Raw genomic sequence first — 183,452 nt, 5'->3', positions numbered from 1 at the left:
CGTCCTTCCCCACTTTCGAACGGCTCCGGAAGCAGCTCCCCATGGAAAGGACGGGCATAGGATAGCTCAGGTTCGGGGAGCGTGGATAAGTGGCCGTAGATTGTCAGCGAACGAAGCGCAGACAGTCGATTCCGATTATCTCTCCCCTTGCGGGAGAGAAAGCGATTTCAGCATCTTAGCCCTTGCTAAGTGCTAGAACTCGCAAGTGAGGGGATCTGCGATAGGTAGGGAAACTTATCCCCTCTCTTGGATTTTCTAAGGGTTAGCTGCGCTAACACCAAGAAAATCCTACCGGGGCGAGCCACGGGTCTCGCCCGCCTTCGGCCCCCCACAAGGGGGAGATAAGAGCGCTCCTACTTCCCGCCCTGAGCGATGATCTCCTCGCCGCCAATCACGAGCCGCAGGCCGAGATCACCCATCTTGCGACGGGCAAGAAAGCGCGGACGGCGGCGGCGCGGTTCACGGCCCTGACGGCGCTCTTTTGGCGCTGCAACAGCAACCGGCCCGATGCTCTGTTCCAGCTGCCGTGCGACACCGTCTTCCTCGACCAGCATCATCGGCAGTTTGAACAGCGCCGACCAGGCGCGCCAATCGGCAGCGATATCGTTGAGATCATGCGCAACCAGCAACGGCACAGAGAGATGCGGGTCCGTGTGCATAAGTTCCAGAGTTACCGTGATATCCCCAACGTCGTCCTCAGCGGCGCGCGCTGTCACGCCGAGAAAGGCACAAGGTGGCAAGGCGAGTGAAACGGGAAGATGACTTGCCGGCAGCAACCGCTTCACCACGGCGCCCCGTTCGTGCAGCGTGAACGTAATATCGTCCCGGTCGTCGCGCGTGGCGTAAGTGACCGTCTGTGGCAGATGGAATGGGTCAAGCCGGAATTCCCGACCTGCCCACACCGGCTTGGCTCCGGTTTTCTTCATGTGACGCCTTCTGTCGATCCTGAGAGCCGGTTTTCCGGTCTTCTCTGTATTTCCCTGTAGTGCGGACCATTTTCCGGTCTCGTTAGGGCAACAATAGGCGCCAACTCTCCCAATCCCGCTTAACGAACGGGGTTAACTCTTTCTGATTAGGTGGAATGGTTATCGAAACCCAACCAGCACCAAGATTCCGGTAAGGGGTATGAACAGATGATTGACGGAATCAGATCACTTTTCCGGGGTTCATGATACCCGCCGGATCGAAGGATTTCTTGATCCGGCGCATGAGATCGAGAGCCACAGGGGATTTCGTCTCGAAAAGCTCCTTGCGCTTCAGCTGACCAATGCCGTGCTCTGCCGAGATCGAACCCTTATAGGCACGGACGATATCGTGGACGCGCTTGTTGACTTCGACCCAGCGATCGAGAAACGCCTGCTTGTCGGCGCCTACCGGCTGGGAAATATTATAGTGCAAATTGCCATCACCCATGTGGCCGAAGGAAACGATGCGTGCGCCCGGGATGAGATCGAGAACGGAGGCGTCAGCCTCGGCGATGAAATCAGGGATACGGGCAACAGGAATGGAAATGTCGTGCTTGATCGAGCCGCCTTCCGGCTTCTGGGCTTCGGACATGGCCTCTCGCATGTGCCAGAACGATTTCTCCTGTGCCGTACTTTCCGCAATCGTCGCATCTTCTACGAGCCCGGCTTCGAACGCCTCGGTCAAAATTGCTTCTATGGTCTCGCGAGCGTCCTCAGCGGAGCGCGACGAGGAAATATCGATCAGCACATACCAGTTGTGCGGCTGTTGCAAAGGGTCGCGCACGCCATCGGTGTGGGCGACTGAAAACTCGACGCCGATACGTGGCATCAGTTCGAAGCCGGTCAAGGACGACCCCGCATGGGTCTGCGCGAGGCTCAAAAGCTTCAATGCATCACCCGGACTGGCAAGACCTGCATAGGCGACGCCCTTGCCCTTCGGCAGCGGAAAAAGCTTCATGACCGCGGCGGTGATCACGCCGAGCGTACCTTCCGCACCGATAAACAGATCTTTCAGATCATAGCCGGTATTGTCTTTCTTGACGGTTCGAAGATCGTTCAGGATTTCGCCCGTAGGAAGCACAACCTCCACCCCAAGACAGAGTTCGCGCGTGTTTCCGTAGGCCAGTACAGCGGTTCCACCAGCATTGGACGAGAGATTGCCGCCAATCTGGCACGAGCCCTCCGAGCCAAGTGATAGGGGAAATAAGCGACCAGCTTGTTCAGCCGCTCCCTGGAGCTTTTGCAGGACAACGCCGGCCTCGACGATGGCAAGGTTGCCCGATGTGTCGATGGAACGAATTGCGTTTAGCCGGGATAGCGACAGGATGATCTGGTTGCCGCTTTCATCAGGTACCTGCCCCCCTACAAGGCCGGTATTGCCGCCTTGCGGAATAATGGCGGTGCCGGTTTCGGTTGCCAGTCTGAGAATGGCCGAAATCTCTTCAACGTGCGCCGGACGCAACACCAATGATGTCTTGCCACCAAACTTGTCACGTGGCTCGACGAGATACGGTTCAATGTCCTGTATATCGCGCAGCGCATATTTCTCACCGACAATCGCCGTAAAGCGTTCGATCAGTTCCGGTATCAGGTTCATTTTATCTGTTCCATCTCGTCAGTCGAAAGCGAACGCGGCGCGGCAGCACGGACGAGCCGGTCATTGATGGCTTCGCCCAGTCCGTTAAAGGGAATAGGTTCAACAGCGATCACAGTACCGCCGCAGCTATCGAGGCGTTTCATGAAGTCGAAGAGATTGGCGGCGGCCTCACGCAAATTGCCGGTCTCGCTGAGGTTGAGGCTAGCCGCAGCCAGTTGCGCGTGCCGGGCACGCAGCGGACCGAAAGCAAGCAAGCACTCCCCTTCCCGCACCTCGTGCACATTGAGCCGGACGCTCGCCGACGGCGCATAATGCGACGTCATCATGCCAGGCGCCTGAATGGCGGCACGCTGATCCAGGCGTTCCAACCTGTGGCCGATAACCGCCTCTATGTCTTCAGCAGCAAGCCCGCCCGGACGCAACAACAGGATCGCGTCCCCCTGCACTTTGACAATCGTCGATTCCAGCCCAACCTCGGAAGGACCTGCATCGAGGATAAGCGCTATCTTTTGACCAAGATCGTCGGCAACGGCTTCAGCATTCGTGCCGCTGATCTTTCCAGACGTATTGGCACTCGGAGCCGCGAGGGGCCTGTCAAGCGCCGCGATGATCTTTCTGGCAATCCCGCGCGGCATGCGCAGGGCTATGGTGTCCAGACCTGCCGCCACGAGCGGATGAATGCCGGCATCGGGCTTCAGGGGAACGACCAGCGTGAGCGGGCCCGGCCAGAATGCATCGATCAGGCGCCGCGATAGGGGATCGATCAGGGCGTATCGTTCCGCCATGGCGATATCGGAAACATGGCAGATCAGCGGGTTGAAATGCGGCCTGCCCTTTGCCTCGAAAATTCTGGCCACAGCGTCGCCATTGGTCGCGTCGGCCGCGAGCCCATAAACGGTCTCGGTGGGAATAGCGACGAGTTTGCCTTCGGCAAGCGTGGAAGCTGCCGTCTCGATTGCTGGTTCGTCTGCCGCAAGGATTAGTGCCAAAGCTGTCTCCGATCGCGGGGTCTATCGAGATAACGCCGTGGCGGTCTGCAAACGGCGTTTTTCTACGCTCCGGTGCTCACGTACCAAAATATACGCTGCGCTCCGGTGCTCAAAAACCACCATTTTCGCCTCGCCCTGACGTGATCTCGATAGACCCCGGTGCATTGCCTACACGATGGAGAACACTTGCCGCAAGTATACGCTGATGAACACACCGAATGACATCATGCATAAAATTGAATCCATCCTGAACAAGGCTTGGCAATAAATCGCTGTTAACAGTCGGCCAAGAAAAGAACGGGGACGGGTTTGCCATGCTTCGCCAAATCATTGCCGCAACGACGATTGCGCTATTCACGGTATCCGCCCAAGCTGGCTCGATCGACGAAATCAGCGGGTCGGCCAAGCCAAATTCCGTCTCATATGTCGGCTATGACAGCTTCGATGCAAACGGCAATCCGATCTGCTCACCTTGCCTGGCGCAAAAGGCAAAAGAGGCAGCCAAGCTGAAAGCCTATGCCGAACGGCGCGAGCGTTCGCGCCAGTATATGGCGCGTCTGCAGGGCAACGGTACACAATCCGACTCGATGATGGCCGCCAATGCAGCGCCGCTTGTGCAACCCGGCCAGCCGGCACCTGAAAAGGTCATTGCCGATGTTGGTGAAACGCCGCTGCGCGCCGGCGTGCAATAGACAGGCGCTAAGAACAGCGCCTATCTTCCTGTTATCCCGCGATTTTTGAGAAATCCGCAACCGTGTTCGTCGCTGTCCTGATGCGGGAGAGCAATGCCAGACGATTTGCGCGGATGTCCGGATTGTCGTCGTTAACCAACACTTTCTCAAAGAATGAATCAACTGGTTCACGCAAAGCGCTAAGCGCGATCATGGCGCCGGAAAAGTCTTCGTTTTGAATCGCTTGCGCCGCCTGGCTCTCGGCTTGATTCACCGCCGCTGAAAGCTCCCGCTCTTCTTCCAGTGTGAAAAGCGCGGCGTCGACAACTGGGGAAATCGGTGTTCCCTTCTTTTCCTCGGCGCTTAAGATGTTGGCGGCACGCTTGGTGCCGGCAAGAAGGTTCTTGCCGTCTTCCGTATTGAGGAAAACCACCAGCGCTTCGACCCGGCGCGCGATCAGCAACAGATTGTCAGCGCCTTCGGTCAGCACCGCGTCGATCAGATCGTGGCGGGCACCGAGTTCGCGAAGGTGTACTTTCAGGCGCTCGTGGAAGAAGCTGAGCAGGTCGAGGAGAATGGGCTGGGACCGCTCGGAGAGCTGGCCGCGTATACGTTTCTCGAAGCCGGAGATGGCGTTGGTGACATCCTCCTCGCCGTCGACGTCGCCCGTATCCTGTGCCGCCTGGTCTTCCTCGAAATGCTGGATGCGCTGTTCGATCTTTTCTTCGCGCAGCTGAATGAAGGCCGATTGAAACAATGGCAACAGTTCGATTTTCCATTCACTGGAAAGAAGCAGGCGAATGACGCCAAGGGCTGCACGTCGCAGCGCGAAAGGATCTTTCGAGCCGGTCGGCTTTTCGTCGATGGACCAGAACCCGACAAGCGTGTCGAGCTTGTCGGCAAGCGCAACGGCGATCGAAACCGGGTCGGCCGGCACAAAATCGGAGGGGCCTTGTGGCTTGTAGTGTTCTTCGATTGCAGCGGCGACGGATGGATGTTCGTTCTGCAGCAACGCATATTTGCGGCCCATGCCGCCCTGAAGTTCGGGAAACTCTCCGACGATTTCGGTCGTAAGGTCGGCCTTCGCGAGGACAGCGGCGCGCATTGCCAGCGCTGGATCAGCGCCAACCAGCGGGGCGATTTCACGCGCAAGATTCTTGATCCGCGTGACGCGTTCGCCCTGTGTGCCGAGCTTGGCATGGAAGGTGACATTCAGCGCATCGAGCCGCGCCATGCGCTGGTCCAGCGGCTTCTTGAGATCAAGATCGAACTTGATTGCAGCCGGGGCGAGCGTGTGCATATCCGGCAGATCGTGCTGATCAGTGTTCCAGAAATACAGCGCGTCGGAAAGGCGCGCACGCACGACTTTGCCATTGCCGTGGGCGATCTCACGGCCGCCATCTGTCGCCTCGATATTAGAAACGAGAATGAACTTGTTGGACAGCCTGTCGCTTTCGCCCTGTTTGCGCGTGACGAAGCATTTCTGGTTGGTCTTGATCGTCAGGCGGATGACTTCAGGCGGAATAGCCAGAAACTCTTCCTCAAACTCGCCCATAAGCACAACCGGCCATTCAACCAGGCCCGACACTTCTTCGAGCAGCGCATCATCTTCGACCAGCTCAAGACCAGACGCGAATGCAATATTCTGCGCATCCGACAGGATGATTTCCTTGCGGCGGTCGGCATCCAGTACCACCTTGGCTTTCTCAAGCTTGGCGACGTAGTCGTCGAAACGGCGAACGGCAATGGGCTTGCCGTCACTCAAAAACCGGTGGCCATAGGTTACGTTGCTGGCGCGTAACCCATCGATCTCGAAGTCGACAACGACGGGCTCTTCGGTTTCGGGGCCGAAGGTGCAGACGATCGACTGCAGTGGACGCACCCAGCGCAGGCTGCCGGGCTTTGACGACGCTTTGCCCCAACGCATGGATTTCGGCCAGGGAAACGCCGCAATGATCTTCGGCATGATTTCTGCGATGATCTCCTCAGCGGCGCCACCAGGCTTGGTCAGATGAGCGACATAGAAATCGCCCTTCTTGGGATCCGTGTGGACATGTGCTTCGGATATATCGGCAAGGCCCGCAGACCGCAGGAAACCCGCGATCGCCTGATCGGGAGCGGTGACGCTCGGTCCTTTGCGATCCTCATGCACGTCCTTGGAACGCGCCGTTAAACCCCGTATGTCCAGCGTCAGGCGCCGCGGTGTCCAGTAATCGCCCGCAGCTTCATAGGTGAGGCCAGCCTCGACCAACGCGTCGGTCACAAGCTTTTTCAGGTCGCCCGCGGCCTTGCGCTGCATGCGCGCTGGTATTTCCTCCGAGCGAAGTTCGAGCAAAAGATCAGGCATTACACGGACTCGCTTTTAAGATTGGCGCCACCGGCTTCAGTCAGCAAGAAGGCTTCGCCGCATGCCTTGGCGAGGTTGCGGACCCGCAGAATATAGCTCTGGCGCTCGGTCACCGAAATGACACCGCGCGCATCGAGAAGATTGAAGGCGTGCGAGGCCTTGATGCATTGGTCGTAAGCGGGCAGGACCATCTTGTGCAGCGGGCTGTTGTCACCCGCCTTGGGAGAGCCAGCGCGCAGGAGCGCCTCGCACTCGGCTTCGGCATCCTCGAAATGCCGCAGCAGAATCGCAGTGTTCGCGTGCTCGAAATTGTGCCGCGAGTATTCCTGCTCGGCCTGCAGAAAGACATCGCCATAGGTCACTTTTTCATCGCCTTCCAAGCCATTGAAGTTCAGGTCGTAGACGTTGTCGACGCCCTGCACATACATGGCGAGGCGTTCCAGGCCGTAGGTCAATTCGCCGGAAACCGGTGCACACTCGATGCCGCAGACCTGCTGGAAATAGGTGAATTGCGAAACCTCCATGCCGTCGCACCAGCACTCCCAGCCGAGACCCCAGGCACCGAGGGTCGGGCTCTCCCAGTCGTCCTCGACAAAACGGATATCGTGCAGCAGCGGGTCAAGACCAATCGCCCGCAGAGAGCCGAGATAAAGCTCCTGCAGATTGGGCGGCGATGGCTTCATGATCACCTGGTACTGGTAATAATGCTGCAGCCGGTTCGGGTTTTCTCCGTAGCGGCCGTCCTTGGGGCGGCGCGAAGGCTGCACATAGGCTGCCTTCCATGGCTTTGGTCCAAGCGAGCGCAGGGTCGTTGCCGGATGAAACGTGCCGGCGCCGACTTCCATGTCGTAGGGCTGCAAGATGACGCAGCCATTCTCCGCCCAGTAATTGTGAAGCGTGAGGATAAGACCCTGAAACGAGCGGGTCGGCTGCATATGATCGGGGAGTGAAACGGTCACCGCATGGGCCTTTGACAACTAGGAACGGAGTGCACGTCCTAAGACCTGCACTCCAGCCGGTCAAGTAGAACCAAGCAGTCAGCCCTTCTTGTCGGGAGCCACTGCGGGCGCTGGTGCAACAGGTGGCTTCGGTGCATCTGGGCCATTCTTGGCAACGCCAGGATCCTTGTCATCAGGAAGGCCGTTCTTCAGCTTTTCCTCTATCTTGACTAGATCTTCCGGCTCGGGCTTGGAATCGCGTGCATGCGCCCATTGGAACGTTGCTTCCAGTTTGCGGCCCGCCCGCCAGTAGGCATCGCCCAGATGGTCGTTGATCGTTGCATCTTCCGCCCGAAGTTTCACGGCCTGCTCGAGTTGGGCCACGGCATCATCGTAACGGCCAAGGCGGTAGTAGGCCCAGCCGAGGGAATCAACGATGTAACCGTCCTGTGGACGAGCTGCGACGGCCTTCTTGATCAGATCAAGACCCTGCTCGAGTTTGGTATTCATGTCGATCCACGAATAACCGAGATAGTTCAGTACCTGCGGCTGATCCGGATAAAGTTCAAGCGCCCTGAGGAAATTCGGCTCGGCCTTGTCCCATTGCTTCAGGCGCTCGTAGGCGATCCCGCGCTGATAGAAAATCGTCCAGTCATTGCGGGTCGGCTCCTTGAGTACGCCGACCGCCTGGTCATAGGTTTCCGCAGCCTTCTGATAGTTCTTGTCTTGCGAGTAGATGCTCCCGATCGCGAGATAGGTGCGCATGTCTTCGGGTTGGCTCTTCAGCAGGCCATTGAGGTGCTGGATAGCCTCGTCATTGCGCTTCAGGATCGCCAGATTGATGGCGAGTTGCATCTCGGCATCGCGGCTATAGGGAGAATCCGCGGAAATCTTGCCGAAATAGTCGATCGCCTTGTCTGACTGTTCCAGCTTCGCGCTGATGTCGCCGAGCTGGTACAGCGTCGCGTCATGATCTGGGCGAAGTGGCAAAGACATCTGCAAATAGAGCTTCGAGAAGGCTTCACCGCCATTGCGGTTGATGGCTGTCGCCACCGTATAAAGCACCTCGGCCGCGCCCTGTTGCGGCGTTTGTATGAGTGGTTTTACCGTCTTCCCATCAGCAATCTGCTTGCCGAATTCAGCGAGCACCATGCGGCCGGAAAGCACCTCCGAGGCTTCCTTGACCAAGGCTTGGGCAGCGTCCTTATCGCCCGAGCGCATCTTGAATGACGCATAGGCTTCGACGAGACGTTCATAGGTGTCGGGTGCTGCAGCAACATTTGTTTTGTCGTCGATCGCGCTCTGGTAGAACGTTGCAGCCTTATCCTTCTGGCCGGCCATATCGGCGATCAGTGCGGAATTGTACGTCTTGAACAGTGTGAAGCCTTCCGGACCCTGCAACTTGTCGATCATCGAAAGCGCTTCGTTCGGCTTGCCAGCGCCCGCCTTGGCCCAAGCCGCGACGAGCCCGGTTATCATGCGGTCCAGATCGGACTGGAGCGACAGCATCATCAGTGTGTCGACCTGCCGGTACTGTTTCCTGTTGAGGGCATCAATACCGAGAGCCAGCCGCGAAAACCGTTCGATTTCCGGAACGGACTTCAGCTCTTCCGCGATTGGCAGTGCTTGCTTGAACTGTCCGTTGGTCAACAGCACCAGCATCAGGCTCTGCCGCAGCTCCGTATTCTTCGGATCATACGCCAGCGCTTGCCGGTAGAAAGAGATTGCGCTGTCGAAATCATTGCTGCGCTCGGCGGTACGCGCGGAAAGGAACGCGCCGGAAAGAGTGCCGGCATTCAATGTCGGTGTGGTGTTGGTCGCGGCCTGAGCGGACGCAGCTCCCACCGTTAACGCAGCGAGCGTTGCGCCCATGACCGAGCCAAGCAATTTACTACGCTGCATAACAAAACCCTCTTTGTGTTCCCGAATTGAGATGATTGTCCGAATCCTCAAGGAAACCATGGCCTTTTTACGGTTTTCGCTCAAGGTTGATCGGATGTTCCGAGTTTTGGGCCTTTACGCAGCGTAAGAACCCATCAATTGACCCGGCTGATGCAGAAGTCGATGACTTCCAGAAGCGCATCCTTCTGCGGCGATTGATCGAGTGGAGCGAGTGCATCCCGGGCGATGCCGCCAAAATGCCGGGCGCGCTGTATTGTATCACTCAATGCACCATAGCGCGTCATCAATCCTTTGGCTTTTTCCAGTCCCTTGTCGTCATTTGCACCGTTCTCGAGCGCCTCCTTCCAGAAGAGCCGCTCTTCGGGTGTTCCACGCCGGTAGGTGAGCACGACCGGCAGGGTAATCTTGCCCTCGCGGAAATCATCGCCGGTATTCTTGCCTAGGTCCTTGGCGTTGCCGCCATAATCGAGGGCGTCATCGACAAGCTGGAAGGCGAGCCCCAGATTGAGCCCATAGGAACGGAGCGCCTGACGGTCGGTCCGCGACGCGGAAGCGATGATCGGTCCGACTTCAGCGGCCGCAGAAAAAAGTGCTGCCGTCTTCGCCTTGATAACGGCAAGGTATTCGTCTTCGGTGGTTTCGAGATTTTTCGCAGCCGCAAGCTGCATTACTTCGCCTTCGGCAATCACCGACGCCGAAGTCGCGAGCACATCAAGTGCGTCCAGCGAGCCGACATCGACCATCATCTTGAAAGCCTGACCCAAGAGAAAATCACCGACCAGAACGCTCGCCTGATTGCCCCAGATCATGCGCGCCGTGCGCTTTCCCCGGCGCAGATCGCTTTCGTCGACAACATCGTCGTGCAGCAATGTCGCCGTGTGCATGAACTCGACGCTGGTGGCAAGTTTGACATGGCCATCGCCGTGGTAGCCGAACATGCGGGCCGCAGCGAGCGTGATCATCGGGCGCAAACGCTTGCCGCCGGAAGAGATCAGATGGTTCGCAACCTCTGGAATCATCTCGACGTCAGACCCGGCTTTCGACAGGATGAGTTCGTTGACGCGGGCCATATCGGCGCCGGTCAGATCGATCAGCGGCTGTACCGATCCTGTACTGTTTTTCTTATCGTCAAGACTGACAACGACGCCCAAAACGAAACTCCCTGCGGTTCTGGCCTGATGCGGCGACACCTTATTTTGACAGCCTGTAACCCGCAAGCGGCGAATTGGCGCGCAAAATTTGCGTAAGGGTGACAAATTCGTGATAAGGCGCTGTCCAGCGCTGTTTAGCTCCCCTAGCGGGAAGATGAGCAAGCGCCTTGAATTCACCAGGAAACGACATGATTGAAATACTGCGTACAAATGATCCGGTTTTAATCTCTTTTGTCGAATCACTGCTGAAGGAAGCGAAGATAAACCACTTCGTTGCCGATTCGAACATGAGCATTCTTGAGGGTTCGCTTGGTATTCTCGGGCGCCGCATCATGGTTGATGGCGACCGCGAAAAAGAAGTGCGACAATTGCTCATAGACGCCGGTATCGAACAGGAGCTTCGCGACTGACTTATGCTCGCCGACGCCACAAAGACGAAGGACGCGTTTCATCGCGGCAGATTTTACCTGTTGCAACCCGCTGCAAAAGGGCACCGCTCCGGTGTGGACGCGATGATCCTCGCCAGCGTAGTGCCGACCGATTTTGCCGGACGGGTCGCCGATCTTGGCGCCGGTGCCGGTGCCGCAGGCCTTGCTGTGCTCTCCCGCTGCAATGGCTCAACTGCCGTCTTGATCGAACGATCGGAGTTCATGACTGACTTTGCGCGCAGTTCGCTGGCGCTGCCTGAAAACAGCGCATTTTCCGGCCGTGCCGAGGTACTTCGGGCCGACGTGACGTTGACAGGCAAGACCCGTAATGCCGCTGGGCTCACCGACAACAGCTTTGATTTCGTCATCATGAACCCACCCTTCAACCAGCCCAGCGACCGCGCGACGCCAGACCCGGTAAAGGCGGAGGCGCACGTCATGACCAAGGACATGATGGAAAAATGGGTGAGGACGGCGGCTGCCATCGTAAAGCCCGGCGGATCGATTGGAATCATTGCGCGGCCAACATCGATAACGGATTTGCTCGATGCGCTTGAGGGACGCTTTGGCGGGCTGATCATCGTTCCCGTGCAGCCAAGACCGCAGGACGCCGCCATTCGCATTGTCATTAAAGGTATCAGGGGAAGCCGCGCGGGGCTGTCGCTCCATCCGGCCCTCGTCCTGCATCATGAAACCGGGAATGCATTCACCGAGCGGGCAATTGCTATCAATAATGGATTGGCGTCGCTTTTTTAGACTTTGATCCCATTGTGATTTCCTGCATGTGGCCTACATGGTTCTGACAACACATAGCCACAGGAGACACGCTTGGCTCGATTTATCCGGAAACTATTGCCCCGTCGCTGGCGTCCCGACTATCAGGAAATTCCGGTTGTTCGCTTACACGGCGTGATCATGTCTGGCGGTGGCCCCTTTCGGCAAAATCTCTCGCTTGCATCGACGGCCGCTGTCCTGGAGAAAGCTTTTGCAGAAAAAGACGCACCCGCAGTGGCAATCTCCATCAATTCCCCGGGTGGATCGCCAGTTCAATCGCGTCTGATCTACCGGCGCATTCGCGATCTGGCCACGGAGAAGAACAAGAAAGTCTACATGTTCGTCGAGGATGTCGCGGCCTCGGGAGGCTATATGATCGCTGTAGCCGGCGATGAAATTATTGCCGACCCCTCCTCCATCGTCGGCTCCATCGGCGTCGTCTCGGCAAGTTTCGGATTCACCGATCTCATCAAGAAAATCGGCGTTGAGCGCCGCGTCCATACAGCGGGAAAGAACAAGGCAACGCTCGATCCGTTCCGACCTGAAAACAAGGAAGACATCGAGCATTTGAAGGCGCTCCAGCTCGAAATTCACGAGACTTTCATCAATCTCGTCAAGGAACGGCGGGGAGAGAAACTGAGCGATAATCCCGACTTGTTCACAGGTCTCTTCTGGACAGGAACGCGGGGCGTTGAACTTGGACTTGTCGATGGGCTTGGCGATATAAGATCTTATCTTCAGTCACAATACGGCCCAAAGACCCGGCTAAAACTGATCACGCAGCCACGGGGCATGTTCGGACGCAAGATTCCGTCTACGGAAACCAGAATTGAGGCGCTTGGAGCCAATCTGGCCAATGGTGTAGTCAGCGCTGCCGAGGAACGGGCGCTTTGGTCGCGATTTGGGCTATGATCTGAGCGCCGCGAATTTTGGCAAGCTCGCAGTGGCGTGCTATTAATACTCAGAACATCTGGTTTTCGAGGTTGGGACGATGCCACAATTGATCTTTTTCGCTCTGGTCGGCTGTGCTGCCTTTTACGGCTATCGCTCGTTCAAGAAAGAGGCGCAGCGCGTTTCAGAGCGGGTTCGCGAAGCGGAAAAAGAAGTGCAGAATCGTGCACAGGGAACATTGGTGCAGGATCCCGAGACGGGCGAATACCGTTTGCGCAAAGACTGAAGGCAATGTTGGATAGTGTAGAGCCTCGGGCGCTAGAGCGTACGATCAGTTTGATCGCCCCCGCCAAGATCAATCTTGCCCTGCATGTGACCGGGCGCAGGGATGACGGCTATCATCTCCTCGACAGCCTCGTTGTGTTTGCGCATATCGGCGACAAGGTGAGCGCCACACCGGCGCCATTCGATTCCTTCGAAGTGTCGGGGCCTTTTGGACGCGCCTTGCCCGATGACGAAACCAACCTCGTACTCAAGGCAAGGAATGCTCTGCGCGCCCGATTTCCCGAAAAGGGCGCCCCTGTTGCCATTCATCTTGAAAAACACCTTCCGATCGCTTCCGGTATTGGTGGTGGATCGAGTGATGCCGCGGCAACTTTACGGGCGCTGACAGTGCTCTGGGGCATCGAAACGAACGAACTGGCTGCAATCGGTTTGACCCTGGGCGCAGATGTCCCAATGTGTCTTTATGGCCAGCCATTGATTGCACGGGGCATCGGCGAGGAAATCGAAGGCATCGACGGTTTTCCGCATTTGCCAATGGTCCTCGTCAATAGTGGTCTAGCAACCTCAACCCCACAGGTCTTTTCGGCGCTTGTAAAGCGCGACAACCAGTCTCTTCCCGCGCTGCCCAACTTCTCCAGCGTGCACGATGTCTGCCTCTATCTCGGGCAGACGGACAACCATCTCTTTTCAGCAGCTGAAAAGCTCACTCCGGCAATCGGCGATGCCATGAAGGCGCTGCGCAGCACTGATCCCCGACTGGTGCGCATGTCCGGTTCCGGTGGTACCTGTTTTGCGATTTACGGCAGCGACCACGAGGCCGAAGCTGCGGCAGCGGCGCTCAAGCGGGCTCAGCCGGGTTGGTTCGTTGTTGCCACACACAATGGCATGGAGAGGAGCTGATCTTGGCCCGGATCGATGAGACACGACCGTTTGTACCGGTCAAGATCGCCGTTCTGACGGTATCCGATACACGCACGCTCGAAGATGACAAATCGGGAACCACATTGTCCGAGAGGCTTCTCGCCGCAGGTCATATATTGGCGGAGCGTACTATCGTTACCGATGACGCCGAGAAAATTCGGGATCGCGTGCTTTCGTGGTCAAAGGACCCGCAAATCGACGTGATCATCAGCACCGGCGGCACCGGCTTTACGGGCCGCGATGTGACCCCGGAAGCGCTCGAGCCGATCTTCGAAAAGCGTATGGACGGCTTTTCCGAAGTGTTCCACCGCATTTCCTACGACAAGATCGGCACTTCGACCATCCAATCACGGGCAACCGGTGGCGTCGTCAATGCGACCTTCGTTTTCGTGCTGCCGGGTTCGCCCGGCGCCTGCAGGGACGCTTGGGATAATATTCTGCAATACCAGCTGGATTACCGGCATATGCCATGCAATTTCGTCGAGATCATGCCACGGCTGAATGAACATCTGACGCGCGGCGGCAAGGGCTAGGTCTTCTTTGACGGGGCCGGAATAATCTCCGCCCGAAGCCGTTTCATGGCGAGCCCGCGCGCAATATCGGCGGCCTTTTTCCCGGGAGTGAACAGTGCCATTGATTGGCGCTTGGAAATGAGCAATCCATCGGCCAACGGGTTGCCAGGCGAGAATACGCGGCTCAGAAACGGCCTGCGATGAGTGTGCGAGCGAGTAAAGCAAGCGGGACCCTGCATGCGTTCCGCATGAACAGCAACGGGTTCGATCCACCCATCCAACAATCGCGCGCCGGGCTCGAGAAACAGGAACCATTCGCTGCGGGCCCTCCTGAAACCATCGATCAAAGCCTGGTCCTGCAGAAAGATGCATCCGGCAGCATCGGCAACGCGATGGGTCTGATCGTCAGAGCCTTGATCGATGATGATCACATCGCTCAAAATACCTTCGACGGCGCCGCCGACCAGACCGCCGAGCGTCCTCGCCAACGCCTCATCCGAATTTTGGGTTTCAATCAGGACGGAAATCATCAGGAGCCAATATAGTATTATTATAAGAATTTCCATCACTCCTTTCGGCGAAGATTGTTCTTGCTTTGTTCTCAGAGTTTGCTAGGAATAGATTCATGTTGCGGCTATGACGAGCGACTCGTTTCGCTCCCTGCCAAAGGAGACAAGGCAAATGAACATTGTGGTGCAAGCAGACAAGGCCGCCTTTGTGCAGGGCCGTGCACAACATGCGAACGCGCTGATCGAGGAAGCTGGCCTGAGGGTTGACCATCAACGGCGGCGCGGCCGCGGGGCTGGCATCAATCCAACCGGCAGGTTCGAAGCAGAAACACGCCATGTCTATGACGATGGCTGGGAAACCATCGAGGATCTGCCGCCTTTCAAGACCGAAGTTCAGGTGGAAAAGCCACGCACGATCATTACCCGCAATGACTCGCCGGATATCAGTTTCGACCGTTCGATCAATCCTTATCGCGGCTGCGAGCACGGCTGCATCTATTGTTTCGCCCGCCCTACACACACCTATATGGGTCTTTCGGCAGGGTTGGATTTCGAATCCAAGCTGTTTGCCAAGCCCGATGCTGCGAAGATGCTGGACAAGGAATTGTCCAAGCCCGGCTATACGGCAAAGACGATTGCGATCGGCACGAACACTGATCCTTATCAGCCTGTGGAAAAGAAATGGCGCATCATGCGGGACATCCTGCAGGTGCTGGAGGCACACCAACATCCCGTTGGAATCGTTACGAAATCCGCATTGGTTATGCGAGATCAGGACATTCTTGCACGCATGGCCGAGAAAGGCCTCGCCAAGGTAGCGCTTTCGGTGACATCGCTCGATGGCAAGCTTGCACGTACGATGGAGCCTCGCGCCTCGACGCCGACGCGGCGCTTGCAGGCCCTTCGCAGTCTCTCGGATGCCGGTATTCCAGTGAGCGTGATGGTTGCCCCGATCATTCCCGGCCTCAATGATCATGAGATCGAGCGTATTCTCGACAGTGCCCACGCCATGGGCGCCAGGGAGGCTGGTTATGTGCTTTTGCGCCTGCCACTGGAGGTCAGCCCGATCTTCAAAGACTGGCTGCTACGCAATTATCCGGACCGCTATCGCCACGTTCTTTCGCTTGTCCGTTCAATGCGAGGCGGCAAGGATTACGATGCGGAATGGGGTAAACGCATGCGCGGTGAAGGACCTTATGCCTGGCAGATCGGCAGGCGATTTGAGATAGCAGCCAAGCGCCTCGGCATCAATGTGGACAAGCGCCGACTGCGGACGGACTTGTTCGTGCCCACACCCGGAAGCGAACAATTGTCGCTATTGTAAACCTTAACGCGACAGGTGTGACATTTCGGGTGGATTATCAGCAAAATCAACGAGTTATTTCCGTCAGGCGTGCCCCCTCTAGCCTGACGTGACCTTGGGTAGCCCACCCCATCAGCTACCCAGGGGCTTGCAGAGAATCAGAGCGAATGCGAGGCTCGTCGCAACATGGCTCGATCGCGTTCTGATTCTCTGCTTCTTCCTATCGAACCTGGCAAACCGGATTTTGCCAGCGAGCGAAAGCTTATGCGCAGCGGGATCGAGCTTGTCGCCGGTATAGATGAGGCCGGGCGTGGTCCGCTGGCGGGGCCAGTGGTGGCCGCCGCGGTTATTCTGAACCCGAAGAAAATCCCCGAAGGTCTTGACGATTCCAAGCGGCTGACATCGCAACGCCGCGAAGAACTATTTGATATTATTACGGAAACAGCGCTCGCTTGCGCTGTTTCAAGCATTTCTGCGCCGGTGATTGATGCAACCGATATTCTGAAAGCCGCACTCGAGGCGATGCGCCGAGCTGTATGCGGTCTGGCGATCCTTCCAGGTCATGCGCTCATCGATGGCCGCGACGTCGCTCCTGGGCTTCCTTGCCCGGCAACGGCGCTGATCAAGGGCGACCAGCGTTCCGTATCGATCGCGGCGGCCTCCATAATCGCCAAAGTGACGCGCGACCGGATGATGGCGCAGACCGGCGAATACTTTCCGCTTTATGGTCTGGAAATGCATGCGGGATATGCGACGGAATATCATCGCAATGCGATGGAGGCGCATGGTCCTGTGGTCGGCCTGCACCGCTTCAGCTTCTCGCCGCTGAAAGAGCGCCAAGCCTAAGGTCTGTTAATATTCACGCCATGGCGGCCTGCAAACGGCGTTCTTCTGCGCTCCGGTGCTCACGTACCAAAATGGGCGCTGCGCTCCAGTGCTCGAAAACCACCGTTTTCGCCTTGCCCTGATATGAACTCAACAGGCCTTCGTATTTCAACTCGGCACCACCAAATTTCACTCATCGATTGAAATTCTTGCGCCAGATTCGCACTTTCTTGCATCGGAATCGAGAACTCTTGTGCGAGATTCAAGGATTCCTGCGTAAAATATCTACGGGATTCAGATCAAAGTGAGAATTAAAAAGAAGGCCGCCTTTCGGCGGCTTCGTGAACGTTCTAAATTCCCGTGCTTGCTTTAGTTGAGGCGGGATTTTACTTCGGTCAGCGATGACTTGAAGAAGTCAGCAGATGTCTTGGCGTCCACCTTGTTGCCAAGAATATGGCTGGCCGCGGCGACAGCGATATCGACGGCGGAGGCCCGAACTTCGTTGACGGCTTCGGTCTCGGCCTGAGCGATCTTCTGTTCGGCGAGCTTTTTGCGGCGCGCTACATATTCTTCGGTCTTCTGCTTGGCTTCTTCGAGAAGGCCATGAGCTTCGCGTTCGGCAGCGGCGACGATCTCGCCCGCTTCCTTTTCGGCTTCCTTACGCTTGCGCTGGAATTCCGCAAGGAGGGATTGGGCTTCCTCGCGCAGGCGGCGAGCTTCTTCAAGCTCGTCGCGAATTTTATCAGCGCGCCCGTCGAGCGATTTGTTAACGACTGCCGGAACCTTGAGATAGATCATCAGCGCCAGGAAGATGACGAGACCGACCAAGGCATAGAATGTTGCGTCGAATTCCATTGTGGTTCTCCTCAGCCCCGAACAGCTTTGACCGCGGCGGATATGCTTGCCTTGTCGATGCTACCGCCGAGGATCTTCTTGACGATCTCGCTTGCAGTATCTTCCGCAATCGTTCCGACTTCCTTCATCGCCTTGTCCTTGATGGCGGCAATGCTGGCTTCGGCGTCGCTCAATTTTTTCTCGAGAGCAGCCGAAATGTCCGCCTGTTCGGCGTCGGCTTTCGCCTTGGCTTCATCGCGGGCGGTCTGGGCAATACCACCGGCCTTCTTCTTGGCGTCGGCCAGTTCCTGCTCGTAGGCAGCAAAGGCGTCATCCGAGTCCTGCTTCATGCGGGCAGCCTGATCGAGATCGGTCGCGATGCGATCACGACGGGTTTCGATGATACCGCCGATGCGTGGCAGAACCACCCGCGACAGAAACAGATAAAATGCGGCAAATGTCACCGCCAGCCAGAGAATCTGCGATGCAAAATGGCTGGAGTCGAAGGGCGGGAAAACACCTTGCTGATGCGGCACACCGGTTTCGGTGTGCGTATCGGTAGCATGAGCGTCAGGCGTCGCGCCCGGCGCGGCCGTTTCGGCTGCACCATGCGTGTCGGTCTGAGCGATCGTTTCCGTTGTGGATGCGGCGTGGGCCGAAGACACAAACATATGTAATCCCCTTGAAGTCGGGCGTTTCCCAAAATCAGCAAACTCGGTTTGCTGCAGATACGAAACTGGCCGCGCAAAGCGCAGCCAGTATCAAGCGCCGTTCAGATTAAACAGCGAAGAGAAGCAGAAGAGCGATGAGCAGCGAGAAGATGCCCAGAGCTTCGGTAACGGCAAAGCCGAATACCAGACGGCCGAACTGGCCATCAGCTGCTGAAGGGTTGCGCAACGCACCGGAGAGATAGCTGCCGAAAATATTGCCGAGGCCGAGGGCCGTTCCGGCCATACCAAAACAGGCAAGACCTGCACCGATGTACTTTGCTGCTACCGGATCCATATTAAACTCCTTTTAGATCGATTCATCATTGATAGATTGCGTTTGGCGGAAACCCGCCGGTGAAGTCTTTGGCACGGGTCCAGCTTCCAAGCCGGACCACGGTCCAATTCTGGAAGCTAGTGACCGCCGGGATGGACTGCGTCGTTCAGATACATGCAGGTGAGCACGGTGAAGACGTAGGCCTGAAGGAAAGCCACCAAAAATTCGAGACCGGTCAGCGCCACTGTCATCGCAAGCGGCAGCACGGCGCCACCTATACCGAGCGCGCCGAGCGCGCTCAGGGAAGCGACGAAACCAGCAAACACTTTCAGCGTGATGTGCCCAGCAAGCATGTTGGCGAAGAGACGAACTGAAAGGCTGATCGGGCGGGAAAGGAACGAGATGATCTCGATCGGCACCACCAGCAAAAGCAGTGGAGCAGGCACCCCAGACGGAATGAACACGCCGAGAAATTTGAAGCCATGCTTGGCAAAACCATAGGCAAGGACAGTTCCGATCACCAGAAGAGCAAGCGCGAAGGTGACGATGATCTGGCTGGTGACAGTGAAAAAATAAGGAAACATACCGAGCATATTGGCAACGAGCACGAACATGAACAGCGAGAAAACGAACGGGAAGAACTTCATTCCGGCATTGCCTGCCGATTCGCGCAAGGTCGAGGCAACGAACTCATAGGCCATTTCTGAAATGGATTGCAGGCGGGTTGGAATGAGACCGCGATTGGAGGAGGTCAAATAGAGAAATGCCGATGCAACGCCAACCGTTGCAACCATGAAGGCAGACGAATTGGTGAAGGATAGATCAATTCCACCCAGGTCAATGGGAATCCACTTGGTGATATGGAATTGATGAATCGGATCGTTGGACACTGTAACCTCGTCTCTCTCGCATCATTCCCGCAAGCATCAGCCCGCAAGGCTATTCCGGTTTGTCGCGCTCGGCATCCTTGATGGACTGCAAACCACGGTTTTCCGCCACACGTCCCGCAGAGCGCAGGATATTCAGCGTTCCAGCACAAAAACCAAGGAGGAGCAGAATGATAAGCCCCCAAGGTGAAGTACCCAAAAATCGGTCAGCTAACCAGCCCAACCCCGCACCAACCAGAACGCCGGCGATAAACTCGCTCGACAGCTTCATGGCCTGCGCGACACCGGAGGCGGTTTCCGTCCCCTTGTCGTCTGAACCGGATTTTCGCGCTGCACCTCTAGAAGCAAGTTTTGCTCCCAAAGCACGACGACGGCTCTCCAGTTCCTCCGAAGTCAGCATCTTCCCGGCACCCGGCGTGCTACCGACAGAACCTGACTTATCGGGATCCTTACCCGTGGCCAATGGCATGTCCTTTACACGCTGAATGCGAGGCTTCACCCCCGCTTCGAAGTCGCGCGCAACATATTGTTACGGTCCACGCTAGTCAAGGCGCATAGCCGAGACTCTCAAGGGTAATTTTCGTGGTGAAATTCAATATGTTAGCCAAATATGACTATATGTCTCACCTCTTGATCGAAGTTTTGCGGTCGAATCCCTGCGGATCGTGCAGATGTGGGGCACTTGAACGGAGCCCAATCAAGTGGGGAAACACGACAAATTTCAGATGTCGCGCAGTCTGGTTCAACCCTGCGTTTCTTGCGGGTCGCATCGTTCCAACCGTAAATGAAAGCGGACAGCATCATGCGATTTGAGGGTTAGAGCAGAACGCACCGAGCCAGCCGGTGCATCGAAGGGATGGCCGCTTCGACCTTTGGGCAAAGGCCCTGCCCTCAAATCTGGAGGTGAACTATGCGGAGATTTCCGTTTAGCATCGCCCTTATGTTGAAAAGGACCCGGACTGGCTGGCAAGTCACGCTCCGGGTCCAATTCTTCACCTAAGGAACGGGGGACGGGCGAAAGCTCGTTCCCCACTCCAGAAATAATATAGCAGTTTTCCCGTGGTTTCCAAGCGTCCGAACATCAAATCCAGCCCGCCATCTATGATCCGTACTCACCGATTGCATTCACTCAACCCTGCGTTTCTTGCGGGTCGCATCATTCCAACCATAAATGAAAAGCGGACAGCATCATGCGATTTGAGGACTAGAGCAGAAAGCACCGAGCCAGCCGGTGCATCGAAGGGATGGCCGCTTCGACCTTTGGGCAAAGGCCCTGCCCTCAAATCTGGAGGTAATCTATGTGGTACAAGCCATTTAGTATTGCACTGATTGTTAGAAAAACCCGGACGAGCTGGTCATGGACCGTCCGGGTTCATTTCGCATAATCAGGAACGGGGGACGGGCGAAAGCTCGTTCTCCACTCCAGAACGAATATAGCAGCTTTCCCGTTGTTTCCAAGCGCCCGAGGATCAAATCCAGCCGCCACCGTAGGTGCGATAAAATATGTGCTGGCCAATCCTGTCGATGCGCTTCATCGTATGCGCCCACATCGCCCGGACATAGACTGCGTGGTAGTGCGTGGCCGAGCCAATCTCTGGCAGGAAAATCCGCCCCGATGTGACGGCCATAGCGACTTCCTGCGCCACTTTCCATTGCTTGGGCTCAGTTACATTGAGTTTGCGTCCCTCGCAGGCAAAGGAAAACTGGCAGCGGTTAATCCAGTCATCGTTCTGGTAGACGACCTTGCAAACGGTTTTTGGATAGGCCGGATTGCGCACGCGATTGAGAATGACCTGCGCCACGGCCGCCTGGCCCTTGACGCTTTCACTCCTCGCTTCAAAATAAATGGCGGTTGCCAGACATTTTTGTTCTTCTTTAGTGAAAACGACTGGAGGCAAGGGGGTCGCAAGCCAGTCATGGTCGCCGGCACCGAGCTGCGGGATAAAGCGGCCGGAAAGCTTCGGCTCATTCAAGATCGTGTCGAACGGAGATGTCTTGGAATAATCCGGCGCTGCAGGCGCATAACCGAGCGCGAGAACGTCCGGCTGATTGTTGGTGACGAGGCTCGCCAGCATCGGCGGCAGGTCCTGCTCTGGATTCTCCTGCGCGCGATTATGGAACGCGAGTGCGATCTGAATTTCCTTGCCGGCGATCTTCGGCTTGGCAAAAGCCATTTCGACCTCAACGCCATGGGTCGGGCGAATCAGCATGCTTTGGCGCTGCAGGATAGAACCTGCACTGAAGGCCTTGGGCGGGGCTTTTTTAGAGATTGTGACGATGCGCCCCTGCTTTTCGGCGCGATTGATACGATCTTCGTCGGGCGTCGCGCCAGGTGCTTTTTGCGAGCCATTGATGACGATCGGGCCAATACCGGGCGCATTGATACCACTGGCGGGAATGCTGGACGTGATCGCCTTTTCGTCGACGAAGGACATGTTGGCCTTCTGGATCGAGCCGGCGGGCGATTTTTCGAGATAGGAAGTCCAGCGGCCTTGCCCGGACTCAGAACCCGACAGCATGCTTGCCATATCCTGGTAGGCGGTGACGGTCGGGGAGAGCAGATAAATCGCCGCGCCGATGACCAGTGGACCAATGATATTTCGATCTGTTCGAGCTCTCAGCCGGGAACACGCCCGCAACAATCCAGAGAAACGCACGCCGATACCCCACTCACAACCGAACAATTCTGGTCGTAAAAATGAAGCATTAACCTTGATGGAGGGTTAACGGAGTGCGGAGAATGGTAGGGAAAATCCTTCCACTACCGCTTCTTCTTTGCTCGTCCGGCGAAGGGATTGTCCGAGGTGCGGAGCACAAGACGGATAGGAACACCCTGAATATCGAACGTCTCGCGAATCCCATTGGCGAGATAGCGCACATAGGATGTCGGGAACGCATCGGGACGCGAGCAGGAAATGACGAAGCCCGGGGGCCTCGTCTTGACCTGTGTGATGTACTTGATCTTGAGGCGCCGGCCGGCGACAGCGGGTGGCGGATGATGCGCCAGGACGCCTTCCAGCCAGCGATTTAGACGGCCGGTCGAAATGCGGCGGTTCCAGATTTCGTCCGTCGAGGCAACGGCGGCCATCAGTTTGTCAATGCCCTGGTTGCGCTCACCCGAGATCGGCACCGCGCGGATGCCCCGGATCTGCGGCAGGAGGCGCTCGGTCTTTTCGCGCAGGTCAGCCAGAACCATCTGACGGTTTTCGACGAGGTCCCACTTGTTGAATGCGATGACCGGCGCACGGCCTTCGCGGATGATCAGATCGGCAATCTGCAGATCCTGCTTCTCAAAGGGGATCGTCGCGTCGAGCACGATGATGACGACTTCGGCAAAGCGGATGGCACGCAGCGCGTCGCCGACGGAAAGCTTTTCGAGCTTGCCCTGAACGCGCGACTTGCGGCGCAGGCCAGCGGTGTCGAAAAGCTTGATCTTGCGGCCGTTCCATTCCCAATCGACAGAGATGGAATCACGGGTGATACCGGCTTCGGGACCGGTCAGCAGCCGGTCTTCGCCAAGCATGGTATTTACGAGAGTGGACTTGCCGGCGTTGGGGCGGCCGACAATCGCGATGCGCAACGGCTTCGACGCATCATAGGCCGGAATGTCGTCGGCGTCGGGATCATCGATATCGTCGCCGATCAGTTCATCGAGCGAGCGCGGAACCGCAGGGATGGTGACGGCGACGCTATCGTCCGCATCATCCTTCCTGTGCTCATCGGGGAAGACACGCTCTTCGCCCATGATCTCGACAATGGCATCACGCAGATCGGGGAAACCCTGGCCATGTTCTGCGGAAATCGGCGTCGGCTCGCCGAGGCCGAGCGCGTAGGAATCGTACATGCCGGATTCGGCGCCGCGAGCCTCCGCCTTGTTGGCGACCAGAATGACCTTCTTGCCCGAACGCCGCACGAGATCGGCGAAGGTCACGTCGGTAGGGGTGATGCCGGCCTTGGCGTCGACAAGGAAGAGGACGAGATCCGCTTCGCCGATCGCTAGTTCTGTCTGGGCGCGCATACGGCCTTCGAGCGATTCGCTGTCGACCTCTTCGAGACCAGCAGTATCGATGACATCGAACTTCAGATCGTAAAGCTTGGCGCCATGGACGCGGCGATCGCGGGTGACGCCCGGAAGGTCGTCGACGAGCGCAATCTTGCGGCCGACAAGCCGGTTGAACAGCGTGGACTTACCGACATTCGGACGGCCGATTATTGCGACGGTAAAGCTCATCGGCTCAGAATTCCTGTTCTATTCAGCCGGCGGCAGCGGCAGGAGTGGCGCCGGTGCTCTTCAACAGATCAAGCATGGTATCGGCAAATTGGCGCACATTGGCGGGTGCAGCCTGATCGTCGGAAATCTGCTGGAACAGTTTGGTCGCATCTGCACCGCGGCCAGCCTTCCAGGCGGCAAGACCAAGCGCTTCGCGGGCGGAGTGGCGCATAGGGTTGCTGTCGGATGAAAGCGGCTCGGCGCGGGACGCCACGTCATCATAGGAGCCGGTATCGACGAGGATGAAGGCGGCGCGAAGCTTGGCGAGATCGCGGATTGCCTGCGGTATGGACGTGTCGGCGGAGACCTTGTCGAATGCGGCGACCGCACCGGCGAGATCGCCTTTCTGGGCTATGACACCGGCTGCACGCATGCGGGCCAACACCGGATAGGCGCCGTAGCCATCCTTTTCAAGCTGGTCGAGGGTCTTCAACGCTTCGTCGTTCTTGCCGTCGCGGACAAGGTTGAGCGCAGCGAGAAACTGATCACCGGACTGCGAGGCCTGCTTTTCCGTCCAGTACTCGTAGAAGGCAAAGATGCCAGTGCCGACAACAAGCGCCACAACCGCGCCAATCAGGAGCGAGCCATAGCGCTTCCAGAATGCCTTCACCTTGTCGGAGCGCAGTTCTTCATTTACCTCACGGAAAAAGCCGTCGTCAGTCATGGTGCCTCTGGGTAGCTTGTGCCACCGGATCAATTGATAAAACGCGGTGCAGCTCTCGCCGTCCGCGCATGGAGTTCAGGGGCTTTTAGTCGGAAAAGTTACGCGATGTAAGGGCTAACTTCAAAATAGCCCTCGAATTGAGCCTACATCGGCTGAACGCCAATCAAAAGCGCATGCAATTTCCATACGAAGAGCACGTATAGCACGAGACCAATGACGATGCCGATCACATCGTTGGAGACCGGGCCGGGAACGATATAGGGCGCCGCAAGCCCTGCCCGCTCCTGCCGTTTGATGGCGATGCGATCGACGACAGCCCAGGCCAGGAACGACAGAAACAGGATGAGCGACGCAAGATCGCCATTGGCGAGCAGATGCGCCAGCGCCCAGGTCTTGATGGCGATCAGCATCGGATGCTTCAGCGCGGGTTTCATGCGTCCGGCTTTTGCGATGAATATGCCGAGGAAAATGAAGGCGAACAGCATCAGCAGCGCTGTGACGTGTTTCATCCAGACCGGCGGTTCGTAGAGCACCGGAGCGTCGGGGCGCGCCATGCCATAGCCCCATACGAGAAGCACGAAACCGACGAGCGAAATGACCGAGTAAAGGCCTTTCCACGTGTTCTCGCCCCACTGCTCCATCTTGGCGAGACGCCACTCCGGCGCAACGATGCGTACCGAATGAATTCCAAGAAAAACGATGATCCCAAGAATCAGTATCAGCATGACCGCCTCCCTCAATGCTGGCGGGAAGATAGACCCATGCGGCACGGGTTAGAAGGTGTATCGCTTGCGGTGGATCGCCGCGTCCGATCATCGCCACATTTCACTTGTAGCGCCTATTGGAGCTAGCGTCCCTCCCGGAGCCACCCCATCCCTGCCATGCGTTCGATCTGTACCGTTCTCGCCGCGTCCCTTGCGTTCTCACTATCCGTGCCTGCCCTGGCAACAAGTGGAGTGGAGCTGCGCGGTTCGATTGGCGCCAAGCCGCAATACGTGCTGATCTCGTTCGACAATTCGGGCAGCAATGCGCTTTGGGACCGCAGCCGTGCATTGGCACAACGTTCAAACGCCAAATTCACCTATTTCCTGTCCTGCGTATTCCTGATCGACAGCGATGACCGCAAGTCCTATCAGGCACCGAACCAACCGGCAGGACGTTCCAATATCGGCTTTGCCACCTCGAAGGAGAATATTGCCCAGCGCCTCGACAATATCTGGCGGGCCCGCAACGAGGGCAACGAGATCGCCAGCCATGCCTGCGGGCATTTCGACGGCAAGACCTGGTCGAAGGCGGACTGGGAACATGAATTGACGACATACAAACAGGTGCTTGGCGATGCCTGGAGCAAATATGGCAGCGACCCGGAGCCAGCCGGCTGGAAGCAGTTCGTCGATACGGAAATACGCGGGTTCCGCGCGCCTTACCTTTCGGAAAGTCCCGCCCTGCTTTCAGCGTTGAAGGACAAGGGCTATGTCTTCGACGGCAGCGGTGTATCGCGCGGTCCGGCTCTGCCGCTGCACGCCGGCGGTCTCTATCAATTCGGACTGCCGACTATCGACGAGGGGCCGAAAAACAAACCGGTCATTGCCATGGACTACAACCTCTTCGTGCGCCATTCGGGGGCCGTCGAGCGCCCCGATCACCTCGATGAATTCGAGAACCGCGCCTATGACGCATTCAAGGGTGCTTTCGAGCGCCAATATGAGGGAAAGCGCATTCCGTTCCAGATCGGCCTGCACTTCACACTGATGAATGGCGATGCCTATTGGCGCGCGCTGGAGCGCTTTACCAGCGAGGTTTGCGTCAAGGCGGACGTACGCTGCACCACCTATAGCGAATATCTGAAAGAGACCGGCGGGACAATGCCCTTCGCCGGCGCGGAACTGGTGAAACCGGCCGCGAGCGGCGGGCTCTAGAGCAAGTTTTGCTCTGGCCGCCGCCCGCTATGCGATAATCATGTTTCGGCTTGCGTCTGCAGATAATGCTCATCGATGGCTGGTAGTGGCTCATCGTAGATCACTGCTTCAAATGCGCGTAGACGTTTGTAGATCGAGATGAGCTCGACGATCGTCGTCCATGAGTTCACGAGATACTGGAACGATGACGTCACCTGTCCGAACGCTCCGCTGATCTGGTTCATGGTACCGAGGGTGATCTTGCCTGCGACGATCGACGGTATGAGTACGATCAGCGAGAAGATGTTGTCGGTCTGCAGGTAGAGATATCGAGCGACGTTGAAATACATATAGTGAAAATAGAGCCGGAAATAATTGCGACGGACGTTGGCAAAAAGATCCGCCACAACCGGTGGCTGAGCTCTGTCTTCATGATCTTCGCCGTATACCAGTTCCTTGCGGTATGCCGCTTCCACACGCTGATTGCGAAATTGCAATCCGGGCAATTTCACGCCCACACCGGCAAGTACCACCGTGCCGAAAATCGACCAGAACACGGCGGCGAATACAAGCGGGTGCGGTACTTCCCCGACGATTGGCAATTCAGTAATATTGGCAGACAGGGCGATCAGGACGGGTACGAAAGCAATCAGGGTCATGAAGGAGTCGATGAGCCTTACACCCAAGCCTTCCATCGTTTCGGCAAAGCGCATCGTGTCTTCCTGAACACGCTGCGAAGCACCTTCGATATGCCGCAACTGGCTCCAGTGGGACATGTAGAATTCGTTCATCGCCGTGCGCCAGCGGAAGATATAGTGGCTGACGAAGAACGCCAGCAGGACACTGACCGTAACGCCGACAAGCGCCACGCCAAGAAATTGGCTGACACCTTCATAGAACTGTTCGTAGGTGACAGGTGCTGACTTGGACACCGCAGTTTGAATCAGGTTGTAGAACGGTCCATACCAATTGTTGACCGCAACGCTGACTTGAACCTGGAAATATGTGACGAAAAGAATGAACGCTGATCCAAGAACAGACCAGCGCTCCCATCTGTGCGGAGAGTACCAAGCCCAGAAACTCGCAAAGATTGCGACCACGATTGCAAAGTAGATGTAGAACCAGACGAAGGCCGGTGACCAAAAGCTAGCTATGCCGATAATAGGTGGGGCGTCGGGTGCTGCCGGGGGCAAACCGATGTAGGCACCCAAACGTTCGCCAATGAAGAACCAGAACAGGACAGCCGCTAGCGCCCAAAGCACGGCGGAGGTGAAGAAAAGCTTTGGCCTGGGGAAAAATGAGACAAACACGTGGCAGGTTCCTCGAGTGAAAAGTCTTGCAATTTTGCAGTGTTACGAGTTGCACGACTTTAACAGCATGAATAGGGCAAAGAGGGAACCGTGGTAATTAAATTGCTGTAATGATTTGGAGATGTTGGCGCCTGACACTGCTGCACAACAGCTGTGCGTGGTTCGTTGTTCGACAAGCTCACAATGAAGAAGCTCACCATGAGGGACGTTGGTTGATCGCAGGGACAACCGGCATGAACGCGATAATTGCAACCTGCAACCTCTTGGCTCTCTGCAATCCAACCACGACCCTCATGGTGAGCTTGTCGAACCACGCACAATGCTCATGCAATCAGGCAAATCAGCTACTTAACGCTTTTGCCGCCCCGCTGAAAACGCAAAAAGGGCGGCGATCACCAGACCCGCTGCCGCAGCAAGCGTGGCAATTGTGAAGTCGCCGGTGATGTTGGCGACATAGCCGCCGATCAGCGGTCCGATGATCTGGCCGATACCGAATGCCGCGGTCATCACCGCCATGACGCGGCGCTGTGAATGCGGCAGAAGTACCCGTCCCGCCTGAAAGCCGAAGGCGGTGATGACGATAAAGGTGAGCCCGAGCAGGAGACCGCCCAGCAAGGGTCCGGCCGGCGATGGCAGGACGACGCTCGCCGCGACGCCGACAGCCTGGACCGCACACCCCAGCGCCAGCGCAACAAAGGGACCGGCGCGCCGCAAGAGCGGTGTCCAGAGCCAGACGGATATGGCGCCTGCAGTGCCTGTCACGAACCAGACCAGCGCTTCCATCCATGGGCTGCCATGGCTTGAGCGCACGATGGCGATGATAAATGTTGCGGTAATGATGTAGCCGAAGCCGAACAGGCCATAGGCAATGTTGATCTTGATGAATTCCGGCGTCCAGACGATGGGCGGCTCCGCTGCAGCCGAACCACTGCGCACCGGGCCTTGTCGTATCAGCGCGAAGACGGCGATGAGGCCGAGAGCGGAAAGAACGGCCGCGCCGATCCAGTCTTCCCGCCAGCCATGGCCGGTGGCGGAACTTGCGGCAACGAGCAGAGATGAAATCGCTATGCCGGTGCCAACGCCGCCGAAATGCATCGCCTGCAAATCCTGCCGGTTTGCAGCGGCGAGATGACTGAAGACGATCGTTGCGGTGAATACCAGCATGAACGCGCTCGCAACGCCTGCAAAGAAACGGATGACGGAAAAGAGCATTACCCCGTCGGTGACGCTCATGGCGAAACAAAGCGCGGCGCTTGCGATGAGAGACGCATAGACCAGAGGTCGCTCGATGCCCGACGCCCAGCCGAAACCTGCAATGATCGCGCCGAGCAGATAACCGAAATAATTGGCCGAGGCGATAAGGCCGGCATCGCCCGGTGTCAGGCCAAGATCGCTCATCATGCCGGGGAGGATCGGCGTGAAAATGAACCGGCCGATGCCCATGCCGACCGCCATGGCCACGAGGCCGCCGAGAGCGAAACGAACGGGAGATGTAGCGGCTGGATTCATGCGCGGGACATTATCGCCGCGCCGTCTGGTGACAAGCCAATAAATTTGATGGTTACGTTATTTCGGGTGATTGGTTGGGGGAAGATTTGTTGTGCGTGGTTCGACAAGCTCACCATGAGGGAGGTGGTTTCTCACCATGAGGGAGGTGGTTTGATTGGAGAGAGCCAGCGATTGCAACGTTGGAGATTAGCGTTGCAGCCCCCTCACTTCCCTCATGAAGAGCCTCATCCTGAGCTTGTCGAAGGGCGAACCACGCACCAGCGATTTGCTATTTATCCAATCGTCTGCCTGATCTCCACACCGCGGCGCGTGATGCGGTACACAGCCGCCGGGGGCAGATTGCAGAAGGCGCGGCCTATGCACACCGCCTCAAGGTCCAGTTCATCCAATACAGATGTCGGAACCGGACAGCGAAAGCCATAGGTGAATTGGTAAAATGCGCCGTCGTTGCGCAGATTGCCGAAGGCCCCGTTGAGAATAGCCGCGACCTTGTCGGGCATGCTCAGGAACGGCAGTCCGCTGACGACTGCACCCGCTGGTTCAGCCTCGAACAGATCCTGTCCGCCGAGCTGTGAGGCATCCATCTGCAGGATTCGCATACCCGGGAACCGCGCCTGCAATAATCTCGCGAATTCAGCGCCATATTCGATCAGCGTCAGGTCGCCAGGGCTCACACCCCGCGCCAGCAGGGCATCTGTAAAGACGCCTGTGCCCGGGCCGAGTTCGAGGACGGGACCGGATGCCGCGCCGATTTCGCTGGTGATGAGCCTTGCCAATGCCGCGCCAGAGGGCGCAATCGCGCTGACTCTGGATGGATTGGTGACAAAGGCCCGAATGAAGGTCCACACGTCGCTTGTCGTCATGAAAATTGTCCCCACCACGCTCACTGCCTGATTCGGCCGGCGGTACGGCATCAGCAACTCCAATTGCGCGAATATTACGGCTTTTTGCAACTGCACATGAAATTAGTTGCCAACTGCGAGAAGGCGCGGCCCACGCCCGAACCTACGGCACGCCTCACCCTGCTGCCGGGGGTTTTCGCCCATCGGCGATGACACATGCCTCAGGCAGCTTTTCGCCATCGAAGACTGAAATGACGGTTTTGGCCGCTATCATGTTGGTTCGGGCGAGAGCCTCCACCGACGAGCCGGCTGAATGTGGCGTGGCGATCACATTGGGCAGTGCGACAAGTTCGTCCGAAACCGGCTTGAAGGCGGGATCGCTTTCGCTGACATAGACATCCAGGCCTGCCCCGGCGATCCGGCCACTCTTCAACGCATCCAGAAGGTCCCGGTCATCGACAAGCCCCCCACGCGCCGTATTCACCAGAATGGCCGTAGGCTTCATGAGCGCAAGCGCGGCACTATCGATGAGAAAACGCGTTTCCGGGGATAAGGGGGCGTGCACACTTACGATGTCGCTCTGCCTTAGCAGCGTCTGCATGTCGACATAGGTGATGCCGTTGGCTTCGCCATATTCCCGGTCAGGACGCGGGTGGCAGACAAGAATGCGCGCTTCAAAACCTTTCAGGCGTTGCACGAGGCTCTTGCCTATACGGCCAAGGCCGATGATGCCGACGGTTTTCCCAGATAGGTCGGAGCTTGTCAGAATGGACCAGTTGCCGGCCAGCATCCGGTTTTGCGATTCGCGCAGGCGACGGGCAACCGCCAGCATCAAGCCGATGGTATGGTCGGCGACGGAAGCATCGTTCCCGCCTGCGCCGATGGTGAGGACACGGCCGAGCTCCCGGACGGCATTGACATCGACCCGGTCATAACCCACCCCGCGCCTTGCCAGGACCAGCAGATCCGGCAAAATGGCCAGCAGTTCGCGTGTGACATAAGCCTGACCGACGATCCATCCGGATGCGCCTTCGAGCAGGCTGGCCAATTGCGGTGTTGCCAAGCTGCCATCGCCCTTTTGCCATTGGACGATATCAACCTCGCACCCATGCTGTTTAAGGTAGGCGTGCGCCTCTTCATCGAAGAAGGGCGAGGTAACAACAACGCGTCTGTGCGAACTCTTCATAATCTTCATATTTGATTGACGGGATTGAATCCCTGCTGGTCAGCAGAGTGTCGACACTATCGCCACTCCTGTTGCTTTCAAAGCAAAAATCGGCACGAAAAGCTGTCAGCGCGATTGGTACTCAGTTGCCGCTCAGCTTCTCGCGCATCCGGTCGTGCATTTCCGTGAGGTCCGGCGTCAGCACCTCACCAAAATCAGCCACCTCGTACACCGGCCGGATTTCGATCTCGCTCGGTCCTGGCATGGGATTGGGGCAGCGCTTTACCCAGGCGACCGCCTCGTCCATGTCCTTGACTTGCCAGAGCCAGAAGCCAGCGACCAGCTCCCGGGTCTGGGTGAAAGGTCCGTCGATGACCGTACGGCCAGGACCATCGAATGCAATACGCTTGCCCTCTGACGAGGGCTTGAGGCCATCGGCAGCGAGCATGATGCCCGCGTTGATCAGCTCCTCATTATATCTGCCCATGGCCTCCAGCAGCTCGGTCGTGGGGAGCACGCCCTTTTCGCTTTCATCGGTGGCCTTCACCAACACCATCACACGCATCGTCTGTCCTCCTTGTTTGAGCCGGGCTCGTAGCCTGACATGAGAAGGACGAACGGGAGTTTCGGAAATCGACATCGTCCTCGCATTTTTTTCGGTCGTTAAGGTCCACGGCGCGAACAGTCTCTTCCAGTATCGCCATTCACTACATGCTATACGCTGTCAGTCGCCATCGCTTTCGCCAAGTAATAGTCCGCTGGAAGACATGCCATTGACGCGCGCGGAAATGAGTTTTTTAATGGCACTGTCGCTGGACTGATCAACGGCATACCGGCGATTGAGAGCCCGTGTGCTCCCGCCAAGGTGGGAGCACGGGACATGCCCCAGAGACCCAATTTCAAGCTTTCATGCGCTCATTGTGGAGAAATCTACCTCCATATACCTCATGGTATAACGAACTCGACGGTCATCCACTGCAGCACGTGCGGCAGCACGCTGGGAACCTGGCTCCAAACGGCGGCGTCTTTTATTGCGGATAGCGGTCAAAATGACGGGTTCGGAATGCGCGATGCTCCGATCATTGGGGAAGTGGCAAGAGATGCGCAATTCAAATGACAATAGGGAAGACAATGACTGGCCGTATCATGTCTATGGCACCGTGTTCCTTATCGGCGTTGCACTTGCCGTAGGTCTCGGCTGGTTATTGCATTGACAGGCAGATCTCTGTTCAAGCCTGCGCGCCGTCAAATGGATTCACCCAGCCTTGCCTCGTGCGGAATTGACCAGCCGAAATAGACTTCCGCATCAGTGATTTGGCCATCGCGCACCACCAGGATCTCCGTGTTGCGAAACCGATGGCCATCGGTGTTGCGTCCTTCGTAAGTAACAAAGACCTTGTCGGCGTGAGACAAGAGATGGATGAACTCGAAACCATCCACCATCCCGCTATTTGGCCAGCAACGCGCGAAATAGGTGGCGCGGTCAATCCGGTTGTCGAGTGGGCTGGTGAAGTGAAAGTCCTCGGCAATCAGCGCTTCTATCGCCGCACGGTCCTTTGCGACATAGGCTTCGTAGCTGGCTCGGGCAATCTCGGTTATATCCTTCGTCATCGATCATTCCTGCACAAGCGAAGCGATCGTTTCGTCTGACCGACCATCGATCAACAATCGCACCTGGATTAATTTGCCGGGGCCGGGTTTTTCGTTTGAGTATCTCCGCCCGAGCCCGTTTGGGGCGTGGGGTCGCGGTCGACCGGAGTGTTCGTGACGGGCTGGTTCGTTGACGGTGCCGGCGGGGGTGCGTTTTCCCCTGAGGTGCCGGTGTTTCCCGGGACGTTGTCGACACGCTCGCCATAGAGCTCGGCCGCGCCCCATGCGACAAGTGCGAGGAGCAGCGCTACGATGAGCACGTTTAGTACTGGCCGTCCGAGTGGCCCCTGGCGCGCTTCGTTCGTTGTTTCACGGACCGGGGATTCTGAAGGTTTATTGTCCATTGCGGCATCCTTTCACTGCAAAAGATGAACCGATCAACAACGATATGGTTCCCCGAAAGGTGGGCTGCCCGCAATATCAAATCCAATTCCATCGACACGCGATGATTACTGGCGCCCTTCAGCAGGACGCCAGCCGCAGGATATTTGTCAGTTGGGTACGCAGAATCCGCGCCGCGTCAAGTGGAATCCGCGCGGGCATGCCCGGTATACCGGACGATTCCGAACACAATTTCCGTAGCGGTTGACATGCCAACCGGGGCCGCACCGCATAACTCTCCGGTTAGGAACACAGCGTCCCCATCGGTTCATGTGCCAACCACGGCCGCAACGCCAACCAACCTGCTCCACTGGCGTTGATACTTCAGGTGACCCGCTCGCAGGAGTGACCGGAGACGCCATGGCGGGCGCGCCGAAGGAGAACAATCCACCGATTAAAACAAGTGCAGAAAGTCCTGATTTAAGTGACATGCGAGATACCTCCTTTTCAACATGCCCCGTACCTTAAAAAATAAGTCGTCGACATGAACGGGAAATGAACAGACGCTTGTATTGCCCTTCATGTTGAACGCGGAGACCATTGGAGACAAGGCAGAAAATTAAGGTGCACGGGAACACGAGAAGGTAGATTATACGGGTCAGCAATGGGCGGTGTAGTGGAACCATCGCCCGAGAAACGATAATGCACAACAATAGAACCTGGCTTCTCGAAATCATTGCGTTTGCAATCATCCTTATTGTGCTTCTCTCCGCGAGTTTTTCCTTTCTACCCTCGTAGTATCGTTGCGTCGGCTCAAATTCGAACCGTCGTAGACCAATACGCGAGAAGAATATGGAACGAAAATGACTGAACACTGTTTTGCAGAGATCGGCCAATGGAGGCTTACTCAAATGGCAGACGACAAATCAAAACAGGATAATCGGGATCGCTCGAAAGTCTCGTCCAATGAGGAATATGAGGTCCAGTACCTTATGACAAAATATGACTTGAGCAGAAACCGTGCCCTCGAACTGATCATCAAACATAATCGCAGCCGTAAGGAAATCGAGAGAGAATTGGAGGCCGTGGACATCTAGAGCAAATTTTGTGTTCAGAACCAGTTCTGTTTCACGTATGGCGAGACAATCCACGAGGAAGGTGGCGAGGCCGATGTTTATCCATCGGACAAAGCCGCCTGACCAAGTGGGTGTCCGCCAGCCGAGAACCCGATCGGCCGGGAGAACGACTCTGAATAGACAAAACTTGATCTGGACCAGTTGTCCATGGCGGGAACTTAGGGCAGATGTGAGCGTTTTCCGGTGACACAACATCGTAGGAGGACCTCATGAACGCTCAAGCCATGCCGACAAAGGACGAAATCGTGGCTCTCGAGAAATCCTACTGGGACGCGATGAAGGCGAAAGACGGCCGCCGAACTTCAAAACTTTCGGGCAAGATCGCCCTCGTCACCGGCGCACAAGGCGTTATGCGTATCGGAAAAGAGAGAATGGGTAAGATGACCGAGGAGGGAAACTGGCGCCTCGAATCCTATTCGCTCGAAGACGTTGAAGTAAGCACGCCTTCACCCGACATTGCCCTCATCGCATATACAGTTCGGCAGAACGTTTCGATGGACGGCAAATCGCAAAATATGAGAGCAGCCGATAGTTCCGTCTGGATTCGCGGGTCAAATGGATGGGAGTGTCACGCCCATAGCGAGACACTTTTAAACTGATGCAGCGCCACTGGAGCCTCGTGCGATAACATTGACGCACGATGTCAGGCGCTACAGCCAGCGCCGCACACGCGCGCGGTATTGGCGATAACCGTCGCCGAACTTGCGCTCGAGATAGACTTCTTCTCGGGCCACCACTCCGTAGCGAATTACGAGAGCAAAGAGCACGAGCGTTCCGAGCAGCCAAAGACTGTCAAAGGCAATGGCGAGACCGACGAGCCCAAGAAACATTCCGAGGTAGATGGGATTGCGCGTGAAGGCGTAGGGTCCGGTCTGGACGATTGTGGTGGTCGGCATGTTGGTGGGCACGTTCGAGCCAACCCTGGTGATCGTATCGAGCGCCCAGACGACAAGCGCCAGCGCGAGAAGGAACACCACTCCTCCGATCCACGTCGCAGGTACCGGGGCTGGCATGAACGGCAATGACACGATCCATTGCAGGGCGAGCCCAGCGAGTACTGCGAGCGCCCAGGCGATCGGCGGCCGAATGATGACATTGGCGTTGTCTGTCAAATCACCCATTGCGGGGACTCCTTTTTGCTGGAGCCGAGTTGAAAGCTGCTGGCTGGGATCCTCGAACACGTGGGATCGACGCTGCGCACGACCTTTCAGCGAGCTCCAGAGCGCCGATGGTCGTCAGATGAAAAGCGTTGCGCTGCCCCAGGCGATCAGCGCGATGCCGGCTGCGCGACCAACCCACTGGCCGGCAGGAAATACCTTTTCAACCAGTACAAGAATGGAAAGCGCGGCAACCCACACCAGATTCATCACGCCACCCACGAACAACAACGCCATCAACATCCAGCAGCATCCGACACAAAAGGCCCCGTGCAGTGCGCCCAAACGCAACGCACCAAGTGCGTGAGGGCGCCAGTGGCTGGAAAGGAATGCCGTTGGCGCCCGGCAATGCGACAGGCAGGCGTTCTTGAGCGGCGAGAACTGATACAGGCCCGCGGCGATGAGCACGATGCCCGAAAGCCAGCGGCTCTGCGAACTCATCGTCGTTGAGACGAATGCCTCGCGTTCGAGCAGCCAATGCAGGGTGGCTGCCAAAACGGAGAATCCCAGCCAGACCAGGAGATAGCCCGTCACAAATACGCCTGTGGGCGCCAGCTTGTCCTGGATCTGACCCTGTGTGAGCGCATGGCGGTGCACGCGCGCGTAGAGCAGAACAGTCGGTGCGGCGCTCGGCGACATCATGGCGACCATCATGATCCACCACATGGCGATCATCAGCGTCCAGATTGGCAGCCCCCAGATTCGCGGTTCCGCCTCCATGGCCATCCCGGTCATATCCATGCCGGGCATGCCGGAGGTCATGTCGGATGTTTGCTGATGTGGAAATAGTGCGAGCTTCGACATCTCCCACGCACTCATGCCGAGCCCTGCACCAGCGACTATATACAGCCAAGCCAGCAGGCACAGCACAACCAGACCCGCGATCGTGATGAGCCGGTCGCGTCTGAGCAAACGTTCGAGTGGCGGCGCCCTGTCCATGCGGCGCGTCAGACTCGCACGACCCCGTGATTGTTGAGATGCAACCGCGCGAACTGGCCGTAGCTGTCCTTCATGTTCACCTGTACCGGCCCGGTGGTGCTGCTCGAAGCACTGCCAATCTCGGCGACTGCATATTCGAAGCCGTTCGGCAACACGATCTGCGCACGCGAGTCCGCGCCGGTCACCTTGTTGCGGATCGGTTCGCCTACCGTTTCGATATAGTCCTTGACGAAGATGCGGCCCCTGCGGCCATCGATATCGAGTTCGAGATCGATCTTCGTGAAAACCGGCTCATTCATTTTTGTCACGGTCGAGGCATAGACGGCGAACATCGTCGCGAACGGGTCGGTGTCCTGGCCGGTCATGATGCGTAGCAGCGCCTGACGCTGCTCGTCGGTTGCGCTCTCGTCGACGAAAGCGATGGCTTCGCCGTTGCCTTCGTGGATGGCGCCGGGCCATTTGAAGATCGCCGCCAGCCGGAGGCCATCGAGAACGGTCTCGCCGTGATGACCCTCATCGATCTGGATGCCCGCAACGGCATGGCAGTGGCCCTTGTCGGGCAGCGCATTGAATTGACAGTTGCAGCCATACTCGCAGGTGCAGTTGACGAGTTCGCGTCCCTTGATCTCCCAAGAAGTCATGCTGTCCTCCCTGATCTCGAAATATTAAACCACCATCATACACCTGTGCCAGCAGCGCCGCCATCCCGTCGGGTCACGGAGGACAGCAGCAACACTGGCAAATTTCGGCGTTGTCGAAAGCATACCCTGTAGAGAGGGGATGACGAGGCTCGATAAGCCGGTTTTTCCGACGGTCGCTCGAGATCCTCTACATCCCCGCTCAGATCATCCTGCGTTGCCAGGCACCGGCGTGTTGAGCAGCTGCTGCTCCCAAAGATACGCGATGCCGCTGCCGCTCATGTGCGAGATGAGCACTTCGGTCAGCTCTTCGACGTGCTCGGTGCGAGCCCAGTCACGCTGCCATTCGCCAGCAAGAGCCATCCAGGTCATCATGTTAACGCCGGCCGCGATCATCCGCTGTATGGCGACCTGGTGAGACTCGGTTGAACTTCCGCCCGATGCGTCGGTAATGACGGTCACGTCCCAGCCTTCGCCGGCTGCCTGAATCGCAGGCATCGCTACGCAAACTTCGGTCCACAGACCTGCGATGAGCAATTGCTTGCGGCCGGTCGCCTTGACCAGGTCCACCACCTTGTCGTCCTCCCAAGTATTCACCCAGGTCCGATCGATCACTTCCTGCCCCGGGAAGACGTCAGTGATTTGCTTGAAGAGCTTGCCACCACGATCCGCTATCACGCTGGTGAGGATCGTCGGAACATTGAAAGTCTTTGCCAGCTTTGCCAGCGCGGTCGCGTTGTTGACGACTGCCTGAGGATCGTGGCTATTGAGGTTCGCGAGCTGGTAAGGTTGATGGTCGATCAGAACAAGTACGGAGTCTTCGGGACGTAGAAGAGAATCAAGGCCGTTACGAAAGGTCATTATTACTTCCTATACTGTCGTGGTTAGTAAGGTTGGTTTGCAGGAAGACATGCGCCAGCGGCGACGTTGCCTAAAGGAGACATTGCCGTTCCCAGGCGCGATGCGGTAGTGTCGATTTGTGGCAAGCTGTGTCGCAAAAAGGGGAACGCCGATGGACATTGAAGAGCTACGGACATTCGTAGAAGTTGCTGATGCCGGGGGCGTTTCGGCCGCCGCGCTCCGGCTCGGCGTTTCCAAGTCGATTGTCAGTCGTCGGCTTTTCCGGCTTGAATCGGAACTTGGCGTCCAGCTGCTTGCTCGAACGACCCGCGGGGCTGCTCTCACAGAAGCCGGGGCCACTTTCCGAGACTATGCAGCACGCGTCTGCGCCGAGATCGACGTGGCCAAGGAAACGATCCTGCCCGCAGGTGACCTTCGCGGACGCTTGCGGGTTGCCGTGCCGCTTTCTTTCGGACAGAGCCACTTCGCTCCCATCCTCGCGGAAATGGCGCGACGCCATCCCCGGCTGCAAATCCACACCTGCTACAGTGATCGCTTCGTCGATCTCATCACAGAGGGTTACGATTGTGCGATACGGGTAGGCTATCTTCAGGACTCCAACCTGATCGCAAGACGCGTCGGCCCCATATATGGGAAGTTCGTCGCGAGCCCGGACTACATCAAGGCGCATGGGTCGCCCGAAACGCCGGAGGAGCTCGTCGCTCATGAGGCCCTCATGCAGGGCACCGAAGCCTGGCAACTCATGGATCGCGACAAGGTAATAACGGTTCGTCCGCGGGGGCGGTTCAAAGCTGACAACGGCGCTGCTCTGGTCGCCGCCGCGGCAGCAGGACTCGGGATCGCTTACCTGCCCGATTGCCTTACCCATGACTATATAGCCTCCGGCGCGCTCTTGCCGGTCATGAAGCGTTATCCACCACCTCCGGCAGGTGCATATGTCATCCGCCCGCCAGGTCAGCATCCAGCAAGGAAGATACGGGTCCTCACCGAACTGCTGATCGAGTATTGCGAACCTGCTCCTCACCTCGCGGGACCTGCTCCTTTCTGAGTGGTGCAGCGACTATGGTGTCTGGAACACGAAGGACGAATGCCGAGCAAGGAGCCTTGTCATTTGTTGGCTGAAACACAACTTCCGATCCAAAACAGTTCAGTGCCCAAAATGAAAAACACGAAGGAGAAAAGCAGGAGCTTGACCACCACGCCAGACCAGAACATACATAAAGGCGGAGCAATTCTCGGCTGAAATTCCGGGTCAATTCTCAGTGGAAATCAACAGACATGGTATCCGAAGTGAGCGCTAATCGCCGCCCAAAAACCACCGGTCTGCGCCGATTCCTGGATCTCCAGCAGCAGCGCGATTGGATGCACGGCAAGACCATCCTGCGCGACGCCGACGAGCGCCCGGAGTCCCTGGAACTGCGTCTCAGATACGTTGCGCGGTTTGAGAAGCTGCTAACCCGACCGCAGGCGCAAGAGGTGCTGGAGATTCTCAGGCGCTACGGCCGCGACTGCATTCCGATCCCGCGCCAGACCGAGCGATATTACTGGTCGGTTTCCTGTCTGCCGTCGACTCCGGGCAAGGCGCTCGTGCGCATCAATGCGAGCTGGATGGAGCTCTTCTCGCTCTATGCCGACGGCGGGGGCATCCGCGCGCTATTCCTGGTGCACCTTTCCGATTTCACCACCGACCATTCACTCGATCAGGGCCGGGTGGACGAAGCGTTCCTTGAGGGCTGTGTCATGACGCCGGAAGACGTCGGCTATTTCTTCCCCCGCGGCGAGGATATTTTCGGCATCAAGGTTCGCGGCTGCTCCTCGATCGACAAATTCCTCGCGGCGCCCCGTGCGCTGCGGGCCGTCCGGGCGTTCAACCTGACGCACATGAACCGGGGCCGGAACGCCTATCAGGCAAGCCACTGCTACAGCCTGGCGGATCATATGCTGAGTGGCGCTGAGCGAAGGCAGTTCGAACCCTCAACTGTGAGCTGACACGCCAACTCCGCGAATCGATGCGGTGACCACGACTTCTTCCGTGGCCTCAGCTCGTCGATACCCCGGCTCGGTTCGTCCATCAGCAGGACTTTTGGATCCGTCGTCAGCGCCTTGCCAATGACCGCCTTGGCGACCTCCGCCAGAGCAACGTGCAAAAAAGGGACGGCTCGCGACGGCAGCCGTCCCCGATTTAACTTCGTTTGATGCTATCACGCGATAATGACGACGATCTCCAGCGAGTCTGGATCGACGATGACGATCCTGCCGTCGGCCAGCAAGAAATAGCGATAGCCTTCATATCTGGGCACAAGCTTGACGATGCGTGGCGGCAACGGCTGTAGCTCGATCGTTCGCGGCACGGCCACGCCGACGTTCACTTCAAAGTTCACGTCGCGAACCGGTTCAGCTTTCGTTTCGGTTATGACCTGCTTGATTTCTGTCTTCTGCTCGGCCGTTACATTGATGCTACCGGTCGTTTCGCTCGAAGGCTGGTTTGTAGTCTTGGCCGTATCGTCGCCCGGCACTGGCTTGCTGGTCTTGGCTGTGCCTTCTGAAGTGGTCGCGCCAGTTTGCTCCTGTGTCTGTTTTTTGCTGGCAGCGCCCTGTTGTTCCGTTCCTTGATCTGCAGGGACCTGTGCCTTGTCCTGAGTCTGCTCACTCTTCGTGTCCTGACCGGCGGGAGCTTGTGCCTGTCCCTCCGTTTGCTGGCTCTTCTTCATCTGAGTGCCAGACTGGCCTTCGGTCTGGGACTTGGTTGTTGCACCCGTCCCCGTTTCTGCCGGCATCTGCGTTTGGCCTTCAGTCTGCTGGCCAGGTTTCTTTTTCAGCATTTCGGTTTGTGCAAGTCCTGCTCCGGGCGCTACGCCAAGCGCAAGGACGAGGGCACTTTTCAAAATGATGTTCTTCATGGGATTGTCTCCTCCAGTTTTAATTTGTGGAGAACGCCCCCCGAGCGCCCTTCCCACTTCCTTTGTTAATCAACGACGCGAACCACGGTCCTGTTGGAAGGATCGACGATCACACGTTGATGGTTGACCACTGCGTAGGCGTATTTCGGATCTTGCGGGATACGCATTATCCTGACCCTGTCGGGCAATGGCTTGCCGACAACCACTTTCTGTTTAACAACCACCTCACTCTCCGGGATCGGTTGCTGTTCCACATATGAAACGACTCTCCGTGGAGGCGGAGCGAGCACGGTACCAACGACTGCACCGGCAACGCCGCCGACTGCGGCGCCGACGGGGCCACCTACAATCGCTCCCGTCACAGCACCGCCCGCGGCGCCGTTGACTGTGCCTTCCTGCGCAGAGGCAGCGGTTGCAAAACCGAGCACCAATGCCCCAGCTACGATCAGTTTCCTGTTCATGATCAATTCCTTTCAACAGTAAGAGCCAAGGCGGAGCCTCCCGGACATACCGTGAGAAGAGACAACATCGTCTTTGTCCGGCTTTGCTGTCCGCCGCCTTGGCTCGTCCTACGTGGACGGCAAAGCTGAAAGGCAAACGTCATCGCAAGTGGCGCTGTTCCGAATTTGGGCTTCAGTCTGATGAAGGCAGGGACTTGGGCCGATTGAGCATCGGACGAAAGTCTGATGGAGACACGGCAAAGGTCTGAAATCTTTTGGCAAAGGGCAGCCGGCGGAACAAAGCTCAAGGCCACAAGTTGTGGCAACGGAAGGGAATGATTTCAAAAAGGAGAGTAACGATGAGACGGATTTTGCTTGCCACAGCCGTGGTGCTTGCGATGTCTGGTAGCATCTACGCGCAGGATGCAGTTGTCGTTGATGTTCCGCAGCCGACCCGCGAATATGTTATCGCGCATCCGACAGATCCTGTCGTCATAGAAGGCGATGTTGCAATTGGCACCGCTGTGCCGGAGGACGTCAAGCTGGTGCCGATCCCCGATAATCCGGACTACGGTTACATCTATGTGGACAAGCAACCGGTTATCGTGACGATGAAGGACCGCAAGGTCGTTTACATGTCGAAGTGAGTTGCCGTCAGAGTGTGTTCTGGTGGTGGAATGGCTGATCCTTGGTATCAGCCGTGGCTTGGCCGCGTGATTTCTGGGAGAGGGGCGGCCAAGCCACATATGAAAGACGCGCCATTTGAGCGGGAGCGGCGTTTCTCGGACTTATAACCCCGCCTCTGACTTCAGACGGTCGGGCCATAGATCATTCCGGTTCGGCCGTCATTGTTTAGCGAAAAATCTTCGACCTCCTGTGACCGCAGCGGCAGACAGCCGGTTAAAGCTGCCGGGGCCAGTGCGGACGAACCGTATTCTTGGTTCCGACGGCCGGCCCATCTCCGCTTAGGCGTTTACGCCAAAAAAGCCCGACAACGGCCAAAATCAAAACGCCGCTTGCGGCAAATTCCAGAGTTTCTTCCAGGGTCGCTGCTTTGTACGACGGTATGAGATCGAGAACCACTGCGCTCGCGAGCCAGCAGAGCGCCAATAGCAGGCGGAACTCGAACGTTCGCGAAATGATATCCCGCACCATCGCCCCCTCCTGCCGAAACCGGAACAGAAGCGCGACCGCAACGGCCAGAAGAATTGCGGCGCCAATGAGGGCAGTGACGATGCCGGCGAATCCCGCATCTCTGATCATACGAAAGACAAGAATGGCAATGTCGTGCCCGCCGTCGAACTCTCCGCCACCTCTCATCTTCGGCATCTGGACATGGAAGATGCGGGCACCAAAACTGATCTCGCTGAGGAAGAGCACCAAAGACAGCACGCTTGTCCCGATCAGGAGGCCCTTTTCCCTGAAGGTCAAGGAGACATTCTTGAGAAGAGCTGTATTCAGCGCGAGTAGCGCGGCAATGGCAAAACCCGTGGCACTCAAATCTTCCACGAGCCCGTCTTCGACCAATAGAGCCGGTGTGGACAAGCCTATGACGAACAGCGCGAACGTGATTGCGCAAAGCGCAGTGACAAACACTTGATTCTCTCGGCTCATCATTGGTTCGTTCTCGCATTCGTCTGATATTCATAAAACTGTCATAAATCTGTCAATCTGATGGCGCGCCAGGACGCTGAATTTTGGTGCGCGAGCCCGATGCGCCTCTGATTGCACTGTCCGGGCGCATTTTCTCGTTCCTCTCGTTCGAGGGTAATCAACGCGGAACAAATCCATGCTTTCGCGGTTACGTGAAGATCCCGCGATAAAAACACACAGGAGGTTCGACCAGTTCACCCCGACGAAGCAACCAACCGAGGATACGCTTGAGAGCTTTGTAACCGATATCGCGCAGTGGCTGGTCGATACGCGACCGGCCGACCCGAAAGATGCAATCCGGGCCGTTTTCATGGTGCTATCAAAAGTTCCAAGCATAGGAGGCAGAAATGAAAGTGAGTGAAGCAATGACGCGGGATGTCCGCGTAGCTAATCCAGATGAAGCAATCCAGTTTGTGGCCAAAATCATGGCTGGTCTTGATATTGGAGCATTACCAGTTGGTGAAAATGATCGCCTCGTCGGCATGATTACGGATCGGGATATTGCCATTCGCGGTATTGCCGAAGGCAAAGGCCCCGATGCCAAGGTCTCAGAGGTCATGACCTCTGATGTTCAATATTGTTATGATGACCAAGAGATTGACGAGGTTACCGAAAACATGGCCGATATTCAGGTTCGCCGTCTGCCCGTCATCAACCGCGACAAGCGATTGGTTGGGATCCTGTCATTGGCTGATATCGCACTGACAGGCGATGGCCAGGCCGGCGAGGCGCTGAGCGGGATATCACGTCCAGGCGGAGAGCACAGCCAGACGATCTAGCTTGTTCGTTGAGCCGCTCATTTACGGATCAGGCTATGGTATCGATGCTGTGACGCGCCACGGTATCGGGGTTCAGGATTCTTCCGATCTCCCGAGATCAGGGAACGAAGACCGGCACCGCGTTCTCGCGGATTTTAAACCTTACCGGTGTCTCGGTCTTCAATTCGCCATCCAGGTTCACGGCACGTGGTTTGCTTGTATGGATTGTAAGGTCCTTGGTGGAAAACGCTCGGACGTCGTCCCAGTCACCCTGCGTCCCCTTCCGCAAACTCGGAAGCAGTCTCAGGAGCTTCCACCAATGATCAACTTCCAGGCTATAGAAGTCGAGCATTCCATCGGTGGCGGTGGCATCGGCTTGAACAGTCATGCCGCCACCATAAAAACGACCGTTACCAACTGCTAACTGTAAGGTTCGCAGCTCCTCGGTTCTTCCGTCATGATCCAGGGTGGCGGTAAAAAGCCGTGAGCTTGCAAGGAGCCTGGCAGCCACCAGCCCATATCCCAGCTTGCCCCAGCGCTTCTTCGCTTTCTCGGTAAGCGACATTGCCAGATCGGCGCTGAAGCCGATGCTGGCGACATTAAAAAACGGGTGGCCGTTGGCTTCGCCAAGATCAATCGGTGCAGTCTTGCCCTTGGCAATGACGTCGATGGCCGTGGCGAGGTCTAATGGTAAACCCATGGTTCGCGCAAAATCGTTCGCTGTTCCCAACGGCAGGACACCGAGCGGTAGCCCTGTGTCGAGCAGCCCTTTTGCAGCGGAGTTCAAACTACCGTCGCCGCCACCAACGATAACACTGTTCACCTGATCTGCTAGGCGTACTATCGCAGCCGAAGGCGATTCCGTGTTGTCTGGTGGAAGTTCGAGATACGCGATACCCGCTCGTGATAAATATTGGCGAACAACGGGAAGGCTTTCCCTGCCCCGCCGCGAGTTCGGATTGACCAGAAGGAGTGCACAATTAGCGGTCATGCCACTCCCCGGGACCTTAAAGATTTCAGATAAAAGCGGATCGACATGGAGATGCATTGGATCAACAGAACAGACGTCATCACCTCTATATGTGCAGCGCAGCATAGCCATTCAACATCAACACGATGATTCCAGGCACGGCCATGAGCAAGCACGTCGGGGATTGTATGCATTACCCATCTCCGGACGAAGACCGCACCAAACAATAAGCAACCGTCAGCCAACGAGCAGGTCCGTTGCCGAAACGACGCCATAGATCAGTCCCGCCGTGGTACCCAGTGCGAGAACGGCAACGCCTACGCCTATGAGTGTCGCCAGTCCATCCCGTTCGAGCAATGCCGCCGCAATGATGACCAGCGCGAGGACAGGCAGGATATTGCCAAATGGAATCGGCAGCGCAATGGCGATGGCTAGAAAAAAGATGGGAATGCCCAGCAGCATCTGAGCTTTGCGACCGGTCAGCGCGCTCAGCCTGTCAGGGCGCAGCACTCGCTCTACCTGTGCAATCATCGGAGCGGTATAGCGCACTGTAAGGGCGACCGTTGCGGCGGAGAGCCTGCGTTTGCGGATGAAGCGTGGAAGCTGCAGATGCTCAGCCCCGGCGGCGATCTGCAAAGAGATAAGAGCGAGACAGCTGCCGAAGACCATTCCGAACGGCCCGGGGAGCGGTGTCAGTGCTGGCAAAGCAAGAATAAGGATCGAGAACGCGATGCTCGAGCTTCCCATCACGGTCATCATCTCCTCAATGGTGATGCTCCCCATGCTTTCCGCCCGCTCAACCACATTTTTCAGGTGTGTAGAAGTCGCACCTTGAGGTCTGGTATCCACCCGTTCATCTGTCATATTGCCGCTTTCGTCCTGGCACGATCGGTTGAATCAATGCTGATACACTAGCTATTTCTAGCAGCTAACGCTGGAAAGTGGGCAGCGTTGCGACACGTGCCTCTCGGCGGCCCGATAAGCGGCTGGCGCTTGCTGGATTTTGATCAAACCCGCGGCATGCCCTTTGGCCTTAAATGGCGCTTTTGTGCAGCGATTCTGAAGATTGAGTTGGAGGCACCGTAACCTCGATAGCCGTTACGTTGAACGATTTCAAAAAAGAAACCCTCGCCGTAATTCGGGCTGTACAGCTGAAAATATTCACCGTTTTCATCGCGGTCATAAAGGATGTTTGCGGACCTCAGCCTGTCGGAAAGTTCTATATCGAGCCCGAATCGGGCTTCCAGATCATCGTAGTAGTTGGAAGATATCTGGAGTGGCGTAAAGCCATTTTCATGGAGCGCAGACGCTGTCGCAAAGATGTCATTGGTCTCAAACGCCAGATGCTGGACGCCGGATCCGAAATTTTCGGTGATGAAATGTCCCGCAAGGGTAGTGCGATTTTCCGCACCGTTAAGTGTCAGGCGGAACCGGCCGTCATCGTTTTCAATCACCTGACTGCGCACGATGCCTGCAGGATCGACGATGTCGACCATCGGCGTTTTATGCGTCTTGAAGATCGAAGTGTAGAACAGGACCCAAGTCAGCATCTCGTCGTACTTCATGGTCTGGGCGACATGGTCAACGCGCCGGAGCCCTACACCATCCCATGGCTCTCCGCCGGCAATGATGTTGAACTCGATCTCCCATATATTTTTGAGATCAGACTTCTGATCGATAAAATAGATAATGCCCCCACCGACCCCGCGGATCGCCGGAATCGTCAGCTCGCCCGGCCCAACGGTTTGCTCGAAAGGCTCTGCCATAAGCGCGCGTGCACGTTCCGCGGTCGCTTTAGCTTCATCTACCTCGAGACCGATCGCGTAGGCCGATGTGCCATGGACCAGATACGAGGAGTGAGCAAATCCTTCATGCTCGGTGTTGATGACCAGATTGATGCCACCTTGCCGGTAAAGCGTCACCAGCTTCGTTTTGTGCTGGCCAGCGACTTGGAAACCCAGTGCGCGCAAAAGCCCGCCGAGGTCTTCGGCCTCTTCCTCGCTGGCAGAAAACTCAACAAATGCCACACCATCGACCTGAATGCGGTCCGGCATCCTTGGCAGCGTCATAGCCACCTCCGGTTCAAGGCGTTGTATCTGGTCGCCGAGATAGATGAGCGATCGATGGCCATCCAGCGCAATCGAACGGGGCGAGCCCCCGCGAAACTGATCGTTGAAAATTTCCAGGGACAGAAATCCATCATAGCCGGTTGCAGCGACCGCTCGCATGAAGTCCACGACCGGCAGATCCCCCTCCCCGGGCATGTTGCGGTAGTGGCGGCTCCAGTACAGAAGATCCATGTCGATCAGCGGGGCATCAGCAAGCTGAACAATTAATATTTTCTCCTTGGGGATAGAGCGGATCGAATTGACATCGATCTTTCGCGCCAGCGTATGAAAACTGTCAAGGATCAGCCCGACATTGGTGTGGTCAGCGCGGCGAACGATTTCCCACGCATCTCGATGATCATTGATGTGCCGTCCCCAGGCGAGCGCTTCGTATCCAACGCGTAGTCCGCGTTTTTTTGCACGTTCGCCAAGCTCGCGAAAGTCATCCGCAGCTCGATCCAATCCACCCAACGCAATTGGCGATACGTTCGAACAGACGAGCACGATGTCCGTTCCCAATTCCTGCATCACATCGAATTTGCGCTCGGCTCGATCGAATGCACGGGATCGATGTGGTTCGGGCATTCCTTCGAAATCACGAAAGGGCTGAAACAGAGTGATCGCCAACCCGTGATCCCTGACCATCCTGCCGACATCACGCGGATTTGCATCGAAAGCCAGAAAGTCATTCTCGAAAATCTCAACGCCGCCGAAACCTGCCTTTGCGATCGCATCCAGCTTTTCAGGGAGGTCGCCACTGATTGAAACTGTTGCAATTGACGTCTTCATTGCCGGGTCCTTACATCTATGAAGGAAAGCGTTCTACGCGGTCATGGACTTGAAATGGTCGAGCATCCGGTTCGCATCAGGCTGCAGGCCAGTAAAAAGCTGAAAGGCTCCGACAGCCTGGAACACTGCCATACCCCCGCCATCGAGTGTTGGACAGCCGCGCTGGCGCGCCTGCCTCAGCAATTCCGTCTCAAGGGGAAAGTAGACAATTTCCCCTACCCAATGGCGTCGATCAAGCAAATCCGCCGGTAATGGCAAGCCAGGATATCCAGACATTCCAGTAGGTGTGGCATGGATCAATCCGGACGCCCGCTGCATCGCTTCCACGAGGTCACCTCCAGCGGTGATCTGCGCGTCGGGGAATATCTCCTGCATTGACCTGCTCAACGCAATGGCGCGCTGTTGTTCGCGATCAAATACAGCAAGCTTCGCCGCTCCCAGGGACAAAGCTGCATATGCGGTAGCGACCCCCGCACCTCCCGCGCCGAGCTGAACCACAAAGGACGTGTCGACCCCGGGAAGGCCTCGACGGAAGCTCTGCGCAAAGCCCCACCAATCGGTATTGTGGCCGTAGCGCCGACCATCCTTCAGAACCACTGTATTTACGGCACCGATCGATCTGGCATCGGCGGAAAGTTCATCGAGGTGAGGCATGACCGCCTGCTTGCAGGGATGCGTGATGTTGAGACCTGAAAAGCCGCGTTCCTCTGCTTCAGAAAGCAGCCGAGGAAGATCGTCGATCGATGCACCGAGCTGATCAAGGTCAATCAGGTCATATTCATAGGAGAGCCCCTGAGCCCTGCCTTCTTTCATGTGCATGGCGGGCGTGAGCGAAGCCTGGATGCCTGCCCCAATGAGCCCTGCCTTTATCGGCTTCAACAATGTCTCGCTCATCATTTCCATTCCGCTCATTCGAGCTCGGCGCGACCTTGGACCATCGAGTAAGTCAGCCCGCTGCGGAGCGCGGGCTGACTTGTAGCCCTACTGGCCGCGTGCTGCGTTCAGTTGCTTGAAGAGTTCCGTCACGGTTTCTGCACCAATGTCCGCACTGAACTTGTCGATCATCGGCTTGACCGCATCGCGAAGTTTCTGTGTTTCCTCCGGGCTGAGTTCAGTGATTTCCATCCCGGTCTTCCTGATCTGCTCGATCGATGCGGCATCCTGCTCACGCGAAACCTTTCGCTGATAATCGCGCGCTTCGTCTGCCGCCGACTGCAGTACGCCCTTTTCTTCATCATTCAGCCCGTCCCAGAACTTCTTGCTGATCAGCACGATCTGCGGATTGTACTGGTGGCGCGTAATCGTCATGTACTTCTGAACTTCATAGAATTTCGCGTTCACGATATTCGCCGCAGGATTTTCCTGACCGTCCACCGTTCCTGTTTCGAGCGCGGTATAGAGTTCGGTATATGGCATGGGCACCGCATTCGCGCCGAGACTGTTGAAGAGCTCGATGGGGATTGGCGACTGGATCGTACGGATTTTCAAACCCTTGATATCTTCCAGCTTTGCTACGGGATGCCGGTTGTTGGTAAGGTTTCGAAAACCGAGCTCCCAATAGGCAAGCCCGACAAGGCCGGTATCCGGCAGCAATTTGATGAGGCTTGTGCCGAACGGACCGTCCATGACCTTGTCGGCTTCTTCACCGCTGTTGAACAGGAAGGGCAGATCGACCGCGCCGAACTGCTTGACATTGCCGGCCAATATCCCGGCGTTCAGTACTGTCATTTCGATCACCCCGCCCTGAAGGGCGGAAACTGTCTGAACGTCTCCGCCCAGCACGCCTCCCGGGAAAAGCTTTACGGTAATTTTGCCGCTGCTCTTTTCCTTCACGAGATCGGCGAACTTCTCCATACCCATGACCTGCGGGTGGCCCTTGTTGTTGGCCGATGCAAATTTGAGCTGATGCTCCCGGAGCTCGGCCATGGCCGGTCCAGTCGTCAACAGTGCGAGCGGCAGGGCCACTCCTACAAGGACGTTCATCAATTTATTGAGCATTTTTTCCTCCCAGTGTTGGCCGGTGTCTCCCCACGGCCGGTTGAATTCTTTCGTCACGTGCCACCTGCGCTTCAATGTCCCAGCCAGCTCACCGGCACCATTACCAGTTGCGGAAACAGAACAAGCAGGAGCAGCACGATGAGTTCAGCGATGAGAAATGGCATGACGCCCTTCATCAGCTCTTCCATCGAAAGTTTCGATATTCCGCAGATGACGTTGAGCACGGTGCCGACCGGCGGCGTGATCAGGCCGATCGAATTGTTAATGATGAAAAGGACGCCGAAGTACACGGGATCGATCCCCGCCTGTTTGATAATGGGCATGAGCACAGGCGTCATGATGAGAATGGTCGGCGTCATATCCATTGCGGTACCGACGAGCACCACGAGAACCATGATGGCGAGAAGGAGCAATGTCTGATTGCCCATCAATGGTTCGATGAGAGCGGCGAGATCACCCGGCACGTCGGCCACAGTGATCAGCCACGCGGACACCGCGGCCGCCGCGACCAGAAACATGACGACAGCCGTAATCTTCGCAGCGGCGACGAAAACATGGAAAAGTTGTGCTGGCGGCAATTCGCGATAGACCACCATGGCGACGAAGAGCGAATAAACGGCCGCGACCACTCCTGCTTCGGTAGGCGTGAACACACCAAATTTCAACCCGACGATGATGATGAGCGGCAGCATGAGAGCCCAGATGCTGTCGAGGAATGCCTTGAACCGGACAGCGCCGGATTGTCGTGGGGGCAGGCTGAATTGCTCCTTGCTGGCAACAATCAGCCACGTGACGCACAACGCCGTGGCGATCAAGAGACCAGGAAATATCCCGGCAAGAAACAGCTTGGTAATCGACACGCCGCCGACGACGCCATAGAGGATGAAACCAATCGAAGGCGGGATAATCGGTCCAATGATCGACGCGGAGGCAAGCAGTCCACCTGCTCGCGCCGGGTCATGGCCCGATTTCAGCATCATCGGCAACAGCAGGGTGCCCAGCGCGGCCGCATCAGCCACGGCGGATCCTGAAAGGCTCGACAGCACGCAAGCGGCAAAGATCGCCACGAAACCCAGGCCGCCGCGGATATGACCGACCAAAGCCATGGCCAGAGCGACGATGCGCCGCGACAGGCCCCCGGTGTTCATCACTTCGCCAGCAAGCATGAAGAACGGGACCGCCATCAATGGAAAGCTGTCCGCACCGTTCAACACATTTTGCGCAACGATCTGCGCGTCGAACATGCCGAGATACATCATGAGCGCGACGCCGCTGACGATCAGGGCGAAGGCGATCGGGACGCCCAGCGCCATGGGCCCAAGTAGTGCACCAAGGAAGATTGCTACCGTCATCGCTGGCTCCCCAGCGTATTCACGGGACGGACGAGGCCCGTGCTTGAATGGTCATCGTCAGCGATCTGCTCTTCGGAGTCACGGACAAGCTCGGCAGTCGCCAGATCGATGCGGCCGGTCGCAACGCAAAAGGCATCCCAAAGAAGGATCAGGAAGGCGGGAACCCCGAACGCGAGGCCTGCACCATAGAAGAATGCCATGGAAATACCGGTTGCAGGCGCTTTGACATGCAAGTTGATCAGTGTCTGATCCCAGCTGCCGGTGATCAATAACCATGTCGCCACCAGCATAAGGAAATGACCGGCCAAAACGGCCGCCTTGGCAACATTGGGCGGTAAACGCCGGATAACAGAATCGACGCCCAAGTGACCATGTTCATGCATGGCGACAACAGCGCCAAGGAATGTCAGCCATACGAAAAACAGCCGCGCGAGTTCTTCGGAGTAAGTGATGCCCTGATTGAACGCGTAGCGCAGGACGACATTGCCGAAAACCAGTACCACCATGCCCGCCAGCAACAGTGCAATCGCAACCTTCAGCATGAGAAAGCAGAATTCGATTATGCGCGCCATTCGCTCCTCCGCGAGGACAGTCTTTTCTACATGCGAAGGGCATGCGCCGTCTGAAAGCCCCGACACCATGCCCGCATGATCTGCGCTCCTCCAGCACAGGCCAAATTGCATATTGCCTTAAAATGTACTAACCAGTTCGGATGTCAAGCGCTTCTATTGAAAGATCGGTTGAAGGTGAATATGACTTCGTAGACGCGGAGACAGGTATTCGGGGGCGAATATTTCACACGTCCTGGATTTTCACTTTTACATTCAACAGCTTGATGCGATGGGACTTGAATTGACCGACAGTTCGGCGAGTGCAAGAAAGAACGATCCTCAGAGAACGCAGGAGGATATCCTGGTCGTGGCGACCGAGGAGTTTTCAACGCATGGTCTTGCCGGAGCCCGCGTCGATGCCATCGCGGAACGGACCCGAACTTCCAAACGCATGATCTATTATTATTTCGGCAGCAAAGAGGGTCTGTACCTCGCTGTTTTAGAGAGATCGTACCGAAAAATCCGAACACTTGAAGCGGATTTGGAACTTACGAACCTACCACCGGAAGCGGCGTTGCGAACATTGATCTCAACCACGTTCAATCATGATGAGGCCAATCCGGATTTCGTTCGATTGGTCAGTATCGAGAATATTCATCACGCAGCCCATATGCTCCGGTCCGAGGCAATCCGCGATCTGAATGTCTCCGTAATCGAAACCATTGCCGGAATCCTGGAGCGCGGCATACGAGATAATGTTTTCCGGCGAAACGCCGACCCGATTGACGTGCATATGATGATTAGCGCGTTTTGCTTCTTCCGCGTTTCAAACCGCTACACATTCGGAACAATATTTCGGCGCGATCTTTCAAAACCCGAGACCATGGAGCGTCATCGCAACATGATCGCGGATGCAGTGCTCAGTTACCTGAAGACGCCCGAGTAGTTCGTGCCTGGTGACAGCGGGTTTGACACATCAAACCAGCTTCTCATTTCACCAACAATCTTGATAACCTTGCACGGCTGGCAAGCGTCGCTGCCGGTGTCAGTCGCGCGATATGGACAGTCCCGTGAGAAGCGGAGCGTACGCGCCGAGCCTGCGGGATACGAACTCCGTGAAGAGCCGCACGCGCTTCGTCTTGCGTGTCTCCCCCTGTGTGAGAAGCCAGAGCGTTCCGTACATGTGCAGCTCGGTGCCCGGCACCCTCACCAGCAGCGGGTCGGCATCTCCGACGAAGCACGGCAGTGTCGTGATCCCTAGCCCTTGCCGTACAGCAACGATCTGCGCCTCGCCGTCCGTGGTCCTGAATGGAACCCCCGTGGTGCGAACCTCACCCTCGCTGGCCCAATCCGGAATTCCATGAATGCTTATGACGATCCACCGGATGGAATCAGGCGCGCCCGCACGCCATGCGGCTAGTCGATCGCGGGACATGTAGACCCCGCCGTACAGCTCCGGTCCCTTCAGGCCGTGAAGATTGAGCGGCAGGGTTTTGCGGTCGTAGACGACGCGGATCGCCGCGTCGGCCTCTCGATTGGTCAGATTTGCCAGCTCGCCGGACGACAAGATTTCCATCTCGATGTCCGGATGCAGACGCGCGAAATCGGCGAAGTCCGGCATAAGCAGGTGTGTTGCGAGGGGCGGAGCCAACGTCACCCGCAGAAGCCCGCGCACGCTCTGGTCGCGCCCGAAGACGCGCGTCTCGAGCTGGTGCGACGACGCTTCCATCTGGTTCGCGAGCTCGAGGACCTCCTCGCCTGCAGCCGTCAGGCGGTAGCCCGAAGGCAGTTTCTCGAACATCTGTGCCCCGAGGCGTTCCTCGAGCTGTGCGATGCGTCGCAGCACGGTCGAATGATACACCCCGAGGCCCTCGGCGGCAGCCCGCACCGAGCCTCCGCGCGCCACGGCAAGAAAGTAGCGAATGTCATCCCAGTCGATCATGGTGCAATCCCGCACCACGCGGTGCGCCTTTCAAACCCCGTATCTGACGCATCGTACAGCAGTACGGCTGGCTTGTGTCAACGAGTGCTGCCCAATTCCGAACGGCGGACACCGTTCGTCGCGGCTGGCGTCAGTTGTTCAGCCGGATCGATTTTGCACCACCGATGTGCGCGCTTCCGCACTCAACAACGGACGCCGGCGGACCCATTTCGAGGTTCTCGGAGGCAGACGCTGTCCGATACGACGAAAGGAAAAGTCATGGGAAAGCTAGAAGGTAAGGTTGCAGTCATCACGGGCGGATCGAGCGGCATGGCGCTGGCGAGTGCCAGGCGGTTCGTTGAAGAAGGCGCCTATGTTTTCATCACGGGCCGGAGACAGGAGGCGCTGGACGAGGCCGTCAAGCTGATTGGCCGGAACGTGACCGGCGTGCGCGGCGACGCGGCCAATCTCGACGACCTCGACCGCCTGTTCGATACAGTCAAGCGGGAAAAGGGCAAGATCGACATCTTGTACGCGAGCGCTGGCACGGGGGAAGCTGTCCCGTTGGGCGAGATTACCGAGCAGCACTTCGATGCGGCCTTCAACCTGAATGCGCGCGGCACGCTGTTTACGGTTCAGAAGGCGTTGCCGCTGTTCAACGATGGTGGATCGATCTTCATGACCGGGTCAGTTGCTTCGATCAAAGGTTTTCCTGGTTACAGCGTTTATGCGGCAAGCAAGGCGACGTTGCACGCATTCGCACGCGGTTGGCTCAATGAGCTGAAGGGCCGGAATATCCGGGTGAACGTGCTGCACCCGGGGCCGATCGCCACACCGATGCAGGACCAGGTCCTCACCGAGGAGGCGAAGCAGATGTTCGAATCCCTGATCCCGCGGGGAAAGATGGGTCGTCCTGAGGAAATTGCAGCGGCCGCGCTGTTTCTTGCTTCAGACGATTCAAGCTTCGTGAATGGGGTGGAATTATCTGTCGACGGCGGCTTCTCGGCCATCTGAAATCGCGCCGGATCGCTGGAGGCGGCTGATCGGCGGGACTAGCATGTCCATGATCAGGTCGCCACACGGATAACCCAGCGCCGTTGAAGGCCGGGGAATCAATATCAACACGTATCGGAGAAGTATTATGAGCTATGCGATTGTAGGATTCGGTAAGATTGGCCAGGCCCTCGCCCAGGCTTTCGCCCGTAAAGACATCGACGTGACCGTCGCAAGCCGCCGGCCGCCCGAGGCGTTGGCGCCGCAGGCTCGGGCGATTGGCCCCACGGTCGTGGCCAAGTCACTGCGGGATGCACTCGAGGCCGACACAATCATCTTGGCGATCCCGTTCGGGGAGCATCGCGAGGTTGCGAAGGCCCTGCGGGGCTGGGAAGGCAAGACAGTCATCGACGCGACGAACGCGTTTCCAGTGCCTGAAGAGCTGGACGGCCTCCCGTCCTCCGCCTTCGTCGCGAAAGCGTTCACCGGCGCCAAGCTGGTGAAAGGTTTCAATCACCTGGTTGCGGCCACCCTGGCTGCCGATCCGATCGTCGACGGCGGGCACCGGGTCGTCTTTCTGTCGAGCGACGACGAGGACGCGATCGCTCCCGTGGCGGCCTTGGCCAAACAACTCGGATTCGCACCCGTCAAGCTGGGAAAGCTCAACGAGGGCGGCGCGCTGGTGCACGCACGCGGCCGCACCTGGGGTCAGCTCATCTTCCAGGATTTGTTCAAGAAGGAGCAGTAATCAATCTACGACAGTGTGTGATCGACGCCGAGAAATGGTCGCGCGCCAACCAATCGTTGGCCGGGCCACTCTAATCGCCGCCTGTAGATGCGTCTTCTACGTTAAAACCTCATTTAGGAGGCAAGCTATTCTACCTCAATGACCAGCATCAGCCCCCCGCCACCCTTCGTCTCAATATTGTTGTTGGTCGTGTGATGCGGGATGTGACAGTGGACGAGCCATCTGCCGGGACGCTGCGCACGCCAGAGAACATCGTAACGTTGACCGGGGGCGACATTGACTGTGTCCGCCATGTACCCGGCCGAGCCCTGCAACGTCTCGCCGTCAATCGCCGCAACCTGAAAGGGTCCGCCATGAATATGCATCGGATGAATCGCCGTGGTATGGGATCCGATGAAGCGCACTTTCAGCTGTTGCCCTACCTTCATCTTTATAGTGTCGGTCGCCGGAAAGGACTTGCCATTAATCGTAAAAAAGTTTGGAAGGCCGCCCTCCATCGGCATTGACGGGTACGTCAGCCATTCCCGTTTCAGCCATTCCTGCAGTTGAATGGTATATTCAAGATCGGCCTTGATTTCATCAGCCGGGTCCTTCGGATCAATGATCAGCGCGCCGTAAAGGCCGAGCGACTGCTGGCGGTCGACGTGATCATGGGTGTGATAGAAATAAGTGCCGTGCTGTCCGACCGTGTATTCGTAAGCGAATGTCTTGCCTGGCTGGATCGGCTCCTGTGTGATTTCTGCAGGACCGTCCATTTCATTCGGCAGGATCAGTCCGTGCCAGTGGACCGTTGTGCTTTCGGGGAGCTTGTTGGTAACATTGATGCGGATCCTGTCTCCTTCGGTGACCCGCAGAGTCGGGCCCGGCACCTCATTGTTATAGGCATAGGCCTCGACCGTTTCCCCTGGCAGGATTGACCAGCGGATTACCGACGCCTCGAGATCAAACACTTTCACTCCGTTCTCGATGCGGGGTTCCAGCACCTTACCACCTTGAGCGTCTGCATCGGCCTTGAAGGCGGTTAACCGCGGATCGACCGCAGCCATGTCACGCATGGAGCCGGCCGGGGTGTTGAAATCCATGATCATCCCGGGAGCCATGATGACGTCACCGACCTCATGTGCGGTAAGCTGCATGTTAACCTTGGTGAAGGGATAGGCGAACCCGCCGGCAAGCATCAAGGTCGTGAAGGTCGCAACCGCAACGACCTGTGTCCGTGTCGGGGCGAAAGCCGGGGAAAGTTGGCCGTGCTGGCTGTGACCACCGTCTTTCTGCTGATGCTCCCCGTGAGCAGATTCGTGATGCCCGTTATCGTGGGACCGGTTTCCGTGCCCTTCGTGTGCGTTTTCCTTTGCCTGCGAGGGGTGGCCATGAGCTGCTTCCGTCTTCGGCTCGTTCCGTTCGGTCATCAGGCCGTGCTTGAGGCCCTTGGACACGAGCCAGACATTAAAGGGATAGGCTGTCAGGAAGCCGACACCGACGCCGAGGGCCATAACGCCCCAGAACAAGAGTTCACCAGGCCACATTGCGCGCATGTCCCGCCCCATCATCAGGACAGCCATCACCGGTGCCATGCCGGCCATCATGGCGTTCATGCTGATAAATTCCGGCATGAAAGAGTTGCGCACATTTTGCCAGTAGGTTCCGCCCATCATGTTCTTCATGAACAGCGCCTGGAAGATAAACAGGCCCACCGCGAACCCCGCGATATACTCAATGATGATATCGACCCACATCGGAAAACCGATCACTGCCGTAATGACAGCGGCGATGATGATACCTGTGGCATCGCCAGCGACGCAGTGAATGGTGCTGCCGATGCCCTGCTTCCATACGGGTTGGATGAATTCTTCATGTGTTCCGGGCCGCGGTTCCTTGTCGGCAAGGACGTACAGCAGAAGGCCCACCGGTCCGAGATAGAGCGTGACCAGAATGAAGCCCCACTTCATTACCGCAGGCTCTGGATTGTTCTTGAACTGGTCCCGAGCGACGTAGGCTGTGCTCAACGCGGCCAGGATAAACCAGACAACGAGAATGTAATCGATCGGTTGGACGAACATTGACGGATTTCCCCTACACTGGTTGTTGCATTCGACGGCACCGTGCCATGCCTAGTGGATTTCCTCCCTGAACTTGGCATGGCAGGCAGAGCATTCCTGCAGCAGCAGATGAAAGGCGTGTTCGGCGGGAAGTTTCGAGATATCTTCTTCACCTGCCGCAATCTTACGCTTACCCAGCAGGCTGCTGCCGATGGTGGACATGCCCGCTCCCATCCGCATCTGCGGCGTGATGTCGTCCGGTGCCTGTTCTGCTGCGGCCGAGATGACCGACGCGAATGAGGCGACCTTGCGGGCCAGGGCATCGAATTCGTCGCGCGACTTGTCTATCTCGTATTTTGCTCCGGAGGGCGGGCCCAGCGACGCGGCAGGAAATTCCGCCATCAGCGCAGCGCCGGAATGTGCTTTTATCGTATCTGCCCATCGCTTGAAGGCCGGGGCATCATAAGGAAGCTTGCCTTCAAACATTCCGGCGATTTTCTTACACGCATTGGCCATGGCCTTCATGGCCTCCCGACGCCCTTTGACAACGTCCGGTAGCGTGTCAGACCCAATCGAAGGGACTGGACCAAGCATCGCGCAGCAGACCGCGAGCAGGATCACAATTCCCGGCGGTCTTGCACGGCTGCCATGGGCAATAATCCAAATCCGCATCTTACTTTTTCGACTCCGTCACCCGATGGTAAAGCTTCCACCGGCTGGAAGCACAAGATGTTATATGCGGGCGAGTTTCGCAGGCTGATGCGACGTCAGCACCGCGTGCTCTTGTTCGCCATGGTGCTCGTGCAACTTCTGCTGATCGTCCTGGCGATTTGGAGCACTCAGAATGTTGGATTGCGGGGCATCACCCAAGAAGGCTTCTATACCTCGCGCACCAAGTGCCGGAACGCCAACCCCGAGATCAGTGCTAAAGTACCCAGAACTGCAGCAAGTCCAATACCGCTGACGCGCCATCCCCATTCGGATATTGCGGGACTGCTGACAAGAGGCGATAGGAATTGGCCGAGAAAGACCGATGCCGTCAGCAGGGCTCCTGTCTTTCCGCGTCGGCTGGGAGGGGTCAAGCCAAGGGAGATTGCTATAAACCCTGGTGTGGCCAACGCGTAACCTGCACCAATGGCTGCGCAACCGATAAAGACCGCCGTTCCCGCCTCAATTGTCACGAGGGTCGCGAACCCAGTAGCCATTAACCCAAAGCCACAGGCCCAATTGCCAGCATGGCCAATCGCCTCGCGAAGATGAGGGTAGCAAAGAGCCGCGCACCCGCCCGCGAGCATGAGTGTGCCGAGTGCAGTTCCGGTCACCGCGGGAGAGGAATAACCTTGTCCTGATAGAAAGAAGGGTAGTTGGGTCGGCATAACGAAAAACAGCGTCGTTATGACCATCTGACCGAAAGCGAGGAGATATACGACTGGCCGGAACCTGCCAGAGGAGGAGGTAGTGGAACTTTGTTCAGCAGGCATGCTCGACGGTAGATCGACAATTACACGCCAGAAAAACGGCAAAGCGAGTGCTGGCAGAACATATACTGCGAAGGGCAGCCTTGATTCGACCGTCGCAAGAAGGCCAGCGACGAGAATGAAAACAAACCCGCCAAAATTCCGGGCAGAGACCTGGCCGCTCGAGATAGCATGCAGTGTTCGGCCCGAGAAATAGTCCCCGATTAGCGCCGATTGCGCTGTCATGATCATGGCAAGCGCAACACCCAGGCACACCCTGCTGACCATGATCAATGGCAACGTCGGTAAGACCAGCCCAGCGCTTCCGGAGATAATAAACAAGATCAACCCCGCCAAAAGCATCCGTCGTCGACCTGATCGATCAGCAATAGCCCCACACCAAGGAGCAACAAGGACGACTGCCAATGACGGAGCCGGGACCAATAGGCGGATAAGAAGCGCATTGGTTTCATTGCCTGCAAATTGCCTTTCCAAGCCGGGCAAAGCGGGACTAATTGTGGCGGCCGTCATCACCGTAAGAGACGCCGCCATCATAAGAGCGATTGCGCGCGGGTCGCGCCAGATTGGCCGATCTTCAAGTTCATTGGTTAGTCGCATTCGCATCATCTCCGTTGCGTTTTTAATCACCAGCTGCCACGATACGAATTCAAGTTAACTTGAGGTCAAGCATGAAATTTCTGGATATAGCCGAGGTGGCTATGGCAAGCGGCCTGCCTGCCTCGACCCTGCGATACTATGAGGAGCAGCGGCTTATCGCTTCAGTAGGCAGACACGGATTGCGGCGCCAGTATGAGCCGGAAGTACTCAACCGGCTTGCGTTGATCAATATGGCTCGCGCAGCAGGATTTCTGTTAAGTGATGTCGCAAAGATTTTTGGTCGCAACAGGGAAATCGCAATCCCACGTGAGGAGCTACGGGCCCGCGCCGATGCTCTGGATCAAAAGGCTCAAGAGATTAAGGCTTTGGCAGCTATGATGCGTCATGTGGCAGATTGCCCTGCCCCCTCACACCTGGAATGCTCTACCTTTCAAAAATTGTTGCGCGTAGGGACAAAGCATCAATCCCGCATGCGCAGGCAGAGGCAAAGAAAGGGTGCGGCTCTGTTTGGCAATTAGACAGCCACCAGGAACAGATCATTCGCAAATGCTGGTTCTTCAGCGGGCAAGCTTAGAGTCCCGCGATTATCCGCAGATCGCTTACAGCACCACTAGCGGCGGCAAGCACCGGCGATCCTTTCGTAAGGCCGTCGCCCCTGATCGGGAAGGGATGATGCCAGCCGCCTGCTTCCTTGACGAGACAATAGCCAGCCATGCAATCCCACGCGTGCATATAAGGCTCGTAATAGCCGACAAGACGACCCGCGGCGACATAGGCCAGCATCAGAGCACCAGACCCGTTGCGGATGAAATTTCCGCCCGCGTCGAGCAGTTTTTCGACAATTGATGCAACGACGGCTGGCGTCACATGATTGTTGGCGCCGATACCAGTCACGGCGTTACGGATTGTTCGGCTTCCATCGAGCTTCAGGGTCTTGCCGTTGAGCGTCGCTCCCATCCCGGCGGCGGAAGCGTAAAGCTCGTCGTTGCAGGGCACATAAATGACCCCGATGGCTATTTCCTCCCCATGCAGGGCAGCAATGGAAATGCACCACGTCGGCATGCCATTGACGAATGGGCTTGTGCCGTCGATCGGATCGACTACCCAGGTGTAATCCGATGTACCCGAGCTGACACCATACTCCTCGCCAAGGATCGCATCGCCTGGAAAAGCTGCCGCAATTCGGGTCCGAATAAGGTCTTCAACTTCGCGGTCGGCAATCGAAACGACGTCGTGGGGATCCGCCTTGGTTTCAATAACCAGCCTTTCGCGCGCGTTGAAATGCGCAAGAGCCACGGCCCCCGCCTCAATCGCCATCTTCTGGGCCAGGGCAAAGCGATCCTGAAGATCAACGGTGACGTCGGATGTCATGTTCTTTCCTTAGATATGAATGCAGATTTCAATTGTTGATGATGGCGATGCCGCGCTGGTGAAAGCCGATGCTGACATTGGTCGCCGGTGGAAGCGTTCTGTCGATGGCCGGATCTACGACGAATAATGTGCCCGCCTCCGTCTCGACTTCATATTCCACATGATCCCCGAGATAGGCCGCATGCCTGATGCTACCGGGAAACGCCCCGCTCTCAGCCGCCTCGAGCGTGATCGCATTGGGCCTGACTGCGATCCTTGCCGGTCCCGGGCGGGCGCTCCGGCCTGGCACAGAATGTTCCAGCTTTCCGACTCGAATGATCGCCTGCCCCCCATCGCTACGCAGGACCTCGCAAGGCAGGACGTTCGCCTCGCCGATGAAGTCGGCAATGAACGATGAGGCCGGGGCTTCGTAAAGATCGCGCGGCGAACCCTGCTGGGCGATCAGGCCATCCTGCATGACGATAATCTTGTCCGAGACTGCAAGTGCCTCTTCCTGGTCATGGGTGACATAGACTGCAGTAAACCCCAGGCGCTGCTGCAGTTCACGGATTTCCGTGCGCACACGGCGCCGCAGGCGCGCATCGAGATTGGAAAGGGGTTCGTCCAGCAAGAGCACCTGCGGCTCGAGCACCAGAGCTCTGGCCACGGCAACGCGCTGCTGTTGTCCGCCGGAGAGTTCAGCAGGCAGCCTCCGGCCGTACCCGGCAAGACCGACCTGTTTCAGGCCCTCTTCGGCCCGTTCCCGCGCTTCATTCTTTTTCATCTTCGATGATTCAAGTCCATAAGCGACGTTCTCCAGCACTGACATATGCGGGAACAGTGCGTAGGACTGGAACACCATTGAGACATCCCGCTCGTTGGCGGGAAGCATGGTGACATCCTTGCCGCCGATGAGAATGCGGCCTGCAGTTGGATGCTCGAGCCCGGCGAGCATGCGCAGGGTCGTCGTCTTGCCACAGCCTGATGGGCCCAGCAGCGTTACAAGTGTGCCAGGTTCGATGTCCAGAGACAGATCGTGGATGGCCGTAAACGTGCCGAACTGCTTTTTGACATTGGTGAAAACAACAGAGCCGGTGTGATGAGTGGTCATGATGCGGCCTTCTCTTGTGGTGCGGCAGACGGAATAAAGGCCGTTGCAACGCGATTCTCGCGGCGCAATCTCCGTTCACCCACCAGCAGCTGGAAACAGGTAATGATAACGATCATGACGACAATGAGCATTGACGAGTACGCGACGGCAACGCCGTATTCGCCGTTCTCGACAAGGCCGACAATGTAGGAAGTTGCCATGTTATATTCGGCACTGACCAGGAATATGACAGCGCTGATCGATGTGATGGCGCGGACGAACGAATAGACCAGCGCAGCAACGATCGCCGGACGAAGCAAGGGCAGGATGACCTTGCGGATTGTCCGGAAGCTCGTTGCCCGCAAGGTCAGCGATGCCTCATCCAAACTCTTGTCGAGCTGGCTCATCGCCGCCACGCCGCCGCGCACGCCGACCGGCATGTTGCGGAAGACAAAGCAGGCTATGAGGATCAGCGCCGTGCCGGTCATTTCCAGCGGCGGAAGGTTGAATGCCATGATGTAGCTGATACCGATGACAGTGCCTGGTATGGCAAAACTCATCATCAGTGCGAACTCGAATATGTTGCGTCCGACGAATCGCTGCCTGACGATCAGGTAGGCGGTCAGCAACCCGACAGCAGCCGTCAGCGGTGCCGAAATCAGCGCGATCTTGATCGTCGTCCAGAATGAGTTCCACGCGACACCTGTCCAGGCGATAGCGCCGTTCTCGAAGCTGAACGAGAATGCTCGCTGGTAATGCTCGAAGGTCAGGGTGTTGTCGAGGCCCCATGTGCGGACAAAGCCGCCGAACAGGATCATACCGTAGATGACCAGCGTGAACAGTATCCAGGGAATGACGATGGCATGGACGCCAATGGACAGCGATCGCGGCAAGGCAATATGCGCACCGGAATCGCCCTTGCCGGTCACGGTCGCGAAGCTCTTGCCCGCCAACCATAGTCGCTGCGCAAGGAAGGCAGAGAGCGTGAAAAACAAAAGGATGATCGCCAGTACTGCGGCACGCGAAGGATCGTTCTGCGAGCCGACAACGGCAAAAAAGATTTCCGTCGAGAGCACCCCATGGCTACCGCCGAGCACCAGAGGGTTACCGAAATCCGCCATGCTCTCGATGAAGCCAATCAGAAAGGCATTGGCAAGACCGGGCTTCATCAAAGGCAACGAGACTTTCCAGAACGTACGCCAGCGATCCGCCCGCAGGGTTTGCGACGCTTCCTCCATCGACGGGCTGACACCCTCGACAACGCCGATGAGCACGAGAAACGAGATCGGCGTGAAAGACAGGACCTGTGCAATCCAGATGCCGGTCAGGCCATAGAGCCATCGGCCAGGCTCGATCCCGAAGAGGTTGGAAAGCTGATGGGTCACGACACCGGCGCGGCCGAAGAGAAGAATGAGCGCGAGGCCAATGACGAAGGGAGGCGTGATGATCGGAAGGATCGTCAGCAGCCGCAGTCCCTTCTTGAATGGAAAACGGGTGCGGGTGGCAACCAGCGCGAAGCAGAGCCCGAGCAATGTGGAGCCGAACGCCGAAAGGATAGCCAGCATTAGCGTGCGCCAGGCGACACCACAGCGATTACCCCCAACAAGACAATCCAGGCTCCAGATCGATGGATCCTGAATGTTGCGGACAAATCCGGAGGGATCGAACGAGCCGTCGAAACTCTGGAAGGCACCGATGAACATGCTGCCCACGGGGTAGAACACAAAGATGCTGACAAGGAAGACGAGTAACGCGATTGAAGCGACTACGAAGGCATCGCCCCGCAGCACGCCGCGCTCAGCAAGTCCGAAGGAAAACATCAGGACGAAGGAAAGCGCCACGAGCCCCGCGCCTGCACCCATCGAAGGCTGGCCATCGGCAAGCGGTCCGAACAGCGCTTCAGTCATCGTCCAGGTCCAGCCCGTAAACCCGACAGCGAGCCCCTGCAGCACAAGGAAAACAATTCCAGCGGCGCCGGCCGCGATCAACAAATTTGAACGAAGCGACGAGACTTTGAAAGCCCGCGCGCATAGGCCCACAGCGAAGAGCAGCGCGATGACGGCAAGTGTCCAGCGGCCGTGTGCGAATATTTGCAGAAGAGCAGGCGCTTCGTTAGAACCGTTCGGAAAGTTGCCCAGCCAATCGAATCCGAAAAAACCGCTTTCGATCCTGTACCACGGCACGAGGCTCAACCCGGCGAGCCCGATGCCGAGCGCAATATTCAATCTCCGGTCGCTACGTTCCATAACGCCACCCGCCCTCGTTCATCGCAGAAGTTACTTGCGCTGGAGATATGTCCGGAACAATCCGGACATATCGCGTCAGACACAAGCTAGATCAGTTGGCGCTTGCACCAATCTCCTTGTCCCAGCGATCAAGCAGTTCCTTGCGTTTGGAGGGGTCGCCATAAGTCTTGAAGTCATAGTCGATGAGCTTGATATCCTCGAATTTCGGAGCTTCAGGCGGAACGGTGGCAGATTTGTTCGATGGCAGCTGGAAGGACTTCGCGTCCTTCATATGCGACTGCACTTCGGCGGAGAGAGCCCAGTCATACCATTTCTTGGCCGCGTCGAGATTGCGCGCACCCTTGATGATCGACATCGAGCCGATTTCGTAACCGGTACCTTCGCAAGGAGCAACGGCCTTGACGGGGAAGCCTTCAGCAATCTGGGCAACAGCATCGTGCATGAAGACGATACCGAGCGCCGTTTCGCCGCGCGCCGCTGCCTTAACCGGCGCCGAACCTGATTTTGTATATTGCGATACATTCGCGTTCAGCTGTTTCAGGTAGTCGAAAGCCTTGTCTTCACCCATGATCTGAACCAGGGAAGCCAGTGCGGTATAGGCAGTGCCGGACGAATTCGGGTTGGCGATCTGGATTTCGCCCTTGAAGGATGGATCGACGAGGTCAGCCCAGCACTTGGCCTCCTTCAGGCCCTTTTTCTTGACGATCTCGGTGTTATAGCCCCAGCCAAGCGCCCCCGCATAAACGCCGACGGTCTTATAATCTGCGCTCTCGGCCTGCTTCTTCGCCCAATCCTGCAACTGGTCTAGCATAGGTGACTTATATTCCTGGGTCAGCCCTTCGGAAGCGGCCTGCAAATGCGGATCACCAGTACCTGCCCACCAGATATCGGTCTTCGGATTGCGTGCCTCGGCGCGGATTTTGGCATAGGTCTCGCCCGATGACAGGCGGACCATATTGACCTGGATACCCGTCTCCTTCTCGAACGTGCCCTTCATCAACTCACAGATAACGACATCGGCCGAACAGATCAGATTGAGATTGTCCGCTGCGCGCGCCTCGGTTGGCATCATTTGAAGACCAACAGCAAAAGCGGCTGCAATTGCGAATACAGAACGCATGATTTTCCTCCCTGAAAAAGCGGCACCTCCATGCCGCACGCTTTTTGCAAGCGTGTGCAAAAGTTTCACACGTCGTGTCTTCCTGTCAAGCGGACTATTGCGTTCCTTCAATAAAATTAGCGGTCTGGTGGTTGCAGTAGCACGCAAACGCGTGCAAGATGCCGTGAACAATTATGGATTCATGCAGTTGAACAAATCATTCGTCAGCGCTGATGACGTGGCAAAGCGGGCGGGCGTTTCGCGCTCGGCTGTATCCCGCACGTTTACGCCCGGCGCGAGTGTTTCGGAGGAAACACGCCAGCGGGTCATGGAGGCCGCGCAAGCGCTTGGCTATCACGTCAACCAACTTGCCCGCGGTCTGATGCGCAGTGAGAGTGGCATCGTCTGCCTCGTCGTGTCGGAGCTGGATACGCCCTACCGCGCCCGGCTCGTGCGCGCCCTCACACATGAGTTGCAGAAGGCCGGCAAGATCTCAATGCTTATCAATACGGATCGTTCGGACCGCAGTGTGGACGCGGCGCTCCGGCAGACTCTGAACTACCGCGCCGACGCCTCTATTTTGCTTTCCGGCCTACCCGACAAGGCAATCACCAGGCTTTGTCTCGATAGCGGCCAGCGCATCGTGCTGATCAATCGCGACGATGATATTGATGGGCCCTTCCGCATCAATCTCGACGATGGCCAAGCGGCACGGGTGGCGGTGAATGCATTTGTGCGCGCGGGATGCCGCCATCTCGCCTTCGCCAACTCCGAAGTCGGAACGCCAAGCCTGATGGCACGAGAGCGGGGCTTCGTTGCAGCCGCAGCAGAATTCGGACTTGAGGTGACAGTCACGCGGCACGGCAACACAGTCTATGACAGCGGTCGTACGATCGCCCAGACGCTGTTCACCGGACGAAAGCCGCCGGATGCTGTGTTTTGCGTGAACGATCTAATGGCATTCGGACTTATGGATGGCGCACGTCACGATTTTGGGCTGCGCATACCGGAAGACCTCTGCGTGGTCGGCTTTGACGATATCGAGCAGTCGGCGTGGACGTCCTATGCCTTGACGACATTCTCGCAGCCGGTGGACGAGATCGTAAAGAGCAGTGTCGCCTGGTTGCAACGCGAGCCGGACAATGATGAGATTCGATCCGTCAATCTCCACGCACCGCTGATCTGGAGAAAATCCATCCGGAACAAAACACCTTGGGCTTAAAAAGAATCCTGTTTTCACTGTCTTATAAACAGCTACAACCAAGGGCCTTGACGCTCCGTATAATGGTCTGTCATTCCGCAGAACGATTACAGGGTAAACCCGACGACGACATAAAAGAACGCTGAAATGATTGCGGCCGCCGGCATGGTGATCAGCCAGGCAATGACGATGTTCCCAGCTAGTCCCCAGCGCACCGCCGAGACGCGCCGCGCTGCGCCAACACCAATGATCGCTCCCGTAATAGTGTGGGTCGTGGAGACGGGAATGCCGAGCCATGTTGCGGCGAACAGCGTCAGGGCGCCGCCGGTTTCAGCACAGAAGCCTTGCATCGGATTGAGCCTGGTGATTTTAGATCCCATGGTATGGACGATACGCCAGCCGCCGAAGAGTGTGCCAAGCGCCATCGCCGACTGACAGGCAATGACGACCCAGAACGGCACATTGAATTCGGTTCCGAGATAACCCTGCGAAAACAGCAACACCGCAATGATTCCCATGGTCTTCTGCGCATCATTGCCGCCATGGCCGAGCGAATACAGCGAAGCGGAGATGAATTGCAAACCACGAAATGTCCGGTCGACGGCAAAAGGGGACTGCCGGACGAAAATCCAGGATACGATCAAAATGAGCATCAGTGCCAAGAAAAAACCGATCATTGGTGACATGAAGATTGCACCGACCGTTTTTAACAGCCCGGTCCAGACGATAGCGTCAAAACCTGTCCTGACCAGACCGGCACCGACGAGACCGCCGACAAGTGCGTGCGACGAACTCGACGGAATCCCGAATATCCAGGTGACGATGTTCCAGACAATCGCGCCCATGAGAGCGGCGAAGATCAGCCGGGGTGTAACGATAGTCGGATCGATAATTCCGGTCCCCAATGTCTCGGCAACGTGCAGACCGAAGAAAAGGAAGGCGATAAAATTGAAAAATGCAGCCCACAGCACGGCATATTGCGGGCGTAGCACGCGTGTTGAAACGATGGTAGCGATTGAGTTGGCCGCATCGTGCAGGCCATTGAGAAAATCAAAGAACAAGGCAACCGCAATCAGACTCGCCAGCAGGGGAAAGCTGAGCGCTGTATCCATCAAACGTTCTCGATCACGATGCCGCTAATTTCATCTGCAACGTCCTCGAAGCGGTCGACCACCTTTTCCAGTTCACCGTAAATCTCGCTGCCGATGAGGTAAGCCATGGCATCGGATTTGCCATAGCGTTGGAACAGATCTTTCAATCCCTCATCGTGCAGATCATCGGCGCGGCCTTCGACGCGCACGATTTCTTCGGCAATGGCACCAAGACGCGCAGAGTGCGTTCCCATGCGGTTGAGAAGCGGAATTGCTTCTGCGATCAAACCCGAAGCTTCAACGATGAGCGCGCCCATTTCGCGCATGCGAGGATCAAAGCTTGTTTGCTCGAAAAGCTGTATTGTCTTGACTGTCTTGTGCATCATGTCGATGGCATCGTCCATCGACTGGATCAGATCCTTGATGTCGCCGCGGTCGAATGGTGTAATGAAACTGCGGCGCACAGCTAGCAATACTTCACGCGTGATCGCGTCCGCTTCGTTTTCAAGTTCGATGATGCGATTGCAGTGATGTTCGATTTCGCCTTCACCGGCGAGAAGTGCTTTGAGAGATTTGGCTGCCTCTACGACAACGCGCGAATGGTGCGCAAAAAGATCAAAGAAACGGTCCTCACGTGGTAATAAAGCGCGAAACCATTTCAGCATGGCGACACGTTCCCATTGGTGACATTCTGATCCGCGGCGGCTTATTCTGTCATAGCTGGATAAGCCCGATATTTCAACCGGACTGCTGAGTATAGTCGGCTAAGTAAGATCGGATGAAAAGACCGATACCGTGTCGGAAGAGAAGTACTCTTTTATCGCAGCGTAGCCAAAAGGTCGCTCGCCGCTCTTGCATCAGCAGTGGCGAGACCCTCGACAGCCTGTTGGCATAATGGCTGCAACAACGCTCGCGCGCGGTCGGTCTGGCCGCGGTCGACATAAAGCTGAGCCAATTCGGTTCCGGCACGCAGTTCCCACGCACGCGCGCCCTGACTTTGGCTTAGTTGTATTGATGACTGGAAACACCGCTCCGCGTCATCCACGCTGGCTTGCGGAGTTGTCAGAGAAAGATTGCCCTTCACGCGTAACAACTCAGGCATATAGCAAAGATCGCCCCGTGACTCGACCAATGCGATCGTCGTTTCTGTGAGCGAGAAGGCTTCAGCAAACCGGTTCGTAGCGGCAAGGCCGTGAACGAGAGCGATATTAAGGGGCGTAGTGAGAAGTTCATATGGTGCTGCGTGAAGCTCGTCCAGCGCCGCCTGCAGGCTTTCTACACCTGCATTTGCCTTGCCCCGACGTATCGCCAGTTCCCCCTTCAAACCACGTGCAACAGCGAGATACGGCCCGAGCGAATTCGGCCTGGCACGAGAAAAGAGCCAATCGACGTATTGATCTGCACCCTCGAGGTCCCCTGTCCACAGCAACAATGAAGCAGCCCATATCAAAGCTATGGATAGCGTCAACGGATGGTCTTTGTTTGCAGCTTCCGCGATAGTCTGGCGAACCAGTTCCCCTGCCTGGTCGGAATACCCTTGCAGCCACAGGTTCCTCGCAAGGATAGCACCCGCCAGAGTTCTGCCGTCGAAGCCAAGATAGATGGTGGCACGCGAAAAGGGCGGCCCAGGCTGCAATGCAGCCTCAAGCTCTGCGCGGGCTGCGTCAAGCTGTCCGCCAAGATGAAGGGAAATCCCCATCAAGGAATGAGCCAGTGTGATGGAGACCCTGTCGTCAAGCATTCCGGCTACAGTCGAGTAGTGGTGCGCATAGTTTAGCGCGGCTTTAAATTCTCCCGTGCGCAGGTGGAACATCTGAAGCGGGCCTAACACCTGGAGCTGATCAAGCGGGCCACCGCATTCTTCGGCAATCGCGAAGCTCCGTTTCAGAGCAACTCGCGCCGCATCCTTTCCTCCTCGGGTGAACATCAAGGATACTCCCGAGGCTGCATGAAGATGCATCTCATCCCGTTCGTGGCCAACGGTGCCTTCCAGGGCCAGAATCGCCCGCTCCGACCAGCGATGACACTCGGTAAGAAGAGACATTGACAGAAAAACCGGAGCGGCCGCCACGGCAAGTCGTATCCCGATTTCAATGCCGTCACCATCGAAACAGGATTCGAGAGCCGCTCTCACATTGGAAAGGCCAGCCAGATACAGCGCCCGCTGTGCCGCGCTACCCAAAGTCGGCCACTCGGCCCCGGTTTCCTCCAGCCACAAAAGGTAGTAGGTCGCGTGGCGTTCCGTCAGGTCAGACAGTTCTGTCTCGTCAGTGCTCGCTTCGAGGGCGTAGGCCCGCGTTGTGTCCAGGAGACGGTACCGCATTGTGGCCCCAACCGGCGCAGTCGCGACCATCGACTTGGCCACAAGGCTATCGACAATACCAAAAACGAGGGTTTCATCGATCATCGGACTTGTCACAACCGCCAAGGCAGCCTCAATTGAAAAATGCCCGACGAACACGGCAAGGCGGTGAAGCACCGTACGCTCCATTTGGGAGAGGAGCTGATAACTCCATTCGATGGTGGCCTGTAACGTCTGCTGGCGCTGAGGTGCGGTGCGCTGTCCCTGCCACCACAATGTCAGGCGATGATCGAGAAGCGCGGCCGTTTTTTCGAGACCAAGGCCGCCAACCCGCGCAGCGGCTAGTTCAATCGCCAGCGGAACTCCATCGAGCTTCCGACAGATACTTGCTACGATTGCTGCATCCTCGTCGCTGAGCTCGAGCCGGGCACCGCTGGAATTCGCCCTCTCCACAAACAACTGGGTTGCAGCGAACGTTTCGGCAACGGCTGCGGTGAGCCCCGGATCGTCCGGTGGGCAGGTGAGCGTTGTCAGTTTGTGGACGTGTTCCCCTTCGATTCTCATGGCTTCGCGACTGGTTGCCAAAATGTGGACCTGTGGGGCAACCGTGTAGATGCGGGACGACAATGCAGCGACTGACTCTATGACATGTTCGCAGGTATCGAGGATCAGGAGGACCCGCTTGTCTGCCAAATAGGCACTTAAACTGGATATGACGTCATCAGACTGCACTGATAATCCCAATATGGAAGCTACCGTCGTCGCCACAAAGGCCGGGTCGCTCAGCGCTCCAAGATCGATGAAATGGACAGCACCCGCGAAAGCTTCGGCCAGATCATGTCCCAGGGCCACTGCAACGGTGGTTTTGCCGACGCCGCCGGCTCCCAGTATTGTGACAAAACGCGTAGCCAGCACTTGAGCTGACAGGGTACGCGTCTCATCGTCCCGCCCCACCATTCGATTCAATCGGCTTGGCAGGTTGGCACGAGTGAAATCATCGGAACTCCCACCGCCTATTGCGCTCTGATCGCTTGAACGCGAAATCGATGCGACGAAACAGTAGCCGCGTCCTGTCAGGGTTGCGATATATCGAGCCCCCTCCTTTCCGTCAGCCAGCGCTTTGCGCAGGTTGGCCATATGAAACCGCAGGCTGCCTTCCTCCACCGTGACGTCGGGCCAGGCGCGGGCTAACAGGTCTTTTTTACTGAGAGTTACGTTGGGCCGGGAGGTCAAAGCGATCAGGATGTCGAGGGCACGCGCGCCAAGCTCGACGGGGACACCGTCTTTGGTGAGAAGCCGTTTCCTTGCGGCCAGGATGAAAGGGCCAAATATTATTTCATCCCCACTCGTCACCGTCTCGTCTCTCATGCCATCCCTCACAGCCAACAACTCATCGCCCCATGGTTCACAGGACATCCGCGCCGAAGCGTCGGAATTCAGGATCATCCGGAATGCTGCTGCTCGCAGCAGCTAACAGAACATAACAGCGCATAACGGGCGTTTCCTGTGGCCCCGATCTAAATGTTTTCACAGAAATCGCTTTTTGAGGAGTATCGTCATGCCCGTATCATCACTATTGCCGACGCGGCGTCGTTTTTTGATCGGCTCAGCTGCCGCGGGGGCCCTGAGCATACTTCCGGCCCGCGTGCGCGCAGCGGTCAAGAACGATGCGATCCGTCCTTTCCGGGTTCACGTACCGGACCAGGCGCTTGCCGATCTGCGCCAGCGACTGGTGATGACACGCTTACCTGCCCGGGAGACCGTCATTGACCAGTCCCAAGGCGTGCAACTCGCCAAGCTTCAGGAGATGCTGCACTACTGGGCAACGGACTACGACTGGCGGAAGATTGAGGCGAAGCTCAACGCCCTCCCCATGTTCGTGACCGAAATCGATGGCCTCGATATTCATTTCATCCACGTCCGTTCCCCGCATGAGAACGCCCTGCCGATGATCATGACGCACGGCTGGCCCGGGTCGATCCTGGAGATGATCAAGGTGATCGAGCCACTCACTGACCCAACAGCGCATGGCGGCAGCGCCGACGACGCATTCCATCTTGTCGTGCCCTCGATCCCCGGCTTCGGCTTTTCCGGAAAACCAACTGCGACGGGTTGGGGCTCGGATCATATCGGCCGGGCATGGGGAATGCTCATGCAGCGATTGGGATATGACCGCTACGTGTCACAGGGCGGTGACTGCGGCTCCGTCATCTCGCACCGCATGGCGTTGCAGAATGTCGCCGGGCTAATTGGCATTCACGTCAATATGCCCGGGACTGTCCCAAAAGAAATTGCGTCCATCCTTACCGCAGGCGGACCGGCCCCGGATAATCTGACTGACAAGGAAAAAGCAGCTTTCAAGGCGCTTGATACCTTCTACAAAGACAGCTCCGGCTATGCGGCCATGATGGTGACGCGGCCGCAGACGATCGGTTATTCGCTGGTGGATTCACCCGCCGGCCTCGCTGCATGGATCTATGAGAAATTCGCTACATGGACATACAGCGACGGGGATCCGGAGAATGTCTTAACCCGCGACGAAATGCTCGATGACATCTCGCTTTATTGGCTGACTGGTACCGGAGCCTCAGCCGCGCAAATCTATTGGGAAGACCATTCCAACAATTTCAACGCCGTCGACATAGCAACGATGCCTGTGGCCGTGAGCGTATTTCCCGGTGAGATTTATTGCGCGCCGCGGACTTGGGCTGAGCGTTGTTACCACAACCTGATCTATTTCAACGAGGTCGAGGACGGCGGTCATTTTGCCGCTTGGGAGCAACCACGGCTCTTCACCGAAGAGGTGCGGAACGCGTTCAGGTCGCTGCGCTGATGACCGGTATCTCTGAGGAAATCATATGATGAACGAGCATGCGACGCTACTCTATACCGCCAAGGTCCGCACTACCGGCGGGCGTGAAAACGGCAAGTCCCGCAGTTCTGATGGCCGGCTGGACATCAGGCTTTCGGTTCCCGGTATCCCAGGCAGCGGCACCAATCCCGAACAGCTGTTTGCCGCCGGCTGGTCGGCTTGTTTCGAAGGGGCGATTCAGATTGAAGCCAAGCGGACGAAGATCGCACTTCCGGCAGACCTGGCGGTTGAGGCCGAGGTGGATTTGAATGTCTCGGGCGGCGCATATTTTCTCCGTGTCCGCCTGAACGTCATCCTGCCTGGCATCGAGGACGACGTCGCCCGCGCCTTGCTGAATGCCGCCCATCAGACGTGCCCGTATTCCAAGGCTACGCGCGGCAACATCGATGTCGCAATCAATCTGGTCAAAATTACCCCCAATCAAGCCTGATACATACTTGAAGGAAATCCAGATATGGCCACCAGAAAAACCTATGAACCTATCGATCACACTCGCCGACGCTTTCTTGGGACAACGGCCGCAGCTTTTGCCATTGCCGAACTCGCCATCACCGGGACTGCAACCGCCCAGACCGAGAAGACACCGCGGAAGCTCTCAGCAACCGTCCCTCCGCCGCGCACATCTTTCCGCTCGCTGAAACAGATCGAGGCCGGTGACTTGAACGTAGGGTATTCCGAAGACGGCCCCGCCGACGGGTCTCCGGTCATTCTTCTGCACGGCTGGCCATACGACATCCACAGCTACGTCGATGTCGCTGAAATTCTGGCGTCGGCTGGATACCGGGTCATCGTCCCCCACTTGCGCGGCCATGGCACCACACACTTTCTATCGGCTGAAACGGTCCGGAACGGCCAGCAAGCGGTGATCGCCGCCGATATCATCGCCTTGATGGACGCACTCGCGATTAAAAAAGCGGTGATCGGCGGTTTTGATTGGGGTGCAAGGACGGCCAACATCGTGGCGGCGCTCTGGCCCGAGCGCTGCAAGGCCATGGTCTCCGTCAGCGGTTATCTCATCGGGAGCCAGGAGGCCAACAAGATCCCGCTGCCGCCCGAAGCCGAGCTCGCATGGTGGTATCAGTTCTACTTTGCCACCGAGCGAGGCAGGGACGGTTACGAGAAATACACGCGGGATTTTGCCAAGCTTATCTGGCGGCTCGCATCGCCGCAGTGGAAGTTCGACGATGCCATCTTTGATCGCAGCGCCGCTGCCTTTGACAATCCGGATCATGTCGCCATCGTAGTGCATAATTATCGCTGGCGGCTTGGCCTGGCTGAAGGCGAGTCCAAGTATGACGATCTTGAAAAGCAGCTGGCCCGGGGTCCAATCATCACGGTGCCAACCATAACCCTAGAAGGCGACGCCAATGGAGCTCCGCATCCCGACGCCAGCATCTATTTCAAGAAGTTTTCCGGCAAATATGAACACCGCGTAATAACAGGTGGCATCGGCCACAATCTGCCTCAAGAAGCGCCCCACCCTTTCGCCGAGGCTATCATCGACGTCGACGGTTTTGAGGAGACTGCCCCATGAAAGCTGGTCATTTGGCGTTTCTTGCCGTCGTAGTGGGGTCAGGAATCGCGGCAGTTGCGGCCGCAGCAGACGGTGATCCGGATGCGCGGATAGCGTCTCCGATCTACGGCGTCACTATTCCCGAAGGCTATCGGCAATGGGAGCTGATCGCGCCAGCACAGGAAGGCGAACCCCTCAATGAGCTTCGGGCGGTACTCGGGAATGCGATTGCGGTAAATGCCTATCGCGAGGGGAAACTTCCTTTCCCCGACGGAACCATCCTGACGAAGCTCGCCTGGAAGCATGTTCAGTCGCCCGAATTCGCACCAGCCTCCATTCCCGGTGCTGCGACGACTGTCCAGATCATGGTGAAAGATTCAAAGAAATACCCGGCCACCGGCGGCTGGGGATTTGGCCGGTTTGTGGACGGCAAACCCGTCGACTCAGCCCAGCATGAAACCTGTTTCGCCTGCCATGAGGCGCTCGTAAAAGATCACGACTTTGTCTTTACGCGGCTTGCACCCTAGTCAGGCCGGACTTTACCTGAGGAGAAGGATTTCATGTCGCAACGGTGGTTCATAACCGGCAGCTCGCGCGGTCTCGGTCGGGCCCTGTCAGAAGCCGTGCTTAACGCCGGTCATCGTCTTGTCGCCAGCGCGCGGGAACCCGCACGGCTGTCTGATCTTGAGGAGCGCTATGGAGATGCGGTCAGAACTGCCGCGCTCGATGTGACGGATCCAGTCGCCGCGGAGGCCGCCATGCGCATCGCCATCGATAACTTCGGCGGGATCGATGTCCTCGTGAACAATGCCGGATACGGCAACATCAATTCTGTCGAAGACACCGACCTCGATGACTTTCGCAGGCAAATCGAAACCAACTTGTTCGGAACGATCATCGTTACCAAAGCGGCTATTCCTTTAATGAGAAAACAGCATGCCGGCCATATCATCCAATTCTCGTCAGTGGGTGGCCGGATCGGCGCTCCGGGCCGTGCATCCTACTCCGCCGCCAAATGGGGTGTCGAGGGCTTCTCTGAAGTTCTCGCCCGGGAGATGGAGTTGATAGGCGTCAAGGTCACCATCATCGAGCCCGGCGGTTTCCGCACCGACTTCGCGGGATCTTCGACCCAACTGAGTGAAGGGCGCCCCGAATACGAAGCAGTCGTCGGTCGAGCGGCGAGCATGCAGCGTGAATTGAACGGGCGGCAGCCAGGCGATCCAGCACGCGCCGCCCAGGTCATACTTGAGGTCGCCGCAATGGGTAAGCCGCCGTTGCGGCTGCCGCTTGGAAGCGATGCACTGGCAGCCATCGAGCAGGCTGATCGGGCAAAGCTGGAAGAACTGGAACACTGGCGGGCCCTTAGTGTATCCACCGACTATCCGCGGGCCCAAGTCTGATTCACCACCGACTTGAGCGTAAGTAAACTTGAGCGGCACTGTAAATATGTCAAAAAGGAAAATTCAAATGAACAAGTTATTAGCGGCGCTCGCGATGGCGGGCGTCCTGTTGAGCGGTTTGCAGGCGCACGCACAGCAGCCTGCTAAACCAACGATCGTCCTTGTGCATGGGGCATTCGCCGATACGTCGAGCTGGAACGGCGTCATCAAAATACTTGAGAAAGACGGCTATCCGATAGTGGCAGCCGCCAATCCCCTGCGCGGCGTCGCTAGCGATGCGGGTTACATTTCCGATATCGTGAACAGCATAAAATCGCCCGTTGTTTTGGTCGGCCATTCCTATGGCGGTAGCGTCGTCAGCTCGGCGGCAAACGGCCATGACAACGTGAAGGCCCTGGTCTATGTCAGCGCGTTTGCGCCCGAAGCGGGCGAAACCGCCGTTGGACTGACAGGAAAATTCCCCGGGAGCACGCTCGGTCCGACGCTCGCTCCGCCCGTGAAGCTCTCCGGCGGTGGCACCGACCTGTACATTCAGCAGGACAAGTTCCACGAGCAGTTTGCGGCAGAATTACCCGAGGTCGATGCCAAACTAATGGCCGCAACACAAAGACCGGTGACAGAATCGGCCCTGAATGAGGCATCGGGCGATCCAGCCTGGAAACATATTTCGTCTTGGTTCATCTACGGCGACAAAGACAAGAATATACCGCCGCAGTCTCTGGCATTCATGGCAGAGCGGGCGCATTCGCACCAGACCGTCGTCGTCAAAGGTGCTTCGCATGTGGTGATGGTCTCAAATCCAGAACCGGTTGCGCGGCTGATTGAAAGCGCAGCCGTGGGCAAATAGCTGGCCTCCCGGCGCGAACCGTCTCACAAGGGCAGCATTGTGATGCTGCCCTTGTACTTGCCTGATGATGGGCCATGCCGCGTTTTCCATGCCGGTCCAGTTTATTTCACAGCGTCATTCTTGACAGATCGTTCCATTATTCCTAGATGAGGCTTATGGCACGAACTAAGGAATTCGACAAAGAACAGGTGCTGGACGCAGCAATCGGCGTGTTTCGCGAGCATGGCTTCGACGGCACATCCACGGACATGCTTGTGCGCGCCATGAGGATCGGGAGGCAGAGCCTATACGACACGTTCGGCGACAAGTGGAAGCTTTACTGCCTCGCCGTGGAGCGCTACTCGACAGAAGAAACCAATGCACACCTCATAATGCTGCGCAATGAACCGCGCGCGGTGGATAGTATCCGGGCGATGGTGGATCGCGTGGTAAAAACAGCGGAGCAAGCCTGCCTCGGCATCAATTCGATTTGCGAATTCGGCCAAAGCCGACCAGAACTCACACACATTTATCAAACCGCAGACCGACGTTTGATGCACGCCACGCGCCAGCGCTTGGAAGAGGCTCAAGCCGCAGGCGATATAAGCCGAACTTTGTCCTCCGACGCGATGGCAGATTTCCTTTTTGCGAGCGTCGCGGGCATCCGCATCGCCGCACGCAGCGGCGCAAGTCGAAAGCAATTGAAATCCCTCGGACGCCTGGCGCTTCGCGCGATTGAGTAGGTAAAAATTTTAGCCATTTTTGGAACAATCAGTCAAGAAAAGGAGAGGCTATGAAAGCCGTGGTTATGAAAAAAGTCGGAGGCACCGACGTGATGGATTTCGTCGATTGCGCAGAGCCGGTGGTGATGCCGGGACATGCCGTTGTCGAAGTCGCCGCGGCCGGTGTGAACTTCATGGACATTGGTGTGCGCCTAGGCATGGCGTGGACCGAGATGGCGAACCCGAAAATTCTCGGCGTTGAAGGCGCGGGGCGCGTGTTATCCGTCGGCGATGGGGTCGATGGTTTTGCAGTCGGCGATCGGGTTGCTTGGGTCTACGCACCCGGAAGCTACGCCGAGCGCCATTCCATTTTGGCAGATTCGCTTGTTAGAATTCCCGACGCCCTGGATGATCGTACGGCCACATCAGTCATGATGCAGGGTCTGACCGCCAGTCACTTCGCCACCGATTTCTATCCTGTGCAGCCGGGTGACATCGCCCTCGTTCATGCGGGTGCCGGCGGGCTGGGCCTTCTCCTGACCCAGATCATAAAGTTGAAGGGCGGACGCGTGATCGGACGCGTCTCGTCGGAAGACAAGATCGCGGCAGCAAAGGAGGCTGGTGCCGATCACGTCATCGTCGATACCGAGGGACAGTTCGCAGAGGGCGTCCTCCACCTGACCGGGGGGGAAGGCGTTAATGTTGTCTATGACGGTTCAGGCCCAAAAACCTTCCATGGCTCACTCGATTCGCTCCGCCGCTGCGGTACATTTTGCTGGTACGGGCCGGTGCTCGGCGGGCCCGGTCCATTGGATATCATGAAGCTGCCTAAAAGCATCAAAATCGGCTATGCGACTTTTTTCGACCATATCCACACCCCGGAGCTGTTCCGCGGTCGTACGCAGCAGCTTTTCGACTGGGTCGCGGACGGTTCGCTGAAGTTGAAGATAGGTGGCGTCTATGCGCTTGCTGAAGCCGCTCGGGCGCATCTCGACATGGAGAGCCGGACCACAACCGGCAAGCTGCTGTTGATTCCATAATGGGGCGGTAAACAGGTCAACGGTCAGCTTTGGATCTTCCATCGATCCGAAGAGCGTCTTTCCCGATGCGGACAATTGCCAACCCTCGCTGTCCATGAGGCACTAGCGTTGCGTTCGAGTTCGACAAGAGCGGCATGGCTGGCATCCAGACAGCCATGCCTCATCCATGGCGAAACTGTGGCCCACAACCTGCGGTTGCGAATTAGCCATTGAGCAAGGATCGCACATTCGTGTATCGTTACGACATCACCATACGAGGGGAATGGAGATGACCGAATCTTCAAAGCGATATGCTGGGCATATCCGCGTTTTGTGCCTACGACGTCTCGTTCCGGTAGTATTGGTGGGCATTGCACCAATTTCCGGCCACGCCTGGTCCTTCGAGCACGCGACAAAAGACAAGGTGTTGGCAGCCTTGCCAAAGTTGGAACAGGCGGCGCAACAAGTCATTGCCAATGACGGGGTTCCGGGTATTTCGATTGCCGTCGTCTATCAGGACAAGGTGATCTACTTGAAGGGCTTCGGCGTTAGAGAAGAAGGCAAAAGTGATCTGGTCGACGCCGATACGGTGTTTCAGCTTGCCTCGTTCTCCAAGCCGATGGCCTCGACCGTCGTGGCGGCGATCGTCAGCGAAGGGGTGGCGAGTTGGGATTCGCGGATGGCCGACATCTACCCATCCTTCCAGCTCTATGACGCCTATCCGACCACACAAGTGACCGTGCGCGATCTCTTTTCTCACCGCAGCGGCCTTCCCGGAGGGGCCGGAAACGAACTCGAAGAGATCGGCTATGACCGCGACGCGATTCTTCAGCGGCTCCGCCAGGTCAAGCCGGAGAGCAGCTTTCGATCGGGATATTCCTACAGCAATTTCGGCCTTACCGCCGGCGCGGTCGCTGTGGCCAAAGCGGCAGGCATGAGCTGGGAGAACGCGGCAGAGGCGAAGCTGTACAAACCGCTTGGAATGTCATCAACCAGCTCGCGCTACGCCGATTTCCTGACGCGAACAAACCGCGCCACCCTCCACGCACAGCTCGACGGCAAATGGAGAGCGCTTGCCAAACGCGACCCCGACCCGCAGTCACCCGCAGGCGGCGTCAGCTCCAATGGGCGGGACCTTGCTCAATGGATGCGGCTTGAGCTCGGCAAAGGCAATTATGATGGCAGGCGCCTCATCGACGCAGAAGCGATCAGCCAGACCCATATGCCGCTGATGGCGCGCGGTAAAAACCCGGTGACCGGCGGATGGTCGTTCTACGGACTTGGCTGGAACGTGGAGTATGGCCGTTACGGCGAAGTTTGGGGCCACGCCGGCGCTTTCAGCACCGGCGCACGGACGCTGGTCAGTTTGCTCCCAGCCGAGGAACTCGGCATCGTCGTCCTTACCAACGCTTTCCCGACGGGTGTTCCCGAGGGCCTTGCCGACACGTTCTTCGAGCTCGCGATGACCGGAAAGACGACAAAGGACTGGGTCGTCGAATGGAACAATATTTATGGGCAGCTCTTTGGGCCGGCGATCGACGCCGCGGTCAAGCGTTACGGGACACCGCCCGCCTCCCCGCTGCCAGCGCTACCGCTGTCTGCCTATGCCGGTACTTATTTCAACGCTTATATTGGCAAGGTGGTTATAGCCGAAAAAGCCCACGGTCTGGAAATTCGCCTGGGGCCAGAAGGCAAGGCGGTTTTCCCGCTCAGCCATTTTGACAGAGACCTTTACACCTATCGGCCGTCTGCGGAGATGCCGAACATGCCCGTTGCGATCACGTTCGAAATCGGGCCAGACCAGAAAGCGAGCCAGGTCAAGATCGACGACCTGAACGAGCTTGGGCTTGGTGTGTTGACTCGCATCGAGATTGACCGTCCCGCTTCCCCTTAGCTTCGCTCTCGGCGCAGCCAAGCGCCGTCTGTCCAGCCCTAGTTCGGGCCTCGCGTTCCCTCCTTGCCGAAAGCCTTTCGACCATTCCGCGCTGCGATCTCCAACGCTTCGCCGACAGTACGTGGCTGGTCGCGATATGGTCGAATTTTTTCGGTGATCTCCTTAGAATCTCTCCTGTCCTGAGCCTGACAGCGGGCAAGAAGTGACCGGCCCAGGCGGCGTGAGGATTAGCACATGCCCCCAAAATAACATCTTGGGTCCAAGACGAAAGCCACCAAAAGGACAAGTTCTACAGTGCTCTAAATATGGCTGATCGAAGTGTGCAATCTTATCAACAAACCGCCGTGTGACACCATATGAGTAATCCCGAGCTAAAATCCTTGAGCAGATTTCAAAAGATGCGCCGTTCGGCGTTATTCGCCCTGCTCCTTATCGTTGTCGTTGGCCTGCTTTTCTGCGGTCCCGTTTTTACCGACGCACATTATGAGAATGACGTAATTGAGATAACCGGCATCGGACTAATCGGCGTGGCGATCATTGGACGGCTCTGGTGCACGCTTTACCTTGGCGGGCGCAAGGCGGCCGAGGTCGTCACCAAGGGGCCTTATTCGATAGCACGCAATCCGCTCTATGTGTTCTCAGCGATCGGCTCGGCAGGCGTTGGTGCGCAAACGGGGAGCCTCACCGTCGGCCTCTTCTTTGGAGCAGCGACGGTGCTTGCCTTCTATATCGTCATTTTCCGCGAGGAAGCCTTCCTGCGCAAGGCATTCGGAACGCCGTATCAAACTTATTGTGCGGTGGTGCCTCGCTTCATTCCAAACTTCTCCCTTTATCAGGATAGCGAAATCGTAACGTTCTATCCCGAAAGGCTTCGATCGACCCTCCGGGACGGGTTGGTCTTCTTTCTAGCGGCACCGGCATTCGAGCTGATCCAACGAGGACAGGAGTGGGGTTATCTGCCTGTTCTGTTCAGACTGCCTTGATTCCCAACTTCTCTTACCCTTTCTGTGGGCGGCACAACCTTGAACGCAAAACGAGCAATAAATTTGCCGCGGGGCGAGACGTCTCCTACATACCTGACGTCGAAAGACTGCAGGCGCTCCACGTCGGGAGTCAACACTTCCTATCGGGTACAGCAATCCCGCGTTCATTCCTTCAACGCGGCGCAGACTGAGCGGAAAGCGATGATTCTTGTAGTTTGCGATGGGCTGACCATGCCAACTAAGCCAGATATAAGGTGACAGCTCCATCTGCGCTGTTACTTCGCCGGCTGCGGCACCGCGCTATCACCATCGTCGGTGCAGTCGCCCGAAAGCGACTGCTGGCCGAGCGCGATGATCACGACGGTCGTGGTTCCGGCCGCCACAGACACCCAAAAGCCGTTCTCGGGCCCATAATTGTCCACCACCCAGCCCGAAACGAAGGCGCCCAGTGCCATGCCGATACCGATACCTGTCATCACCCAAGTTACACCCTCGGTCAGCATCGTTTGCGGTACGCGGCGCTCGATCAGGCCGAAGGCTGTGATGAAAGTCGGCGAGATCGCGATGCCGCTCACGAAGACGGCGATGGCAAGCAGGGTCACCGAGCTGGCGGCGACGAGCAGCGGCAACGCGGTCAGCGCGAGTGCCACGACCGCGATCAGTAGCTGACGGTGCAAGGCCATGCGCGGGTTAAGCGCTCCGATGATCAGGCCTACCGCGAAGGAACCGACCGCGTAGACGCCGATCACCAGGCTCGCGGCATTAGGCTGCCCGAGCTCCTTGGTGATCGCGACAGCACTGACTTCAGCTGTTGCAAAGATCGAGCCAACGAAGACAAGGGCGAGTGTGATGATCTGCACCGGACGCTGTCGGATCGCCGAGCCCGCCGAAACGACGCCCGCGACATGACGCACCTTGGGCTCGGTGCCGCGCTGCAGGATGAAGGCGGCCGTCCCGAGTGCCAGGAAAGCCGTGCTCACCATCATGCCGGCTTCCGGGAACATTGCCACCGCAAGCCCCACCGACAGCGAGGCCCCGGCGATATAAACCAGCTCGTCTGCGGCACTTTCAAACGCGAAGGCCGTGTTGAGCTCGGGCCGGTTGCGGAAAAGCTCTGTCCAGCGGGCCCGCATCAGCGCCGGAATGCTTGGCATGGCGGCCGCAAGGAAGGCCGAGACGAACAGCGTCCAGGCTGGCCAGTTCTGGTTGGCCGCTGCGATCAGCGCGATGAAGGCCGCCACCGACACGACAGTGGTCGGCACGACCACCGCCGTCTGGCCGAGCCGGTCGACCGCCCGCGAAATCTGCGGCGAAACCAGCGCGTTGGTCAGCGCGTAGGTCGCCGAAACCGCGCCGGCGAGCCAGTATTCGCCATACGCCTGGGAGAGCATTGCAACAATGCCGATCGGTGCCATTGCGATGGGAAGACGCGCGAAAAAGCCGGCTGCAGAGAAGCCCTTGGCCCCAGGTGCCGCGAATATCTTTTGATACGGATTTGACATGAGACAATCCTTTCCGGTATTTAATGGACGGCATACATACGCAGCGTATGTTAAGCACATAGTTGCATACGCCACGTATGTCAAATGAAAAGACGCACCGTATGTCAAAAAGGAGACAAGATGGCCAGGCCGCGACAGGAGATGATCGCTGAGACCCGCGCAAAGCTCATTGCGGCAGGCCGGTACGCCTTCGGCACGATTGGCTATGCGGAAGCATCCATGGATGATTTCACCGGCGAGGCTGGCCTCACTCGCGGCGCCCTCTATCACCATTTCGGTGACAAGAAGGGTCTGCTCCAAGCCGTCATTATGGAAATCGATGCGGAAATGACCGAACGCCTCAACAAGGTTTCGGCATCGGCCCCCACCCGCTGGCAGGGTTTTGTCGACGAATGCGCTGCCTACATCGAAATGGCGCTTGAGCCCGAGATCCAGCGCATCATGTTCCGCGACGGCCCTGCCGTGCTTGGCGACATCTCGCAATGGCAGAACACCCCCGGCTGCATCGCAGCCCTCTCCCATAGCATCGACTGTCTCAAGGCCGATGGCGAGATCATCGACATCGACACCGAAACCGCCGCCCGCCTCATCAATGGCGCCAGCAGCCACATGGCGCTGTGGATCGCCAATGCGGAGAAGCCGGAGACGGTTTCGAAGCGGGCAGTCGCGGGGTTCAGGGCGATGCTGGAGGGACTTCGGAAGTAGCATTGATGGTCGATATTGATCGGATGGACCGCCCGTCGGCCGCGAGGCACATTGTGTCTATCTCTCCGCTCGCGGGAGTAGAAGATCAACATCTCAGCGCCGCTAGGCGTTTGAATTACCGGTCTCGTTCTCAACCAAACCGGGATCAAAGCCATCCCCACGGCCCAGCACAACCTCGATGTGCCGCAGCCTGCTGCAATGATCACACAGCTTCAAAACCGTCGTTGCGGGCGCAGCAAAGACCTTGGGAGATACAACGCAAGCGCGTGTCACCTGCCCCGGCAATTTCGCTGGAACAGGCAGGCGCCGCCTATTACCTCGCGCACCCGCTACGGCGCGCCGCAGGCCAGCCTGGCGCTGCCGTTCCAAGGGCTGCTGCCAGCACATCGACCAGGCGGCGGCCGGCGCTGCCGTCCTCGTCAAGACGTGGATTGTATATGGTGACCTCGAGGCCGACCGCTTTTCCGCTCTCCAAGGCAATGCGAAGCGCTGCCTCAAGTTCATCCCACGACAGTCCGCCGGGCATACGGAAATCGACCGCCGGCATGATGGCATCGTCGAGACAATCGGCGTCGAGATGGATGAAAAAACCATCCAGCGCCACCCGCATCAAGTGGTCAACCGCGGCGCGAGCGGCGCTTTCCACACCCATGCTACGCACAGCGTGGAGATCATAGGCAGGAAGGTCCGGGGGAAGGGGCTGGCTGCCGAATCTCGCCTGATCTTCGTGATCGCGAAAGGCGAACGCCACGGCATCTTCGGGCCGCACCAGCGGAGATCGGTTTTCGATATCGGTCAACAGCGCTGGCCCGTATCCGGTAACGAAGGCAAGGTCCATGGACGCGCCCTCGCCGTTGGGCTCCGCCTCTGGCTGGAAAAAGTCAGCATTGCCGTCGATGAAGAGCAGCCCGTAGCGACCGCGCCGCCTGAGGGCGAGCATCGAACCCAGTAAGATCGTGCAGTCGCCGCCCAGCACCACCGGAAATTCGCCCGCATCCAACACCGCTTCTACGGCAGCCGCCAGCTTGGGCGACCAATCCGCGATGGCTTTGGCGTTCAGTGTAAGCGTGCCGGGATCGGGCGCCGGATCCTTCTGCGGTACCTGAAGTCGGCCGGCGCGCCGTGCGTTGATGCGCTCGGCAAGACCGAAGCCAAGAAGCCTGTCGGAGAGGCCTTCGACGCCGTCGGTCGCCAGACCCAGCGTAGAAGGCGCCTCAATGAGGGCGTAAGGACGCATGGACATCGTATTCTCCTTTTTCTCATTCCATTAAGTCCGGTGCTTGACAGTTCGCGGCATCGATCGTCGGGCATTGTTAAAACAGCTGAATGCCCAGATCCTCAGGCGGGTTCCATTGAATATGTATTCCGAACGAATATAATGGAGAAATGACACGTGACATAACGCCCAACCTGCTCGGCGCCTTCGCGCTTTCTCTCACCGACGAAATCCTTGCTGCCGGCAGAAAAGCCTCGGGGCTCAGTCCCAGCGCATGTGCGGCAGTGGTGACGCTTGGCCCTTATCCCGGCACAACCATCAAACTGCTGGCACGCACCCTCGGATTGACGCATTCGGTCGCAGTTCGCCTCGTGGAGGACCTCGTCTCGGGAGGGCTGGTCCAGCGCAAATCGGGCAAGGACCGCCGTGAAGTCGCGCTGCGGCTCACCGCCAAGGGGCGTGCCTTGCGCGCGAGGATTGTCACGGCGCGCGATCAGGTGCTGCGCGATGCGCTGGCCAGCATCGATGCGAGTTCGATGCAACTGCTTGGTAAAATCCTGGCAACAATGTTGACCCACCTCACACGGAACCGCGCACATGCCGACCACATCTGCAGGCTTTGTGACGAAGACATCTGCGTGTCCGAAATCTGCCCCGTGGAACGTGAAGCTGTGCGACTGACCAAGGAGGCGTCATGAATTAGGCTGATATCCATGCTTTGGTTCAACCTCCCAGCCCTGTTCGTTGGATGTTCCATCTGTCGGCGAGCGCATTGGAGAGCGTCATTGGCGTTTTTGTCAGGGAAAAGTAGTGTTTCGACAATCGACCGATCGGTAGGTACCTGGCGCACTCCCTTGCAATCGGGGTCGAGAAAACCAAAGCATGTTTTGTCTGGGCCACCTATTTAGTTTGGATCGAAGGCCGCTGAGAAAAAAGGTACATCATCCCCGGGGGAGTTTTCACACTGAAAATTGCACGCGAATGCGCTGGGCCCGCATTTTAGTCGAGAATGCTGGTGACGGTGTTCCACTCTGCCATGGTTTGAGCCGTAACAGGTAGATGCCGGAATCGTAACATCGCAGCCAGCCGTCCGGGGTTTAGTGCATTCGTAACTTTGGTCATCGTCAGGAGGAAGTCATGGCACGAAAGGCAATCCGTAGCGGCAAAGCTTCAGGCGAGGTCACTGAAGACGAACTGCGTCAACACATTCGGGCCAAGGGCGCCGACTATCTCAAAGATCCCAATATCACCTCCGTAGGTATCGGATTGAAAAACGGCGAAGGCCCGATCTGCCTACAGTTCACGGTCGGGGCGAAAGGTGAATCGGCTTTGGAAGCGCTCGTCACAAACCGTATCCCCGAGATGATCGAGGTCAATGGCAAACCAGTTCCCACTGACGTTATCGAGCGGTCGTATCGTCCCTCTTATAAGATCGTAGCGCCTGAGCAACTCGACCTGCGCCGCCAGCGTGTCGATCCACTCCGTCCCGGGATAAGTGTCGCCCATATCGCTGAAACGGCGGGAACGGTCGGCCTCGTTGTCTTCGACCGCGCCACCGGAGCTCCCTGTATTCTGTCCAACTGGCACGTTCTCAATGGAAATACCGGCAAGATCGGTGATACGATTGTGCAACCCGGTCCCTTTGACGACAACAACACAGCCCTCAACGAGGCGGGAATCCTGCTTAGGAGTCATCTTGGCGCGGCCGGCGACTGCGCGCTCGCGCGTATTCGTTCGCGCGGTTACGATCGCTCCGTCTACGGCCTTGACGTCGTACCGAAGCGCATGGCCCGCGTAGCGTTAGGCGACAGGGTGATCAAGTCCGGGCGGACAACGGCAAACACGCGTGGGATCGTCCGCCGTGTCGATGTCATGGCGAAAATCGACTACGGTGTTCCAGCCGGTGAGCAGGCGATCGGTGGGTTCGAGATAGGACCAGACAAGAGCGACCTTCCCCCGGATGGTGAGATCACCAAGGGTGGCGACTCCGGGTCGGCCTGGTTGATCTTCGACAAGGGCAAAGCGACGGATATTTTCGCGGGCTTGCATTTTGCCGGCGAAACCGACGCGGCTGCAGACGAACATGCCCTCGCCTGCTACGCCGCCTCGGTCCAAAAGAAGCTCGACTTTGTGCTTGAGCCCGAGTTAGCCATCACAATGGCTCATGAGGGGATGGCGACCACCGTTCCGCGCGCCGGCTACGATCCCAACTTCCTGGGTGTAGCCGTTTCCGAGCCCGGCCTGTCAACGGCTTTCAAGCGCGACGCTGTCAACTTCGGCCGCGCCCAGACCATCCCCTACACACATTTCTCGGTGTGCCTCAGCGCCAAGCGGCGGATGGCGCGTTACGTCGCGTGGAATATCGACGGCGCGCGCATGGTGATTCTGCCACGGCGCGGCTTCGGCCTCGACCCTCGCATCGATGCCAAATACCAGCTCGGTGACGAACTCTATGTCGATAATCGCGTCGACCGTGGCCACATCGCCCGACGTGCCGATCTTTGTTGGGGGCCGGTGCCTGAAGCAGAGCAAGCCAACCGGGATTCGTTCTATTTCACCAACATCGCGCCCCAGCATGAGCGCTTCAATCAATCGTCGCGCAAAGGTTTGTGGGGCGAGCTCGAAAACCTCGTGTTCGAACAGGCCGACCTGAAGGATATCAAGCTATCTGTGCAGGGCGGACCGATATTTGGCAAAGACGATACACCCTATCGCGATGCACTCGTTCCCCGCACATTCTGGAAACTGATCGCCTATGTTGGAAGCGATAGCCGCCTGCGTTGCACGGCCTTCATTCTGTCTCAGGAGAACCTATTGAGTGATCTTGAAACACTCGATCTTGACCCGTTGCGCATATATCAAATTTCGCTGGCGGAACTGGCTGTAAAAACGGCATTAGACTTCAGCGCGCTAAATGAAGCGGACATTACGGTCAATCCTGAACTGGTCACCCGACCCGCCCGGCCTGAGGCCCTTATCGATCGTAAAAGCCCGATCACTGAAATTCACGCGCCGGGCGATATTCGCTTGTGATTGTCGACAGCGGTTTGAACCAGATCTAGATTCTCCGCATGAAGCTTGCGTCCGCGTAACCCTGTCAGGCTTTCAAGCCCATGAGAGGACGATACCATGATAGATTTAACCACAGCGGCGCTGATTGCGAAAACTGCCTGCGATGCGGTCGGTGCATTCGACAAGGTTTTCCGGGCTTTGCAGACGTCATCACCGAAAAAGAACCTACCGCACCGAGTGTAGCGACTCCGGCTGGTGTCTATACCGACAGTCCCCAGGATAACCGATTGTCGCGAAGTCCCGGTCGCGACAGAGCCACTATGCGATTTTCGGGTGCAAAGCAGGAACTTGCACTCTACGAAACTATCCCACCGCTGTGTGGGAAGCGTGAGAGGCAGGGGGCCACCTCTCACGCTAATCAGGCCATGACCATATATGGCTGCATCACGACAGAGCAGGATAATCCGTATAGCCCTTCGCCCCGCCGCCATAAAACGTTGACTGGTCGGGTTGATTAAAATCGGCACGTTCGCGCAAACGCTTCACTAGATCGGGATTGGCGAGGAATAGCTTTCCGAATGCTACCAAATCGGCATCGCCGTTTTTGACCACGGTCTCAGCCAATTTCTGATCGTAGGCATTGTTGACCATCCACGCAGCCTTGCCCCCGGCTTGCGTGTAAGCCGCACGCAGCGCTGCATAATCGAAGGGCTTCTCACCTTGCTGGAAGTCGCGGGGCCCGCCTGTTGCACCCTCTATGATATGGACATAGGCGAGTTCAAAGGCCGCTAGTTTTTCCGCAACGTAAGTGAAAAGCGGCTGTGGTTCAGGATCTGACGAATCGCCGGCTGGGGTGACCGGAGAGATGCGGATGCCCGTGCGTTCCGCACCGACTTCCTTCATAATTGCCTCAAGCACTTCAAGCAAAAAACGCGCGCGATTTTCGATCGATCCGCCATAGGCGTCGGTGCGGTGATTGCTGCCTGATCGTAAAAATTGATCAATCAGATATCCATTGGCGGCATGAAGTTCTACCCCATCAAAACCTGCATCGACGGCAGCTCGCGCCGCCTTGCGATAATCCTCGACAATGCCCGGAAGCTCGGACAGTTCAAGTGCCCGTGGCGATGATGTGTCCGCAAATGAGCCAGAACCATCAGCATTGATCAGAAACGTCTTGGATTTTGCTGTTATCGCGGAAGGTGCGACGGGAGCGGCACCATTCGGTTGAAGTGTGTTGTGGGAGATACGTCCCACATGCCACATCTGCACGACTATCTTTCCCCCGGCAGCATGAACGGCATCGGTTACCTTTCGCCAGCCCGCAAGTTGCTCCGGCGCATACAGACCTGGAACATCGGCGTAACCCTGTCCTTGATGAGAGATTGCAGTTGCCTCGGTAATCAAGAGCCCTGCCGTTGCTCGCTGGGTATAGTACGTTACGGTCAGGTCACCTGGAATCGCGTTCGGCGACCGATTGCGCGTCAAGGGTGCCATCACGACACGATTGGCAAGTTCGATATCGCCAACCTTGATAGGGTCAAAAAGAGTAGGCATGGAAAACCTTTCATTCAGGGGCAAATTCTTTGGGAGGACATTGGCACCGGCAGCCCCAATCCGGTGTCATGATTGGAAGCTGATTAGATTTCCTCGGTCAGATTCTGTATGAAGCGAGCGATCGTCTGTTCGTTGCGCTTGTAATAAATCCACTGCCCAACACGTCGAGTGGTTACCAGTTCCGCCTTTTGAAGCATGCCAAGATGCGCAGAAACTGCCGGCTGGGACAGGCCGCAGCGGGCGAACATGCTTGCACATACACCAAGCTCCAACGAGTGCTCCTGGTCTGAAAAATATTGATCAGGATCCTTCAGCCAATGCACGATCTGCAGTCTGACAGGATGGGCCAGCGCCTTGAGGATATCATCGTTCTTCATACCGCGAAGATATGACTGCATTGTCACAAGACAATACTTATATCGGAAATACACGATATAGTGATCGTTTTAATTAGGCAACTTCACCCCAACAGCGGGATACAAGGAGGCTTGCCATGTAGAAAACTCTTGACGTGTAAGGCCAATGGCAATGCGCCTCAAACTCGAAAGGGCTATACCGTGATGGAATCTCCGTGGATGAGAGCATGATCGATGGTCGTCCGATTCGACATCAGATGAGGTCGAGGTAAAGTCAGCGATATACCAACATGCTTCTCATCCCCATGACAGTCATGAGAACGTACGATTTTGAGCAGCCCTTGTTCCAACCCCGAGGCGTTTGAGGAGTTCAAGCAGGTCATCGACGAAGGTGAAGACGACGGGGATGACGACGAGGCTGAGGATGGTGGAGGTCATCAGACCGCCAATGACGACGATCGCCATCGGCTGACGGAAACTCGGGTCACCGCCGCTGATGCTGAGGGCCACCGGAAGCATGCCGCAAGCCATCGCGATTGTCGTCATGACGATCGGGCGGGCCCGCTTGTGGCAGGCGTCGATGAGGGCATCGAAACGCGAGAAACCGGCTTTCCGCGAGACGATCGCGTATTCGACCAACAGGATCGAATTCTTCGTCACGACGCCCATGAGCATCAGGAGACCGATCACCACCGGCATAGAGAAGCTCGTGCCGGTCAACACCAGCGGCAGCAGTGCGCCGCCGAGTGATAGAGGAAGCGCACTGAGAATGGTCAGCGGCTGGAGGAAGTCGCGAAAGAGCAAAACCAGCACGGAATAGATGCAGAAGATACCGATTGCCATGGCAATGGCGAAGTTGTCGAAAAGTTCGGAGCTGCGCTCTAACTCGCCCTGTTCAACGAGTTTGACACCATCGGGAAGGTTCTGAAGGGCCGGAAGCGCCTTCGCCTCGCGATAGACATCGCCGAGGATGCGGCCGTTGAGCTCGACCGACAGCCTGACGTTTCGGGAGCGGTCGATGCGGCTGATCTCCGACGGGCTACCGCCGATCCCGACGTCGGCGACCGAGCCGAGGTCGACGCTGCCCCTGGCGCCGGCAACGCGAAGATTGGCGATGTCGTCGAGTGTCGTCCGGTTGTCAGGATTGAACCGGACGCGAATCGAAAGCTGGCGCTGCGGCAGGTTGAGCTTGGCGAGCGAGGAGGAATAGTCGCCATTTGTCGCCACACGAACCGACTCGGAAATCGCTTCCGACGTGACGCCGAGGGCGGCGGCGCGGTCGAAGTTAGGCACGATCTGGATTTCCGGGGCCTGGAGGAAGGCACTAGAGGACACCGCGCCTATACCCATGAGAGCGCGCAATTGCTCTTCGAGCGCGCTAGCTGCCCGGTCGAGTGCATCGAAATTGTCGCTGGCCAGCGTGATTTCCAGCGTCGTACCGTTGCCACCCGTACCCACCTCGATTCTGACGCCCGGGAGAACGGCGAGCGCCTGCCGGATGTCGTTTTCGATCTCGGCCTGCTTACGGCTGCGTTCGCCGATCTTCTTCAGATCGACGACGAGCGAGGCGGTTGCCGTATCGATGGTCATGGAGGAATCGGTCAGGCCATCCGACGAGGCGCTTCCGACGGCGGAGAACACCCGCGTGACATCCGGCAGACCGGAAACCATATCTGCCGCCCGCCGCGTAATAGCGTCCGTTTGTTCAATCGAACTGCCGGGTTGAAGCGCCAGTGTGACCTTCGTCTGCGAATCATCCGATGCGGGCAGGAAGCCGGCGCTGAGCATGGTAATCGTCGAGAGCGAGAGCCCGAGGAATATGCAGACGCCGAGGACCGTCAGCGTGCGATGGTGCAGGCAGGTTTGGACGACGGCCATGTAGGCGCGCATGATTCGGCCATCCTTCTGCTCGATCGGATGCGCCTTCATCATGTAAGCGGCCATCATCGGTGTCAGCAGGCGCGCGACGACCAGCGAGGCGAGTACCGCCACGGCTGCCGTCACGCCGAACTGGCGGAAGATCAGGCCCGGAATGCCGCTCATGAAAGCCGTAGGCAAAAAGACCGCGACGAGCGTCAAGGTAGTGGCAATGACGGCAAGACCGATTTCATCGGCTGCCTCGAGCGCAGCCTCCTTCGGCGGTTTCCCCATCTGCAGGTGGCGCGCAATGTTCTCGATCTCGACGATCGCATCGTCGATGAGGATGCCCACCACGAGGGAGAGCGCGAGCAGCGTCACCGTATTGAGGCTAAAATCCGCCAGATACATCACGAGAAAAGTCGGAATGACCGAGAGCGGCAGCGCCACCGCCGAAAGCAAGGTCGCCCGCCAGTCGCGCAGGAAGAGCCAGACCACCACGACCGCTAGAATTGCACCCTCATAGAGCATGTGCATGGAGCCGTCGTAGTTTTCGACGACCGGCCCGACCGTGCTGTAGGCCTTGATGATCTCGATATCGGGGTTAGCGGCCGCGAAGTCCTGCATGGAAGCTTCGATGGCGGCCGCGACGCCCGTATCTGAAAAGCCGTTCGATCGTTTGATCTCGGCAGCGATCACCGGCTCGCCATCGAGATAGGCAATCGACGAGCGGTCAGCAAAGCTGTCCGTCACCGTACCGATCTCGGCCAGCTGCACCAACTCGCCGCTCGGAAGCGGTATTGCGAGCGCCTTCAGTTCCTCGATCGAGGAAACCGCCCCGAGTGTGCGGATCCCCTGCTTGCCGCCGCCGATCCCGGCTCGACCGCCAGACGTGTCCGACTGCACGGACTTGAGTTGTGAGGAAAGGGTCGCGGCGCTGAGACCGAGCGAACTCATGAGCTGAGGGTTGAGGTCGATGTGCACTTCACGCTCGATTCCGCCGATCCGACTGACCTCGCCGACGCCGGATACAGAAAGCAGGGCTTTCGCCATGTCGTTGTCGACAAACCAGGAGAGTTCCGTCTCGTTGAGACGCGTGGAGCGCACTGCATAGGTTAGGAGAGTGGAGCCCTGCACCGTCACCTTGGTCACGCCCGGCGCCTGCATCTCGGAAGGGAGGTCGCCGCTCGCGCTATCGACGGCATTGCGCACCTCGTTCAGTGCTTCCTCGCTGTCCTTTCCCAGCTGGAACGACGCATTGATGGTGACGCTCCCGTCCGTGACGGTCGTCGTGATGTGGTCGAGGAGGCTCAGCGAGGCGAGCCTGTCTTCGATCTTGCGCGCGACTTCCGTTTCGAGCTGTGCCGGCGCCGCACCTTCGAGCGAGGCGCTGACCTGAATCGTCGGCAGGTCCATGTCGGGAAAGTTCTGCACCGCGAGCCGGTCGAAGGCGATGAGGCCGCCGACGGTCAGCAGGATGAACAGCAGGATGGCGGGAACCGGATTGCCGATCGACCAGGCGGAAAAGTTCATCGCGATTCTCCCTTTTCGAGCTGGACGAGCGCGTCTCCCGTCACCCGGACGAAGGCCTTGTCGGAAAGGAAAGCGCCACCCGTCGCTACGACCTCGGTCGAGCGGTCGAGGCCCGAGAGGATTTCGACTTCGCTGCCCTTGCGGCGGCCCGTTTCCACACGGATGCGTGACGCTCGCTTGCCCGAATCCACGGTGAAGACGTAAGCGATGCCATCACGTAGCACGAGCGCCGTCTCGGGGACGGTGAGCGCCGCCGTGGTCTCAAGTTCGATCTGTCCGGTGACGTAAAGGCCGATGGGCGGATGCGCCTCTGCCGGCAGCGCCACATAGGCGAGCGCCCGTCCGGTATCGGTGCTAACCGTCGGTCCGACGAGCCGGACGATTCCTTTGACGCGTCGATCACCAGGACCGACGGTCGTGGCGGTCTGGCCTTCCTTGATGCGAGGTAAATAGCGCGCAGACACTTCCGCCTGCCACTCGACACGCTGCTGGCGAACCAGACGGAACAGTTCCGTTCCGGAGGAGACGACGGCGCCAAGTTGGGCCGAGCGGGCGATGATCAGTCCGTCGTCCGGGGCGACGATGGTCGCCTGGGCGAGCTTGATCTTCTGGCTTATCAACGAGGCATCGGCGGATTCGACACCCGCGATCGCCGTCTGCTCAGCGATCAGATATTCGGTGATCTTCTCGTCAGAAAGGGCGCCGCTTCCCCGCACCTTGCGTGCCCGGTCGGCGTTCGCCTTGGCCTTGGCGAGGTCTGCCTTGGCAGTTGTCAGCGCTGCCTCTTCCTTACGCAGTTCTGCGCGCGCGCTCTCGTCGGCAAGGCGCACGAGCGGTTGACCCTTGGAGACGACCGATCCGACATCGACAAGGACATCGGTCACGCGCAGGCCATCGATTTCGGCGGCAACAATGGCCTCGTGCCATGGTCTCAGCCAGCCGCTGGCGGGTACCGTTTCAGGCCATCGGCGTTCTGCGGGCTTCGCCACGGCAACGGTAAGGGCCGCCTGTTGGGCGAGCACAGGCTCTGCCGCGAAAGCAGAATTCACGCCCAGGATCAGGGCAAGGAGAGAAGGTGTCGGTCGTCGCATCAGAGCAGGTTTTCCTTCGACTTTTGCTGGAGAGCCTTGGGCGAGACGACGTTCGCATTCCAGCCACCGCCGAGCGCCTTGTAGAGCGCGATCCAGTAACGCACCGAGTCGCGCCTGACCTCGATGAGCGAGACTTCTGCTAACTGCGCCAAACGCCGGGCATCCTCACGGTCGAGGAGACTCGCGCCCCCCGCTTTCCAATTCGAATCCACGGCGTTGAAATAGGCGCGGTAGCTGCGCGCAGCGACAGTGGAGTCGCCGATTCGCCGTCGCGTACCGTCGATCCGCACGAGCGCGGTCTCGACTTCGGCGACCGCATCCAGCACGCCTGATTTGTAGGCGGCCACTGCCGCGTCATAGGCGGCCGTCGCGCTTCCCACTGCCGCGCGGCGCAAACCGCCGTCGAAGAGCGGGATCGAGAGAGCCGGGCCAAAGGACCAGGGCAGCGAGGTTCCCATCAGCTTGGAGCTGTTGATCGTCACCGAGCCGCCGAGGCTGAGGCTCGGATAGAGGTCCGCTTTCGCTGCGCCGACTTCCGCGAGCGATGCAGCGATCTCGAGTTCCAGCGCGTTGATGTCAGGGCGCTGCCGCAAGGCGTCGGCCGGCACGGCGGACAGTTTAAGGGTCTTCGGCGTCGGAATTCCCGACTTGCCCTTCACCAGAAGGTTGCGGACGTGAGGCTCGTCGCCACCAGTAAGGCGGGCCAGCGACTTGACGAGAATCTCGCATTCGGCGCGCTGAGCGGTCAATGTGGAGGCGGAGGAAGCGACGCCCGCCCGCCCCAGCGCAAGGTCGGCGCTCGACGTGAAGCCGGAGGTCTCCGCCGTTTCCATTGCCTGGATCGTCTCGCTTTGCGAGGCAAGTTCAGCGGTATAGACCCGCTCCAGCTGCCGGCAGGCACGGTACTGCACATAATAGTCCGCCACCTCGGCGGCGAGCGACACGCGAGCATCGTGCCAATCGGCGACTCGCTCGTGAACGCGAAACCGTGCAGCTTCGCTCTTCTGCCGCGTCTTGCCGAACAGATCGATCTCCCAGGAGGCATCCAGGCTGCCGCTCGCCGTTGTGGCGACGGCAACCCGGTTGGCCTTGTCGCCGCCCGTACCCGAGTGCGTGAGCGATCCCGAGCCGCCAAGGCCCGGAAAGAGGCTCGCCTGCGCGGAGGCCAGCGTGGCGCGAGCCTTCCCGATCTCCGCCTCGGCGGTCTCGAGGCTGGGATTTTTCGCCTGCGCCGCCGTAATAAGGGCGGTCAGCGACGGATCGAAGGAGTCCGACCACCAGGACACGAGATCGCCGGTCCGGCCGTCATGTGGAAGAGTCGCGTGCCAGATATTTGCGATCTTCATGTCAGGTTTCTGAAGATCGGCGAGTGTCGTGCAGCCCGAGATGAAGAGACACGCAACAACACTGCCGACGCCGATAACATTACGAGATGCGGTCTTCTTCGCTGTTCTAACAATCCCGCTCTTCCCGCGCTGGATATATCGGATCGAATGTAAGTTATCACTCCGAGGGAAACAGCAGGGTCTCCATGAGTACAGCATGGCTCCGTGAACTTTCTTCTAAGCAACATCAGGCGGCATTAATTCGGATTTGCCATTGCATTGGATTTTGTGTTGTTAAGAGTTTTTCGCACCACGGCGGCCGAACGCCATAGCTGGCGATCAGCCATCTCACGTCGGTGAGACCAAAAATCTTCCCATGTACGTCCGATCGGCTAAACAAAGCTCGACATCGGTGATCTTATTGTCGGGACTGAACGTAGTTGCCTTTGTTAACACCGGCGGCCGATCCCCACTTCAAGCTCGACAGAGTTGGCTCTGGAACCGAAGTGTAGATCTGCTCCGGGGCTGACTTGTCGGTCCAGGACGGCGGCGCGCCGATCTGGGAGGCCACGGCGTCCATAAGGAACGGCGATCGGCCAAATTTCTCGCAAGCGCGGTACTTCGGCTTTCCGCCAAGGCTTGACACGATTTTCTGCCCGGACGGGAGTTTCGGCAACCCTTTGTAGGGCGTCTTGCCCGTGATGAGCATTTTGGAGAAATCGTTGCCGAAGCTCTCGGCAAGCGAATAGGCATCGCCAACCTGCGATACACGCGCACTCGTAGTCACAAAATTCGCGCCCTTCGCCCACACCAGCGCCGCCACCTGCTTGCCGTCTCTGGTCATTGCCTCGCCTTCGACAGAAAGCCCGCCAAGTCCGAGCGGAATTCTTGGCACTGGTACGGAGGATTGCGCGATCGTTGCCCCGAGCGCCGCCGCAGTCGACACGCCTGCGGCTGTGGGATTCGTGGGTACAATACGGGTGATCGTCGCATGAACGATCAGATCGGCCTCTTCTCTCTTGTCGACGACCTGGAAACGATCGCTGACACCAACGCACAGGCCGCGGCTGACCATGTTTGCGACGAGGGCACGATCCGAAGACTTCTTGATGGATGGCGCGGCCATGTCCGAGACCTTGGTCGGTTCGACATAGACCGTCTTGGCAACTTTCACATCGTCGGCCAAAACCATGTAGTTCGCTTTTCGGAAGCGGCTTTTGACCGGAGCGAGGCTCTCGTAAGATGACAGCGAACTGGCCTGCTCAAGCGGCACCGCGGCGCAACCGGCAACGGCCGTTACGAGCAGGCATAGAAGAAGCGTTTGCCTAATCGGTCGAAACTGGTTTCGACCCGCTTTCAGTTCATTTCGGGAATATGACACAGTGTTCTCCTGTTCGAACGTGGTTGGGCTGGGTTTTTGGGGGATGCAGCGTGGCTATTGCCTCTGTTCCGCTGGCTGCGCGGCAGCAAGCGTATTGGTGAACACCGGCCTTTCTTTCCAAAGGGTGCCGCTTGCCATTTCGGAGTATCCGAGTTTGTAAACGGCGCGCATGTAGTTGGTGTTGAAAGGATCGATGATCTTGTAGGGAACCTGAGTATCGATCGAGGCCACGCGGAATCGAATGCCGTTCTTTTGGGCGTAGACGTAAGTGGCCATCAGCGCGCTGCGTGTCTGTGACTTGATCAGCGAAGAATTCGCCCTGGCCATGACAGCAAACGTGTTGTTCCTTGTCGTCGAGAATTCCGGGATGAGCGCATTGTTGACGATAATATACATGTTCAACCTGTGACCCTTCGGCCACGCGCCCATCTCTGAGCTTGTCATCCATCCCTCGGGGATCGTCAGGATCGAGGAAGCCGAGCCGCCGTCGGAGTGCATTTCTTCGAACGCCTGCTCCCCGGATCTGGCCTTGATGAGTACCGCCGGGAAAAGGCCGGGAATGCTCGCCGAGGCGATGATGGTATCCTGAAAGAGCTTCAATGCGTCTGGACGGCCGCTCGCAGCAATGGCGCCCATGTTCCAGATCACCGCTCTTTGGGAATCGAGATTCGAGGTCAGGACAAGCAGTCGCCGTCCCTTGCGATGCTCCGCAGCGATTTTCGCCACCACGTCACGTGTCAGATACCGCTCGACCATTGCTCGAAGCGGCTTTTGTTTCAGGAGGCTCGCACCAAGGAGGGCATCGGGCAGGAAATCTACAGCGACCAACTCCTTGGCGATGCCGCTCGTGTAGAGATCGACGAGCGGCTTGTCATAAGCCGAGCCGAGGAATGCGTAGGGCGCAATCAGCGCACCCGTGCTGACGCCACTGACCATATCGAATTGCGGGCGATCACCCCGATCCGACCAGGCCTTCAAGGCCCCGACGCTGAAGGCGCCTCCGGAGCCACCACCCGACACGACGAGGTAGTCGATTTTCTTGCTTTTCGGCATGGGCAACCATGCGCGCTCTGCGGACAGCTTCCAGGGCGCGTCTGCATACATACGAATATCGCTATATCCATCGATGCCGGCTGTCGCCGCGGCTTCCGGCCCGTAGGTGATACGGTCCGGCGCCATACAGCCAGCAAGAACGGCCAGCACGAAGATCGCCATCAGTCTATTCACTTCCAACGCCTTGTTCTGGGCTACAGTCCGCGTGAAACAGCAACATCCCCACCGGCAGCGCAGCGTACCTTCGCGAACTCCTTTCGGAATCGCGTCGTCGGCATTAGCTCAGATTCGTAATTGTCTTGGATTTTGTGTTGTTAAGATTTGTTGCGCCGCCAGTGGCATAATTCACAGCGGATAAGCAGCATCCTGTCGCATGCTGAGATCGCCCCGCTTAACCATCTGCTTTCCGATGGGTTGGAGCGAAATCCAGGCACGGGGAATTCCAAACTTCCGACCAAAGCGGATCGACATCCCGCAATAAAACTTCACCAACCGCCTTTGTTTTGTCCCCGTTTTGACATCGAGAGGCTGCTTGCCATGGCTACTCATCAAAGCAGCAAAGACGGGACACCCTTATGGCTTATGATGACATGACGATTGCAGATGTTCTGAGAGACCCGCTAATCAGGCAGATGATGAGGGCAGACGGGGTCACCCTGCGAGTGATGGAGAAACTGCTTCGGGATGCAGTTTTCAAGGCTCGCCGCCATCGCAATCTAGAGGTGAAGGACCTACAGGCGCCTTGTCAGTAGTCGACTATTTCTCTTCGGCGAGCACTTTTTGCGTGAGACCTTCACTGTTCGCAGCGGAAGCGTTGCTGGTTTGGTAAGGAACAACCTGTGCCGACGGCAACCGTATTGTCACTCGTAGACCTCGCGGCGATGCGTTCTCGATGAGCACCGCGCCACCGTGCCCCCTCACGATTTCGTCGGCGATTGAGAGCCCCAGTCCAAAACCGCCGTTGGAGTTTGGTGTCCGCGCCTCGTCTGCCTTGAAAAACGGCTCCAATACCTTTTCGTGAAGGTCACTTTCAATGCCAGGACCGTTATCACACACTACAATGTCCACGCCACCGCGAGAATTGTTATGCAGTTCGACACTAACGGTCGTGCCGAACCGTACAGCATTCTCGACGATATTGGTCACCGCGCGGATCATGGCCTTTCGCTTGCACAAATACGCAAACCGTTCAGGACCCTTGTAGATGACATTGTGCCCAAGATCGCTGAATTCCGACGTGATCGTCTGTAGCAGGCTCGATATGTCGACCTTCCTGAGCGTTTCGACCGTTGCTGTGCTGGTCAGATACTGAAGGCTGTCCTCAATCATGGTGGTGAGGGTGGATATGTCCGCCAGCATCGCGTCCCTTGACGCCGCATCCTTGGAGCGCTCGACGCGCATTCGCAGTCGTGTCAACGGCGTCCTGAGATCGTGGCTCACGGCCGTCAGCATTCGTGTCCGATCATCGACCATCTTGCGAATACGCCGCCTCATGTTGTTGAGCGACGTCGCAAGTGTGCGAAGTTCCTTGGCGCCTTTGGCGGCGAACAGTTCCTCTTCGCTGCCGTCCAGACGCAGTCTCTTTGCCGCCTCGGCAAAGCGAACGAGAGGCGATGTAATCATGGTCCCGATATAAAGGACCAGGAGGAGCATCGGCAGCATCAGAACGAGGACCTTGGCGATGAATTCCACGATTGTGCTGAAAGACGACGGCGAGATGTCGGCACCGGAGAATCCAATTTCGAGAGCACGCCGCGGGTCCAGGCGCACCGCAAGCGTACTGTGTCTCTGGCTTCCTGTAGTATGTTCAAGAACGACCGCCTCAAAATCAGCGGGCAGGACGTCGCGAAGCTCATCCGAGATTAGATGGTCGTCCTCTTGACGATCCCTTTCGCCACTGACATCGCCCCATTGCACAACTTTCAATTCGAGACCGAGCGGGGCGCTAGACTTCACCAAATTCTCGATTTCGGATTCATTCCTGGCGTTCCGAATCTGGGTTACGATCAGCTCGATTTGAGCGCCTTTGACCATAAGCAGCTTTTCGTTCTGGAAGATGAACGGCTCCGGTAGAATAGCAATAATGCATATGACGATCGCCGGAACAGGAATCGAGGCGAACACTATGAACTGTAGTCGTATGGAAGCCTTCCAGAACCGATCGATCATGGTGCTATAGCAACCTCTGGAGTGAAGATGTACCCGCCCAGGCGTACGGTTTTGATGAATGTCGGATCCTTGAAATTCGGTTCGATTTTCTGTCGAACGCGACTGACGTGCACATCAATGCTGCGCTCAACAGGGCCCGCCGAACCTGCATGCGTACGAACCAGTATTTCTTGCCGGGACATGATTTGCCGGGGGTTGCGACAGAACACAAGCAACACATCAAATTCCGCCGTTGTGAGCGATACATGAACACCGTCCCTGTCAGTCAATTCCCGAGCAACCGGATCAACACACCAACCCGCGAACGTCATCGGTTCCTCGGTTGGCCTAGTCAGCATTGCATACGACGAGCGCCGCAGAAGCGCTTTTACTCGTGCCAAAAGTTCCCTTGAATTAAACGGCTTGGTGACGTAGTCGTCTGCGCCTAATTCGAATCCAACGATCCTGTCGACTTCTTTCGTCAATGCAGTAAGCATGAGGATCGGTATCGTATTGGACGATCTAATCCGTCTGCATATGCTGAATCCGTCCTCGCCAGGCAACATTCCGTCCAGAACGATAAGTTGAAACTCTTTCTTGCTTAGTACGCGGTCCATCTCTATCGCCGAACCGACCGCCTCGGCGATGTGACCTCCTTCCTTCATCAGATCGATCAGCATACTCGCGATATCGCGATCATCCTCGACGATGAGGATTCTGGCTGAAGTTTGAGTAAGGACATCGAATCCGATGTTTTCCATGAGCTCGGTCATCATGTCGCCCCTTCATGGGATATTCCGTTCTCGCATGATGGTTGTCAGCAAAAATTGTGTTTAATTTTGTTGCGGCAACCCAAAGCATGGTCCTTTCGCGTTGCCGATCGATCTTGCCCGGCGATCGCTATAGTAAACTTAATTCTGGATCTATCGGCACACGAGAACTTCTCCCCAGTCGATAGTCAAGTGTCAATATATCTTAAGAATGGGTACAATGATCTTGGCTTCTTGCATGTATTGTATGACGCCATAGAGCGGAACAGGCAGCAGAAACACCAGTCCATGGCAAAAAGTCGTAGCCAGTGCGCGAGGGTTGTATACGTTTTGGTCGTCACCCGGTTGTTCGATCACAATCGAAGAGAACGAAGGAAAAAACCTTGGTACGAGCCTCGTATACTCGTGGTATTCCGAGCCGAAGAAATGTTCCAGCGCCCACTCTTCGCGCCTTATCACATAGCCGAACGCGAGATAGCCGAAGCAGAAAAACCCCACCCCCAACGTTACAGATCCAGCCGCAAGTCCGATTCCTGCAAGACCCATTGTCGAGAAGAGATAGAGGGGATTCCGCGTCCGCGCGTAAGGCCCTGATGTGATCAAATGCTGGTTCTTTTGTCCGCCTATGTGGAGCGCTGCCCAGCAACGACCAGCAATGCACGTCAGAAGCGTAAATGAACCGAGGTGGCGGACTATCTCGTTCCGAACGTCACCATCGAACCACACCGGTTCAGTAAAAAGCAGCAGCGAACCAAGAAGGGGAGCGGACATCCAGAAGAATAGAATGCGCTTGCGTTGACGAAAAGTTCGAACATTCTGTTCCATCTCCAGGTAGTTCCTTCAAGACTTGCGGCGCGGTCAAGACAATCGTTGAGCAGACGCGCGGCCTAGTCGACACCCATCTCCATCGTCTGCTCCAGGCAGGGCCGATGGCGATATCTGGCACGGTTTGTTATTGCCGTGGGTTTTGTATTGTTAAGAAATGTTGCGCGACTTTGTGATTTCGCTACACCGAAGCCACCTGGATCCGTGGCAACGCCTGTGTCCCAGGACGGTCGCGATACTGCATAAGGTGCCGGCCGTGCATGGAGCGATGTTCGCCTATCTGCCCAAGGGGGCTCAGCTGACCCGGCACGCCGACCCGATCGCTGTATCCCTGCGTTACCACCTCGGTCTCGCCACGCCCAACTCCGACGCCTGCTTCATCAACGTGGATGGCCACAAGCTGAGTTGGCGCGATGGCGAGGTTCTCATGTTTGATGAGACTTATCTCCACTATGTGCGCAACGATACCCACTCGGGTCGCCTGATCCTCATGTGTGACGTGAAGCGGCCCCTGAATCCGTTGGGGCGGTGTTCAACTTCTTTTATCAGGGCATAGCATGCGCCTCGGTAGTACCGAACACGCCAGAAGACCGTCGTGGCTTGGCCAACAGGATCTTCAGAGGGCTCGCGCCCGTGCTGGCACGCATCAAGGCGCTGAAGTCGACGAACCGGCCGCTATACCGCGTCATCAAGTGGTCGGTGAATATCCTCCTGCTGCTGTTGCTTCTGGCACTGGTCGTGGGCGTGGTGCATGTGCTCGGTCGACTCGTCTGAGGCATGGCGTGGTATCGATGGATGCACGATCCGCTGTCCTTCTCTCAACCGTGGGTCTTGCTTCACCTTCCCGAATTACGCGCATACCATCCACGCATATGTAGCAGCGGAGGCGGATGACCCGCATCGGGTTGTCGGTTCACGGACATTCGGCTCGATCTCCTGACGCACGGCTGACATGCGCGTCGGCGCTCCCCTCCGCGGGCAGCAAGGAGCATGGGTTGGGACCGTCGGTCGAGCATGAGAACCTGTCGCATTGTGCTAAGCTGATAATCCCATCATCCTTGTGAGGGCACGCCGGATCACACGCGAGAGGAACGACCGTCTTGCTAGGGACTACGACGCGCTGCGCAGGGCCTCATGGCGAACCGACCGCGAGAAGGCCGAGGACCAGCTCGACTTGCCCATGAGCCTCCGAATTTCGTTCTTCTGGCGCGGTCAAGAATCGACAGTCAACTGGTTGCCCAGCACTTAATATACTGGTCGCACGCTGATCGAATTGGGCTGTGTGGTCTTGCTTCAATGAGAAACTTCACCCGCTGAAGAAATGCCTTGCTATCGAATTTAATGGCTTCGATTTGGTCGTAAAATGTCTAGATCCGCTTCCGACATACCAGGGAGTCGGCTCGAGGGCAGCATTCGACGCCAATCACACATACCTTTGCCAGACTCGAGCTTACCTTTCGGACCAGGTACCAATTAGCATGTGGAGGAATCGCTCTGCAGCCGGCGACAAGGTCCCTCCGCGACGCCTCACCACGCCTATTGTCCTTGAAATTGCCGGATTGCGTATCGGGCGGCTTATGAGGAAAGGATGTTCCCCTTGGGGCGTAGCCATCTGCGGCAGCACTGATATGCCAAGCCCGGCTTCGACAAGACCAAGGGACGTCGAAAGGTGCGTTACTTCATAGAACCATCGAAGCTTGATACTGGACTTAGCCAGGGCCGCATCGAGAAGTGTGCGGTTCGCGCTTGACCGGTGAACCGTGATCAGAGGGTAAGGTTCCAGGTCTGCCCACCCCACTTCCGCTTTCTCCGCAAGCGCATGATCCTTGCGCGCCGCGAGAACGAACGGATCTTCAACAAGACGGTCGAATGTCAGATCCGGATCGGAAGTACCCATGATGTTGATGCCGAACTCCACCTCACCCCGCGCAACGGCCTGCAAGCCGTCGGTCGCGGGCAAATCAAGGATACGGAAACGGATATTCGGATGTTCTTCATTGAACAGCCGAATGACAGTCGGCAGGAAATAAAACGCAGCGGTGGGAAGGCAGGCGATCGTCACCAGACCGCCCCGGTTGACGCCGACATCGCGAACCGCAAATAGCGAACCATCGAACTCTTCCAACATCCGGCGAACAAGCGGGAGTAATTCCGTCCCCAAGGCTGTCAAAGAGACGTGCCGTGTCGTCCGCTCCAGTAGGGGAGCGCCGATGGCCATCTCCAACTTCTGAATGCGCCGACTGAGAGCCGGCTGAGAGAGATTAAGCGCCTCTGCAGCCCGATGAAAGCTCACCAGTTCCACGACGCTTAAGAACGCCCGCAGGTCAAGTATCTCACAATTAATGCTCATAACACATCAATCCTCCGAATCTTCGCATTTCACATATCAATCAGTTTACCGCAAAGTGCAAGAAATGGGCAGATTGATCTGCCAAGCGCATGAATAAAGAGCGGGAACCATGAACGACCTCATTCGTATACCTTGTGTTTTGATGAGAGGTGGTACGTCCAAAGGCCCGTTTTTCCTGGCGTCGGACCTCCCTTCAGATCCGCACCAACGCGACCAGATTCTGTTATCCGTAATGGGTTCCGGTCATCCGCTTCAAATCGACGGCATTGGCGGCGGCAACCCTGTCACGAGCAAAGTTGCCATTGTTGGACCGGCGACTGTGTTGGGGGCGGATGTCGATTATCTCTTTGCCCAGGTCCGTATCGATCAGCAAATGGTCGACACATCGCCCAATTGCGGCAACATGCTTGCCGCCGTCGGTCCCTTCGCTATCGAAGCCGGCCTCGTCAAGGTAACCGGACCGGTGACGCGGGTGCGGATATACAATGTGAATACGGGCAAGTTCATCGAGGCGGAGGTTCCAACGCCAGACGGCCAGGTCGCCTACCTTGGCAATGCTTCGATTGACGGCGTTCCCGGCCACGCCGCGCCGATCGCCTTGACATTCATGGATGCGGCCGGTGCTCGTACTGGCAGGCTCTTTCCCACTGGACAGCCTCTTGAGACGATTGACGGCGTAGAGATGACCTGTATCGATTGCGCCATGCCAATGATGATCCTTGAGGCAGCGGCTATCGGGGCGACCGGTTATGAAACGGCGACGGAGCTCAATGCAAACAGCGCTCTCCTCGAGCGGCTGGAAAAATTGAGGCAGCAGGCGGGCCAGCGTATGGGTATGGGCGACGTAAGGACACAGGTTGCCCCGAAGCCGGTACTGATCTCGAAGCCAAAAGCCGGCGGTGATCTGAATGTGCGCTATTTCATGCCGCATCAGTGCCATCCCTCGCTGGCCACGACGGGGGCAGTCGGTATTGCTACGGCCTGCATCAGTGACAACACCGTTGCGTCCAGACTGATTGGCGGACGCAAGCCCCCGGTCGTTCTCGTTCTCGAACATCCAAGCGGACGCCTGGAGGTAAAATTGGACTGCCGGGACGGCAAGACAGTCGCAGGCATTCTGCGTACAGCCCGGCGTCTGTTCGAGGGCCAGGTCTTTGCAAAACCTATCGCGCAAATGGTTTGCGCGGCATAATTGAAAGCGGTGGCCGGGAGGGTGCCGCACATCAGGGAGGAACTACCATGCGTAAACTTGTGCTCTCGCTCGCGGCCACTGTTGTATTCGCCGGATCGGCCTTTGCGGATCCAGTCAGAATCAGCGTCGGCTCTTACAATTTGAACAATTTGCCGTTCCCCGTAGCATCGGGCCTTGGACTCTATGAAAAGGAAGGGCTCGAAGTCACCGTCGAGAATTTCGCCTCGGGCGGATCCAAGACCCTGCAGGCGCTTGTGGCAGGGTCCACAGACATAGCCGTCGGCTTCTACGATCATACAATCCAGATGCAGGCACAAAGGAAGGACGTCGTGGGTATTGTGTTGCTGGCACGCAATTCCGGTCTTGTCCTCGCAGGCGGCAAGAACTCGACATTTGACCCGGCAAAGCCTGAGACCATCAAGGGCGCGAAAATCGGCATTACTGCTCCGGGCTCCTCCTCGGATTTCTTTGTTCGCTATTATTTGCAGCGCCACAAGCTTTCTGCGGACGATGTTTCGCTGATTGGGGTCGGCTCCGGTTCAGCTGCGGTCGCCGCCCTCGAGCAGGGAAAAGTTGATCTGCTGGTCAATTATGATCCCGCCGCCACATTCATCGAGGCCAAGGGCGTTGGCAAGATCCTAATTGATGCGCGCAGCGATGAAGGCGCAAAGGAGATTTACGGCGGCATCTACCCGACCTCCGTTCTCTATGCCACGCAAGCCTATATTGATGAGAATCCGGAAACGATCCAGAAGGTCGTCAACGCGACAGTTGAGGCACTGGAATGGATGAACAGCAGCTCACCTGAGGAGATTGTTCAAAAACTGCCCGAAGCCTTCATTTCCGGTGACCGCGAGACCTACGTGAAGGCTGTCGCTAATGCCAAGCCGATCTTCTCCGTGGATGGGCGCTTCAATGAAGCCGAGGTTCAAACCCCGCTCGCTGTTCTGAGGAGCTTCAATGACAAGGTTGCCGCAACGGAAATCGATCTGAAGAAAACATACACCAACGCGTTCGTCGACAAGGCGCCGCGCAAAAGCACGAACTGAGGAGGAGGCCATGGCTCTGGCAGTGGTAAAACCGGTGGGGGAGGAAACCGCCCCGCAACAGAAGAAGGCGATGGTGGCCATCGACTCCGTGACAATGTCCTTCGGAACTTTTGTTGCGGTGGAGGACGTCAATCTAACGGTGGCGGACGGCGAATTCCTGGCCATCGTCGGGCCGACGGGATGCGGCAAGAGTACGATACTGAACGCTATTGCCGGGCTGCTCAAACCGACCAGCGGCAGCGTCTCGATCGATGGCAATGGCGTCTCGGGTATTCAGAATGATATCGGCTACCTGTTCCAACAGGATGCGCTGTTGCCGTGGAAAACGGCCATCGAGAATGTCGAACTCGGCCTGCTGTTTCGGAGCGTAGGCACGTCGGACCGCCGCGAGCGATCGACCGCATGGCTTGCCAAGGTGGGTCTCAAGGGATTCGAACAGCGATATCCCCATCAGCTTTCGGGCGGTCAACGAAAGCGTGTTCAGATGGCCCAGGCATTGATCAGCGGTCCAAAGGTCATTTTGATGGATGAACCGTTTTCGGCGCTCGATATCCATACTCGCCATCTGATGCAGAACGAGCTTTTGCGATTGTGGCAGGAGGAACGCAGAGCCGTGGTCATGATTACGCATGATCTGGAGGAAGCCATTGCCCTCGGCGACCGGGTGGCCGTGTTGGCCGCCGGACCGCGCAGCCGGGTTATCAACAGCTTCCCTGTCGATCTTGAGCGTCCCCGCGACGTTGCCGAAATCAAACTGGATCCGCGCTTCATGGATCTGTACCGCAATATTTGGGCGTCGCTGCGCGGCGAAGTGGAGAAGAGCTATGAACGTCGCGACTGAACGATTTATCCAACTGGGCCTGCTTTTTGCCATTCTTGGCGGCTGGCAGCTCGGGGTGTCCATTGGCATCATCGATGTTTTCTTTTTCCCTGCGCCTATGGACATCTTCAACCAGATCATCAGTTGGGTCATTGATGCCAATTTCTATCGTCATGTGACGATCACGCTGACGGAAACCGTTCTGGGCTATGTTATCGGAACGGGTTTGGGTGTCGCTGCTGGCGTCTGGCTTGGTCTTAGCCGTAGTGCCGCTCGCATTCTTGACCCCTTTATCAAGGGCTTGAACGCCATCCCGCGCGTCGTGCTTGCTCCGATCTTCGTGCTTTGGCTCGGTCTTGGCCTCTGGTCGAAAGTTGCGCTCGCTGTAACGCTCGTTTTCTTCATTACATTCTTCAACGCGATGCAGGGTGTGCGTGAAGTCAATCCGGTGGTGCTGGCAAACGCCCGTATTCTTGGCGCCAAGCGGTCCGAGCTTCTGCGCCACGTTTATTTCCCGGCAGCAGCAAGCTGGATTCTTTCTTCTCTGCGCACCTCTGTCGGCTTTGCAGTGGTCGGTGCAATTATTGGCGAATATCTTGGCGCGTCGGCAGGGCTTGGCTACCTGATTGCCCAGGCAGAAGGCAATTTCGATGCAGTCGGCGTCTTCGCCGGCATCATTATCCTGGCGGTTTTCGTCCTGGTGATTGACCGAATACTGGATGTGATGGAAAATCGCCTCATTAAATGGCGGCCCAATGCCTCGGAGGAACGGGCAGCCTAGTTGGAATAGTTGATGCAGGCTGATGGGTGGCCGCTACAAGAAGCGACCACCCGTACACGTGCATACCAATATTAGCGAGCTTTTTACCGATTCTTGTTGCAGCCGCAGGGCCAAATGACAGCGGCGATATTGATGATTGCAGAACGCTGCGCGGACTTCCTATTGGGACACCACAGCTGATACCAATTGATTTGCTGGGACAACGGAGGCGCACAATGGATGACGGCACAGATACAAGTCGAATGGAAATGGTCGTCCTGATGACACCCGACATGGCCAATTTCAGCGGCAAGGTCCATGGCGGCGCCCTGCTCAACCACCTGGACCGCGTCGCCTTCTCCTGTGCCTCGCGCTTCTCGAAGCAATACGCGGTCACGTTGTCCGTCGATCAGGTCGTGTTCCGTCAGCCTGTCATGGTCGGTGAATTGGTGACCTTTCGTGCCTCGATCAACTACGCCGGTCGCACCTCCATGGAGGTCGGTATTCGGGTTGAGGCCGAAGACATCCGCACCGGCGCGCGTCGACACACAAATTCCTGCTATTTCACAATGGTGGCCGTCGATACAGATGGCAAGCCAACTGCAGTGCCGCCATATAATCCAACGACCGAGATCGCTCAGCAACGTTTGCGTGCCGCAGAAGCAAGGCGAGCCTTGCGACGGGAATTCGAGACGCGATTTAGAGAGGCCGGCTCTGGCCCGGCTACCTGAGCCGAGTACGCAGAAACCTTCGCGGGATCACCTCAAATGATGCGTCGTTGTAGCGATAGGGAATCAAATCCAGCGCATTTTCGTGGAAATTCCTATAAGTTTGTTCAAAGGTTCCCACAGATAAACGTTCCGTTGAAATTTTTCCAATAAGCATGGATTTTCTCGGCCCGAGTGCCTTAGCAACGCAGCTAGGGCCATTTCGCTTGAGAATGCGACGGCATTATCAGGCCACGGGACATGCACACTTCCTGTCGAAGCTGTTCGACTATGGACTCGATACCCAATTCCGAGCCACACAATCCTCTGGATGCAACCGTAGGCGCTGGATCAGAGCCTCACCACCGCCTTGATCAGTCCGGTCCTGTCCTGGGCGAGTTCGGGCAGGCGCTGCGGCAGGTCGGCCAGCGGCAGGATCACCGAGCAGAGGGCATCCGTGGAGATCTTGCCCTCACGGATGGCCGCCATGACGGTTTCGAAATCTGACTGGACGGCATTGCGGCTGCCGATGATGCGAGTTTCCCGCTTGTGGAATTCCGCGTCGTCAAAACGAATATGATCCTTCACGACGCTGACGAGCACATAGCTGCTTCCATGCGCGAGCAATGGAAAGCCTGCCTCTATCGCTGCCGCAGACCCCGTTGCATCGAAGACAATGTCGAAGCCGTCGGCGCGGTCGCCTTCAAGGATCCGCGACGTATCGTCATACGTATTCTGAAAATCGAAACTCTCGCGTGCCAAAGCCAGTCGCTGTGAACTCAAATCCAAAAGATGAACCTCCGCGCCTGCGAGCTGCGCGAAAAGCGCGGTCCCGATGCCGATCGGTCCGGCGCCCGTGACCAGCACCCTGTCGCCGGCGGCGAGTCCCGAACGGGCCACCGCATGGGCCCCGATCGCCAGGAATTCGACCATGGCCGCCTGGATCTCGTCGAGTCCTTCGGCGGCTATAAGGTTGCCCGCCGGAACTGCGACGCGCTGGCAGAGGCCGCCGTCGCGATGAACACCCAACACCGCGATGTTCGTGCAGCAATTGGGCTTGCGGCGCAGGCAAGCGCGGCATGTGCCACAGGCGATATAGGGATTGATCACGACAAGGGTGCCGGCCTCCATGCCGCCTACAGGGGTGACCAGCCGGCCACTGAGTTCATGGCCGATAACGCGTGGGTAATTGAGATAGGGATGCTTGCCGGTATAGATGTGGTAATCAGTTCCGCAAATGCCGACCGCTGCGATGTCGACAAAAGCCCAGCCTTGCAGCAAGTCCGTGGGAAGAGGCCGTTCGATGAGTTCGAACCGTCCTGGTTCGACGCAGGTGCCGCATAACATTCGTCTTCCTTCCTCAATTCGAACTCAGGCCGGTTTGTGGTGTCCTGGCCGCATTGCGCGGCCGCCAGCCGGCGGGCATCTCGCCCTTGATGATCAGGCTCAGTACATCATCCTTGGTCACTTCCTCTATCCTGTAACCGCCGACGTTGCGCCCCCGGTTCATCACAACAATACGGTCGCACAGGTCGAAAACGTCGTGCATGTCGTGGCTGATAAGAAAGATGCCGATACCTTCGCTCCGCAACTGCCTGATGAGATCGGCGACCATTGCTGTCTCGGCTGGTCCGAGCGCAGCCGTCGGCTCGTCCATAATGAGGACCTTCACCTTGAAATAGATGGCGCGCGCAATGGCAATGACCTGCCGCTGACCGCCAGACAATCGGAAAACCGGGTCGCTCAGATTCTTGAAGTTGGGGTTGAGCCGATGCAGCACCCGGCGCGCTTCCTCCATCATGTTCTTGTCGTCAAGATTGCCCCAGCGCGTCTTCAGCTCGCGGCCGAGAAACAGATTGGACGGAGCATCGAGATGGTCCGCAAGGGCAAGCGTCTGATAGATGGTTTCGACCCCCTGACGTCGCGCATCCTGAGGTGATAGAAACCGGACATCCTCGTCCCCCATTCTGATCGTGCCGGCGTTCGGCGCCATGGCACCGGAGAGAACCCGCATCAGACAGGATTTTCCCGCGCCATTATGACCGAGGATTCCAACGACCTCTCCGGGAAAGAGGTCAATCGACACGTCTTCGACGGCGTGCACGCCGCCAAAGCTTTTCTGGATATTGATCATCTCGACCAGCGGCCGCGATCCTGTTACTTGCGCGTTCATGAGGTTTTCCTGACGAAAGAGAAGGCAGAGGGCTGAGCCTCTACCTTCTCGCGGCCCGCCGTTTAGTAGAGAACGTTCTTGGCCTCGGGAGCGGCGATATTGTCTTTGGTGACGGCAACAACGCCCGTATCGATCTGCGGCTCAGCCTTTTTGCCGCCGATGATGTCGAGAATGGCCTTCACGCCGAGTTCGCCCATCTGATAGGAACCCTGGACCATGGTTGCGGTGAGCGTACCATCCTTGACGAAGGCCTGCAGGTCTTCGTTGCCGTCAAAGCCGATGGCGACGACCTCGCCCACTTTGCCGGCCTGGACGATCGCACGGCCCATGCCGACCGCGGTCGGCTCGTTGGCGCCGAAGATGCCTTTGAGATCCGGATTGGCGGCGAGCACGTCGGTCGTCTGGTTGAGCGCCGTCGCCATCTGGGACTGCGAATAGTATGGGCCGACGATTTCCAGCTTGGAATTCGCCTTCAGATGATCGACAAAGCAGCCGACGCGACCGACTTCCGAGCCGACCCCCGCCACATAGGACATCACGGCCACCTTACCTTCTTTCCCGACCTTGTCGATCATCATCGTCGCGGCCAGCTTGCCTGCCGCGCAGTTATCTGTCGAAAGGAAGGTCTGGAAGGTGCCCTTGCCGGCATCCGAGAGCGCGGAGTCGATGATTGCGACCGGGATACCGGCTTCGTGAGCCTTTTTGACGGCCGGAGCAAGCGCGTCCGGATCCGACGGTGCGAGCACGATGCCAATCACGCCGCGGTTGATAGCGTTTTCGACCATGCTGAGTTCGTCGGCAATTGCCGATTCCGCGGCCGGCCCGTTGAAGGTCATGGTGTGTTCACTCTGGCCGGCGATCGCGGCCGAAGCGCCTTTGTTGACATTCTGCCAGAAGTTCGAGTTTGTCGTCTTGACGATCACCGCGATTTCTCCCGCCATGACGGTGGCGGGCGCGGCGATCATTGTGCTAGCCAGAAACAGTGCTTTCAAGGTCATCTTCATATTCTCCTCCTCTGATGAAGACAGTTTGCCGGTTATCGGCGGCTTCTCAACTGATCGACATAGACCGCCATGATGACGACGAAGCCGATGATGATTTGCTGGATGAAGGCTGAGACGCCGGCCATGTTCAGGCCATTGCGCAAGACGCCGATGATGAACGCGCCGATCATGGTTCCGGATACGGTGCCGACTCCGCCCATCAACGACGCCCCGCCGATGACGGCCGCAGCGATCGCGTCGAGCTCGTACATGACGCCCTCATTGGGCTGGGCAGTAACCAGTCGGGACATCAAAACGATCCCGGCCAGTCCGGCGAGCGCGCCGGACATGACATAGGCGGCCAGCTTGGTTCGATCGACCTCCACACCGGAAAGCCGCGCGGCTTCCTCATTCGAACCAATTGCATAGATGTGACGGCCGATAGAGCGGCGGTGCAGCATGAAGGCGACAGTCACGGCGACGACGACAAGCAGGATCGCCGGATAGGGAATCCCCGGAAAAATGATCTTGGGCAGCCCGTTCGTACCCATGCCGATTGCCCGGAAAAGCGAACCGTTGCCCAGCTTGCCGAACGCCTCGCCCAACTGCGAAATCGGAGCGGCGCCGGTGATTTGCAAGGCAGTGCCCCTCGCGATCAGCATCATGCCGAGCGTGGCGACAAATGGCGTGATGCGCATCTTCGTGACCACGATCCCATTGACCGCCCCACACAGGGCCCCGACCACGATTCCCATGGTCATGCCGAGTGGTACAGGAATTCCGGCCTTTACCGCGAGCCCAGCCACGGTTCCGGAAAGCGCCAGTACCGAACCGACGCTGAGATCGATACCGCCGGTCAGGATCACCAGCGTCATTCCGATCCCGAGCAGGCCGATTACCGACGTTTGCAGCAGCACCGTCATCCCGTTGCCGACGCTCAGGAACGCGGCATTGCCAAAGGCGAACAGCCCGACCAGCATCAAAAGCGTGAAGAGCGCTGAAAGCTTGTGCAGGGCATCGGATGAAATTTTGACCCCAGCTAACGGCACAACAAGCCGTTCTACTTCCACTGACATGACGCTCCTCCCTGAGCGGTATAAAATAATTAAATGCAGACTGCAGGTCGAAACATCCGCTGTCAATTGTTTTTAATTATTGTCGACACCTGTAGTTTGCTGTATTGGGAGCGGCGACAGGAGGCTCTCGCAATGGCGCGGACAGACGAACGCTTCAGGGCGACTTTCAATGCGGTTCTCGACGAGTGTTCAGCATTGAAACCAGGTGATTTGCTGGCTTCTGAACTGGCGCTTGCTGCGCAATTCGACGTGAGCCGTACAGTGATCCGGTCAATCCTCGAACGTCTGGACATGATCGGGATAGTGCAATGGAGGGGACGCCAGAAAGCGCTCATGCGGATGCCGCGCCAAGACGAACGGCTGACGGTAAGTGCGAGCCAGGTTTCTCCCGAAGAGCTCGAACGTCAGTTCCTTTACTGGATCCTGCGCTTCGACGTGCCGCCGGGCACGCCGCTCAATGTCGCCGAACTTGCCCGACAGTTTCGGGTCAGCGTCCACGGCCTGCAGGAATTTTTAGCGTCGCTCAGCCGGTTCGGCCTTGTCAAACGGCGGCCCAAAAACGGTTGGGAGCTCGTTGGATTCACTTCTGATTTCGCGATCGAGCTTTCCGATTTCCGCATGATGATTGAGCTCAACGCGATTTCGCAGCTCATCGCGCTGCCTGACAGCCACCAGATTTGGCACAGGATAGAGGAGCTCGACGAGGCGCATCGCGCGCTTGCAGCGGCAATCGATGCGCGCTTTCACGATTTTTCCCTGCTGGACGAGCGCTTTCACTTGACGATAGGCAGCATCACGCGCAATCGCTTCGTCGCCGAATTCCAGAAAGTGATTTCCTTGATTTTCCACTACCATTATCAGTGGGATAAGAAGGACGAACGCGAGCGTAACGCAGCCGCAATCGATGAACATCTGAGACTGATCGCGGCCCTGAAAGCGCGCGACGAAACCGCAGCACTCGCGGCAGCGCGGGATCACCTGGGCACATCGAAGCAGACGCTACTCTCCTCGCTGCGCATTCACGCCCTATCCTAACGGATCGAAGCTGGCATCACCGCCCTCGGGCAGGCCGAACGCGCCGATGCGGCCGCGAGAACACTGGATTGCTGGCAGCAGTCGAATTACCGTTCATCGGCGGCGCCGGCGGTGTTGGCGGGCTGACGAACAGCCATCGAGTGCGCACTTGGAGCGGCACCACGGCAAGAAGGCACGCGTCAAGTGTGTACCGAAAACAACGATCGGGCGCGGGCCCTCCGAGTGCCGTGATCTCACGTCAAAATAGCGAGTTCATCGCTGATGCTTAACTCCAAGAGCGTTGCAAGCAGCCCGGCGGAAGTCCGTCGGGCTCCTTGGGTCAATCGAAATCCTCGACGTTTTCGGATGTAACAAGCCCCGCCCCGGTGTCGACATTGGCATCCACCGCCTCACCCTGGATGGCCTTGACTACGGTCGCAATGCCAAGCTCACCCATCTTTGCCGGGAATTGCGCGACGCTCGCATCTTCCGTTCCAGCCCTGATCGCTTCAAGTTCGCCGCAACAGGCGTCAAAACCCACAAGAATGATTTTGTCGTTAGCAACGTTCGCATTGGCCAGCGACTTGACGGCCCCGGGAATTGGCGGACCGCAGGCCGCGTAGATCGCCTTGAGGTCCGGATTGGCCGTCAAGATGTCTTCGGTGACGGAGGTGCCGAGTTCAAGCGTGCAGTTGGTAGCGCCCTTTGCCACGACGTCGACCTTGATGCCGCCCAGGCCCTCCATCATCCCGGTGACGCGTTCGTCCAGCGCCGGCACGCCCGGCACGCCTTCGAGAATGGCAATCTTGTCGCCGTCCTTGAGCTTGGTCTTCAGGAACTCGCCAGCGATCTTGCCGCCGTTGAGGTTGTTGGTGGACACGAGCGCCGTCTGGCTTTTCCAGCCAGGGATGCTGTTGTCGACCAGCACCACCTTAATGCCGGCGGCGACGGCTTTGTCGAGCGCCGGTGCGACGGTGGGATCGACGGGCGTGATCGCCAGTCCCTTGACACCTTGCGTGACCATCGATTCGATCAGCGCGATCTGGCCTTCGATGTCGGTTGCTGACTGACCTTGGCCGGTGATGAGCTCGATCCCGGGGTGGTCGGCTGCGTATTTTTTGGCGGCCTCCTCCATCGTCGAATAGAACGGCACCGGAAATTTAGTGATCAGTCCGATTTTGACGCTCTCGGCGGCAGCTGCCGCATTGGCCATCACGGCGACTAGCGCCGGTCCCATAAAGAACTGCAGTTTCATCGCGCTTCCTCCCTGTTTTGACGGACCCTGCTGCGGCTCCTTGCCGCCGCCTTTCGGACCCGCAATTTTCGGCTCAAGCCCCGACGATCATCGAGACCAGTTCCTGTTTGTTGGCGCGTGTCGGAACGAGCTCGCCGACTCTCCGCCCTTGTCTGAGCACCACGGCGCGGCCGGCAAGTTCCGTCACATGGTCCATATTGTGGGTGATCAAAATGATCGCATTTCCGCGGTCGCGCAGCGCGCCGATGAGGTCGAGCACCTTGCGAGATTCGCACAGGCCGAGCGCCGCGGTCGGTTCGTCCAGGATGACCACCTTGCGGGCAAAGACCGCCGAGCGGGCGACGGCAATGGCCTGGCGCTGTCCGCCGGACATCAACGCCACGACCGCGTCAAGGTGGGGCAGCGACACATTGAGCGACTGGATCAACGAGCGCGTCTGCTCGTCCATCCTCCGCTTGTTGAGCAAGCGCATGGCGCGCGGCAGCCATTTCGGACCGGCGATCTCGCGTCCGGCGAAGAAGTTCTGTGCCGGGGTAAGGTTGTCGAAGAGAGCGAGGTCTTGATAGACAGTCTCGATGCCGGCCGACCGCGCGTCGGCGGGCGACCGAAGAACGTTGGCCGCGCCGTCTATCACGACGTCGCCTGCGTCCAGCCGGTGGACGCCGCTGATGCACTTGATAAGCGTGGATTTGCCCGCGCCGTTGTCTCCGAGCAGGGCGAGGATCTCGCCGCGATGGACGTCGATGCTGACGTCGTCGAGCGCAACCACCGAGCCGAAACGTTTGCAAGCGCCACGGACGCACAGCACCGGATGTTGCGGATGTGCGGCGAGCTGATGCTGTGTCATGGTCCGGCCTCCGCCCGCAGCACACGCATGCGGGACTCGAGATGGTTGCGAAGGACATCCGCTTCGACGGCAGCGACGATGACAACGCCGATGACGATCAGCTGGTAAAACACCCCGACGTTCAAGAGATTGAGGGCATTGCGGATTACGCCGATCATGATCGCTCCGATCAAGGCATGGCCGATGTGTCCGCGACCCCCGAGAAAACTAGCTCCGCCGATGATGACCGCAGCTATGGTGTCGAGCTCCAGTAGATTGCCGAACAGCGGCGATCCCGCATCGGTGCGGCCGGCGAGAAGTACGGCTCCTATTCCTGCGCAGGTTCCCGAAATGACGTAGGCCGAAACCAGGACCGCGGAGACCGGAATGCCCATGCGGACGGCAGCGTCGGCCCTGCCACCCACGGCATACATCCAGCGGCCCCAGACCGTCGACTGGGTCAGGACAAACATCAGCGCCGCAACCCCCGCGACCACGAACACCGACCCGGGAAGCCCGGCAAACGCCTCCTGACCCAAGCTCCGGATGGCTGGCGGCATCCCCGGAATCGCGCGGCCGTCGGCAAGCTGGAGGGCGATGCCTTTGGCAATGCTGAGCGTCGCCAACGTGATGATAAACGGGTGCGGCAGGCGTCCGTAGACGTAAAACAGGCCGTTGACGGCACCCACGGTCGTGCCGGCCGCGACCATAACGGCAACGACCGTCAGCGCCGAAGCGCCGGCGTGAAAGCTCAGCGCCCCGAGCACCGAAGCCAGTGCGAGGTTCGACCCGACCGAAAGGTCGATCCCCTTGGTCAGGATGACCAGATGTTGTCCCATGGCGACGACGCAGATCACCGCGGTCTGCGCCAGGATGTTGCCGAGATTGCGCGGCGACAGAAAGTATGGCGACAGGAGGCTCAACACCAGAATGAGCCCGATCAAAATGAGGACAGCACCGGCACCGAGTAACTTAAGGCCAACGGCCACCGCAACGTTCTCGCTGGCCGCCACAGTGGGCGCGCGCGGTTCAGCGACTTCTCGTTCAAGCGAATCGTCCGTCCCCCTCAACACAACCTCCTGATGACAATGCAACCCGGGGCTTGTATTCTTATCGATAAAAAGCCGCAGGACTGGACGAAGGTCAAGCTGTTTTTTATAAGTAATATACAACCAAAAAAGACAGGCGCATCTGTGAAGCCCGACTCAGTTTTCAAGAAAGCTTTCAACCGCACGCTGCAACTGATCGAGGCCGGCGACGTCGACATCGGCGCAACCTCCGAAAACGCTCTGCGGGCAAGGATGGGCGTCAGCCGCACCACCGTGCGCAAGGTGCTTAGCGCGCTTGATGCCCGCGGCATAACGCCGACGGCCGGCAAGCGGCCGAGGGCTGGCAGGCCCATACTGAAATCCGACTACTTTCCCGATCCGGAGACGACATCGAAACGCCAGCACGTCGAAGAACAGTTCATGGAGTGGATGCTTCGCGGGGACACCCAGCCGGGCACGCTCATTAACGAACTGCAGCTGGCGAGGCAGTTTGGCGTGGCAACGAACGGCATCAGAGAATTCCTGATCCGCTTCAGCCGCTTCGGGCTCATCGAGAAAAAGCAGAATTCAGGATGGCTGTTCAAGGGATTCACCGAGGAGTTCGCGCTCGAACTTTTCGAGATCCGCGTCATGTTCGAGTTGCGCTCGGCGGTCCTCTTCGCCGAACTACCCGATGACTCGCCCTTGTGGACGGAACTTGCCGAACTGAAGACGGCGCACCAACAGTTGCTGCGGGAAATCGGCCGACGCTTCCACGATTTTTCGCGGTTGGACAATCGTCTGCACCGCCTTATAAATCGAGTTGCACCGAACCGCTTCATCGACGATTTCTACGAGGTCATTACCCTGATCTTCCACTACCACTACCAGTGGAACAAGAAAGATGAACTTCAGCGCAACGAGGCGGCGATACGCGAGCACCTCGCCTACATCGACGCGCTGTCGAGCGGCGACGTGCATGAAATCGAGCGCGCGTGCCTCCGCCACATGACCTCGGCGCGGACGACCTTGGTTCGCTCGATTCAGGTGGCAGCTTGACCTTCCGCTTGCACGCGGTACTGGCGAGTTATGGTCGATTGTGGCCCACGAGTATCTTTGTGCCAGGGCGGAATGGTTCGAGCCGTCCTCAACGCGGTTTCTCACTGGCATTATTGGCAATGAAGGCGTGCAATGCTGCCGCAACAGGGGTGCCAACGACGGCAAGGTCGCGTACGGTGCTCATGTGATCCCCATCAATAATGTGCGATGCTCGCACTTCAAGTCCTTGGGCGGCAAGAATGTCCCTGAAGGCATTTGCCTGGATTTTGAAGGGGTGAGTTTCCAGTCCGCCCGTCATGATAGCGACGCGCGTTGCAGGATCGTGCTCGCGATGCATCGGCGTAAACCGTCGCACCTCCTCGTCGCTCAAGGCGATCTCGTCACGCAGGAAAGACGTCTGCAAGGGTGCGAGATCGTATAGCCCGCCAAGCAAGAATGCAGCAACTACGCCCGAGGGCGCTACCGAGCGATTGAAGAGAAAGGTTGCAAGATGCGCACCGGCGGAGTGGCCACTGACGGAAAATCTGCTGGGCGTGGCACCAAAGCGATCGGCATGCGCCAGCAGAAAAGCCTTGGCATTCAGGACCTGACCGATAAGGACGTCCATCCTCGCCATGGGCATCAACGCATAATCGACGATGGCAGCAACCGCGCCAGCGCGGGTAACGGTCTCAGCGACGCAGGAATAGTCCTCCTTGGAGAACATACGCCAATAGCCGCCATGAATGAACATGTGGATCGGCATGTCCGAGCCGGTACCACTTGGCAGGAAGATGTCGAGAGTCTCGCCCGGCTCACGACCGTAGGCGACGTTGGCCTCCATGGCGACGGTGCGGCGAGTGGCGATGCTACGGGTACGGATATCGTCGACAATGTCGTCGAAACTTGCGACATGGTCACGAATGCGGAACGGATCGGCGGTCACAGCTTCCTCCTTCAGAAACCTGTCGCAATGTATTTGGCTTCCATAAACTCCGCTATACCGTGATGCTGCCCTCCTTCACGTCCAAGGCCGCTCTGCTTCACACCGCCAAAGGGAGCAGCGGGATCGGAGACCAGTCCACGATTGAGCGCGATCATGCCTGCCTCGACCTTCGAGGCGATGCGCATGCCACGGCCAATGTCGCCAGTATAGATGTAAGCGGCGAGGCCATATTCCGTATCGTTGGCAGCGGCGACGACCTCTGCCTCGCTCTCGAAACGATAAAGCGGCGCAACGGGACCGAAAATCTCCTCGCGGCCCATGTCAGAGGTGGGGGAAACATCCGCAAGTACCGTCGGCGGATAGAAGAAGCCGCGTCCTGCCGGTGCCCGCCCGCCGCAGAGAACACGCGCGCCCCGCGAAATGGCATCCGCAACAAGCCGCTCGATCTTCTCCACTGCCTTGCGCGTGATCATCGGGCCGCATTCCGTATCCGAATCCACGCCTGGGCCGACCCTTAGGGCGGCCATGCGTTGGGTAAATTTTTCCGTGAAGGCATCGTAAATACCGGACTGGAGATAAATGCGGTTTGCGGCCGTGCATGCCTCGCCCGCATTACGCATTTTCGCTACCATCACGCCTTCGATCGCCGCGTCGAGGTCCGCATCGTCGAACACGATGAACGGCGCGTTGCCACCAAGTTCCATAGAGCAGGAAATGACATTCTTCGCCGCTTCTGCCAGAAGCGTGCGGCCGATGCCCGTCGAGCCTGTAAAGGAGAGCTTTCGCACGCGCGGATCGGCCAGCATCGCGGCGGTGACGGGCCCGGGGGTCGATGTGGTCAGCACATTGACGACGCCGGGCGGCACACCAGCCTCCTCGTAGAGGGCCGCAAGCGCATAGGCCGTTAGCGGCGTCTCGCTCGCGGGCTTCAGGATGACGGTGCAACCTGCGGCAAGGGCTGGTGCGATCTTGCGGGTCGCCATAGCGGCCGGGAAGTTCCACGGCGTGATGAGAACGCAGATGCCGATAGGCTGGTAATCGACGATGATCCGGTTCGCACCGGACGGGGCAATGCCGAACTCGCCAGAGATTCGCACTGCCTCCTCCGCGTTCCACCGGAAGAACTCCGCCGCATAGGCCACCTCGCCCTGCGCGTCGCGCAAGGCCTTCCCGTTCTCCAGCGAAATGAGCGTGGCAAGCGTTTCGGCGCGTTCCACCATAAGTTCGAAGCAGCGACGCAGGATCTCGGAACGCTTTCGCGGCGGCGTCTCGCGCCAGCCTTTCGCCGCGCTTGCAGCAGCCTCGACGGCCGCCGCCGCATCCGAGACAGTCGCATCGGGCACCGCGACAACGACCGCCTCGGTCGAGGGATCGATCACCTGAATCCAACCCTCGCCTGCGGCTGGCCGCCAGACGCCGCCAATATAAAGACCGTGGGAGAACGAGCGGAACCCGAAGCGATCGTGGTCGGGATGCAAAGAATGCTGGTTGCCATTCATGATGTTGTCTCAAGGTCAGAGGGCGCAAGCGGCCAGATCGCCGTCATAGGCGGCGCGCACAAGGCTGTGCATGGCGGCCGAATCGAAGGAACGCGGATTGTTCTTGATCAGCCGGCCGATGCCGAGCGCCTGCTCGGCGGTCCAGTCGAGCCGCTCTTCCGGCAGGCCGAGGCTGGCGAGCGTCGGCGAGATGCCGATCGCGGCGAAGAGGCGGCTCACCTCGCCGATCGCCGCATCGGCAAGCGCCTCCTCGTCCTCAACGCCGGCGGGATCAAGGCCGAGCGCCCTGCCGACAGCAGCGATTTCCGCAGCGGCGACGCGGCGATTATAGGTCATCACATAGGGCAGCATAGTCGCGACCCCAAGACCGTGCGCCGTGTGGGTCAAGGCACCGACCGGATATTGCACCGCATGGGCTGCGGCGGTGCCCGCCGTGCCGAAGGCGCAGCCTGCCGCAAGCGCGCCCATCATGACATCGGCGCGCGCATCGATATCGGAGCCGTCGGCAAAGGCCTTTTCCAGGCTCCGGCCGAGGAGCCGGATTGCATGCAGCGCGAACTGGTCGGAGAGATCGCTCTTGCCGACGAAAACATGCTGCTGCGGGAGTTCGGGATCGCCGGGGCGGCGCATGGCCGTGAAGGCTTCGATCGCATGCGTCAGCGCATCCGCACCGGTAATCGCCGTAAGACCCGGCGGGCAGGAGACCGTGAGTTCCGGGTCGCAGATCGCCGCTGCGGCAATGAGATAGGGGCTCGAAATGCCGACCTTCAGCATGCATTCGGGATCGGAGACAACGGCGACGGGCGTGACCTCGGAGCCCGTACCGGCCGTCGTTGGCACAGCAATGAGCGGCAGGACGGGTCCAGGCACCTTGAACTCTCCGTAGTAATCGCCGAGCCCGCCGCCATGGGCGAGCAGCAACGAGGCGCATTTGGCCATGTCGAGGCAACTGCCGCCGCCGATGCCGATCACCATGTCGGACGCAAAGCCGCGCGCGGCCTCCACGCAACTCGCGACCGTATCGCGCGGCACGTCGGGTAGCGTCTGGTCATGCACCAGCACGGCGATTCCGGCGGCTTCGAGCGCGGCGATCATTTCCGCAAATTCTAGGGTCGCGGCAAAGCGCGTGTCCGTGCAGACGAGTGCGCGCCGGCCAGTCCTGCCGGCGACGCTGGCGAGCGCATGGCGCTGGCCGACGCCAAAAAGGATTTCGCGCGGCAGCCTCAGGACGGCAAACAAGCTCATGATCTTTGTCCTTCGAAGGCCAGAATACGGGAGCGGGATAGCGCGTTAAGGTCTTCCCAAAGGCGCTGGTCGATATCGAATCCGTTGCGGCTCGCCGCCTCCCGCCGCCGGCGGGCACGATCGCCCGGAACGAGGACCGGCTCGCCGGCCTTGGCGGTTGGTGAGGCGCGTACGGCATCGAGATAGGCCGACAGCCGTGCCGGCAATCCCGACGCCAGACTGGGCTCGATCATTATGAAAACGTCAGCCTTGTTGCATGGCGACTGGCTCTCCATTGTGCCGCGCACATCGGGCGCAAGCGCCGAGCCGGCAATGGCTGCCACCAGCAACTCCATGGCGATGCCGAGGCCGTGCCCCTTCGCATCTTCGAACGGCGCAATCGCGCCGGCCCTGGCACGAACCGGATCCGTCGTCGGGCGGCCCTCCGCATCCCGTCGCCATCCTTCCGGATCGGGCACTGCAGTCGCGTGGTGATTTATCCTACTCATGGGCACGAGGCCGGTCGCGAGATCGAGCACGAGCGGCTCCTCGGCGGTCGGCACAGCGACCGCAACCGGGTTGGTGCCGAGCATGGCGCGCGGATCGCCGGCCAGCGACTCGCTCGACGAGAGCGCGATGCCGATGAAACCCATCGCGGCGATGGCCTCCACATAATGCGAGAGCATGCCGAGATGGTTGGCATTGCGCAAGGCGACGAGGCCGATGCCCAGATCGGGGATGTGGGGCGCGAGCCGCTCGATCGCGGCCATGGCGACGACAGGGCCGAACCCTGACGAACCCTCCACCTCCATCACAGCATCCGCCCGCCAGCGCTGCGTGCCCTTCGTCGCGGGATCAATGATACCGCGCTCAATCCGTTCGACCAGTCGCGGAAGGCGGTGCAGGCCGTGCGAAGGGTGCCCCTTCATCTCTGCCGTCACCAGGATGCGAGCCTGCAGTACCGCGTGGTCACGCGGTGCGCCGTGCGCTTCCAGCAGGCGGGTGGCAAGCGCAAGGGCTGCCACTTCGGATATCCGCATATTCTTTCTCCCTATATTAATCGTATAGGATATAGGATTGTATTGGGCGCAGCATCGTGCTAGCGATTGAACCTGTCAAGGGGCAATACAGCAGATGATTTTGACGAGACTTAAGGAACCATTAGCGGGCACGACCCAGATACCGCGCGCCAACAGCTTGGCCGGCGACGTCTACGAAGTGATTTTCAACCAGCTCATGTCGTTGAAGATCGCGCCGGGCGCACGCATCACGGTCGACAACCTGGTCAAGGAATTCAACGTCTCCCACACGCCGATCCGCGAAGCGCTCGGTCGGCTTGAAGGCGAGGGTCTCGTCGTCAAGCAGCATCTCGTCGGCTTTCATGCCGCACCCCAGATCACGCGCCGCCGCTTCGACGAGCTCTATGAACTCCGCTTGCTGCTGGAGCCCGCCGGCGCCGCCAAGGCGGCCCAGGCGATGGACGACGAAAGGCTCGCTATCCTGACGGAGGCAGCAGGCGTGATGACGCGCAGCGACAACAGAGACGAGCGGGCGAACTATTCGGCTTTCGCCCGAAAGGACGCCATCTTCCACGACCGCATCATGGAATTTGCCGGCAACGAGCTGATCCGCGAGACGCTGACATTCCAGCACACGCATTTCCACATCTTCCGCTTGATGTTCCATCGCCGCGTGACCGAGGAGGCGCTCGGCGAACACCAGACGCTGCTCGATGCCTTCGCGGCTCACGACCCCGACGCCGCGGCGAACGCAATGCGCATCCATATCGAACATTCGCGCGACCGGCTGCTGCCGGCATTCGACGCATTCTAAGTAATCCGGGGGCCCAATTAAGGGTCTGCCCGACCTGACAACGAGGAGGAGAATCCATGCCAGGCAAGAAAATCCTGATGCTCACCGGCGATTTCACCGAGGAGTACGAAATCTTCGTCTACCAGCAGGCCATGGAGGCCGTCGGCCATACGGTGCACGTCGTCTGTCCCGACAAGAAGGCAGGCGACATCCTCAGGACGTCGTTGCACGATTTCGAAGGTGACCAGACTTACACCGAAAAACTCGGGCACAACGTCACCATCAACAAGACATTTTCCGAAGCCGAGAAACAGCTCGACCAGTATCACGCCGTCTACTGCGCCGGCGGGCGCGGGCCGGAATATATCCGCACTGACAAGCGGGTGCAGGCGATGGTGCGCCATTTCCACGACGAGAAGAAGCCGATCTTTACCATCTGTCACGGGGTCCAGATCCTGATCGCGGTCGAAGGCGTCGTTCGCGGCAAGAAGGTGGGTGCACTTGGGGCCTGCGAACCCGAAGTCACATTGGCGGGCGGCACCTACATCGATCTCGCTCCGACCGAGGCCTATGTCGATGGCACGATGGTTTCCGCCAAGGGCTGGACGGCGCTCGCCGCCTTCATCCGCGAATGCCTGAAGGTGCTGGGAACGGAAATCCGCCACAGCTGAGCCGAGCCATGCGACCCGATCCCCGAAGGTCGCCGAGTCTTCGACATGCCGAAAGTCGATCGACTAGAGGCCGCCGCGATTCCAGCCGCGGCCGCGGTCGCCAAACATCTCATAGCCGGTATCGGTGATGGCGAGCGTATCCTCCAGCTTGATGAAGCCGCGCTTCGGGTGAAGCATCGTCGTCTCGACCGAGATCACCATGCCGGCTTCCAGCGGCCGGAGCGCATCGATGCCCTCATAGGTAACGGGGTGGTTCGTCATGAGGAACGGCGCTTCGTGGCTGATGAGGCCCATGCCGTGGCAGAAGAAGTCGGTGAAAGCCGCCGACGGCGAGGCCTTGAGAACGGCTTCCGCTGCCTCGATCATTTCACGACCAGCAGGCCCTACCCTCACCTTGGCGAAAGCTGCCTGCTGGATGGACGCCACCTCGGCCAGAAGGTCCTCAAGCTCCGCATCCGGCTCACCGAGCACGCCCATGCGGCAGAGGTCACCGATATAGCCGTGATAGTTACCGCCGGAGTCGATCGACAGGACCTCGCCTTTGGCCCAGGCCTGCGGCGAGGCTGCGCGGTTGTGGCTGGATCCCAGCGTAAGCAGGCAGTACTCGAAATGCAGGCCGCGGTTCGTTTCCTCCCGCCGCAGTTGCTCGATGATTTCCGTCTTCGTCGAGCCCGCGCGGACCGCCGCGATCGTCGTCAGCATCGCGTCGGTTATCAGTTCGGAAGCGCTCCTCAGCTTTGCCAGTTCATCCGCCGTCTTGACGGCCCTCAGCCGCTCCAACGCATGCGTGGCATCGGCGAACCGCGCGCCCTCCAGCCGCGAGGCAAGAAGGTCGCGGGCGTCAGAGGGCAGGAATGCCGGCTCGACGCCGATGCGCCCGCCGGCCCTGCCGATCTTCTTCAGGTGCTCGACGGCGAGCCCGGCGGCATCCTGCGTGCCCCAAGTCGCCGTATGTACAGCGGGCGTCCAGAATGGATTGTTCTGGTGCTCTGCGCCCTCCATGCGGTTGCCCACATAGGCCGAGTGGTCCGGCGCGCCCTTCTCGTAGATCACCATTGGCAGATATCGGCTATGACCGATGGCGTCCATGACGGCGAAGAAGATGAACTTGTAGCCGCCCATCAGATATTGCGTGTTGTGCTTGGAGGTGGCGACGATGACATCAATGCCTGCCTCCTCCATGAGCCGGTCGAGCTTGGCCGTATCGAACGGCGGCACGGTGGACCTTGTTTCGCCTGGATTGATGTTCAACTTTTTTCCTCCCGAAATGTGTTGCCCCGGCTTCAGGAGCCCGGCGGCAGAAGACGGAAGTCCGGCAGCTCGCGAAGCGCAAGCTCCGGCCCCGCCGGCGAATAGACGACGAAGAGCTGCATCGGACGAGAACCGGTATTCTTCGTCGAATGAAAGCGGCTTTCCGGAACATAAATGGTGCAGCCCGGGCCCACTCTCGCCGTGATCGGATTGCCGTTCTCGTCCTCAACCATCTGTTCGCCCTCGCCGGAGATGACGAAGATAATTTCCTCCGCACCCGGGTGATTGTGGCGGGCATGGCCCTCGCTACTCGGCAAGTCGACGACACCAGCAGAAAAACGACCGGCGCCGTTGACCTCCGGCGCCACCGTCAGCGACAGTTTGCCCCAGTCGAAACCGAAGGCGCTCACATCCTCAGGATAGATGAAATACTTGGTCTTTGCCATGGGATGGTCTCCTTCCGCACCTCTCGTCACACGAGCGCGCCGATGCCGAGCGCCTTGAAATCTTCCGTCTGCTTGCGGATCGCAGCCTCGGCCGGCAAGCGCTCCATCGAGCTTGCGCCGTAAAAGCCGTGGCAGCCAGGGCAACGCTCCAGAATGTACCGCGCATCCTCCGGCATTGAGATCGGGCCGCCGTGGCAGAGCACGATGACGTCGTCGCGCACAGAGCGCGCGGCCTTGGCGATCGCCGTGATCTCATCGACGCAGTCATCAAGCGATTTGCCGGAGGTTGCGCCTATCGTGCCGCCGGTTGTCACGCCCATATGCGCAACGACGATGTCGGCGCCGGCAACCGTCATGTCGGTCGCCTCGCTCTCATTGAATACATACGGCGTCGTCAGCAGGTCTAGCCCGTTGGCCATCGCGATCATCTCGACCTCCAGACCGTAGCCCATGCCAGTCTCCTCGAAACTCTGCCGTATCCGGCCGTCGAACAGGCCGATGGTGGGGAAGTTCTGGACGCCGGAAAAGCCCATTGCCTTCAGTTCTGCGAGGAAGCGCGGCATCAGCACGAAGGGATCCGTGCCGTTGACACCGGCAAGCACCGGCGTCTTTTTCACAACGGGCAGCACTTCGAGCGCCATGTCCTTCACGATCTCGTTGGCATTGCCATAGGCGAGCAGGCCGGCCGCCGAACCGCGCCCCGCCATGCGGTAGCGCCCCGAGTTGTAAATAATGATGAGGTCAATGCCGCCAGCCTCCTCCGCCTTGGCGGAGATGCCCGTGCCGGCGCCGCCGCCGACAATTGGCACGCCGGCTGCGATCATGCCGTGGAATTTTTCGAGGATGGTTTTGCGAGGTATGACTGGCATCGATTTTGTCTCTCAGGGGTTGGCGATGTCACGGTAGGCTGCGACGGCGGCCTCTGCGAATTGCGGGTCGTTGATATGGAACGGCAGCCGGACGATACGTCGCGCCGCCGTCGGCTTCACCGTCGCCTCGAGCGCTCTAAAGAGCGCGACGTCAGCTTGCGGATCGAAGAATGCACCGCCTTCGATGTCGAGGTCCGAGACGCCCTTTTCGGGAATGAGGAAACGGACGGGGCCGTAGCACAGATTGAGCCTTTCTCCGATCCAGTGCCCAATCTGCGCACATTCGGCCGACGTTGTACGCATCAGGGTGACGTTCGGGTTGTGGCGGTAGAACAACCGACCGGCATAGCGCTCCGGGACCGTCTCCGGCGCCCAGAAGTTCACCATGTCGAGCGCGCCGACGGAGCCGACATAGGGCAAGCCGGTGCGTGCAATCGCACCCAAACGGTCCGGGGTTGCAGGCAGGACGCCTCCAAGAAGCAGGTCGCAGACCTCGGTCGTCGTGATGTCGAGCACGCCCGAGACAAGCCCGCTGTCGGCAAGTTTCTCCATCGTGCGCCCGCCCGTGCCGGTGGCGTGGAAAACCAAGCAATCGTAGTCGGATCTGAGGCGCTCGACCATGGCGGTTACGGCAGGCGTCGTTACCCCGAACATGGTAAGTCCGAGGGCCGGTTTGGATGCCGTCAGCTCAGCGGGCCGGTTGACCATGGCCGTGATCGCCTGGGCCGCATTGTGCAGGATGACCCGGCTGAGCCGATTCAGGCCCACCATGTCGGTGACTGAGGGCATCATCACGATGTCGGAAACATCCACATAGGGAGCAACATCGCCGGACGCGAGCGTCGAGACCATTATCTTTGGCAGGCCGAGCCGCAATTCGCGCATGCCCGCAGTGATGATCGAAGTGCCTCCGCCACCACCGACCCCGATGACGCCGGCAATGTCCTGGCGCTCAATGACGAAGCGCGAGAAGGCAATGCCCATCGCCTCGACCGCTTTGCCGCGGTCGTCGCAGGCAAGCACGGCTCCAACACCTTCCGGATGGCAGGCCGCAACCGTCCCAGCATTTATATCGACGGCGGTCGCAGGCTCCCGTGTGCCGACATCGACACGCATAACGCACCCGCCCGCCGTCTCGATGCAAGCGGCCAGATAGGCAAGTTCCTCGCCCTTCGTATCGGCCGTGCCGACTACGTAGATCCGCTTCATTTCTCCTCCGCGACAGGGTGGATCCCCTCGGAGCCATATTCCCCCAGCTTTGGGCCAAGCGATCGACCCTTGCAAAATTGTGAGACGAGAGTATCATAACGGTATGAACGTCTCACGTCAACAGAACGGAATCGCCAATAGCGCCGAGCGGGGCCCGCGTGCCCGCACGCGGAAACTGATGCTCGATACGGCAACGCGGCTCATGCAATCGGGCATTACTCCCTCGGTAAGCGAAGTTGCCGAGGCTGCCGAAGTGTCGCGCGCAACGGCCTACCGTTACTTTCCAAGCCAGGCTGCGCTCGTGCATGCCGTGGTGGACGAGGCTCTAGGGCCCATACTCGACTGGTCATGCGAGAGACCCGACGCACGCACCCGCATTGCCGATCTGCTGGCGACCGCGATGCCGCGCATTGACGAGTTCGAGGCTACCTTCAAGGCGGCGCTGAAGCTTTCGCTGGACCAGTGGGCGCAGCGCCAGGCCGGCACGCTCGGCAATGAGCCGCTGTTCACGCGCGGCCACCGTGTCGATCTGCTGAAGTGCGTAACTGCGCCCCTGCAGGGCACGATGACACCCGAATCCCGGGAACGCCTTGCACAGGCGCTCTCCCTCGTCTTCGGCGTCGAGGTGCTGATCGTGTTGAAAGATATATGGGGACTGACCGCCGAACGCGCACAGTCTGTTGCCGAATGGGCGGCCAAGGCGCTCGTGGACGCCGCGATACGGCAGGCGGAGGGCGAGACATGACATCGGCAATCCTCCAACTTGAAACGAAATCTGGTTTTACCAGATTACCTGATATTTTTTTGTGTCGTTGTGCATATCTGTGATGCTGAATCAGAGTATCCAGCAAGAATATGTCGGGGAACGCACAATTACTGGGGAGATATGGCAACTGTTGCGGACGGGTTTTGGTGCAAGCCCAACCAAAGTGCTCTTGACGATAGCGAAATTTGGTACTACCAGATCAGAAAAATATCATCAGGCTTGAGATCTGAAACGGAGCGAAGGGTCGGGGAGAACCCCCAGCGCGAACACCACCCCACGAGGATCGGAAAGCCGGATCGAAAGGCCCGCAATGACGCGGGAAGCGTGCATAAATGGGAGGAAACGTTATGCGCAAAACTATGACCGGTCTGTTGGCCGGGGTCGGCTTGATGTGGGCCTGCGGAACGTCCGCACTGGCCCAGGAACTGACGATCTTCTGGGCCGAGTGGGACCCCGCAAATTACCTTCAGGAGCTCGTGAATGAATATGAGGCTCAAACCGGCGTGAAGGTCACGGTCGAAACCACCCCCTGGGCCGACTTCCAGACCAAGGCCTTCACCGAGTTCAATGCCAAGGGCTCAGCCTATGACATGGTCGTGGGCGACAGTCAGTGGATCGGTGCAGCGTCAGAAGCCGGACATTACGTCGATCTCACCGACTTTTTCAACGCGCACAAACTGAACGAAATCATGGCGCCGGCAACAGTGAAATACTACGCCGAGTATCCGTCGAACTCGAAAAAGTACTGGTCGATTCCGGCGGAAGGTGACGCCGTCGGCTGGTCCTACCGCAAGGACTGGTTCGAAGACCCCAAGGAGATGGAAGCGTTCAAGGCCAAATACGGCTACGACCTCGCGCCGCCGAAGACATGGGCCGAGATGCGTGACATCGCCGAGTTTTTCCACCGCCCAGGCGAAAAGCGCTACGGCATCGCAATATACACGGATAACTCCTATGACGGCCTCGTAATGGGCGTTGAGAACGCGATATTCTCCTATGGCGGCGAACTCGGCGACTATCAGAGCTACAAGGTCGACGGCATCATTAATTCAGACAAGAACGTCAAGGCGCTCGAGATGTATCGCGAGCTCTACGGCTTCACGCCCCCGGGTTGGGCCAAGTCATTTTTCGTCGAGAACAACCAGGCGATCACCGAGAACCTGGCAGCGATGAGCATGAACTACTTCGCCTTCTTCCCGGCACTGGTAAACGAGGCGTCCAACCCAAACGCCAAGGTCACCGGCTTCTTTGCCAATCCGGCCGGTCCCAACGGCGAGCAGTTCGCAGCGCTCGGCGGCCAAGGCATATCGGTCATCTCTTATTCGGACAACCAGGAAGAGGCGATGAAATTCCTCGAATGGTTTATCAAGGACGAGACTCAGAAGCGCTGGGCCGAACTCGGCGGCTACACGGCAAGCGCCAAGGTGCTTGAATCACCGGAGTTCCAGAATGCGACACCCTACAACAAGGCCTTCTACGAGACCATGTTTAAGGTCAAGGACTTCTGGGCGACCCCGGAATATGCCGAACTGCTGATCCAGATGAATCAGCGCATCTATCCCTTCGTCACTGCCGGCCAAGGCACAGCGAAGGAGGCGCTCAACTCTCTGGCCGCCGACTGGAAAGCCACCTTCGATAAATACGGACGCAACAAGTAGCGCGTACTCGCGGAGGGGGCCCTGCCCCCTCCCTTTTCATTTCTGCATCTCCGCGCCGAAGTGCGCGGTTCGAGCGGGCACGGCGCCCGGCATTAACTTCGCGCATCGTGATGCTCGTTCGGCATCCGGCGCCGAACTCTCGGAGGAGGAGAGTATTGGCCACCGCAGTCATGACATCGCTGGACACAAAATCGCCTGCCGCATCCCGCGGCATGAGCGACATCCGGATCCGCAATCTGTTCATCATTCCGACGATCCTGTTCCTGATCGTCTTCAACATCTTTCCGCTGATCTATTCGCTCGGCTATTCCTTTACCGACTTCCGTGCCTCGTCACACGCGCCGGCCAATTTCGTCGGCCTGCAGAATTACCGCGCGCTGCTGAACGACCCCTTCATCTGGTTGAACTTCGCCATCACCGCGAAATATGTGATCGTCTCCGTGACGGGGCAGGTGATCGTAGGCTTCGGCACCGCGATGCTGCTCAACCGCGACATTCCGCTGAAGGGTCTGCTCACGACCCTCCTGCTGCTGCCGATGATGCTCTCGATGGCAGTGGTCGGCCTCTTCTGGAAGCTGCTCTACGATCCGTCCTTCGGCATCATCAACTACACATTCGGCCTCGGCTCCTTCGAGTGGCTGTCGAATCCGGACATGGCGCTCTATGCGGTCGCAATCACTGATATCTGGATGTGGTCGCCCTTCGTGATGCTGCTATCGCTTGCCGGCCTCTCGGCCGTGCCAAAGCATCTCTACGAGGCAGCGGCGATCGACCGGGCGGGGCCGTTCTACACCTTCTTCCGCATTACGCTGCCGCTGGTGGCGCCGATCCTGATGATCGCGATCATCTTCCGTACCATGGAAGCCTTCAAGACCTTCGACCTCGCCTACATCCTGACCAGCCAGCCGACGACCGAGGTGATCTCGATCCGGCTCTACAAGATGGCCTTCCAGGAATGGCAGACGGGACGCTCCTGCGCGCTCGCCTATATCGTGCTCATCATGGTGCTCGCCATCACCAACATCTACGTCAAGTACCTCAACAAGGTGAAGGAGCGCTGAGATGGCTGCCGTCCAAACCCGCTCCGAACGCGCGCTGAACCGGGTAGCGATTGCTGCCGTGCTGGTCATCACGCTGATCTTCTTGGCACCGATCTACTGGATCACCTCGACGGCCTTCAAACCGCGCAATCTCGCCACCACCATTCCGCCAACCGTGCTCTTCGAGCCGGAAATCTCGCCCTTCGTGAAGCTCTTCACCAAGCGCTCCCAACTGCGCGAAGCGCCGACGCCGGAAGAATATGCCGCCGCCCCCTGGTGGGAGCGCATGGTGTTCGACGGCGGCGAGAAGATTGTCCGCTCCGGCCGCGGCGAGGTGCAGCTGTCCGGCTATCCGAACCGTTTCATGAACTCGCTGATCGTCGCCATCACGTCCACGGTGCTGGCCGTGGGCATGGGAACCTTCACGGCTTACGGTTTCTCGCGCTTCAAGGTGAAGGGGGAGGCGGACCTTCTCTTCTTCATCCTGTCGACGCGCATGTTGCCGCCCGTAGTCGTGGCGATCCCGATGTTCCTCATGTACCGTGCCGTCGGCCTCAACGACACACATTGGGGCCTCATTATCCTCTATACCGCCTTCAACCTGTCCTTCTCGGTCTGGCTCATGAAAGGCTTCATCGACGAAATCCCCAAGGAATATGAGGAGGCGGCACTCGTCGATGGCTACACTCGCATGCAGGCCTTCTTCAAGATCGTCATCCCCGAAGCCGCCACCGGCATCGCCGCCACCGCCGTCTTTTGCTTCATCACGGCGTGGAACGAATATGCATTCGCGCTGATCATGACCAATCGGCGCGCGCAGACCGCACCGCCCTTCATCCCGAGCCAGGTCGGCTCCGGCCTGCCGGACTGGACGGTGATTGCCGCCGGCACGTTCCTGTTCCTGCTCCCCGTGGCCATCTTCACCTTCCTGCTCAGGAATCACCTCCTGCGTGGCATGAGCTTCGGAGCGATCCGCAAATGACCTTCCGCGCCCTCAATCAGAAATATCTCGAACCCGGTTCGCAGTACCTGATGATCTTCGGCATCATCGCGCTGTGCCAGCCCTGGAACCTGTTTCTCCACCGCTACGGCATGACGATGACGCTCGTCGGCCTGATCGCCTTCATGGTGACGACCAAAATCCCGCGGGACGATCAACCAGACGAAGGCAGCCATTCATGACGCAGATCGAACTTCGCGGCATCCAGAAATATTTCGGTGCCGTCCAGGTCATCAAGGACCTTAACCTCGCCATCGACGACAACGAATTCATCGTGCTGCTTGGCCAATCCGGCTGCGGCAAGACAACAACATTGCGCGCCGTCGCAGGCCTCGAGACCATCGATGAAGGCGACATCCTGATCGACGGCCAGCCCGTGCAGCATATCAAGGCATCCGACCGGGACATAGCCATGGTGTTCCAGTCTTTCTCGCTCTATCCGCACATGACGGTCTACGAGAATATCGCCTTTCCGCTCCGAGCCACCCGGATAAGCCGGAACGATGTCGATACGTCGGTGCGCGAGATCGCTGGCGTGCTGCGCATCACCGGTCTGCTGGGCCACAAGCCTTCGGCGCTATCAGGCGGCGATATGCAGCGTGTTGCGATCGGCCGCGCGCTCGTGCGACGGCCAAAGGCCATGCTGATGGACGAGCCAATAGGTGCGCTGGACGCCAAGTTGCGCGAAGAGATGCGGGCGGAAATCAAGCGTTTGCATATCAAGCAGGGCTCCACCACGATCTACGTGACCCACGACCAGGTGGAGGCCATGTCGCTTGCAGACCGCATCGTCATCATGCACGAGGGCATTCTCCAGCAGGTCGGCACGCCGGAAGAGGTCTACTCGCAGCCCGCCAACATGTTCGTCGCCCAGTTCGTCGGCAGCCCGGTGATGAACATGGCGCAGGCGACCGTCAGCGAAACGGGCGGCCATGCCAGCGTGCAGGTCGGTGGTCGGGCAACGGGCTTCGAGTTTCCGGCCGCCCTTGCCAATCGCCTCTCGGACGCGAGGGCCGAAAACGGCAAGCTGACGCTCGGCGTCCGGCCTGAGGGCGTTCTCATCTCGCGCGAGGCCCGCGAGGGCTTCATGCCGGTCGAGGCGCATATCATAGAGCCGCTCGGCTCGCACGATATTGTCGACCTGAAGGTCGGCGACCAGCTGATCAGAGCCCGCACCAAGAGCGGATTCGTGCCCGGTCCGGGCAAAGCTGTATGGGCGCGCATCGACCCCGCCCAGGCGCATTTCTTCAACACGGCGACTGGCTCGTCGTTCGGGATCAGACTCTGATGGCACATATCGAACTCAAGGGCATTACCAAGACCTTCGGCAACCATACAGCGTTGAAGAACCTGAACCTCGACATCGCTGACGGCGAGTTCTTCGTGCTGCTCGGCCAGACCGGCGCCGGCAAGACGACGACGTTGCGCCTGATCGCTGGTCTCGAAAAACCGACGGCAGGCCAGATCTTCATCGACGGGCAGGACGTCGCCGACTGGGGTGCCGCCGAGCGCGACGTAGCTCTGGTGCTCCAGCAATATTCGCTCTATCCGCGCTACACTGTGCGGGAGAACCTGGAATTTCCATTGAAATCCCGCATCCGCCGCGTCGAACCCGCAGAGATCAAGGAACGCGTCGACCGGGTTGCGAAAACCCTGCGCATCGAGCACCTGCTCGAGCGCAAGACGGACCGGCTGTCGGGCGGCGAGATGCAGCGCGTTTCGATCGGTCGGGCCATCGTGCGCAAGCCGCGCGTCTTTCTCATGGACGAACCGCTTTCGGCGCTCGACGCGAAACTGCGCGAGGCGTTGCGGACCGAGCTGAAAAACCTGCAGATGAACCTCGGCGCGACGTTCCTGTTTGTCACACATGACCAGATCGAGGCCATGTCGATGGGCGACAAGATCGGCGTGTTGAACAACGGCCAACTCGTGCAGACGGGGACGCCGCAGGAGATCTATCGACACCCGGTCAACACTTTCGTCGCGCGCGCGGTCGGGTCGCCGCCGATGAACCTGATCGCCGGAACGCTTGCCGGCGGCGAGGCGGTGGCTAGCGAGGGCTACCGGCTGCCGCTCGGCAACGCTCACGGCGTCGTCACGGATGGTCGCCCGGTCACCTTCGGCATCCGCCCCGAGGACCTATTCCTCGACAGCGGTGCGCCGGGGGAAGCACGGGTGCACGACGTGGAGAATCATGGCGTCGAAAAGATCGTGACCCTGCGCACTGGCGAGAATTTCGTCCAGGCGACCGTGCCGGCGCAGACGGTGCTGCGGATCGAGGATACGGTTCGCTTTTCGTGGAATCCGGAGAAGGTCGTGCTGTTCGACAGCGGGAGCGGCGTCAGCCTGCGGCACGCGGGCTGACAGCATCGTCCGAGATGTCGCGAGAAGCCCGCGGCTATGCCGGAAACCGCCGGCGATAGTGCTCGACCACTTCGGGATTGCGCAGATTGACGGGCAGTTCGCCCTTCAAGACGCGCAGGACTTCGCTTGCCGCGCCCGTTCCCATGCGCAGCATGCTCTCGTCCGTAAGACCGGCGAGATGCGGAGTGACGATGACATTGTCGAAGCCGAAATAGGGATGGTCGAGCGGAAGGGGCTGGGTCGCGAAGACGTCAAGCGCGGCTCCGCCGATGCGGCCCTCGCGCAGCGCCCTGATCAGCGCCGCGTCGTCGATCACCGGGCCGCGCGAGACGTTGACCAGAATGGCACCGGGCTTCATGCGGCCGATGCGCCCGGCATTGAGCAGGCCGGTCGTCTCCGACGTCAGCGGGCAGCAGAGCACGACGATATCGGCCATCGCGACGAGGTCGTCGACCGGCACGAAGCGCGCGCCGTCCGGCACACCTTCCGGCGACCGGCTCGTGGCGACCACCTCCAGGCCGAAACCGAACTTCGCGATCCGGAAAATCGCCTTGCCGACATTGCCCATACCGACGATGCCCATGATGCGGCCGCCCAGGTCCGCCGCCCCATCCGCCTGGCCGCGCCCCGCCACCCAGCCCTTCTGCCGCAGTTCCCGGTCCACCAGGCGGAAGCGCCGAAGCAGGGCCAGCGTCACGAGGAAGACGTACTCGGCGACCGTCGACGCATTGACGGCCGGCACGTTGGCGACAAGCACGCCGGCCCGGTTCGCCGCATCCATCGGCACCATGTCGAGCCCGGCGCCATGGCGGATTGCAGCGCGAAGCGCCGGTGCATCCTCGAAGAAGGCCGGCGGGATCGGCGCGCGCACGACGACGATGCCCGCGCCCAATCCTTCTCGCAGCAACGTTTCTGGATCGGGCGCAGAGGCGACGCGCAGATCGCCCGCAGCCCTAAGCATGGCCTCGGCAGCGGGATGCAGGGGATGTGTAGACAAGATGAAGCTCATCGGCCCTCCTCGCCGGTTACGCCTATCCGGCGGCCACGGCAGGCCCGCCGATGAGACCCTTCCAATAGCTTTCAGCACCCTGAAGATGCGCGTTCATCAGCGCCTGGGCGAGATTGCCGTCGCGGACAAGCAGCGCCTCGTAGATGCGGATATGTTCTTCATGCGAGAGCCGGCTGCGGGCGGCATCGCCAAAATAGATCGGCAGGCGCTGCTCCCCCATCATGTAGTAGACGCTGCACACACGATAGAAGACGCTATTCTTGGTGGCTCGGACAATCTCCAGATGGAAATCCCGGTCCTCGCGCGCCAGCCCCGCGCCTGCGGCAAGCTTTGCCTCGGACGCGGCGAGGATGTCGCGCAGGCGCTGGTAGTTCTCTTCTGTTGCTCGCAAGCAGGCGAGTTCCGCAGCCTTGATCTCGTGGATCTTGCGGAGTTCCACGGTCTCGTAGATCAGGATCGGATCAAGCGGCACGCCGGCGCGGGCAAAAAGTGCCATGGCCTCTACGCTCGCCTCCGTAGTCGTCAGGTAGATACCCGACTTGGCCCGGCGCTCGACGATACGCATCGCCTCCAGGATCGCCAGCGCCTCGCGGATCTGGCCGCGGCTGACGCCGAAATGCTCCGCAAGCTCCCGCTCCGACGGCGTGCGGCCGTTGCCGCTCGAATTTGAGAAAAGATATGCCGCGAGATCGGAGAGGAGGGAATTTTCTTTCATCGTCACAGTCTTTGCGCGTGAGCCTCCAGGACCTTCTGATTGATCGTGAATCCCAAGCCGGGTTTATCAGGAATCTCTATCATACCATCCTTTACCGACACAGTGTCCTCGACAAGATCATGGATCATCGGATTGGCGCCGAGCGAGTATTCGATGACGAAGCTTGCCGGGGAAGCCGCGCACAAGTGCAGGCCGGAGAAGAAACAGGGCGCACCGGCCCAAAGATGCGGTGCGAAACGGAGGTTGAAAGCGCTGGCGAGCGAGCTGATGCGCATCGCCTCCGTAATGCCACCGCAGAAGGCCGGATCGGGCTGAAATATATCGGCGGCCCGCAGGATGGCAAGATCGCGGAATGCAAACCGTGTCGCCTCGCTCTCGCCCGCAGCGATCGGCACGTTCCCCGCCGCGCGCACCTCCGCCATGCCCGGCTTGTCGTCGGCGATTACCGGTTCCTCGAACCAGGCGAGGTCGCAATCCGTCACCATCTGGATGAAGCGCTTCGCTTCGGCAACCGTATAGGTGCCGTGCGCATCGACCATAAGGTCGACATCGGGGCCAATCGCCTCGCGGGCGGCCCGAACCCGCGACGCCGAGACATGCGGCGCACGATCCATCGCGCCGACGCGCATCTTGACCGATTTGAAACCGCCGGCGGCGATATAGGATTGGAGTTGTCCGCCGATCCGGTCCGCGCTTTCCCAACCACCCGAGGCATAGGCGGGCAACCTGTCCGCCTTGCGGCCACCCAGCAGCTTCCACACGGGGACACCGAGCGACTTGCCGAGAATGTCCCACAGCGCTATGTCGACCGCGCTGATGGCTGCGACGGACAGGCCACGCCGCGCGATCTCGGGCATGGAGTGACCCGAAATCGCCGCCATCTCATGACGCACGCCATTGTAAAGCATCTCCCATATGCTGGAAATGTCGGCAGGGTCACGGCCGATGAGCTTCGGCGCGACCTCGTGGTTCAGCATGTGGACCAGCGTGCCATAGGTACCTGCACTGCCGGCGGCATTCTTCCCCTCGCCCCAGCCGACGATGCCGTCATTCGTTTCAATACGCAGGATCGCAGCATCGAAGGTCGTCAGCATGCCAAAATCGCTGCGATGTTGGCGGCTCGCCGCTATGGGGATATTCACCCACCAGGCCTCTACGGTCTTGATACGCATGTGTCGGATCCCTCGCCCCTCACGACCCGCGGGCCGCCGGGCATTGTTCGTTACCTGATCAGCGGCAGGATCGTCTCGGCGGTGATCCGCATCTGATCGTCGTAGAACTTCTCGGTGAGCAGGCTTGAGCCGTGGTCCTGGATGAACTTCAGTTGCTCCGGCGGGATATCGACGGGGTTGCGCTCCACCATGTCGGGGTACTTGGCCGCTGGCGTGCGATCGACCGGAGCGACGAACTCGTTCGTTACTGCGCCGTCGTATCCGATCTCTTTCAGCGTGCCGATGATCTTTGGCCAGTCGAGCTGGCCGAGGCCGGCGGCGAAACGGTTGTTGTCGGCGACGTGGAAGTCGAACAGGCGCTTTCCGGCAAGCCGGATCGCCCCATACATGTCTTCCTCCTCGATATTCAGGTGAAAAGCATCGAGACAGACCCCGCATTCGGGGCTGACGGCATCGGCGAGCGCCAACGCCTGGGCGGCGCGATTGAAGAAATAGGTCTCGAAACGGTTGAGCGGCTCGACGGCAATGCGCACGCCCTTGTTCCGGGCATGGGCAAAACATTCCTTGGTGGCCTCCACCACCCACGTCCACTCTTCCTCCTCGGTCCCGTCCGGCACCACCTTGCCCACAGTTGCCGGTACAAGGGTGACGATCTCGCCCTCGAGTTCGCTGACCATCGTGATGACGCTCTTGACATAGTCCACTGACCTGGCACGCTGGCCTTCGTCCCTGGCGGCAAGGTTGCGTTCGCCGAGTGTCAGCGTGACGGCGCCCCAGCAGCGGACGCCGTATTCATTCAGCAGTGCGCGCGTCTCCTTGACGTCGTATTGTGCCGGCTCGCCGGATATCTCGATGCTTTCGTAACCATATTTCTTGATCCGCCTCAGCGTGACGGCGAGCGGTTCCGCCCGCATCCAGTTGTGTGTTGAAAGATGCATGAAGTCCTCCCAGGGATTTCCAACGCGCTCGACCGCCAATGGCGGCGGTACCGGTCACCTTCTCGTCAGCCAGATCGCCTCCAGCAATCTGGTTTGGCCAATTCTTGTTATCTGGAAGATCTAGCGTAATTTTTTAACCTATGCAAGATGGAGTTGAAAACGGCGATTCCTCTTGTTCTGCCGACGTTTAATGTTCATTCTCTTGCTCTTGCGCGAATTTGCGGACGATCCGAACCAGCGAATTGGCTTGACCGGATTTCCATATTTGGTATTACCAGATGAAGCGAGTTGCTAGGCGACACTGAAACAACGCGTGGCGCACACAGCGCCAGAAAGGAGGACACGTGAAGATCGGCATGTGTATGTTCCTCTGGACGACGAGCGTCGGTCGGAAGCATGAAGGGCTGTTGCGCGACATCAAGGATACGGGGTTCGATGGCGTCGAGATCCCGGTCTTTTCGGGCATGCCCGACGACTACCGCCGGCTGGGAGACCTGCTGGACCGGATCGGCCTGGAACGGACCGCCGTTTCCGCCATGGGCGACCCCTCAATGAACCTGATCGCCCCCGACGCCAGCGCCCGGAGACGCGGCATCGAATACATGAAATGGGCAATCGACTGCAGCGATGCGCTCGGCGCCCCAATGCTGAGCGGGCCCCTGCATTCAACCCTCGGCCAATTTTCCGGAAACGGGCCGAGAGCGGCGGAACTCAAGCGCTCGGTCTCCTCGCAACGCACGATCGGCGATCACGCGGCAAAGCGCGGCGTCACGATCGGCCTTGAGGCGCTGAACCGCTTTGAATGTTACCTGTTTAACACGATGGACGCCCTTGCGGCCCATGTCGACGCGGTCGGGCACCCGAACATCCGCGCCATGTACGACACCTTCCACAGCAATATCGAGGAGGCCGATCCCATCGGCGCCTTCATGCGAAACAGCGGCCGCATCGTCCACGTCCACATTTCGGAGAACGATCGCGGCGTACCGGGGCGCGGCAACATTCCCTGGGCGGAGACGTTCCGGGCACTGCGCGCGAGTGGTTACGACGGTTGGCTGACGATCGAGGCCTTCGGCCGCGCGCTCAAGGACCTTGCGGCCGCGACGAAGGTCTGGCGCGACTTTGCCGAGACGCCGGAAGTGGTCTACCGCGAGGGCCATCGCCATATTCGCAATGGATGGGACGCGGCGGCGTAAACGCAACGCTGCCCATCGATGTCCGAATTTCGATCCGAGAATCGGCTTCGCGACCGCGTCACCCAGTGGCATAGAAACCTTATTGGAACGCCGCGCCACAACCGGCAAGCTGCTGTTGAAGCGACTTCCTTACCTCCTAAGCTTCCATATTTTCTGTTTGGTCAGTGGGAATTCCAAACACACCGATTGGTCTTTCAAGGCCTTTGAGCATATAGGACCCCAAGCTCTTCACTTGGGTTTCAACCCCGGCCAACTTCACGAAAGCCTCCGAGAGCAGAACGGAATGTCCTATCTGCTTGGTAAGACTCTCGAGGCGTGACGCAATGTTGACAGCTGGCCCAATGACAGTGAAGTCAAGCCGCGATCGCGAGCCGATATTGCCGTACATTACATCTCCTACGTGGACACCGATGCCGTATGCCAGCGGTTCGCGCCCCCCTGCAGAATTCTCTTTATTCAATGCGGTGACCGCTGTTTGTGCTTCGCTGATCGCCTTGAGAAGATCGGCGCATGCTGTGGACTTGCTGAGCGGAAAAATCGCCAGAAGTCCGTCGCCCATGAATTTGAGAATTTCCCCGCCATGCTTCTCAATGGGCTCGGACATCGCGTCGAAATAGCCATTTAGAAGCTCGATCACGTCGTCGCGTGGCCAGGCGTCCGATATGGCAGTGAAATTGCGTAGATCGCAGATCAAAATCGCTGCTTCCACGGTCGATCCGCTGCCACGGCTGGTAGCGCCGGCGAGTATCTGTTCGCTCGCGTGTGGTCCAACGTAGGTTTCCAACAACGTGCGCGCCAGGCGGTTCTTGAGTCTGATCTCACTGACGAGAGCCAGCGCAGGCAAAACGTCAGCAAACAAGACCAAGTGTTCCTGGCTGAATCCTTGCGGCTTGTCACTGACGAAGCTGACCACGTGCCGCTTGCCCTGAGTATGGATCAGCGGCCACGCAACATAATCTGTAAGGCCCTCGCTACCCAGCTGCCGCCAGAGTGGATAGCGCGATGCGGCCTGGGTACCGTCATCGATACGTTGCCGCAACTCGCTTGCCCCCCTTCTGATCTCATATACCGGACTTTCAAGATATTCTGCAGTCTCTTCAACACCGTGTTCAAATGTGTCGATTTTCGCCTCCGTGATCCCCTTATGCCACAAGATTCGGGCACCGAACCATTGAGGATGCTGGATAGCAAAGTGGAGCGTTGCCCGGCCAATGGGGACGCCGGCATCTAGTAACCTTTCGCACAACTCTACAAAGATGTTGTCAATGAAACGTTCGTTCTGGGTTTCCATCATCAGCCAGTCGAGAACTTTTCTTCTTTTCGTCGGCCAGGCGCCGCTGTCATCCGCCGATGCCAAATTTACTAAAGGCTGCATGACCACGCTCCATTGATCTGAGTCTGAAAAAACTTGTGTGTTTAGCCCCATCAAAAGTTCGGACTACATGTGGCTTATCCAAGGATGAATTATAAGGTCTTGACGGCGACAATGCGCAGAAAATGCAAAACCGCGTGATCGTGCCGCCGGTGGTGGCCACAGCACTGATACTTTTTGACATTTACTTCGAAAGAAGTGCTGTTTCGCCTATGCGATCAGGAAGACGACGATTGCCACTACGAGATAAATACCGAGGCGGGTGTCTGAGCCTTTCGGCGGCCATGCGGGCGCATCCGCCCGGATCGAAAATTATCTCGACTTCCCAACTGGTATCTCTGGACAGGCTCTTGCGCGTCGTGCCTTCAATCAGGCGACGAAGTTTGGTGCCGAGCTTGCGATCCCACTGAGCGTCGGAAGGCTGTGCTGTCCTGGAGCTGCGTCGGAAAGCTTGCACGAGCGGTTACTGACGAGATCGTGGCAGTGCAAATTTTGGAAGGGCGCGTGCAAGCAGTGCTGTTGCTGGCCACGACGAAAAGATACGAACCACCGAAGGCCTGAATTACGGCATTCTTACATCGCGGTTCCAGAGGTTATGCGATTTTCGGAGCACATACCAAAACATCAGGCTGTTTGGTACTCAGTGGCGACAAGGAATGGGATTGTCGGCCGAAAACAAGCAAAAGCAACCTGGCAAACCCTTTAGAAGGGTAGGTTCCATGGCCGTGAAATTAAACATTCCCGGATTGCCGGTAGCGACGGCAGCCATAGCACTTTCGGAAACGACTACTTGCGCGGGATTTGCAATGCTGGAAATCCGCGCGGCCAAATTCACCGTTTGCCCAAAAATGTCACCGTCTCGCGGCACAACCTGGCCTGTGGCCAAGCCGACGCGCACCGGCAGGAGGCCGGCTTTTTCGGCCGATTCCACCAATCTAAGACAGGCGCTCAGCCCTGATGTTGGTTCCGGGAAAAGTATCATCACGCCGTCTCCGAGGACCTTAACCAATCTACCACCAACAGGAGAGACAATTTGCTGTGCAAAGGCTTCAAAGTGAGCTGCCTGTTCGGCTGCCTTCAGGTCCCCAAGTTCGTGCGTCAGTTTAGTGAAACCACAAAGGTCAGCGAAAGCAACGGTTGGTAAATCGACATCGGGCCGTGTTTCCAAACCGCTCTCGCAAAGAGCTTCTTGAATACGTGAGACAATATTGTCGAAGACCGACTCTTCCAGCAGGCGACGCTGGAGCATGAATAATACCCTAAACCCGATCCGTTGCAGCTCGAGTCGTTTGGCAGCTGCAGCAGAAAGCATCTCAAAGTGTGAAATTCCAGCATTCAGCATTCTCTCCTCGACTTCACTGCGGAACAAATCGCGCATTGTTTCCACAACGCGGTGTGTAGATTGTCCAAAAGCCCGCAATACTCTCGTCATTGCCAAGTCGGAAATGCCTAGTCGGCGGCATTCAGCAATGAGTTTGAGCAGCTCGACATCGTCCTCGCGCAGAGCCTGCTCTGCTGACAAACGAGGAAGGCCCGCGGCAGCCCTCAGATTATTCAGTGTCGTAGGAGTGACATCCAAACCCTCGAGCTCCCTCTCCATCGATGTCGTCGAGAGATAGACCGGGTCGAACATAGTCTGCGCAGCAAAGTCAAGCGCGAATACCTTGTTTCGAATTGCTTTGGCTAAGGTGTCTAGGGGTATGCCCGCTTCATGCAAGGCAAGTGCAACGCGAATCCTGTCCGCGTCTTCAAGGAGATAATCCGTTTTTCTCCCAATTATGCCAGCCGCCTCAAATTGTAGAAGCTGACCCTCTCCGCACCCCGTCAAGGCTGACAGAGCGGTTCGCGATAGATTGTGCATTGCCCTCAGCCTGATCGATACCGAAAGATGGCACCATAATCATTCTGCCAGGTAATTACAGTACGCCAAAGGAAGGAAGGACATCGTGGCCAGCCGCTGTGAGACTTTCGACATAGTCGCGGCAGCGCGGCGATACCTCCGCGCTTGGGACCGTAAAGGGCATGGAAGCGGCTGAGGCTGGCGTAGGGCAAGCAATCCACCCGCGAAAAGCCCATTATGGCGATGCCGTCTGCATCAAGGCGTAGATCGGCCGCAAGCAGGTCCACCGCCCTGTAGACGTCGTAGATAGGATTGAACTCGCCGACCCGCGACTGATCTGTGTAGATTTCGCTGTAACCGCGAGCAGTATAGCTGTGAATTCGAAGCGTCGCCACGCCGAGTGGCTCCAAGAAATTGGCCCAGTTCCATGGCCCCATTGCGCGCAAATCTCATTAGCATCCCTCCACACCTACCAAATCTCGTCGTATTGCCGAGTATGAGGTCTTTTGCAAAGCGGGTCCGGACGGTCGGCCCGGTGCGCAGCCGATCCAGGTTCGACAAAGTGATCGAGCCGTCAGCCGCGGCCTCACCGCGGCCGACGCACCGCCCGCACCACCCCGGCCGATGTGCTGCCGCAATAGAGGCGGTCGCCGCCATCGGATTCCAGCCCCGACACGCCCATGCCGGCCGGCATGTCCAGCTTCTCGAGAACCTTGCCCGATTGCGGATCGACGCGGCGCAGATCGCTCTGCTCGCCTTCCCAAGTGGCGTGCCATAGCTCGCCGTCGACCCATGTTACCCCGGTGACGAAACGGTTGGATTCGATCGTGCGCAAGATTGCCCCGGTCTCCGGGTTGATCTGGTGGATCTTGCGCTCGCGGTATTGTCCCACCCAGAGCGTCCCTTCGGCCCAGGTGAGTCCGGAATCACCACCGCCGCCGGGTGCCGGGATGGTCGCCAGAACCCGCCCGGTGTCGGGGTCGATCTTCTGGATCCGGTCGTTGGCAAGCTGGAAGAAATGCTGGCCGTCATAGGCGGTGCCGGCATGCGCCGCGACATCGATAGAGCGCTGCGCCTGCCCGTTTGCCGGATCGAACGCGTTCAGCTTCTCACCCGAAGCAAACCAGACGTTGTTGCCATCAAAGCTCACCCCATGCACCCTCTCCACATCCGGAAAGGGTCCGTATTCGCGCAGGATTTCGGCTGTTGACTGTTTCATGTCTCTATCCTCACTGAGATGGTCTGATGTCCTTTACTAACCGTTCGGCAGCGGTGCCGGGAGTAACAAGGTGGTCGTGAATCCCACCACAGGCGGCGTCATCCAGCGGCGCGCCCGTCCGTGCCCGAAAAACTGCACCTTGCCGGCCTCGCTAAGCTGCACCAGAGCCCGTTGTACGCTGCGCTGGCCGGTGCCAAGCGCCAGCGCCAGCGCCGAACTTGCCCAGGATTCACCGTCGGCGAGAAAGGCCAGCACCGCCGCATGCCGCTCCTCGATCGGCCGCGCCAGCACCACCACGTCGCGTGCCTCGCGCGGCGCCAGCGCGAATCCTTGGCTGGTCGCGCCAATATCGGCCAACCCCCGCAGCTCGGCGCGCAGCCGGCCGATCTCGACCCTGAGCCGCGCCCGGTGCGATTCATCGGCGTGCCTGCCGCCGAAGGCTTCGGCGATCAGCCTCGCCCTCGACACATCGCCCGGCCACGCTTCGGCCAGCATGCGTGCCAACGCGAACAGCACCGGGCGCGTTGCCAGCGAGACGATTGCTTGCTGCTTGCGCATGACATAGCGGAAGCTATCGACCACCAGCGCCGGCGACGCCTGCAGCGCCTCGACCTCCTCGAGCAGCAAGGGTCGCTGCTCACCACCCGTGATCAGCCGCGCCGCCGGCGTATCCAGCGCCAGGAATGCGCTGTCGACCTCCGCGATAAGACCCGGAATGCCGGCGCGGCGGGCGGCGTGGCTTGCCCACTCCAACGCCCTGCGCGCCGGCTTCGTCCTGAGGCGCCGCATAGCGATGCCGGCGACGGCGAGTTCGTGCGCGGCTCTCGAAGCCGGCGGAAGCGGCATCGGATCGAGCCCGGCCAGCACATCTTCGGCCTCGTCCAGACGGCCGATCAGCAGCAGGCGCCGCACCTTGAGGTGGCCGGCATGCGCGGCGTTCAGCCGGTCGCCATGCTTTTCCAGCGTCGCCCGCGCCGCGTCCAAAATCTTGGCGGGCCAGCCAAGGTCACGCGAGACTAGCGCTATCTCCGCTTCGGCGACCACGCATCTGGCACGCGCTACCGCCTCCTTCGGGCCGAAGCCACGCGCGGCCCGCCGCAGCAGCGTCTTGGCACGATCGAGGTCGCCGAGCTGCGCCATCGCAATGCCGCGCAGCGCCAGCGCCGGCGGGTCTTCGCGTAAGGCGACGCGATCGAGCGCGCCGAGCGGATCGCCCGCGGCCAGTGCCAGTGCCGCCGCGGTGATCAGCGAGTCCATTCAAATCCCGTCACACTTGTTACTCCCCCCCCAGCACTGCGCGCCATAACGTAAGTCATGGCCGTCAACCAGCAAGCCGCTGTGGTCATCGTTGACGCCAATATCCGCATTGGCAACCCCTGAGCATCTCAGGTGTCAATATTAAGGATCTCATAAGGGATAACTGACATGCCTGACTCCGACAATTTGCCTCTCCACGCGACGAACGACGCCGCCGAGCACGCTGAGCGGATGCGCCATCCCTGCTGCGGCGGGCCGGGTCCTTCAAATCCCGTCACACTTGTAACTCCCACCCCTGCGTTTCACCGCCCTATTCTAGCTCATAGTAAGCAACAACAGACTAGCAAAGGAGACGACCAATGATCGAGCACACCGCAATGAAGACCCCGCCGATCGTTTCAAGGCAGAACTGGGAAGCCGCCCGCGAACAGATGTTGGTGAAGGAGAAGGCAACGCTGCGCGCCAAGGATGCGCTGGCCGCCGAGCGTCGGCGCATGCCGTGGATGGAAGTCGACAAGGCCTATGTGTTCGAGGGGCCGAATGGCAAGGCGAGCCTGCTCGATCTGTTCGAAGGCCGCCGCCAGCTGATCGTCTACCGCGCCTTCTTCGAGCCCGGCGTGTATGGCTGGCCCGAGCATGCCTGCCGCGGCTGTTCGCTCGGCGCCGATCAGGTCGGTCACCTCGCCCATCTCAACGCCCGCAATACCACGCTTGCCTACGCCTCGCGCGCCCCGCAGGCTGACATTACGCGGCTGAAGCAGCGGATGGGCTGGGAGATGCCGTGGTACACCATCACGGACAGTTTCGACAAAGACTTCGGCGTCGACGAATGGCACGGCCACAACGTGTTCATCCGTAATGGCGACCGCATCTTCCGCACCTATTTCATCAACAGCCGGGGCGACGAGGCGATGGGCACCGTCTGGAGCTATCTCGACGCGACGCCGCTTGGCCGCCAGGAAATCTGGGAGGATTCGCCCGAAGGCTATCCGCAGACCCCGCTCTACTCCTGGTGGAACTGGCACGACAATTACGACGCCGGGGCCGACAAGACATGGGAACAAGTGTCGGCCGCCGGCGAGGCGGCGTTCAGGGATAAGGGTGAGCAGTAACGGCTATCCAGCTTGGGTTCCTCTCCCCACTCACCAGGGGCGAGGAACCAGTCCTGGCTGGCGTAATCATCAAGGGATTAAGACCATGAGCGATATCCATTCTCGACCGGGCAGCATGCCCTCCGAAAACACCGCCACCCTCAGCATCGCCGACTGGCTATGCCTCGCTGCCGCACCCACCTTCGCCGCGATGGGACTGCTCTCCTGTCTTCAGGCTGGCGATGCGGCCATGCTGTGCATGGGCTCCTCGCCACTCACTGGCATGGCGGCGATGTATCTCCTGATGAGCGCCTTCCACCTGGCACCCTGGCTAAGAGTGCTCTCCGGCCGGCAGGTCCGATAGGTCCAGCGCGCCGCCCAATTTGGACGGTTGTGTTGCAATTTTTTGAACCGACGCGGTTCGCGTGCTTCTGGACGGATTCAGGCGACGATTGCCTCGAATTGCTCTTTCAGTGTCGGGACAGGATTGAAGGCAAAACGACCCTGGCGCTTTCGCATCATTCCTACATCGGTGACCCCACCCCTTCGGACTTGGTTCACCATCAATGTCAAACCAAAGTATGACTTAGCCACCGGCTCGCCGTTTTGTACTACCCCTTCACTCCCACTCGATTGTACCGGGCGGCTTTGAAGTCACATCATAGACAACGCGGTTGATGCCTTTGACCTCATTAATGATGCGGGTTGCAGCCTGTCCAAGGAAACCCATGTCATAGTGGTAGAAATCCGCAGTCATGCCGTCGACCGAGGTTACTGCGCGCAGGGCGCAGACGAACTCGTAGGTACGGCCATCGCCCATGACGCCGACGGTCTGCACCGGCAGCAGCACGGCAAAAGCCTGCCAGATAACATCGTAGAGACCGGCCTTGCGGATCTCGTCGAGATAGACCGCGTCGGCTTCGCGCAAGATTTCCAGCTTCTCACGGGTGATGCCGCCTGGGCAGCGTATCGCGAGACCCGGTCCCGGGAAGGGATGACGGCCGATGAAATGCTCCGGCAAGCCAAGCTCCTTGCCGAGCACCCGCACTTCATCCTTGAAGAGTTCGCGCAGCGGCTCGACCAGCTTCATGTTCATGCGTTCGGGAAGACCGCCGACATTATGATGCGATTTTATCGTCACCGAAGGACCGCCGGTGAACGATACACTTTCGATGACGTCGGGGTAGAGCGTGCCCTGCGCGAGGAAATCAGCACCGCCAAGCTTTTTGGCTTCCTCTTCAAAGACTTCGATGAAAAGCCTGCCAATCGTCTTGCGCTTCTTCTCGGGGTCGGATTCGCCTTCGAGCGCACCAATGAACCGATCCTGCGCGTTCACGAGAATCAATGGCAGATTGTAATGCTCGCGGAACATCTGGACGACATCTGCCGCCTCGTTCTTACGCATCAGGCCATGATCGACGAGGATGCAAGTCAGCTGGTCGCCAACTGCTTCATGGATCAACAGGGCCGCAACGGACGAGTCGACACCGCCGGACAAAGCACAGATGACTTTCTTGTCGCCGACCTGCTTGCGGATGAGATCAACCGCTTTTTCGCGGTAGGCCGACATCGACCAGTCGCTTTCGATACCTGCGATGCGATGGACGAAGTTTTCAAGAAGCTTCGCCCCATCCGGCGTGTGCACCACTTCCGGGTGGAACTGCACGGCGTAATATTTTTTGGCCTCGTTGGCGATCGCCGCGAAGGGCGCGCCCGTGGAAGTGCCGACGACCTTGAAGCCATCGGGTATCTCCATAACCTTGTCGCCATGGCTCATCCACACCTGATGGCGTGTGCCCTTGGCCCAGACGCCGTCGAACAGCGCGCATTCTTCCTGAATGTCGAGAAAGGCACGGCCGAATTCGCGGTGATGGCCTGCCTCGACCTTGCCGCCGAGCTGGGCGCACATGGTCTGCTCGCCATAGCAGATACCGAGAACCGGGATATTGGCGTCGAAGACTTCCTGCGGTGCGCGCGGACTGCCGATGTCGACAGTGGAGTGCGGACTGCCCGAGAGGATGACTGCTTTCGGGTTGATGCGGTGGAAGGCTTCGCCTGCGGATTGGAAGGGAACGATCTCGGAATAGACGCCGGCTTCACGCACGCGCCGTGCAATCAGCTGCGTCACCTGACTGCCGAAATCGACGATGAGGACTGTATCTGGATGAGTGGGTGTGTTCATGGCGGGCCTTTAAAGCAAATGTCGAGTCGGCGCAATGGGTTACTGGCACCTACGACAAAAGTGATTCCGATCGTTCACAGGATGGATGAAGCGATTGCAATTCTGACGCGCTGACACATCTCGTCAGGGGATAGAACGTTCCAGAGTTGTGACGACCCATTTGTTTAAACTGACACCAGCTCGCCGTGCGGCAATGGAGATCGCCTTGTGGAGGATTGGCTCGGTGCGTACGATAAATTGACCGGAGAACGGCTTTTCTGGCCCTTCGCCGCGTTCGGCACAAAATGCCAGATAGTCTTCAATCGAATCGGCAAAAGCTTGCTTGAGTTCGAGTGCCGATGAGCCCTGGAAAGTGATCACGTCCCGCAGATTAATCACTTCCCCATGGAAAATATCGGCTTCTTCGTCAAACTCTATGACGGCTTCATATCCCTTGTAGTGCATCATGGTCATGGTCGTATCTCCGCTTCGGACAAGAACCGCCGCACCGATTTGACTGCTCCCTTATCCGTTTCCTTTTGCGGATGCGGCCGGTGAAAAACCGCACGGATGCCATTCAAGCTGACTCGCACTCGTGATCCCTCCCCTTCACTTACATCTGCCCGACACGCGACCAGGATCGAACAGGGTCGGCAAAAATAGCCGCAAGTGTAGCCCGATGGTTCTTGCTCAAATTCATATAGTAGTATCACTTTTCAGTATCAATAAAAATATAGAAAAAATCTTAGATAATAATCGTTCCATCCTCAATCGCTGCAGCCATCGCCTCGACTGCCACTGCCAGTTTTTGATCGATGACGTGGAGATACTCCTTCCAGTCATCCACATGACGAAGGTCCGCCGAGCCATCTGAAATGCCGCGCAAGCCGACGAGCGGCAGCTCGAAGCGCTGGCATGCGCGCAGCACGGCGAACGTTTCCATCTCCACCATATCCGCATCGATTTGATCATAGGCGCTGCCGGAAACGATGTTGGCGCCGGTCGATAGCGAAGCTTCCTTGACGCCGGGTATGCGATAGCCAAGCGGGACGATAACCGGCAAATCCAGAAACGGCGTTGCGCCTTTCTTGAACCCAAGCGCAGAAGCATCCATGTCGCGGTACGAAACGCTGGTGACCTGGTAAACTTCCGTCTGTTCGAGTGTGCGCGAACCGGCTGAACCCAGCGATACGACAAGATCCGGCAGCGCGCCGTTTGCGGCAAGGCTCGCCAGCGTCGCCGACACGCTTACAGCGGCCTCCACCGGCCCCACACCGGTAATCAGCGGTGTGAACAGCCGCTGCAGATACGGGCCGTATTCCGCATCCACAGCCATGACAAAAAGGACGCGTTTCCCGCCGATCATCGTTACATCCTCGAACATATCAGCCTGCACGCCTATTCTCTATCTCCAGGAATGATGCGGCCAGTTTCTATCTTTATTTTTGCCGCCCGAGAACTGAAATGAAAAAACCATCGGTCGAGGTGGATAACGGGGAAAGAATTGTTGTTCCGCCTTTAAACAGCGGCTTCAATCCCGACTCTGTGGACACTGCCTGGTCCCATAAGGGTTGCGTATCGACGGCACTGTATCCGCTGTTGGCATCAAGGAAAGCTGCGACCTGGTCGCCGTTTTCTGGCGCGAACAGCGAACAGGTTATGTAGACGAGCCGGCCGCCCGGTTTCACGTAAGCCTTCGCCGCGTCTAAAACCTCGCGTTGCTCCACTTCGCGGCGCTCGAGCTGCTGGTCGCTGAGGCGCCACTTGGCGTCAGGCCTGCGCCGCCATGTGCCGGAACCGGTGCATGGCGCATCGACCAGAACCATATCCATCTGGCCTTCGAGTGGGGCAAGATCGTTGATATTGGCATGGGCCTGCGCATTGCGTACCCCTGCCCGTTTCAGCCGGTCGAAAATGGGTGCAAGGCGAGCGCGCTCGGCATCATAGGCATGGATCTGCCCCTTGTTGCCCATCTCTGCCGCAAGTGCCAAGGTCTTGCCCCCCGCCCCGGCGCAATAGTCGAGCACCTGTTCGCCAGCCTTAGCGTTTGAGAGTTTCGCCGCGAGCTGCGAGCCGAGATCCTGTACTTCGAACAGGCCGCGCTGGAAGGCGGGTTCCGCCTGTACGTTCGGATGGCGACCCATGGCGCGCAGAGGCGGGACGCGCACCGCAGTTTCCAGCAAGGGCGCGGGATTGGCACCAGCACGCGCGAGTTCCTTTAGAACCTTGTCGCGATCGGCTTTGAGCGTATTGACCCGCAGGTCGACCGGTGGGCGGTCGCTGAGGGCTGCCGCTTCCTCGACCCATCTGTCGCCAAAGATCGCCTGGAAATGCGGAATGCACCATTCCGGAACGTCGGCGCGAATATGATCTGGTGCGGAATTGAGATCGCGACCAGCCCAGACCGCCATGCGTTCGGCTTCCAGCGGTTCCGGCGCGAATTTATCACCTTCGAGAGCGACATTGATATCCTCGATGTCGAGTTCCGCATCGGAAAGCAGGACACCAAAGGCGATATGACGCGCTGCGTCGCTATCCATGCGCCAGGCAAGCGACAGTTTCCGCCTGAGGGCGTCATAGACGATATTGCCGATGACCGCGCGATCACCCGCACCGGCAAAGCGGTGCGATAATCCCCAATCCTTCAAGGCGTCGGAAGCCGGCCGCTTGCGATTTTCAATATCGTCCAGAACTTCGATTGCCGCCTGCAGGCGTCCACCAAGTCGCATATGCATTCCTTTTTCTTATCAAGAGTGTCGCATACATGGGCCCGGCAAGAAAAGAAAGCCGGAGCATGGAGCCCCGGCTTTCTGATTTGTTCGTTCTCTTATGGATATGGCGCCAACGGTGGCGCTTCTTACCCTCCCCCTTGTAGGGAGGGAGGCTGCGTCAGCAGCAGGGAGGGGTTTATTGGTCAGAAAAAAGAAAGACCCCTCCCCGTCGCTTTGCTCTGCCCCTCCCCACAAGGGGGAGGGCAAGGAACGTCGAGTATTTACTCGGCCGCGACGCCTTTTTCTTCCTGCGAGATAGTGCTCGCCTCGTAACCGTGTGCTTCCTTCAATGCCGCACGCACGCCAGCCTCATACTCAGGATGAACACGGCTGAAATGTACGAGCTGGCGCTCTATGATTACCCCCGGGACGCCATCCATCGCTGCGGCAATGTTGGAGAACAGGCGCGAGCGCTGACCGGCATCGAACAGGTTGAACAAGGCCGTCACCTGGCCGTAATCATCATTGCCGATTCGGTGATTATAGCGGCCCGCATCACCCGAAAGCTTCAGAGGCGGTTCCTTCGCCGATGGCTGTTCTGCAGCACCGGAGAAGCTGTTCGGCTCGTAATAAGCGTCGACATTGCCGGTCTTCTGGCCGAAGAAATTCATCTGGCCATCCTTGTGGTAATGATGGACCGGGCATTTCGGCTGGTTGACGGGGAGCGCTTCGTAGTGCGTGCCGAGGCGATAGCGATGGGCGTCCGCATAGGAGAAGACGCGGGCCTGCAGCATCTTGTCCGGCGAGTGGCCGATGCCGGGCACGACATTGGAAGGCGAAAACGCCGCCTGCTCGATCTCGGCGAAGTAGTTGTCGGCGTTGCGGTTGAGTTCCATGACACCGATTTCGAGCGGCGGGAATTCACCGTGCGGCCAGACCTTCGTCAGGTCGAACGGATTGTATGAGGTTTGTTCCGCCTGTGTCTCGGTCATGATCTGGACCTGGACAGTCCATTTCGGGAACTCGCCGCGCTCGATGCCGCCGAACAGCTCTTCCTGATAGGATTCGCGTGACTTGCCGATGAGTGTCTCGGCCTCGGCATTGGTGTAGAACTTGTGGCCCTGCTGCGTCTTGAAGTGGAACTTCACCCAGAAACGCTCGCCCGCATCGTTCCAGAACGAATAGGTGTGGGAACCGTAGCCGTTCATGTACATCGGCGCGACGGGCAGGCCGCGGTCAGACATGAGGATCGTCACCTGATGCAGGCTTTCCGGCGACAGTGACCAGAAATCCCACATGGCTGTGGTGGAGCGCATATTGGTGCGCGGATGACGCTTCTGCGTGTGGATGAAATCGGGGAACTTCAACGGATCGCGGACGAAGAAGACCGGCGTGTTGTTGCCGACGAGATCCCAATTGCCTTCGCTGGTGTAGAACTTCAGCGCAAAGCCGCGCACGTCACGCTCGGCATCGGCTGCGCCAAGTTCACCAGCAACCGTGGAAAAACGCAGAAGCAACGGCGTCTCGGTGCCGGGCTGCAGAGCCTTGGCCTTGGTGTATTTGGAAATGTCGCCGGTGATTTTCAGTGTGCCGAACGCGCCCCAGCCCTTGGCGTGAACAACACGCTCAGGGATGCGCTCGCGATTCTGATGCGCAAGCTTTTCCAGGAGCTGATAATCGTCCAGCAGAACAGGACCGCGCTCGCCGGCGGTTCTGGAATTCTGGTTGTCGGATACCGGTGCACCGGCGGTTGTCGTCAATGTTGGACGGTCAGCCATTGGCTTCTCCTCGAATCTCGCGTTCTGACAATAGGAACCGCAGGCGCGCTTGCGCAGCCACGTTCTCAACCACACCATAGAACCTTTCTAATCATAGTTTCCAATTGATTTTAGAATGATTATTGATAGGATTTACTTATCATGTTTTCAGTTCGCCAAATGCGCTATTTCGACATTCTCGCCAACACGCTGCATTTCCGCAAAGCTGCCGAGATGGCACGCATATCCCAGCCTGCCCTTTCGGCACAAATCGCCGAAATGGAGCTGCTGCTGGGAGCCACGCTGTTTGAGCGGACACGGCGAACGGTCGTCCTTACGGAGATGGGCAGGCGTCTTCTGCCGCGTATACGCGGCATTCTCGATGAAATTCGCTCGCTCGAAGAACTTGCGGGTCAGAGGCGTGGTACATTGAGAGGGCGGCTGCGACTTGGCATTATTCCGACGATTGCGCCTTATCTGCTGCCGCTGCTGATTCCGGATCTCCGCGAAGCCTATCCCGAGCTTGCGATCGAGCTACGTGAAGCCGTTACCTCAAAACTGGTGGAGGATCTGCGCCTTGGCGATCTCGACGCCATCATAGCCGCCCTACCGATCGAAGGCGACGGTACGGTCGCTAAACCCCTGTTTCGCGATCGTTTCCTCATCGCAACCTCCAACAATGATATCGACGTTCTCACCTCGCCCATGACTCAGGAACACGTGGCGCTTGAGCGGCTGCTTCTGCTTGAGGAGGGTCATTGCCTGCGCGATCAGGCGCTTGCCGTGTGCAGCAATGTGAAGCAGCGCCAATTGGTCAATTATGGCGCGACCAGCATGGCGACGCTGCTGCAGATGGTCAGCCACGGCATGGGACTGACGCTGATCCCCGAGATTGCCGTGCGTACCGAAGCCAGCCGCAATAACGTACGCATCGTTGCTTTTGCCGATCCGGAACCGTCACGCGAAATCGGCTTGATCTGGCGCAGGCAGAGCGAGCGGCGCGAGGACTTCGAAGCGCTGGCGATTACAATCGTCGATTGCAGTCGCCGGTTGATGATTTCGGCGGATGAACTGGACGAACTCGCCGCTTAGAGCAATTCCAGAATTGCTCTAACACTTTGTTTGACGCAATTCCGATTGGTAAAACCGGTTCCCACTTTTCCTGGAATTGCTCTAGACCACAGGCGGGACGGCGAGGTGCAGGGCCAGCATGACCCACAGAGCCCCATTGAGGATAAAGCCGAGGACGAAGATCGGCTGGCGCAGGCGCAGGCGGTTGGATGTTATGTGCACACAGGTGTGGGCCACACGCATTGCCACAAAACACCAGGCGATGATTACGGCAACCAACGTGGCGCCGTTGACCGCATAGAGCGCCAGGCAGACGACATAAAACAGCATCGGCAATTCGTAGAGATTGATCAAATTGCGAACCGTCGCAACGCTGGCCTCCGGCTCTTTGAGCGGGACCTTGAAATCCCTTGCACTGGCTTGGCCGCTGAGAACGGCTTGCCGACGGCGCAGCATAAGGACGGCATAGACACAATAAATAAGGAAAGTCAGCGCGATCATCGGCCAGAAAATTGCGGTTTGTGACATGGTCCCTCCTGTTATTCGTTTATACGTTCTTTTCAGGGATGCGATTTGTGCGCAAGCCCGGTATTGCCTGCAGACTGGTTGCCAGATGATCGATGAAGGCGCGCACCTTGCGCGGCAGGAAGCGAGCAGTCGCATAGACCACGTGCACATCCATCGGCGCATAGGCATAGTCCGGAAGAATCCGAATGAGCTTGGCCGAATCAAGCAGTGATTGGACCAGGGGCACTTGCGCCCCTCCGATGCCGAGACTAGCGCACAGAGCTTCGTTCAGAACAAAGGCGTTGTTGGCGAGGAACGTAGAGCGGATTTGCGCTACGAGAGGGCCATGAGGGCCGATCAGGGGAATCGATTCGCCCTGTGGTGACCATGAGAACCGGATGTAGCGATGCTGGATAAGGTCGTCCGGTGTCCGGGGCGTGCCGTGGGCAGCGATATAATCCGGAGAAGCCACGAGAATGCGTTCGAATGTGGCAAGTTTTCTTGCGATCAGATCGGAGGATTTCAGATCGCCGAAGCGGATCGCTACGTCGACGCCCTCCGCAATCAGGTCAGCAAAGCGATCATCGAGCACAAGTTCAATCGTGAGGTCCGGATGCAGGCGCTGAAACTCGATGATTATGGGCGAAAGATGCATCTGGCCAAAACCAACAGGACCATGAACGCGAAGGTTTCCGCGCAGCGTCGTGGATAGTTCGCCAGCGCTTTCTTCCGCCTCGTCCACCGCCTGCAGGATTTGCCGTGCATGCTGGTAGTAGGTTTCGCCACCTTCGGTAAGCGCCAGCTGGCGCGTAGACCTGTGAAAAAGACGCACGTCCAGATGTCGCTCCAAAGCTGCCACCTGCTGGCTGACTGCCGGCTGGGTCAGACCGAGTTCGCGCGCCGCTGCAGATAAAGTACCAAGCTCCGCAACACGGACAAACGTCTTCATCGCTGCGAATCTATCCATCACTACCTCAAAGAATTTCTTATGAATGTTATCATCTTGTGGCACCTACGCAAAGTTGTATGAATGGGTCATATCTGTTTCAGAATTTGAAACGGAGATTTTAAAATGGCCAAAAAAGCAGTTGTCGTTGGTGCCAATGGTATTATTGGTGGCAATCTGATTTCGCATCTTGTCGAACTCGGTGACTGGGAAATTATCGGCCTGTCGCGCCGCGGCGGTGCCCCAACCGAGAAAGTCGGCCACATTGCGGTCGACTTGCTCGACACGGCGGAAGTCAAAGCGAAACTCTCACACCTCACCGACGTGACCCATATCTTTTACGCGGCCTATCAAGACAGGCCGAGTTGGGCCGAGCTTGTGCCGCCAAACCTCGCCATGCTGATAAATGCAGTGAACGCAATCGAGCCGATCGCACCCGATCTCCAACACATCAGCCTGATGCAGGGTTACAAGGTCTATGGCGCACATCTCGGGCCGTTCAAGACACCGGCGCGCGAGACCGATGCCAATCACATGCCGCCGGAATTCAACATCGATCAGCAGGATTTTTTGGAAGCGTTGCAGAAGGGCAAGAGCTGGACCTGGTCGGCACTACGGCCGTCGGTCGTCGTGGGCTTTGCGCTCGGCAATCCCATGAACCTTGCTTCGGTGATCGCCGTCTATGCCTCGATATCGAAAGAACTCGGTATTCCGCTGCGCTTTCCCGGCAAACCCGGCGCCTATGACAGTCTGCTCGAAGTGACGGATGCCGGGCTTTTGGCGCGGGCTACTGTTTTCATCGCAACGAACCGGCATTGCGGCAACCAAGCATTCAACATCAACAATGGCGATCTTTTCCGCTGGAGCGAGATGTGGCCAAAGATTGCGCGGTTTTTCGATCTGGAAGTCGCACCACCACTCCCCATGTCATTAAACATCGTCATGTCGGACAAGGAGGATTTATGGAACCGCATGATCGAGAAGCACGGTCTTGCAAAGACACCCTACAAAGATGTGTCGTCCTGGGGCTTCGGCGATGCGGTCTTCGGCTGGGATTATGATTTCTTTGCCGATGGCTCCCGGCTGCGGCGGGCCGGGTTCTATGAATATATCGATACGGCGGAGATGTTCATGCGCGTCTTCCGCGACCTTCAGGAACGCAGAATAATTCCTTGATTTGGGCCCTACTCGGTAAAGGGCTCGCCCTGCCGCCGTGGTCTGTCGTAGTTCAGAAAGAACTCGTCGAGCTGTGGCGGCGGAACATTGGTGCCTGCAAGCATGGCATGCGCCTGCCCTCGGTGATGGATCTGGTGCACAAAAAGGTGGGATAGCAAGAGGTAGATCGGCTCTTGCGAGGTGTCGCCAGTCCCCCATGTGATCGATACGATCTTGTCGAGGTCTTCGGGTTCGATATCGTCACAGAAGCCGATGAGGCTGCTATCGAACTCAGTCTGCGCCTGCTTCAGGTCCGAAGCTTTGGGATAGGGTATGTCACCCACCAGACCAATGTTCTTGCGCCCTTTGCCAATCATATCGGCCATGTAAAGGTGATCGACGATGAGATTGTGGTTCAACGTCAACTGAATGGATGGAAAGAAGCTGGTACGCTCTTGAGCAAACTCGGCGTCGGTGAGTTGCTCACACGCGCCGAGCAGACGGAAATTCGACCAGGCGCTGTTGCGCGCCATGGCCGAGAAGTGATTGCGAAGGGCGATATCAGACATTTCCCTTCACTTTTGATCAGTTGCCGCCCGGATAGTTCGGGCTTTCGCGGGTGATGGTGACATCATGGGTGTGGCTTTCGCGCAGACCTGCATTGGTGATGCGAACGAATGTAGCCTTTTCGCGGAATTCTTCCAGATTTTTTGCACCGACATAGCCCATGGATGCTCTGAGACCGCCAGCAAGCTGATGCAATACGCCGGAAACTGGACCCTTATAGGCGACCTGGCCTTCGATGCCTTCCGGCACGAGCTTCAGTTCATCGCGTACTTCGGCCTGGAAGTAGCGATCAGCCGATCCCCGCGCCATGGCGCCGACAGAGCCCATGCCGCGATAGGCCTTGAACGAGCGGCCTTGATAAAGATAGACCTCGCCGGGGCTTTCCTCCGTGCCGGCAAGTGCCGAACCTGCCATGGCAGCGGACGCACCTGCGGCAAGTGCCTTGGCGAAATCACCGGAATATTTGATGCCGCCGTCGGCTATGACCGGAACATTCGATTTATGCGCTGCTTCGACCGCAGACATGATTGCGGAAAGCTGCGGCACGCCAACACCCGCGACGATGCGCGTGGTGCAGATCGAGCCTGGTCCGATACCGACCTTGACCGCGTCGGCGCCCGCATCGATCAGGGCTTGCGTTCCCGCGGCAGTTGCGACATTTCCGGCAATGATACGCACGGCATTCGACATCTTCTTGGCGCGGGTAACCGCATCGAGAACACGCTGTGAATGGCCGTGAGCGGTATCGATGACGAGAACGTCAACGCCGGCAGCAATAAGCCGCTCAGCCCGCTCGAAACCATCTTCACCGACGCTCGATGCGGCGGCGACGCGAAGCCGGCCTTGTGCGTCTTTGGCGGCATTCGGGTTAAGCCGCGACTTCTCCATATCCTTGACCGTAATCAGGCCAACGCAATAACCCTTGTCGTCTACAACCAGCAGTTTTTCGATGCGATGCTGATGCAAGAGGCGCTTGGCCTCTTCGTGCTGGACGTTGTTCTCACGGACCGTGATCAGGTTCTCGCGCGTCATCAACTCGTAGATTTTCTGGGCAGGATCGGAAGCAAAGCGCACATCGCGATTGGTGAGGATGCCGACGAGACGGCCCGGCTTGCGGCTGCCCTCACCGGAGTTCTCGACGACAGGAATGCCGGAGATGCCATGGGCGCGCATCAGCGCCTGCGCATCGGCGAGTGTCGCGTCGGGGCCAATGGTAACGGGATTGACGACCATGCCGGATTCGAACTTCTTGACCTGCCGGACTTCTTCGGCCTGCAATTCAGGTGTCAGATTGCGGTGAATGACGCCCATGCCGCCTGCCTGCGCCATGGCGATGGCGAGGCGCGACTCGGTGACTGTATCCATCGCTGCTGATAACAACGGCAGGTTGAGTTCGATATCGGGAGCGATGCGGGTGCGAATGTCGGTCTGGCCGGGCATGACCTCGGAGTGACCTGGCTGGAGCAGAACATCATCAAATGTCAGTGCCAGCGCGCCTGTCGCGGATTCAACGATTTTTGCCATGACCAATTTCCTTGCAATACGGGTAATACGACTAAAGGGCGCACCACGGTGGTGGAGCGCCGATCAAGTTCTGTTCAAGTGAATTGGCACGGGCTGGTAACATGGATATGTCGGTTTGAAAAGATCAAAACGCAATTACTGGCATTCCAACCGTCACCAGGCCCACAATATTGTAGCAATATCCGGCACCAAAGCGCTGGAACTGCACTTGCGGGTCAATTCATTCAAACGTCGAATTGATAGGTAGCCGGCACGAATCGATAACCCGTTTCCTGCTTTTCGGCAAAACCCACGCCAGGGAATGGCATGTGGTAGCCGATGAACGGGACCTTGTCGGCCGCTATCATGTCGAACACCTTCTTGCGTGTTGCCGCGCCCATGGCCTTGTCGGTGTCGAAGGCAACTTCCCAATCGGGGCGCTGCAATGAGGCGACGTAGTGATTGGCGGTGTCAGCAGTCAGGACAAGATGCTTGCCGGCCGATTCGACGTGGAAAATCATGTGGCCCGGCGTATGGCCATAGGCCGCTTCGCTGGTGATGCCGGGGACGATCGCATCGCCCGCCTTGATGAAGGTGAACTTTTCGGCAAGTGGCTTGACCTTGGCATTGACACCTTTGGCATTGGTTTCGGCTGGAGTACCCGCACGCGCAGCGTCCGTCCAGAAGTCATACTCAATCTGCCCGCCCACGTAACGCGCATTGGGAAAGCCCGGCGTCTCGCCATTCATCAGGCCGCCGATGTGATCGCCGTGCATATGGGTTATGACAACAAGCGTCACCTGGTCTGGCGTATAGCCGGCGTCTTTCATATTCGCCTCAAGCTGGCCAAGACCATTCTCGCGGCCGCCTGCACCAAAGCCCGTGTCGACCAGCACCAGTTCTGACCCGGTGTTGATCAGGACCGGGGTGAAGCCGTTGACCATCTTGGTTTCCGGCAGAAAATTGGCGCGCATCAGTTCAGCGACTGCCTCCTGGCTCTGATTGGCACCGAAGGTTGGAAACGGACCATCGCCGGGGCGTAGCCCGTCAAGCAAGGTGGTGATCTCGAAATCGCCCAGGTTGAAGCGTTTGAAGCCGGGGGATTTGATCTCCGATTGTGGAACACCCGCCTCCGCGATGTCAGAAATCATCTGCGACATTGCCAATCCGCCGGCCATGGCGCTTGACGCGAGGAAAAGGTTGCGGCGGGAAATCTCGAATGCAGACATAGGATTATCTCCTTCGGGCAACGATATGCAACGCGGCAACGTCGGCGCTGCCGCTCCGTTCCTGCTGAATAGACCAAAAATCGACGCATCTGGATCACTTCTGATTGATCGCCGCTTGAGCCCCGGCATGGCGAGTGCTATCGGAACTCGCAAGGCCCTCGAGTCCCATAAAACGAGATTCAGCGCCTGCTTTCTCACCACCTGAGAACTGGAATTCAACTTGAACCGCATCGTTCCGCTCGTCCTGGCCGTCGCCCTTTTCATGGAGAACATGGACTCCACCGTTATCGCGACGTCGCTGCCAGCGATCGCTGCTGATATCGGCACCAGTCCGATCGCTTTAAAACTGGCCCTGACCGCATACCTCGTCTCGCTCGCGGTCTTCATTCCTGTCAGTGGCTGGATGGCCGACAGGTTCGGTGCAAAGAATGTCTTTCGTGCTGCCATTGTTGTTTTCGTTCTCGGATCCATCGCCTGCGCCGCCTCGGGCTCGCTCCTCGAATTCGTTCTATCGCGCTTCCTGCAAGGTGTAGGCGGCGCGATGATGACGCCTGTCGGCCGTCTCGTGCTGGTGCGTTCAACGCCGCGCAATGAACTTGTCAGCGCCATGGCATGGCTGACAATGCCGGCGCTCATCGGTCCGCTTATAGGGCCACCGGTTGGCGGTTTCCTGACGACCTATTTCAGCTGGCACTGGATTTTCCTGATCAATGTTCCGATCGGTGTCCTTGGAATCATCATCGCCACACGCTATTTGCCTTCCATCGAAACCCTGGTGCAACGGCCGCTGGACATTACCGGTTTCTTTTTAAGCGGCATCGCCGCCTCGGGCATCGTCTTCGGCCTCTCCGTCGTCAGTCTTCCAGCGCTTCCGACATGGGTCGGCATGGCGACGCTTCTGACCGGCATCGTTTCCGCTGTTCTTTATCTTGTCCATGCGCGCCGAACGGCTGAGCCGTTGCTTTCTCTCAATCTTCTGGACAATCCGATATTCAGAGCGGCAATCGTCGGCGGCAGTCTGTTCCGCATCGGCGTCGGGGCAATCCCGTTTCTCCTGCCGTTGATGTTTCAGATCGGTTTCGGCCTGACGCCCTTTCAATCTGGAATGATCACTTTCGTATCCGCACTCGGCGCCATGAGCATGAAGCTTGTTACAAAATGGTTCTACCGGAAAACCGGCTTCCGCAATTCGCTGATGTACGGATCGTTCGTCGCTGCGATATTCGTCGCGGTCAACGGGTTCTTCACGCCGGAAACGCCCTATTGGTTGATGATCCTGCTGCTTCTCGTGGGTGGATTTTTCCGTTCGCTGTTCTTTACGGGGACAAACGCTCTCGCCTATGCCGATATCCCCAACGAGCAGACGAGCCAGGCAACGCCGATCAGTTCAGTCGCCCAGCAGATTTCGATGGCCCTTGGTGTAGCCGTCGCCGGCGGCATTCTCGAGATTACGACCAAGATACACGGCGGGCCGCTGCAGCTCTCCGATTTCCATATCGCCTTCTTTGTCGTGGCGGCAATTTCGGGTTTGGCCTGCCTGTCGTTCAGGGGTCTGCAGCCTGACGCGGGTTCAGAGGTTTCAGGTCATCGGCCGCTGATCAAGGTGGCAGCACCAGCGGAATAGCGGGCAGTCACACAGAAAGAGTTAGCCAATCGAATCCCGGTCATCAGGTAATCCCTTGAAGTCCCTCGCCAGCAAATAAAGCTCGACGGATTCCGCACGTGATGCGGGGGGCTTCACGTGGTGGACGGACTTGAAATGCTTTTTCAGCAAGGTGAGCACTTCATTTTCAGTCCCGCCCTGAAATGTCTTGGTGAGAAAGTGCCCGCCGGGTCGCAAAACGGAGACGGCGAAGTCGGCGGCGACTTCGCAAAGGTGGGTCGTGCGTATGTGATCGGTACGGCGGTGGCCGGTCGTCGGTGCAGCCATGTCCGACAGGACGATATCCGGTTGGCCGCCGAGTGATTCCATGAGCCGGTCCGGTGCTGCGTCATCGAGAAAATCCATCTCAAGCAAGGTGACGCCCGGCAATGGGTCGATGTGCAGATAGTCGATGCCAACGACCGTTGGAACGTCTTCCGGGGAGCCTACGATCGAAGCCGCGATCTGGCTCCAGCCACCGGGAGCGGCGCCAAGATCGATAATGCGCTGACCTTTTTTGAGGATTTTGTAGCGGTCATTGATCTCGATCAATTTATAGGCGGCGCGCGAACGATAGCCGTCGGCCTTGGAGCGTTGCACATACGGATCGTTGATATGACGCTCGAGCCAACGACGCGACGATTCCTTGATCGTGCCGGCCTTCTTCTTGATTTTGGTATGCAGACCGCGCGTGCCTGTGCCGCCGCGTCCCCCTGTCGTCGTCTTAGCCATAAGGGCCCCTATTCCTGGGTCATGCGGTTGCGCGCAACCAGCGATTGCGCCACGCGCCATCACGCGACATGAGTTCAGTCAAAATACCTTCGCGCAACCCGCGATCGGCAACGCGCAATTTCTGGCTGGGCCAGACGTTGCGGATAGCATCAAGGATGGCACAACCGGCAAGAACGAGATCGGCACGATCAGCACCAATGCACGGATTGGCAACCCGTTCATCGAAGCTCCACGACAGGAGCTTGCTGGTCATTTCCGTGACGTCATCGTTCTGCATCCAGATACCGTCGATGCGGCGGCGATCGTAGCGCTCGAGACCGAGATGAATACCGGCGAGCGTCGTGACCGTGCCAGATGTGCCGAGCAGATGAAAGTTCTGGCTTTTAACGAGATCGCCGAGCTTGTGACGCTCGGAGAAATCGTTGATCAATTCGGCAACATGATCGACCATGACCGCGAAGTTGTCGGTGGTCACATCACGCCCGCCGAAGCGTTCGGCCAAGGTGACCACGCCGACAGGAAGCGACGTCCAGGCAATGATATGTTCTGCAAGCCGCGGCGAGCGGCGCTCGGAAACATCGATCAGCGCGATCTCCGAGGAACCGCCTCCGATATCGAACAGCACGACTGCGTCGGTTTCACGCTCGACCAGCGTGCCACAGCCGGATACTGCAAGACGAGCTTCGGTCTGGCGATTGATGATCTCGAGCTCGAGCCCGGTTTCGCTTTTCACCCGCGCCAAGAACTCCTCGCCGTTCGACGCCTGACGGCAGGCTTCGGTGGCGATAAGCCGGGCGCGGCGCACATCGTGGCTCTCAAGTTTGTCGCGACAGATCTTCAGCGCCTCGATAGCGCGATCCATCGCGTTGTCGTTCAAGCGGCCGGTCGCGCCGAGCCCTTCACCGAGGCGGACGATACGGGAGAAGGCATCGACGACGCGAAACTGGCCGGGGCGGGTGGGTGACGCCACTAGAAGCCGGCAATTGTTGGTGCCAAGATCGAGCGCGGCATAGAGCGGCGCTCCAAAATGCCTGGATGGGAGCCGCTGCGTGGCTTGAACCGGAGCTGCCGGAGACGGCTTTACTGTCACTATTGGCGGTATCGTATCGGCAGGTTTGATGCCGGCGCGGCCCCGACGACGAAAGCGATTGGGCCGCCGCTTCTTGGCGGCTTTGGCCGGAGTATTGGCAGGGGGCGAAACGCTCGAGACAGCAACTGCCTCGGTCGAAGCAGACGCCTGTTTCGACTTGCCGCGCTTTCTGCGGCGCGCACGTTTCTTATGGTTCTTGTCGAAGCGTCCTTCCAGGGAATCGGATTGGCTTTCCTGCCTGTGACGTGCAGGATCCCCATACGGTCCGGGCCCATTCTTGGTGGGACCTTTAGTGCCGTTCAGCACCATGTCACCACCAGACGCCCCTCCATTCGGCGCGATTGGTGCGCCTCTCTCGGGGTCTTTCAAAGTCTTATCCTTCGAGCGCCGCGCGAACCGATAAGGACGCAAGCTGGACGCTTTTCAATTAACGTTGGATACAATGTAACATCATTTGCCGAATATCCAAGAGACCATTTGATATCCCTATCGGCAACGGGCTTGGCGCGCTCATGCTGCTAGAGCCTTGTGCACGAGGCTCCAGGGTCAGGATAGTTCCGCAATGTGCCTCGCAGGATTGTCGACAGCGTTCCAGCCAGTCGATTGGAGCTTGGCCGAACTTGCAATCAAGTCACCGTTCAGCGTTTTCCAGCGATCGCCCTGGCTTGTCATTTGTGCGACAATATTTAGTATCCACGGCGGGCATGAAAACAACCCAGGATTGCGGCCGCGTCGGCGTCGTATGGCGGCCAGTATCTGCGGTACCGTTACCGGATTTCTGTCGGATACAATGAATGTGCCACGATCGGTTTTCGGCTCGTTCAAACTATGGATGATAGCCCGGCAGAGAGAAGCGCGATCGAGCAAGGATCGTCGACCGGCCAAGGACTTAAGTGGCAATGGGACAGGCAATGCCGCGAGTTTCATGAGCATCGCCATATTACCCTTCACACCCGCTCCGTAAACGAGCACAGGACGCAGGATCGTATAGTTTCCACGGATCATCGTTAAGGCGATTTCGGCCTCGGCTGCAAGCTTGGCCCGACCGTAATCGTCGGTTGGTTGCGGCAGATCACTTTCCACCGCAACCCCCTCGTGAACGCTGGCACATTGTGCGCGTATGGACGAGACAAAAACAAACTTGCCCGAGATGGTTTTATGTGCGGCCCGGGCAAGCTTTGCCGCCAGCACGCAGTTAACTGCATGATAGGTATCGGTGGCGTTGACCAGTTGCGTGTGAGCGATAGCCGCCAGATGCACGACATGATCGACATTTCCGAGGATGCGCTCGAATGCTTCGACAGGCTCGTCCGGTGCGGGCAGCTGCGCACTTTCGGTATTGGAGCCATAGGCGTTTCGCGTAGCACCGATCACGCGATAGCCGGACGCTTCGAGTTGCTTGACCAATTCCACGCCGATGAAACCTGAGGCTCCCGTCACGAGGACAACGCCCGTTACCATATGATTGAATCCCTCTAACAGTTGTCACTCATAGCAACAGAGACGTTTCGACATCAATGCGGCTCAGCGACTAAATCGAAAGGACTAATCGGCAGCAATAGGGCTCGGTGGCATACCTATGATAAGCGTTGGAACAGCGACCGCAATCACTATCGTGATGGAGTAGCGGCTGTGCGTCTGCCCGATTTCCAACCTCTGGAGACAAAAGACTTCCTCATTCTGGCAGCGATCATGGTGGCCATTCTTTGGGGATGTTGGGCGGCTGGAACGATGTTGGTGAGGTCAAGCAATCCACGGGGACAAAATGCTCACCGGTCGAGCACAATCCCGGATAGCGTGAACGCCTGATCTTGGCCCGTCCATGTCCGGATCGTTGGAGGCAGAACCAGTTTCGTCACATGTTTCGATCTTTTGATCCTCGGCGTTTACACATGTTCCCGTTGAAAGTTCTCGTATAAGTTGTATTAAGGCCGCTAGTACAATTTTGAGATGTCCACCATGTCTGAGAACGATCATCGGCCGGTGAAGTTGACTGGCGTCTTACTGCTCGCTGCTATTGCGTTGGTATTTCTTGTCGTCGTGTGGTTGATAGGAACCGCATTCGCGCAAACAGGAATTGTCTACGTGGGGAACCCAACGGAACGAATGACCTATACCAGCGTTGTATTACGCTGACCCTATTTCCGTCAGCGGAGGCTTGGCGCCGACTTAGCCTATTATGCCCTCCCCGGGGCGGTGCCAAGCCTCACCTGACGTGACCAATAGCGTGGCTCGATACCCACGTCGAAGAAAACCGCCATTCGACAAGCCTGGCTGTACTGCTTTCGCCTGAAAAAGACCTTCTGGCCGAGGATCGCCAGGGACAACAGATGCGTGGGTGGACCCATCACCAATTCAGGGGCATGGCTTCGCTCAACGGAATTGTCATGCACGACCGAAGCGTGCTGCAGGGCTTTGATAAGGCGGCATGAAAAGTGCCGGTGCTGATTAGAACCGCATCGGCTTGACAGAGCGCAATCAGATCAGCCGATTGTGCTCGACGAGCTCCCGCAGGCGGCGCAGCTTTCCATCGCTGTCGGGGTTCACACGACGGGGCTTCTTAGCGGCCGGTTTTGCGTTATGCACGACGGTGTCAGGCGATGCGGTAACAGGGGCTTTCAGCCTTTTCAGGAAGGTAATCGTGCGATTCAACATGGTGAACATCCTCCAAACGCCCATAAAGCCGCAGTGGACCAGGAATCCAGCGGAAAAACTTCGACTTTTGAGGCAACTGGTGGAATTTTAGCACCATTCAAACGGGGGCGCCAGAACTATCAGGAGCCGCAATTAAGCCGCAAATGACGACCTACAATCGCGAATCGTCTTTTGGCCAAAGCTTGGCTCTTCGCGGCGTCAGAGGTTCTCGACCCGCCAATCTCATTCCAAATGACCGATTCTGTACGCACTCGATTTTGGTTGTTGTTATGCAAGCGGCCCGTAATCGAAAAAGCCTCGTCCAGCAGTCCAGTTTGTAACTTTGTAGGAGAGCCGCCATGGCCAAAGGACAACAGAAAAGCAATCGCGAAGTGCGAAAACCCAAGAAAGAGAAGGTTGCGCCGAAGGCCGACGTTCCTTTCAGTTCAATGATCAAAAAAGCCGAAAGCACAGCGCCCAAGGCCAAGTCAAAGGGCTGATCTAGCCAAGCAAGCCCCGGCTATAATCGGGGCTTCATTTTTAGAGCCCTTCTTGAAAATCTACTGCGGCGGCCATCTGGCGCGATTTTCTGTGCTTCCGGTGCTCACGCCTTACGTCTCGCCGCAGCGACTTACCAAACGGACTCTTACAGGATCTGATAGCGCAAGTGGGTGACCAGCGGCGACTGGATAGTTCTTGTGTTTTTCAGCTCGATCGTTTCATCAATCTCGTCGAACAGGCGTGTCCCCTGCCCGAGCAAAACCGGCGCGATTTGGAGAACGATTTCATCGACCAGCTTCGCTCGCAACAGTTGCTGGGCGACATTTGCACCCATAACAATGATATCCTTTTCACTAGCAGCCGCTTTCGCCTGTTGCACAGCGCTTTCGACACCATCGTTGACGAAAGTGAATGCCGCGCTTTTCATCTTCAGCGGCCCACGTTTTTCATGGGTGAGCACGAAGCTCGGGGCGGGAAACGGCGTATCCTCCCAATGCGGCAGCCCGAGATCGAAAGTCCGCTTGCCGAGTATCACCGCACCGACGTTGGCAGGCATCTCCCGTGCCATGTCGCGGTCGATTTCAGAGCTTCCGTCAAACAACCAATCATGCAACCGTTCGCCGCCCTCGCCCATGGCATCTTCGGGGCTGATATTCGGCCCGGCGATGAAGCCATCGAGTGACATCGTAAACGAGACAATTACTTTCCCCATGCAACTCCCTCCCGAAAAGAGAACAAACGCTAACTTAGCCTGTCGTCCTTCGCAACCGAATGCAGATCGAGAATGATCAAGGCAGCACTGAGATTGGCGTTCCCACGCGTTCGCTTGAATTAGAACAAAACAGGAACAAATTCCTTTTCATATATGCGCGGTTGTGGCAATCTTTCTGAAAAGGAGATTCTGATGAACGCCATATCCCAACAACCGGAAGACGAAATAGACGAAGCGCTGGCCTATCATCAGGGTGACGTTAGGGCGACAATCGCTGCCCTTCTGGCGGAGCGGGAATTCCTTTTGCGGGAAATCGAGTATGCTTCTCTCGCCATGTCCTATGGCTTCGCCCGGGGCTGGAAGCCCGGAACAGGTTCGACGCGGCAAACGACAGCACGATAGACTTGGAAGGTTTCGCGTGCGATGGTTGTATATCCAATAATGCGAGATGCAATGAAACATAGTCCAAAACAGATGCCTGAAGTTGGCGTCCACCCGAAACGGGTCCTGAGCCCGTCGGAACAGAAGAGTCTGGCAACCACCGCTGCTGCTTCTGCAATCATCAATGATGAAACACATAAGTGGGAAAGCAAGACGGCACGTCTCAAGGCTTTGCGGCTTGCAAAGGAAGCTGAAGAGCAAGCAGAAATCGCTGCCCGACCACCGGCTGCTCCAAAAGCAAAGAAGACGAGCCGGCCAGCTGTCAAAGCCAAGTAATAGTTACTATCCGAGCTCTGGGCGTCACTCGATTGCGCGTGCAATGACGAATCGGTTGCCGTCTTATATTCGCGTACCAATGCCGGCTGGCCAAAATATTTCGAAATAGAAAAGCCCCGAAAAGACTGGGGAATAGACTTTAGTCGAGCTATTCGAGATTATTTCTCAGGCATTGGCATTGACGAAACAAGCGCTTAGCCCTATGTATCGCCTATCGGTATTTGGTAGTTTGTAATTAGTTTTATTGCGCCATAGGCGCTCTGAAAGATCCTTCTTCAAAAATCGAGCTAAAAACTGCATGGCGCGTCGTGCCCTGTATTAAAATATTTCCATTGAAAGGGTTCATCATGAGCACTGGAACAGTAAAGTGGTTCAATTCCACAAAAGGCTTCGGCTTCATTCAACCAGATGATGGTTCAGCAGATGTATTCGTACACATCTCTGCCGTTGAGCGCGCTGGTATGCGCAGCCTCAATGACGGTCAGAAGATCAGCTTCGAATTGGTCCGTGACAACAAGTCGGGCAAAATGACTGCTGATCAGCTTCAGGCTGGCTGATAAATAATTCATCTTCGCGGTCTTTGACCACGGATGTACTGGCACTGATAGCAGAGATGAATTTGAGAAGGTCGGGTTTTCCCGGCCTTTTATTTTGTCGGAATTTTACGTTTGACGCCAGAAACCAAGACATTTCGGCGCATTGAAAAGAAATGTCTGGAAAGAATTACTTCGCCAACACACAGTGCGACTCATGCCCTTTCTTCCGGGTATCGCATTGTCTGAAGGAGTCGCCGATCATGAAAGTTCTCGTCCTTGGCAGTGGCGTCGTCGGCGTCACATCGGCCTGGTATCTGGCGCAGGCGGGCCACGAGGTCACCGTCATCGACCGCCAGCCCGGACCGGCGCGGGAGACGAGCTTCGCCAATGCCGGAGAAATATCGCCGGGCTATTCCTCGCCATGGGCCGGCCCCGGTGTCCCGGTCAAGGCAATCAAATGGATGCTGATGCATTTTGGCCCGCTCGTCGTTCGGCCGAAGTTCGATCCCTATATGGCGCTGTGGCTAGCCAAGATGCTGCGCAACTGCACCTCCATGCGATATGCCCGCAACAAGGCCCGGATGGTTCCGATCGCGGAATACAGCCGCGATTCCCTCAAGGCGCTGCGCGCCGAGGTCGGCATTTCATATGATGAACGGATGCAGGGAACTTTGCAGCTCTTCCGCACGCAAAAGCAGTATGACGGAAGCGCTGGAGATATCGAGGTCCTGAAGCACTTCGGTGTGCCTTACGAGCTACTCGATCCGAACGGCTGTATCAAAGCTGAGCCAGCATTGGCCCATGTCAAAGGTAAATTCACAGGAGGTTTGCGGCTTCCAAACGACGAAACCGGCGACTGCCAGATGTTCACCGAAAAGCTCGCAGCTCTTTGTGCCGAGGCCGGCGTCAAGTTCCGGTTCAACACGACGATCACGTCGATCAACACCAGCACCAGCCGCATTGCCAGCGTATCGACCGAAACAGAAGAACTGACCGCGGACGCCTATGTGGTTGCTTTCGGCAGCTATTCACCCTTCCTGCTGCGGCGCATCGGGGTTTACATCCCTGTCTATCCGGTAAAGGGCTACTCGATTACCGTGCCTATCACCAACGAGGATGCCGCTCCGGTTTCGACTGTGATGGACGAGACCTACAAGGTCGCGATCACCCGCCTCGGCGATCGCATCCGCGCCGGCGGCACCGCCGAAATCTCAGGATATGATCTCACCCTGCGCGAGAAGCGTCAGGCGACCCTCATGCACTCGGTCGGCGACTTGTTCCCCAAGGGTGGTGATCTGGCCGAAGCAAGCTTCTGGACGGGCTTGCGACCGATGACGCCGGATGGTCCGCCCATCATAGGAGGCGGTACGAGGTACTCCAATCTCTATCTCAACACCGGCCACGGCACGCTTGGCTGGACAATGTCCTGCGGCTCTGGCCGCGTGCTCGCCGATATAATTTCCGGTAAATCGCCGGATGTGGACGCATCTCCGCTGAATATCAGCCGCTACGGCTGACATTCATTCGCCGGCTTCAAAAATCGTCGGTAAACCATTTAAAACATTACAAATTGTTTAGATTACTATTCAGTTTTCGTTCATCTCGTCGGGCTTAAAACCGGGGTGTCCCAAGACAACCCGTGGTTTAAATCAAGCCGCGCTACTGACGAGGAAACGAAATGAAAAAGATCGCTCTGGCAGCACTTGCCATCTCCCTGGTCGCGACCCCTGCCGCGTTCGCCCAACAACAGAATTACAAGGGTGGCCACTACGGTCAGCAGCAGGACCGCGTGGTAAAGAAGCGGGTTGTTACGAAAACCGTGGTGGTGAAGAAGACCCGCTGGTCGCGTGGCCACGCACTCCCCTCGAACTACCGCCGCAATGTCGTGCGCGATTATCATCGCTACCATTTGAAGACGCCACCGCGCGGTTACCAGTGGGTCAAGGCCGACAATGATTATGCCTTGATCAGCATCACTTCGGGTATCATTTCGGCACTCGTACAGGCACGCTGATCGGAAACTATTTTGAAAAGGCGGCGCCATGGCGCCGCCTTTTCATATTCAATCGACAAACACCCGAACGCTGGCCGCGCGGCCGACTGAATCGATAACTGTCAGCGTCGAATATCCACCACCGTCCGGCACCCATTGGTTGACGCGGCGGCGTGAAGTTTCCGGTAAGGGTTTGCCATTGGCGAGCCAACGGAAGGGGGCCCGGCCGCCTTGCAGTTTCAGCGCCAGCGGCATGATTTCGCCGCCTGTTGTTGCTCCAAGTTCTATGCGCGCGCCTTCAGGCGGATAGACGATCTGCGGTGCCGGTTCGCGCGTCGTCGAAGCAAGCAAGCCACTCGAATTCATCGAAAAGCGCCGCTGGCTGATAGGCAACTGGGCCTGGGCTATGCGGGTAGTGCCAGCTGGAGCGGGCTGCAGAGGCGTAATGGCGATGCCGGATTTTGCGAAACCTTCGAACAAGATCGACGCGGCCGAGCCAAAGCCCGTCAAACCCGGCACTGCGCCATTGTCAGGCCGGCCAACCCAAACGCCAAGAACATAATTGCCATCGAAACCGACCGACCACGCATCGCGGTAGCCGTAGCTTGTGCCGGTCTTATAGGCGATGCCGCGCTGCCCGGAACCGAGGGGCGGCATGACACCGGAGAGTATATCGGCAACGTTCCACGCCGCCACCGGTTCGAGCAGCGGCTCGCCCTCGATCGAGCCGGGTTTGTCCTGAATTCCATCGCCGAGTTGCATTGGCCTGCCGCGATTGGCGAGACCAGCATAAAGCTGTACAAGGTCCTTCAGAGTAATGCCCACACCGCCAAGACCAATGGCGAGGCCCGGTGTTTCATTCGGCGGTAACACCGGTCGGACTTCCGAGCGGCGGAACCGCATCATCAGCCGCGCCGGACCGACTGCGTCGAGCAAACGGACAGCCGGTACGTTCAGCGACAGCTGCAACGCCTGCCGGATGCTGACATCGCCCTGATAGCTCATATCGAAATTGCGCGGCCGGTAGCCGAAGAAGTCGGCGGGCCGATCCTCGATGATGGTCTCCTGGCTGACGAGGCCATCCTCGAAGGCCAATCCATAGATAAAGGGCTTGAGCGTCGAGCCCGGCGAGCGATTGATCCGGGTCATGTCAATCCAACCCGAGCGGCTCGCATCGAAGTAATCCGCCGATCCGACCTCGCCGACGATCTCCCCGGTGCGCACGTCCGCCATGATTATGGCGACCGATACCTTGGGACCGAGCTTGCCTGCCGCATCCCTTGCGACTGCTTCGAGTCCCTGCTGGACCCGCCGGTGCAGCGTTGTCAGATGCCGTCTGACAGACGGCTCCTTGCGCTGGGCGGCCTCCGCCAGATGTGCTGCATAGGTTGGCAATTGCAAACGCCGCGATGGAATTGGTGCAAGACCGGCCCGCTCGGCTTCGCCCTCACCCACAACTTTCTCGACTGCCATTCGGTGTAGAACGCGCCCACGCGCCGCTTCGGCCAGAGCGAGGTTGCGGTCAGGCCTGCGCCTTTCCGGCAATTGCGGCAAAGCGACGAGCAGGGCCGACTGCGCGACAGTCAAGCGGCGCGGCTCCTTGCCAAAATAGGCGAGACTTGCGGCGCGCACCCCTTCGAGATTGCCGCCATAGGGCGCGAGTGACAGATAGAGGTCGAGGATTTCGGCCTTGCTCAAACGCCGCTCAATTTGCAGTGCGCGGGCCAGCTGCTGAAGTTTCGCCGTGAATGATCTGCCCTCGCGCGGCTCGATCAGCCGGGCAACCTGCATGGACAGGGTCGAGGCGCCGGAAACGATACGGCCATTGCTGACGAACTGCACCGCTGCGCGTGCAAGCGCCACGGGGTCGATGCCCCGGTGCTGCCAGAAGCGCTGATCCTCATAGGCGATGAGCATGCGAACGAATTGCGGATCGACATCCTTTGCTGTCGTACCGAGCCGCCAGCGGCCTTCGGAAGTCGCAAAGGCGCGCAGCAACTGCCCATCCGCATCAAGGACTTCAGTCGAAACCTCCGCCGCCTTTTCGAGGGGCGGTGGAAAAGCGCGGTCGGCCAGGTCGAGGCCAAACGCAAGCACCGTAGCCAGCACCAGATTGGCCGAAATGCCGATGCAGAGTTTGCGTGTGGACCACATTATTGTGCTGCGACGACCTCCATGCGACCGGTTGCCGTACGCGCGGAAAACTGCGGACGGTACATGTCTTCAACGCTGGCAGCCGGATGGTCATAGGTGCCGGGTGTTACCGCGCGGACTACATAGGCCAGCGTGATTTCGCCATTGTCCCCCGTCGCCCGGTCAAAGGCGGCGACGAAACGATCGCTGCGGAACTCCGTGTGCGCTGCCTCCACTTCGCCGATCCAGTCGAAATTCGACAGGCTGGCGCTGTTAACGAGACCGGGATTATCGATCTCGAAACCAGCAGGCAAAAGATCGGTGATCAGCACGCGCGACGGCCAGTTGTTGTTCTCTGTCACTTTCAAAACAACCACATAGCGCTCGTTCTGCTTGGCCTGGCTGACATTGGCCTCCTTGCCATCGAGCGTGTAATAGGAGCGCTGGATGTTGAAACCATCGCCGCCGGCAGGCAGCGGCTGCGACGGGGATGCCACCGTCGTCACCACTGCCGACACAGGTTCGGCAGTCGCATTGGTGATGGTCACCGGTTGGGCAAGCAGTTCATCGCCGGTCAATCGCGCCGCATAGCCTCCGCTATGGGCAGCGCCATTGATGTCGAGCTGCAGATCCCTGTCGCCATCCTGAACAGCACGCGCCGCAAGCAGCATCCATGTTTGCTCCTGCGTGCTCGTATAGGTCTTATGTTCCCATTCGTTGGCAACGATCTTCGACAATTGCGGGATGATGGGCGGGACCGGCCGGCTCTCGGCAGCAAGCGCCAGAACAGCAGCGTCATCACGAAGCGACGAGCCGTAGTCCGAACGAACCAGGCTGACATTGGTCACGGTCGTCGCCTGTTGCAGGGCATTGGTGAAGATGCTTTGCGAACGCTGGGCATCGCCATAGAGCGACAAGGCGGCGGCAAGATGCGCGCGTGACAATGGCGTCGGGAACTCGCCGAGTTTCGTGTCTGCGTAATAACGCAGATCACTGATGGCTGCCTTGCGGTTACGCGCCAGAACGTAGAGCGCATAGGCAATTTCATTGCCCTGATCCTTGACATTCACGTCGTAGCTCAGCGAGTTCTGCAAGTTTTCAAGTGCCTGTACGAGAGCCTGTTCCGGCACATTGTATTTCTGTTCGCGAGCACGGGTGAGGAAGTCCGTGACATAGGCATCAAGCCAGAGATCGCCGGAGCCCGGAGACCAAAGACCGAAGCTGCCGGAAGAGGATTGGTACGACAGGACACGATAGATCGCTTCCTGCACGCGCTTCTGCACCTCCCCGTCGTCAGCAATTCCAGACTGCCTGGCAAGATCGCTCATATAGAGCAGTGGCAGGGCGCGGCTGGTCGTCTGTTCGGCGCAACCATAGGGGTAGCGATCGAGCGTCATCAGCAAGGCCGGAATATCGAAGGCGGCCGAGCGGGTGACATTGAGACTGACCGAAGCCCCCTGCAAGACGCTGCCAGCCAGCAACTCGCTATCCACCTTGAGGCTGCTGTTGGGCCCAAGCTTGATCGGCCTGCGCACGGTCATCGGCAAGGTCGCCGGCCGGACGGGGACATTCAAGGTTTGCTCGAGCGAGAGACCTGCGGCATTGGACAATTTTACCGACACGACTCCGTCGCCCGGCTGATTGCCCGTCAGTGGCAAGGTAAGGTTTGCCTTACCACCCGCAGCCAGATTGACGGTTTGTGACGCGGCCGGTTGATCGACCTTCACTGCAGGATTGCTCGTGACCTGCACCTGATAGTCGCCTGCCGGCGCGTCGGTATTGGCGATATCGAGCCGCAATGCGGCCTTGTCGCCAGGGGCAAGGAATTTCGGCAAGCTCGCCGTAACGACCACGGGATCACGAATGACCACGTCGGAGGTGGCATGGCCGACACCCGATTTCGACCACGCGACGGCCATCACGCGGGCCGTTCCGTTAAACTGGGGAATATCGAAGCTGACATTCGCCTTGCCCTGTGCGTCGAGCTTGACGGGCCCGGAGAAGAAGGCGATCAGCTTTTCGGTGGGTGGGCTGCCTTGCATCGGCATCTGCGCACCATCGCCGCCAGTGCGCAGCTTGCCCGTTGCGCCCTGTGAACCATCGATCAGGCGGCCGTAAAGGTCGCGAATCTCGAGACCGAGCTGGCGTTGGCCGAAATACCAGCCATCGGGATTCGGTGCTTCATAACGGGTAAGATTGAGAATACCGACGTCCACTGCAGCCACGGTGACGAAAGCGCCCTCGTTCGCACCGGCACCAGTGACCTCAAGGGCGATGTTCATCGGCTTGCGCGGTTCGGTTTTCGGCGGCGTATCCAGCTTTACGGCGAGCTTGCGATCGCCCGGATTGACGTTGAGCCATTTGACGCCGATGGCACGCATCGGCATATGGGTTTCCTGCGCGTCACCCGGACGGAACAACGTGGCCGTGACGTAAGCTCCCGCACCCCAATCGGCGGTGACAGGAATATCGACTTCGCCACCCTCGGCCGGAATGCTGGCGCGCTTTGTCACCAGCAAACTCTCGGCCCCGACAGTCACCAGCAGTTCGCCGGCGAAACGCGGCGAAACCTTCAATTTCGCCGTCTCACCGGGGGCATAGTTTTCCTTATCGAGAGCGATCTGAAGACCGTCAGGCGTTTCGGTAGAAGTGCTCGCTACATAGTAGCCGGCATCGAATTCGACGCTGGATGCCGGTCCATCCGCAGCGGCGGTTTCCACCTCCAGACGGAACTGACCCCAGGTAACAGGGACGGAAATATCTGCGCCATCCGCCGTTGTATCGATCACCCCATTCGCAACCTGCTTGGTCGAAAGGATTGGCTCGTATTTCCATGAACTGCCATCGCGGTACCACTGATAGTTGCGCTCAACGTTGATGAGTTTCCACTGGAGCCCCTGCATGGCCTGTTTCTGTCCATTCTCATTGACAGCAATGACGTGAAATTTGCCAACGGAGTTTTCGGCGAGAGCACCTGAGAACTCTGGCTTGATGCCGATCATCGAGCCTTGCTGCTTGACCGGCAGCGTCAATGTACGCTCTACAGCGCGGCCGCCTGCTTCCTGCATGCGCACGACCACATTTGCGTTGAGGAGCTGCGTGGTGGACGGAGCATCTGCCACTGAAACATCAAACGTCGCCTTGCCGTTCTCGTCCAGCGGCTGCAAGTCCTCGAGCGGCATGCTCGTATTTTCGCTCGCCTCTTCATCGGCGAGCCCAAAGAGATAACCCTTGAAATCCGCGCTTTCATGTGTTGGCTTCAGCGCGACTTCGCCTTCAAGTTCCAGGCCTGCAGCAGGAGCGCCATAGAGAAAGCGGCCGTCCACATTCACCGGTGTTGGCTTGCCGACTTCGATAAATTTAGCGTCACTGGTCAGATCGAACTCGACCCGGTCTGGCACGAAATCCTCAACCAGGAATTGCTTTTCTGCAATTGGCGACCCCTTCGGATCGGTGAATATCTGCATCGTCCAGGTGCCGCGCATGGAGTTCGCTTGCAGCTCCAGATCGAGCGTATGCCCGCCGAGATTTGCACCGTCACTGACCATACGGCGATCCTCGACGCCGTCCGGCCGCTTGAACACAAATGTCAGCGGCAGTTTTTCGACGGCATTGGCGGCGTTATCCCGGGCGAGCGCGGACGCATGCACCGTTTCGCCGGCGCGATAGATACCGCGTTCGGTCCATGCCAGAATATCGATAGCGCCTGGCGCGGGACGGCCGGTGACACCACGATCCGAAAGATCGAAGCCCGCCCGGGTCATGTCGAGGAAAACATAATCCGCATCGCCATTCTTGGCGGTGATGACTGCAGGAGCAGTCGCTGCCGTGCCACGCATCAGCCCGGCGGTAAATGTAGCGCGACCTTCGGTATCGGTGACCGCAGTACCAAGTATCTCGTTGTTCTTGGCAAGAAGCTGAAGCTCGACACCGATGAGCGGCTGGGCCGACGCAAGCGAGCGAGCAAAAACATTGAGGCCATCATTACCCGCATAGGTGGTGAGGCCGATATCGGAGACGACGAACCATTGGGTCGCCTGGGCATCCCACTCGTCGCTTTTTGCGTCGGGTGAAACGGCGGTCAGGACATAGACACCGGGCTTGCGTTGCGGCAGGGCCTCATCGACAGGGAAACTGGTGACGACATCCTTGTTGAGATCGGACTGAAGATCGATCGTGCCTTGCCACACAAGCTCACCCGATTCATCCTGCAGACGCTGAGCGCTATAACCATCCATCTGCGTCAGGAATTGGGAACTGGTCAGAAGCGGGGCAAGCCCTCGATCACCGATGCGATAGAGCTTAAGATTGGCGCTGGTCGTATTGACCGAAACGATTGGAATGCCGCGACGCGCAGTGCTCGGCAGTACGAAGCTGTCGCCGGTAAAGCGCACCATGGCGGAGCGGTCCTTGATGTAGATCTCAAGATCGACAGGCGCTTCGAGAGATTCGCCCACCGCGGATGGCAGCCCGGGACGCAGGGCGAGCTTGTAACGCTGGCCATGTTCAAGGCCTTCAACACAGATCTCACTGCCCTTGGCCTCCAGCGCTTTCGGGGCAGTTCCGTTCAATGTCACGAACGGCGTATAGTCCGTGCCCATTTTCACCAGAGGGTCAGAGAACTGGACACAAGCACGGGGATTAACGCTATCCGCGTCGATCGTATGATTGGTGACGCGGAAGCCCTGCCGCGATCTCAAGTCGAGATAGGCAGCCTCCACCGGCTTGGCGTTGACGAGTGCAAGACTGGCTTTATACGCGTCAAGCGAGGCGCGATAGTTCTCGGAGTTTTGCAGCGCATCGCCGAGCACTGCCAGCGCATCTGCGCGGCTTTGTGTCGTTCGCGTCAACTGGTAGCCGTTGAGTGCGGCTAGCGCCGCCTGTCCGGCAATATAGGTATTTTTCTCGGCGCGGTTCGCCGCGCGCGCCGTCTCGATCCAGAGCGGGCCGTTGTCAGGTGTAACCGCCAATGCACCTCTAAACGCTTTGAGGGCGTTCTCGATGTTGCCCTTGGCAACTTCGGCGCGTCCTGCCGCCACGAGACCCTCGGCACCCTGCGTCTTCTGATCGTCGGTGAGGCTCAGGCTCGCTTTGACCTGCCGTGCATCCTGCAGCAACTGGTCCGACACAAATTGCAACTTTGGCGGAGCGCCGATATCGGGCTCATCGGCGGTCTCGACAACCTTGCCGGCGACGGAACCCGGCGCCGTTTTCAGCTGATTGAAATCGGATTTGAGAAAGCACCACTTCACCTTGGGGTTGTAGGTGAATGCCTTGCAGGACTGGTCGGCGAGACAGACCAGCTCGCACTGATCCTGTGTGACATCCTGTTCCGTACGCAGGTCAAAACCGAAATAATCGCCGTCCTTCGTCGTAACGACATCGCGGTTCATTTCCGCCGCGCCGACCGGCGCGGAAAGAGTGAAAAGAGTGAGAAGGAAGGCCGAAAAGCCGATGACCGAACGCAGAGACATAAAGTCCTCCCACTGCCACTATTTTGGTGTGGGGGCACTGTTCAAACTTCGGTATAACTTGTCAACAGATCATGCGATCCGGTTGCATTCTCCCGCTCGATTTCGCTACGAATCCAACGCTGGAAGTGCAGCGTCTGTTGGCTTGGTTTGCGGTTATTTGGTGTGATTAACCAATAACCCACCGAAGACGGTACGCGTGCGGGGAAAGGCGCGACAAGCCTCCCGTCCGCCAAGGCATCTTCAACGAACAGATCCCAGGCAAGCATAATGCCCTGCCCGCTGATCGCGGCTTCAAGGCCAAGCCATGGATCAGAAAAAGTTGTCCCGTCGAAAGGCAGCGGTCCTTCGAGACCAGCCGCGGCCTGCCAATCATCCCAGCTGAACATCGGATTGTCATAACAGATGATCGGTTGATTGAAGATGTCAGCAGGCCCCTTCAGCTTGAGAGCCACATTCCGCGTGCAAACCGGAAACATCCTTTGCGGCAGAAGCCGTTCCGGAGCGCCATCCCGCCAATCGCCTTTTCCGAGCCGGATAGCGAGATCGATGTCCGAACTTTTCAGATCGACGATGCCGGGTGAAGGATCGATGCGGATTTTGAGATCCGGATGGGCACTGCGCAAACGGCCAAGGCGTGGAACGAGCCATTTCGAGGCGAAGGTAGGGGCGACGGAAAGCATGAGCGTCTGATCGGTCCCATCAGCCATTGCGACGGCCTTTGACAATGACTGAAAGCCTTCTTCCAACCGGGCAAGAAAGCCTTTGCCGAATGGTGTAGCCACCAGCCCGCCGCGCGTTCGCTCGAAGATGGCATGTCCGATCTGGCCCTCGGTACGGATCAACTGCTGGCTGACCGCGCTTACCGATACGCCGAGTTCCTCGGCAGCTTTTGGAAGCGAGCCCAAGCGTCCGATCGCCTCTACTGCTTTCAAACCGTTGAGATGGACCTTGTTTAGATTCTTCATGAAGATTTTCTTTACGAAGGTTTCGACAATCTGGATTGCCCAGACCACATATCCTGAGCAGAATAGAGCATGTTTGGAAAATGAGGTAGGTCGATGATAAAGATTTTCTTGCCATTGATGTCATACATCTCATGGGTTCTCGATCAACAATTGTATTCTGGTGGTGAGGCTGAGTTCGACTGGCAAAGGGATCCACTTGCGCACCCGACATTACAGGCCATGGACCTCGATCAGCTGGCCGATCTGCCATTCGACCCGCGCGCCGTATGCAGGCAATAGCGCAGCTACACAGTCAAACGTCGTGCTGCCATTGCCATGCGCCGTTCCCACCAGACGAGAGAGAGGCTGGAGGCCACAATGAGCATCGCGCCGAGGAAGACGTTTAATTGCGGCACCTCATGCCAGATGAGATAACCGTAAAGAAACGCCCAGATGAGACCGCTATATTCGATGGGCGCAAGAGCCGACGCCGGAGCGTAGCGGAAACCTTCGTACAGGAAATATTGTCCAGCTGAGCCGACCAGGCCCAGGCTAATCATCAACATCCAGCCGTTGAAATTCGGTGTTTTCCATAACCATGGAAGCATCGCTCCACAAACGACGGCGAAAAGAAAACTTGTGGCCATCATCTGGTTGAAGGTGCTTTCGCTGCGGCTGACGAGGCGCACGAGAATGACGCTCCATGCCCAGCAGAAACCAGCGAACAGAACCATTCCGGCAGGCACGAGATCCGGCGTTTCCGCCGGATTCGCTGCGAGGATCACCCCCACGAAACCCGCGATGGACGCGATCCACCGAACCAGTCCCACCTTCTCCTTCAGAACAAAGATCGACAGGATGACAACCATCACCGGCGCGGAGAAGTACATGGTGGTGATTTCGGCAAGCCCGAGGTGGCGCGCCGCCGAATAATAGGAGAGCCATGCGCCGAGCATCAGTGCCGCGCGAATAGCGAGCGATCGCTTGTGCGGGCTCTTCATGATCGAAGGATGCCGCTCATGCCGCACCATGATTGCAGCAAAGATGACGATGATAACACTGCGCATGAACAGTATCTGCGGCACCGAATAATCTGCCACCAGCCACTTCACCAGCGCATCCTGGATAGCAAAAAGCGAATAGCCGAGCGCGGCCAGGGCAATGCCGGTGAGCGGACTGGGTTCTTGCCCGATAAATCGACGAAGCATGGGGGCCTTGCGGAGGGTAGGCGGTGCTGCTGTTTCGCCTATCAAGAAGACAAACTGATTACAACTGCATTCGGAAAACATTAACTTTAATGGTAAAACTCTAATGATTTTGAGCAGCGCGGCCCTAAAGCATATTGGACGTAACACCTTGCTTCATAATGAATTTTGACGACCGCGGAGCTATTGTTGCCCAACGCCGCTTGCTGCATAGTTGCTTGGCCGGGTTAACACTTTGGCCCGAGGACACGAACGTTGCAGGGGGGCAAATGCTGAGGGACGACAAAAATACGAAGGCCGACTACGAGCCTTATATTACTCGCTCTGCACCCTATGTCGTATTCCTGCTTTTGTGGCTTCCGTTTGTTCTTGTCGTAGGCAGGCTATTCGGCAATCAATAGCTGAATGAATGAGGGCCCGCGATCGCCTGCTGCAACGTCATCCAACACCCCCAAGGATCGGAATTCCCACAGCCGACAAGGTATCAGGGATTTTGTGATCAGGCCGGAACCGGCCCAGGCTTGCGGATATGTTTTGCTGCTTCGACCACAAGCGGATCAAAGCCGTTATCCTCTTGTTCAAGGATCGCGAAAAACTGCTCGCGCATGCGTGGCTCCCAGAAATGGTTGATGTGGTCAGCAACCCCTGCCACCGCCTCATCCTTGGGCTGTGTATGGAAGAACGCGGCTATCTGGTTGGCCATGTAGACGAGCTTGGTCGCCGTCGATTTGTGGCTTTCACTATCCATATTGCACCAATCTTACAGTGGGACTTTGAACGAGAGTCGATGCGGCGGTGTCGGGATTCGGTTTGGGAAGCACATCCGCCGCTTTTGTATCCAGCTGGGCCAAAGCAGTCGGGACGCGCTCTGGGCGAGTAAATACATCGAATTCATCACCGCGCACAAGCGCGACAAGCGTCATGCCCGCGGCATGCGCTGTGCGGATCGCCAAGGCTGTCGGCGCCGATACGGCAATCAGGATCGGAGCGCCGATGATCGCCGCTTTTTGCACCATTTCAATAGATACGCGGCTCGTAACGACGACCGCGCCGGTCTTGCCCTTGACACCAGACCGGCAGAGAGCCCCGGCCAGCTTGTCCAGCGCATTGTGGCGGCCAACATCTTCGCGCGCCGCAACGACTCCCTTGCCCGGAACATAGAACCCTGCGGCGTGGACTGCGCCGGTTTCACTATGCAGCGGCTGAACCTGCGAGAGCAGCTTGACCGCGTCCGCGATTTCATCCGGCATCAGCTTGAGTTTGGCTCTATCGACCGAAGCGACGGGTTTCAGAGCCTGCTCGATCGACTCGATGCCGCAGAGGCCGCAGCCGACAGGTCCGGCCATGCGGCGGCGGCGATCCGTGAGTTCCTGGCCCGCTTCACCTGCGAGCACCATCTGGACATCGACACCCTCGTCATGTTCCTCGACGGTGATCTCGCTGATTTCATCGAGCTGCGCGATGATGCCCTCTGACAGACTAAAGCCGACAGCGAAATCCTCCATGTCGGTTGGCGTCGCCATCATAACCGCATGGGTCGTGCCATTATAACTGAAGGCGACCGGCGTTTCTTCTGGCACCATTCTGCTGTCTGTCGCATAAACCTCCCCCGCCCCCTTGCGGCGGCGGGTGATGCGCGGAACGACAAGCAGTGTAGGGCGCTTTTCGGGCATGGTTACTCCGCGGCGTCCAGCACGGGAGCAATACGCCTGCTCTGGCGCGCCTGTTCATCATACTCGATCTGCCAGTCGCTCGGACCGTTCGAGGCGCCGACCTGCACCGCCGTAACCTTGTATTCCGGACAATTGGTCGCCCAATCGGAGAAATCGGTGGTGATGACGTTGGCCTGCGTCGTCGGATGGTGGAAGGTCGTATAGACAACACCCGGCGATACGCGATCGGTGATCAGCGCCCGCAGAGTGGTTTCGCCTGCGCGGCTGGTGATCTTCACCCAATCGCCATCACGAATGCCGCGCTGTTCGGCGTCATGGGCGTGGATCTCCAGCCGATCCTCTTCATGCCAGACAACATTTTGCGTGCGGCGCGTCTGCGCCCCGACATTGTATTGCGACAGGATGCGTCCCGTCGTGAGAAGCAGCGGGAAGCGCGGTCCGGTTCGCTCGTCCGTCGCGACATATTCGGTGCGGATGAACTTGCCCTTGCCGCGCGCAAAGCCATCGATATGCATGATCGGCGTGCCCAAGGGGGCCTTTTCATTGCATGGCCATTGAACCGATCCTTCCTTGTCCAGAAGGTCGTAGGTAACGCCGGCGAAACTCGGAGTCGTCAGTGCGACTTCGTCCATGATTTCGGAAGGATGGCTGTAGCTCCAGCCAAGTCCCATGGCATTTGCGAGGTTCTGCGTAACCTCCCAATCGGCATAGCCGTTGAGCGGGCTCATAACCTTGCGCACGCGATTGATCCGGCGCTCGGCATTGGTGAACGTGCCATCCTTTTCAAGGAAGGTAGAGCCGGGCAGGAAAACATGGGCATAGTTGGCGGTCTCATTGAGGAAGAGGTCGTGCACGACGACGCATTCCATGGCGGCGAGACCGGCAGCAACATGCTTGGTATCAGGGTCCGACTGAAGGATATCCTCGCCTTGAATGTAGATGCCCTTGAAGGTGCCATCAACGGCGGCGTCCAGCATATTCGGAATGCGAAGGCCGGGCTCATCCTGCAGCTTCACGCCCCAGAGCTTGTCGAAGATGTCGCGCGTCGATTCATCGGAGATATGCCGGTAACCCGGAAGTTCGTGCGGGAAGGACCCCATATCACAGGAGCCCTGCACATTGTTCTGACCGCGGAGCGGGTTCACGCCGACGCCCTTGCGGCCGATATTGCCAGTCGCCATGGCGAGGTTTGCGATAGCCATAACTGTCGTTGAGCCCTGGCTATGCTCTGTGACACCAAGACCGTAATAGATCGCGCCATTGCCGCCGGTTGCGAAAAGCCGTGCGGCCTCGCGCAACTCTTGGGGATTAACGCCAGACAGCTGTTCGATGGCTTCCGGGCTATGCTCCGGAGAAGAAACGAAGGCTGCCCAATCCTGGAACTCGTCCCAATCACAGCGTTCGCGGATGAACTTCTCGTTGAAGAGCCCTTCGGTGACGATCACATGGGCCATTGAGGTGACAACGGCAACGTTGGTACCGGGACGCAAGGGGAGGTGTTGTGCAGCTTCCACATGGGGTGAACGCACCAGATCGATGCGGCGCGGATCGACGACGATCAGTTTTGCACCCTTGCGCAGCCGCTTCTTCAACCGGGAAGCAAAGACAGGATGACCATCGGTCGGATTGGCGCCGATAATCATCACGACGTCGGTGTGCTCGACACTATCGAAATCCTGCGTGCCTGCGGAAGTACCGAATGTAGTTCTGAGGCCAT

At 58.1% G+C, this 183,452-nt stretch carries 176 protein-coding genes and 1 pseudogene (1 of these 177 cut by a window edge); 66 read left to right on the top strand and 111 right to left on the bottom strand.

Going from position 1 to position 183,452, the window contains the following annotated elements:
• Positions 1-353: 353 nt before the first annotated feature.
• The 3 genes from C7476_RS03640 to C7476_RS03630 form a co-directional block, all read right to left on the bottom strand.
• A complete protein-coding gene (locus C7476_RS03640) occupies positions 354-926 on the bottom strand; it encodes a DUF6101 family protein (protein WP_114428496.1) in 573 nt (190 codons plus the stop codon).
• Positions 927-1,146: 220 nt separating this feature from the next.
• Complete coding sequence (locus C7476_RS03635) at positions 1,147-2,553, bottom strand: FAD-binding oxidoreductase (RefSeq protein WP_181872342.1); 1,407 nt, start codon at positions 2,551-2,553, stop codon at positions 1,147-1,149.
• 5 nt (positions 2,554-2,558) lie between these two features.
• A complete protein-coding gene (locus C7476_RS03630; RefSeq protein ID WP_114428494.1) occupies positions 2,559-3,551 on the bottom strand; it encodes an L-threonylcarbamoyladenylate synthase in 993 nt (330 codons plus the stop codon).
• 314 nt (positions 3,552-3,865) lie between these two features.
• Here C7476_RS03630 and C7476_RS03625 point away from each other — a divergent pair, with 314 nt between their 5' ends.
• Complete coding sequence (locus C7476_RS03625) at positions 3,866-4,243, top strand: hypothetical protein (RefSeq protein ID WP_114428493.1); 378 nt, start codon at positions 3,866-3,868, stop codon at positions 4,241-4,243.
• 31 nt (positions 4,244-4,274) lie between these two features.
• Here C7476_RS03625 and glyS read toward each other — a convergent pair whose 3' ends face one another.
• The 4 genes from glyS to C7476_RS03605 all read right to left on the bottom strand — a co-directional run bounded on the left by glyS (position 4,275) and on the right by C7476_RS03605 (position 10,560).
• Entirely contained in the window at positions 4,275-6,569 is a 2,295-nt protein-coding gene (gene glyS, locus C7476_RS03620) for a glycine--tRNA ligase subunit beta (RefSeq protein WP_114428492.1), read from the bottom strand.
• Positions 6,569-7,504 carry a glycine--tRNA ligase subunit alpha gene (locus C7476_RS03615; RefSeq protein ID WP_425373939.1) on the bottom strand — a complete coding sequence of 312 codons (936 nt, stop codon included), beginning with the start codon at positions 7,502-7,504 and terminating at the stop codon, positions 6,569-6,571. The genes glyS and C7476_RS03615 overlap by 1 nt, the downstream gene beginning before the upstream one ends.
• Positions 7,505-7,606: 102 nt before the next feature.
• Positions 7,607-9,409 (bottom strand): tetratricopeptide repeat protein, encoded by a 1,803-nt coding sequence (locus C7476_RS03610; protein ID WP_114428491.1) that lies wholly within the window; start codon positions 9,407-9,409, stop codon positions 7,607-7,609.
• Positions 9,410-9,543: 134 nt separating this feature from the next.
• On the bottom strand, positions 9,544-10,560 hold the full coding sequence (locus tag C7476_RS03605) for a polyprenyl synthetase family protein (RefSeq protein WP_114428567.1): 1,017 nt from the start codon (positions 10,558-10,560) through the stop codon (positions 9,544-9,546).
• A 188-nt stretch (positions 10,561-10,748) separates the two neighbouring features.
• Between C7476_RS03605 and C7476_RS03600 the strand changes: the two genes are divergently transcribed.
• From C7476_RS03600 to moaB, 6 genes are all read left to right on the top strand, one after another.
• Positions 10,749-10,970, top strand: a complete 222-nt coding sequence (locus C7476_RS03600) for a putative signal transducing protein (protein WP_112525794.1) — start codon at positions 10,749-10,751, stop codon at positions 10,968-10,970.
• Between the two features lie 3 nt (positions 10,971-10,973).
• Entirely contained in the window at positions 10,974-11,744 is a 771-nt protein-coding gene (locus C7476_RS03595; RefSeq protein ID WP_114428490.1) for a tRNA1(Val) (adenine(37)-N6)-methyltransferase, read from the top strand.
• 72 nt (positions 11,745-11,816) lie between these two features.
• On the top strand, positions 11,817-12,674 hold the full coding sequence (locus C7476_RS03590) for a S49 family peptidase (RefSeq protein WP_114428489.1): 858 nt from the start codon (positions 11,817-11,819) through the stop codon (positions 12,672-12,674).
• A gap of 79 nt (positions 12,675-12,753) precedes the next feature.
• Entirely contained in the window at positions 12,754-12,939 is a 186-nt protein-coding gene (locus C7476_RS03585) for a hypothetical protein (protein WP_112525800.1), read from the top strand.
• Positions 12,940-12,944: 5 nt separating this feature from the next.
• Positions 12,945-13,838, top strand: a complete 894-nt coding sequence (locus C7476_RS03580; protein ID WP_114428488.1) for a 4-(cytidine 5'-diphospho)-2-C-methyl-D-erythritol kinase — start codon at positions 12,945-12,947, stop codon at positions 13,836-13,838.
• 2 nt (positions 13,839-13,840) lie between these two features.
• Positions 13,841-14,392 carry a molybdenum cofactor biosynthesis protein B gene (gene moaB / locus C7476_RS03575; RefSeq protein WP_114428487.1) on the top strand — a complete coding sequence of 184 codons (552 nt, stop codon included), beginning with the start codon at positions 13,841-13,843 and terminating at the stop codon, positions 14,390-14,392.
• Here the strand turns inward: moaB and C7476_RS03570 are convergent.
• On the bottom strand, positions 14,389-14,937 hold the full coding sequence (locus tag C7476_RS03570) for a glycosyltransferase (protein WP_114428486.1): 549 nt from the start codon (positions 14,935-14,937) through the stop codon (positions 14,389-14,391). The two genes, moaB and C7476_RS03570, sit on opposite strands and share 4 nt — an antisense overlap.
• 115 nt (positions 14,938-15,052) lie before the next feature.
• Between C7476_RS03570 and C7476_RS03565 the strand changes: the two genes are divergently transcribed.
• Complete coding sequence (locus C7476_RS03565) at positions 15,053-16,204, top strand: PA0069 family radical SAM protein (protein ID WP_114428485.1); 1,152 nt, start codon at positions 15,053-15,055, stop codon at positions 16,202-16,204.
• 165 nt (positions 16,205-16,369) lie between these two features.
• Positions 16,370-17,029, top strand: coding sequence for a ribonuclease HII (locus C7476_RS03560; RefSeq protein WP_114428484.1), 660 nt, complete (start codon positions 16,370-16,372; stop codon positions 17,027-17,029).
• A 13-nt stretch (positions 17,030-17,042) separates the two neighbouring features.
• On the opposite strand, the gene C7476_RS28055 is transcribed toward C7476_RS03560, so the two are convergent.
• The 10 genes from C7476_RS28055 to C7476_RS03515 all read right to left on the bottom strand — a co-directional run bounded on the left by C7476_RS28055 (position 17,043) and on the right by C7476_RS03515 (position 25,372).
• Positions 17,043-17,201 (bottom strand): hypothetical protein, encoded by a 159-nt coding sequence (locus C7476_RS28055; protein ID WP_181872334.1) that lies wholly within the window; start codon positions 17,199-17,201, stop codon positions 17,043-17,045.
• Between the two features lie 176 nt (positions 17,202-17,377).
• Positions 17,378-17,863, bottom strand: coding sequence for a F0F1 ATP synthase subunit B (locus C7476_RS03555; RefSeq protein ID WP_114428483.1), 486 nt, complete (start codon positions 17,861-17,863; stop codon positions 17,378-17,380).
• Between the two features lie 11 nt (positions 17,864-17,874).
• On the bottom strand, positions 17,875-18,513 hold the full coding sequence (locus C7476_RS03550) for a F0F1 ATP synthase subunit B (RefSeq protein ID WP_114428482.1): 639 nt from the start codon (positions 18,511-18,513) through the stop codon (positions 17,875-17,877).
• 106 nt (positions 18,514-18,619) lie between these two features.
• Entirely contained in the window at positions 18,620-18,847 is a 228-nt protein-coding gene (locus C7476_RS03545; protein WP_008125314.1) for a F0F1 ATP synthase subunit C, read from the bottom strand.
• 116 nt (positions 18,848-18,963) lie between these two features.
• Entirely contained in the window at positions 18,964-19,716 is a 753-nt protein-coding gene (locus C7476_RS03540; RefSeq protein WP_112525816.1) for a F0F1 ATP synthase subunit A, read from the bottom strand.
• A gap of 49 nt (positions 19,717-19,765) precedes the next feature.
• Entirely contained in the window at positions 19,766-20,176 is a 411-nt protein-coding gene (locus C7476_RS03535) for an AtpZ/AtpI family protein (protein ID WP_112526319.1), read from the bottom strand.
• Positions 20,177-21,182: 1,006 nt separating this feature from the next.
• Positions 21,183-22,241 carry a cell wall hydrolase gene (locus C7476_RS03530; protein WP_245426089.1) on the bottom strand — a complete coding sequence of 353 codons (1,059 nt, stop codon included), beginning with the start codon at positions 22,239-22,241 and terminating at the stop codon, positions 21,183-21,185.
• 233 nt (positions 22,242-22,474) lie between these two features.
• Positions 22,475-23,944: a ribosome biogenesis GTPase Der gene (der, locus tag C7476_RS03525; protein ID WP_114428481.1), complete on the bottom strand. Its 1,470-nt coding sequence runs from the start codon at positions 23,942-23,944 to the stop codon at positions 22,475-22,477.
• Positions 23,945-23,966: 22 nt separating this feature from the next.
• Positions 23,967-24,647 carry a tetratricopeptide repeat protein gene (locus tag C7476_RS03520; RefSeq protein ID WP_114428480.1) on the bottom strand — a complete coding sequence of 227 codons (681 nt, stop codon included), beginning with the start codon at positions 24,645-24,647 and terminating at the stop codon, positions 23,967-23,969.
• 143 nt (positions 24,648-24,790) lie between these two features.
• On the bottom strand, positions 24,791-25,372 hold the full coding sequence (locus C7476_RS03515; RefSeq protein WP_114428479.1) for an NnrU family protein: 582 nt from the start codon (positions 25,370-25,372) through the stop codon (positions 24,791-24,793).
• Positions 25,373-25,528: 156 nt separating this feature from the next.
• On the opposite strand from C7476_RS03515, the gene C7476_RS03510 reads away from it, so the two are divergent.
• Positions 25,529-26,566 (top strand): polysaccharide deacetylase family protein, encoded by a 1,038-nt coding sequence (locus tag C7476_RS03510; RefSeq protein ID WP_114428478.1) that lies wholly within the window; start codon positions 25,529-25,531, stop codon positions 26,564-26,566.
• Between the two features lie 38 nt (positions 26,567-26,604).
• Here the strand turns inward: C7476_RS03510 and sbmA are convergent, their stop codons facing one another.
• The 8 genes from sbmA to C7476_RS29335 form a co-directional block, all read right to left on the bottom strand.
• Positions 26,605-27,855: a peptide antibiotic transporter SbmA gene (sbmA, locus tag C7476_RS03505; RefSeq protein WP_114428477.1), complete on the bottom strand. Its 1,251-nt coding sequence runs from the start codon at positions 27,853-27,855 to the stop codon at positions 26,605-26,607.
• A 348-nt stretch (positions 27,856-28,203) separates the two neighbouring features.
• The gene (locus tag C7476_RS03500; RefSeq protein ID WP_114428476.1) at positions 28,204-29,364 is read right to left on the bottom strand and encodes a YbfB/YjiJ family MFS transporter; all 1,161 of its coding nucleotides are present in this window, start codon (positions 29,362-29,364) and stop codon (positions 28,204-28,206) included.
• Positions 29,365-29,636: 272 nt separating this feature from the next.
• The gene (locus tag C7476_RS03495) at positions 29,637-30,227 is read right to left on the bottom strand and encodes a class I SAM-dependent methyltransferase (RefSeq protein WP_114428565.1); all 591 of its coding nucleotides are present in this window, start codon (positions 30,225-30,227) and stop codon (positions 29,637-29,639) included.
• Positions 30,228-30,381: 154 nt separating this feature from the next.
• A complete protein-coding gene (locus C7476_RS03490; RefSeq protein WP_114428475.1) occupies positions 30,382-31,392 on the bottom strand; it encodes a phosphoglycerate dehydrogenase in 1,011 nt (336 codons plus the stop codon).
• A gap of 121 nt (positions 31,393-31,513) precedes the next feature.
• Complete coding sequence (locus C7476_RS03485) at positions 31,514-31,936, bottom strand: YciI family protein (protein ID WP_114428474.1); 423 nt, start codon at positions 31,934-31,936, stop codon at positions 31,514-31,516.
• A gap of 680 nt (positions 31,937-32,616) precedes the next feature.
• Positions 32,617-32,982, bottom strand: coding sequence for a nuclear transport factor 2 family protein (locus tag C7476_RS03480; RefSeq protein WP_114428473.1), 366 nt, complete (start codon positions 32,980-32,982; stop codon positions 32,617-32,619).
• A 68-nt stretch (positions 32,983-33,050) separates the two neighbouring features.
• On the bottom strand, positions 33,051-33,365 hold the full coding sequence (locus C7476_RS03475) for a hypothetical protein (protein WP_114428472.1): 315 nt from the start codon (positions 33,363-33,365) through the stop codon (positions 33,051-33,053).
• A 147-nt stretch (positions 33,366-33,512) separates the two neighbouring features.
• On the bottom strand, positions 33,513-33,764 hold the full coding sequence (locus C7476_RS29335; RefSeq protein ID WP_425373938.1) for a GCG_CRPN prefix-to-repeats domain-containing protein: 252 nt from the start codon (positions 33,762-33,764) through the stop codon (positions 33,513-33,515).
• A gap of 489 nt (positions 33,765-34,253) precedes the next feature.
• Between C7476_RS29335 and C7476_RS03465 the strand changes: the two genes are divergently transcribed.
• Together C7476_RS03465 and C7476_RS03460 are read left to right on the top strand one after the other, a co-directional pair.
• Positions 34,254-34,439, top strand: coding sequence for a DUF3606 domain-containing protein (locus tag C7476_RS03465; protein WP_181872333.1), 186 nt, complete (start codon positions 34,254-34,256; stop codon positions 34,437-34,439).
• A gap of 248 nt (positions 34,440-34,687) precedes the next feature.
• Complete coding sequence (locus tag C7476_RS03460) at positions 34,688-35,077, top strand: nuclear transport factor 2 family protein (protein WP_114428469.1); 390 nt, start codon at positions 34,688-34,690, stop codon at positions 35,075-35,077.
• Between the two features lie 51 nt (positions 35,078-35,128).
• On the opposite strand, the gene C7476_RS03455 is transcribed toward C7476_RS03460, so the two are convergent.
• From C7476_RS03455 to C7476_RS03440, 4 genes are all read right to left on the bottom strand, one after another.
• Positions 35,129-35,599, bottom strand: a complete 471-nt coding sequence (locus tag C7476_RS03455; protein ID WP_114428468.1) for a methyltransferase family protein — start codon at positions 35,597-35,599, stop codon at positions 35,129-35,131.
• A gap of 114 nt (positions 35,600-35,713) precedes the next feature.
• Entirely contained in the window at positions 35,714-36,574 is an 861-nt protein-coding gene (locus tag C7476_RS03450; RefSeq protein WP_114428467.1) for a DUF2182 domain-containing protein, read from the bottom strand.
• 8 nt (positions 36,575-36,582) lie between these two features.
• On the bottom strand, positions 36,583-37,215 hold the full coding sequence (locus C7476_RS03445) for a DUF1326 domain-containing protein (protein WP_114428466.1): 633 nt from the start codon (positions 37,213-37,215) through the stop codon (positions 36,583-36,585).
• A 204-nt stretch (positions 37,216-37,419) separates the two neighbouring features.
• The gene (locus C7476_RS03440; protein ID WP_114428465.1) at positions 37,420-38,073 is read right to left on the bottom strand and encodes a hydrolase; all 654 of its coding nucleotides are present in this window, start codon (positions 38,071-38,073) and stop codon (positions 37,420-37,422) included.
• 151 nt (positions 38,074-38,224) lie between these two features.
• On the opposite strand from C7476_RS03440, the gene C7476_RS03435 reads away from it, so the two are divergent.
• The gene (locus tag C7476_RS03435) at positions 38,225-39,121 is read left to right on the top strand and encodes a LysR family transcriptional regulator (RefSeq protein ID WP_114428464.1); all 897 of its coding nucleotides are present in this window, start codon (positions 38,225-38,227) and stop codon (positions 39,119-39,121) included.
• A 230-nt stretch (positions 39,122-39,351) separates the two neighbouring features.
• Positions 39,352-40,062, top strand: a complete 711-nt coding sequence (locus C7476_RS03430) for a hypothetical protein (RefSeq protein WP_114428463.1) — start codon at positions 39,352-39,354, stop codon at positions 40,060-40,062.
• Between the two features lie 212 nt (positions 40,063-40,274).
• Here C7476_RS03430 and C7476_RS03420 read toward each other — a convergent pair whose 3' ends face one another.
• Positions 40,275-40,973, bottom strand: a complete 699-nt coding sequence (locus C7476_RS03420) for a DUF1236 domain-containing protein (protein WP_114428461.1) — start codon at positions 40,971-40,973, stop codon at positions 40,275-40,277.
• A 65-nt stretch (positions 40,974-41,038) separates the two neighbouring features.
• The gene (locus C7476_RS03415) at positions 41,039-41,434 is read right to left on the bottom strand and encodes a DUF1236 domain-containing protein (RefSeq protein WP_114428460.1); all 396 of its coding nucleotides are present in this window, start codon (positions 41,432-41,434) and stop codon (positions 41,039-41,041) included.
• 338 nt (positions 41,435-41,772) lie between these two features.
• Between C7476_RS03415 and C7476_RS03410 the strand changes: the two genes are divergently transcribed.
• Positions 41,773-42,060: a DUF1236 domain-containing protein gene (locus C7476_RS03410; protein WP_181872332.1), complete on the top strand. Its 288-nt coding sequence runs from the start codon at positions 41,773-41,775 to the stop codon at positions 42,058-42,060.
• A gap of 253 nt (positions 42,061-42,313) precedes the next feature.
• Here C7476_RS03410 and C7476_RS03405 read toward each other — a convergent pair whose 3' ends face one another.
• A complete protein-coding gene (locus C7476_RS03405) occupies positions 42,314-43,009 on the bottom strand; it encodes a hypothetical protein (RefSeq protein ID WP_147274605.1) in 696 nt (231 codons plus the stop codon).
• A 404-nt stretch (positions 43,010-43,413) separates the two neighbouring features.
• Here C7476_RS03405 and C7476_RS03395 point away from each other — a divergent pair, with 404 nt between their 5' ends.
• Entirely contained in the window at positions 43,414-43,845 is a 432-nt protein-coding gene (locus tag C7476_RS03395; RefSeq protein ID WP_114428456.1) for a CBS domain-containing protein, read from the top strand.
• Between the two features lie 97 nt (positions 43,846-43,942).
• On the opposite strand, the gene C7476_RS03390 is transcribed toward C7476_RS03395, so the two are convergent.
• The 7 genes from C7476_RS03390 to C7476_RS03360 form a co-directional block, all read right to left on the bottom strand.
• The gene (locus C7476_RS03390; RefSeq protein ID WP_114428455.1) at positions 43,943-44,815 is read right to left on the bottom strand and encodes a lipid kinase; all 873 of its coding nucleotides are present in this window, start codon (positions 44,813-44,815) and stop codon (positions 43,943-43,945) included.
• A 216-nt stretch (positions 44,816-45,031) separates the two neighbouring features.
• On the bottom strand, positions 45,032-45,658 hold the full coding sequence (locus tag C7476_RS03385; RefSeq protein WP_114428454.1) for an exopolysaccharide biosynthesis protein: 627 nt from the start codon (positions 45,656-45,658) through the stop codon (positions 45,032-45,034).
• A 143-nt stretch (positions 45,659-45,801) separates the two neighbouring features.
• Positions 45,802-47,691, bottom strand: a complete 1,890-nt coding sequence (locus C7476_RS03380; protein ID WP_114428453.1) for a bifunctional sugar phosphate isomerase/epimerase/4-hydroxyphenylpyruvate dioxygenase family protein — start codon at positions 47,689-47,691, stop codon at positions 45,802-45,804.
• A gap of 33 nt (positions 47,692-47,724) precedes the next feature.
• On the bottom strand, positions 47,725-48,585 hold the full coding sequence (locus tag C7476_RS03375) for a shikimate dehydrogenase (protein ID WP_114428564.1): 861 nt from the start codon (positions 48,583-48,585) through the stop codon (positions 47,725-47,727).
• Between the two features lie 87 nt (positions 48,586-48,672).
• Positions 48,673-49,689, bottom strand: coding sequence for a TRAP transporter substrate-binding protein (locus C7476_RS03370; RefSeq protein WP_114428452.1), 1,017 nt, complete (start codon positions 49,687-49,689; stop codon positions 48,673-48,675).
• Between the two features lie 71 nt (positions 49,690-49,760).
• Entirely contained in the window at positions 49,761-51,041 is a 1,281-nt protein-coding gene (locus tag C7476_RS03365) for a TRAP transporter large permease (protein ID WP_114428451.1), read from the bottom strand.
• Positions 51,038-51,613: a TRAP transporter small permease gene (locus tag C7476_RS03360; RefSeq protein ID WP_114428450.1), complete on the bottom strand. Its 576-nt coding sequence runs from the start codon at positions 51,611-51,613 to the stop codon at positions 51,038-51,040. Before C7476_RS03360 ends, C7476_RS03365 begins: the two co-directional genes overlap by 4 nt.
• A 268-nt stretch (positions 51,614-51,881) precedes the next feature.
• Here C7476_RS03360 and C7476_RS03355 point away from each other — a divergent pair, with 268 nt between their 5' ends.
• Complete coding sequence (locus C7476_RS03355) at positions 51,882-52,538, top strand: TetR/AcrR family transcriptional regulator (protein ID WP_114428449.1); 657 nt, start codon at positions 51,882-51,884, stop codon at positions 52,536-52,538.
• 99 nt (positions 52,539-52,637) lie between these two features.
• Here C7476_RS03355 and C7476_RS03350 read toward each other — a convergent pair whose 3' ends face one another.
• Positions 52,638-53,534: a LysR family transcriptional regulator gene (locus C7476_RS03350; protein WP_114428448.1), complete on the bottom strand. Its 897-nt coding sequence runs from the start codon at positions 53,532-53,534 to the stop codon at positions 52,638-52,640.
• A 258-nt stretch (positions 53,535-53,792) separates the two neighbouring features.
• On the opposite strand from C7476_RS03350, the gene C7476_RS03345 reads away from it, so the two are divergent.
• Both C7476_RS03345 and C7476_RS03340 read left to right on the top strand, forming a co-directional pair.
• Positions 53,793-54,527, top strand: coding sequence for an SDR family NAD(P)-dependent oxidoreductase (locus tag C7476_RS03345; RefSeq protein WP_114428447.1), 735 nt, complete (start codon positions 53,793-53,795; stop codon positions 54,525-54,527).
• A gap of 127 nt (positions 54,528-54,654) precedes the next feature.
• Positions 54,655-55,254, top strand: a complete 600-nt coding sequence (locus C7476_RS03340) for an NADPH-dependent F420 reductase (protein ID WP_114428446.1) — start codon at positions 54,655-54,657, stop codon at positions 55,252-55,254.
• A gap of 125 nt (positions 55,255-55,379) precedes the next feature.
• Here C7476_RS03340 and C7476_RS03335 read toward each other — a convergent pair whose 3' ends face one another.
• From C7476_RS03335 to C7476_RS03325, 3 genes are all read right to left on the bottom strand, one after another.
• The gene (locus tag C7476_RS03335; RefSeq protein ID WP_114428445.1) at positions 55,380-57,314 is read right to left on the bottom strand and encodes a multicopper oxidase domain-containing protein; all 1,935 of its coding nucleotides are present in this window, start codon (positions 57,312-57,314) and stop codon (positions 55,380-55,382) included.
• A gap of 51 nt (positions 57,315-57,365) precedes the next feature.
• On the bottom strand, positions 57,366-57,887 hold the full coding sequence (locus C7476_RS03330) for a cytochrome c (RefSeq protein WP_114428563.1): 522 nt from the start codon (positions 57,885-57,887) through the stop codon (positions 57,366-57,368).
• A 284-nt stretch (positions 57,888-58,171) separates the two neighbouring features.
• On the bottom strand, positions 58,172-59,368 hold the full coding sequence (locus tag C7476_RS03325) for an MFS transporter (protein ID WP_114428444.1): 1,197 nt from the start codon (positions 59,366-59,368) through the stop codon (positions 58,172-58,174).
• A gap of 71 nt (positions 59,369-59,439) precedes the next feature.
• Between C7476_RS03325 and C7476_RS03320 the strand changes: the two genes are divergently transcribed.
• Positions 59,440-59,886 (top strand): helix-turn-helix domain-containing protein, encoded by a 447-nt coding sequence (locus C7476_RS03320; RefSeq protein ID WP_114428443.1) that lies wholly within the window; start codon positions 59,440-59,442, stop codon positions 59,884-59,886.
• A 52-nt stretch (positions 59,887-59,938) separates the two neighbouring features.
• On the opposite strand, the gene C7476_RS03315 is transcribed toward C7476_RS03320, so the two are convergent.
• The 4 genes from C7476_RS03315 to C7476_RS03300 form a co-directional block, all read right to left on the bottom strand.
• Positions 59,939-60,739 carry an inositol monophosphatase family protein gene (locus tag C7476_RS03315; RefSeq protein WP_114428442.1) on the bottom strand — a complete coding sequence of 267 codons (801 nt, stop codon included), beginning with the start codon at positions 60,737-60,739 and terminating at the stop codon, positions 59,939-59,941.
• 28 nt (positions 60,740-60,767) lie between these two features.
• Positions 60,768-61,829 (bottom strand): ABC transporter ATP-binding protein, encoded by a 1,062-nt coding sequence (locus C7476_RS03310; protein WP_114428441.1) that lies wholly within the window; start codon positions 61,827-61,829, stop codon positions 60,768-60,770.
• A complete protein-coding gene (locus C7476_RS03305; protein WP_114428440.1) occupies positions 61,826-64,054 on the bottom strand; it encodes an ABC transporter permease in 2,229 nt (742 codons plus the stop codon). Before C7476_RS03305 ends, C7476_RS03310 begins: the two co-directional genes overlap by 4 nt.
• Before the next feature lie 91 nt (positions 64,055-64,145).
• Positions 64,146-65,174: an ABC transporter substrate-binding protein gene (locus C7476_RS03300; protein ID WP_114428439.1), complete on the bottom strand. Its 1,029-nt coding sequence runs from the start codon at positions 65,172-65,174 to the stop codon at positions 64,146-64,148.
• Between the two features lie 181 nt (positions 65,175-65,355).
• On the opposite strand from C7476_RS03300, the gene C7476_RS03295 reads away from it, so the two are divergent.
• On the top strand, positions 65,356-66,375 hold the full coding sequence (locus tag C7476_RS03295) for a LacI family DNA-binding transcriptional regulator (protein ID WP_114428562.1): 1,020 nt from the start codon (positions 65,356-65,358) through the stop codon (positions 66,373-66,375).
• Positions 66,376-66,461: 86 nt separating this feature from the next.
• Here the strand turns inward: C7476_RS03295 and C7476_RS03290 are convergent, their stop codons facing one another.
• The 3 genes from C7476_RS03290 to C7476_RS03280 all read right to left on the bottom strand — a co-directional run bounded on the left by C7476_RS03290 (position 66,462) and on the right by C7476_RS03280 (position 71,115).
• A complete protein-coding gene (locus C7476_RS03290; protein ID WP_114428438.1) occupies positions 66,462-67,466 on the bottom strand; it encodes an inorganic phosphate transporter in 1,005 nt (334 codons plus the stop codon).
• Entirely contained in the window at positions 67,466-68,110 is a 645-nt protein-coding gene (locus C7476_RS03285; RefSeq protein ID WP_114428437.1) for a DUF47 domain-containing protein, read from the bottom strand. Before C7476_RS03285 ends, C7476_RS03290 begins: the two co-directional genes overlap by 1 nt.
• A 152-nt stretch (positions 68,111-68,262) precedes the next feature.
• Positions 68,263-71,115 (bottom strand): ATP-binding protein, encoded by a 2,853-nt coding sequence (locus C7476_RS03280; protein WP_114428561.1) that lies wholly within the window; start codon positions 71,113-71,115, stop codon positions 68,263-68,265.
• A 190-nt stretch (positions 71,116-71,305) separates the two neighbouring features.
• Between C7476_RS03280 and C7476_RS03275 the strand changes: the two genes are divergently transcribed.
• From C7476_RS03275 to C7476_RS03230, 10 genes are all read left to right on the top strand, one after another.
• A complete protein-coding gene (locus C7476_RS03275) occupies positions 71,306-72,580 on the top strand; it encodes an epoxide hydrolase family protein (RefSeq protein ID WP_114428436.1) in 1,275 nt (424 codons plus the stop codon).
• A gap of 28 nt (positions 72,581-72,608) precedes the next feature.
• The gene (locus C7476_RS03270) at positions 72,609-73,049 is read left to right on the top strand and encodes an organic hydroperoxide resistance protein (RefSeq protein WP_114428560.1); all 441 of its coding nucleotides are present in this window, start codon (positions 72,609-72,611) and stop codon (positions 73,047-73,049) included.
• A 24-nt stretch (positions 73,050-73,073) separates the two neighbouring features.
• Positions 73,074-74,153, top strand: coding sequence for an alpha/beta fold hydrolase (locus tag C7476_RS03265; protein WP_114428435.1), 1,080 nt, complete (start codon positions 73,074-73,076; stop codon positions 74,151-74,153).
• A complete protein-coding gene (locus C7476_RS03260) occupies positions 74,150-74,659 on the top strand; it encodes a cytochrome P460 family protein (protein WP_114428434.1) in 510 nt (169 codons plus the stop codon). Before C7476_RS03265 ends, C7476_RS03260 begins: the two co-directional genes overlap by 4 nt.
• A 33-nt stretch (positions 74,660-74,692) precedes the next feature.
• Positions 74,693-75,532, top strand: coding sequence for an oxidoreductase (locus tag C7476_RS03255; RefSeq protein WP_114428433.1), 840 nt, complete (start codon positions 74,693-74,695; stop codon positions 75,530-75,532).
• A 67-nt stretch (positions 75,533-75,599) separates the two neighbouring features.
• On the top strand, positions 75,600-76,379 hold the full coding sequence (locus C7476_RS03250; RefSeq protein WP_114428432.1) for an alpha/beta fold hydrolase: 780 nt from the start codon (positions 75,600-75,602) through the stop codon (positions 76,377-76,379).
• A 155-nt stretch (positions 76,380-76,534) separates the two neighbouring features.
• A complete protein-coding gene (locus tag C7476_RS03245) occupies positions 76,535-77,101 on the top strand; it encodes a TetR/AcrR family transcriptional regulator (protein ID WP_114428431.1) in 567 nt (188 codons plus the stop codon).
• A 50-nt stretch (positions 77,102-77,151) separates the two neighbouring features.
• The gene (locus C7476_RS03240) at positions 77,152-78,120 is read left to right on the top strand and encodes a quinone oxidoreductase family protein (protein WP_114428430.1); all 969 of its coding nucleotides are present in this window, start codon (positions 77,152-77,154) and stop codon (positions 78,118-78,120) included.
• A gap of 268 nt (positions 78,121-78,388) precedes the next feature.
• Positions 78,389-79,993 carry a serine hydrolase gene (locus C7476_RS03235; RefSeq protein ID WP_114428429.1) on the top strand — a complete coding sequence of 535 codons (1,605 nt, stop codon included), beginning with the start codon at positions 78,389-78,391 and terminating at the stop codon, positions 79,991-79,993.
• A 356-nt stretch (positions 79,994-80,349) separates the two neighbouring features.
• Complete coding sequence (locus C7476_RS03230) at positions 80,350-80,976, top strand: methyltransferase family protein (protein WP_114428428.1); 627 nt, start codon at positions 80,350-80,352, stop codon at positions 80,974-80,976.
• Positions 80,977-81,251: 275 nt separating this feature from the next.
• On the opposite strand, the gene C7476_RS03225 is transcribed toward C7476_RS03230, so the two are convergent.
• The gene (locus C7476_RS03225; protein WP_114428427.1) at positions 81,252-82,478 is read right to left on the bottom strand and encodes an MFS transporter; all 1,227 of its coding nucleotides are present in this window, start codon (positions 82,476-82,478) and stop codon (positions 81,252-81,254) included.
• A 120-nt stretch (positions 82,479-82,598) separates the two neighbouring features.
• On the opposite strand from C7476_RS03225, the gene C7476_RS03220 reads away from it, so the two are divergent.
• Complete coding sequence (locus C7476_RS03220; protein ID WP_114428426.1) at positions 82,599-83,183, top strand: TetR/AcrR family transcriptional regulator; 585 nt, start codon at positions 82,599-82,601, stop codon at positions 83,181-83,183.
• A gap of 313 nt (positions 83,184-83,496) precedes the next feature.
• Here C7476_RS03220 and C7476_RS03215 read toward each other — a convergent pair whose 3' ends face one another.
• Positions 83,497-84,426, bottom strand: coding sequence for an arginase family protein (locus C7476_RS03215; protein ID WP_114428425.1), 930 nt, complete (start codon positions 84,424-84,426; stop codon positions 83,497-83,499).
• A gap of 143 nt (positions 84,427-84,569) precedes the next feature.
• Between C7476_RS03215 and C7476_RS03210 the strand changes: the two genes are divergently transcribed.
• Both C7476_RS03210 and C7476_RS03205 read left to right on the top strand, forming a co-directional pair.
• The gene (locus C7476_RS03210) at positions 84,570-85,097 is read left to right on the top strand and encodes a MarR family winged helix-turn-helix transcriptional regulator (RefSeq protein ID WP_114428424.1); all 528 of its coding nucleotides are present in this window, start codon (positions 84,570-84,572) and stop codon (positions 85,095-85,097) included.
• A gap of 439 nt (positions 85,098-85,536) precedes the next feature.
• Complete coding sequence (locus C7476_RS03205; protein WP_114428423.1) at positions 85,537-87,432, top strand: DNA/RNA non-specific endonuclease; 1,896 nt, start codon at positions 85,537-85,539, stop codon at positions 87,430-87,432.
• A 423-nt stretch (positions 87,433-87,855) separates the two neighbouring features.
• Here the strand turns inward: C7476_RS03205 and C7476_RS03200 are convergent, their stop codons facing one another.
• From C7476_RS03200 to C7476_RS03155, 10 genes are all read right to left on the bottom strand, one after another.
• Positions 87,856-88,968 (bottom strand): alkene reductase, encoded by a 1,113-nt coding sequence (locus tag C7476_RS03200; protein ID WP_114428422.1) that lies wholly within the window; start codon positions 88,966-88,968, stop codon positions 87,856-87,858.
• A gap of 83 nt (positions 88,969-89,051) precedes the next feature.
• Positions 89,052-89,345: an ArsR/SmtB family transcription factor gene (locus C7476_RS03195; protein ID WP_114428421.1), complete on the bottom strand. Its 294-nt coding sequence runs from the start codon at positions 89,343-89,345 to the stop codon at positions 89,052-89,054.
• Positions 89,346-89,636: 291 nt separating this feature from the next.
• Positions 89,637-92,714, bottom strand: coding sequence for an efflux RND transporter permease subunit (locus tag C7476_RS03190; RefSeq protein ID WP_114428420.1), 3,078 nt, complete (start codon positions 92,712-92,714; stop codon positions 89,637-89,639).
• On the bottom strand, positions 92,711-93,805 hold the full coding sequence (locus tag C7476_RS03185) for an efflux RND transporter periplasmic adaptor subunit (protein WP_114428419.1): 1,095 nt from the start codon (positions 93,803-93,805) through the stop codon (positions 92,711-92,713). The genes C7476_RS03190 and C7476_RS03185 overlap by 4 nt, the downstream gene beginning before the upstream one ends.
• Entirely contained in the window at positions 93,805-95,226 is a 1,422-nt protein-coding gene (locus C7476_RS03180) for an efflux transporter outer membrane subunit (RefSeq protein WP_281032672.1), read from the bottom strand. The genes C7476_RS03185 and C7476_RS03180 overlap by 1 nt, the downstream gene beginning before the upstream one ends.
• 322 nt (positions 95,227-95,548) lie before the next feature.
• Complete coding sequence (locus C7476_RS03175; protein ID WP_245426060.1) at positions 95,549-96,511, bottom strand: DUF3313 domain-containing protein; 963 nt, start codon at positions 96,509-96,511, stop codon at positions 95,549-95,551.
• Between the two features lie 54 nt (positions 96,512-96,565).
• Positions 96,566-97,738: a patatin-like phospholipase family protein gene (locus C7476_RS03170; RefSeq protein WP_245426057.1), complete on the bottom strand. Its 1,173-nt coding sequence runs from the start codon at positions 97,736-97,738 to the stop codon at positions 96,566-96,568.
• Positions 97,739-98,320: 582 nt separating this feature from the next.
• Positions 98,321-99,733 (bottom strand): sensor histidine kinase, encoded by a 1,413-nt coding sequence (locus tag C7476_RS03165; protein WP_114428416.1) that lies wholly within the window; start codon positions 99,731-99,733, stop codon positions 98,321-98,323.
• On the bottom strand, positions 99,730-100,485 hold the full coding sequence (locus C7476_RS03160; RefSeq protein WP_114428558.1) for a response regulator: 756 nt from the start codon (positions 100,483-100,485) through the stop codon (positions 99,730-99,732). The genes C7476_RS03165 and C7476_RS03160 overlap by 4 nt, the downstream gene beginning before the upstream one ends.
• 192 nt (positions 100,486-100,677) lie before the next feature.
• Complete coding sequence (locus tag C7476_RS03155; RefSeq protein ID WP_114428415.1) at positions 100,678-101,307, bottom strand: methyltransferase family protein; 630 nt, start codon at positions 101,305-101,307, stop codon at positions 100,678-100,680.
• A gap of 157 nt (positions 101,308-101,464) precedes the next feature.
• Here C7476_RS03155 and C7476_RS29330 point away from each other — a divergent pair, with 157 nt between their 5' ends.
• Entirely contained in the window at positions 101,465-101,863 is a 399-nt protein-coding gene (locus C7476_RS29330) for an aspartyl/asparaginyl beta-hydroxylase domain-containing protein (RefSeq protein WP_114428414.1), read from the top strand.
• 44 nt (positions 101,864-101,907) lie between these two features.
• The gene (locus C7476_RS28050) at positions 101,908-102,081 is read left to right on the top strand and encodes a hypothetical protein (protein ID WP_181872330.1); all 174 of its coding nucleotides are present in this window, start codon (positions 101,908-101,910) and stop codon (positions 102,079-102,081) included.
• Positions 102,082-102,757: 676 nt separating this feature from the next.
• On the opposite strand, the gene C7476_RS03145 is transcribed toward C7476_RS28050, so the two are convergent.
• Positions 102,758-103,657, bottom strand: a complete 900-nt coding sequence (locus C7476_RS03145) for a LysR family transcriptional regulator (protein ID WP_114428413.1) — start codon at positions 103,655-103,657, stop codon at positions 102,758-102,760.
• 109 nt (positions 103,658-103,766) lie between these two features.
• On the opposite strand from C7476_RS03145, the gene C7476_RS03140 reads away from it, so the two are divergent.
• The 5 genes from C7476_RS03140 to C7476_RS03120 all read left to right on the top strand — a co-directional run bounded on the left by C7476_RS03140 (position 103,767) and on the right by C7476_RS03120 (position 108,209).
• Positions 103,767-104,849: a 4-oxalomesaconate tautomerase gene (locus tag C7476_RS03140; protein WP_114428412.1), complete on the top strand. Its 1,083-nt coding sequence runs from the start codon at positions 103,767-103,769 to the stop codon at positions 104,847-104,849.
• 47 nt (positions 104,850-104,896) lie between these two features.
• Positions 104,897-105,898 carry an ABC transporter substrate-binding protein gene (locus C7476_RS03135; RefSeq protein ID WP_114428411.1) on the top strand — a complete coding sequence of 334 codons (1,002 nt, stop codon included), beginning with the start codon at positions 104,897-104,899 and terminating at the stop codon, positions 105,896-105,898.
• Between the two features lie 10 nt (positions 105,899-105,908).
• On the top strand, positions 105,909-106,739 hold the full coding sequence (locus C7476_RS03130; protein ID WP_114428410.1) for an ABC transporter ATP-binding protein: 831 nt from the start codon (positions 105,909-105,911) through the stop codon (positions 106,737-106,739).
• The gene (locus C7476_RS03125) at positions 106,723-107,499 is read left to right on the top strand and encodes an ABC transporter permease (protein ID WP_114428409.1); all 777 of its coding nucleotides are present in this window, start codon (positions 106,723-106,725) and stop codon (positions 107,497-107,499) included. The genes C7476_RS03130 and C7476_RS03125 overlap by 17 nt, the downstream gene beginning before the upstream one ends.
• A 215-nt stretch (positions 107,500-107,714) precedes the next feature.
• A complete protein-coding gene (locus tag C7476_RS03120; protein ID WP_114428408.1) occupies positions 107,715-108,209 on the top strand; it encodes an acyl-CoA thioesterase in 495 nt (164 codons plus the stop codon).
• 327 nt (positions 108,210-108,536) lie between these two features.
• On the opposite strand, the gene C7476_RS03115 is transcribed toward C7476_RS03120, so the two are convergent.
• From C7476_RS03115 to C7476_RS03100, 4 genes are all read right to left on the bottom strand, one after another.
• Positions 108,537-109,532 (bottom strand): zinc-binding alcohol dehydrogenase family protein, encoded by a 996-nt coding sequence (locus C7476_RS03115; RefSeq protein WP_114428407.1) that lies wholly within the window; start codon positions 109,530-109,532, stop codon positions 108,537-108,539.
• A gap of 13 nt (positions 109,533-109,545) precedes the next feature.
• Entirely contained in the window at positions 109,546-110,358 is an 813-nt protein-coding gene (locus C7476_RS03110; protein WP_114428406.1) for an ATP-binding cassette domain-containing protein, read from the bottom strand.
• A 62-nt stretch (positions 110,359-110,420) separates the two neighbouring features.
• On the bottom strand, positions 110,421-111,362 hold the full coding sequence (locus C7476_RS03105) for an ABC transporter substrate-binding protein (RefSeq protein ID WP_114428405.1): 942 nt from the start codon (positions 111,360-111,362) through the stop codon (positions 110,421-110,423).
• Between the two features lie 32 nt (positions 111,363-111,394).
• Positions 111,395-112,417, bottom strand: coding sequence for an ABC transporter permease (locus C7476_RS03100; protein WP_114428404.1), 1,023 nt, complete (start codon positions 112,415-112,417; stop codon positions 111,395-111,397).
• 132 nt (positions 112,418-112,549) lie between these two features.
• Here C7476_RS03100 and C7476_RS03095 point away from each other — a divergent pair, with 132 nt between their 5' ends.
• Positions 112,550-113,452, top strand: a complete 903-nt coding sequence (locus tag C7476_RS03095; protein ID WP_114428403.1) for a GntR family transcriptional regulator — start codon at positions 112,550-112,552, stop codon at positions 113,450-113,452.
• Between the two features lie 319 nt (positions 113,453-113,771).
• Here C7476_RS03095 and C7476_RS03090 read toward each other — a convergent pair whose 3' ends face one another.
• From C7476_RS03090 to C7476_RS03080, 3 genes are all read right to left on the bottom strand, one after another.
• Positions 113,772-114,686: a sugar ABC transporter substrate-binding protein gene (locus C7476_RS03090; protein WP_114428402.1), complete on the bottom strand. Its 915-nt coding sequence runs from the start codon at positions 114,684-114,686 to the stop codon at positions 113,772-113,774.
• A 73-nt stretch (positions 114,687-114,759) separates the two neighbouring features.
• Entirely contained in the window at positions 114,760-115,533 is a 774-nt protein-coding gene (locus C7476_RS03085; protein ID WP_114428401.1) for an ATP-binding cassette domain-containing protein, read from the bottom strand.
• The gene (locus C7476_RS03080) at positions 115,530-116,582 is read right to left on the bottom strand and encodes an ABC transporter permease (RefSeq protein ID WP_245426051.1); all 1,053 of its coding nucleotides are present in this window, start codon (positions 116,580-116,582) and stop codon (positions 115,530-115,532) included. The genes C7476_RS03085 and C7476_RS03080 overlap by 4 nt, the downstream gene beginning before the upstream one ends.
• A 123-nt stretch (positions 116,583-116,705) precedes the next feature.
• Here C7476_RS03080 and C7476_RS03075 point away from each other — a divergent pair, with 123 nt between their 5' ends.
• On the top strand, positions 116,706-117,599 hold the full coding sequence (locus tag C7476_RS03075; protein WP_114428556.1) for a GntR family transcriptional regulator: 894 nt from the start codon (positions 116,706-116,708) through the stop codon (positions 117,597-117,599).
• A gap of 88 nt (positions 117,600-117,687) precedes the next feature.
• On the opposite strand, the gene C7476_RS03070 is transcribed toward C7476_RS03075, so the two are convergent.
• From C7476_RS03070 to C7476_RS03055, 4 genes are read right to left on the bottom strand one after another with little or no spacing between them, the layout of a single operon-like run.
• The gene (locus tag C7476_RS03070; RefSeq protein ID WP_114428400.1) at positions 117,688-118,524 is read right to left on the bottom strand and encodes an alpha/beta hydrolase; all 837 of its coding nucleotides are present in this window, start codon (positions 118,522-118,524) and stop codon (positions 117,688-117,690) included.
• A gap of 11 nt (positions 118,525-118,535) precedes the next feature.
• Complete coding sequence (locus C7476_RS03065) at positions 118,536-120,023, bottom strand: NAD-dependent succinate-semialdehyde dehydrogenase (RefSeq protein ID WP_114428399.1); 1,488 nt, start codon at positions 120,021-120,023, stop codon at positions 118,536-118,538.
• 15 nt (positions 120,024-120,038) lie between these two features.
• Positions 120,039-121,268, bottom strand: coding sequence for an iron-containing alcohol dehydrogenase (locus C7476_RS03060; protein ID WP_114428398.1), 1,230 nt, complete (start codon positions 121,266-121,268; stop codon positions 120,039-120,041).
• Positions 121,265-122,287: an Ldh family oxidoreductase gene (locus tag C7476_RS03055; RefSeq protein WP_114428397.1), complete on the bottom strand. Its 1,023-nt coding sequence runs from the start codon at positions 122,285-122,287 to the stop codon at positions 121,265-121,267. Before C7476_RS03055 ends, C7476_RS03060 begins: the two co-directional genes overlap by 4 nt.
• Positions 122,288-122,381: 94 nt before the next feature.
• On the opposite strand from C7476_RS03055, the gene C7476_RS03050 reads away from it, so the two are divergent.
• Both C7476_RS03050 and C7476_RS03045 read left to right on the top strand, forming a co-directional pair.
• A complete protein-coding gene (locus tag C7476_RS03050) occupies positions 122,382-123,080 on the top strand; it encodes a GntR family transcriptional regulator (protein ID WP_114428396.1) in 699 nt (232 codons plus the stop codon).
• A gap of 56 nt (positions 123,081-123,136) precedes the next feature.
• Positions 123,137-123,730 carry a DJ-1/PfpI family protein gene (locus C7476_RS03045; protein WP_114428395.1) on the top strand — a complete coding sequence of 198 codons (594 nt, stop codon included), beginning with the start codon at positions 123,137-123,139 and terminating at the stop codon, positions 123,728-123,730.
• A 63-nt stretch (positions 123,731-123,793) separates the two neighbouring features.
• Here the strand turns inward: C7476_RS03045 and C7476_RS03040 are convergent, their stop codons facing one another.
• The 4 genes from C7476_RS03040 to C7476_RS03025 are packed head-to-tail and all read right to left on the bottom strand — an operon-like array spanning position 123,794 to position 127,505.
• Complete coding sequence (locus C7476_RS03040) at positions 123,794-124,981, bottom strand: M24 family metallopeptidase (protein ID WP_114428394.1); 1,188 nt, start codon at positions 124,979-124,981, stop codon at positions 123,794-123,796.
• 32 nt (positions 124,982-125,013) lie between these two features.
• The gene (locus C7476_RS03035) at positions 125,014-125,427 is read right to left on the bottom strand and encodes a cupin domain-containing protein (protein ID WP_114428393.1); all 414 of its coding nucleotides are present in this window, start codon (positions 125,425-125,427) and stop codon (positions 125,014-125,016) included.
• A gap of 26 nt (positions 125,428-125,453) precedes the next feature.
• A complete protein-coding gene (locus C7476_RS03030; protein ID WP_114428392.1) occupies positions 125,454-126,296 on the bottom strand; it encodes a phosphoenolpyruvate hydrolase family protein in 843 nt (280 codons plus the stop codon).
• A gap of 12 nt (positions 126,297-126,308) precedes the next feature.
• Entirely contained in the window at positions 126,309-127,505 is a 1,197-nt protein-coding gene (locus tag C7476_RS03025; RefSeq protein ID WP_114428391.1) for a Tm-1-like ATP-binding domain-containing protein, read from the bottom strand.
• 103 nt (positions 127,506-127,608) lie between these two features.
• Between C7476_RS03025 and C7476_RS03020 the strand changes: the two genes are divergently transcribed.
• From C7476_RS03020 to C7476_RS02990, 7 genes are all read left to right on the top strand, one after another.
• A complete protein-coding gene (locus tag C7476_RS03020; RefSeq protein WP_114428390.1) occupies positions 127,609-128,250 on the top strand; it encodes a TetR/AcrR family transcriptional regulator in 642 nt (213 codons plus the stop codon).
• A 368-nt stretch (positions 128,251-128,618) separates the two neighbouring features.
• A complete protein-coding gene (locus C7476_RS03015) occupies positions 128,619-129,929 on the top strand; it encodes an ABC transporter substrate-binding protein (RefSeq protein WP_114428389.1) in 1,311 nt (436 codons plus the stop codon).
• Positions 129,930-130,084: 155 nt separating this feature from the next.
• A complete protein-coding gene (locus C7476_RS03010; protein ID WP_114428388.1) occupies positions 130,085-130,990 on the top strand; it encodes a carbohydrate ABC transporter permease in 906 nt (301 codons plus the stop codon).
• Position 130,991: 1 nt separating this feature from the next.
• Positions 130,992-131,951 (top strand): carbohydrate ABC transporter permease, encoded by a 960-nt coding sequence (locus C7476_RS03005; RefSeq protein WP_114428387.1) that lies wholly within the window; start codon positions 130,992-130,994, stop codon positions 131,949-131,951.
• A complete protein-coding gene (locus C7476_RS03000; protein ID WP_114428386.1) occupies positions 131,948-132,151 on the top strand; it encodes a hypothetical protein in 204 nt (67 codons plus the stop codon). Before C7476_RS03005 ends, C7476_RS03000 begins: the two co-directional genes overlap by 4 nt.
• Entirely contained in the window at positions 132,148-133,257 is a 1,110-nt protein-coding gene (locus tag C7476_RS02995; protein ID WP_114428385.1) for an ABC transporter ATP-binding protein, read from the top strand. The genes C7476_RS03000 and C7476_RS02995 overlap by 4 nt, the downstream gene beginning before the upstream one ends.
• Entirely contained in the window at positions 133,257-134,333 is a 1,077-nt protein-coding gene (locus tag C7476_RS02990) for an ABC transporter ATP-binding protein (RefSeq protein ID WP_114428384.1), read from the top strand. Before C7476_RS02995 ends, C7476_RS02990 begins: the two co-directional genes overlap by 1 nt.
• A 34-nt stretch (positions 134,334-134,367) precedes the next feature.
• On the opposite strand, the gene C7476_RS02985 is transcribed toward C7476_RS02990, so the two are convergent.
• Genes C7476_RS02985 through C7476_RS02970 form a run of 4 tightly spaced genes read right to left on the bottom strand, consistent with a single transcriptional unit; the run spans position 134,368 to position 138,167 of the window.
• Complete coding sequence (locus C7476_RS02985; RefSeq protein WP_114428383.1) at positions 134,368-135,342, bottom strand: NAD(P)-dependent oxidoreductase; 975 nt, start codon at positions 135,340-135,342, stop codon at positions 134,368-134,370.
• A gap of 22 nt (positions 135,343-135,364) precedes the next feature.
• Positions 135,365-136,057, bottom strand: a complete 693-nt coding sequence (locus C7476_RS02980; RefSeq protein WP_114428382.1) for a FadR/GntR family transcriptional regulator — start codon at positions 136,055-136,057, stop codon at positions 135,365-135,367.
• Positions 136,058-136,059: 2 nt separating this feature from the next.
• Positions 136,060-137,229 (bottom strand): mandelate racemase/muconate lactonizing enzyme family protein, encoded by a 1,170-nt coding sequence (locus C7476_RS02975; protein WP_114428381.1) that lies wholly within the window; start codon positions 137,227-137,229, stop codon positions 136,060-136,062.
• Positions 137,230-137,279: 50 nt separating this feature from the next.
• Positions 137,280-138,167 carry a sugar phosphate isomerase/epimerase family protein gene (locus C7476_RS02970; protein WP_114428380.1) on the bottom strand — a complete coding sequence of 296 codons (888 nt, stop codon included), beginning with the start codon at positions 138,165-138,167 and terminating at the stop codon, positions 137,280-137,282.
• On the opposite strand from C7476_RS02970, the gene C7476_RS29065 reads away from it, so the two are divergent.
• Both C7476_RS29065 and C7476_RS02965 read left to right on the top strand, forming a co-directional pair.
• Positions 138,166-138,291, top strand: a complete 126-nt coding sequence (locus C7476_RS29065; RefSeq protein ID WP_281032667.1) for a hypothetical protein — start codon at positions 138,166-138,168, stop codon at positions 138,289-138,291. The genes C7476_RS02970 and C7476_RS29065 overlap by 2 nt on opposite strands.
• A 220-nt stretch (positions 138,292-138,511) precedes the next feature.
• On the top strand, positions 138,512-139,363 hold the full coding sequence (locus C7476_RS02965; RefSeq protein WP_114428379.1) for a sugar phosphate isomerase/epimerase family protein: 852 nt from the start codon (positions 138,512-138,514) through the stop codon (positions 139,361-139,363).
• A gap of 136 nt (positions 139,364-139,499) precedes the next feature.
• On the opposite strand, the gene C7476_RS02960 is transcribed toward C7476_RS02965, so the two are convergent.
• Positions 139,500-140,738: an adenylate/guanylate cyclase domain-containing protein gene (locus tag C7476_RS02960; RefSeq protein WP_114428378.1), complete on the bottom strand. Its 1,239-nt coding sequence runs from the start codon at positions 140,736-140,738 to the stop codon at positions 139,500-139,502.
• Between the two features lie 271 nt (positions 140,739-141,009).
• Here C7476_RS02960 and C7476_RS29325 point away from each other — a divergent pair.
• Positions 141,010-141,165 (top strand): annotated as a pseudogene (locus tag C7476_RS29325) (thioredoxin reductase); the annotation flags it as partial.
• A gap of 210 nt (positions 141,166-141,375) precedes the next feature.
• Here C7476_RS29325 and C7476_RS02950 read toward each other — a convergent pair.
• From C7476_RS02950 to C7476_RS02935, 4 genes are all read right to left on the bottom strand, one after another.
• Entirely contained in the window at positions 141,376-142,596 is a 1,221-nt protein-coding gene (locus C7476_RS02950) for an adenylate/guanylate cyclase domain-containing protein (protein WP_114428376.1), read from the bottom strand.
• A gap of 5 nt (positions 142,597-142,601) precedes the next feature.
• Positions 142,602-142,970 carry a hypothetical protein gene (locus tag C7476_RS02945; protein ID WP_147274604.1) on the bottom strand — a complete coding sequence of 123 codons (369 nt, stop codon included), beginning with the start codon at positions 142,968-142,970 and terminating at the stop codon, positions 142,602-142,604.
• 191 nt (positions 142,971-143,161) lie between these two features.
• Positions 143,162-143,794 carry a Vgb family protein gene (locus C7476_RS02940; RefSeq protein WP_114428374.1) on the bottom strand — a complete coding sequence of 211 codons (633 nt, stop codon included), beginning with the start codon at positions 143,792-143,794 and terminating at the stop codon, positions 143,162-143,164.
• A gap of 36 nt (positions 143,795-143,830) precedes the next feature.
• A complete protein-coding gene (locus C7476_RS02935; protein WP_114428373.1) occupies positions 143,831-145,051 on the bottom strand; it encodes a helix-turn-helix domain-containing protein in 1,221 nt (406 codons plus the stop codon).
• A 359-nt stretch (positions 145,052-145,410) separates the two neighbouring features.
• On the opposite strand from C7476_RS02935, the gene C7476_RS02930 reads away from it, so the two are divergent.
• Both C7476_RS02930 and C7476_RS02925 read left to right on the top strand, forming a co-directional pair.
• Positions 145,411-146,163, top strand: a complete 753-nt coding sequence (locus C7476_RS02930; protein WP_114428372.1) for a DUF899 domain-containing protein — start codon at positions 145,411-145,413, stop codon at positions 146,161-146,163.
• Positions 146,164-146,248: 85 nt separating this feature from the next.
• Positions 146,249-146,506, top strand: a complete 258-nt coding sequence (locus tag C7476_RS02925; RefSeq protein ID WP_114428371.1) for a hypothetical protein — start codon at positions 146,249-146,251, stop codon at positions 146,504-146,506.
• Between the two features lie 255 nt (positions 146,507-146,761).
• Here C7476_RS02925 and guaA read toward each other — a convergent pair whose 3' ends face one another.
• The 6 genes from guaA to katA all read right to left on the bottom strand — a co-directional run bounded on the left by guaA (position 146,762) and on the right by katA (position 152,792).
• Positions 146,762-148,324 carry a glutamine-hydrolyzing GMP synthase gene (guaA, locus tag C7476_RS02920; RefSeq protein ID WP_114428370.1) on the bottom strand — a complete coding sequence of 521 codons (1,563 nt, stop codon included), beginning with the start codon at positions 148,322-148,324 and terminating at the stop codon, positions 146,762-146,764.
• Between the two features lie 123 nt (positions 148,325-148,447).
• Complete coding sequence (locus tag C7476_RS02915) at positions 148,448-148,777, bottom strand: type II toxin-antitoxin system HicB family antitoxin (RefSeq protein ID WP_181872329.1); 330 nt, start codon at positions 148,775-148,777, stop codon at positions 148,448-148,450.
• Complete coding sequence (locus C7476_RS29320; RefSeq protein WP_245426048.1) at positions 148,774-148,896, bottom strand: type II toxin-antitoxin system HicA family toxin; 123 nt, start codon at positions 148,894-148,896, stop codon at positions 148,774-148,776. The genes C7476_RS02915 and C7476_RS29320 overlap by 4 nt, the downstream gene beginning before the upstream one ends.
• A 152-nt stretch (positions 148,897-149,048) precedes the next feature.
• Entirely contained in the window at positions 149,049-149,687 is a 639-nt protein-coding gene (locus C7476_RS02905; RefSeq protein WP_114428368.1) for a 5'-methylthioadenosine/S-adenosylhomocysteine nucleosidase, read from the bottom strand.
• 55 nt (positions 149,688-149,742) lie between these two features.
• The gene (locus tag C7476_RS02900; RefSeq protein ID WP_114428367.1) at positions 149,743-151,032 is read right to left on the bottom strand and encodes an RsmB/NOP family class I SAM-dependent RNA methyltransferase; all 1,290 of its coding nucleotides are present in this window, start codon (positions 151,030-151,032) and stop codon (positions 149,743-149,745) included.
• A gap of 263 nt (positions 151,033-151,295) precedes the next feature.
• Complete coding sequence (gene katA / locus C7476_RS02895; protein ID WP_114428366.1) at positions 151,296-152,792, bottom strand: catalase KatA; 1,497 nt, start codon at positions 152,790-152,792, stop codon at positions 151,296-151,298.
• Between the two features lie 141 nt (positions 152,793-152,933).
• Here katA and C7476_RS02890 point away from each other — a divergent pair, with 141 nt between their 5' ends.
• Positions 152,934-153,863 (top strand): hydrogen peroxide-inducible genes activator, encoded by a 930-nt coding sequence (locus tag C7476_RS02890; RefSeq protein WP_114428365.1) that lies wholly within the window; start codon positions 152,934-152,936, stop codon positions 153,861-153,863.
• 81 nt (positions 153,864-153,944) lie between these two features.
• Here C7476_RS02890 and C7476_RS02885 read toward each other — a convergent pair whose 3' ends face one another.
• Both C7476_RS02885 and C7476_RS02880 read right to left on the bottom strand, forming a co-directional pair.
• Positions 153,945-154,370 carry an MAPEG family protein gene (locus tag C7476_RS02885; RefSeq protein WP_114428364.1) on the bottom strand — a complete coding sequence of 142 codons (426 nt, stop codon included), beginning with the start codon at positions 154,368-154,370 and terminating at the stop codon, positions 153,945-153,947.
• 19 nt (positions 154,371-154,389) lie between these two features.
• Entirely contained in the window at positions 154,390-155,316 is a 927-nt protein-coding gene (locus tag C7476_RS02880; protein ID WP_114428363.1) for a LysR family transcriptional regulator, read from the bottom strand.
• Positions 155,317-155,421: 105 nt separating this feature from the next.
• Between C7476_RS02880 and C7476_RS02875 the strand changes: the two genes are divergently transcribed.
• Positions 155,422-156,471, top strand: coding sequence for an SDR family oxidoreductase (locus tag C7476_RS02875; protein WP_114428362.1), 1,050 nt, complete (start codon positions 155,422-155,424; stop codon positions 156,469-156,471).
• Between the two features lie 8 nt (positions 156,472-156,479).
• Here the strand turns inward: C7476_RS02875 and C7476_RS02870 are convergent, their stop codons facing one another.
• The 3 genes from C7476_RS02870 to C7476_RS02860 form a co-directional block, all read right to left on the bottom strand.
• Complete coding sequence (locus C7476_RS02870; protein ID WP_114428361.1) at positions 156,480-157,019, bottom strand: DinB family protein; 540 nt, start codon at positions 157,017-157,019, stop codon at positions 156,480-156,482.
• 16 nt (positions 157,020-157,035) lie between these two features.
• Entirely contained in the window at positions 157,036-158,541 is a 1,506-nt protein-coding gene (guaB, locus tag C7476_RS02865) for an IMP dehydrogenase (protein ID WP_114428360.1), read from the bottom strand.
• Positions 158,542-158,765: 224 nt separating this feature from the next.
• A complete protein-coding gene (locus C7476_RS02860) occupies positions 158,766-159,749 on the bottom strand; it encodes an MBL fold metallo-hydrolase (RefSeq protein WP_114428359.1) in 984 nt (327 codons plus the stop codon).
• 220 nt (positions 159,750-159,969) lie between these two features.
• On the opposite strand from C7476_RS02860, the gene C7476_RS02855 reads away from it, so the two are divergent.
• Entirely contained in the window at positions 159,970-161,373 is a 1,404-nt protein-coding gene (locus tag C7476_RS02855; protein ID WP_114428358.1) for an MFS transporter, read from the top strand.
• A gap of 21 nt (positions 161,374-161,394) precedes the next feature.
• Here C7476_RS02855 and C7476_RS02850 read toward each other — a convergent pair whose 3' ends face one another.
• From C7476_RS02850 to C7476_RS28045, 4 genes are all read right to left on the bottom strand, one after another.
• A complete protein-coding gene (locus C7476_RS02850) occupies positions 161,395-162,123 on the bottom strand; it encodes an RlmE family RNA methyltransferase (RefSeq protein ID WP_114428357.1) in 729 nt (242 codons plus the stop codon).
• 19 nt (positions 162,124-162,142) lie between these two features.
• A complete protein-coding gene (locus C7476_RS02845; protein WP_245426045.1) occupies positions 162,143-163,582 on the bottom strand; it encodes a Ppx/GppA phosphatase family protein in 1,440 nt (479 codons plus the stop codon).
• 177 nt (positions 163,583-163,759) lie between these two features.
• Positions 163,760-164,674: an NAD-dependent epimerase/dehydratase family protein gene (locus C7476_RS02840; protein WP_114428356.1), complete on the bottom strand. Its 915-nt coding sequence runs from the start codon at positions 164,672-164,674 to the stop codon at positions 163,760-163,762.
• A 1,017-nt stretch (positions 164,675-165,691) separates the two neighbouring features.
• Positions 165,692-165,868 (bottom strand): hypothetical protein, encoded by a 177-nt coding sequence (locus C7476_RS28045; protein WP_181872328.1) that lies wholly within the window; start codon positions 165,866-165,868, stop codon positions 165,692-165,694.
• Positions 165,869-166,206: 338 nt separating this feature from the next.
• Here C7476_RS28045 and C7476_RS28040 point away from each other — a divergent pair, with 338 nt between their 5' ends.
• Positions 166,207-166,347, top strand: coding sequence for a hypothetical protein (locus C7476_RS28040; RefSeq protein ID WP_181872327.1), 141 nt, complete (start codon positions 166,207-166,209; stop codon positions 166,345-166,347).
• Positions 166,348-166,493: 146 nt separating this feature from the next.
• Here the strand turns inward: C7476_RS28040 and C7476_RS02835 are convergent, their stop codons facing one another.
• On the bottom strand, positions 166,494-167,060 hold the full coding sequence (locus C7476_RS02835; protein WP_114428355.1) for a dihydrofolate reductase family protein: 567 nt from the start codon (positions 167,058-167,060) through the stop codon (positions 166,494-166,496).
• 192 nt (positions 167,061-167,252) lie between these two features.
• On the opposite strand from C7476_RS02835, the gene C7476_RS02830 reads away from it, so the two are divergent.
• The 5 genes from C7476_RS02830 to C7476_RS02810 all read left to right on the top strand — a co-directional run bounded on the left by C7476_RS02830 (position 167,253) and on the right by C7476_RS02810 (position 170,327).
• On the top strand, positions 167,253-167,462 hold the full coding sequence (locus C7476_RS02830; protein WP_112526331.1) for a hypothetical protein: 210 nt from the start codon (positions 167,253-167,255) through the stop codon (positions 167,460-167,462).
• Between the two features lie 51 nt (positions 167,463-167,513).
• Positions 167,514-167,777 carry a hypothetical protein gene (locus C7476_RS02825; RefSeq protein WP_245426042.1) on the top strand — a complete coding sequence of 88 codons (264 nt, stop codon included), beginning with the start codon at positions 167,514-167,516 and terminating at the stop codon, positions 167,775-167,777.
• A 347-nt stretch (positions 167,778-168,124) separates the two neighbouring features.
• Complete coding sequence (locus tag C7476_RS02820) at positions 168,125-168,334, top strand: cold-shock protein (protein ID WP_091881096.1); 210 nt, start codon at positions 168,125-168,127, stop codon at positions 168,332-168,334.
• A gap of 239 nt (positions 168,335-168,573) precedes the next feature.
• On the top strand, positions 168,574-169,830 hold the full coding sequence (locus tag C7476_RS02815; protein WP_114428554.1) for a D-amino acid dehydrogenase: 1,257 nt from the start codon (positions 168,574-168,576) through the stop codon (positions 169,828-169,830).
• A gap of 161 nt (positions 169,831-169,991) precedes the next feature.
• Positions 169,992-170,327, top strand: coding sequence for an RcnB family protein (locus C7476_RS02810; RefSeq protein WP_114428353.1), 336 nt, complete (start codon positions 169,992-169,994; stop codon positions 170,325-170,327).
• Between the two features lie 48 nt (positions 170,328-170,375).
• Here the strand turns inward: C7476_RS02810 and pbpC are convergent, their stop codons facing one another.
• From pbpC to fdhF, 7 genes are all read right to left on the bottom strand, one after another.
• Positions 170,376-172,460 carry a penicillin-binding protein 1C gene (pbpC, locus tag C7476_RS02805; protein WP_114428352.1) on the bottom strand — a complete coding sequence of 695 codons (2,085 nt, stop codon included), beginning with the start codon at positions 172,458-172,460 and terminating at the stop codon, positions 170,376-170,378.
• Complete coding sequence (locus C7476_RS02800) at positions 172,460-177,913, bottom strand: alpha-2-macroglobulin family protein (RefSeq protein ID WP_425373932.1); 5,454 nt, start codon at positions 177,911-177,913, stop codon at positions 172,460-172,462. Before C7476_RS02800 ends, pbpC begins: the two co-directional genes overlap by 1 nt.
• Positions 177,914-177,954: 41 nt before the next feature.
• Positions 177,955-178,878, bottom strand: coding sequence for a LysR substrate-binding domain-containing protein (locus C7476_RS02795; protein ID WP_114428552.1), 924 nt, complete (start codon positions 178,876-178,878; stop codon positions 177,955-177,957).
• 284 nt (positions 178,879-179,162) lie between these two features.
• Positions 179,163-180,065: a DMT family transporter gene (locus tag C7476_RS02785; protein WP_114428350.1), complete on the bottom strand. Its 903-nt coding sequence runs from the start codon at positions 180,063-180,065 to the stop codon at positions 179,163-179,165.
• Positions 180,066-180,561: 496 nt separating this feature from the next.
• The gene (locus tag C7476_RS02780; protein WP_112525917.1) at positions 180,562-180,810 is read right to left on the bottom strand and encodes a formate dehydrogenase subunit delta; all 249 of its coding nucleotides are present in this window, start codon (positions 180,808-180,810) and stop codon (positions 180,562-180,564) included.
• On the bottom strand, positions 180,803-181,735 hold the full coding sequence (fdhD, locus tag C7476_RS02775) for a formate dehydrogenase accessory sulfurtransferase FdhD (protein WP_114428349.1): 933 nt from the start codon (positions 181,733-181,735) through the stop codon (positions 180,803-180,805). The genes C7476_RS02780 and fdhD overlap by 8 nt, the downstream gene beginning before the upstream one ends.
• 2 nt (positions 181,736-181,737) lie before the next feature.
• A protein-coding gene (fdhF, locus tag C7476_RS02770) for a formate dehydrogenase subunit alpha (protein ID WP_114428348.1) crosses the window boundary here: on the bottom strand, positions 181,738-183,452 show its 3' portion. The gene runs 1,165 nt beyond the window's last position; only the last 1,715 of its 2,880 coding nucleotides appear in the window; its start codon lies off the right edge, out of view — the gene reads right to left on this strand; the stop codon is at positions 181,738-181,740.

Source organism: Phyllobacterium bourgognense (genome assembly GCF_003337575.1).
GTDB classification, from domain to species: Bacteria; Pseudomonadota; Alphaproteobacteria; order Rhizobiales; family Rhizobiaceae; genus Phyllobacterium; species Phyllobacterium bourgognense.
The sequence above is the reverse complement of the archived record's forward strand: the minus strand, read 5'-3'. Positions and strand labels throughout refer to the sequence as shown.

What these genes read in the sequence shown, in the direction of transcription:
- C7476_RS03350 (WP_114428448.1), bottom strand. Translation starts at nt 53,534, where the DNA reads ATGATCGACTGGGATGACATTCGCTACTTTCTTGCCGTGGCGCGCGGA.
- C7476_RS03145 (WP_114428413.1), bottom strand. Translation starts at nt 103,657, where the DNA reads ATGAGCATTAATTGTGAGATACTTGACCTGCGGGCGTTCTTAAGCGTC.
- C7476_RS02880 (WP_114428363.1), bottom strand. Translation starts at nt 155,316, where the DNA reads ATGGATAGATTCGCAGCGATGAAGACGTTTGTCCGTGTTGCGGAGCTT.
- pbpC (WP_114428352.1), bottom strand. Translation starts at nt 172,460, where the DNA reads ATGTGGTCCACACGCAAACTCTGCATCGGCATTTCGGCCAATCTGGTG.
- C7476_RS03295 (WP_114428562.1), top strand. Translation starts at nt 65,356, where the DNA reads ATGCAGTTGAACAAATCATTCGTCAGCGCTGATGACGTGGCAAAGCGG.
- C7476_RS02885 (WP_114428364.1), bottom strand. Translation starts at nt 154,370, where the DNA reads ATGTCACAAACCGCAATTTTCTGGCCGATGATCGCGCTGACTTTCCTT.
- C7476_RS02925 (WP_114428371.1), top strand. Translation starts at nt 146,249, where the DNA reads ATGAGCGATATCCATTCTCGACCGGGCAGCATGCCCTCCGAAAACACC.
- C7476_RS03510 (WP_114428478.1), top strand. Translation starts at nt 25,529, where the DNA reads ATGCGTTCGATCTGTACCGTTCTCGCCGCGTCCCTTGCGTTCTCACTA.
- C7476_RS03560 (WP_114428484.1), top strand. Translation starts at nt 16,370, where the DNA reads ATGGCTCGATCGCGTTCTGATTCTCTGCTTCTTCCTATCGAACCTGGC.
- C7476_RS03415 (WP_114428460.1), bottom strand. Translation starts at nt 41,434, where the DNA reads ATGAACAGGAAACTGATCGTAGCTGGGGCATTGGTGCTCGGTTTTGCA.
- C7476_RS03355 (WP_114428449.1), top strand. Translation starts at nt 51,882, where the DNA reads ATGGGACTTGAATTGACCGACAGTTCGGCGAGTGCAAGAAAGAACGAT.
- C7476_RS02860 (WP_114428359.1), bottom strand. Translation starts at nt 159,749, where the DNA reads ATGTCTGCATTCGAGATTTCCCGCCGCAACCTTTTCCTCGCGTCAAGC.
- C7476_RS03545 (WP_008125314.1), bottom strand. Translation starts at nt 18,847, where the DNA reads ATGGATCCGGTAGCAGCAAAGTACATCGGTGCAGGTCTTGCCTGTTTT.
- C7476_RS02870 (WP_114428361.1), bottom strand. Translation starts at nt 157,019, where the DNA reads ATGTCTGATATCGCCCTTCGCAATCACTTCTCGGCCATGGCGCGCAAC.
- C7476_RS03385 (WP_114428454.1), bottom strand. Translation starts at nt 45,658, where the DNA reads ATGACAGATGAACGGGTGGATACCAGACCTCAAGGTGCGACTTCTACA.
- C7476_RS03050 (WP_114428396.1), top strand. Translation starts at nt 122,382, where the DNA reads ATGATTTTGACGAGACTTAAGGAACCATTAGCGGGCACGACCCAGATA.
- C7476_RS02820 (WP_091881096.1), top strand. Translation starts at nt 168,125, where the DNA reads ATGAGCACTGGAACAGTAAAGTGGTTCAATTCCACAAAAGGCTTCGGC.
- C7476_RS03345 (WP_114428447.1), top strand. Translation starts at nt 53,793, where the DNA reads ATGGGAAAGCTAGAAGGTAAGGTTGCAGTCATCACGGGCGGATCGAGC.
- C7476_RS03060 (WP_114428398.1), bottom strand. Translation starts at nt 121,268, where the DNA reads ATGAGCTTGTTTGCCGTCCTGAGGCTGCCGCGCGAAATCCTTTTTGGC.
- C7476_RS03095 (WP_114428403.1), top strand. Translation starts at nt 112,550, where the DNA reads ATGGCGCGGACAGACGAACGCTTCAGGGCGACTTTCAATGCGGTTCTC.
- C7476_RS03320 (WP_114428443.1), top strand. Translation starts at nt 59,440, where the DNA reads ATGAAATTTCTGGATATAGCCGAGGTGGCTATGGCAAGCGGCCTGCCT.
- C7476_RS03085 (WP_114428401.1), bottom strand. Translation starts at nt 115,533, where the DNA reads ATGACACAGCATCAGCTCGCCGCACATCCGCAACATCCGGTGCTGTGC.
- C7476_RS03365 (WP_114428451.1), bottom strand. Translation starts at nt 51,041, where the DNA reads ATGACGGTAGCAATCTTCCTTGGTGCACTACTTGGGCCCATGGCGCTG.
- C7476_RS03580 (WP_114428488.1), top strand. Translation starts at nt 12,945, where the DNA reads ATGTTGGATAGTGTAGAGCCTCGGGCGCTAGAGCGTACGATCAGTTTG.
- C7476_RS03155 (WP_114428415.1), bottom strand. Translation starts at nt 101,307, where the DNA reads ATGGAACAGAATGTTCGAACTTTTCGTCAACGCAAGCGCATTCTATTC.
- C7476_RS02940 (WP_114428374.1), bottom strand. Translation starts at nt 143,794, where the DNA reads ATGAAACAGTCAACAGCCGAAATCCTGCGCGAATACGGACCCTTTCCG.
- C7476_RS03130 (WP_114428410.1), top strand. Translation starts at nt 105,909, where the DNA reads ATGGCTCTGGCAGTGGTAAAACCGGTGGGGGAGGAAACCGCCCCGCAA.
- C7476_RS03205 (WP_114428423.1), top strand. Translation starts at nt 85,537, where the DNA reads ATGGCACGAAAGGCAATCCGTAGCGGCAAAGCTTCAGGCGAGGTCACT.
- C7476_RS28040 (WP_181872327.1), top strand. Translation starts at nt 166,207, where the DNA reads ATGGCCAAAGGACAACAGAAAAGCAATCGCGAAGTGCGAAAACCCAAG.
- C7476_RS03430 (WP_114428463.1), top strand. Translation starts at nt 39,352, where the DNA reads ATGGTATCCGAAGTGAGCGCTAATCGCCGCCCAAAAACCACCGGTCTG.
- C7476_RS03475 (WP_114428472.1), bottom strand. Translation starts at nt 33,365, where the DNA reads ATGGACAATAAACCTTCAGAATCCCCGGTCCGTGAAACAACGAACGAA.
- der (WP_114428481.1), bottom strand. Translation starts at nt 23,944, where the DNA reads ATGAGCTTTACCGTCGCAATAATCGGCCGTCCGAATGTCGGTAAGTCC.
- C7476_RS03160 (WP_114428558.1), bottom strand. Translation starts at nt 100,485, where the DNA reads ATGACCGAGCTCATGGAAAACATCGGATTCGATGTCCTTACTCAAACT.
- C7476_RS03125 (WP_114428409.1), top strand. Translation starts at nt 106,723, where the DNA reads ATGAACGTCGCGACTGAACGATTTATCCAACTGGGCCTGCTTTTTGCC.
- C7476_RS03440 (WP_114428465.1), bottom strand. Translation starts at nt 38,073, where the DNA reads ATGACCTTTCGTAACGGCCTTGATTCTCTTCTACGTCCCGAAGACTCC.
- C7476_RS03330 (WP_114428563.1), bottom strand. Translation starts at nt 57,887, where the DNA reads ATGCTTGGTCCAGTCCCTTCGATTGGGTCTGACACGCTACCGGACGTT.
- C7476_RS03325 (WP_114428444.1), bottom strand. Translation starts at nt 59,368, where the DNA reads ATGCGACTAACCAATGAACTTGAAGATCGGCCAATCTGGCGCGACCCG.
- C7476_RS02985 (WP_114428383.1), bottom strand. Translation starts at nt 135,342, where the DNA reads ATGAGCTTCATCTTGTCTACACATCCCCTGCATCCCGCTGCCGAGGCC.
- C7476_RS03245 (WP_114428431.1), top strand. Translation starts at nt 76,535, where the DNA reads ATGGCACGAACTAAGGAATTCGACAAAGAACAGGTGCTGGACGCAGCA.
- C7476_RS02780 (WP_112525917.1), bottom strand. Translation starts at nt 180,810, where the DNA reads ATGGATAGTGAAAGCCACAAATCGACGGCGACCAAGCTCGTCTACATG.
- C7476_RS03340 (WP_114428446.1), top strand. Translation starts at nt 54,655, where the DNA reads ATGAGCTATGCGATTGTAGGATTCGGTAAGATTGGCCAGGCCCTCGCC.
- C7476_RS03005 (WP_114428387.1), top strand. Translation starts at nt 130,992, where the DNA reads ATGGCTGCCGTCCAAACCCGCTCCGAACGCGCGCTGAACCGGGTAGCG.
- C7476_RS03275 (WP_114428436.1), top strand. Translation starts at nt 71,306, where the DNA reads ATGCCCGTATCATCACTATTGCCGACGCGGCGTCGTTTTTTGATCGGC.
- fdhD (WP_114428349.1), bottom strand. Translation starts at nt 181,735, where the DNA reads ATGCCCGAAAAGCGCCCTACACTGCTTGTCGTTCCGCGCATCACCCGC.
- C7476_RS02900 (WP_114428367.1), bottom strand. Translation starts at nt 151,032, where the DNA reads ATGCGACTTGGTGGACGCCTGCAGGCGGCAATCGAAGTTCTGGACGAT.
- C7476_RS03445 (WP_114428466.1), bottom strand. Translation starts at nt 37,215, where the DNA reads ATGACTTCTTGGGAGATCAAGGGACGCGAACTCGTCAACTGCACCTGC.
- C7476_RS03020 (WP_114428390.1), top strand. Translation starts at nt 127,609, where the DNA reads ATGAACGTCTCACGTCAACAGAACGGAATCGCCAATAGCGCCGAGCGG.
- C7476_RS03215 (WP_114428425.1), bottom strand. Translation starts at nt 84,426, where the DNA reads ATGTCCATGCGTCCTTACGCCCTCATTGAGGCGCCTTCTACGCTGGGT.
- C7476_RS03115 (WP_114428407.1), bottom strand. Translation starts at nt 109,532, where the DNA reads ATGTTATGCGGCACCTGCGTCGAACCAGGACGGTTCGAACTCATCGAA.
- C7476_RS03530 (WP_245426089.1), bottom strand. Translation starts at nt 22,241, where the DNA reads ATGGCAAGCATGCTGTCGGGTTCTGAGTCCGGGCAAGGCCGCTGGACT.
- C7476_RS03110 (WP_114428406.1), bottom strand. Translation starts at nt 110,358, where the DNA reads ATGAACGCGCAAGTAACAGGATCGCGGCCGCTGGTCGAGATGATCAAT.
- C7476_RS03490 (WP_114428475.1), bottom strand. Translation starts at nt 31,392, where the DNA reads ATGAAGAGTTCGCACAGACGCGTTGTTGTTACCTCGCCCTTCTTCGAT.
- C7476_RS03455 (WP_114428468.1), bottom strand. Translation starts at nt 35,599, where the DNA reads ATGGGTGATTTGACAGACAACGCCAATGTCATCATTCGGCCGCCGATC.
- C7476_RS03280 (WP_114428561.1), bottom strand. Translation starts at nt 71,115, where the DNA reads ATGAGAGACGAGACGGTGACGAGTGGGGATGAAATAATATTTGGCCCT.
- C7476_RS02970 (WP_114428380.1), bottom strand. Translation starts at nt 138,167, where the DNA reads ATGCATCTTTCAACACACAACTGGATGCGGGCGGAACCGCTCGCCGTC.
- C7476_RS02785 (WP_114428350.1), bottom strand. Translation starts at nt 180,065, where the DNA reads ATGCTTCGTCGATTTATCGGGCAAGAACCCAGTCCGCTCACCGGCATT.
- C7476_RS03480 (WP_114428473.1), bottom strand. Translation starts at nt 32,982, where the DNA reads ATGACGAAGGATATAACCGAGATTGCCCGAGCCAGCTACGAAGCCTAT.
- C7476_RS02830 (WP_112526331.1), top strand. Translation starts at nt 167,253, where the DNA reads ATGAACGCCATATCCCAACAACCGGAAGACGAAATAGACGAAGCGCTG.
- C7476_RS03640 (WP_114428496.1), bottom strand. Translation starts at nt 926, where the DNA reads ATGAAGAAAACCGGAGCCAAGCCGGTGTGGGCAGGTCGGGAATTCCGG.
- C7476_RS03305 (WP_114428440.1), bottom strand. Translation starts at nt 64,054, where the DNA reads ATGGAACGTAGCGACCGGAGATTGAATATTGCGCTCGGCATCGGGCTC.
- C7476_RS02815 (WP_114428554.1), top strand. Translation starts at nt 168,574, where the DNA reads ATGAAAGTTCTCGTCCTTGGCAGTGGCGTCGTCGGCGTCACATCGGCC.
- C7476_RS03465 (WP_181872333.1), top strand. Translation starts at nt 34,254, where the DNA reads ATGGCAGACGACAAATCAAAACAGGATAATCGGGATCGCTCGAAAGTC.
- guaA (WP_114428370.1), bottom strand. Translation starts at nt 148,324, where the DNA reads ATGAACACACCCACTCATCCAGATACAGTCCTCATCGTCGATTTCGGC.
- glyS (WP_114428492.1), bottom strand. Translation starts at nt 6,569, where the DNA reads ATGCCTGATCTTTTGCTCGAACTTCGCTCGGAGGAAATACCAGCGCGC.
- C7476_RS03260 (WP_114428434.1), top strand. Translation starts at nt 74,150, where the DNA reads ATGAAAGCTGGTCATTTGGCGTTTCTTGCCGTCGTAGTGGGGTCAGGA.
- C7476_RS03360 (WP_114428450.1), bottom strand. Translation starts at nt 51,613, where the DNA reads ATGGCGCGCATAATCGAATTCTGCTTTCTCATGCTGAAGGTTGCGATT.
- C7476_RS03315 (WP_114428442.1), bottom strand. Translation starts at nt 60,739, where the DNA reads ATGACATCCGACGTCACCGTTGATCTTCAGGATCGCTTTGCCCTGGCC.
- C7476_RS03410 (WP_181872332.1), top strand. Translation starts at nt 41,773, where the DNA reads ATGAGACGGATTTTGCTTGCCACAGCCGTGGTGCTTGCGATGTCTGGT.
- C7476_RS03240 (WP_114428430.1), top strand. Translation starts at nt 77,152, where the DNA reads ATGAAAGCCGTGGTTATGAAAAAAGTCGGAGGCACCGACGTGATGGAT.
- C7476_RS02810 (WP_114428353.1), top strand. Translation starts at nt 169,992, where the DNA reads ATGAAAAAGATCGCTCTGGCAGCACTTGCCATCTCCCTGGTCGCGACC.
- C7476_RS03335 (WP_114428445.1), bottom strand. Translation starts at nt 57,314, where the DNA reads ATGTTCGTCCAACCGATCGATTACATTCTCGTTGTCTGGTTTATCCTG.
- C7476_RS03485 (WP_114428474.1), bottom strand. Translation starts at nt 31,936, where the DNA reads ATGCGTGTGATGGTGTTGGTGAAGGCCACCGATGAAAGCGAAAAGGGC.
- C7476_RS02995 (WP_114428385.1), top strand. Translation starts at nt 132,148, where the DNA reads ATGACGCAGATCGAACTTCGCGGCATCCAGAAATATTTCGGTGCCGTC.
- C7476_RS03235 (WP_114428429.1), top strand. Translation starts at nt 78,389, where the DNA reads ATGACCGAATCTTCAAAGCGATATGCTGGGCATATCCGCGTTTTGTGC.
- C7476_RS03165 (WP_114428416.1), bottom strand. Translation starts at nt 99,733, where the DNA reads ATGATCGATCGGTTCTGGAAGGCTTCCATACGACTACAGTTCATAGTG.
- C7476_RS03390 (WP_114428455.1), bottom strand. Translation starts at nt 44,815, where the DNA reads ATGACCGCTAATTGTGCACTCCTTCTGGTCAATCCGAACTCGCGGCGG.
- C7476_RS03265 (WP_114428435.1), top strand. Translation starts at nt 73,074, where the DNA reads ATGGCCACCAGAAAAACCTATGAACCTATCGATCACACTCGCCGACGC.
- C7476_RS02960 (WP_114428378.1), bottom strand. Translation starts at nt 140,738, where the DNA reads ATGCAGCCTTTAGTAAATTTGGCATCGGCGGATGACAGCGGCGCCTGG.
- C7476_RS02975 (WP_114428381.1), bottom strand. Translation starts at nt 137,229, where the DNA reads ATGCGTATCAAGACCGTAGAGGCCTGGTGGGTGAATATCCCCATAGCG.
- C7476_RS28045 (WP_181872328.1), bottom strand. Translation starts at nt 165,868, where the DNA reads ATGTTGAATCGCACGATTACCTTCCTGAAAAGGCTGAAAGCCCCTGTT.
- C7476_RS03460 (WP_114428469.1), top strand. Translation starts at nt 34,688, where the DNA reads ATGAACGCTCAAGCCATGCCGACAAAGGACGAAATCGTGGCTCTCGAG.
- C7476_RS02875 (WP_114428362.1), top strand. Translation starts at nt 155,422, where the DNA reads ATGGCCAAAAAAGCAGTTGTCGTTGGTGCCAATGGTATTATTGGTGGC.
- katA (WP_114428366.1), bottom strand. Translation starts at nt 152,792, where the DNA reads ATGGCTGACCGTCCAACATTGACGACAACCGCCGGTGCACCGGTATCC.
- C7476_RS03550 (WP_114428482.1), bottom strand. Translation starts at nt 18,513, where the DNA reads ATGTTTGTGTCTTCGGCCCACGCCGCATCCACAACGGAAACGATCGCT.
- C7476_RS02935 (WP_114428373.1), bottom strand. Translation starts at nt 145,051, where the DNA reads ATGGACTCGCTGATCACCGCGGCGGCACTGGCACTGGCCGCGGGCGAT.
- C7476_RS03035 (WP_114428393.1), bottom strand. Translation starts at nt 125,427, where the DNA reads ATGGCAAAGACCAAGTATTTCATCTATCCTGAGGATGTGAGCGCCTTC.
- guaB (WP_114428360.1), bottom strand. Translation starts at nt 158,541, where the DNA reads ATGGCAAAAATCGTTGAATCCGCGACAGGCGCGCTGGCACTGACATTT.
- C7476_RS02980 (WP_114428382.1), bottom strand. Translation starts at nt 136,057, where the DNA reads ATGAAAGAAAATTCCCTCCTCTCCGATCTCGCGGCATATCTTTTCTCA.
- C7476_RS03045 (WP_114428395.1), top strand. Translation starts at nt 123,137, where the DNA reads ATGCCAGGCAAGAAAATCCTGATGCTCACCGGCGATTTCACCGAGGAG.
- C7476_RS03310 (WP_114428441.1), bottom strand. Translation starts at nt 61,829, where the DNA reads ATGACCACTCATCACACCGGCTCTGTTGTTTTCACCAATGTCAAAAAG.
- C7476_RS03625 (WP_114428493.1), top strand. Translation starts at nt 3,866, where the DNA reads ATGCTTCGCCAAATCATTGCCGCAACGACGATTGCGCTATTCACGGTA.
- C7476_RS03515 (WP_114428479.1), bottom strand. Translation starts at nt 25,372, where the DNA reads ATGCTGATACTGATTCTTGGGATCATCGTTTTTCTTGGAATTCATTCG.
- C7476_RS03195 (WP_114428421.1), bottom strand. Translation starts at nt 89,345, where the DNA reads ATGAAGAACGATGATATCCTCAAGGCGCTGGCCCATCCTGTCAGACTG.
- C7476_RS03100 (WP_114428404.1), bottom strand. Translation starts at nt 112,417, where the DNA reads ATGTCAGTGGAAGTAGAACGGCTTGTTGTGCCGTTAGCTGGGGTCAAA.
- C7476_RS03225 (WP_114428427.1), bottom strand. Translation starts at nt 82,478, where the DNA reads ATGTCAAATCCGTATCAAAAGATATTCGCGGCACCTGGGGCCAAGGGC.
- C7476_RS02795 (WP_114428552.1), bottom strand. Translation starts at nt 178,878, where the DNA reads ATGAAGAATCTAAACAAGGTCCATCTCAACGGTTTGAAAGCAGTAGAG.
- C7476_RS03595 (WP_114428490.1), top strand. Translation starts at nt 10,974, where the DNA reads ATGCTCGCCGACGCCACAAAGACGAAGGACGCGTTTCATCGCGGCAGA.
- C7476_RS02890 (WP_114428365.1), top strand. Translation starts at nt 152,934, where the DNA reads ATGTTTTCAGTTCGCCAAATGCGCTATTTCGACATTCTCGCCAACACG.
- C7476_RS03200 (WP_114428422.1), bottom strand. Translation starts at nt 88,968, where the DNA reads ATGCCTACTCTTTTTGACCCTATCAAGGTTGGCGATATCGAACTTGCC.
- C7476_RS03495 (WP_114428565.1), bottom strand. Translation starts at nt 30,227, where the DNA reads ATGACGACAAGCGACGTGTGGACCTTCATTCGGGCCTTTGTCACCAAT.
- C7476_RS03610 (WP_114428491.1), bottom strand. Translation starts at nt 9,409, where the DNA reads ATGCAGCGTAGTAAATTGCTTGGCTCGGTCATGGGCGCAACGCTCGCT.
- C7476_RS02850 (WP_114428357.1), bottom strand. Translation starts at nt 162,123, where the DNA reads ATGGCTAAGACGACGACAGGGGGACGCGGCGGCACAGGCACGCGCGGT.
- C7476_RS03210 (WP_114428424.1), top strand. Translation starts at nt 84,570, where the DNA reads ATGACACGTGACATAACGCCCAACCTGCTCGGCGCCTTCGCGCTTTCT.
- C7476_RS02840 (WP_114428356.1), bottom strand. Translation starts at nt 164,674, where the DNA reads ATGGTAACGGGCGTTGTCCTCGTGACGGGAGCCTCAGGTTTCATCGGC.
- C7476_RS03520 (WP_114428480.1), bottom strand. Translation starts at nt 24,647, where the DNA reads ATGACTGACGACGGCTTTTTCCGTGAGGTAAATGAAGAACTGCGCTCC.
- C7476_RS02990 (WP_114428384.1), top strand. Translation starts at nt 133,257, where the DNA reads ATGGCACATATCGAACTCAAGGGCATTACCAAGACCTTCGGCAACCAT.
- C7476_RS02950 (WP_114428376.1), bottom strand. Translation starts at nt 142,596, where the DNA reads ATGCACAATCTATCGCGAACCGCTCTGTCAGCCTTGACGGGGTGCGGA.
- C7476_RS03285 (WP_114428437.1), bottom strand. Translation starts at nt 68,110, where the DNA reads ATGCTGAAATGGTTTCGCGCTTTATTACCACGTGAGGACCGTTTCTTT.
- C7476_RS02825 (WP_245426042.1), top strand. Translation starts at nt 167,514, where the DNA reads ATGAAACATAGTCCAAAACAGATGCCTGAAGTTGGCGTCCACCCGAAA.
- C7476_RS03255 (WP_114428433.1), top strand. Translation starts at nt 74,693, where the DNA reads ATGTCGCAACGGTGGTTCATAACCGGCAGCTCGCGCGGTCTCGGTCGG.
- C7476_RS03370 (WP_114428452.1), bottom strand. Translation starts at nt 49,689, where the DNA reads ATGCTCAATAAATTGATGAACGTCCTTGTAGGAGTGGCCCTGCCGCTC.
- C7476_RS03025 (WP_114428391.1), bottom strand. Translation starts at nt 127,505, where the DNA reads ATGAAGCGGATCTACGTAGTCGGCACGGCCGATACGAAGGGCGAGGAA.
- C7476_RS02905 (WP_114428368.1), bottom strand. Translation starts at nt 149,687, where the DNA reads ATGTTCGAGGATGTAACGATGATCGGCGGGAAACGCGTCCTTTTTGTC.
- C7476_RS03555 (WP_114428483.1), bottom strand. Translation starts at nt 17,863, where the DNA reads ATGGAATTCGACGCAACATTCTATGCCTTGGTCGGTCTCGTCATCTTC.
- C7476_RS03600 (WP_112525794.1), top strand. Translation starts at nt 10,749, where the DNA reads ATGATTGAAATACTGCGTACAAATGATCCGGTTTTAATCTCTTTTGTC.
- C7476_RS03565 (WP_114428485.1), top strand. Translation starts at nt 15,053, where the DNA reads ATGAACATTGTGGTGCAAGCAGACAAGGCCGCCTTTGTGCAGGGCCGT.
- C7476_RS03435 (WP_114428464.1), top strand. Translation starts at nt 38,225, where the DNA reads ATGGACATTGAAGAGCTACGGACATTCGTAGAAGTTGCTGATGCCGGG.
- C7476_RS02915 (WP_181872329.1), bottom strand. Translation starts at nt 148,777, where the DNA reads ATGACCATGATGCACTACAAGGGATATGAAGCCGTCATAGAGTTTGAC.
- C7476_RS02800 (WP_425373932.1), bottom strand. Translation starts at nt 177,913, where the DNA reads ATGTCTCTGCGTTCGGTCATCGGCTTTTCGGCCTTCCTTCTCACTCTT.
- C7476_RS03500 (WP_114428476.1), bottom strand. Translation starts at nt 29,364, where the DNA reads ATGAATCCAGCCGCTACATCTCCCGTTCGTTTCGCTCTCGGCGGCCTC.
- C7476_RS03250 (WP_114428432.1), top strand. Translation starts at nt 75,600, where the DNA reads ATGAACAAGTTATTAGCGGCGCTCGCGATGGCGGGCGTCCTGTTGAGC.
- C7476_RS03420 (WP_114428461.1), bottom strand. Translation starts at nt 40,973, where the DNA reads ATGAAGAACATCATTTTGAAAAGTGCCCTCGTCCTTGCGCTTGGCGTA.
- C7476_RS03570 (WP_114428486.1), bottom strand. Translation starts at nt 14,937, where the DNA reads ATGGAAATTCTTATAATAATACTATATTGGCTCCTGATGATTTCCGTC.
- C7476_RS29065 (WP_281032667.1), top strand. Translation starts at nt 138,166, where the DNA reads ATGAAGTCCTCCCAGGGATTTCCAACGCGCTCGACCGCCAATGGCGGC.
- C7476_RS29335 (WP_425373938.1), bottom strand. Translation starts at nt 33,764, where the DNA reads ATGGCGTCTCCGGTCACTCCTGCGAGCGGGTCACCTGAAGTATCAACG.
- C7476_RS03090 (WP_114428402.1), bottom strand. Translation starts at nt 114,686, where the DNA reads ATGAAACTGCAGTTCTTTATGGGACCGGCGCTAGTCGCCGTGATGGCC.
- C7476_RS02835 (WP_114428355.1), bottom strand. Translation starts at nt 167,060, where the DNA reads ATGGGGAAAGTAATTGTCTCGTTTACGATGTCACTCGATGGCTTCATC.
- C7476_RS03185 (WP_114428419.1), bottom strand. Translation starts at nt 93,805, where the DNA reads ATGCGACGACCGACACCTTCTCTCCTTGCCCTGATCCTGGGCGTGAAT.
- C7476_RS03015 (WP_114428389.1), top strand. Translation starts at nt 128,619, where the DNA reads ATGCGCAAAACTATGACCGGTCTGTTGGCCGGGGTCGGCTTGATGTGG.
- C7476_RS03375 (WP_114428564.1), bottom strand. Translation starts at nt 48,585, where the DNA reads ATGAGCGAGACATTGTTGAAGCCGATAAAGGCAGGGCTCATTGGGGCA.
- C7476_RS03395 (WP_114428456.1), top strand. Translation starts at nt 43,414, where the DNA reads ATGAAAGTGAGTGAAGCAATGACGCGGGATGTCCGCGTAGCTAATCCA.
- C7476_RS03615 (WP_425373939.1), bottom strand. Translation starts at nt 7,504, where the DNA reads ATGCAGCCGACCCGCTCGTTTCAGGGTCTTATCCTCACGCTTCACAAT.
- C7476_RS03300 (WP_114428439.1), bottom strand. Translation starts at nt 65,174, where the DNA reads ATGCGTTCTGTATTCGCAATTGCAGCCGCTTTTGCTGTTGGTCTTCAA.
- C7476_RS03230 (WP_114428428.1), top strand. Translation starts at nt 80,350, where the DNA reads ATGAGTAATCCCGAGCTAAAATCCTTGAGCAGATTTCAAAAGATGCGC.
- C7476_RS03105 (WP_114428405.1), bottom strand. Translation starts at nt 111,362, where the DNA reads ATGAAGATGACCTTGAAAGCACTGTTTCTGGCTAGCACAATGATCGCC.
- C7476_RS03030 (WP_114428392.1), bottom strand. Translation starts at nt 126,296, where the DNA reads ATGCCAGTCATACCTCGCAAAACCATCCTCGAAAAATTCCACGGCATG.
- C7476_RS02930 (WP_114428372.1), top strand. Translation starts at nt 145,411, where the DNA reads ATGATCGAGCACACCGCAATGAAGACCCCGCCGATCGTTTCAAGGCAG.
- C7476_RS03585 (WP_112525800.1), top strand. Translation starts at nt 12,754, where the DNA reads ATGCCACAATTGATCTTTTTCGCTCTGGTCGGCTGTGCTGCCTTTTAC.
- C7476_RS03450 (WP_114428467.1), bottom strand. Translation starts at nt 36,574, where the DNA reads ATGGACAGGGCGCCGCCACTCGAACGTTTGCTCAGACGCGACCGGCTC.
- C7476_RS03140 (WP_114428412.1), top strand. Translation starts at nt 103,767, where the DNA reads ATGAACGACCTCATTCGTATACCTTGTGTTTTGATGAGAGGTGGTACG.
- C7476_RS03000 (WP_114428386.1), top strand. Translation starts at nt 131,948, where the DNA reads ATGACCTTCCGCGCCCTCAATCAGAAATATCTCGAACCCGGTTCGCAG.
- C7476_RS03290 (WP_114428438.1), bottom strand. Translation starts at nt 67,466, where the DNA reads ATGGATACAGCGCTCAGCTTTCCCCTGCTGGCGAGTCTGATTGCGGTT.
- C7476_RS03270 (WP_114428560.1), top strand. Translation starts at nt 72,609, where the DNA reads ATGAACGAGCATGCGACGCTACTCTATACCGCCAAGGTCCGCACTACC.
- C7476_RS03135 (WP_114428411.1), top strand. Translation starts at nt 104,897, where the DNA reads ATGCGTAAACTTGTGCTCTCGCTCGCGGCCACTGTTGTATTCGCCGGA.
- C7476_RS03220 (WP_114428426.1), top strand. Translation starts at nt 82,599, where the DNA reads ATGGCCAGGCCGCGACAGGAGATGATCGCTGAGACCCGCGCAAAGCTC.
- C7476_RS03065 (WP_114428399.1), bottom strand. Translation starts at nt 120,023, where the DNA reads ATGAATGGCAACCAGCATTCTTTGCATCCCGACCACGATCGCTTCGGG.
- C7476_RS03190 (WP_114428420.1), bottom strand. Translation starts at nt 92,714, where the DNA reads ATGAACTTTTCCGCCTGGTCGATCGGCAATCCGGTTCCCGCCATCCTG.
- C7476_RS03380 (WP_114428453.1), bottom strand. Translation starts at nt 47,691, where the DNA reads ATGAAGACGTCAATTGCAACAGTTTCAATCAGTGGCGACCTCCCTGAA.
- C7476_RS03120 (WP_114428408.1), top strand. Translation starts at nt 107,715, where the DNA reads ATGGATGACGGCACAGATACAAGTCGAATGGAAATGGTCGTCCTGATG.
- C7476_RS29330 (WP_114428414.1), top strand. Translation starts at nt 101,465, where the DNA reads ATGTTGCGCGACTTTGTGATTTCGCTACACCGAAGCCACCTGGATCCG.
- C7476_RS03055 (WP_114428397.1), bottom strand. Translation starts at nt 122,287, where the DNA reads ATGCGGATATCCGAAGTGGCAGCCCTTGCGCTTGCCACCCGCCTGCTG.